The organism is Undibacterium sp. Ji22W (assembly GCF_049340305.1).
GTDB lineage: Bacteria > Pseudomonadota > Gammaproteobacteria > Burkholderiales > Burkholderiaceae_D > Undibacterium.
The window spans coordinates 601,181-831,866 of the sequence record NZ_JBMPOU010000003.1; the positions used below are offsets into that span (position 1 = coordinate 601,181).

The 230,686-nt window shown below is 46.7% G+C and carries 202 protein-coding genes, 4 tRNA genes and 2 pseudogenes (2 of these 208 cut by a window edge); 112 read left to right on the forward strand and 96 right to left on the reverse strand.

Annotation, left to right across the window (positions count from 1 at the left end):
* A protein-coding gene (locus ACO0KW_RS15090) for a response regulator (RefSeq protein WP_423054096.1) crosses the window boundary here: on the forward strand, nt 1-648 show its end. 3,342 nt of this gene lie to the left of the window's left edge; only the last 648 of its 3,990 coding nucleotides appear in the window; its start codon lies beyond the left edge, outside the window; its stop codon occupies nt 646-648.
* A 12-nt stretch (nt 649-660) separates the two neighbouring features.
* Here ACO0KW_RS15090 and ACO0KW_RS15095 read toward each other — a convergent pair whose 3' ends face one another.
* Together ACO0KW_RS15095 and ACO0KW_RS15100 are read right to left on the reverse strand one after the other, a co-directional pair.
* On the reverse strand, nt 661-1,755 hold the full coding sequence (locus tag ACO0KW_RS15095) for a LacI family DNA-binding transcriptional regulator (RefSeq protein WP_423054097.1): 1,095 nt from the start codon (nt 1,753-1,755) through the stop codon (nt 661-663).
* 410 nt (nt 1,756-2,165) lie between these two features.
* A complete protein-coding gene (locus ACO0KW_RS15100; protein ID WP_423054098.1) occupies nt 2,166-3,779 on the reverse strand; it encodes a tryptophan halogenase family protein in 1,614 nt (537 codons plus the stop codon).
* Between the two features lie 174 nt (nt 3,780-3,953).
* On the opposite strand from ACO0KW_RS15100, the gene ACO0KW_RS15105 reads away from it, so the two are divergent.
* The gene (locus ACO0KW_RS15105) at nt 3,954-6,401 is read left to right on the forward strand and encodes a TonB-dependent receptor (RefSeq protein ID WP_423054099.1); all 2,448 of its coding nucleotides are present in this window, start codon (nt 3,954-3,956) and stop codon (nt 6,399-6,401) included.
* A 121-nt stretch (nt 6,402-6,522) separates the two neighbouring features.
* On the opposite strand, the gene ACO0KW_RS15110 is transcribed toward ACO0KW_RS15105, so the two are convergent.
* Complete coding sequence (locus ACO0KW_RS15110) at nt 6,523-6,654, reverse strand: hypothetical protein (protein ID WP_423054100.1); 132 nt, start codon at nt 6,652-6,654, stop codon at nt 6,523-6,525.
* Here ACO0KW_RS15110 and ACO0KW_RS15115 point away from each other — a divergent pair.
* The 3 genes from ACO0KW_RS15115 to ACO0KW_RS15125 all read left to right on the forward strand — a co-directional run bounded on the left by ACO0KW_RS15115 (nt 6,646) and on the right by ACO0KW_RS15125 (nt 10,585).
* Entirely contained in the window at nt 6,646-7,989 is a 1,344-nt protein-coding gene (locus tag ACO0KW_RS15115; protein WP_423054101.1) for a GH1 family beta-glucosidase, read from the forward strand. The genes ACO0KW_RS15110 and ACO0KW_RS15115 overlap by 9 nt on opposite strands.
* Nucleotides 7,990-7,995: 6 nt before the next feature.
* Entirely contained in the window at nt 7,996-9,141 is a 1,146-nt protein-coding gene (locus tag ACO0KW_RS15120; protein WP_423054102.1) for a glucokinase, read from the forward strand.
* 97 nt (nt 9,142-9,238) lie between these two features.
* Nucleotides 9,239-10,585 carry an MFS transporter gene (locus tag ACO0KW_RS15125; RefSeq protein ID WP_423054103.1) on the forward strand — a complete coding sequence of 449 codons (1,347 nt, stop codon included), beginning with the start codon at nt 9,239-9,241 and terminating at the stop codon, nt 10,583-10,585.
* A 99-nt stretch (nt 10,586-10,684) separates the two neighbouring features.
* On the opposite strand, the gene ACO0KW_RS15130 is transcribed toward ACO0KW_RS15125, so the two are convergent.
* The 12 genes from ACO0KW_RS15130 to ACO0KW_RS15185 form a co-directional block, all read right to left on the reverse strand.
* Complete coding sequence (locus tag ACO0KW_RS15130; protein ID WP_423054104.1) at nt 10,685-12,343, reverse strand: glycoside hydrolase 43 family protein; 1,659 nt, start codon at nt 12,341-12,343, stop codon at nt 10,685-10,687.
* Between the two features lie 50 nt (nt 12,344-12,393).
* Nucleotides 12,394-13,302: an SMP-30/gluconolactonase/LRE family protein gene (locus tag ACO0KW_RS15135; RefSeq protein WP_423054105.1), complete on the reverse strand. Its 909-nt coding sequence runs from the start codon at nt 13,300-13,302 to the stop codon at nt 12,394-12,396.
* Between the two features lies 1 nt (nt 13,303).
* Entirely contained in the window at nt 13,304-14,686 is a 1,383-nt protein-coding gene (locus tag ACO0KW_RS15140) for an MFS transporter (RefSeq protein WP_423054107.1), read from the reverse strand.
* Nucleotides 14,687-14,872: 186 nt separating this feature from the next.
* Entirely contained in the window at nt 14,873-16,453 is a 1,581-nt protein-coding gene (locus tag ACO0KW_RS15145) for an aldehyde dehydrogenase (NADP(+)) (RefSeq protein ID WP_423054108.1), read from the reverse strand.
* A 108-nt stretch (nt 16,454-16,561) separates the two neighbouring features.
* A complete protein-coding gene (gene kdgD / locus ACO0KW_RS15150; RefSeq protein WP_423054109.1) occupies nt 16,562-17,473 on the reverse strand; it encodes a 5-dehydro-4-deoxyglucarate dehydratase in 912 nt (303 codons plus the stop codon).
* 889 nt (nt 17,474-18,362) lie between these two features.
* Nucleotides 18,363-19,112: a FadR/GntR family transcriptional regulator gene (locus ACO0KW_RS15155; RefSeq protein WP_423054110.1), complete on the reverse strand. Its 750-nt coding sequence runs from the start codon at nt 19,110-19,112 to the stop codon at nt 18,363-18,365.
* A gap of 285 nt (nt 19,113-19,397) precedes the next feature.
* Complete coding sequence (gene arsA, locus ACO0KW_RS15160; RefSeq protein ID WP_423054111.1) at nt 19,398-21,164, reverse strand: arsenical pump-driving ATPase; 1,767 nt, start codon at nt 21,162-21,164, stop codon at nt 19,398-19,400.
* A 52-nt stretch (nt 21,165-21,216) separates the two neighbouring features.
* Entirely contained in the window at nt 21,217-21,591 is a 375-nt protein-coding gene (gene arsD / locus ACO0KW_RS15165) for an arsenite efflux transporter metallochaperone ArsD (RefSeq protein WP_423054112.1), read from the reverse strand.
* Nucleotides 21,592-21,685: 94 nt separating this feature from the next.
* The gene (locus tag ACO0KW_RS15170) at nt 21,686-22,165 is read right to left on the reverse strand and encodes an arsenate reductase ArsC (protein ID WP_423054114.1); all 480 of its coding nucleotides are present in this window, start codon (nt 22,163-22,165) and stop codon (nt 21,686-21,688) included.
* 23 nt (nt 22,166-22,188) lie between these two features.
* Complete coding sequence (locus ACO0KW_RS15175) at nt 22,189-22,866, reverse strand: aquaporin (protein WP_423054115.1); 678 nt, start codon at nt 22,864-22,866, stop codon at nt 22,189-22,191.
* A gap of 47 nt (nt 22,867-22,913) precedes the next feature.
* Nucleotides 22,914-23,270, reverse strand: coding sequence for an ArsR/SmtB family transcription factor (locus ACO0KW_RS15180; RefSeq protein ID WP_423054116.1), 357 nt, complete (start codon nt 23,268-23,270; stop codon nt 22,914-22,916).
* A gap of 182 nt (nt 23,271-23,452) precedes the next feature.
* Nucleotides 23,453-24,514, reverse strand: coding sequence for a LysR substrate-binding domain-containing protein (locus tag ACO0KW_RS15185; RefSeq protein WP_423054117.1), 1,062 nt, complete (start codon nt 24,512-24,514; stop codon nt 23,453-23,455).
* Nucleotides 24,515-24,631: 117 nt separating this feature from the next.
* On the opposite strand from ACO0KW_RS15185, the gene ACO0KW_RS15190 reads away from it, so the two are divergent.
* Entirely contained in the window at nt 24,632-25,210 is a 579-nt protein-coding gene (locus tag ACO0KW_RS15190) for a flavodoxin family protein (RefSeq protein ID WP_423054118.1), read from the forward strand.
* A 131-nt stretch (nt 25,211-25,341) separates the two neighbouring features.
* Here ACO0KW_RS15190 and ACO0KW_RS15195 read toward each other — a convergent pair whose 3' ends face one another.
* Both ACO0KW_RS15195 and ACO0KW_RS15200 read right to left on the reverse strand, forming a co-directional pair.
* Complete coding sequence (locus tag ACO0KW_RS15195; RefSeq protein ID WP_423054119.1) at nt 25,342-25,767, reverse strand: hypothetical protein; 426 nt, start codon at nt 25,765-25,767, stop codon at nt 25,342-25,344.
* 171 nt (nt 25,768-25,938) lie between these two features.
* A complete protein-coding gene (locus ACO0KW_RS15200; protein ID WP_423054120.1) occupies nt 25,939-26,196 on the reverse strand; it encodes a hypothetical protein in 258 nt (85 codons plus the stop codon).
* A gap of 341 nt (nt 26,197-26,537) precedes the next feature.
* Between ACO0KW_RS15200 and ACO0KW_RS15205 the strand changes: the two genes are divergently transcribed.
* The 3 genes from ACO0KW_RS15205 to ACO0KW_RS15215 all read left to right on the forward strand — a co-directional run bounded on the left by ACO0KW_RS15205 (nt 26,538) and on the right by ACO0KW_RS15215 (nt 29,622).
* Nucleotides 26,538-27,809, forward strand: coding sequence for a tyrosine-type recombinase/integrase (locus ACO0KW_RS15205; protein ID WP_423054121.1), 1,272 nt, complete (start codon nt 26,538-26,540; stop codon nt 27,807-27,809).
* A 482-nt stretch (nt 27,810-28,291) separates the two neighbouring features.
* Nucleotides 28,292-28,801 carry a hypothetical protein gene (locus ACO0KW_RS15210; RefSeq protein WP_423054122.1) on the forward strand — a complete coding sequence of 170 codons (510 nt, stop codon included), beginning with the start codon at nt 28,292-28,294 and terminating at the stop codon, nt 28,799-28,801.
* Nucleotides 28,802-29,301: 500 nt separating this feature from the next.
* Entirely contained in the window at nt 29,302-29,622 is a 321-nt protein-coding gene (locus ACO0KW_RS15215) for a hypothetical protein (RefSeq protein WP_423054123.1), read from the forward strand.
* Nucleotides 29,623-29,947: 325 nt separating this feature from the next.
* Here the strand turns inward: ACO0KW_RS15215 and ACO0KW_RS15220 are convergent, their stop codons facing one another.
* From ACO0KW_RS15220 to ACO0KW_RS15230, 3 genes are all read right to left on the reverse strand, one after another.
* Nucleotides 29,948-30,478 (reverse strand): hypothetical protein, encoded by a 531-nt coding sequence (locus ACO0KW_RS15220; RefSeq protein WP_423054124.1) that lies wholly within the window; start codon nt 30,476-30,478, stop codon nt 29,948-29,950.
* 12 nt (nt 30,479-30,490) lie between these two features.
* Entirely contained in the window at nt 30,491-30,838 is a 348-nt protein-coding gene (locus ACO0KW_RS15225) for a hypothetical protein (RefSeq protein ID WP_423054126.1), read from the reverse strand.
* Between the two features lie 230 nt (nt 30,839-31,068).
* Nucleotides 31,069-32,079 carry a tetratricopeptide repeat protein gene (locus ACO0KW_RS15230; RefSeq protein WP_423054127.1) on the reverse strand — a complete coding sequence of 337 codons (1,011 nt, stop codon included), beginning with the start codon at nt 32,077-32,079 and terminating at the stop codon, nt 31,069-31,071.
* Between the two features lie 280 nt (nt 32,080-32,359).
* On the opposite strand from ACO0KW_RS15230, the gene ACO0KW_RS15235 reads away from it, so the two are divergent.
* Both ACO0KW_RS15235 and ACO0KW_RS15240 read left to right on the forward strand, forming a co-directional pair.
* Nucleotides 32,360-33,679 (forward strand): DUF6035 family protein, encoded by a 1,320-nt coding sequence (locus ACO0KW_RS15235; protein WP_423054129.1) that lies wholly within the window; start codon nt 32,360-32,362, stop codon nt 33,677-33,679.
* A gap of 497 nt (nt 33,680-34,176) precedes the next feature.
* Nucleotides 34,177-34,779: a hypothetical protein gene (locus ACO0KW_RS15240; protein WP_423054130.1), complete on the forward strand. Its 603-nt coding sequence runs from the start codon at nt 34,177-34,179 to the stop codon at nt 34,777-34,779.
* A gap of 112 nt (nt 34,780-34,891) precedes the next feature.
* On the opposite strand, the gene ACO0KW_RS15245 is transcribed toward ACO0KW_RS15240, so the two are convergent.
* From ACO0KW_RS15245 to rlmH, 9 genes and pseudogenes are all read right to left on the reverse strand, one after another.
* Nucleotides 34,892-36,127, reverse strand: coding sequence for a phage/plasmid replication protein, II/X family (locus tag ACO0KW_RS15245; RefSeq protein ID WP_423054131.1), 1,236 nt, complete (start codon nt 36,125-36,127; stop codon nt 34,892-34,894).
* A gap of 304 nt (nt 36,128-36,431) precedes the next feature.
* On the reverse strand, nt 36,432-37,412 hold the full coding sequence (locus tag ACO0KW_RS15250) for an AAA family ATPase (RefSeq protein ID WP_423054132.1): 981 nt from the start codon (nt 37,410-37,412) through the stop codon (nt 36,432-36,434).
* A gap of 50 nt (nt 37,413-37,462) precedes the next feature.
* A complete protein-coding gene (locus ACO0KW_RS15255) occupies nt 37,463-37,819 on the reverse strand; it encodes a helix-turn-helix transcriptional regulator (protein WP_423054133.1) in 357 nt (118 codons plus the stop codon).
* 175 nt (nt 37,820-37,994) lie between these two features.
* On the reverse strand, nt 37,995-39,191 hold the full coding sequence (locus ACO0KW_RS15260) for a hypothetical protein (RefSeq protein WP_423054134.1): 1,197 nt from the start codon (nt 39,189-39,191) through the stop codon (nt 37,995-37,997).
* Between the two features lie 141 nt (nt 39,192-39,332).
* Entirely contained in the window at nt 39,333-40,808 is a 1,476-nt protein-coding gene (gene rng / locus ACO0KW_RS15265) for a ribonuclease G (RefSeq protein WP_423054135.1), read from the reverse strand.
* 27 nt (nt 40,809-40,835) lie between these two features.
* Entirely contained in the window at nt 40,836-41,447 is a 612-nt protein-coding gene (locus ACO0KW_RS15270) for a Maf family protein (RefSeq protein ID WP_423054136.1), read from the reverse strand.
* A gap of 39 nt (nt 41,448-41,486) precedes the next feature.
* A pseudogene (locus ACO0KW_RS15275) lies at nt 41,487-41,579 on the reverse strand (23S rRNA (pseudouridine(1915)-N(3))-methyltransferase RlmH); the annotation flags it as partial.
* A 17-nt stretch (nt 41,580-41,596) separates the two neighbouring features.
* Entirely contained in the window at nt 41,597-43,015 is a 1,419-nt protein-coding gene (locus ACO0KW_RS15280) for an alpha/beta hydrolase (RefSeq protein ID WP_423054137.1), read from the reverse strand.
* A 323-nt stretch (nt 43,016-43,338) separates the two neighbouring features.
* The gene (rlmH, locus tag ACO0KW_RS15285; RefSeq protein WP_423054138.1) at nt 43,339-43,809 is read right to left on the reverse strand and encodes a 23S rRNA (pseudouridine(1915)-N(3))-methyltransferase RlmH; all 471 of its coding nucleotides are present in this window, start codon (nt 43,807-43,809) and stop codon (nt 43,339-43,341) included.
* A 152-nt stretch (nt 43,810-43,961) separates the two neighbouring features.
* On the opposite strand from rlmH, the gene ACO0KW_RS15290 reads away from it, so the two are divergent.
* Together ACO0KW_RS15290 and ACO0KW_RS15295 are read left to right on the forward strand one after the other, a co-directional pair.
* The gene (locus ACO0KW_RS15290) at nt 43,962-44,555 is read left to right on the forward strand and encodes a TetR/AcrR family transcriptional regulator (RefSeq protein ID WP_423054139.1); all 594 of its coding nucleotides are present in this window, start codon (nt 43,962-43,964) and stop codon (nt 44,553-44,555) included.
* A gap of 74 nt (nt 44,556-44,629) precedes the next feature.
* Nucleotides 44,630-45,688: an alkene reductase gene (locus ACO0KW_RS15295; protein WP_423054141.1), complete on the forward strand. Its 1,059-nt coding sequence runs from the start codon at nt 44,630-44,632 to the stop codon at nt 45,686-45,688.
* Between the two features lie 184 nt (nt 45,689-45,872).
* Here the strand turns inward: ACO0KW_RS15295 and rsfS are convergent, their stop codons facing one another.
* The 5 genes from rsfS to ACO0KW_RS15320 form a co-directional block, all read right to left on the reverse strand.
* Nucleotides 45,873-46,577 carry a ribosome silencing factor gene (gene rsfS, locus ACO0KW_RS15300; protein ID WP_423054142.1) on the reverse strand — a complete coding sequence of 235 codons (705 nt, stop codon included), beginning with the start codon at nt 46,575-46,577 and terminating at the stop codon, nt 45,873-45,875.
* Nucleotides 46,578-46,650: 73 nt separating this feature from the next.
* On the reverse strand, nt 46,651-47,376 hold the full coding sequence (gene nadD, locus ACO0KW_RS15305; protein WP_423054143.1) for a nicotinate (nicotinamide) nucleotide adenylyltransferase: 726 nt from the start codon (nt 47,374-47,376) through the stop codon (nt 46,651-46,653).
* Nucleotides 47,367-48,266: an oxygen-dependent coproporphyrinogen oxidase gene (gene hemF, locus ACO0KW_RS15310; RefSeq protein WP_423054144.1), complete on the reverse strand. Its 900-nt coding sequence runs from the start codon at nt 48,264-48,266 to the stop codon at nt 47,367-47,369. Before hemF ends, nadD begins: the two co-directional genes overlap by 10 nt.
* A gap of 184 nt (nt 48,267-48,450) precedes the next feature.
* Nucleotides 48,451-49,725 (reverse strand): phosphoribosylamine--glycine ligase, encoded by a 1,275-nt coding sequence (purD, locus tag ACO0KW_RS15315; protein WP_423054145.1) that lies wholly within the window; start codon nt 49,723-49,725, stop codon nt 48,451-48,453.
* A gap of 72 nt (nt 49,726-49,797) precedes the next feature.
* Nucleotides 49,798-50,523, reverse strand: coding sequence for a YebC/PmpR family DNA-binding transcriptional regulator (locus tag ACO0KW_RS15320; RefSeq protein WP_423054146.1), 726 nt, complete (start codon nt 50,521-50,523; stop codon nt 49,798-49,800).
* A gap of 257 nt (nt 50,524-50,780) precedes the next feature.
* Here ACO0KW_RS15320 and ACO0KW_RS15325 point away from each other — a divergent pair, with 257 nt between their 5' ends.
* Together ACO0KW_RS15325 and ACO0KW_RS15330 are read left to right on the forward strand one after the other, a co-directional pair.
* Nucleotides 50,781-52,403, forward strand: a complete 1,623-nt coding sequence (locus ACO0KW_RS15325) for a helicase HerA-like C-terminal domain-containing protein (RefSeq protein WP_423054147.1) — start codon at nt 50,781-50,783, stop codon at nt 52,401-52,403.
* 761 nt (nt 52,404-53,164) lie between these two features.
* Nucleotides 53,165-54,004, forward strand: coding sequence for an alpha/beta hydrolase (locus tag ACO0KW_RS15330; RefSeq protein ID WP_423054148.1), 840 nt, complete (start codon nt 53,165-53,167; stop codon nt 54,002-54,004).
* A gap of 4 nt (nt 54,005-54,008) precedes the next feature.
* On the opposite strand, the gene ACO0KW_RS15335 is transcribed toward ACO0KW_RS15330, so the two are convergent.
* From ACO0KW_RS15335 to ACO0KW_RS15355, 5 genes are all read right to left on the reverse strand, one after another.
* Entirely contained in the window at nt 54,009-54,530 is a 522-nt protein-coding gene (locus tag ACO0KW_RS15335; RefSeq protein WP_423054150.1) for a GNAT family N-acetyltransferase, read from the reverse strand.
* A gap of 12 nt (nt 54,531-54,542) precedes the next feature.
* Nucleotides 54,543-56,339, reverse strand: coding sequence for an aminopeptidase P family protein (locus tag ACO0KW_RS15340; protein WP_423054152.1), 1,797 nt, complete (start codon nt 56,337-56,339; stop codon nt 54,543-54,545).
* A 55-nt stretch (nt 56,340-56,394) separates the two neighbouring features.
* Nucleotides 56,395-56,871: a GNAT family N-acetyltransferase gene (locus ACO0KW_RS15345; RefSeq protein WP_423054153.1), complete on the reverse strand. Its 477-nt coding sequence runs from the start codon at nt 56,869-56,871 to the stop codon at nt 56,395-56,397.
* Between the two features lie 15 nt (nt 56,872-56,886).
* Nucleotides 56,887-58,941, reverse strand: a complete 2,055-nt coding sequence (gene metG / locus ACO0KW_RS15350; protein ID WP_423054154.1) for a methionine--tRNA ligase — start codon at nt 58,939-58,941, stop codon at nt 56,887-56,889.
* Between the two features lie 337 nt (nt 58,942-59,278).
* Nucleotides 59,279-59,716 carry a pilin gene (locus tag ACO0KW_RS15355; RefSeq protein WP_423054155.1) on the reverse strand — a complete coding sequence of 146 codons (438 nt, stop codon included), beginning with the start codon at nt 59,714-59,716 and terminating at the stop codon, nt 59,279-59,281.
* A gap of 291 nt (nt 59,717-60,007) precedes the next feature.
* Here ACO0KW_RS15355 and apbC point away from each other — a divergent pair, with 291 nt between their 5' ends.
* Nucleotides 60,008-61,111 (forward strand): iron-sulfur cluster carrier protein ApbC, encoded by a 1,104-nt coding sequence (apbC, locus tag ACO0KW_RS15360; RefSeq protein WP_423054156.1) that lies wholly within the window; start codon nt 60,008-60,010, stop codon nt 61,109-61,111.
* A complete protein-coding gene (ribD, locus tag ACO0KW_RS15365) occupies nt 61,111-62,238 on the forward strand; it encodes a bifunctional diaminohydroxyphosphoribosylaminopyrimidine deaminase/5-amino-6-(5-phosphoribosylamino)uracil reductase RibD (protein WP_423054158.1) in 1,128 nt (375 codons plus the stop codon). Before apbC ends, ribD begins: the two co-directional genes overlap by 1 nt.
* A gap of 82 nt (nt 62,239-62,320) precedes the next feature.
* Here ribD and ACO0KW_RS15370 read toward each other — a convergent pair.
* The 3 genes from ACO0KW_RS15370 to ACO0KW_RS15380 all read right to left on the reverse strand — a co-directional run bounded on the left by ACO0KW_RS15370 (nt 62,321) and on the right by ACO0KW_RS15380 (nt 63,548).
* A tRNA-Pro gene (locus tag ACO0KW_RS15370) sits at nt 62,321-62,397 on the reverse strand.
* A gap of 82 nt (nt 62,398-62,479) precedes the next feature.
* A tRNA-Pro gene (locus ACO0KW_RS15375) sits at nt 62,480-62,556 on the reverse strand.
* A gap of 86 nt (nt 62,557-62,642) precedes the next feature.
* Nucleotides 62,643-63,548 (reverse strand): pseudouridine synthase, encoded by a 906-nt coding sequence (locus ACO0KW_RS15380; protein WP_423054159.1) that lies wholly within the window; start codon nt 63,546-63,548, stop codon nt 62,643-62,645.
* 238 nt (nt 63,549-63,786) lie between these two features.
* Here ACO0KW_RS15380 and gltX point away from each other — a divergent pair, with 238 nt between their 5' ends.
* The 3 genes from gltX to ACO0KW_RS15395 all read left to right on the forward strand — a co-directional run bounded on the left by gltX (nt 63,787) and on the right by ACO0KW_RS15395 (nt 65,634).
* Nucleotides 63,787-65,205, forward strand: a complete 1,419-nt coding sequence (gene gltX, locus ACO0KW_RS15385) for a glutamate--tRNA ligase (RefSeq protein WP_423054160.1) — start codon at nt 63,787-63,789, stop codon at nt 65,203-65,205.
* A gap of 98 nt (nt 65,206-65,303) precedes the next feature.
* Nucleotides 65,304-65,379, forward strand: a tRNA-Ala gene (locus tag ACO0KW_RS15390).
* A 179-nt stretch (nt 65,380-65,558) separates the two neighbouring features.
* A tRNA-Glu gene (locus ACO0KW_RS15395) sits at nt 65,559-65,634 on the forward strand.
* Nucleotides 65,635-65,859: 225 nt separating this feature from the next.
* Here ACO0KW_RS15395 and ACO0KW_RS15400 read toward each other — a convergent pair.
* On the reverse strand, nt 65,860-66,444 hold the full coding sequence (locus tag ACO0KW_RS15400; RefSeq protein ID WP_423054162.1) for a DUF302 domain-containing protein: 585 nt from the start codon (nt 66,442-66,444) through the stop codon (nt 65,860-65,862).
* A gap of 552 nt (nt 66,445-66,996) precedes the next feature.
* Between ACO0KW_RS15400 and soxC the strand changes: the two genes are divergently transcribed.
* The 12 genes from soxC to ACO0KW_RS15460 all read left to right on the forward strand — a co-directional run bounded on the left by soxC (nt 66,997) and on the right by ACO0KW_RS15460 (nt 77,416).
* On the forward strand, nt 66,997-68,322 hold the full coding sequence (soxC, locus tag ACO0KW_RS15405) for a sulfite dehydrogenase (RefSeq protein WP_423054164.1): 1,326 nt from the start codon (nt 66,997-66,999) through the stop codon (nt 68,320-68,322).
* Nucleotides 68,322-69,434 carry a c-type cytochrome gene (locus tag ACO0KW_RS15410; protein WP_423054166.1) on the forward strand — a complete coding sequence of 371 codons (1,113 nt, stop codon included), beginning with the start codon at nt 68,322-68,324 and terminating at the stop codon, nt 69,432-69,434. The genes soxC and ACO0KW_RS15410 overlap by 1 nt, the downstream gene beginning before the upstream one ends.
* A gap of 78 nt (nt 69,435-69,512) precedes the next feature.
* The gene (gene soxY / locus ACO0KW_RS15415; protein WP_423054168.1) at nt 69,513-69,968 is read left to right on the forward strand and encodes a thiosulfate oxidation carrier protein SoxY; all 456 of its coding nucleotides are present in this window, start codon (nt 69,513-69,515) and stop codon (nt 69,966-69,968) included.
* A 102-nt stretch (nt 69,969-70,070) separates the two neighbouring features.
* Complete coding sequence (soxZ, locus tag ACO0KW_RS15420; RefSeq protein WP_423054169.1) at nt 70,071-70,382, forward strand: thiosulfate oxidation carrier complex protein SoxZ; 312 nt, start codon at nt 70,071-70,073, stop codon at nt 70,380-70,382.
* A gap of 109 nt (nt 70,383-70,491) precedes the next feature.
* A complete protein-coding gene (gene soxA / locus ACO0KW_RS15425) occupies nt 70,492-71,301 on the forward strand; it encodes a sulfur oxidation c-type cytochrome SoxA (protein ID WP_423054170.1) in 810 nt (269 codons plus the stop codon).
* 56 nt (nt 71,302-71,357) lie between these two features.
* Nucleotides 71,358-71,978: a sulfur oxidation c-type cytochrome SoxX gene (gene soxX, locus ACO0KW_RS15430; RefSeq protein WP_423054171.1), complete on the forward strand. Its 621-nt coding sequence runs from the start codon at nt 71,358-71,360 to the stop codon at nt 71,976-71,978.
* 84 nt (nt 71,979-72,062) lie between these two features.
* Nucleotides 72,063-73,787 carry a thiosulfohydrolase SoxB gene (gene soxB / locus ACO0KW_RS15435; protein ID WP_423054172.1) on the forward strand — a complete coding sequence of 575 codons (1,725 nt, stop codon included), beginning with the start codon at nt 72,063-72,065 and terminating at the stop codon, nt 73,785-73,787.
* Between the two features lie 77 nt (nt 73,788-73,864).
* Nucleotides 73,865-74,254, forward strand: a complete 390-nt coding sequence (locus ACO0KW_RS15440; RefSeq protein ID WP_423054173.1) for a hypothetical protein — start codon at nt 73,865-73,867, stop codon at nt 74,252-74,254.
* A gap of 65 nt (nt 74,255-74,319) precedes the next feature.
* Nucleotides 74,320-75,303: an MBL fold metallo-hydrolase gene (locus ACO0KW_RS15445; RefSeq protein ID WP_423054174.1), complete on the forward strand. Its 984-nt coding sequence runs from the start codon at nt 74,320-74,322 to the stop codon at nt 75,301-75,303.
* A gap of 91 nt (nt 75,304-75,394) precedes the next feature.
* Nucleotides 75,395-75,820, forward strand: coding sequence for a DsrE family protein (locus ACO0KW_RS15450; protein ID WP_423054176.1), 426 nt, complete (start codon nt 75,395-75,397; stop codon nt 75,818-75,820).
* A 104-nt stretch (nt 75,821-75,924) separates the two neighbouring features.
* A complete protein-coding gene (locus ACO0KW_RS15455; protein WP_423054177.1) occupies nt 75,925-76,287 on the forward strand; it encodes a hypothetical protein in 363 nt (120 codons plus the stop codon).
* Between the two features lie 22 nt (nt 76,288-76,309).
* The gene (locus ACO0KW_RS15460) at nt 76,310-77,416 is read left to right on the forward strand and encodes a YeeE/YedE family protein (protein WP_423054178.1); all 1,107 of its coding nucleotides are present in this window, start codon (nt 76,310-76,312) and stop codon (nt 77,414-77,416) included.
* 42 nt (nt 77,417-77,458) lie between these two features.
* On the opposite strand, the gene ACO0KW_RS15465 is transcribed toward ACO0KW_RS15460, so the two are convergent.
* Nucleotides 77,459-78,457, reverse strand: coding sequence for a hypothetical protein (locus ACO0KW_RS15465; protein WP_423054179.1), 999 nt, complete (start codon nt 78,455-78,457; stop codon nt 77,459-77,461).
* 342 nt (nt 78,458-78,799) lie between these two features.
* On the opposite strand from ACO0KW_RS15465, the gene recA reads away from it, so the two are divergent.
* From recA to ACO0KW_RS15495, 6 genes are all read left to right on the forward strand, one after another.
* Nucleotides 78,800-79,837 (forward strand): recombinase RecA, encoded by a 1,038-nt coding sequence (gene recA / locus ACO0KW_RS15470; protein WP_423054181.1) that lies wholly within the window; start codon nt 78,800-78,802, stop codon nt 79,835-79,837.
* 190 nt (nt 79,838-80,027) lie between these two features.
* Complete coding sequence (gene recX / locus ACO0KW_RS15475) at nt 80,028-80,483, forward strand: recombination regulator RecX (protein WP_423054182.1); 456 nt, start codon at nt 80,028-80,030, stop codon at nt 80,481-80,483.
* Between the two features lie 602 nt (nt 80,484-81,085).
* Nucleotides 81,086-82,270, forward strand: coding sequence for an ADP-forming succinate--CoA ligase subunit beta (gene sucC / locus ACO0KW_RS15480; protein ID WP_423054676.1), 1,185 nt, complete (start codon nt 81,086-81,088; stop codon nt 82,268-82,270).
* A gap of 18 nt (nt 82,271-82,288) precedes the next feature.
* Nucleotides 82,289-83,170, forward strand: coding sequence for a succinate--CoA ligase subunit alpha (sucD, locus tag ACO0KW_RS15485; RefSeq protein WP_423054183.1), 882 nt, complete (start codon nt 82,289-82,291; stop codon nt 83,168-83,170).
* Between the two features lie 222 nt (nt 83,171-83,392).
* Nucleotides 83,393-84,199 (forward strand): Stp1/IreP family PP2C-type Ser/Thr phosphatase, encoded by an 807-nt coding sequence (locus tag ACO0KW_RS15490; protein ID WP_423054185.1) that lies wholly within the window; start codon nt 83,393-83,395, stop codon nt 84,197-84,199.
* Between the two features lie 56 nt (nt 84,200-84,255).
* Nucleotides 84,256-84,837, forward strand: a complete 582-nt coding sequence (locus tag ACO0KW_RS15495) for an FHA domain-containing protein (RefSeq protein ID WP_423054187.1) — start codon at nt 84,256-84,258, stop codon at nt 84,835-84,837.
* Between the two features lie 81 nt (nt 84,838-84,918).
* On the opposite strand, the gene tfpZ is transcribed toward ACO0KW_RS15495, so the two are convergent.
* Nucleotides 84,919-85,737, reverse strand: a complete 819-nt coding sequence (gene tfpZ / locus ACO0KW_RS15500) for a TfpX/TfpZ family type IV pilin accessory protein (RefSeq protein WP_423054677.1) — start codon at nt 85,735-85,737, stop codon at nt 84,919-84,921.
* 324 nt (nt 85,738-86,061) lie between these two features.
* Between tfpZ and ACO0KW_RS15505 the strand changes: the two genes are divergently transcribed.
* The gene (locus ACO0KW_RS15505; protein ID WP_423054188.1) at nt 86,062-87,549 is read left to right on the forward strand and encodes a Wzy polymerase domain-containing protein; all 1,488 of its coding nucleotides are present in this window, start codon (nt 86,062-86,064) and stop codon (nt 87,547-87,549) included.
* Between the two features lie 86 nt (nt 87,550-87,635).
* Nucleotides 87,636-89,171 carry an acetyl-CoA hydrolase/transferase family protein gene (locus ACO0KW_RS15510; RefSeq protein WP_423054189.1) on the forward strand — a complete coding sequence of 512 codons (1,536 nt, stop codon included), beginning with the start codon at nt 87,636-87,638 and terminating at the stop codon, nt 89,169-89,171.
* 32 nt (nt 89,172-89,203) lie between these two features.
* Here the strand turns inward: ACO0KW_RS15510 and ACO0KW_RS15515 are convergent.
* Nucleotides 89,204-89,320: pseudogene (locus ACO0KW_RS15515) on the reverse strand (cyclic pyranopterin monophosphate synthase MoaC); the annotation flags it as partial.
* A 458-nt stretch (nt 89,321-89,778) separates the two neighbouring features.
* Between ACO0KW_RS15515 and ACO0KW_RS15520 the strand changes: the two are divergent.
* The 5 genes from ACO0KW_RS15520 to ACO0KW_RS15540 all read left to right on the forward strand — a co-directional run bounded on the left by ACO0KW_RS15520 (nt 89,779) and on the right by ACO0KW_RS15540 (nt 93,038).
* Nucleotides 89,779-90,438 carry a recombinase family protein gene (locus ACO0KW_RS15520; RefSeq protein ID WP_423054190.1) on the forward strand — a complete coding sequence of 220 codons (660 nt, stop codon included), beginning with the start codon at nt 89,779-89,781 and terminating at the stop codon, nt 90,436-90,438.
* Nucleotides 90,439-91,355: 917 nt separating this feature from the next.
* A complete protein-coding gene (locus tag ACO0KW_RS15525) occupies nt 91,356-91,496 on the forward strand; it encodes a hypothetical protein (protein ID WP_423054191.1) in 141 nt (46 codons plus the stop codon).
* On the forward strand, nt 91,493-92,113 hold the full coding sequence (locus tag ACO0KW_RS15530; protein ID WP_423054192.1) for a hypothetical protein: 621 nt from the start codon (nt 91,493-91,495) through the stop codon (nt 92,111-92,113). Before ACO0KW_RS15525 ends, ACO0KW_RS15530 begins: the two co-directional genes overlap by 4 nt.
* Before the next feature lie 138 nt (nt 92,114-92,251).
* Nucleotides 92,252-92,548, forward strand: coding sequence for a hypothetical protein (locus tag ACO0KW_RS15535; RefSeq protein WP_423054193.1), 297 nt, complete (start codon nt 92,252-92,254; stop codon nt 92,546-92,548).
* 25 nt (nt 92,549-92,573) lie between these two features.
* On the forward strand, nt 92,574-93,038 hold the full coding sequence (locus tag ACO0KW_RS15540) for a hypothetical protein (RefSeq protein WP_423054194.1): 465 nt from the start codon (nt 92,574-92,576) through the stop codon (nt 93,036-93,038).
* A gap of 242 nt (nt 93,039-93,280) precedes the next feature.
* On the opposite strand, the gene ACO0KW_RS15545 is transcribed toward ACO0KW_RS15540, so the two are convergent.
* Both ACO0KW_RS15545 and moaC read right to left on the reverse strand, forming a co-directional pair.
* Entirely contained in the window at nt 93,281-94,288 is a 1,008-nt protein-coding gene (locus tag ACO0KW_RS15545) for a site-specific integrase (RefSeq protein WP_423054195.1), read from the reverse strand.
* Between the two features lie 176 nt (nt 94,289-94,464).
* Nucleotides 94,465-94,986: a cyclic pyranopterin monophosphate synthase MoaC gene (gene moaC, locus ACO0KW_RS15550; protein WP_423054196.1), complete on the reverse strand. Its 522-nt coding sequence runs from the start codon at nt 94,984-94,986 to the stop codon at nt 94,465-94,467.
* 151 nt (nt 94,987-95,137) lie between these two features.
* On the opposite strand from moaC, the gene ACO0KW_RS15555 reads away from it, so the two are divergent.
* The 4 genes from ACO0KW_RS15555 to ACO0KW_RS15570 all read left to right on the forward strand — a co-directional run bounded on the left by ACO0KW_RS15555 (nt 95,138) and on the right by ACO0KW_RS15570 (nt 98,412).
* Nucleotides 95,138-96,739 (forward strand): M48 family metalloprotease, encoded by a 1,602-nt coding sequence (locus tag ACO0KW_RS15555; RefSeq protein WP_423054197.1) that lies wholly within the window; start codon nt 95,138-95,140, stop codon nt 96,737-96,739.
* Between the two features lie 330 nt (nt 96,740-97,069).
* Entirely contained in the window at nt 97,070-97,465 is a 396-nt protein-coding gene (locus ACO0KW_RS15560) for a hypothetical protein (protein WP_423054198.1), read from the forward strand.
* A 68-nt stretch (nt 97,466-97,533) separates the two neighbouring features.
* Nucleotides 97,534-98,031: a hypothetical protein gene (locus tag ACO0KW_RS15565; protein ID WP_423054199.1), complete on the forward strand. Its 498-nt coding sequence runs from the start codon at nt 97,534-97,536 to the stop codon at nt 98,029-98,031.
* Nucleotides 98,032-98,127: 96 nt separating this feature from the next.
* A complete protein-coding gene (locus ACO0KW_RS15570) occupies nt 98,128-98,412 on the forward strand; it encodes a hypothetical protein (protein WP_423054201.1) in 285 nt (94 codons plus the stop codon).
* A 166-nt stretch (nt 98,413-98,578) separates the two neighbouring features.
* Here the strand turns inward: ACO0KW_RS15570 and ACO0KW_RS15575 are convergent, their stop codons facing one another.
* Genes ACO0KW_RS15575 through ACO0KW_RS15590 form a run of 4 tightly spaced genes read right to left on the reverse strand, consistent with a single transcriptional unit; the run spans nt 98,579 to nt 100,829 of the window.
* Nucleotides 98,579-99,205, reverse strand: coding sequence for a DUF2946 family protein (locus ACO0KW_RS15575; protein WP_423054202.1), 627 nt, complete (start codon nt 99,203-99,205; stop codon nt 98,579-98,581).
* Nucleotides 99,198-100,154 carry a YheT family hydrolase gene (locus tag ACO0KW_RS15580; protein ID WP_423054203.1) on the reverse strand — a complete coding sequence of 319 codons (957 nt, stop codon included), beginning with the start codon at nt 100,152-100,154 and terminating at the stop codon, nt 99,198-99,200. The genes ACO0KW_RS15575 and ACO0KW_RS15580 overlap by 8 nt, the downstream gene beginning before the upstream one ends.
* Nucleotides 100,154-100,585, reverse strand: coding sequence for a YybH family protein (locus ACO0KW_RS15585; RefSeq protein ID WP_423054204.1), 432 nt, complete (start codon nt 100,583-100,585; stop codon nt 100,154-100,156). The genes ACO0KW_RS15580 and ACO0KW_RS15585 overlap by 1 nt, the downstream gene beginning before the upstream one ends.
* Nucleotides 100,586-100,625: 40 nt before the next feature.
* On the reverse strand, nt 100,626-100,829 hold the full coding sequence (locus ACO0KW_RS15590) for a zinc-finger domain-containing protein (protein ID WP_423054205.1): 204 nt from the start codon (nt 100,827-100,829) through the stop codon (nt 100,626-100,628).
* A 211-nt stretch (nt 100,830-101,040) separates the two neighbouring features.
* On the opposite strand from ACO0KW_RS15590, the gene ACO0KW_RS15595 reads away from it, so the two are divergent.
* The 9 genes from ACO0KW_RS15595 to ACO0KW_RS15635 all read left to right on the forward strand — a co-directional run bounded on the left by ACO0KW_RS15595 (nt 101,041) and on the right by ACO0KW_RS15635 (nt 110,562).
* Nucleotides 101,041-101,838, forward strand: coding sequence for an AzlC family ABC transporter permease (locus ACO0KW_RS15595; RefSeq protein WP_423054206.1), 798 nt, complete (start codon nt 101,041-101,043; stop codon nt 101,836-101,838).
* A complete protein-coding gene (locus ACO0KW_RS15600; RefSeq protein WP_423054207.1) occupies nt 101,831-102,154 on the forward strand; it encodes an AzlD domain-containing protein in 324 nt (107 codons plus the stop codon). Before ACO0KW_RS15595 ends, ACO0KW_RS15600 begins: the two co-directional genes overlap by 8 nt.
* Before the next feature lie 225 nt (nt 102,155-102,379).
* The gene (locus ACO0KW_RS15605) at nt 102,380-103,573 is read left to right on the forward strand and encodes a phosphoglycerate kinase (RefSeq protein ID WP_423054208.1); all 1,194 of its coding nucleotides are present in this window, start codon (nt 102,380-102,382) and stop codon (nt 103,571-103,573) included.
* 72 nt (nt 103,574-103,645) lie between these two features.
* Nucleotides 103,646-105,076 (forward strand): pyruvate kinase, encoded by a 1,431-nt coding sequence (pyk, locus tag ACO0KW_RS15610; RefSeq protein ID WP_423054209.1) that lies wholly within the window; start codon nt 103,646-103,648, stop codon nt 105,074-105,076.
* Nucleotides 105,077-105,435: 359 nt separating this feature from the next.
* Nucleotides 105,436-106,500: a class II fructose-bisphosphate aldolase gene (gene fba / locus ACO0KW_RS15615; RefSeq protein WP_186940938.1), complete on the forward strand. Its 1,065-nt coding sequence runs from the start codon at nt 105,436-105,438 to the stop codon at nt 106,498-106,500.
* Nucleotides 106,501-106,643: 143 nt separating this feature from the next.
* Nucleotides 106,644-107,540: a phosphoribosylaminoimidazolesuccinocarboxamide synthase gene (locus tag ACO0KW_RS15620; RefSeq protein WP_423054210.1), complete on the forward strand. Its 897-nt coding sequence runs from the start codon at nt 106,644-106,646 to the stop codon at nt 107,538-107,540.
* Between the two features lies 1 nt (nt 107,541).
* Nucleotides 107,542-108,048, forward strand: coding sequence for a 5-(carboxyamino)imidazole ribonucleotide mutase (gene purE, locus ACO0KW_RS15625; RefSeq protein WP_423054211.1), 507 nt, complete (start codon nt 107,542-107,544; stop codon nt 108,046-108,048).
* Nucleotides 108,049-108,324: 276 nt separating this feature from the next.
* Nucleotides 108,325-109,518: a 5-(carboxyamino)imidazole ribonucleotide synthase gene (locus ACO0KW_RS15630; protein ID WP_423054212.1), complete on the forward strand. Its 1,194-nt coding sequence runs from the start codon at nt 108,325-108,327 to the stop codon at nt 109,516-109,518.
* A gap of 12 nt (nt 109,519-109,530) precedes the next feature.
* Nucleotides 109,531-110,562: an L-threonylcarbamoyladenylate synthase gene (locus tag ACO0KW_RS15635; protein ID WP_423054213.1), complete on the forward strand. Its 1,032-nt coding sequence runs from the start codon at nt 109,531-109,533 to the stop codon at nt 110,560-110,562.
* A gap of 19 nt (nt 110,563-110,581) precedes the next feature.
* Here the strand turns inward: ACO0KW_RS15635 and ACO0KW_RS15640 are convergent, their stop codons facing one another.
* Genes ACO0KW_RS15640 through ACO0KW_RS15650 form a run of 3 tightly spaced genes read right to left on the reverse strand, consistent with a single transcriptional unit; the run spans nt 110,582 to nt 112,026 of the window.
* Nucleotides 110,582-111,244 carry an HAD family hydrolase gene (locus ACO0KW_RS15640; RefSeq protein WP_423054214.1) on the reverse strand — a complete coding sequence of 221 codons (663 nt, stop codon included), beginning with the start codon at nt 111,242-111,244 and terminating at the stop codon, nt 110,582-110,584.
* A gap of 9 nt (nt 111,245-111,253) precedes the next feature.
* Nucleotides 111,254-111,508 (reverse strand): SemiSWEET family sugar transporter, encoded by a 255-nt coding sequence (locus tag ACO0KW_RS15645; protein WP_423054215.1) that lies wholly within the window; start codon nt 111,506-111,508, stop codon nt 111,254-111,256.
* A gap of 8 nt (nt 111,509-111,516) precedes the next feature.
* The gene (locus ACO0KW_RS15650; RefSeq protein ID WP_423054216.1) at nt 111,517-112,026 is read right to left on the reverse strand and encodes a flavin reductase family protein; all 510 of its coding nucleotides are present in this window, start codon (nt 112,024-112,026) and stop codon (nt 111,517-111,519) included.
* Between the two features lie 204 nt (nt 112,027-112,230).
* Between ACO0KW_RS15650 and ACO0KW_RS15655 the strand changes: the two genes are divergently transcribed.
* The 4 genes from ACO0KW_RS15655 to ybeY all read left to right on the forward strand — a co-directional run bounded on the left by ACO0KW_RS15655 (nt 112,231) and on the right by ybeY (nt 115,805).
* The gene (locus tag ACO0KW_RS15655) at nt 112,231-112,578 is read left to right on the forward strand and encodes a hypothetical protein (RefSeq protein WP_423054217.1); all 348 of its coding nucleotides are present in this window, start codon (nt 112,231-112,233) and stop codon (nt 112,576-112,578) included.
* Nucleotides 112,579-112,664: 86 nt separating this feature from the next.
* Nucleotides 112,665-113,990, forward strand: a complete 1,326-nt coding sequence (gene miaB / locus ACO0KW_RS15660; RefSeq protein ID WP_423054218.1) for a tRNA (N6-isopentenyl adenosine(37)-C2)-methylthiotransferase MiaB — start codon at nt 112,665-112,667, stop codon at nt 113,988-113,990.
* 181 nt (nt 113,991-114,171) lie between these two features.
* The gene (locus tag ACO0KW_RS15665; RefSeq protein WP_423054219.1) at nt 114,172-115,332 is read left to right on the forward strand and encodes a PhoH family protein; all 1,161 of its coding nucleotides are present in this window, start codon (nt 114,172-114,174) and stop codon (nt 115,330-115,332) included.
* An 11-nt stretch (nt 115,333-115,343) separates the two neighbouring features.
* Nucleotides 115,344-115,805: an rRNA maturation RNase YbeY gene (gene ybeY / locus ACO0KW_RS15670; protein WP_423054220.1), complete on the forward strand. Its 462-nt coding sequence runs from the start codon at nt 115,344-115,346 to the stop codon at nt 115,803-115,805.
* Between the two features lie 86 nt (nt 115,806-115,891).
* Here the strand turns inward: ybeY and ACO0KW_RS15675 are convergent, their stop codons facing one another.
* Nucleotides 115,892-116,122 (reverse strand): helix-turn-helix domain-containing protein, encoded by a 231-nt coding sequence (locus ACO0KW_RS15675; protein WP_423054221.1) that lies wholly within the window; start codon nt 116,120-116,122, stop codon nt 115,892-115,894.
* A 9-nt stretch (nt 116,123-116,131) separates the two neighbouring features.
* Nucleotides 116,132-116,719 (reverse strand): hypothetical protein, encoded by a 588-nt coding sequence (locus tag ACO0KW_RS15680; RefSeq protein ID WP_423054222.1) that lies wholly within the window; start codon nt 116,717-116,719, stop codon nt 116,132-116,134.
* 210 nt (nt 116,720-116,929) lie between these two features.
* Here ACO0KW_RS15680 and ACO0KW_RS15685 point away from each other — a divergent pair, with 210 nt between their 5' ends.
* Together ACO0KW_RS15685 and ACO0KW_RS15690 are read left to right on the forward strand one after the other, a co-directional pair.
* On the forward strand, nt 116,930-117,868 hold the full coding sequence (locus ACO0KW_RS15685) for an ion channel (RefSeq protein WP_423054223.1): 939 nt from the start codon (nt 116,930-116,932) through the stop codon (nt 117,866-117,868).
* A complete protein-coding gene (locus ACO0KW_RS15690; RefSeq protein ID WP_423054224.1) occupies nt 117,865-118,347 on the forward strand; it encodes a histidine phosphatase family protein in 483 nt (160 codons plus the stop codon). The genes ACO0KW_RS15685 and ACO0KW_RS15690 overlap by 4 nt, the downstream gene beginning before the upstream one ends.
* Nucleotides 118,348-118,353: 6 nt before the next feature.
* Here ACO0KW_RS15690 and ACO0KW_RS15695 read toward each other — a convergent pair whose 3' ends face one another.
* Nucleotides 118,354-118,656: a DUF1294 domain-containing protein gene (locus ACO0KW_RS15695; RefSeq protein ID WP_423054225.1), complete on the reverse strand. Its 303-nt coding sequence runs from the start codon at nt 118,654-118,656 to the stop codon at nt 118,354-118,356.
* Between the two features lie 220 nt (nt 118,657-118,876).
* Here ACO0KW_RS15695 and ACO0KW_RS15700 point away from each other — a divergent pair, with 220 nt between their 5' ends.
* Nucleotides 118,877-119,758, forward strand: a complete 882-nt coding sequence (locus tag ACO0KW_RS15700; RefSeq protein WP_423054226.1) for an HlyC/CorC family transporter — start codon at nt 118,877-118,879, stop codon at nt 119,756-119,758.
* A gap of 7 nt (nt 119,759-119,765) precedes the next feature.
* Nucleotides 119,766-121,331, forward strand: coding sequence for an apolipoprotein N-acyltransferase (gene lnt, locus ACO0KW_RS15705; RefSeq protein ID WP_423054228.1), 1,566 nt, complete (start codon nt 119,766-119,768; stop codon nt 121,329-121,331).
* Here the strand turns inward: lnt and ACO0KW_RS15710 are convergent.
* Nucleotides 121,328-121,708 carry a hypothetical protein gene (locus ACO0KW_RS15710; RefSeq protein WP_423054230.1) on the reverse strand — a complete coding sequence of 127 codons (381 nt, stop codon included), beginning with the start codon at nt 121,706-121,708 and terminating at the stop codon, nt 121,328-121,330. The genes lnt and ACO0KW_RS15710 overlap by 4 nt on opposite strands.
* Nucleotides 121,709-121,902: 194 nt before the next feature.
* Here ACO0KW_RS15710 and ACO0KW_RS15715 point away from each other — a divergent pair, with 194 nt between their 5' ends.
* The gene (locus tag ACO0KW_RS15715) at nt 121,903-123,174 is read left to right on the forward strand and encodes an MFS transporter (protein ID WP_423054232.1); all 1,272 of its coding nucleotides are present in this window, start codon (nt 121,903-121,905) and stop codon (nt 123,172-123,174) included.
* 101 nt (nt 123,175-123,275) lie between these two features.
* Here the strand turns inward: ACO0KW_RS15715 and ACO0KW_RS15720 are convergent, their stop codons facing one another.
* The 4 genes from ACO0KW_RS15720 to ACO0KW_RS15735 are packed head-to-tail and all read right to left on the reverse strand — an operon-like array spanning nt 123,276 to nt 129,247.
* Entirely contained in the window at nt 123,276-124,556 is a 1,281-nt protein-coding gene (locus ACO0KW_RS15720; protein WP_423054233.1) for a TolC family protein, read from the reverse strand.
* Nucleotides 124,556-124,888 carry a DUF3240 family protein gene (locus ACO0KW_RS15725; protein WP_423054234.1) on the reverse strand — a complete coding sequence of 111 codons (333 nt, stop codon included), beginning with the start codon at nt 124,886-124,888 and terminating at the stop codon, nt 124,556-124,558. The genes ACO0KW_RS15720 and ACO0KW_RS15725 overlap by 1 nt, the downstream gene beginning before the upstream one ends.
* Nucleotides 124,881-127,991, reverse strand: coding sequence for an efflux RND transporter permease subunit (locus ACO0KW_RS15730; RefSeq protein WP_423054235.1), 3,111 nt, complete (start codon nt 127,989-127,991; stop codon nt 124,881-124,883). The genes ACO0KW_RS15725 and ACO0KW_RS15730 overlap by 8 nt, the downstream gene beginning before the upstream one ends.
* Complete coding sequence (locus tag ACO0KW_RS15735) at nt 127,991-129,247, reverse strand: efflux RND transporter periplasmic adaptor subunit (RefSeq protein ID WP_423054236.1); 1,257 nt, start codon at nt 129,245-129,247, stop codon at nt 127,991-127,993. Before ACO0KW_RS15735 ends, ACO0KW_RS15730 begins: the two co-directional genes overlap by 1 nt.
* A 161-nt stretch (nt 129,248-129,408) precedes the next feature.
* Between ACO0KW_RS15735 and ACO0KW_RS15740 the strand changes: the two genes are divergently transcribed.
* From ACO0KW_RS15740 to ACO0KW_RS15750, 3 genes are all read left to right on the forward strand, one after another.
* A complete protein-coding gene (locus ACO0KW_RS15740; protein WP_423054238.1) occupies nt 129,409-130,068 on the forward strand; it encodes a response regulator in 660 nt (219 codons plus the stop codon).
* A gap of 9 nt (nt 130,069-130,077) precedes the next feature.
* Nucleotides 130,078-131,457, forward strand: coding sequence for an ATP-binding protein (locus ACO0KW_RS15745; RefSeq protein ID WP_423054239.1), 1,380 nt, complete (start codon nt 130,078-130,080; stop codon nt 131,455-131,457).
* Nucleotides 131,458-131,606: 149 nt separating this feature from the next.
* Entirely contained in the window at nt 131,607-133,061 is a 1,455-nt protein-coding gene (locus tag ACO0KW_RS15750) for a M20/M25/M40 family metallo-hydrolase (protein WP_423054241.1), read from the forward strand.
* 185 nt (nt 133,062-133,246) lie between these two features.
* On the opposite strand, the gene ACO0KW_RS15755 is transcribed toward ACO0KW_RS15750, so the two are convergent.
* Nucleotides 133,247-134,680, reverse strand: a complete 1,434-nt coding sequence (locus ACO0KW_RS15755; RefSeq protein WP_423054243.1) for a heavy metal sensor histidine kinase — start codon at nt 134,678-134,680, stop codon at nt 133,247-133,249.
* The gene (locus ACO0KW_RS15760) at nt 134,677-135,375 is read right to left on the reverse strand and encodes a heavy metal response regulator transcription factor (protein ID WP_423054245.1); all 699 of its coding nucleotides are present in this window, start codon (nt 135,373-135,375) and stop codon (nt 134,677-134,679) included. Before ACO0KW_RS15760 ends, ACO0KW_RS15755 begins: the two co-directional genes overlap by 4 nt.
* A gap of 222 nt (nt 135,376-135,597) precedes the next feature.
* On the opposite strand from ACO0KW_RS15760, the gene ACO0KW_RS15765 reads away from it, so the two are divergent.
* The 6 genes from ACO0KW_RS15765 (at nt 135,598) to ACO0KW_RS15790 (ending at nt 143,049) form a co-directional block, all read left to right on the forward strand.
* Nucleotides 135,598-136,158 (forward strand): hypothetical protein, encoded by a 561-nt coding sequence (locus ACO0KW_RS15765; RefSeq protein ID WP_423054247.1) that lies wholly within the window; start codon nt 135,598-135,600, stop codon nt 136,156-136,158.
* Nucleotides 136,155-137,369 (forward strand): efflux RND transporter periplasmic adaptor subunit, encoded by a 1,215-nt coding sequence (locus tag ACO0KW_RS15770; RefSeq protein ID WP_423054248.1) that lies wholly within the window; start codon nt 136,155-136,157, stop codon nt 137,367-137,369. The genes ACO0KW_RS15765 and ACO0KW_RS15770 overlap by 4 nt, the downstream gene beginning before the upstream one ends.
* A 10-nt stretch (nt 137,370-137,379) precedes the next feature.
* Nucleotides 137,380-140,532: an efflux RND transporter permease subunit gene (locus tag ACO0KW_RS15775; protein WP_423054250.1), complete on the forward strand. Its 3,153-nt coding sequence runs from the start codon at nt 137,380-137,382 to the stop codon at nt 140,530-140,532.
* A gap of 64 nt (nt 140,533-140,596) precedes the next feature.
* Nucleotides 140,597-141,112, forward strand: coding sequence for a hypothetical protein (locus ACO0KW_RS15780; protein ID WP_423054251.1), 516 nt, complete (start codon nt 140,597-140,599; stop codon nt 141,110-141,112).
* Entirely contained in the window at nt 141,096-141,524 is a 429-nt protein-coding gene (locus ACO0KW_RS15785) for a hypothetical protein (RefSeq protein ID WP_423054253.1), read from the forward strand. The genes ACO0KW_RS15780 and ACO0KW_RS15785 overlap by 17 nt, the downstream gene beginning before the upstream one ends.
* A gap of 133 nt (nt 141,525-141,657) precedes the next feature.
* Nucleotides 141,658-143,049, forward strand: coding sequence for a serine hydrolase domain-containing protein (locus ACO0KW_RS15790; RefSeq protein ID WP_423054254.1), 1,392 nt, complete (start codon nt 141,658-141,660; stop codon nt 143,047-143,049).
* Here the strand turns inward: ACO0KW_RS15790 and ACO0KW_RS15795 are convergent.
* Nucleotides 143,004-144,602 (reverse strand): FimV/HubP family polar landmark protein, encoded by a 1,599-nt coding sequence (locus ACO0KW_RS15795; protein ID WP_423054255.1) that lies wholly within the window; start codon nt 144,600-144,602, stop codon nt 143,004-143,006. The genes ACO0KW_RS15790 and ACO0KW_RS15795 overlap by 46 nt on opposite strands.
* Before the next feature lie 250 nt (nt 144,603-144,852).
* Here ACO0KW_RS15795 and ACO0KW_RS15800 point away from each other — a divergent pair, with 250 nt between their 5' ends.
* Together ACO0KW_RS15800 and ACO0KW_RS15805 are read left to right on the forward strand one after the other, a co-directional pair.
* Complete coding sequence (locus ACO0KW_RS15800) at nt 144,853-145,230, forward strand: GFA family protein (protein ID WP_423054256.1); 378 nt, start codon at nt 144,853-144,855, stop codon at nt 145,228-145,230.
* Between the two features lie 57 nt (nt 145,231-145,287).
* Nucleotides 145,288-146,574: an amidohydrolase family protein gene (locus ACO0KW_RS15805; protein WP_423054258.1), complete on the forward strand. Its 1,287-nt coding sequence runs from the start codon at nt 145,288-145,290 to the stop codon at nt 146,572-146,574.
* A gap of 70 nt (nt 146,575-146,644) precedes the next feature.
* Here ACO0KW_RS15805 and ACO0KW_RS15810 read toward each other — a convergent pair whose 3' ends face one another.
* The gene (locus tag ACO0KW_RS15810) at nt 146,645-149,062 is read right to left on the reverse strand and encodes a phosphocholine-specific phospholipase C (protein ID WP_423054260.1); all 2,418 of its coding nucleotides are present in this window, start codon (nt 149,060-149,062) and stop codon (nt 146,645-146,647) included.
* Nucleotides 149,063-149,714: 652 nt separating this feature from the next.
* On the opposite strand from ACO0KW_RS15810, the gene ACO0KW_RS15815 reads away from it, so the two are divergent.
* On the forward strand, nt 149,715-150,182 hold the full coding sequence (locus ACO0KW_RS15815) for a hypothetical protein (RefSeq protein ID WP_423054261.1): 468 nt from the start codon (nt 149,715-149,717) through the stop codon (nt 150,180-150,182).
* A 66-nt stretch (nt 150,183-150,248) separates the two neighbouring features.
* Complete coding sequence (locus tag ACO0KW_RS15820) at nt 150,249-151,910, forward strand: hypothetical protein (protein ID WP_423054262.1); 1,662 nt, start codon at nt 150,249-150,251, stop codon at nt 151,908-151,910.
* Between the two features lie 115 nt (nt 151,911-152,025).
* Here the strand turns inward: ACO0KW_RS15820 and ACO0KW_RS15825 are convergent, their stop codons facing one another.
* Nucleotides 152,026-153,165, reverse strand: coding sequence for a tetratricopeptide repeat protein (locus ACO0KW_RS15825; RefSeq protein WP_423054264.1), 1,140 nt, complete (start codon nt 153,163-153,165; stop codon nt 152,026-152,028).
* Between the two features lie 182 nt (nt 153,166-153,347).
* Between ACO0KW_RS15825 and ACO0KW_RS15830 the strand changes: the two genes are divergently transcribed.
* Nucleotides 153,348-155,039, forward strand: coding sequence for a formate--tetrahydrofolate ligase (locus tag ACO0KW_RS15830; protein WP_423054265.1), 1,692 nt, complete (start codon nt 153,348-153,350; stop codon nt 155,037-155,039).
* Between the two features lie 346 nt (nt 155,040-155,385).
* Here ACO0KW_RS15830 and ACO0KW_RS15835 read toward each other — a convergent pair whose 3' ends face one another.
* Nucleotides 155,386-156,489, reverse strand: a complete 1,104-nt coding sequence (locus tag ACO0KW_RS15835; RefSeq protein ID WP_423054266.1) for a hypothetical protein — start codon at nt 156,487-156,489, stop codon at nt 155,386-155,388.
* A gap of 397 nt (nt 156,490-156,886) precedes the next feature.
* Between ACO0KW_RS15835 and ACO0KW_RS15840 the strand changes: the two genes are divergently transcribed.
* The 11 genes from ACO0KW_RS15840 to ACO0KW_RS15890 all read left to right on the forward strand — a co-directional run bounded on the left by ACO0KW_RS15840 (nt 156,887) and on the right by ACO0KW_RS15890 (nt 173,223).
* Nucleotides 156,887-160,624, forward strand: coding sequence for a nitrate reductase subunit alpha (locus ACO0KW_RS15840; RefSeq protein WP_423054267.1), 3,738 nt, complete (start codon nt 156,887-156,889; stop codon nt 160,622-160,624).
* Nucleotides 160,621-162,174 carry a nitrate reductase subunit beta gene (gene narH, locus ACO0KW_RS15845; protein ID WP_423054268.1) on the forward strand — a complete coding sequence of 518 codons (1,554 nt, stop codon included), beginning with the start codon at nt 160,621-160,623 and terminating at the stop codon, nt 162,172-162,174. The genes ACO0KW_RS15840 and narH overlap by 4 nt, the downstream gene beginning before the upstream one ends.
* A 255-nt stretch (nt 162,175-162,429) precedes the next feature.
* Complete coding sequence (gene narJ / locus ACO0KW_RS15850) at nt 162,430-163,116, forward strand: nitrate reductase molybdenum cofactor assembly chaperone (protein WP_423054269.1); 687 nt, start codon at nt 162,430-162,432, stop codon at nt 163,114-163,116.
* Between the two features lie 168 nt (nt 163,117-163,284).
* Entirely contained in the window at nt 163,285-163,968 is a 684-nt protein-coding gene (gene narI, locus ACO0KW_RS15855; RefSeq protein ID WP_423054678.1) for a respiratory nitrate reductase subunit gamma, read from the forward strand.
* 227 nt (nt 163,969-164,195) lie between these two features.
* Nucleotides 164,196-164,939 carry a peptidylprolyl isomerase gene (locus ACO0KW_RS15860; protein ID WP_423054270.1) on the forward strand — a complete coding sequence of 248 codons (744 nt, stop codon included), beginning with the start codon at nt 164,196-164,198 and terminating at the stop codon, nt 164,937-164,939.
* Between the two features lie 36 nt (nt 164,940-164,975).
* Nucleotides 164,976-165,428 carry a hemerythrin domain-containing protein gene (locus tag ACO0KW_RS15865; protein WP_423054271.1) on the forward strand — a complete coding sequence of 151 codons (453 nt, stop codon included), beginning with the start codon at nt 164,976-164,978 and terminating at the stop codon, nt 165,426-165,428.
* A 75-nt stretch (nt 165,429-165,503) separates the two neighbouring features.
* Nucleotides 165,504-166,871: a hypothetical protein gene (locus ACO0KW_RS15870; protein WP_423054272.1), complete on the forward strand. Its 1,368-nt coding sequence runs from the start codon at nt 165,504-165,506 to the stop codon at nt 166,869-166,871.
* Between the two features lie 215 nt (nt 166,872-167,086).
* On the forward strand, nt 167,087-167,974 hold the full coding sequence (locus tag ACO0KW_RS15875) for a DUF2167 domain-containing protein (RefSeq protein WP_423054273.1): 888 nt from the start codon (nt 167,087-167,089) through the stop codon (nt 167,972-167,974).
* A gap of 170 nt (nt 167,975-168,144) precedes the next feature.
* The gene (locus ACO0KW_RS15880; protein WP_423054274.1) at nt 168,145-168,864 is read left to right on the forward strand and encodes a site-2 protease family protein; all 720 of its coding nucleotides are present in this window, start codon (nt 168,145-168,147) and stop codon (nt 168,862-168,864) included.
* 402 nt (nt 168,865-169,266) lie between these two features.
* A complete protein-coding gene (locus ACO0KW_RS15885) occupies nt 169,267-171,822 on the forward strand; it encodes a ligand-binding sensor domain-containing protein (RefSeq protein WP_423054276.1) in 2,556 nt (851 codons plus the stop codon).
* Nucleotides 171,823-171,930: 108 nt separating this feature from the next.
* Nucleotides 171,931-173,223, forward strand: a complete 1,293-nt coding sequence (locus tag ACO0KW_RS15890; protein ID WP_423054277.1) for an ATP-binding protein — start codon at nt 171,931-171,933, stop codon at nt 173,221-173,223.
* An 85-nt stretch (nt 173,224-173,308) separates the two neighbouring features.
* On the opposite strand, the gene ACO0KW_RS15895 is transcribed toward ACO0KW_RS15890, so the two are convergent.
* Nucleotides 173,309-175,381, reverse strand: a complete 2,073-nt coding sequence (locus ACO0KW_RS15895) for a sensor histidine kinase (protein WP_423054278.1) — start codon at nt 175,379-175,381, stop codon at nt 173,309-173,311.
* Nucleotides 175,382-175,588: 207 nt separating this feature from the next.
* Between ACO0KW_RS15895 and moaA the strand changes: the two genes are divergently transcribed.
* The 6 genes from moaA to ACO0KW_RS15925 all read left to right on the forward strand — a co-directional run bounded on the left by moaA (nt 175,589) and on the right by ACO0KW_RS15925 (nt 182,644).
* Nucleotides 175,589-176,605, forward strand: coding sequence for a GTP 3',8-cyclase MoaA (gene moaA / locus ACO0KW_RS15900; protein WP_423054279.1), 1,017 nt, complete (start codon nt 175,589-175,591; stop codon nt 176,603-176,605).
* A gap of 55 nt (nt 176,606-176,660) precedes the next feature.
* The gene (locus ACO0KW_RS15905; RefSeq protein ID WP_423054280.1) at nt 176,661-177,344 is read left to right on the forward strand and encodes a carbonic anhydrase; all 684 of its coding nucleotides are present in this window, start codon (nt 176,661-176,663) and stop codon (nt 177,342-177,344) included.
* An 80-nt stretch (nt 177,345-177,424) separates the two neighbouring features.
* A complete protein-coding gene (locus tag ACO0KW_RS15910) occupies nt 177,425-179,350 on the forward strand; it encodes a type IV pili methyl-accepting chemotaxis transducer N-terminal domain-containing protein (protein WP_423054282.1) in 1,926 nt (641 codons plus the stop codon).
* A 99-nt stretch (nt 179,351-179,449) separates the two neighbouring features.
* The gene (locus ACO0KW_RS15915) at nt 179,450-180,094 is read left to right on the forward strand and encodes a response regulator (protein ID WP_423054283.1); all 645 of its coding nucleotides are present in this window, start codon (nt 179,450-179,452) and stop codon (nt 180,092-180,094) included.
* 175 nt (nt 180,095-180,269) lie between these two features.
* Complete coding sequence (locus ACO0KW_RS15920) at nt 180,270-181,043, forward strand: Crp/Fnr family transcriptional regulator (RefSeq protein WP_423054284.1); 774 nt, start codon at nt 180,270-180,272, stop codon at nt 181,041-181,043.
* A gap of 218 nt (nt 181,044-181,261) precedes the next feature.
* Entirely contained in the window at nt 181,262-182,644 is a 1,383-nt protein-coding gene (locus ACO0KW_RS15925) for a NarK family nitrate/nitrite MFS transporter (RefSeq protein WP_423054286.1), read from the forward strand.
* A gap of 74 nt (nt 182,645-182,718) precedes the next feature.
* Here ACO0KW_RS15925 and ACO0KW_RS15930 read toward each other — a convergent pair whose 3' ends face one another.
* The 3 genes from ACO0KW_RS15930 to ACO0KW_RS15940 form a co-directional block, all read right to left on the reverse strand.
* Nucleotides 182,719-183,507 carry a Dyp-type peroxidase gene (locus tag ACO0KW_RS15930; RefSeq protein ID WP_423054287.1) on the reverse strand — a complete coding sequence of 263 codons (789 nt, stop codon included), beginning with the start codon at nt 183,505-183,507 and terminating at the stop codon, nt 182,719-182,721.
* A 132-nt stretch (nt 183,508-183,639) separates the two neighbouring features.
* Entirely contained in the window at nt 183,640-184,446 is an 807-nt protein-coding gene (locus ACO0KW_RS15935) for a substrate-binding periplasmic protein (RefSeq protein ID WP_423054288.1), read from the reverse strand.
* A gap of 140 nt (nt 184,447-184,586) precedes the next feature.
* Nucleotides 184,587-185,957: an Ig-like domain-containing protein gene (locus ACO0KW_RS15940; RefSeq protein ID WP_423054289.1), complete on the reverse strand. Its 1,371-nt coding sequence runs from the start codon at nt 185,955-185,957 to the stop codon at nt 184,587-184,589.
* Between the two features lie 460 nt (nt 185,958-186,417).
* Here ACO0KW_RS15940 and ACO0KW_RS15945 point away from each other — a divergent pair, with 460 nt between their 5' ends.
* The gene (locus tag ACO0KW_RS15945; protein WP_423054291.1) at nt 186,418-195,138 is read left to right on the forward strand and encodes a DUF4214 domain-containing protein; all 8,721 of its coding nucleotides are present in this window, start codon (nt 186,418-186,420) and stop codon (nt 195,136-195,138) included.
* Nucleotides 195,139-195,210: 72 nt separating this feature from the next.
* Here the strand turns inward: ACO0KW_RS15945 and ACO0KW_RS15950 are convergent, their stop codons facing one another.
* The 3 genes from ACO0KW_RS15950 to ACO0KW_RS15960 all read right to left on the reverse strand — a co-directional run bounded on the left by ACO0KW_RS15950 (nt 195,211) and on the right by ACO0KW_RS15960 (nt 200,434).
* Nucleotides 195,211-195,918: a DUF6445 family protein gene (locus ACO0KW_RS15950; protein ID WP_423054292.1), complete on the reverse strand. Its 708-nt coding sequence runs from the start codon at nt 195,916-195,918 to the stop codon at nt 195,211-195,213.
* Nucleotides 195,919-196,029: 111 nt separating this feature from the next.
* The gene (locus ACO0KW_RS15955) at nt 196,030-197,334 is read right to left on the reverse strand and encodes an amidohydrolase family protein (protein ID WP_423054293.1); all 1,305 of its coding nucleotides are present in this window, start codon (nt 197,332-197,334) and stop codon (nt 196,030-196,032) included.
* Between the two features lie 148 nt (nt 197,335-197,482).
* Entirely contained in the window at nt 197,483-200,434 is a 2,952-nt protein-coding gene (locus ACO0KW_RS15960) for an ATP-binding protein (protein ID WP_423054294.1), read from the reverse strand.
* Nucleotides 200,435-200,765: 331 nt separating this feature from the next.
* On the opposite strand from ACO0KW_RS15960, the gene ACO0KW_RS15965 reads away from it, so the two are divergent.
* Nucleotides 200,766-201,506, forward strand: a complete 741-nt coding sequence (locus ACO0KW_RS15965) for a substrate-binding periplasmic protein (RefSeq protein WP_423054295.1) — start codon at nt 200,766-200,768, stop codon at nt 201,504-201,506.
* Between the two features lie 38 nt (nt 201,507-201,544).
* On the opposite strand, the gene ACO0KW_RS15970 is transcribed toward ACO0KW_RS15965, so the two are convergent.
* The 4 genes from ACO0KW_RS15970 to prpR all read right to left on the reverse strand — a co-directional run bounded on the left by ACO0KW_RS15970 (nt 201,545) and on the right by prpR (nt 205,304).
* Complete coding sequence (locus tag ACO0KW_RS15970) at nt 201,545-202,534, reverse strand: diguanylate cyclase domain-containing protein (protein WP_423054296.1); 990 nt, start codon at nt 202,532-202,534, stop codon at nt 201,545-201,547.
* Nucleotides 202,531-203,145 (reverse strand): chemotaxis protein CheC, encoded by a 615-nt coding sequence (locus ACO0KW_RS15975; protein WP_423054297.1) that lies wholly within the window; start codon nt 203,143-203,145, stop codon nt 202,531-202,533. The genes ACO0KW_RS15970 and ACO0KW_RS15975 overlap by 4 nt, the downstream gene beginning before the upstream one ends.
* A 2-nt stretch (nt 203,146-203,147) precedes the next feature.
* Nucleotides 203,148-203,525 carry a response regulator gene (locus ACO0KW_RS15980; protein ID WP_423054299.1) on the reverse strand — a complete coding sequence of 126 codons (378 nt, stop codon included), beginning with the start codon at nt 203,523-203,525 and terminating at the stop codon, nt 203,148-203,150.
* Between the two features lie 159 nt (nt 203,526-203,684).
* The gene (prpR, locus tag ACO0KW_RS15985) at nt 203,685-205,304 is read right to left on the reverse strand and encodes a propionate catabolism operon regulatory protein PrpR (RefSeq protein WP_423054300.1); all 1,620 of its coding nucleotides are present in this window, start codon (nt 205,302-205,304) and stop codon (nt 203,685-203,687) included.
* Nucleotides 205,305-205,560: 256 nt separating this feature from the next.
* Between prpR and prpB the strand changes: the two genes are divergently transcribed.
* The 5 genes from prpB (at nt 205,561) to ACO0KW_RS16010 (ending at nt 214,653) form a co-directional block, all read left to right on the forward strand.
* Nucleotides 205,561-206,451 (forward strand): methylisocitrate lyase, encoded by an 891-nt coding sequence (gene prpB, locus ACO0KW_RS15990; RefSeq protein ID WP_423054302.1) that lies wholly within the window; start codon nt 205,561-205,563, stop codon nt 206,449-206,451.
* 141 nt (nt 206,452-206,592) lie between these two features.
* On the forward strand, nt 206,593-207,747 hold the full coding sequence (prpC, locus tag ACO0KW_RS15995; protein WP_423054303.1) for a bifunctional 2-methylcitrate synthase/citrate synthase: 1,155 nt from the start codon (nt 206,593-206,595) through the stop codon (nt 207,745-207,747).
* Between the two features lie 186 nt (nt 207,748-207,933).
* Complete coding sequence (acnD, locus tag ACO0KW_RS16000; protein WP_423054304.1) at nt 207,934-210,528, forward strand: Fe/S-dependent 2-methylisocitrate dehydratase AcnD; 2,595 nt, start codon at nt 207,934-207,936, stop codon at nt 210,526-210,528.
* Nucleotides 210,529-210,776: 248 nt separating this feature from the next.
* Complete coding sequence (gene prpF, locus ACO0KW_RS16005; RefSeq protein WP_423054305.1) at nt 210,777-211,961, forward strand: 2-methylaconitate cis-trans isomerase PrpF; 1,185 nt, start codon at nt 210,777-210,779, stop codon at nt 211,959-211,961.
* An 802-nt stretch (nt 211,962-212,763) separates the two neighbouring features.
* On the forward strand, nt 212,764-214,653 hold the full coding sequence (locus ACO0KW_RS16010) for a propionate--CoA ligase (RefSeq protein ID WP_423054306.1): 1,890 nt from the start codon (nt 212,764-212,766) through the stop codon (nt 214,651-214,653).
* Between the two features lie 131 nt (nt 214,654-214,784).
* Here the strand turns inward: ACO0KW_RS16010 and ACO0KW_RS16015 are convergent, their stop codons facing one another.
* From ACO0KW_RS16015 to ACO0KW_RS16085, 15 genes are all read right to left on the reverse strand, one after another.
* Nucleotides 214,785-215,666: an HDOD domain-containing protein gene (locus ACO0KW_RS16015; RefSeq protein ID WP_423054307.1), complete on the reverse strand. Its 882-nt coding sequence runs from the start codon at nt 215,664-215,666 to the stop codon at nt 214,785-214,787.
* 256 nt (nt 215,667-215,922) lie between these two features.
* Nucleotides 215,923-218,499, reverse strand: a complete 2,577-nt coding sequence (locus ACO0KW_RS16020) for a cation-translocating P-type ATPase (protein ID WP_423054308.1) — start codon at nt 218,497-218,499, stop codon at nt 215,923-215,925.
* Nucleotides 218,500-218,773: 274 nt separating this feature from the next.
* Nucleotides 218,774-219,538, reverse strand: a complete 765-nt coding sequence (gene xth, locus ACO0KW_RS16025; RefSeq protein WP_423054309.1) for an exodeoxyribonuclease III — start codon at nt 219,536-219,538, stop codon at nt 218,774-218,776.
* 172 nt (nt 219,539-219,710) lie between these two features.
* On the reverse strand, nt 219,711-220,892 hold the full coding sequence (locus ACO0KW_RS16030; RefSeq protein WP_423054310.1) for an RNA-directed DNA polymerase: 1,182 nt from the start codon (nt 220,890-220,892) through the stop codon (nt 219,711-219,713).
* Between the two features lie 212 nt (nt 220,893-221,104).
* Nucleotides 221,105-221,461 carry a four helix bundle protein gene (locus ACO0KW_RS16035; protein WP_423054311.1) on the reverse strand — a complete coding sequence of 119 codons (357 nt, stop codon included), beginning with the start codon at nt 221,459-221,461 and terminating at the stop codon, nt 221,105-221,107.
* A gap of 47 nt (nt 221,462-221,508) precedes the next feature.
* Entirely contained in the window at nt 221,509-222,033 is a 525-nt protein-coding gene (locus tag ACO0KW_RS16040) for a DUF1566 domain-containing protein (protein ID WP_423054312.1), read from the reverse strand.
* A gap of 54 nt (nt 222,034-222,087) precedes the next feature.
* Nucleotides 222,088-222,699, reverse strand: coding sequence for a hypothetical protein (locus ACO0KW_RS16045; RefSeq protein ID WP_423054313.1), 612 nt, complete (start codon nt 222,697-222,699; stop codon nt 222,088-222,090).
* A 27-nt stretch (nt 222,700-222,726) separates the two neighbouring features.
* On the reverse strand, nt 222,727-222,960 hold the full coding sequence (locus tag ACO0KW_RS16050) for a helix-turn-helix transcriptional regulator (RefSeq protein ID WP_423054314.1): 234 nt from the start codon (nt 222,958-222,960) through the stop codon (nt 222,727-222,729).
* On the reverse strand, nt 222,957-224,771 hold the full coding sequence (locus ACO0KW_RS16055) for a ParB/RepB/Spo0J family partition protein (RefSeq protein WP_423054315.1): 1,815 nt from the start codon (nt 224,769-224,771) through the stop codon (nt 222,957-222,959). Before ACO0KW_RS16055 ends, ACO0KW_RS16050 begins: the two co-directional genes overlap by 4 nt.
* Nucleotides 224,772-224,787: 16 nt before the next feature.
* Nucleotides 224,788-225,120 (reverse strand): hypothetical protein, encoded by a 333-nt coding sequence (locus ACO0KW_RS16060; RefSeq protein ID WP_423054316.1) that lies wholly within the window; start codon nt 225,118-225,120, stop codon nt 224,788-224,790.
* Nucleotides 225,098-225,394: a hypothetical protein gene (locus tag ACO0KW_RS16065; RefSeq protein ID WP_423054318.1), complete on the reverse strand. Its 297-nt coding sequence runs from the start codon at nt 225,392-225,394 to the stop codon at nt 225,098-225,100. Before ACO0KW_RS16065 ends, ACO0KW_RS16060 begins: the two co-directional genes overlap by 23 nt.
* Nucleotides 225,391-225,588, reverse strand: coding sequence for a hypothetical protein (locus tag ACO0KW_RS16070; protein ID WP_423054319.1), 198 nt, complete (start codon nt 225,586-225,588; stop codon nt 225,391-225,393). The genes ACO0KW_RS16065 and ACO0KW_RS16070 overlap by 4 nt, the downstream gene beginning before the upstream one ends.
* Nucleotides 225,588-225,785 (reverse strand): hypothetical protein, encoded by a 198-nt coding sequence (locus ACO0KW_RS16075; protein WP_423054321.1) that lies wholly within the window; start codon nt 225,783-225,785, stop codon nt 225,588-225,590. Before ACO0KW_RS16075 ends, ACO0KW_RS16070 begins: the two co-directional genes overlap by 1 nt.
* Nucleotides 225,782-226,402, reverse strand: coding sequence for a hypothetical protein (locus tag ACO0KW_RS16080; RefSeq protein ID WP_423054322.1), 621 nt, complete (start codon nt 226,400-226,402; stop codon nt 225,782-225,784). Before ACO0KW_RS16080 ends, ACO0KW_RS16075 begins: the two co-directional genes overlap by 4 nt.
* On the reverse strand, nt 226,399-226,557 hold the full coding sequence (locus ACO0KW_RS16085; protein WP_423054323.1) for a hypothetical protein: 159 nt from the start codon (nt 226,555-226,557) through the stop codon (nt 226,399-226,401). The genes ACO0KW_RS16080 and ACO0KW_RS16085 overlap by 4 nt, the downstream gene beginning before the upstream one ends.
* Nucleotides 226,558-226,747: 190 nt before the next feature.
* On the opposite strand from ACO0KW_RS16085, the gene ACO0KW_RS16090 reads away from it, so the two are divergent.
* Genes ACO0KW_RS16090 through ACO0KW_RS16100 form a run of 3 tightly spaced genes read left to right on the forward strand, consistent with a single transcriptional unit; the run spans nt 226,748 to nt 228,102 of the window.
* Nucleotides 226,748-227,371 (forward strand): BRCT domain-containing protein, encoded by a 624-nt coding sequence (locus ACO0KW_RS16090; protein ID WP_423054324.1) that lies wholly within the window; start codon nt 226,748-226,750, stop codon nt 227,369-227,371.
* A 51-nt stretch (nt 227,372-227,422) separates the two neighbouring features.
* Nucleotides 227,423-227,725 carry a type II toxin-antitoxin system HigB family toxin gene (locus tag ACO0KW_RS16095; RefSeq protein WP_423054325.1) on the forward strand — a complete coding sequence of 101 codons (303 nt, stop codon included), beginning with the start codon at nt 227,423-227,425 and terminating at the stop codon, nt 227,723-227,725.
* 2 nt (nt 227,726-227,727) lie between these two features.
* Complete coding sequence (locus ACO0KW_RS16100; protein WP_423054326.1) at nt 227,728-228,102, forward strand: helix-turn-helix domain-containing protein; 375 nt, start codon at nt 227,728-227,730, stop codon at nt 228,100-228,102.
* A gap of 146 nt (nt 228,103-228,248) precedes the next feature.
* Here ACO0KW_RS16100 and ACO0KW_RS16105 read toward each other — a convergent pair whose 3' ends face one another.
* Nucleotides 228,249-228,854: a hypothetical protein gene (locus tag ACO0KW_RS16105; RefSeq protein ID WP_423054327.1), complete on the reverse strand. Its 606-nt coding sequence runs from the start codon at nt 228,852-228,854 to the stop codon at nt 228,249-228,251.
* On the opposite strand from ACO0KW_RS16105, the gene ACO0KW_RS16110 reads away from it, so the two are divergent.
* The 4 genes in view from ACO0KW_RS16110 to ACO0KW_RS16125 are tightly spaced (at most 23 nt apart) and all read left to right on the forward strand, a layout consistent with a single transcriptional unit that may run on beyond the window.
* On the forward strand, nt 228,840-229,106 hold the full coding sequence (locus ACO0KW_RS16110) for a transcriptional regulator (RefSeq protein WP_423054328.1): 267 nt from the start codon (nt 228,840-228,842) through the stop codon (nt 229,104-229,106). The two genes, ACO0KW_RS16105 and ACO0KW_RS16110, sit on opposite strands and share 15 nt — an antisense overlap.
* Nucleotides 229,107-229,129: 23 nt before the next feature.
* A complete protein-coding gene (locus ACO0KW_RS16115; RefSeq protein WP_423054329.1) occupies nt 229,130-229,597 on the forward strand; it encodes a YmfL family putative regulatory protein in 468 nt (155 codons plus the stop codon).
* Nucleotides 229,594-230,028, forward strand: a complete 435-nt coding sequence (locus ACO0KW_RS16120; RefSeq protein ID WP_423054330.1) for a hypothetical protein — start codon at nt 229,594-229,596, stop codon at nt 230,026-230,028. Before ACO0KW_RS16115 ends, ACO0KW_RS16120 begins: the two co-directional genes overlap by 4 nt.
* A protein-coding gene (locus ACO0KW_RS16125) for a DNA translocase FtsK (RefSeq protein WP_423054331.1) crosses the window boundary here: on the forward strand, nt 230,029-230,686 show its beginning. 2,378 nt of this gene lie beyond the right edge of the window; 658 of the gene's 3,036 nt are visible here — the first part of the coding sequence; the start codon lies at nt 230,029-230,031; the stop codon falls past the right edge of the window.

Here is a 230,686-nt window from a genome sequence, read left to right on the forward strand (position 1 = left end):
GGTGAAAACAAGTCTATTGCTGATCACGCTAATGCAGATCTAGGTAATGAGGAACTCGGCATTTTTGATCCACGTCCTTTAGAAATGTTAGGAAAGTCAGACCCGAAAAATATGCAAAAAATACTGGCTTCAATTGGCTCAGTGATTCAGAACGCGAGCGAACAAATACGTCAGGTCAGAGCAGCATTGGACGAACACAGGTTGGATGATGCTGCAAGGCTACTGCACACGATGAGGGGATCAGTCGGCACGTTGGGCGCCAAACTGTTTGCAGAATTGAGCCTAAAGGCTGAATTAGAAATTCGTGAGGGTGGCAAAGAGGATATTGATGATTTGCTGCGGACAGTAGAAGACGCCTTACAAAAAACAATCGAGGCAGCGCGTCTTTGGTTGGAGCGAAAATCGGCTGTCAATTCAAGCGAGCAGCGAACTGAACTATCCAGTGTTGAAGGACAGAAGTTAATACAGCAACTAATGCAATATTTACAGCAAAATAACATTGCTGCTTGTGACGTATTTCCAATGGTAAAAGAAAATTTAAGTCAGAAAATCCCGGCAGTGAGCATGTCGCAACTGGAAGAGCACATCAATAGTTTAGACTTTAAAAGTGCCAATTTACTTTTGGAGAAATTTTCTCCAGGCGGATGAGCATTTCAAAATTCAGCGCAACCTGCGGGTCGTTTCGCGTACCACGAGTTCTAGTGGCGGGATACTGGTTTCTACCACTTCGCCATGAATAATATTCAGCAAGGCTTTAGTTGCGATCCGACCGATTTCATAGAGCGGTTGTTTGACGGTCGTTAGTGGTGGGGTGGTGTAGGATGAGCCGGGCAGGTCATCGAAACCGACCAGAGAAATATCTTCCGGAACGCGTATGCCTTTGCGATACAGGCTCAGGCGTGCGCCATACGCACTCAGATCGTTGGCAGCACACACTGCAGTGAATTGTTGTTGCGTCTCAAATAAGTGATTGATGGCGCGCATACCGCTACTCTCATGGAAATCACCTTCGACCACCAGTTTGTCATCAAAGGGAATATTCGTTTCTTGCAATGCGCGTTGATAGCCGGTCAAACGTTCGGCAGCATCACAATTATTAGACGGCCCCGTGATGAAGGCGATACGACGATGCCCCAATTCGATCAAATGACGCACCGCCAGCCAGGAGCCGTATTCATTATCGAGTTTAAAACCCAATGCTTTGTCAGTATGAATGTCGCGACCAGTCGACACGATAGGGCGATGCTGGGAAAACTGTAATACCGATTCATCCGTGATGCGGCCAGATAAAAGGATAATGCCATCGACTTTTCTGGCCAGCAGTAGGCGTATTCTTTCTATCTCTTCGGCTGCATCCCAGTGGCCACTGACAATAACCGATGCATAGCCTGTGCCTTTTAAGGCATCGTCCACACCATGCAAAGTTTCATCAAAAAAGGGACTTGAAATATCTTGCACCACGATCCCTATGGTCATAGATTTACCTTTTTTCAGACCTTGTGCCATTTGATTTGGGGCAAAATTGGTCTTCGCGATCGCATCCATGACGGCTTGACGTTTTTCGTCCGAGACCTTGGCCGTACCGTTCAAAATACGTGACACGGTACTGGGTGAGACACCCGCTGTACGAGCAACCTCGATTAAGGTGGTTGGTGCATCATTGTCGCTGATGTTGGCGAAGTTGCTGCCTGGCTTGTCGAGCGTATTCATATCGTTCAAATGTTGGTTGGACGGACTGTCGTGATTCTCGCTCAAAGCTTCTTCCTTGTGGGATTTTACTTGTCTAATTAATACTTAAGGCTAGCAGTTTTACTATGGTTTAAGGTTTTATGTGGTTTAAATTGACATGAAATGGTTTGATTTTGAGCTTGCTCGATTAATTATTGGTTGGTAACGCAGCGCGTGCCATCTTCTATTTCGCTGACCAATCCTTAATTAGCGATAAACCCAGTAAAATATTTCATCAAGCTAACCGTTGAAAACGTTTGCAAAACTCTGATTCTGAAGAATATCACATAATTTTTGTGTTCATTGTTGAAGTAACACTTTTTTATAAATTCCTCTCCGCATGATTCACCGCAATTTCTGCAAAAAATAGATTAATTCCGGAAACTATCCTAGTAAATTCGCTTTTTTGTCGATTTTTGATATTTTCTACCATTTTATTATGGCTGTGAAATCGTTTTCTTTTGTTGGGTGTTGGTTGCGGTCTGAGCCATAGTCTCAGCCTCAGCTTTGCGGCAAAAATAGTCGACTAATTTTCTGTGATCAGGCAGATCCTTGATCGCATGTTCAGCAAACGCCGCGATATTTTTGAACTCTCGTTGTGCAGCTTCAATCTGATCGACGTGAATCAGGTTGGCGGGTAATTGTGTAGGAAATTCCATGCCATACAACACGTATTGCCAACTGGATGGCGGATACATCTCCAGATCGGTGATGAAATCAAGGCGGCTCGGAGGGCGTGATTGCCACATGCGAAGTTTGTCTTGTAGCGACTCTGGTATCGATGCAGGCGAGGCATTGTCTATCCAGAACGCTGAGTCACGTCTTTGACTCAGACAGTAATGCAGTTTGATGAAATCAACGATACGCTCATAGCGCTCATTCATGTGGTGATTGAAGGTTTTTGCGACAGGTTCAAAATCGCCGTTATAGGGAAACAGATAGCTAACCAGATAAGCAGCGGTCTCGATTAAGCCTATGCCTGAAGATTCTAGTGGTTCGAGGAAGCCACCAGATAGTCCAATAGCGACGCAATTTTTTATCCATTGGGTTGGACGATAGCCTATTTGTAGCTTGAGCTGACGTGCCTGCAGGTGATCCATGCCCGCGCCAACGTACTTGCGCAGCACTTGTTCAGCTTCATCATCGCTGCTATGACGACTGGAGTAAACATAGCCAATACCGCGCCTTTCTTGCAGTCCAATATCCCAGGTCCAGCCCGCCTTGTGGGCAGTGGAAATCGTATAGGACGGAATCGCTTGATCCGGTTTGGCATAGGGGATTTGTACTGCCAGCGCCCGATCAACAAACAAAACATCGCTAACACTCTTGAAAGGCGAACCCAAGGCTTCACCGATTAAACGCGCACGAAAACCCGTGCAATCTATATACAAATCAGCGTTTAACTCGCCGTGTTCCTGAGTGTGAACACCCGCAATGGCACCCGTTTCATTTAAGCGAACTTCATGCACATTTCCGAGTAAATGTTGTACGCCTAAACTGCGCGCATGCTCTGCCAACAACCGCGCGAAGCGACTTGCGTCAAAGTGATAGGCGTAATTCATAGGTCCCAAAAAATCTTTATCACTGCTGCGTTTTGGGCCGCGGCTGGCATCGGCAATCCGTTTTTGCATGGTGACTGCTTGGGCAAAAGCTGATTCTTTTCCTGCCAAGCCATGCAGCCAATAGGGTAGTAATTCAGGTGTGTCTGAACGCTGACTAGGCTGACTAAAAGGGTGGAAATAGTGGTTTGCGCTTGCAGATTGATCAAGGCTCGGAGGGCGTACCCAGTCGCAAAAGTGAATGCCTTGCTTAAAGGTGGCATGGCATTCGCGAATAAAACGCGCTTCGCTGATACCAATCGCCGCCAGTGTCCCGCGTATCGAGGGAAAACTGCCTTCGCCGACGCCGATGATGCCGATTTCAGTTGATTCAATTAAGCGAATTTTTATACTATTGTTGTCATTTGTTGACAGTGTTTTTGCTAAAAAAGCGGCTGTTAGCCAACCCGCTGTACCTCCACCGACGATCAGTATATTGCTGCATGTTTGCATAAGAGATCTCCTCATTGATTTTTTTATAAATCCACATACCACTTGAAATTTCTGTTGACATCGTTTTCAAGCAAAATGTATCATGAAAACGTTTTCACAGTAAATGAAATCGTTTTCACGACCAGTTTAGATGTTAAAACCCTGTAAACAAAATAATTTCCTAATGGAGACACAATGAAAACCACCGTATTAAAAACGAAGCAGCGGGCGATCTCACCGATACAATTTGCCGTGCTCGTCTTAATGGCAGGCAGTACCGCCGCCCAAGCGCAAAATGCGGCTACCGCCGATACTCAAAAGCCTACTCCAGCTCAAGCCGCTGCAGCAGCAAATAATTCAGACAAAATTTTAGAAGTTTTGGTCACAGGTACCAAACGCACGACTTCTTTGCAACGTACCCCAGTTGCGATTACTGCTTTGAGTGCTGCATCGCTCGAAGATAACCACGTACAGACTTTGCAAGACATTGTGAACCTGGTACCAGGATTTTCAGCAACAGCGCAGGGCGATCATGGCGTGATGACCATGACCATGCGCGGCGTGGGTAATGACAGTGCAAAAACCGAATATGCTGATCCAGAAGTCGCGTCTTTTGTTGATGGCATCTATTCTCCGCGTCCGGAAGGCGCGACCGCTTTATTATTCGACCTGGAAGCAATCGAGGTATTACGTGGGCCTCAAGGGACATTGTGGGGACGCAATGCGACGGTCGGTGCAGTGAATATGCAAACTGCTAAACCCGTCATCGGTAAATCTTTTGGCACGGTTGAGGGTGGCGCAGGTAGTTACAATCGCCTTGGCATGCGCGGTGCATTCAACGTGCCAGTGAGCGACACCATGGCCTTACGTTTCGCCTTCGTGAATGAACAGCATGATGGTTATGTGGATTATCAAACGATGCCAAGCATTCCTTTGGCTAGCCAGCGTGCTGCCTTCGTTGCAGGTGGTGGTGCACTCGCTGATTTTCAGCCTATCAATACCAATTTGTTTTTGACTGGCGGTCAAAAATACGGTGCGCAAAAACAAAGTGCTGTACGTCTCTCTATGTTATGGAAGCCTACTAGTACCAGCAAATGGGATTTATCTTACGAAAAATTTGTTGATCGTGGCGCATCGAATATGAATCTGATGCAGACACCGCGCGCCGGTCAAAAAATGTGGTCAGCATTGATTGATACCGCACCAGGCACCAAGCGTGATTCCGATGCGATTCGCAGTCGTTATGAAACTGCAATAAGTGATGATGTCTCTCTGGCCTACATCGCTGGTTACGCAAAATTCAGTGGCTCACAAACCTTTGATGGTGATGCGGGCGTGGTGGTGCCAACGAGCTTTGCTACTGGCGGCAGCCATCGCGAGCATAATACAAATTCTTCTAACTACGTGAATTACAGTCATGAAGTGGAAGTGCAATCAACCGGTAAGAAAGACGTAGATTGGTTGCTCGGTTTGTACTATGCAGCTGAGACCAACGATATTCGTTTTGATTTGCCTATCATGAACGGTACGCAGCAAGGCACAGTTGGTTGGCAGGGTTCGTTTATTCAACCGAAAGAAACCGTCGAATCAAAGGCGATTTTTGGTCAAGCAACGTGGAATCTGTCTGATAGCTTGCATTTAACTGGCGGTGCACGTTATACCAAAGATGATCGCGCCAATATCGGCGGTCGTGGCTATGGCTGGGCAAATTATCCAGCGACACCAGCAACGGTTGCGCAGATTCCTGTGAACCAAAATGTGAATCCATGGGACGCCAATTCGGGTTTCGGCGCGCCAGGTTTGAACGATGGTGTGTATTCGGGTAGTAAGCTGACGGGCCTCGCTCGCATCAGCTACGACATGGATAAAAATAATATGTGGTACGCCAGCGTTTCTACCGGCTATAAATCCGGTGGTCTGCAAGATGGTGGTCGTACCTATGCACCAGAAACGCTGACCAATTACGAGCTTGGTACTAAGCATACTTTGATGGATGGCGCGGTGAAAATCAGCAATGCGCTGTTTTATGAGAACTTCAAAGACTATCAATTCTCTGCACCTGTGACCAATCCTGATGGCAGCCGTACCTTGGCGACAACGAGTGCTGAGGGCGCCAAAATCACGGGTTTTGAAACTGAAATCGCAGCGAAATTGAGCAAAGACGACAAAATACAAGTGTCGTTGGCTTACACACCAAAAGCGACCTTGGGCAAGCTTTTAGCCGGCTCTAATGATTATGTGATTCCAACTTGCGTTGCCGATAAAACGGTTTCGAATTGCGTGGATGTCACCGGCGTCACCATGGCGCATACACCCAAGATTCAAATGCAGATTCAATATCAGCACACGATCCATTTGGGTAATGCGACTTTGACTCCGCGCATCAGTGTGCATTATGAATCTGAAAGTAATCTGAGTGTCTTCAGTAATTATTTTGGTGCACCGGATAAACAAGCTGCCTATTCACGTACTGATCTTGGCCTGCGTTATGAAGGCGATAAATTCTATATGGATTTCTTCGTCCGAAATGTTGGTAACGGCAACGTTAAAACCAGCGCCCAAAACGGTAATACGGGCGGTATCTGGGTTGCGCAATACTTGCCACCACGTACCTTTGGTGTGAACGCCGGGTTTAATTTCTAAGCGGGTGATTGACGCTACTTTGGCGTAGTTTTTATTCCTGTACTCTGTATCGCCGTTTCTTCTTTTTGGCGATGCAGAGTGTCTGGATAGGTATTAATTTTTATTATCCGCGTCGCTAGCTTCACATCAACTTTCGTAAAACGATTTGTCCAGAGATATCACTGATTCTGGAGGCGTGTTCGCGATCTTTACCGGGTTTGATTGTGGTGTTGCGTACGCAAGTACTTGGAAGTTGAATAATATTATGACGCATGCACCACACTTTCCTGCCGACTTCGCATGGGGCGTTGCCACTAGTGCCTTTCAGATAGAGGGCGCTGCTTACGAAGACGGTAAAGGACCATCGATCTGGGATAAATTTTGTGAAGATCCAACCAATATCAAAGATCAAAGCGATGGTCTGATCGCATGCGATCATTATCATCGCTATAGCGAGGATGTGGAGATTATTGCGTCATTAGGACTGGACACTTATCGTTTCTCTATGGCTTGGGCGCGCGTGCAACCTGATGGAAAAGGCGCATGGAATGAGGCTGGTTTCGCCTTTTATGATAGGCTGATTGGCGCATTGCAGGAAAAAAATATCGCCGCACATTTGACTCTTTACCATTGGGATTTGCCACAGGCTTTGCAAGAGGAGGGCGGTTGGCTATCACGTGATACCGCGTATCATTTTGCTGAGTATGCGCGAGAAGTGGCACGCCGATTCGGGCATCGTGTCGCCAGTATTGCGACTCACAATGAACCTTGGTGTACCGCCAATCTGGGTCATGGCAACGCGCAATTTGCACCAGGCGTTGCTGATGCTAAAAGCGCGATTCAAGTTTCGCATCATTTATTGCTGTCACATGGTCTGGCAATGACCGCCATGCGAGAAGTCGGCTCGCCAGCGCCACTAGGTATCGTTTTGAATCAATGGACGGCCGATCCAGCGACCGACACTCAGGCAGATCGCGACATGGCTGAATTGGAATATGCATGTTCCGTTCAGTGGTTTATGGATCCTATTTTCAAAGGACATTATCCTGAACTTGCTTTGCGAGCGCATGGTGATAAGGCACCCATTATTTATCCTGGCGATCTGCAAGTGATACACCAAAAGATTGATTTTTTGGGTGTGAATTATTATTTTCGTGCATTCTGCTCCGCGGAAAATCCGCCACGTTCAGCGCCTGCAGTTCAAGGTATAACCGATATGGGGTGGGAAATATATCCGCAAGGTTTAACCGAATTACTATTAGCGCTGCACGCCGAATACCAATTGCCCCCCATTTATATTACAGAGAATGGTATGGCCAGCGCCGATCACTTAGAGCATGGCAAAATTGCTGATGAACAGCGTATCGCCTATGTGCGCGACCATTTGGCTGCTTTAGCCGCTGCGATGCAGCAAGGTGTCGATGTCCGCGGTTACTTCTTATGGAGTTTGTTGGATAACTTTGAATGGAATTCAGGCTATTCAAAACGTTTCGGTATTGTGCATGTCGAGTACGCTACTCAGCAACGAACTTTGAAAGACAGCGCCATGTGGTATCGCGATTATTGTCAGCAGCAACGCGGTGTTCAACCATTACTCGTGGCGAGGTAGACCATCATGCCTATGCACGATTATCTTGATGAGCCGCGACTGCTTGCTGATATTGGCGGCACCAATGCGCGTTTTGCTTTGGAATTGTCTTCTGGGGAGATTCGCCACATTCAAACCTTAGCGACGGTCGATTTTTCTCGTTTTGAAGATGCTGCACTTTGTTACCTCAAACAAGTCGCTGATCAAGACGTAGGTCAAAAGACGCAGCAAACCATCAAGCACGCTGTGATTGCGATTGCAAATCCGGTTGGCGAAGACGCCATCAAGATGACGAATCATCATTGGGCGTTTTCCGTCAGCGCGGCACGCGCCGAATTAGGTTTGCAAACTCTGCTGATGGTCAATGATTTTTCTGCACTTGCCATGGCGGTACCGGGTTTAACTCCGAGTGAATTACAGCAAATTGGTGGTGGCACAGCGAAGCGCGACGCGGTCATTGGCATACTCGGCGCAGGTACTGGTTTAGGCGTTGGTATGCTGGTGCCAGACCCAATTGGCTGGCGCTCTTTGCAAAGTGAAGGTGGGCATGTTGCCTTTGCACCGACTGATGAACGTGAGATTGCCGTCTTACGATATTGCTGGGAAAAGTATGAGCATGTATCGACAGAACGCCTGGCCTCTGGGCCCGGCATTAACTTGATACATGCCGCATTAGCTGCCGCTGCCGGGCGGGTTGTTGACCATACCTTGTCTACCGAATCGATCGTGAACCGAGCGCTCAATGGTGATGCCATTTGTCTGGAGACCATCGATTGTTTTTGCGGTATGCTCGGTACTTTCGCGGCAAATTTGGCAGTGACTTTATTTACGCAAGGTGGCATTTATATCGGAGGTGGTGTGGTTCCGCGTTTAGGTAATTTCTTTGCGCGATCTTCATTCCGTAGTCGCTTCGAAAAGAAGGGACGTTTTTCGGATTTCACCGCACAAATTCCAACCTATGTCATTACCGCACAGCAGCCAGCATTTATTGGCGCTGCAGCTTTATTGCGTCAGCATTTACAGAAAAAACAGGAAATCGCACCAAAGAAAGAGCTAACTCAGAAAGATAGGACTTACGCAAAATTGCGCTGCTTGAGCGTCGAGCCGAAGACTGTGCATTTGCACGGCGAGGCGAGCACAACAACGCCAGCGTCTGTTTTGCGTAAATCCTAAAAAGAAACCCTACAGGACGAGACACTTGTAGCCACCCGCTCTTTGCTGGACACGACGCGTGTTCAAGCCATACAAAAAACACAAAAAGAAGAGGACTATGACTATGCAGAACCAACTTAACGCACGATCACCTTTGTTATGGGTGCCAACTGGTTATTTCACCATGGCGCTGGGTTTTATGATGTTGACCAATGTCAGTGCCATCATGTTTAAAAATCTTGGCATGGATAATGGTAGTGCGGCCCAGTATTCGAGCATGTTTATTTTTGCTTACACGATCAAGCCTTTGTTTGCGCCCTTTGTAGAAATGTATCGGACAAAAAAATTCTTTGTCCTGTGCGCGCAAGTGCTAATTGGTTTAGGTTTTGCCGGCGTTGCTTTAGCCATGTCTTTGCCTGATTACATGGTGATTTTGATTCCCTTGTTTTGGGTCCTATCCTTTGTTGGCGCGACTCAAGACATCGCTTGTGATGGTGTCTATGTAACTTCGCTCGACCAGCGTAGCCAATCTTTGTACTGCGGCGTCCAAAGCCTGAGTTGGAATATTGGACCTATCGTCGCTGCAGGTGGTTTGGTGTATCTGAGTGGACGCTTACACACTGGGGTATTTCATCATAGTAGCGGTAGTTTTGGTGAAGAGTGGATGGAGTCTTGGCGTGTGATTTTCTTTTTGGTGGCGGGTCTTACTCTGCTGATGGCGGTGTGGCACGCACGTGTGATGCCTGATGGTGAGCGTGCCACTAATACACCGACTAGCGTTGCTGCGACTGGGCGAATTATTGTTGATTCCTTTCGCAGTTTCTTCGAAAAGCGCGATGTTTGGCGCATGATTTCTTTTGCATTCCTGTTCCGCTTAAGTATAGGATTTTTGGAGAAAATTGGCCCCTTCTTTATGGTCGATCCAGCCAGTAAAGGCGGTTTGGGCTTAAGCAATGAATTGCTTGGAATTATTTATGGCACCTATGGCCTAGCGGCGGTATTGCTGGGTTCCTTGCTGGGTGGTTGGTTGGTTGCAAAACGTGGGTTGAAATCGACGCTCTTTTGGTTGTGCTGCGCGGTCAATATCCCCAATGTTACTTTTCTGCTCATGAGTATTTATCTGCCAGAAAATCTGTATTGGATAGGTGCTGGCGTGATCGTTGAGAAGTTCTTTTTTGGTTTTGGTTCGGTCGGCTTTATGATTTATCTGATGCAAGAACTCGCACCCGGCAAATACACCACGACACATTATGCTTACGGCACTGGGCTAATGGGTTTGTGTGGTTTAGTGACTGGTATGGTGAGTGGTCATTTACAGCAGCAACTGGGTTACATCAGCTATTTCGTACTGGTGATGGTTGCGACTATCCCATCTTTCCTGGCTTGCTGGTTCGCGCCTTTTCATGTGTCGGATCGGTTATCTGAGACGGATGAAAAAAACTCTTTGATCCAGCAAGGTATTTAGTTTCTGCAAAAATCGTAATCTCGTAGGGCGGCTGAAACCCGCGCTGCTTAGAGGCTTGATGGGCTTGGCGGCGCGGGTTTCACCCGCCCTACAATTTTCTTAGTCAGCTGCTTTGATCATGAAATTTGAAAAGTCAGCATAATTAATTTTATTACTTACGGTAGCAGCTGTAGTGCTAAACAAGCCAATTTTAGCGCCCACCCAGCGTCCTTGTGCGGCCACAAAAGACGATCCAAAAGCGGAGAAATCCTTGGTGTTTTCGCTGTAATAAAACTGCGTAGTGCCGCCGGCACGCATACTTAGCTTGAGATGTAATTCTGGTGTGTTTATAGGTTTCTGTTCTAATATTTTTTCCAGGCATTTTCCTGCACCCGTGCAAGTGGTATAACGCAATTCATATTTGTCTTGATGTCGCTGAATGCCGATCCAGGCGTAGTTCAGTCCATACAATATCAAACCCGCACGATCTCCTTCTGTGTTCGTGCTCAAACTTATTTTGACGGTTACGCTAAATTCTGGTGCTGGTATTTTTTGTAAAATGATCGCAGGATAATCAATCAGCGTATTGTTTTCAATGAGTGATTGCGGATACAGACGTAAATGATTTTTGTGCGCTGTTAATGAATACCAATCAGCTTTCCAGTTGGCATTCCATTGCCATTGCAAGCCAAGTTGCGACCGCGAAAAATCATCGGATTCAGTAGGTGTCGTTTTGAATACTTTATCGGTAATTGGTTTGCTCAACGGCTTTTGCCATTCTGCAACCGGCTCACCGATCCCTGTTTTGCTATTCTTCACACCCATCACAGGCCAATCATTTTCCCAAGTCATAGGTTGCAAATGTACGATGCGGCCGTAAGCGCGTTTATCTTGAAAATGGTAGAACCAGTCACTTCCATCCTGTGCATTCACCCAAGCGCCTTGATGCGGTCCGTTGGTGTTGCTGTTGCCTTGCGCGAGAATGATCTTTTCTTCATAGGGACCAAGAATATTTTTGGCGCGGAACACCGTTTGCCAGCCATGCTCGACCCCACCGGCAGGTGCGAAAACATAATACCAAGCATTGTGTTTGTAAAATTTAGGACCTTCTAAAGTCGTGTAGCCCGCTAATTTATTGCCATCAATGACGACGCCTTTATCATCTATTATTTGGCGCGCGTCGATAGTCATGCTTTTCAAACTCAATTGATTATTAAAGCCTGCACGACTTTTTGCCCATGCATGCAGTAACCATGCTTTGCCGTCGTCGTCCCACAAAGGGCTGGGATCGATCAGACCTTTTCCCGCTATTAGCAAGTGCGGTTGGCTCCAAGGCCCAGCAAAATCTTTTGCTGTCATGACATAGATGCCAACATCCGGATCAGGATAAAAAATCCAAAATTTGCCGTCATGAAAACGCAAACTTGGTGCCCATACACCTTTGCCGTGTTGCGGTGTACCAAACATTTCTGCTGGTACTAGATTGGGGAGAGCGTGTCCCACAAGCGACCAATGAATCATATCGGCGGATTGCAACAGGGGCAGACCCGGTGCGCTGTTAAAACTGGAGGCAGTCATGTAGTACTGATCGCCAACACGGATGACATCAGGATCAGAATAGTCGGCATGAATGATGGGATTCCTATAGCGGTTATTTCCGAGATCGGGCTCCCAAACTGATATGTTGTGTTCTTGTTGGAGAACTTGCGCATTCACATGGATCGTCGCGAATAATAGAGAAGTAGCCACGCAGCGCAATGCCTGATCGACATGAATCATAAGAATTCCTTTTAGCGAGAATACATTCGGTGTAGCAACGTCGCTGTGTGTTATCCCGCAAAGGCAGTTTCAGCGTAGCCCTGTACACCAGGATTGAGCAAGATTGTCGCGCCTGCCCATTCGTCGTCTGCGGCTTGTCCTGCACCGATTGATGAGACCATCAACGTATCGAGCTTGTCGCCACCAAAGCAGCACATGGTGGGCTTTTTCATCGGCACAGCGATTTGTCTATCCAATTTGCCATTCGGTGTAAATCGTAAAATCAATCCGGCATCGTTGGCGCAAATCCAATAGCAACCATCGATATCGATTGCAGCACCATCGGGGCGACCATCCATGGTTTTCATATCGACAAACACGCGTTGATTGTGCGGTGTGCCGCTGTCGGTATCGTAGTCAAATGCCCAAATCAATTGGCTATTGGGGTGCGAATCAGAAAGGTACATGGTGCGCCCATCTGGCGACCAAGCTAGGCCATTCTGTACGAACAAATTTGAGATAAATGGTGTAGAGATACCTTGTTCTTTGCTGTAGCGATATAGATGCCCGGCAGGGTTGGGTACCGACATATCGATCAACATCGTGCCGCTCCAAAAACGACCTTGGCGATCACAACGGCCATCATTGAAGCGCATCGCTGTCAGAGATTCTTTCGGTGCTGCCAGCTGCTGTGCTAGCACCGTGCCGTCTTCGTGTAATTTCAAATGAAAGAGTCCGCTCTCCATGCCCGCGATGAATCCTCCACTGGTTTGTGGCGACAAGCAGCCTATCATTTGTGCGGTCTGCCAACTTCTTGCCTCGCCGCTGGAATTTAAGCGCCAGATGGTATTTGCCGTGATATCGACCCAATACCAAGCTGCTTCATGCGCAATCCAGATCGGACTCTCTCCCACACCACAGCGTATAGGTGCATGTGGTTCAGCTATGCGTGTGATCTCAGGTTTGTGCAAGATAGTCATATTACAGATCGTTGATGACTTTGTATTTTGGTACTAAGGTTTTCATGACGGTCCATGCCACCAAATAAGCAAGTGCACAGATCGCGAACATGATGGTATAGCCGGTTTGCAATTGATCTTGACTACCGTAGTAGTCAAATAGCCAGCCACCAAGCTTGGTAATCAAAACGCCGCCCAATCCACCTGCCATGCCGCCGATGCCGACGACAGAGGCCACCGCTTTTTTCGGAAACATATCGGATACCGTCGTAAAAATATTCGCCGACCATGCTTGATGTGCGGAAGCGCCGATGCCAATCAAAATCACGGGGACCCAAAAACTGATGTAACCAAAAGGCTGTGCTAGCAAGACCACCAGCGGCACAACCGCAATCATCAACATTGCCTTCATACGACCGTCATATGGCGCATCGCCACGATTGATGAAGTAGGTAGGTAACCAACCGCCACCAATACTGCCGACCATGGTCATGCTATACAAGACGGCTAGTGGAAATACAAATTCCGTGGTTTTCATACCGTATTGCGCAGCTAAATATTTCGGCAACCAGAATAAGAAGAACCACCACACGCCATCGGTCATAAATTTTCCAAAGGCGAAGGCCCAAGTTTGACGATAATTTAGTAATTGAAACCAAGAAAATTTTTTGCCATCGTATTGTGAGTTCTCGATGACACCATCGCGCACCTGATCGTGATTGATATACGCGAGCTCTTCCGCGGATAAACGCTTTTGTTGTTCAGGTTTATCGTAAAAAATCAGCCACGCACCCAGCCACAAAAAACCTATCGCGCCGATGATAATGAAGGTCGCTTGCCAGCCCCACGCGTCAGCAATCATCGGTACGGTAATTGGCGCCAATATCGCGCCGATGTTCGCGCCGGAATTAAAGATGCCAGTCGCAAATGAACGTTCTTTTTTCGGAAAATATTCAGCTGTTGCTTTGATCGCCGCAGGGAAATTTCCTGCTTCACCTAGGGCCAATACAGCGCGCGATAACATGAAACCTGCGATTGACACCGGAACTACCGCCAAACCTACCGTCGTAAAAATGGTATTGATCGCGCTACCAAACGCAATCGCGAATGCATGCATGATGGCACCTAACGACCAGATGCTGATCGCTAATACGAAGGCTTTTTTTGTGCCGATTTTATCGATGAAGCGTCCAGCAAACAGCATGGAAATCGCATACACAAATTGAAATGCTGCGGTGATATTCGCGTAATCGCTGTTGGTCCAACCAAACTCTTTACTTAAATCCGGCGCGAGCAAACTCAATACCTGACGATCAAGATAATTGATCGTGGTGGCAAAAAATAGCAGGGCGCAAATCGTCCAACGATATTTACCTATGCCTTGTGGCGTGCTTGGTGTTGACATGCATGTCTCCGGTTTTATTGTTTTTAGCGCTACTGTTGATTTGAATTTCGAACAGTAGGGCGGGTGCAACCCGCGCCGCCAGCATGTCGTGCTGGCGTGACTGTGCGACAGGCGGCGCGGGTTGCACCCGCCCTACATCTTTCTATATCCCTCTCCGACAAACGTGAGAGGGAACTCATTTACAGATTATTTGGTTGGCACAGTTAATTCACCATTGATTACTCGCGGAATACCAAATGGATTCGTATCTTGCAAGCTGGTCGGCAAGAGTTCCGCAGGGAATTCCTGATAGCAAACCGGACGCAAGAACCTATCGATTGCCGATGCACCTACTGAAGTGCTGCGACTGTCTGAGGTCGATGGGAAAGGTCCGCCATGTACCATTGCATGACAGACTTCAACGCCAGTTGGGAAGCCATTAAACAAGATACGCCCAGCTTTCCGTTCCAGTGTTGGCAATAGGGATTTGGCGATCGCATAGTCTTCTGCGGTTGCGTGTACCGTTGCGGTTAATTGACCTTCAATATGTTCAGCAATCGCCTGCATTTCGGTCAGATCCTTGCAGCGAATCAATAGCGAAGATGGGCCAAAAACTTCATCATGTAGGGCGACATTGCTTAAAAAATCGTTTGCGTGGCAAACAGCTAGATTTGCCTGAGCCGCGCACGGTGTCGTTGCTGCTTGACCTTGCGCTAAGACTTCCACGCCGTTCACCTGATTCAAGCGCTCAACACCAGTGCTATAGGCTTTATGAATGCCTGGCGTCAGCATAGTTGATGCGGGTTTGGCTTGTAAGGCAGTGCTAGCCGTATCGATAAAGCTTTGCAACTCTGGACTATCGAGCGCGATCAACATGCCAGGATTAGTGCAGAATTGTCCCGCACCCATTGTCAAAGAATCCGCAAAGCCTTGGGCAATTGCGGCACCTTTAGTTTTCAAGGCATCAGGAAGCAAGAAGACTGGATTGATACTACTCATTTCTGCATAAACAGGAATCGGTTCTGCACGTGCTGCTGCAGTGCGAACTAGTGCCATACCACCTTGACGAGAACCCGTGAATCCGACTGCCTTAATCTCTGGATGGGCAACTAAACTTTGACCGATTTGACGACCGTCACCAATCAACATGGAGAACACGCCTGCCAAGCCGCAATCATTAGCGGCTTGCTGTATCGCTTTGCCGACTAATTCGGATGTTCCCAAATGCGCGCTATGTGCTTTGACGACGACGGGACAACCAGCAGCCAAAGCTGATGCGGTATCACCACCAGCCACCGAGAAGGCTAGAGGGAAGTTACTCGCACCGAATACAGCAACAGGTCCTAAACCAATTTTACGCAAACGTAAATCTGGACGCGGCGGCACGCGCTCTGGTAAAGCTGAATCGAGTGTCGCTGACACATAAGCACCATCGCGTACGACTTTGGCAAACAAGCGCAATTGATTCATGGTGCGACCACGCTCACCTTCCAAACGTGCCACTGGCAGGCCAGTCTCTTGATGCGCGCGTTCGATCAAGGTATTGCCTAATGCCAGAATATTGTCGGCAATTTGCTCTAAAAACCCTGCTCTTTGCTCTGGTGTGGTTTCACGATAGCTGTCGAAAGTGGCTGCTGCTAATTGGCATGCTTGATCGACATCCTCGTTGGTCGCTAAACCAAATGCGGGTTCGAATTCGCTGTTGGTGGCTGGATTGATCGCTTTGATCGTGCCTGCGCTACCGAATACGGATTGCTGGCCGATGACCATGCTTCCTGTGATTTGCATTAATTGCTCCTTGATTCTTGAATCTTACGTTGATGAACATTTCATTTTAACTGGGCGAGAGCGCCCAGTCTTGATGGAAATCGTCATCATTTGCGCTTATTTTTACGCTTATTGCGGACCTTGCGCGCGAATTAGCTTTAACAACATCTCATCCTCTTCTGCTGTTAAATCAGTCAATGGCGCACGAACTGGACCACCGCTATGCCCAACTAAACGCGCACCCGCTTTGACGATACTCACTGAATAACCGGCTTTACGATTACGGATGTCGAGGTAAGGTAAGAAAAACTCATCGATCAAACGGTTAGTCGTTGCAAAGTCGTCCGCTGCAGTTGCATGGTAAAAATCCATCGCCAATTTAGGCACAAAATTGAATACCGCAGAAGAGTACACAGGTGTACCAATCGCCTTATACGCGCCAGCAAAAATCTCTGCGGTCGGCAAACCGCCAAGATAGCTGAAGCGATCACCCATACGACGCCAGATGGACACCATCAATTCAATATCGCCAATGCCGTCTTTAAAACCAATTAAGTTCGGGCAACGCGCTGCTAATTTTTCTAAAGAGTCAGGGGTCAAGCGGCAGTTAGCACGGTTGTACACCACCACGCCAATACTGACGGATTTGCAGACTTCGGCAACATGCTCGATCAAGCCATCTTGGCTAGCTTCGGTCAGATAATGCGGCAGCAATAACAAACCTTGCGCACCCAAACGCTGAGCATCCTGTGCTAACGCAATCGCAGTGCGTGTAGGACCACCCACACCCGCCAAGATTGGCACTTTGCCACGACAAGTATCGACCGCAGTACGAATCACGTCGCTGTATTCACCCGGTGTCAAAGAAAAGAATTCACCTGTACCACCCGCCGCAAACAAAGCACTCGCACCATACGGCGCCAACCATTCGAGACGCTCAGCATACGTATCAGCACGGAAATCACCGTTTTCATCGAAGTCGGTAATAGGGAAGGATAAAAGTCCAGACGAGAGGATTTGTTTGAGGTCTTGCGGATGCATAGTGTCTCCAATAGAAAAGGCAGGAAATTCGGTTGAGTTAGAGAAAATCATTTGATGTCGCTTAAGTGATACGTCATCGTACAACTTAACTTTGGAATTTGCAAAGGGTTTTTTTGATTTTATTGATGACGGCAGATTTATAGTTCTTTATGAAATTTTTCGTCTAAAGAAATTAACCAGCAGATATTTGCTTGAATCGTGGGTGGTGTTGCTCCTTCCCTTTCAAGGGGAAGGTTGGAACGGGGTATTGTCAGGGAATCGAGTAAATCTTCTTCGAGCGTATTTATATTCGAGATTGCTGATTGGTCTGTAGGTCGGGGGTAGCCCGACAGCTAGTTACCTTTTTTGTTTCGCCAAAAAAAGGTAACCCAAAAAAGGCGACCACGCTGCCACTGGCCTTCGGCTTCCCAATTATGCGGGACAAAAAATGGGAAAGCCTTGAAACTCGCTACGCTCAAACACAAGGCTTTCTTAATCCATTTTCTGTCCCGCACAATTGGCAGTGTCAGAAGTGGATGAAAGTCAAAAGCAACGGAAAAACAGACACGTTCGACGGCAATATGTTTCCGATTAACTGTTGAGTTTGGATGTTTTAGTTTTTATCGCATGTGGCACTGCCAATTGTGCGGGACAGAAATGGGAAAAAGAGAGGCAGCTGTTTGAGCCGAAGGCGAGTTTCTGACTCTCCCCATTTTTGTCTTGCACAATTGGGAACCCGAAGGGCAGTGACGCCTGCGTCGCCTTCTTTTGCTTATTCTTCTTGGCGAAGCAAGAAAAGTGAGTGGCCGTCGGGCCACACCCGACCTGCACACCACGAGAATGGATAATCGGTGATGTTGTAAAGAACATTCAAAATTAAAATTTCATGTTTTGAGATGGGAGGAACAACTCAACCCGCCCCCTCAATCACCTCCTGCGCCAACCTCAATCTCTCCCGACTATTACTCAAATGGGTACGCATCGCCGCCCGCGCGGCTTCAGAATCTTTGCGCAAAATCGCATTGAAAATATCTTCATGCTCATGCTGCACGCGCGCCAGATAGGCGTCCGGATCATCGCGATTGAGCTGCGCGGTGTTTAAGCGTGCACGTGGTATCAGCGTGTGCCCCAGATGTCCCAACAGCTCCATAAAGTATTGATTACCCGTTGCACGCGCGATCAATAAATGAAAACGTACATCGGCTTCCACTGAATGTGCACCACTCGCAACCGTGTCGCGCATTTGTTGTAATACTTCGCGCAGTTCGGTGATTTGTAATTCTGTGCGACGCGTTGCGGCATGCCAAGCGGCTTCGGTTTCTAAACTGATACGGACTTCCAACACATCCAATACATCTCTGACCGTGACGATGGAAGAGTTTTGTAATCCCAGATGATGCGATGGGGCGAGTACAAAAGTGCCTATGCCATGGCGCGTTTCGACCAGGCCAGCGGCTTTTAATTGCGAAATGGCCTCACGAACTACCGTGCGGCTGACGCCATACACTTGCATGATTTCTGATTCGGTCGGCAGTTTTTCCGAGACTTTTAAATCATCACTTTTAATCCGCGTAGTCAGATGCTCGACCACAACAGTGGCAAGATTGCGCGGCTTGCTGCGGATGGGAACGGGGTTAGTGTTGAGCGAGGTGCTGGTCATAGTGAAATCGATTCTTTGTCTGTAGTGATCGAGCATAGCCCTAATGAGGTCACATAGAGGCTCAGTTGTTCCTCGTATGATAACCGATAAGTCCTCCTGCTTAAAGTTGGATTGTTTTTTATATAAAGACAAAAAAGATGAATGTCCCTTGCTTGTATGACGACTAACGCTCCCTCTCCCGCAAGCGGGAGAGGGTTGGGGTGAGGGAGGTTCAGATTTGGACAGTGCCATTCAGTTGCTGGTCATAAAGGACTTTTTGAGGGAAGACAAAGTTCTGAGTTGCCACTACTTCACGGCTGCATCATTCCTCAACAAAGCCTGCAAACGCGCAACCCCAACCGGTTCTTGCTCCTGCAAAGCGATGACCGCCCAGCGCGTAGCATGTTGCTCCGACACTGCCTGAATTTGTGCCAATTCATTGTGCGCACGTTGTTGCAATAAAGGCGAACTTGGATGCGCTAAGGCCAGGCTATTGTTGATGACCCAAGCCCAAGGTTCAATGCCTGCACGTCGCAAATCATGTTGTAAACCTGCCGCTTCCAGCACAGGCGTAGTTTCCGCTAGTGTGACAATGATGACCTTAGTTTGCTCGGGATCTTGTAGTTGCATCATGGGCGTATTAAAACGCATGCCGGCACTTTCCATTTGACGCGCAATTTCTCTGTGGTACGCGCCTGTTGCATCAAGCAATAACAAAGTATGCCCAGTCGGCGCGGTATCCATCACGACGAACTTTTTGCCTGCTTCGCGAATCACGCGCGAAAATGCTTGGAATACGGCGATCTCTTCCGTGCAAGGTGAGCGCAAATCTTCTTCTAATAAAGCGCGGCCAGCATCGTCTAGATGCTTGCCTTTACTCGCCATTACTTGTGCACGATAGGCTTCAGTCGCAGCTTGCGGATCAATGCGACTGACACTCATGTTTTCAACATCGCCACCCAGCGCTGCTAAGACGTGCGCCGCTGGATCTGACGTCGTTAAATGCACCGCATGACCTCGGCGTGCCAACTCGACCGCGAGTGCCGCGGCTACCGTGGTTTTGCCAACCCCACCTTTGCCCATGGTCATAATCAAGCCATGCCCATCGGCGGCTAAGTCATCAATTAGGCTAGAAAGATCGGGAAAGTTTGGCGTTACCGTGATTTCGCAGGGTGGTATCTCCACAGACGATATGTTCAACAAAGCACGCAGGGCAGGCAAGCCCACCAAATTAAAACCGAGCAAGGGGATGTGATCGGTTGGTGCATCCACCAGCACAGCCGGCATCGCGCTTAATGTGGTTTGTTCACGTTGCACGATGGCCGCTGCTAATTTATCATGCGCCGCTTCGGCTTCGGGCATGACGCCATTGATCACTAAGTACTGATGTTGAAATCCGATTGCAGCCAGTTCTTCATGGGTGCGTGCCGCTTCACGCAGAGCCGCTGTTTGCGCACGGGCGACCAAGACCATACGCGTGCGTTGTGGATCAGCTAAGGCGTCCACCGCAGCATGATATTGCTCGCGTTGCTTTTCTAATCCAGCTAGCGGTCCCAAGCACGATGCATCGCCTTTGCCTTCTTCTAAAAAATCCGACCATGCACCAGGCAATTGCAACATGCGTATGGTGTGTCCTGTCGGCGCTGTATCAAAAATGATGTTATCAAATTGACTGATCAAAGTCTGATTGGTAAGTAAGCCAGTGAATTCATCAAAGGCGGCGATCTCGGTGGTACAAGCACCAGACAATTGTTCTTCTATGCTGTTGACGACTGCATCCGGTAACACGCCACGGACCGGACCGACGATTTTATCGCGATAAATTTGTGCTGCTGCTTGTGGATCAATTTCCAAGGCAGACAGATTCGCAACCGCGCTGACTGGCGTGATGTGATTGCCTATCGTGATACCAAACACTTGCCCGACATTCGATGCTGGATCTGTGCTGACCAATAGCACACGCTTACCCAGATCGGCTAGATAGATCGCAGTTGCACAAGCGAGTGAAGTTTTACCCACGCCACCTTTGCCTGTGAAGAATAGAAATGCAGGGGTTTGTTCAAGAAATTTCACCAGCTACTCCAGTCGCAAAAAATGCATCCGTTCGGTAAAGCGAAGATCGAGTTTAACAGCTCTTACCTTCACCACAACAAGGCGCAGATGACGCACCGCTAGTGCTGGCAGCAATAGGCAAGATACTTAAACCCAACCAACGTGCCAACTCCGCCCGACGTGGATAGCGACTCGTGAGCGCAATTTCACCATCGAGCAAAATCAAGGGCAAGCCTTCTTGACCGGAACGCTCTAAAAAACTTTTCACGACAGCGTTCTCAGCAAATGCCATCGGCTGTTGTGCCAGATTAAAGCGCTCTATCAGCGCACCTTGCTTCTTCGCCCAATCGATATCCGCGGCAAAACTAACTAATTGTTGATCCGCATCGACACCGCAGACACCCGTATTGCAGCACATGGCGGGGTCAAATATTTGTAGGGTTTTCATATGGCATTTCCAATCGTGATGAATTGCGACAGCGTTGATTTACATTACAGCACAAAAGATGAGAAACACTTTGCGCTAACGCATGGTTGCTGGTTTAAGCCATGAGATTGGCGATCTTGTCCATTTCTGCCTTTAATGCAGATTTATCGCCTTGTAAGGTTTCTAACGGCAATGCGAAAAAAGCTTCGATCCGCGCACGTAGAATGCGATAGGCCAGCATAAAGCTCGCATCGATTTCGGCATCCGTACCCGTCGCATGGGCGGGATCTTCGACGCCCCAGTGCGTGCGTAACACCGGGCCCAAATAGGCAGGGCAGGTTTCGCCAGCCGCGCTCGCACAAACCGTAATGACGATGTCAGGTGTCGCCGGCAAGTTGTCCCAAGATTTGCTGAAATAGCCTTCGGTGTTGATACCTTCTCGTGCTAATAATGCTAACGAACGAGGATGCACTTGACCAGTCGGCTTACTACCTGCGCTCATCGCGCGCCAGCCGGCAGGTGCTAGATGATTGAAAGTTGCTTCGCCCAAAATCGAGCGGCAAGAATTACCTGTGCAAAGAAATAAAACGTTCATGATGAGTTAGTCTCTGTGAATAATTAATGAGTAGAAGATTTCGGATACAGCCAGTTGAATAGCACAGTCGCACAAGTAGCACCGACCAACTGCGCCAAAATAAATCCCGGTGCATCGATAGGACGTATGCCCGCAAAGGTGTCGGTCATCGCACGTGCCAAGCTCACCGCGGGATTGGCAAAGGACGTAGACGACGTAAACCAATACGCCGCCGTAATATAGGCCGCTACTGCAAACGGCGTGGTCGCAGGACGTGTGCGTGACGTGCTGATGATGACAGCGATTAAACCAAAGGTCGCGATGAATTCACTCCACCATTGTGATGCGCCAGTACGGACATGAGTTGATGCAAAAAATACCGGCAAATCAAACATTCCATGCGCCGCAGCGACACCGGCAAAAGCACCTGCAATTTGCGCAAGGAGATAAGGAAATACCAGCTGCGCAGGCAGATTTTTTTGCCAAGCCTCAGACAAGGTAACTACAGGATTAAAATGCGCGCCTGACAAATTGCCAAACATCAAAATTAGCGCAATCAGACCCGCACCTGTTGCCAGCGCATTCGCTAGTAAGGCGACGGCAGTGCTACCAGCGGAAAGTGTTTGCGCCATGATGCCTGAGCCGACTACGATCGCGAGTAAAAATGCGGTTCCTAAAAATTCAGCGACAATGCGTTTGAGTAGAGTGTTTTCTAATGACATAAAGAGAGTAAAAAAAAGAGGAATTAATCGGAAATCGGGTGATGAAATTAGGACTTCACAGCGGACTTGGCTACGGTCTTTTTTGCAATCGTTTTAGATAAAGACGCCGGCCCGCAAGGATTGCCGCCGCAACAACTCTCAGTCAGAAATCCTATTAAGTCATTCATAGCAGCGAAATTCGCCGAATAAATAATGAAACGTCCATCCTGTCGCGACACGATTAAGCCTGCGTGCGACAACTCTTTTAAATGGAATGACAAAGAAGACGATGGAACCTCAAGTTGCTCAGCAATCTTGCTGGCAGCCAAGCCTTCAGGGCCTACTGAAACCAATAAACGAAATATCGCTAGGCGCGATTCCTGTGCCAGAGCGGCGAGGGCGGTGATGGCGGATTTGGTTTCCATGGTTTGATCTCATGAGCTAATTAACTTCTATGATTCTACATCTGTCGAAATGTGGAATCAAGTGCTTATTTGCTATTGTTGATGAATTGAAGATTTTTGCTCAAGCGTAGGAGCACATGATTAGATGGAGATCGGTAATCTTGAAAAATACAAACACGTACTTCAATTTAGTGTACTAAATCTCAAGCTAATTTCCGCGAGCGACAAGTTGACAGTGTCTGCAAGGACAATGCAGCTTCTTCTCTAATCCATTGCACAAAAGCTTGAACATTCGCGCGTTGCGCATCTTGTTCTCGATAAAGTAACCAGTGCGAATAGGGATCACGACTACGTTCAGCAAGTGGACGAACCAGTTTCTTTTCTAATAAATCCTCGATGACTAACACGTCCAATGCCAAGCAAATACCATGATGCGATTTGGCGGTGTCGATGGCTAGATGTTCATGGCTGTAGAAAGGGCCTTTCTTAGTGTGATTGAGCAAGGTTTCTTGTTCACTTTCACTTAAAGCTTGGAATTCGGCGAGACTGTTCAACCAAGCTTGCCAGCGTTCGCCAACTTCACCGGTTTCGCGGTTGGGTGGTAGTGGCAAACGTAGCAGGGTTTGCTTAGTCAGATCGGTTAAATGTTGAAGCGTAGGTTGTGCAGTAGCTTTTCTAGCCCTTGTCGCGCTACGTAAATTGGTGGGGCTGCTTACCGGGAATAGATAGGTTTCCTCCCACAGTTTTTCAGCATGTAATCTCGTCTTTTTTCCGCTAACTGTATTTTGATCGTATCCACCTTTGCCATAACGTAGTACCACGTCGATGCTGGTATCTTTGATCAAATCATGGGTTTGATTCTCGGACGATAGTCGCAAATCAATATCCGGATATTGCGCATGAAAACGGCTCAGGCGCGGCACCAACCACTTTGCCGCGATCGAAGGTGCTGCACTCACTACTAAGACCTGATTATCGCGACGAAAGTCACTAGCCTGCTCTAAGGCCATTTGCAATTGCGCAAACGAGGAGCTCACTTGCTTGGATAATTGCTGACCCTTCGCGGTTAAATGCACCAAGCGATTTGAGCGTATAAACAGCGCGATCCCAAGATAGTCTTCTAAGGTCGCCAGCTGATGGCTGATCGCCGCGGGTGTTACCGAGAGCTCGTGAGCTGCCAGCTTAAAACTACCAAGACGCGCGGCAGCCTCAAAAGCGCGGATAGCGCCAAGCGGAGCAGAACGGATGTGGATAGATTTTGTCATGAGTTCAGTTTAGCAGAACTAATCCGAATCGCAAAAATCATCATTTGTCAGGTGGCGCAGCGACACCTACACTGCGACTCCATCAAGTATTTAATGCTGAATTATTTGGAGCAAGCTATGACAAACACACAGTCCCCGTCGCACCCACGTCGGTTTCTATTTTTACTCGCTAGCAGCAGAGCTCAAGGCAATACCGAACAATTAGCCCGCGTCGCAGCACAGTCATTGCCTGCCGAGGTCGAACAACAATGGATTAATCTGCATGACTACAACATGCCAGATTTTGTCGACCAACGGCATACGGGCGATGGTGAGTATCCTGTGCCTCAAGGCGCGGTGCGTGAATTACTCGATGCCACATTAGCCGCGACAGATTTGGTTTTCGTCACGCCACTATACTGGTACAGCCTTCCAGCAGCCGCCAAAAAATATCTCGATCATTGGTCCGGCTGGATGCGCGTACCTGGTTATGGCTTCAAAGAAAAAATGCGAGGGCGTCGTTTGTGGAATATCACGGTGACAGCGGATGAAGATCAAAGTTACGCGCATGCTTTAGTCGATAGCCTGCGTTTGACTGCTGGGTATATGGACATGCCATGGAATGGCAGTTTAATCGGCTATGGCAATCGCCCAGGTGAGGTCATGCAAGACGAGCGTGCGTTGGAACAAGCTGCGAATTATTTTGTGAGTGCGTAGGGTGGGCACGGCATCATCGTGCCCACGCGTTACGGTTGAAAAGGGTGGAGCGTATGTAGCTCATTGAGAGGTTTTGGTCGATCAATCAATGAATCCGCATGGGCACAAAAAGCGTGCCTACCCTACATGGCTTAATTGAAATTTCTTCCATCAATTAACTTTTTGATCGCGTCTAGATAGCGGTTAAAAGTCGCTGTGTACCCTGGCTTATTATTTGGCTTACCTGCCGCATCAGGATAACTATTGTCGCCAAATGTTTTGATTGCTTTTTCATCATACGAGATGTCGAGTGTCCACTGAGTGCCGTCTACTGCTCTAGATCGGAAGTGCGTTTGCCACTGCCAGATATTGAGATCATCGAGCGCTTGTCTGAATTCGCGCCATTGTTTTGCGGTAGGTCGTATTTTGATACGGCCCTTCCGAGTGACTGGTCTATTTGGATCAATATAAGTCAGAGTGCCATTGTGTAGTTCTAGGTGGTAATAGCCATCCATTGCTCCACCGATTGAAGCGCTGAAATGTTTCGGGATAACCGTTGATCCGATAGCAGAATTCATCGCTGAAGTTGCAAGCAAGAGTAAAGCAATAGCGTAGATTCTTGTAGATATGTTGTTCATGAAATGGATACGGGCGACGATGGAAGTACAAAGTAGTGATCGGCCATTCAAATATTTTATTAATTTTTGAATTTGCGAGGGAGCAAACGGCATACCCAATCTCTAAGGTGATTACGTTTGATCGAGTTCAATTGGGAATTTGCTTGCAATAACCCATTCTTCTTCAGTAATTTGTCTTTCAAATTCTCTTCGATTCCATGCTCGACTTAAATGCGAGAAAATATGTTGCAACTGTATTTTGAAATCAATCTCATCAAATTCTGGATCATTTTCTATTTCTGAAATTAAGGCAGTTAGATGTTCGCTTGCATCTTCAAGCTCGTACATCAAACCTGCCCATTCAACCGGACTTTTCTCTTTGTTTATCATGAGTAAGCGTCTTTACTTTCGTATTCTCCAAAGTTCATTTTCATGATTGAGCATTCATTTGAAATCAGAAAAAAGAATTCATGTGGTGGTGAGTGGCCGAATGCACGAGTACGTTTTGCGAAACTTGCTTACAATTTAAAGACTGTGGGCTTCTCCATCACATCAAAATAATATCGTAGTGGCTTTTGGGTGTTCTATTGCCATCTATTAGCGTCTACGGTTGATTGTAACCATTTGAATTTAAAAGAATTTTTAGTCTATTCTCGTCTATTGACGTTTCGTACTGTTGCTACTATATTGTGTAGCTAGCTGTGTAGCTACACAATATAATTAGTCAAATTATGCAACCTAAAAAAAGAGAAGTGCTCGAAGCAATTCAATTAAAGCACTGGCTACAAGCCGTGCAATCTGGCAAAGTTCCTACGCAAAAAGATCCTGTAACTAACCAAATTTTACCGCTTCCACTTCCGCTCGCAAAGTCAGATGGCGAGGGGCTTACTTTCACGCTTTCAAAATCAGGAACTGCAACGTGGGTCTTGCGTTATCGGTATGGTGGGCGCTCAAAGGAACTGACCATCGGTAACTACCCAGACATTGGTTTGTCTGACGCGAGGAAATACGCAAGAGAAAAAAGGGCTGAAATTGACAGTGGTAGTGATCCCGCATTTAATAAGCGCAAATCTAAGGCTTCTGTCCTAAAGGATTGGAGCGTGGCCGAATTGATTGAGGATTATCGAGGAAAGATTCTACAGGGTTTAAGCACAAGCACTCAAAGAAGCTATGGTCGCAATCTGATTCGTATCCAGTCGAAACTAGGAACTTATCCTGTATCGAAAATTGAATCCCAGGATATCGTTGGATTGTTAGAACAAGTAGGTGCTACTTGGTCAGAGTCAGTTATGCTATTAACTACCGTTAAGATGTTGTTCAGACATGCTGCGGGGAAAAGACTTATTCCGATGAATCCGTGTTCCGGGGTTGAGTTGAGTGCCATTATGGGACGGCGGCCAGCAGTTCGACGACGATTAATGTTAACTGAGGCAGAATTAAGACAGCTATTTAGCGCCACCATGCGACCTGAAAATCTTTTGGCTGTAAAGATCCTATTAGGTACGGCGGTAAGGTCTGCTGAACTATTTAGCGCAAAGTGGGATGAGATCGATATTGAAAAAGGTGTTTGGACTGTGCCGACGACGAAAACAGGTCTTGGTATGCAAATTCCTCTGTCTATACCAGTGTTAGATTGGTTTAAGGAATTGAAGCTCTTAAGTATTGGCTCTAAATTTGTTTTACCAGCTAGGGCAGAGAGTAGGAGAGAGCGATTCGGTGGGGATGCTTACATTAATCCGAACACGATTGGCTCCGCAATAGACTTCTGGCTTGCTGAGCACTCACCTGAGGTTCGGCGATTCACACCACATGATTTGAGATCAACGGCTAAAAGTCACATGCGTCAGTTGGGTGTCTCGCGTGAGACATCTGAAATGTGTCTCAACCATAAGTTATCTGGGGTTGAAGGTATTTACGATATTCACACGTATTTTGAAGAACGAAAAGCAGCGCTCGCGAAATGGGGTGATTATTTGAAGCAAATTGAGAGCGGTTTAGTTTGATAGTCAAATCGCCATTATGAATTCCCCGCGCTAGGCTGCATTTGAGTCGTTACAGTATGCAATGGCATCAAAAGTTTGCCAAAGCCGCTTGTCTGGCTGTTAAATGCACTCTCTGCGCATGTATAAATCAGCCGTCAAATGTCGATTGCTTTTTTGAGTTGAAATCGAATGTTTTGCTGATTTTTTTGAGCTAGATTGGTCAGCGATTTTAGCAAAGTTTTTGATTCATATTTCTCTCGTTAAACTTCGATAAACTATAGCCATCAAGCGTCTTTCGAAGTAATTATTCGTTGCTCGATACAGCACTTGATTCATTCTTGCGGCAACATTTCCCTGACTTGGCACATCGAATTCGTACGACGATGTTAATCCAGTTTTTCAGGATTCAAAATCTCACCCTCCTGTTTCACTACGTTTCTGAGTTCGCTAATTCTTAGCGGTGTGCTGCTGCATTCTTTTTTCGATAAAACAAGGAGTAATTTATGGCGACTTTGCCCACCACCGTTAATTCAACCAGTGCTGGATTTCAGCCTGCCTTTAAATATGTAGGTACTTCAGATAGACATGCTTGCGCTTTGGCATCCATCGCCATCATCTGTTCTGTCAGCTTTGATGATGTTCGCCTTCAAGCAGAAAATTTTGGCATGCCAAAGACCGGACCTTATTATCAATGGATAGATGCTGATTTCATTGCGAAGCTCTTGGCACATTTTGGATGGGTGGCTACCGTATGGAAGGAGTGCGCGAACGTTGCAAACTTACCTGATCTTTGTATGGCATTGGTGGATTATGATGTCGACTGGGAAGTTGGACGTTTTGTTGTCATTCATAAGGCAAAATCCACGCATGATGCGAAAATCATTCAGTATGCGATTGATCCAGCGGCTACAGAGCTAAAGCAGCAGATTCGAACGGATCTTAACGTACTAAAGCCTGCATGGTATATCGGAGCACATCCAATGAATAAGGTGACTGTAAAAGCCGGGAAGTAAATATTTCTTTAGACAGAGGCTAAGGTCAAAACGCGAGTCTTATTCTGTCGCAGTATCAATGCCCGGGATTGGACTCAATAGTTTTGCTATCGTAAATTTCAAAAAGGTTGCTATGTAAATGTTGCCCAAAAGGCGCATAGCGTTCAGCCATGTGAAGCTGTTTTTGAATGCTGGCGAAGACGCTTGGTAGTTTAAGCTGCAGCCTATTCGTGAAATCTAGCAAAGTTATTTGTCGTTCGATCAGGTCAATGCAGCACCGTAACTAGTATTACGGCGTGCAAAGCGCCATAGCAATCGACTAAATGTATCCACGGCAGTAACGATTTACATGTTCGCTAATCCCGCTGTGTTTGTGCATTTGTCTGTTTTCCTTTTTCTTTCATTTCCCCATTCAATCAACTGGCACAACTCGCATTCCGAGTCGGCATTGTTGCCGAATTTTGCGCGCTTGCTGCCGTTCGCCAGTCTTGCATGGACACTTATCATCCGAGGTAAATTTCATGACTATAGAGAAAAATAGCATCGTTCAGGATAGCGTTATTTGTTCAGAGTCCCCATTGTTTAATCTCGGTTCGGTTGTCGCTACACATGGCGCAATTGATCTGCTGAAACAACATAAGGTCGATGCTGAGCCTATGCTGTGGCGACACCAGCACGGAGATTTTGGTACAGTTTGTGCGGAAGACGTACAAGCGAATTTAGAAGCGATCAAATTTGGATCACGTGTTCTGTCTGCATATTTGGTTGGTGATCAGCAGATGTGGATTATTACTGAGGCGGATCGTTCATCGACTACGTTTCTTCTACCTAGTGAGTACTAAGATGCCAAATTTCAATCAGTAAAATTCTTGCGCAATCACGCAATATCCGTCGCCGTTACAACCACTTAGATCGCCACATTTTTTGTGCATAGTATCGATATTTATCGAGAACTCTTTGTGGATTGTGACGGCTTTTTCATTTATAGCTGACTAGCGAAAAGCCACCATTATCGCTAGCTAGTAATTTCAAAACCGCATGTGTAATTGAGTGAAAGTTGTATTGGCAATGTCGAATGACTCAGTATAAGCATGCTTTTGTTTGACTCCATAATTGCAGTGCTACTGATTTCAACTGGTATGTGATTCAATTTCTACTGCAATTGTTTTAAGCTGACGGAAAATTTAGCTGCGAAAAATTACGTCCACTTTGAATAGCTCTACGCTCAATTTCTGCCGCTGATGCTAACCAACCTTTTTGTTCCAAGAATAGTAAAAATGCTCGTGTACTAACCTTGCGACAATTGGTCGGTACTAAAAAACTGGCTCTTGCGATTTTATGATCTTCGAACAAAAATACGCCAATCGGCGGTGGATCAATCAATGCAAAGTCACTCATTGCTTCCTGTATGGCGAGTTCACCGAGGTTCGATTTTCTTGGAGGAACATTACCCATTTTTTGAATTTGCTGGAAGTGCTTTAGTGTTTTTGTTGGTACCACATGTAGTTTATTTGTGGTCACCCAAGCTTCAATCGCATGGCTTGTCGGTGTTTGATTACGTGTGACTTCGTGCATCACCATGTCCACGATTTGTACTGACCATCCTGGCATGAAAAGCACATCAAGTGCGTCAGCATATGCAAGCGTAATTAGAGGGCCAGCATCTGGCAATAGGAGGATCTTTGAGTTATCTTTCATAGGCTGCTTTAATTACGGCGCTAGCGCATGTAAGCTAGCTATCATTTCTTGCGTTGCGGATTCAGGTAAGCGAGGCATAGGAAGATGTGCCTGTGTCATAAGTAAGAACAGGTCTTCTTGGCTATCGATCCCCAATGCAGCCATTGCCGCGTGGTCATCCGACCGCCCTAAAGAGAAATCAAGTAGGGTTTTAAAATTTTGATTCCCCGAGACCTCAGCGGCTTCAAATGTTTCTACTAAATGCCTCAGTTCTGCATTGAATAATGCGTTCACTGATGTATCCGATTTGGCCGCAATGACTTTGGCACGCTTGAGTAATTCACGATCTACAGCGCCAGTAAAATTAACAGTTCCTACCATGATAAGCTCCAATGATTTAAATGCACATAAATAAGTGTAGCACATATTTATGTGCTGTTGAATGTGCTGGGTGTATTTGTGATGCTCTCGTCTTTGTTATTTATACGCCGCTTCCTAGCATTCTAAAAAAAGCGGGGCGTATTTGTACATATTCGCTTTGAGATATGGAGATTCCCCGCCATGTGAGCGGTCTTAAGAATTAACTATGCAACAACGTTAAATCAAGGCTATCAGGGGTGAGATGTATGTGTCCAAGGCCAAATCAACTGGCCTCGCCGATCCTTGCGTTTTGTGATGATACTATTTGATAGCGTGTCGTCGATGTTACCCGTCAAAAGACTTTCCTGTTTTTTGATCTTCACACGCATTGATGCGTCGGTTTCCCAAAGTATCGTTTCCTTGCATTCCATGATTGCTGCACGCTCAGCCAATACTTTCGGATGATTAAACAGCCAGCGAGTAAAAGCATAACTTTCCGGCTGCGTATGCCAGAACATGCCATACATTTGAATGTAATCGCATGCGACATCAGGTTGCGCCAGATTAGTACTATGCCAGATGGCCAGTGGTGCAGGATTCGGATTGCCACTAAGGATTTCTGCGATGTAGGGATTGGCAATGAAACCTTGGCGCAGCGCTGTTGCAGCGGCAATCCAGTCTTCGCGGATCATGTGGCACAGCGCAAGCTCATAAAAATACGGAGGATAGTATTCAGCTTCTGTCTCAAACACGCGCCGCGCTTGATCGTAGTCGCCAGTACGCAATGCCTCAGACCCAAGTAAATATCTGACGCCTTGATTGTCGTTTGGATTCCGCTCAAGCATCTGCGAAATGAGCGTTACCGCGTCCCGATGGCGGCGCAGTCGCATGGTTGACAGTAAAGCCATGTGCATGGCACGGAGATACGGGCGATTGTCGATGTGCCCCCATTCGATGCGACCATTAAAACCCTCTGGGATGTGGCGATTCGCGACACTTAATCCAAGCAGAGCAGCATCAAGAGCTTTTTTGGGTTTACCTTGTTGATGCCAGTGAATCGCAATGTGGGCGTACACGTCAACGAAATCAGGTGCTTTTGCGATTAGCCTATCCAGTGCGGCAAGGTAGGGCTTATCACCGAGTTGGCCGGATTGATGCACGTCGAGTAGACCATCGAACTCTGTGAGTAGGTCATCATATAATTCGTCTGAATAAGAAAATGCACCGGATTCGGTGTCGATAATTTCAAACTGTAATGGCATATCGTGTTTGCAATCTGTATCTGGGAGCTAAGTGACAGGCCAGTGACGGTCTGTTTTTATCGGCATTTTTCGGAGTGTACATGGTACCGCGTTCTGATCGTCTTTTGCGTTTGAAATCTCAAGAAGTCACTGATTACATTGTATGGAATGGAGGCAACGGCGCTGTATTTTTGAGTTTTTTACAGTAATATTCTTCTTCAGGGGCGTTTCATCATGGCTCCGTACGTTTGGGTGCGAGCTTCGTCAAATATCGACTTTTTTCAATAGGTTATTACTTTCTATGGCAATGCTTGCAGTCGAAGATCCGGCAATTCCCGAAGTATTAGATCGCCAAACAGGAATTCATCTGCCAGTCGGTAAAATCATCGGTGTTGATTACGCACGAGCTATTCAGCTTCGTATGGTGGTGAAGGATAAGCAAATGCAAGGCACGCCTTTATATGCGTGTTCCTTGTGCGGTATTCCAGTAAGTTTGCTAATGCATCCGGTTAGTCGCCTTTTTTACTTCAAACATGTATTAGAGGATGGACGTTGTCCGCAGATTTCAAGTGGTGAGTTATCGAGGGATGAAATTGATGCTCGCAGATACAACGGCGCTAAAGAGAGCGAACGTCACATTCAGATGAAAGCGTTTGTCGCCGCCTCTCTGGCAGCGGATAGTCGATTTTCCAATATACGTGTCGAAAAGAGATGGACTAATGCACTTTCTGGTGAGTGGCGACAGCCTGATGTTCGTGCTACTTACAATGGAATTGAGATCGTGTTCGAGATCCAATTATCGACGACATATTTAGACGTAATTGTTGAGCGCCGACGCTTTTACCAAAAAGAGGGGGGGTTGTTATTTTGGATTTTTGCCGAGTTTAACGATGACTGCCGACGCTTACTTCAAGATGACGTGTTTTACAACAATAATCAAAATGCCTTCATCGTCTCCAGTGAAAGTACCGCTGTGTCAGTGTGTGCAAACGAATTTCGCTTAAACTGCGCGTGGACAGAGCCAGCATCTTCAAGTGGTATTTCACCGCTGCGACGAACAATGGTCTCATTCCATGAACTGACATTAGATATCGTCAAACAACAGGCTTTTTTCTTCGATTACGAGGCGGCCAAAAATACCCTCATCCATGCAAATTTAAAGGCGATGAGCAAGCTTCGAGATCGATTTGAAACAGCATGGATAAGTACCGTTGATGAGCCTGAGCGTATAGGCACTCAATGGCGAGACTTTCGTCGAGAATTTGGGGCAATAGGGGTTTCTCTTCCTACCTACCAGAATCAGTTACACCTGATACTTATTAACGCCCTCTATTCTGCAAAATACGGCAAGGTTATTGGTTGGCGATACAGCAAATTTATTGAGGTTGCCCACCGGATAGCGACTGGTCATAAACCTTATCTACGCATTTTCCGTATTGCATTGGGCGTTTATAAGCGCGGCGAGCAGCTGATCAGCGAGGATAAATCTGGTCGTTGGGATATTCGCGTGAAGACTTATAAGGCGGCTATGAAGCGAGAAGATCCAGAATACGCTCCAGATGAAACACATTACGATTTGCTGCGATTTCTTTTTCCTGAATTATTTGAAAATGTGAAGTAAAGAGCGAACAAGCATCGGTCACCATTTTCCGATTGGCTGTGGAATTACTTCGAGCGATTGTTCATCGTCAACTTTGATAGTCTTGTTTAGCGGCGTTATTAAGATACAACCGTTATCAAGAAGGCGCACTCCAACGTAGGTTCCTGACTTTAATCCAGCTTCCTCTGAGATAGACTTCGATAACCGAAGACCCAGTGAATTTCCCCATTTGCAGATAGTCGGCATGTTTTCTCCAAATTAAAAATGTATAGCCATTGTGTATCAGCTAAATTGGCGTAACCTGAGCCCATTTGTACTTATGTTTTGTGTCATAGAGGTGCGAAAATGATGAGTTAGACGCAATGCGGTCACTGCATTCACGATCAGCCGTTACTCTTCAAATAGCTGGCTAGTGTTACCTGTGCCGCTAGGCCGGTTGTTTCATTGACACTTTCATTTCTTTTGTGGTATCAACTGGTACTGACCTGATTACTAGATACTAATATTGAGGATTAACGATGGCTGCAAAATTTAAAAGATTCCTGAAAAAAGATATTGTTTCTGGCAAAGAGGAACTTCCAGAGGAGTTACAATTTCTATCCAAATTCAACTTCTTTGCCGTTGCGGAGCAGCGAGTGCAAGGCGTGCGCGAATGGTACGTGGAATTGCAAGGTGCGCGTTTGAAATCCTTGCTGGATGCAAAAAAGAAACTCAACGCTGCTCGTTTAGATAATAGGAATATCGCTGCGGAAAATTATGAATTGCAAGAGCGAGTAACTGCTTTGGAATTGAGTCTTAGCAAATCAAAAAATGCCTACAAATTGTTAACTCAAAGCTCTAATGAGAAGTTAAATGAAATGCGGAATCAGAAAATAGAGGAAGCGGATATCGTTAAAAACGACAGAATCCGGGAATTGGAAGGTGAAGTAACTCAACTGCGAAAAGAATATGAAGGCTTAGAGTTGAACTATAAACAGCTGCTTAAAAATATCGACGAAGATGGTCGCCCAGATAGGTTCAAACGAAGCCCCAAGAGCAGTGTTGTGGTTATGCAAGAAAGTGGAGCCCAGTTAAATAGTTTGGCTCTTCAAGGTGGTGCTGCTGGATTGATGACAAAGTAACTATTTGATGAACCATTTGTTGGTAATTCAATTGATGCTTTTGAGTGGAATGGTGGGGCGGCACTAAGTGATTAGTAGATAGGCCAGCCCACTTGATTAGGACATTGTTCCGCTAATATATTCCTCGTGGTTTGCGCATCGCACGATATTCTTCAACATCTGTCGTCTGGTCGGCACTGATGTATGTTGCGCCTATTCCTCTCGTAAATCCCAATTCGCCACAAATCTGTTTCCATTCAGTGCGCATATCGCGTTCGTAGAATAGCACTGGGTCCGAGCGAATTGCCGCTGGTACTGGCACAAAATTTTCGATGGCCAGAATTTCACCAAGCTCAATCGGAACATAAATTTCTCCAGGTGGCGGTGCAGAAATATTTATTCCGTAGTCATTTTTAATGATCCGTTGGTGTTTTTGTAGCAAAGTGATTTTGTTATCAAACATCTTGAGTAGTGATACGCCACTTTGCCAGAGGGCGACAGTCGTTCGATATGGTGAACGTATGCGCCACAAATCTTCTTCCCTTAAGCGCTGGCGCAAACTACACCTCAAATCATATTTTTCAAATAATTCCATTAACATTGCAGCGAGCACTGGAGGTGTCAACATAACGGGAGTAACCATCTCATGCTGCTTGAAAAATGGATCATTCTTAAAGTATTTCTTTCGATACACAGCCTCAAAACGAATAGTATTCTCCGAGAGTTGGAGAAGCGTGGGAGTATTGGTCGTAGTTGGCAACTGGATTTTTGGCCGCTTCTTTTGCATCTCAGATGTTTTATCGTACGCTTTAAGGGATACGTCCTGAGAGCTCTGATCGAAATACACAGTTTCGTCTATGTACACGCTAGTATTTACTCCGCTACGAAATCCGGCAAATGCAAGTGCATTAATGATGCTGCTTTTCTGAAGACCATCAGGGATTTTAAGCATAATCGGCGTGTCAATTCTCGTGATCTCGATATCGTCACCTTGGATGAAGTTCCGCTGGCGGAATTTGTCGATCTCTAATTCATGCTGTTCTTTAAGCGCATGCAGCATAGAGAAAGCACTCATAGGTACATCATTAGACGAGACTATATTGTGACCTTGGTAGTGGAATCCATTACTACCTTCAACAAGGAGATCGCCGCTTTTTTTGATGCCACGAACTCGAAGTGATAGTTTGCCTGATGCAGCCTTTATACTGGCTTTTGACCACTCCGTACTAGCTGCAAACTGAGGGTCATCACTAACTCGTGAAAAAGTCTTAGGTAGCTTAGCACCGTGTACGTTTTTGACTCGCAAGCCAAGCGTATCTACCATGATGCAATCTTCGATATGTTTTAGGTTCTTTTTATCGTTATTCATTTAATGTCCTTAGTTTAGTAGTACTTATATCTCTGTGTGAGGTACGTTGGCAGCATGTATCGACTGTCTAAGTAGTGACCATTGATACATCGGCATATCTAAATATTGTCTGACTGGTGTTGGTGATGTGAGTGCATTAGTTACGGTATTACTGTGATGGCACGACAGCTGTTGCCGTGAAAATTACCGCTCGCGATCGCGGTGTTTTGCCATATGAGTACACACCCATGCCAGCCTTTTTTATGTTGCACTGTTGCGTTCACTTAGCGCATGCAACAGTGCAACGGTAGTCAAAAAATGTGGCCTATTCGATTAAATCGTTATCCTGTGATGAATTGCGTAGCTTTTTAAGGCATCGGCTGACGGTTGATTTGTTGATGCCTAATTTGGTTGCGATGGCTTCAAGGGAGAGACCCTCTTCACGTAAGCGCAACATATCTGCTTCATTCACGGAGAGCTTGATTCCTGCTGGAGCTCCATCGAAGCGGAATGCGCCGTCTTCGCTCCAAATTGAGTATTCGAAAATTTGTCGCAATTCAGGAATGTAGTCCCTGAGTTTCGTGTGCTCAATCGAAAAGCGAGTATCTTGTCGATTTTGGCTGCTCGGGAGTGGGCTTAGCAAAATAGAGTAATCTAGCAGGTCTTCATGCGAGCTACTTCCACGTTGCTGGCCGTTTTTTCCTGTGTGATGAATTAATAAAATGGCGACACCTTGCAGACGCATTTTTATCAACCAATTTTTTACCTTAGCCCATGAATTGCTGTCCTCACGTCCCCCAGATGTCCATGCGGATAAATTGTCAATGATGATTAATTTCACTTCAGGCTCGATGAGGTCATTAATACTTTTCTGCCCCTCTTCTGTATCGATTGAGCCAATCGCATCGCCCATGAAGTCTCTACTAATAATATGAAGATTGTTTTCGGCATCTTTGATAGATTTTTGATTGGTGTTGTAAGCATGAATCAGTGCGATGCGATCTTGTAAGCCAGCGGCCCGCATTTCTCCGTCAAGAATTGCAACCGGTACACCGGCACCTGTTCCCCATGGGGGAAGTGTCTTGCTACAGGCTATTGCGTAACCGATTAGAAGTGCGAGCCATGACTTTCCAGAACCTCGTGGACCAGCTAGCATCCCAATTGATTTTGCAAGCATCATTTCACCTAGGAGTTGTTCGTCGGGTGGTAAAACCACCTTTAGCATGTCACCTAAGCGCAATGCATGCGGTTGTTGTTGATGACGTTTAGTATTTCTCATTTTTACAGCTCCTGATTTTGGTTTCATTCAAAATATTTTCTGGATCAAACATTTAGTCACTTCAACTAGCGCTTGAATCAATCTGAATGAATTTTTGAATCGATCAGTAAGGCGACAAACATTTTTATATTCACGGGTTTCTCAGAACGTGAAGCAAAAGCGTTAGCCTCAATCCATGCACTAATTTCTGATTCTTTCCAGCATGCAGAACGAGAACCAATGCGTATGGGTGGTGGTAGTGTTCCGTGCTTTACATATTTCCAAATCGTAGAAGACGCTAGCCCAGTCTTCACTTTGACTTGAGTAAGTCTAAGAAGGCGGTCATTGACGACTGCTCGCACACGCTCTATGAGCGCAAGTAGTTCTGGACTTGTGACCTGATTTTTATTAGTTGTTCTCTGCTCATCGTCACACACTTTGATTGAATGTTTCATGTTTAAGCTCCAATTGATTTATGAAAGATTCAGGCCCGAATCAGCCCATACTTTGAACTGTTAAAGACAGGACTTCAGAAGCGAGAGAGGTGATTTGAAAACAGTGCTGCAAACGAAAATGGCCGCTTATCGTTTGACAAGCGGCCATTTTTGTGATTTGAATTGGTTCTTAGGTTTAGCTTTGGTTTTGGTCGGGCTTTTGTGTTTGAATTAATAGACGATATCCACCGTTAATCATATCTTTGGCTTCGACAATGTATTCGTCAATTTTGTTGTGTAGTTGCTCCCGCCAGGTATTCTTGTATTTTCCGGTTTCGCTGCAAAGATCGAAAATTTGCGCAATCTGATTGTTGCCAAATCCTTGATCGTGTAGTTGAGCAATTAAGACTAAGCATTTTAAATAGTTGCCCCCATTCCGAGATAACCCATCGAGATCCTTTGAATTGACCAGATTGTACTTAAATCGTAGGAGGCTGGATGGCTTTGCAAAGCCATCATCTTGCAACTCTTGATATACATCCTTTACTTCACTTAATATTTTTTCGATCTGCATTGTTATTGGACCAAGTACATTAAGGTAAACGGCGCGCCACACAATTTCATAATCTCGAACAATATCTTCCGCTCCACCTGCTATTTTGAAGTTCATGTAATTAAAATTCTCACTGCTCTTAATTTCCAAAATCATCGTCTCATTCAACTCGTCGTCTGTTTGTTCATCACTATCCATTAAGATGCTTCGGATTTTGTATGCAATCTTTTTCAGGGTCGTGATTTGTCCACTTGGAGGAACGCTACAATCAACGGCGAAAGCGATACAACCCCGCTCACCTCCAAATCCATGGCCAGATGAAGATGGTAGTCCTCTAATTCGATAGCCAAAAGGTGTTTCTTCGATTAGATGATAAGGATATTTGTCCAGCTTTCGTGATTGTGGACCGAGTGGCCTAATATATATTTCTTTGCTTACCGTTCGGCGCGAGTGATCTTCGGAAATTGCTGCCTTTAGAGGTGCAAACCATGAATCACCTTCATTTTTTAGTTCCGGTAAAATTGGCTGCGCGTAGTCTAACCAAGCTGCCAGCCCGAAACTTCTTCGGCAGTGTTCATCGAGGTCAGGTTGAATATTGCATAGATCTTTTTCGTGAACGAATTCCAAAATCTTGGAGTCATTAATGGTTTTGGGGTGATTGGCATAGGCAAACTGATATTTCTTGTTCATTCTAAGAAATAGCCATGCCCAATCATCTGGGCCGAATTTCTCTTCATCGTTGCTTAAAGCAAAAGGTGCTTCGTCCGAATTGAGCTTAAGGAAAAGTTGACCGCGAATATTTTGGCACTCTTCGTCGCTCAAACGTTTTGAATTGTTCATGAATTGTCGATAGCCTTTCATGCGCGACTTTGTCTTAAACAGGGAGTGACTGTCGCAAAAAAAATTGTAGCTAGCTTTGTAGCTAAGTTAATATTTACTGTGCAAATATTTTTAAGTAATTGATTTTAAAGGATAAAAAAACTACATCAAAATAATATCGTACTGCTCCTGATGAAACACATTCTCCACCTGCAGTGAAATCGGCTTGCCAATGAAATCCCCCAGCATCGCCAAATGCTGCGACTCTTCTTCCAAAAACATGTCGACCACGACTTGCGATGCCATGATGCGGAATTCTCTTGGGTTAAATTGTTTGGCTTCGCGTAGCAGTTCGCGCAGGATTTCGTAGCAGATGGTGCGGGCTGTTTTGACTTGGCCTTTGCCGCTGCACGCAGGGCAGGGTTCGCATAGCACGTGTGATAGTGATTCGCGGGTGCGTTTGCGCGTGACTTCGACTAAACCTAGTGCGGAGAACGTCGAGACTGAGAGTTTGGTGCGGTCGCGTGCTAAGGCTTTGTTGAGTTCGGCTAAAACGGCGTCTTTGTGTTCCTGACTTTCCATGTCGATCAAGTCCAGGATGATGATGCCGCCTAAGTTGCGCAAGCGTAGTTGACGCGCAATCGCGAGTGCCGCTTCGAGATTGGTTTTAAAAATCGTATCGTCGAAATTGCGTCCAGCAACAAAGCTGCCAGTGTTGACGTCGATGGTGGTCATCGCTTCGGTCTGATCGATGATCAGGTAGCCGCCGGATTTGAGATTGACGCGACGACCGAGCGCGCGTTCGATTTCTTCTTCTACGCTGTAGAGGTCAAACAATGGACGCTCGCCAGTGTAGTGCTGGAGCTTGGGTAACACGGATGGCGTATAAGTGCGGCCGAATTCTTGTAGCATCAAAAAGTTTTCACGTGAATCCACTTGTATGCTGCTGGTTTCTTCGTTGACGAAGTCACGCAAGACACGTTGCGCGAGATTTAAGTCTTGATGCAAGAGACTGCAAGGTGGTTTGGTTTTCGCCAATTTACTTATGGTGGACCAAGTCCGGCGCAAGTATTCAATGTCGGTACGCAGGTCTTCTTCGGAGGCATCCTCTGCCATCGTTCTCACGATGAAGCCGCCTTTTTCATCTTCTAGCATTAGGCCTTGCACTTTGGTGCGCAGGGCTTCACGTTCTTCTTCGTTTTCTATGCGTTGTGAGATGCCGATGTGGGAGTCTTGCGGTAAAAATACCAGCATGCGACCGGCAATTGATATTTGCGTGGAGAGGCGCGCGCCCTTGGTGCCGATCGGGTCTTTGACCACTTGCACCGTGACTGCCTGACCATCGTATAGAAGTTTTTCGATGGGTGTGAGCGGCACATTATTGGAATTGCCTTCGTGGCCTTGTGGACGCGCGTCCCAGATATCGGCGACGTGCAAAAACGCGGCGCGCTCGAGGCCGATGTCAATAAAGGCTGATTGCATGCCGGGTAAAACGCGCACGACTTTGCCCAAATAAATATTGCCGACCAGACCGCGTGATAGCGTACGTTCTATGTGCAACTCTTGTACCGCTCCCTGAAAAATCAGGGCCACGCGGGTTTCTTGCGGCGTGACGTTGATTAAAAGATTTTCGCTCATGGCTAGGTTTCTATCGTATTTTAAAATTTAATTCGGTTTGAAGCGGTCGAGTAGGGCGGTGGTCTCGTACAAAGGGAGACCCATGATGCCGGAATAACTGCCGCTGATATGCGTGATAAAACGCGCCGCCATGCCTTGTATGCCATAGCCGCCTGCCTTGTCATAAGGCTCGGCGCTATCGCAGTAGGCAGCGATTTGCGCGTCGTTCAATGCGGCAAATGTGACTTCGGAGGTTTGCGTGCATTGTAAAAGTTGTTGTTGGTATTTGATTGCGATGCTGGTTAACACTTGATGGGTGTTACCAGCGAGTTTGCTGAGCATAACTATTGCTTCATCGCGATTCGCGGGTTTGCCTAAAATTTCTTGATTGATGACAACTGTGGTGTCGGCGGCTAACACCGGATAGGCGAACAGGTGTCGGGCGATGACGGCATCCCAGGCCGCTTGTGCTTTTTCTTGGGTAACGCGGGCGACATAAGCATCGGGTAATTCGCCCGGCAGCACGATTTCGGTGAGATCAGGGCCACGTGGTGGCGTATCACGCAACAGTAAGACTTCAAAATCAATGCCGACTTGGCGCAGCAGTTCACGCCGACGAGGGCTTTTAGAAGCGAGATAAATTTTTCGGTGGTGCGACATAGCCAAAATCCTGGTGCAGAGCTTGGCTGGTCACGTTATTTATACCCGAAGGTAAGGGTGGTTTTGCGTGATCGAGCAAGCGCGGTAGAGTTGTTCTGCTAATAATACACGCACCATGCCATGCGGCAAAGGAAAACGAGGGGCGGCTGTTACCATTTCAGCTGATCCACAAAACTCGTCAGCTCCGTGGAAATACGTTGGCGGTCTGCTGGATTTTTAAAAACAAAGAAATGCCCACCTTGTTCAAAACTGACGAGGCGATTGGGAATATCAAGTGCCGTCAATTTGTTGGCGAGACTTTGTGCATCTTGATAAGCGCACATTTCATCATCTTTCGCATGAAACAGGATTTGCGGCGGGCTGTTACGATTAACCATGAGAAGCGGCGACAGTTGTTTGGTATCGCGTAAAGGGCCCACCACGCTGTTATACCAAGTATCTTTCGAGGGATCAAAACCACCAGACATATAGGCGGCTGCGCTGACTTTAGTATGATTGAGAACCGCCATTTGCGATGCCAAGGCGCCACCACTGGAAAAACCACCGACCATCAGTTTCTTCGGATTGATCTGTAGTTCGCCACTATGTGTGATCGTCCAATCAATCGCACGTTCGGCATCGGCCAGAGCGTTCAATGGCGTTCCGTCAAATCGCTGCGAAGTGCGGTATTCGACCTGGACTACGACAAATCCTCGATTTTGTAAGGCGCGGCAGACGACGGGGCAGTAACTCCAATGCCCCGTGCTCCATGAACCCCCATGAAACCAAATGAAAACGGGTGCTTCTTTGGCGTCGCCTTTTGCGGGAAACACGTGCAGCTGCAGATCGACACCATCGACATTTTGATATGTGTAGGCGACATGGTCTTTCGGCGCTTGCATCTCTTGTTCATAGGCGGCGCGGAATTTTGTGATTTGCTCTGGGGATACGCCGTTTTTTTCTGCTTCAAGAATCTGCGGCAAGACATTTTTGGCACCGTTGTCATCGATATGCTCCGCCAGCAGTTTGCTCATGAAATGGGCTTTCACCTTGTGGCTGCTGATGGTTGTGTCGAGAGCGCTGAAGTTCGCACGTAACCAGCGGTTATCGCCGCGCTGCAGCGCTGGATCTTGTTTCACCCGTTGCCCCGCGCTGTCGTGCAGCCAGGCTTGAATCAAGAGTTGGAAGTTGCTTTGCTCTAGGCTAGCTTCATCATTGAATTGGATGGAATTGATCGCAATAATCTTCGGTTGCCAATTGGCTGTGACCGAGCCACCAGTTTCTCGTTGATGAAAGTAGGGGTAGTTGATCAAACCTGCGGCCCATTGCCACTGAACATTCTGTAGCGCTGCGGCGTGCTCACTGGTGCTCAGCTCGGGAGAAATTGCCCGTTCTTGGCTGCGGCGTCGCTCCGTCCATAGTGTATTGAATTGTGCGGGTTTTTCATGAACTAGACGTATCATTCCACGCATACTGAGATCATGCTCTTGATCGACCACAGCTTCTTGCGCACGAGACTGAGAGGCTGGAAGCAAAGACAAGAAAAGTCCGAGAAAGATCGGCAAACAGAGAGAGCGAAACAGTTGCATAAGGATACCCCGCAGGCGAAGACTGTTAAGAGAAATCGTGCGTGGTAAAAGCCTTTGCTAGGGTCTGTTGACAACTATTTTAGTCAAGCGTTTCAATCAAAACGCAGGATGGCAAGGCGCATCTCGCCGCTGCGGTTGGCCGCCCCAGCAAGAGATGCAACGCTGTCCATCGTGCGTTTTGATTGAAACCCTCCGGGAATGGCTCAAATGAGCACATGGCGTTGTTGCAATCTGCTTATAGTGCTCGCACTACTGCGCAGCTTGCGCCTAGCCCTGTGCTCATTTGCGCGCATTCGCTTGCCTAAAATAGTTGTCAACAGACCCTAGACCCGATGATACGGATGATTTTGGGTAATCGACCAAGCGCGATAAAGTTGTTCCGCCAATAATACACGTACCATGCCATGTGGCAAAGTCAAACTAGAAATGCGAATCAAACCATCAGCTTTTGCCTTGAATTCAGCGTCTAAGCCATCCGCGCCACCGATCACGAATACGACATCACGACCTTCTTGCTGCCAATCGGTTAGTTGTTTCGCGAGACCGACGGAGGTCAAATCCTTACCACGCTCATCGAGTGCAATGATTTTGGCATTCTTGGGGATTACTGCCTCAATTTTCTCTTTCTCCAATGCCATCACCGTTTCAGCGGTTTTACTACCTGAGCGTTCAATTGGTTTGATTTCCTTTAGAAGAATCCGAGCTTCGGGCGGCATACGTTTCGCGTATTCCTGAAAACCGTTTTCTATCCAAGAGGGCATTTTGTGGCCGACGGCGGCGATAATGAGTTGCATGATGGTGGGCGTGATAGTGGGCGTGATTTATACGAGTTTGCAATTATACGGCGCTACCCTTGCCTTTATCGGATTCAGACTAAATACACCAAGAAACTTCAGAAAAATTCGCTTTCAAGACGACTGGTCTAATTTGCGTTACAATACACCTCATGAAACCAATACGTTTAAATATCCGGCAACACATTCTCGATACGGCCAAACCCATTATTTTGGGAAAAGGCTTTGTCGCGGTTGGTTTGAATGAAGTTTTGCAGGCTGCGGATGTGCCTAAAGGCTCGTTTTATCACTACTTCAAATCCAAGGAATTGTTTGGTGAAGCCTTGATTGCCAGCTACTTTGAAGATTATTTGCTGGAAGTTGAGCTTTTACTCAAGGCAAATAGTGAGAGCGCAGCGACCCGTTTTATGCAGTATTGGAATGGCTGGTTGACGTCATTGGCGGATAAAGACATGCAGTGTCAATGTCTGGCTGTGAAGCTGGCCGGTGAAGTTTCCGATTTGTCGGAAGCCATGCGTCTAGCTTTGCATCAGGGTACCGATCGTGTGATTGGTCGTCTTGCACAGTGTGTAGAAGAGGGAAGAGCCGATGGCTCATTACCGACTTCGCTGGATGCCGCAGTGTGTGCCGAAACTCTCTATGAAATGTGGTTCGGTGCCAGTTTGCTCACCAAGCTGCGACGCGATCCTAGTGCATTGGAGTGTGCTATGCGATCAACCAAACAAATGTTAGGTCTTTCAACATAGACCAATAGTTCTTAGGTCTACCAATTCTCAGTTTTATCTTGCGCATCAAGCGTTCATTTATTAAAGGATATTCCATGTTATTTACCCCTCTTAAAGCCGGCAGTTTAGAACTAAAAAATCGTATGTTGATGGCACCTCTCACTCGTACTCGCGCAGGTGTCGAGCATTTACCGAATGCCTTAATGGCCGAATACTATGCGCAACGTGCGAGCGCTGGGTTGATCATTACGGAATGCACGATGGTGACGCCGAATACTTCCGCTTTTGCGGCTGAACCGGGCATTTACAGTGCCGAGCAAATCGAAGCTTGGAAGCTAGTGACGAGCGCCGTGCATGATAAAGGCGGCAAGATCGTGATGCAGATCTGGCACGGTGGCCGTGCAGCACATCCCGCATACAACAACGGTGCGCCAACTTTCGCCCCAAGTGCTATTGCGATCGAAGGCGAAGTGCATACGGTGGATGGCAAGGTAGCGCACGTCGTACCACAAGAATTAACGATCGATCAGATCCAGAGCATTGTCCAGGACTTTGCCCAAGGCGCGAAGAACGCGATTGCTGCTGGCTTTGATGGCGTTGAGATTCACGGCGCGAACGGCTATTTGATCGACCAATTTTTACGTGATGGTTCCAACAAACGTACCGATATCTACGGTGGCAGTTTAGAAAACCGTGCACGCTTTTTATGTGAAGTCATTACTGCAGTTAGTGCAGCGATTGGTTCAGATAAAGTGGGTTTACGTTTGTCTCCACTCAATAGTTATAACAGCATGATTGATAGCGATCCGGTTGCGTGGATTACGTATTTGAGCCAACGCTTAAATGACTTCAATCTCGCCTATTTGCATGTAATGCGCGCAGATTTTTTCCAAGTGCAAAAAGCGGATGTCATGCCAGTAGCGCGTGCGAATTACAAGGGTGTTTTGATTGGTAATATGGGTTATAGCGGCGAAGAAGCAGAAGCTGCGATCACGAATAATTTGTTAGATGCAGTGGCATTTGGCACGGGCTTCTTGGCGAATCCAGATTTGCCAGCGCGCATCAAGGCAGGTGCCGCTCTGAATGCACCAGATGCTTCGACGTTCTATACACCAGGCGCGGTTGGATATACGGATTATCCGACTTTGGCATAAATGATCCGTGCTGCAATGAAATGATTAGTCACCGACCTTTAGTCTTTGACTACACATGCTCTGTGGAGCCTACGCGGCATCCGATGCGGCACGAATTGCAAAATATTGACTAACGCGGCGGCAATGAAAAAGGGGGAAAGTCTCAATGACTTTCCCCCTTTTTTATACCGAGGTAACTGGTATTTTATTCAGCAGTCTTGCGACGTGTAGTTGCTTTTTTCGCTGCTGCTTCTTTCGACGATGCTGTGGCAGTTTTCGTTGCTGCAACTTTGATACGACCACCAGTCGGGATCTTCGCTGCACGTGGCTTCTTCACTGCGGCATCGCTGGTTGCAGAAGCACGTGGCTTACGAGCAGGTTTGTCACCAGCCAACTCAGCAGCTACTTTGCTCACGCGTGGTTTACGCGTAGGTTTCTTTTCATCGTCCAAAGTCGTCTGTGTCGCCATCATATCTGGTGTGACTTCGACAGGCGCTGCTTTAGAACGTGAGCGTTTTGGTTTTTCTTCATCCAATGGGCCAGCTGTCATTTTGCTAGTCGTACGTTTAGCAGCACCCATTTTGACTTCTTTGCCGCCCCAGAGTTCTTCTAAACGGTAGTAAGCGCGAATCGCTGGTTGCATGATATGAACGACCATATCGCCCAGATCGACCAGTACCCACTCACCAGTACCTTCACCTTCCATACCGATGATGTTCCCGCCGTTTTCTTTAACTTTATCGCGTACTGAGGCGGCCAAAGCTTTGGTCTGGCGATTTGAGGTACCTGAAACCACGCACACGCGGTCGAACAAGCTGGTAATTTCGGTAGTGTCGAAGACTTGTATGTCTTGACCTTTAACATCTTCTAATGCGTCGAAGACTAAAGTTTGCAGTTTTTTAATATCCATAATTGCCTATCTATCTGAATTTTTTTGAATCTCGGTGTGAAGCTAAATAATGATGCTGATAAAGCCAAACCAGTTAATCGTAAATTTGTTGCTGTTGAAGGTAGTCTAACACCTTGCGTGGAATTAGCGAGGTGGTTTCCCTGGTTTGCCCTTGTTGCTGCAATTCGTCGCGAATCCGTGTTGCAGAAATATCCCAAGCTAGATCAGTTTCTAGCCAGGTTTTGCCAAAAGAGCATTGCTTAAGATCTTCAATAGCGCCATTTGCTTGCTGCCAAAGTGCGGCAAATTCGCTGGGTAATGTGTCGAGTTGCAAGCTGTAGCCTGGTCTTGCGGCAACGACGATATGTGCCAATTTAAAAATTTGTTGCCAGTTTTTCCACGTTGCGAAATTGTGAAATTGGTCGGCACCAATTAGCAAAATAAGCGCGATCTCCTCATTTGACTGAGCATTACCCCATTGAGATCGCATGTTAGTTAAAGTATCAACCGTGTAGCTGGGAATCTGCGCAGCGGCACGTTCTATCTCTTGTTGGTCGATGCTGTAGGGCACGGATAATTGCTCATCAAATGCCAATTCCAACATCTTAATTCTTTGTTCGGCGCTCGCCTTTAAACTGGCTTTTTGCCAAGGTTGACCCGCTGGGACTAAGCGCACTTCGTCGACTTTGAGCAACGTTGCAAAATGCTGCACCAGTGCGACATGTCCATTATGGACGGGATCAAAACTACCCCCAAAGACCAGCACAGAGTGCTGGATGTTTGTTGCGGCAGATTTTGTAGAAGCGGATTTTACACCCATTCCTTGTGTACCAAAAAGTCAGTCGCCAATTTGGCTTCTGCACTACCTGCTTCTGGCTTCCAATCGTAGCGCCATTTTACGATCGGTGGCATCGACATTAGGATCGATTCAGTACGACCACCGGATTGCAAACCAAATAAAGTCCCACGATCAAATACTAGATTAAATTCCACATAACGACCACGACGATACGCCTGGAAGTCGCGTTCGATTTCGCCAAAAGCGAGATCTTTGCGGCGTTCGAGAATCGGGCGATAGGCTTTGACAAATCCATCGCCAACACTTTTGGTCATGGCAAAACTTTGCTCAAACGATTGCTCATTAAAATCATCAAAGAAAATACCGCCCACGCCGCGTGCTTCTTTGCGATGTTTGAGATAAAAATACTCGTCACACCATTTTTTAAAGCGAGGATGCAAATCGGCACCAAATGGCGTTAAGGCATCTTTGCAAGTTTGATGAAAATGTTTCGCATCTTCTTCAAAACCATAATACGGCGTGAGATCCATGCCGCCACCAAACCACCACACCGGATCTTTACCCTCGGCATACGTGGTAAAAAAGCGTACATTCATGTGGACTGTCGGTGCAAACGGATTGCGCGGATGTAGGACCAAAGACACGCCCATCGCTTCCCACTGACGACCAGCTAATTCTGGGCGACTGGCCGCTGCTGATGGCGGTAAGTTTTTGCCCATCACATGGGAAAAATTCACACCGCCACGTTCGAATACATTACCTTCTTCAATCACCCGCGAAATCCCGCCACCACCTTCTGGGCGTTCCCAGCTGTCAGTGATAAAACTGCAGCCATCAACTTCTTCCATAGCTGCAACGATGGAAGCTTGTAGGCCTAGTAAATACTCTTTAACGGAATTAGCGTCGGTCATGATTTGTCAAAATTTTTTATGTGTGTTCCTGCAATGTAATTTGGAGGAAAGCAAGAGTAGCGCAATATGTAGTGGGCAAAAGCCAGAGTATTTTAACGTCATCCCTGCGAAGGCAGGGATCCAGTGTCTTTAAACACTTACGTCACTGGATTCCGGCCTACGCGGGAATGGCAATACCCGAAGTTCAGTGTTTACGATTCAGAGCACGCCATCCAATATCTTTACGATATTGCGCGCCTTTAAATTGAATTTTTTCAACGACATCGTAAGCATGTTTTTGTGCTGTCTTAACTGAGTCACCCAAGCCCACTACGCATAATACGCGACCACCTGTGACGCTCAGTTTCCCGCCAGCTAAAGCAGTGCCTGCGTGGAAGGTAATGCAATCCGCCGTTTCTGCTGGAATCCCCGTAATGTCCGCGCCTTTTTCAGGCGCATCAGGATAACCGGCCGCTGCCATCACCACGCCCATCGCTGTGCGTCGGTCCCATTCGAGTTCGACCGTGTCGAGTGTGCCATTAACTGCATGTTCCATCACACTGATCAAATCGGTTTTGAGACGCGACATAATCGGCTGTGTTTCTGGATCCCCCATACGGCAATTGAATTCCAAAGTTTTAGGATTGCCATGATCATCGATCATCAAACCTGCATACAAGAAACCGGTAAACACGATGCCGTCTTTTGCCATACCTTGTACCGTTGGCTGAATGATTTCGCGCATCACGCGAGCATGCAGTTGTGGTGTCACGATCGGTGCTGGGGAATACGCGCCCATACCACCGGTATTCGGACCCTGATCTTGATCGAGCAAGCGTTTGTGATCTTGGCTGGTTGCGAGTGCCAAGATATTTTTGCCATCCACCATGACGATGAAACTGGCTTCTTCACCTGCCAAAAACTCTTCAATAACAACGCGGGCACCAGCATCGCCGAGCTTGTTGTCAGACAACATCATATCGACCGCGGCATGCGCTTCTTCGATCGTCATCGCAACCACTACGCCTTTGCCTGCCGCGAGGCCATCGGCCTTGATGACGATAGGCGCGCCTTTTTGGTTCAAGTAATCATGTGCTGCTTGAACGTCAGAAAAAGTTTGGTATTCCGCGGTCGGAATATGGTGACGGTGCATGAAGGCTTTTGCGAAATCTTTGGAGCTTTCGAGCTGTGCAGCTTCTTTCGTCGGTCCAAAAATTTTCAAACCTTTTTCACGGAAGATATTCACGATACCCGCAGCGAGCGGCACTTCTGGACCGACCACGGTAAGACCAATATGTTCTTGAATCGCAAATTCTGCTAGGGCGTGCGGATCAGTAATGTTGATATTTTTGAGATTCCTATCGAGCTCTGTGCCGCCATTGCCAGGCGCAACAAAAATTGTTTGCGCACGTTCTGATTGCGCTAATTTCCATGCCAGTGCATGTTCACGACCACCGGAGCCGACCACGAGAATTTTCATTTTTTACTCTTGAACTTAAATATCGATTGATCTTGATTTGCCACGTTAACGCTGTAGGCGAGACGTCAAGCTTTAGTCTTCTAAAATCGCGTTGGTGAAAACCTCTTGGACGTCATCGAGATTTTCTAATGCATCAATAATCTTTTGCATCTTGATCGCATCATCACCAGTGAACACCGTTTCAGTTTGCGGCTTCATCACCACTTCTGCAACTTCAGGTTTAAAGCCAGCTTTTTCCAAAGCATCTTTAATCGCCGATAAATCATGTGGCGGGCAAGTGACTTCGATCCCGCCTTCATCATCTGTGACCACATCATCGGCACCTGCTTCTAAGGCTGCTTCCATCAAAGCATCTTCATTGGTGCCCGGAGCAAAAAACATTTGACCGCAATGGGTAAATAAGAACGCTACTGAACCTTCTGCGCCCATATTGCCACCAAACTTATTAAAAGCATGACGCACCTCAGCCACAGTACGCACGCGGTTATCGGTCATACAGTCAACAATAATTGCTGCGCCACCAATACCATAACCTTCATAACGAATTTCTTCATAGTTGGCACCTTCCAACGTGCCCGCACCGCGCTGAATCGCACGCGTGACGTTTTCTTTTGGCATATTCGCATCGAAGGACTTATCGACGGCTAAGCGCAAACGTGGATTGGATGCTACGTCTTCGCCACCCATACGCGCTGCAACTGTGATTTCTTTAATCAAGCGAGTCCAGATTTTGCCGCGTTTTGCATCGGTGGCTGCTTTTTTATGCTTGATGTTCGCCCATTTACTATGTCCTGCCATGATTGCTCTTTCTAAAATTGGCAATTCTTTGCGCTTATTTACACTTACTTCCAGTAATTTTTATCATTCCCTAACAATTATGTGATGTCGCGAAGGAAACTTTGCAAAGGATTGGTTTTATAATGAAGACCGCTATTCTAACATAGAGCACTTACGCAAAACCGCCGCTGACTTTGTCGGTTGGCGAGGATTGTTTAAGTTTTCGAGGTAGATCTGGATAATTATCTCTTTTTACGTATATTCAACCCAGGCAAATCATGTCAAAACAACTCCTAGTTGCTAAATCTCTTGCGAAAAATCAATCTTTTGATCTTCATTTGCTCTCTGACTGGGCGAATCGCCACGGTTGCATTACTGGCGCCACTGGTACGGGAAAAACCGTGACCTTGCAGGTGTTGGCGCAGTCTTTCTCGGATATTGGCGTGCCTGTATTTATGGCCGACGTCAAGGGTGATTTATCGGGTATGTCACAGGCGGGACAACTGTCGCCGAAGATGCAGCAGCGTTTAGAAATGCTCGGCGTAGAGGCACCGACATGGCAAGCCTGCCCAGTGACGTTTTGGGACGTATTCGGCAAGCAAGGTCATCCGGTTCGCGCCACGATTTCTGATCTCGGTCCGTTGCTGCTTGGTCGCATGTTGAATTTGAACGAAACACAAGAAGGCGTATTGCAACTGGCCTTTAAAATAGCCGATGACAATGGACTATTGTTATTGGATGTCAAAGATCTGCGCGCCATGCTGCAGTATTTGGGCGACAACGCCTCTGAATTTCAAACGGAATACGGCAACATTTCCGCTGCCAGCATAGGTGCAATTCAGCGTGCTTTGTTGGCGATGGCTGAGCAAGGTGGCGAGGAGTTCTTTGGTGAGCCAATGCTCAATCTTGACGATATGATGCAAACCGATACTAGTGGTAAAGGTTTTATCAATATCTTGGCCGCCGATCAGCTTTTGCAGTCACCGCGTCTGTATTCAACTTTTTTGCTGTGGATGTTGTCTGAGCTATATGAAAACCTACCAGAAGTTGGCGATGTAGAACAACCTAAGATGGTATTTTTCTTTGACGAAGCACATCTCTTATTTGATGAAGCGCCAAAGGTTTTATTGCAAAAAATTGAGCAAGTCGTGAGATTGATTCGTTCCAAAGGCGTCGGCGTGTATTTCGTTACACAGAATCCACTTGATATTCCCGATACGGTGCTAGGCCAATTAGGCAATCGTGTGCAGCATGCCTTGCGCGCTTACACGCCGCGCGATCAAAAAGCAGTGCAAGCCGCCGCTGAAACTTTCCGTCCAAATCCTGAACTCGATACCGCCGCTGTCATTAGTGAACTTGGTGTGGGTGAGGCCTTGATTTCTTTCCTTGATGAGAAAGGGCGTCCAAATATTGTGCAGCGCGGTTTTATCGTTCCGCCGGCATCACAAATCGGTGCAATTACGCCCGAACAAAGAAAAATCATTGTCGCCAATTCCATCGTTGCCGGCGTCTACGAAAAAGCGATTGATCGTGAATCAGCCTATGAAAAAATCAAAGGCCGTGTGTCACAAACGAGCGATGGCGGCAGCAAGTCGGCGCCGCCAGTTGCCAACGATAGTGAAGCTTGGGGGCGTTCGGCTGGTTCGCAGTCAACACAGTCATCCCAACCACGCTCGCAACCGCAATCTCAACAATCAGCACCAGCGCAACAAGAAGCTGAGGGCGGTGGAATCGCCGGAGCCTTAGGTGGTATGTTTGGGAATTTGTTTGGCGGCTCCGGGATGCGACGTAAAGACAATGTCGCTGAGACGATGGTGAAGTCGGCAGTGCGCACCATTGGTTCGCAGGTTGGACGTGAGATTATTCGTGGGGTGTTGGGGTCGATTATGAAGAAGCGGTAAGTTCTGCTTTGGTTACGTAGGTTGTTGCTGAACGGAGTGAAGCCCAACATCGGTTGATTCGTTTATCGTAAATTGTTTTCGATCGGTACTTTTTTCTCATTGACGTGTATGAGTGTTTGACGTTTGTAGGTCGGGGGTGGCCCGACAGCCACTCCCTTTCTTTGCTTCGCCAAAGAAAAGGAAGCAAAGAAAGGCGACCACGCTGCCACTGGCCTTCGGCTTCCCAATTGTGCAGGACAAAAAATGGGAAAGTGTTGAAACTCGCCTCCGGCTCAGACAACAACACTTTCTTTATCCATTTTCTGTCCTGCACAATTGGCAGTGTCAGAAGTGGATGAAGGTCAAAAGTAGAAGCAACATCAAAACAATCAGTACCTAAGGTCGTTCATTTTTCTAACAGCAGTTATAGGTCGTTGTTTTTGACTTGCTTTTGAATCTGTTTTTGACTTTGACCTGCTCCCGTTTGAGGCGATGTAATTTGTGCTTCACCGAAAATGGATAAGAAAGTGTTGCTGTCTGAGCGTAGCGAGTTTCAACACTTTCCCATTTTTTGTGAAGCACAAATTATGCTGAAGCGAAGCGTAAGCACCCCGAAGGGGCGAGTCTACGGTCGCCTTTTTTGGATTACCTTTTTTGGCGAAGCAAAAAAGGTAATTGGCCGTCGGGCCACCCCCGACCTACAGACCGTAAATCAACTGCCAACCAATAACCCACGAGAACCAACACTTCAAGGCATAACCAATACCGCTTGAGAGAACACCATGAACATCAAACACCTAATCACCATCATCCTATTAACCATCAGCTTAACAATTACTTCCGCCGCCACAGCCCAAGTCACAGTCAAACCCCTATTCATAGGCGAATCCATAGAGCTAGCCTCAAAAACCATGCAAGAAATCAGACGGATCAATGTCTACTTACCCGACGGCTATCAACAAGACCAATCAAAAACTTACCCTGTCATTTACATGCCAGATGGTGGAATTGCTGAAGATTTTCTACATATAGCTGGTCTGATGCAAGTATCGATCGCCAATGGCACGATGCGTCCATTTATATTGGTCGGCATTGAAAACACCGTACGTCGTCGCGATTTGACAGGGCCTAGTGATAGCGAATTGGATAAGAAAGCGATTCCTAATCTGGGTGGCGCAGACTTGTATCGCCATTTCTTAACGAAAGAGTTAATCCCTGAAATTGAGCAGCGTTATCGCACTACGAACGAGCGCGCCTTAGTGGGCGAATCTTTGGCGGGACTGTTCACGATCGAGACCTTGTTTCATATGCCTGAGATGTTTCAAACCTATATCGCGATCGATCCTAGCTTATGGTGGAATGACCAAGCCTTGACGGCGAGGTTTGCTGAAAAATTAAAGACAAATCCTCAACTACCAAAGAACCTATATTTTGCCAGCAGCGGACAACGCGGGATGGAGCAGGTGATCAAGAGTTTTGCGGAGATGCTGAAGCTTCAGCAACCGAAGGGCTTAAATTGGAATTACGAACATTTTGCTAAAGAAACGCATGCGACGATTTATCATCCAGCAGCATTGATCGCGTTTCGCAAACTATTTGCCCCAGTCGCTCCGCAACAATGAGGGCTTATGCGGGGCGTAACCAAGCCATAGGAACGTCGGCTTCTAGATTTACGTCGGGGCGGCGAACGCGTTGTGCGAAATGGCCTTCGATTTGAAATCCTAAACTTTGATAAAACGCCTGTGCTTTGAGGTTGGATTCACGTACAAATAACTCGACACGCAAAATATTAGGATGTTGGTTTTCGACGGAGTCCAATAAAGCAGTGAAAATCGCTCTACCAACGCCTACGCCTTGATACTCAGGATGGACTGCAATAGTGAGGTCGGAGAGTACGTGGGAAAACAATTTTGGTACGGGGGTGTAAGCATGAATTTCACCGACTACCGTTGTTCCTGCTTTGGCAATATAGCTGATGCCACGTGCTAGTGCGGCGTCCAAATTGTGGCGTATATAGTCGTCGGTAATTTCATCTTCAGTACGGGCGATCCCGCCACCTTGTCGCGCTACCTGTAAGTAGAGTGTTTTGATGCCAGCAAAATCGTCTTTGCTAGCTGGTACGACAAGGTAACTCGGTGCATCGCTCATACTCTGTTCTCTTTATTTGCTAATAGCTACAGTGCGTTGTTTGAGCCAATTGAGAGTATCGCCCTGCACGCGTGGTGAGAGGCGATGTAAGACTTCTTGATGATAGGCATTGAGCCAGTTAATTTCATCTTGCGACATCAAATCAAGCGCGATGCATCGGGTTTCAATCGGGCACAAAGTTAAGCTTTCGAATTGTAGATACTCACCGAATTCCGTGGTTTGTGCGGGTACACAAAGCAAGAGATTTTCTATGCGTACACCCCATTTTCCTGGGCGATAAATTCCAGGTTCATTGGATGTGATCATACCGATTTCCATCACCATATCGCTGTTGGGGATGGCACCAGATATCGATTGTGGACCTTCATGCACATTGAGGAAATAACCAACGCCGTGACCAGTACCGTGACCGTAATTAATGCCTTCCGCCCACATCGGCGCACGGGCAATCGTGTCGAGTGAAGTGGAATAAGTCCCATAGGGAAATTGCATGCGCGAGAGCGCGATCATGCCTTTTAATACTAGCGTGAAATCACGCTTCTGCTCTGCGGAAACTGTACCAACGGGAACCACGCGCGTGATGTCGGTGGTGCCGTTTAGATACTGACCGCCGGAATCAATTAGCAATAAGCCGTCACCTTCAATCACCGCATGTGAACTCGCGGTGGCGCGGTAATGTGGCATCGCGCCATTGCCGTTGAATCCAGCGATAGTGCCAAAACTCGGTGAAATAAAATGCGGCTGACGCGCACGTGCCGCGCAGATTTGTTCATCAATGGTGATTTCTGTGATGCGTTGTTGTCCTTGCGCTTGTTCAAACCACGCAAAAAATTCACACAAAGCAGCACCATCTTGCTCCATCGCTTCACGCACGAATTGCGCTTCGGCAGGATGTTTGCGAGATTTTTTGTGGACCGAGGGATTGAGGGCTTCCACAACCTTGACGTCTTTCGCAATTGCTTGCTGAAAACCATAAGTAATGCGGCGTGGATCGATCAGCAGGGTCGCGCTGGCGTTGAGATTTTGTAGTGCACTGGCTGCGTTTTCGTAAGGCTGGCAAGTGATACCGTCCTTGGCCAAGTTCGTAGTGATTTGTGGAGATACTTTATTCAGTGGCACAAACAACGTTGCACTATCCAAGCCTATCAATGCATGGGACACAAAGACAGGATTATAGTTAACGTCAGCGCCACGCAAATTGAAGATCCAAGCGATGTCATCGACGGTTGAGACAAAATGCAAGTTCGCACCTTTAGCTTGCATTTGTTCACGCACGGCGGCCAGTTTCTCGGCGCGGCTGACGACGGCAAAGGGAGCGAGATGCTCGTAAATGGGGGCATCTGGTAAGGCGGGACGGTCACTCCAGACTTCATCCAAGATATCGAGTTGGGTATTGAGAATAATTTGCTTCGGTGCTAACGCGGCTTGCAAGGCGCGGGCGCTGGCTAAGCCGAGGACATTGCCATCGACGACTAGCGTTTGGCCGGCTTGTAAATGCTGTGCCAGCCAATCAATGTGTGCGGTCGCTGCAGCTGATCGAATTTTCATCATCGTGATGCCAGTTCCGGCCAATTCGATTTCGGCCTGTGACCAGTAACGGCTATCGACCCAAAGTCCTGCAAAATCGGCGGTGACAATCAAGGTCGCAACGGAGCCAGTGAAGCCAGAAAATACTTCTCGGCCTTGCCAGCGTGCTGGCAAATATTCTGATAAATGTGGATCTGCGGAGGGAATCAAGCAGGCTTGCACACCGTGTTTTGACATTGCACCACGAAGATCATTTATGCGTTGTGGAATAGAAGTGCTCATAGAGATTCCTGTGAAAACCATCTCCTCAAAACAGTCAGAAATGGATGCTCGATATTTATCGGAGAAAACGCCGCATCACATGCGGCATAGGTTCATTCGGGTTGGCATGCGCGTATTCGAGCTCGGGCGCAAGTTCAAATTCGTAGGCGGTGTAAAGATCGACCAAGCGCGGCTGATCAGTGCGTACACCTAAACGTAATTCTTCGACACCGGAAGTTTGTGCCTGATGAATCACGGCTTCAAGTAAATGCTGTGAGAGGGCTTCACCACGGAAAGCAGGAAGGATACCCATGCGGCGCATTTCCCATGTGCTGGTTTCGCCATCGACGGGGAGCCAGCGCACCGAACCGGCTGGCTCTTCATCCACTAGCAAAATAAAGCCACCGCCTTGATTTAGTTCTTCGGCGACTTTGTCACTACTTTCATGATGTCCGGATGAGGTGGCTGCTACTTTACCTGCCCAGCAAGTTCGGGTCAGATGCGCCAAGAGTGGCGCATCTGCTGTATTGGCTTCGCGTATGACGATGTCCATAGCGTAAAAAAGATATTAACGAACGCGCATACCAGGTTCAGCACCAGGCCATGCTTCAAGAATATATAAACCCGGATTTGTTTTCTCGTCAGCTGCAGAAGCTGCTAAGACCATTCCTTCGGACATGCCAAATTTCATCTTGCGTGGCGCCAAATTGGCGACCATGACGGTGAATTTACCGATTAATTGTTCTGGCTGATAGGCAGACTTGATGCCAGAGAACACATTTCGTGTTTTGCCTTCGCCCACATCTAAAGTCAGACGCAAGAGTTTGTCCGAGCCTTCGACGTGTTCGCAATTGACGATTTTAGCGATACGTAAATCGATCTTGGCGAAGTCATCAATTTTGATTTCTTCGGCTAAAGCTTCTATGCTCGGTGCGCTCGCCACTGCTTCCGTAGCTGTAGTAGCGGTGACTGGCGCATCAAACAATTGATCAAAAATCTTAATATCAACGCGCTGCATCAAATGCACGTAAGGATTGATGCTGTGCTGATCTGGTAGTGGCGTATTGACGCTTGCCCAGTTGAGCGGAGCAATATTCAATTGCGCTTCAACTTGACTCGCTAACTGCGGCAACACAGGCTTTAAGAACACGGTCAAAATACGGAAGGCTTCTAACAAGCGGCTGCAAACTTCCTGCAATTTCGCATCATTCTCAGCTTGCTTTGCCAATTCCCAAGGCTTGTTTGCATCCACGTAGGCATTGATGATGTCGGCTTGCTCCATCACGGCGCGCAAGGCTTTGCCAAATTCGCGCGCTTCATACAGCGCTTGAATATCGCCCGAGACTTTGCGTAGATTTTGGATGAAGGCATCTTCACTTGTCGCCCATGCTGTATTGACGACACCATCAAAACGTTTGGTAATAAAACCTGCTGCACGACTGGCGATGTTGATGTATTTGCCGATTAAATCAGAATTAACGCGTGCTACGAAGTCATCCGGATTCATATCCAGATCTTCAACTTTGGCATTCAATTTTGCTGCGAAGTAGTAACGCAGCCATTCTGGGTTCATCCCGATGTCGAGATAACGCAAAGGCGAAATGCCGGTGCCGCGTGACTTAGACATTTTTTCGCCAGAGACCGTCACGAAGCCATGTGCATACACATTGTCTGGTGTTTTGTAACCAGAGAATTTCAACATCGCAGGCCAAAACAGCGTATGGAAATAAGTAATGTCCTTGCCGATAAAGTGAATCTGCTCAGTCGTCGGATCTGCCATAAAAGCATCAAAATCACGTCCGGTTTTATTGAAATAATTTTTTAGTGACGCGAGGTAGCCGACTGGCGCATCGAGCCATACATAAAAATATTTGCCCGGTTGATCAGGAATCTCGATACCGAAATACGGCGCATCGCGACTGATATCCCAATCGCCGAGACCGCCTTCACCTTCTAGCCATTCTTTGCATTTATTGGCGACTTCTGATTGCAGACGATTGTCTTGCAAAGCCCAGCCGCGCAAAAATTCTACGCATTTATCGTCCGATAATTTGAAGAAAAAATGCTCGGATGACTTCATCACTGGTGTTGCACCAGTTAATACGGAATAGGGACTTTTTAAATCCGTTGGTGCATACACCGCCGAACATACTTCGCAAGAATCGCCATACTGATCTTTCGCGCCGCATTTTGGACATTCACCTTTGATATAGCGATCCGGCAAGAACATGTTCTTAACCGGGTCATAAAACTGTTCTATCGTTTTGCTGGTAATAAAACCCGCAGCCTTCAGTTTACGGTAGATATCTTGTGATAGTTCATGATTTTCCGCGCCATCGGTCGAATGCCAGTTGTCAAATTCAATATGAAAACCATCGAGATACTGCTTGCGTCCAGCGGCAATCTGACCAACAAATTCTTGTGGTGTGATGCCTGCTTTTTCAGCAGCAATCATAATCGGCGCACCATGCGCATCGTCAGCACAAACGAAGTTAACTTCATGCCCCGACATTCGCTGATGACGAACCCAGATATCAGCCTGGATGTATTCCATGATGTGGCCGAGGTGAAAAGGGGCGTTAGCGTAGGGAAGGGCAGTAGTGACGAACAGCTTGCGGCTCATAATGAATGATTGCTTTTAATTAAGGAGGAAAGACGCTATTTTAACAGCGAATAGGTAACTAAAGTGACTTGAACATCATCGTCAACTTTTAACTACTTCGAAGTTTACAATGCTAATAAATGTTTATTTCGTCGTGTTCGCATATTGATGACTTACACATTAAATATTGGATGAATCATCTATTTGTGTTGTGATTTGTGATTTGTGCTTTGAATATGGGTGTTTGATCCACATGTTGCGTCAATAGGTTAATTCAGAGTGTTTCAGAGAGTCTTTCGTATTGACGAAAAAAAACCCACCGAAGTGGGTTTTTTAACTTTTTAACTAGATCGCAATATTAGCAAATTGCTGGTGTACCTGTTCTGCATGTACCGCCAACTGCCCAGTTAACTTTACCAGCAGCATATGTTGGGGTCAAAATGTATGTTTCGCCAGTTAAGCCATTGCCAGTTTCTGCAGTCGCCGTAATAACACCAGCTGCTGATGTTGTTACTGAGTTGACACGTCCTGATGCTCCAATATTAGCTGGAACGCCATTTGGATCAAGTGCTGTTGCTGGACCGCAAGCAGCGATAGGAGCAACATCTTTATCCTGAGCACAAATTTCAACGGCAATTTTTGTACCGTTTGTTGCCAATACAACTTCAGAGAACTTCGCTTTTTTCGTGTAGTTTTGGTATGCAGGCAAAGCAACTGCTGCCAAGATACCGATAATTGCAACGACGATCATCAATTCGATCAATGTAAAACCTTGTTGTACGCGTGTAGATTTCATAATAGTGCTCCCTGAGATTAAATTAAAAATTCGGTGAAACTGCTTGCTACGTCCTCTCTTATGCAAGTGATGTGCCAGCTTTAAAATACGGGGTTTTAGATGCTTTAATTAATTTTATGGTAATTAATTTACGTTTTTCTGACAAATTTTGTCAGGTGTTCACTTGCAGCTTGCGAAAAATTGTCAGTTTTATGGTTATTTTTGTGCCGTTATAGGCAGTTTGACTACAGGGTTATCTCAGAGATTTGGCATAAATTACGTTAGACTTGCGGAAATTCAACGGAGAATCGTATGTCGGCAATAAATCAAGATCCAGTAATCGAGCAAATCAAAACTACTTTATCGTCGGTGATCGATCCGAATACCAGTAAGGATTTCATCTCGACGAAATCCATCAAAAATATCCAGATCCGGGCGGGTGTTGTTAGCCTAGATGTGGAGTTGGCTTACCCAGCTAAAAGTCAGTTTGATCTAGTAACGGGATTAATTAAGAAGGCTTTGTCTGGCTTGTCTGGCGTGCAACAAGTACAGGTCAATATCAGTAGTAAAATTGTGGCACACGCCGTGCAACGTGGTATCAAGCTAATGCCTAATGTGAAGAATATTATCGCGGTGGCTTCTGGTAAAGGCGGTGTCGGTAAATCGACGACCGCAGTGAATCTTGCACTTGCCCTAGCTGCAGAAGGAGCGTCCGTGGGTTTATTGGATGCGGATATTTATGGCCCATCCCAGCCTATGATGATGGGGATCAATGGGCGCCCTGAATCAGCCGATGGCAAGACGATGGAGCCATTGGAAAACTATGGTGTTCAAGTGTCTTCGATCGGTTTTATGATTGATCCTGACTCGCCTATGGTGTGGCGCGGCCCTATGGTGACGCAAGCTTTACAGCAGTTATTGGAGTTGACCAATTGGCGTGATCTGGATTATTTGATTGTAGATATGCCACCGGGCACGGGCGACATTCAATTAACCCTGTCGCAGAAAGTCCCAGTCACGGGTGCGGTGATCGTGACTACTCCGCAGGATATTGCTTTACTGGATGCCCGTAAGGGCTTAAAGATGTTTGAAAAGGTCGGGATACCTATTCTCGGCATCGTTGAAAATATGAGTACGCATGTCTGTTCCAATTGCGGTCATACCGAAGCTATTTTTGGCGCTGGCGGCGGTGAAAAAATGTGCGCGGAATATGGTGTGGAATTCTTGGGCGCCTTGCCGTTGACGATGGCAATTCGTGAGCAAGCAGATTCGGGTAAACCTACCGTAGTCGCTGATCCAGATGGACAGATTGCGACTATATATAAAGAGATCGCACGCAAAGTGGCGATTAAAGTCGCCGATAAAGCGAAAGACATGAGTAGTAAATTTCCGACTATTACCGTACAAAACACCTGATGAGTTATTTGCCAAAATTCTCGCCACAAGATCATGCGTATATGCGTCAGGCACTGGAGTTAGCTTCTCGTGCCACGATGGCGACTTCGCCTAATCCTAAGGTTGGTTGTGTCTTAGTTAAAGATGGAGTGACTCTGGGGCAGGGATGGACTCAGCCCGTCGGACAAGCGCATGCCGAAGTGATGGCGTTGCGTGATGCAGCTGCACAGGGTAACTCTGTGCAGGGCGCAACGGCCTATGTGACGTTAGAACCTTGCAGCCACTTTGGTAGAACGCCACCCTGCGCGAATGCCTTAATTGAAGCGGGTCTTGCGCGCGTAGTGGCGGCGATTGAAGACGCTAATCCGCAAGTAGCAGGACGCGGATTTGCCATGTTGCGTGACGCAGGGATTGAGGTTGCGCATGGTTTGCTGGCAACGCAAGCACGCGAGATGAATATTGGTTTCTTTAAGCGTATGGAGACCGGCAGGCCTTGGGTGCGTTTGAAAATGGCGGCGAGTCTTGATGGATTTGCGGCGTTACCAAATGGGCAAAGCCAATGGATTACCGATGCAGCTGCACGGGAAGATGGGCATCGCTGGCGCGCTCGGGCAGACGCGATTTTAACTGGTATCGGCACTGTGCTGACGGATGATCCTCAATTGACAGTGCGTTTGCCGGGCGATGAGAAAGTGCCGGCCCATCAACCGCGTAAGCTTATCGTGGATTCGCAGCTACGTATGCCCATCGACGCAAAACTTTTTCAGAGCGGTGAAGTAACGGTTTTTCATGCGATAAAAAATGTCGAACGAGAAAACGCCCTACAGAGTATGGGTGCTGAATTGCGGTTTTTGCCTGGTGCGATACCGTCAACAAACTCTCAGGTAGATTTGCTTGAACTAATGCATGTATTAGGGCGCGAGCAAGTCAATGAACTGCATGTGGAAGCCGGTGCAAAATTGAGTGGTGCCTTGATTCAAGCCGGGTGTGTCGATGAATTACTGTTATATCTGGCACCGAAATTATTGGGAAGTGGAATGCCCATGTTTGCTTTGCCCGAATTACAGCGAGTTGATGAAGCACAGTCTTTGAAGATTCATGAAATGCAGCAAGTTGGTGAAGCTATTCGAGCATTGGTGCGGTTTTAATTTCAACGAATGTATCGAATTGACGAAATTATCGAGTTGTAAAACAAAAAAGCCCCGCTGATTTCTCAACGAGGCTTTATCTTGGTCGGAGTACAAGGATTCGAACCTTGGACCCCCTGGTCCCAAACCAGGTGCGCTACCGGGCTGCGCTACACTCCGAAAACTGCTGGCAAATGAAAAATCATCTGCAAAATTGGTGAAACTAAAAAGGATCGTCGATTTCTCAACGATCCTTCAAATTTGGTCGGAGTACAAGGATTCGAACCTTGGACCCCCTGGTCCCAAACCAGGTGCGCTACCGGGCTGCGCTACACTCCGAGAAGCGAGATAATACTTCGAGCCGTGATTCTTGTCAACCGCCTTGCTATAGATTTGATCAACATCAAGCTTGGTTGTGAATCGGGTCAAAGACTTTGTTGGCTGTGAAATTCCCTTTTCGTTAGACTGAAGGGATCGATAAAGGCAATAGACTTTGCCAGTAATCGTAACGGTTTGCTGTAGTCGTCACTGCCCATTGCCTGTGCCACCGGATAAAACTGATCATTCAGTATCGGAGCTCCCAGGCTTGCCATGTGTAGCCGCAGTTGATGCTTTTTGCCAGTGCGCGGCTGCAAATGATATAAATCGATTTCGCCACGCGGTTCGAGTACGCTGATGAATGTTTCACTATTCGCTTCGCCAGGGACTTCATGCATGACGAAGAAACGGTCGCTTTCTTCGATGCGACTTATTTTGTGATGCGGAAAAGATTGTAGTGGTAAATGCGCTGCCAGTGCATGATACGATTTTTCGATTTCACGTGTTTGAAATAGACCTTGATAAGCGCCACGGCTTTGAATTTGTTTGGAAAATAGAATAACGCCTGCCGTTTCTCGGTCTAAACGATGCAGAGGCGTCAGATGATTGATACCTGTGCTGGCTTTTAGGCGTACTAACAGAGTCTCGCGCAAATATTGTCCGCCGGGTGTGACGGCCAAAAAATGCGGTTTGTCGACTACTAATAAGTGCTCATCTTCAAAGAGTATTTTTTCTTGAAATGGAATTGCAGCTTCATTTTCGATTTCGCGATAGTAATAAATACACATGCCGCGCTTTACCTGGCTTTCTGCATGCAAATAATGACCTTGAGCATCGCAAACTTCCAATTTTTCCATCCGCCTGCGCCAGACATTTGGGTGGACGTCGGGAAATTGTTGCGACAAAAATGCTAATGCATTTTCCCAATGACCTTCGGGTAGCCAGATGTAACTGGGGCCGACGCCATGTTTATAGGGTAGGGGAGTCAGCGATTTTTGATTGGATGCGTCCACAGCGGTCAATAATGAGTGAATAAAAAGCGAATATCGAACAAATAACGAACAAATGGTTTGCGGAAGATCGGCATACTAACATCTGGATGTGGTCTGATGCATGTGTGCCAGTGGCGGGCGGTTTGGCCTTGAAGTATCTTCTAAGGCGTTAAAACGGTAAAATAGCGCTTTTACTTTTGCGCGACCCTTTCATAGAATAATAATTTTTATTACGCATGTTGAAATTCGCCTTGTATCCATGACTGCTTCCCATTTACCTACTCCTACCACACCAGTGCGCACACGCTTTGCACCTAGCCCGACTGGTTATTTGCATGTTGGCGGTGCTCGCACTGCCTTATTTAGTTGGGCATTTGCGCGTCATTTTGGCGGCACCTTTGTGTTGCGCATTGAAGATACCGATGTGGAACGCTCCACACCTGAGGCCGTACAGGCGATTTTAGATGGAATGAGCTGGTTAAATTTGCAGCATGACGAAGGTCCGTATTATCAAATGCAACGTATGGAGCGTTATAGCGAAGTCTTAGCAAAAATGCTGGCCGATGGCACTGCTTATCATTGTTACTGCTCGACGGATGAAGTCGAAGCCATGCGTGAACGTCAACGTGCTGCTGGTGAAAAACCGCGCTATGACGGTACTTGGCGTCCAGAATCTGGTAAGACCCTGCCGACGATTCCCGTAGACCGCAAACCAGTGATTCGTTTCAAGAATCCTCTCGACGGCGAAGTCAGTTGGAATGATGTCGTCAAAGGCACGATCACGATTTCGAATCGCGAGTTAGATGACTTAGTGATCGCCCGACCAGATGGCACGCCGACTTACAATTTCTGCGTAGCGGTCGATGATAGCGATATGCAAATCACCCACGTGATTCGTGGGGATGATCATGTGAATAATACCCCGCGCCAAATTAATATTTTAAATGCGCTTGGCGCACCTTTGCCGTTCTATGGACATGTGCCGATGATCCTCGGCACGGACGGCCAAAAACTTTCCAAGCGTCGTGATGCAGTCAGCGTGATGGATTATTTGGGCAAAGGGTTTTTGCCAGAGGCCTTATTGAATTATCTGGCCCGTTTAGGTTGGAGTCACGGCGATGATGAAGTCTTCAGCATGGAACAAATGGTCAGTTGGTTTGATCTTTCACATCTGTCAGGTTCGGCAGCGCAATTTAATCCAGAAAAATTGGCATGGTTGAACAACCACTATATTAAGGCGGCTGACAATCAACGCTTAGCGGACTTAATTCGCGCCGATATGGAAAAGCTTGATGCGCAATTTGAAGGCGCTCCAGCGCTGGCAGCGGTTATAGCATTGCTGAAAGAGCGTACGAACACCACGGTAGAATTGGCACAATCCGCGATGCTGTTCTACCGCCAACCGGCACCTGATGCTGCTTTGGTGTCACAACATATTACTGATGCGATCAAGCCTGCTTTGCAAGAATTCACACAAGCTTGTGCGACGGTTGAGTGGAATAAAGCAGCCATCTCAGTAATGATGAAAGAAACCTTGGCGAAGCATAGTTTAAAAATGCCGCAACTCGCGATGCCTTTGCGTTTGCTGTTAACGGGTCAGTTGCAGACCCCATCGATTGATGCCGTGATTGAATTGTTTGGTCGAGAAGTTGTGCTAGCACGCCTTGCTAAAGCTTAATCATTTTCGGTTCAACACTGAATGCATAAGCTATCTCGCAAGCTTTAAGCTTTACAAGCAAAGTCGAACCTTGCTATACTCCCGTTTCTGTTTTGTGCGGGGGTATAGCTCAGTTGGTAGAGCGCTTGCATGGCATGCAAGAGGTCAGCGGTTCGATTCCGCTTACCTCCACCACGATCAAGTTTGTCACTCAAATCAATAAAGTATTTTTTAGAAGTTTAAGAAAAATGCTTGCCAGAATGAAGAAGTTGAGTATATAATCTTGGTCTTACTTGATCGCAAACGTGAATAACAAAGCGAAATAAAGCAAGTAAAAAGCAGTAAAAAAGGTCAGTAATAAGGACAGATTTTATGTCCCCATCGTCTAGAGGCCTAGGACATCACCCTTTCACGGTGAGTACAGGGGTTCGAATCCCCTTGGGGACGCCAGATAAAGCCGCTAAGTTTAAATACTTAGCGGCCTTTTTGTTTGCGCAGCGTAAAGCGAGCACTGCTCGCGCCCCGGATTCCATAATATTTCTTGTATGCGAAAACCGATGTACCGTATTTGAAGGTGAAATTTCTTTTGGCGAGCAAGGATTGTGGTTTCTTTCACTGAAATAATTTGAATGTGTATTTTGAGGGGAAGTTTGAATACCATCGGAAAGGCGCTTTTTAGAAATCTCCCTGCGAAGCTTTTTCCATCATTTTCCATATCGTGTCACGCACCTTCATCGCATCTGCAGCTAAATCCGGTGGCAATTTCCTGCCCATTTTGATCATCATGTCCATGTTTAAGGTGTACATCCATAGGCCGTCTTCTTTCTCGATGACAGAAATTCGGCAGGGTAAATAAGCGGCCATATGAGGGCTAAAGTCGACCATTTTTCGTGCGGTCGCAGGAGAACAATATGAATATACCTTCAAGAATTTTTCTCTTTTGCCTGATCGGGCTTCTAATTCTTTGGATAGCGGAAGTTCACCTACTGCGCGCATATTGTCTTCGACCGCAATACTTTGCAAAGATTGTTCAATTTGCTCAATTGTGACGCCATCTTTCACTTTGCGCTCCCAAGTAGTTGCCACCGCTATGTCGCCTTTGGAGTCAACCCAGCGATCCCACATTTTTGACGATTCGCAACCCGCGCCATCGGCTAAATTATTGATCGCTCTAATAGTTCCACAGCCCGTTAACAGGATGCACGATACGAGAAGCAATCCTGCGTATTTGAATGATTCGAGCGTTTTGTGGATTTTCATTGTTTAGGTTCCTGGTAATTAATTGTGCAGCGTCGATCTGATTTGATGGCGCGATGATATGAAGTAGGGCTTAAGTGAAAACCATTCCATTACTCTATCGCTATTTAGTTATTTAGTAAATTTTGAAAGGTGAACTTGATGCTATTTCCCCACATTGAGTACGCTAGTACTCACATATATTTGATGACATCGAAGATGGCTGGTTATCCCGTATTCGGTAAATGATTGCGGTGGAAAAGTTGATGCAATAGTGCGCATTCTGCGTACTTTTAGCAAGAATTTGGCAGCGCTAATTTGTGCGCAAAAGGCACGCTTCCATCGAGAGCCGCCGTGTTTTTATTTTGTTAGTTACAGAACCTGTTTAGCCATCAATGTATACAAAGCCCTACGTATGACAACCATCAAGGGATAAGCTTGTCAGCTTACTCATTGTTGCACCGCCGCACTAAAAATGCTTGCGGTTTCCTAATCTCTATATGATTATATGCGCATGTAGTTAATTATTTGAGTATTGATGCTGTAGGAAATGGGGGTATTCAAGTGTCTGATGAAATGAGAAAAATCATAGGTCGTATTACGAAGGCACCTGAAGGCTTTCTCGATGTGGCAAAGCTAGAAGAAGCCCGCAAGGCTCGTCGAAGTTTTATGGGGAAGGCACTGGCAATGGGTGCAGGTGTTGCATCGACCGCGGTTGCGACAGCGAGTATGCAAGATGGGGATAAGGCTATTCTTACTTTGCCTGAACACAGCAAAACTCTGGGGCAGTCAGTGGCCACATCCGGTTACGGTATGCCATCGAAGTGGGAAAAAAATCTTCAGAGACGCGAAAGTCCTGGCTTGACCCGTGTCTCACAGGCCTCGGTGAGTTTCACACCATTACAAGGTCTGTTCGGCATTATCACACCTAGTGGATTGCATTTTGAGCGGCACCATCAGGGCTGGCATGATATTGATCCGAGTGGGCACCGCTTGATGATCAATGGTTTGGTAAAAGAGGAGCGCGTATTTACGATGGATGATTTGATGCGCTTGCCGAGCGTATCGCGAATTCACTTTATTGAATGTGGTGCTAACACTGGCGCAGAGTGGGGCAACGTGGCACTTCCAACTGTGCAATACACACACGGCATGCTGAGCTGTTCAGAGTTCACCGGCGTCTTGTTGTCAACTTTGTTGGATATGTGTGGTTACGACAAAAAAAATGGCAAGTATATTTTGGCCGAAGGTGCAGATGGTTCTAGTATGACTCGAACGATTAGCATTGATCGCGCAATGGATGATGTGATCGTTGCATGGGCGATGAATGGTGAGATGTTGCGACCGGAGAATGGTTACCCATTGCGCCTGGTTGTGCCTGGTGTGCAAGGTGTGAGTTGGGTCAAATACTTGCGTCGCATCGAGGTGGGTGATCAGCGCTATGACACTAAAGATGAAACCATACATTATATCGATATGATGCCGAACGGCATGCATAGGCAATACACCTCAGTGCAAGAGTGTAAGAGTGTGATCACTACGCCATCCGGCGGGCAAACTTTGTTAGATCAGGGCTATTACAACATTACCGGACTTGCTTGGTCGGGGCGTGGCAAGATTAAGCGTGTCGACGTCAGTGTCGATGGCGGACGTAATTGGCGCACAGCACGCTTGGAGACCCCAATTCTCAGCAAAGCCTTGAGCCGATTTAACATTGATTGGGTTTGGGATGGATCCACGACCATTATTCAAAGTCGTGCAATCGATGAAACTGGTTATGTCCAGCCGAAACTAAATCAATTGCGCGCAGTGCGTGGCACAAAATCGATTTATCACAACAACGCCATTCAATCTTGGAAAATTTCCAGTAACGGCGAAGTTTCTAATGTGCAGGTGTCCTGATGCAAAAAATCGATTTCAAAATAATCCTACTGCTTAGTTTGCTGACGTTGCACACAACGTCGGCGCTTGCACAAGAAAAACCTTGGCAGCACATTGGACGAAAAGCCACCCCAGCGGAAGTGAAGGCGTGGGATATCGATGTTCGTGGAGATTTTAAAGGTCTGCCGAGAGGCAAAGGTTCGGTTGCTCAAGGCGAGCAAATTTGGGAAGCAAAGTGTGCCAGTTGCCATGGTAGCTTTGGCGAACTGAACGAAGTGTTTCCACCGCTAGTGGGCGGCACGACAGCGGAAGACATGAAGACTGGCATCGTTGCCGCGAACGCAAAAGGTGGCGTTGCACAAAAAACTACGATGATGAAGTTGGCGAAGTTATCAACCCTTTGGGATTATATTAATCGTGCAATGCCTTGGACTGACCCTAAATCATTGCAGCCAGACGAGGTCTATTCTGTCGTGGCATATATCTTGAATTTGAGTGCGGTGGTACCGACAGATTTTACTTTGTCGAATGAGAATATCGCTCAGGTGCAGGATAAATTGCCAAACCGCAATGGGCTAGTGCGCTTTGATGGTTTGTGGAATACCAAAGGTAAGCCTGATGTGAAGAATCTCCCATGTATGAATGCATGTCCAGTCGAGCAAATTAGTTCAAGCTTGCCTGACTTTGCCCGCAATGCGCATGGTAATCTAGCAGAACAAAATCGTGTTATTGGTGCGGTGCGTGGGGCGGATACAAGTAAGTCGGCATCCACAGTGGCAATTGGTAGTGCTACAACAAAAACAGCATCTGCTGCAATAAATGTATCGTCACTGCACAGCGAAAACAACGCGACACAGAATAATGATTCCGTTACAGTGGTTGAAATTAAATCTGTGCTATCCAAGAATTCTTGCACTGCCTGTCATGGTTTGAAAAGTAAAGTTGTGGGCCCCGGCTTTAATGCCATTGCTGCCAAATATAAAACTGAGAGTGATAGTGAAAATTACCTGATAAAGAAAATTAAGGCAGGTGGCTCGGGTGTTTGGGGCGCTATTCCCATGCCTCCACAAGGCCAATTAAAGGACGCTGATGTTAAAGCGATTGCTGCATGGATAGTCGCTGGCGCTCGGTAATAAAAGGCAAAAAGAAAAAATGATTGCAGTTAAATTGTCAGAATTGATCTGATTTCCCGTCCACAAAAAGGAGACATTATGAATACTACACGCCGTTCACTGTTGAAAACTGTCAGTATGTTTGGCATCTTGGCCGCTGCTGGCGTGATCACGTCGAAAGAAGCGTTGGCGTATGACTTGCGCGCAGGATTTGATGCAAAGAGTTTATCTGAAGCTTTAAGCGTATTAGGTGGAACCGCTGTTGATAGCAAAGATATCACCATCACATCACCGGATATTGCGGAAAATGGTGCAGTGGTTCCAGTCTCGGTGAATACATCCATTCCTAACACAACCGAAATCTATATTTTCGTTGAAAAAAATCCTAACCCCTTAGCGGCAGTGTTCATGATTCCTGCAGAGACTGAGAGTACGGTGCAGACACGTTTGAAAATGGGCCAAAGTACAAACGTGTTGGTGGTCGTAAAAGCTGGAGGAAAACTGTTTAGCGCGACAAAAGAAACGAAGGTTACTTTGGGTGGTTGTGGCGGTTAATTTCTACAAAGATAAGAGCGTTTTATTACGCAAACAGTTTGGTAGCACACCATTGTATTCAAAATTAGTGCTCAACATTAATGAAGAAATAAGGAAAAAATCATGGCAGATCCAATGAAGATTCGCGCAAATCACAATAATGGCGTGACCGAAGTAAAAGTGCTCATGGCGCATCCGATGGAAGGTGGAATGCGTAAAGATGCGCAGGGTAAGCTTGTCCCTGCACACTTCATTAAAGAAGTGAAAGCGACACTTGGAAGTCGTGTCGTATTGCAATGCCTGTGGGGACAATCAGTGTCACAAAATCCCTATCTCGCGTTTAAGTTTAAAGGTGGCGCTAAAGGTGAGAAAGTTCAGGTGAACTGGGTCGACAATAAGGGTGACTCACGCACGGATGAAGCAACGATTGCCTAAGTAAATTAGTGCTAAAAATTGGCGTTTCACTTCTAGTGTTAATGACCTTTATGCGTTGGAATACCGGTTTTTCGGGTTTTTCTTTAATTATCATTGAAATGGATTTGCGATGAAAAAAACTTATGTTTACCTTTGCTTTGTGGTCCTATGCCAAATCACTTCTAATTTAAGCTTTGCCCAAACAGCATCGGATGAAATCGCGAAATACCGTGCCATGTTGGCTGATGGTAATCCGGCTGAATTGGTAGAAGGTCAGGGAGAAGTGTTGTGGGCGACTAAGCGCGGACCTAAAAATGCATCGTTGGAACAATGCGATTTTGGTAAAGGACCTGGCGTTATCAAAGGTGTCTACGCTGAAATGCCGCGTTACTTTGCTGACGTTGATAGTGTGATGGATTTCGAGTCGCGTCTGGTGCATTGTATGGTGACTTTGCAAGGGTTTAAACGTGAAGATGTCGTTAAAAAACCATTTTCTGCGCAGGGCGAACGGGCGACTGATTTGGAAGCATTGACTGCTTACGCAGTCGCTGAGTCGCGCGGTTCTCTGATCCGCGTACCGCAAAGTCACCCAAAAGAAAAAGCAGCCTTCGCGCGCGGTGAGAAAGCCTTTTTTTATCGCGGTGGCCCGTTTGATTTTAATTGTGCGTCTTGTCATGGCGCAGATGAAAAACGCATACGCTTGCAAGATTTGCCGAACCTACTCAATGGTGCACAAGCGCAAAAGGCGTTCGCGACTTGGCCTGCGTATCGCGTGAGCCAAGGTGCCGTCAGGACGATGCAATGGCGTCTGAACGATTGTTTCCGCCAACAACGGTTTCCTGATTTGAAATATGGCTCGTTGACGTCGATAGATTTGATCACTTATCTTGGAGTGATGGCGAAAGGTGGCTCGATGGATGCACCGGCTCTCAAGCGCTAAGCCTTGCTCCCTGATCGAAATCTATTAACTATATTCGAATAAAAAAGAGAAAAATCATGAAAAGACAATACAAGATTTCTGCATTGGTTGCCGTGATGTTGCTGTCAGCTTGCGCAACCGTAATTACCATGCCAGATGCGGCACAAGATCTCGCAAATTTCAAAGCCTCGTTTGCGGAAAAAGGTATCGCAAAATTAGATCGGCTCGAGCAATCTGATCTGCAAAAAAACTGCTCCGAATTTGCACGCACAGAAGTGCCCGCAGAGATTCGTACACGTCTGGAAAAAGCAGAATTGGATGCAGTGAAATTTCCGAGTGACGGAAAGTATCTAGGTGATTGGAAAGAGGGCGAAAAGATTGCGCAAAATGGTCGCGGTTTGCAGTTCTCGGACGACGTGAGTACGGTGAATGGCGGCAATTGCTATGCCTGCCATCAAATTTCGAAATCTGAAATCGCCTTCGGAAACATTGGCCCCAGCCTAGCGGAATACGGTAAATTGCGCGGCGGTCCGACCGAAGATATTGTGAAATATACTTGGACAAAATTGTTTAGCTCTCATGCATACAATGCCTGTTCCGTGATGCCACGCTATGGCGCGGCGGGCATACTCACAGAGAAACAAATGCAAGATGTCATGGCATTGCTACTTGATCCCAAGTCGCCAATTAATCAATAGAAAATACACTAATTTGTGGCCGCTTACCTACTAGCGACAATGGTAGCGAGTTCAAACAGCAAAAGCGAAAGCGGAAGAGATATTATGAGCATCAGTCGTCGGGAATTTCTGCAAGTATTAGCAGTTGCCAGCGCAGGTGGAATGGCGATCAGCAGTGAAGACGTACTGGCTGCACTGCCGGGTGCGAATGAGCGCATTTATCACCTGCCGAAATTTGGCAATGTGAGTGTGATGCACTTTACTGATTGTCACGCACAACTGATGCCAGTCTATTTTCGTGAACCGAATGTGAATTTGGGCGTGGCTGGCGCATTCGGAAAAGCACCACATCTGGTGGGAGAAAATCTACTTAAACATTTCGGCATCAAACCGCATACACCACAGGCACATGCATTTACCTGTCTCGATTTTGAACGTGCTGCCAAAACTTACGGTAAGGTCGGCGGTTTCGCCCATTTGGCAACACTCATTAAACAAGTGCGCGCCAGTCGTCCTAACGCGTTGCTATTAGATGGCGGCGACACATGGCAAGGGTCGGCCACCGCCTTGTGGACGAACGGTCAGGATATGGTAGATGCTTGCAAATTGCTGGGTGTGAATCTGATGAGTCCGCATTGGGAATTTACTTTAGGTGCTGCACGCGTTAAAGAAATTATTGATAAAGATTTTAAGGGGCAGATTAATTTTCTGGCGCAGAACGTCAAGACGACTGACTTTGGGGATCAGGTCTTTGAGCCTTATGTGATTCGCGAAATGAACGGTATCCCAGTGGCGATCATTGGCCAGGCATTTCCCTATACACCAATTGCGAATCCACGCTACATGGTGCCCGACTGGTCGTTTGGTATACAAGATGAAAATATGCAGAAAATGGTCGATGAAGCACGTCAAAAAGGTGCGCAGGCCGTGATTGTGTTGTCGCATAACGGGATGGACGTCGATCTGAAAATGGCATCCAAAGTGACAGGGATTGATGCGATTATGGGCGGTCATACGCATGACGGTATTCCAGTACCTAGCGTCGTGCACAATGCTAAAGGTCAGACCCTAGTAACGAACGCAGGTTCAAATGGCAAGTTCCTCGGCGTACTCGATTTGGATGTACGTGCTGGTAAAGTGCAGGGATTTAAGTATCGCCTGTTGCCAGTATTTTCTAATCTCCTGCCAGCCGATAAAGAAATGCAGGCATTGATTACGAAAGTGCGTGCACCGTATAAAGATAAGCTGGAAGAAAAGCTCGCTGTGAGCGAAGGTTTACTGTATCGCCGAGGTAATTTCAATGGCTCATGGGATCAGTTAATCGTTGACGCATTGATGGAAGTGAAAGGTGCAGAGATTGCCTTCTCACCAGGCTTCCGCTGGGGAACGTCGATTTTGCCAGGCCAAGTGATTACGCGTGAACATTTGATGGATCAAGTGGCGATTACTTATCCATCGACCACCCTAACTGAGATGACGGGTGAAACGATTAAGACGGTATTGGAAGACGTGTGCGATAACCTGTTTAATCCTGATCCTTATTTCCAGCAAGGCGGGGACATGGTGCGGGTTGGTGGTCTCGAATATTCGTGTACCCCCAACGCCAAAGCGGGTGCTCGCATCAATCACATGATGTTAAATGGCAAGGCTATTGAGGCAAACAAAACATACAAGGTTGCGAGTTGGGCACCCGTCGCCGAAGGCGTGCAAGGTGAACCGATTTGGGATGTGATGGAAACTTACTTTAAGTCACATAAAGTGATCAAGGCACGGAAACTGAATCAACCTAAAGTGATTGGTATGGATGGTAATCCGGGCTTGGTAGATTGATCACCAGTCGCACCAGTGTCGGTTCTAGTCCAATCATGTGGTGAAAAATTATGAATGTTCTTCCGCAACAAGTGCCAATGTTAAAAGATTTGCAGCAAGAATTTACGCAGATTGTCGACCACAAGATTCTACTAATTTTATTGCTGTCGCGTTCAGATTGCCACTTTTGTCACGAAGTAAGAATTAATTATTTATCGCCATTGGTAAGAAATTTTAGCAACAAAAAGCTTGTTATTCGCGAATTGCAAACAGATGTTGTGAACTCTTTGATAGGTCTGGACGGAAAGCAAATTTCAGTGAACGAATTACTGCGACAGCTGAAGGTGAATTTCTTTCCAACGGTTGTTTTTCTTGGAGCTAATTTGGAGATGTTAGCTGAGCCTCTGATTGGTCTAAATAATTCCGGATTTTATGGCGCTTATCTGGATCAGCGGATCACGATTGCGATGCAATCATTCCGAATTTAGTCGGTCTTCGGTGCCTGCTTTTTGTATGATGATGTGAGTTGAATGTGCGGCTATGGGAATGAGAAATGCCAAAAATAATGGAAAGTATTGAGCGATCATTCGCCCTTGGGTTGGTTGTCCTCGGAGCACTATTGTCGATGCCCGTTTGGGCGGGTTCCGCTATCGTTTTAACACCAATCAAAGTCTCTCCTCATGTCTACTATTTTCAAGGCGAATCAGGGGTAGCGAGCGCTGCAAACAAAGGCTTTATGTCGAATGCGGGGTTTGTGGTTACCTCTGATGGAGTCGTCGTCTATGATGCTCTCGCGACTCCGGCCTTAGGAATGGCGATGATCGCCGCCATAAAAAAAGTGACGAACCAGCCGATCAGAAAAGTCGTCGTCGGTCATTACCACGCAGATCATGTTTACGGCCTACAAGCGTTCAAAAAAGTGGGTGCAGAGTTGATCGCTCATGAAGGCGGTAAACTCTATTTAAATTCGGAATTGGCGCAATTACGTTTGGCGCAAAGAAAGGCGGAAATTTCCCCCTGGGTAGACGATAAAACGGTGATTCTGCCAGCGGACACTTGGTTGAACTTCGAAGACAAAAAGCCTTATAGGTTCGAATTGGGCGGAATTCGTTTTCAGATCATTGACAGTAGTGGCGCGCATTCCTCTGAAGATATTTTGTTATTTGTGGAAAACGATAAAGTCCTGTTCGCTGGAGATATTTATTTTTCAGGGCGGATTCCATTTGTTGGGAATGCAGATAGCCGGGTTTGGCTAAAAACCTTGGAGCGTTTGTTGGACGTCAAACCGCACGCTGTAATTCCGGGGCATGGTAGATATTCGACCAATACGGTTGAAGATCTCCAGTTAACCAAAATTTATTTGGAATATTTACGAGCAAAAATGGGCGGCGCGGTGCAGAATTTAGTCGGTTTTGAAGAAGCCTATCAACAAACCGACTGGTCGCGATTTGAGAATTTACCGGCCTTTAAGGCGGCTAATCGTCTCAACGCATTCGGTACCTATATTTTGATGGAAAAAGAAAGTCTAGAAAAATGAAGGATGTTTGAGGCGGGGATCAAATCAATGTTTTCCATCATCGTCATTATTCAAGCAGGTGGTGTGGACAATTTTTAATGAAGGAGTGGATATGAAAAACAGTTTTAAATGGTTGATTATTGCGTTGTTATCGTTGCTGACATTGACCGGTTTTGCTGCCGAGCGTGAGGAAAAAGTCATTTACCATATCAGCGATAGTGTGAACGCTGCAGCTGGCTTACGGAATGCCCGCAATCATCTGGATCAAAGTCCGAAAGCCAAGATCGTATTTGTGACACATGGCGCGGGGATAGATTTTTTGCTCGATGGCGCAATGGATAAAAATGGCAATCCATACGATATTTTGGTACAGGAATTGGCCGCGCGTAAAGTTGAGTTTCGCGTGTGTAATAACACCTTGGTTGGTCGGAAAATAGATAAATCAAAACTCTTGCCCGAGGCTAGTATCGTGCCTTCAGGCGTGGCCGAAGTGGCACGATTGCAGATTCATGAAGGGTATGCCTACCTGAAACCTTAATTGAAACCTTAATTGAAACCTTACTTGAAATCTTAATCACTAGATCATGCCGAAGTTGGGGCGCTTTGTTAGCGAAGTTTCGACGTAGCCTTCAGGAGTTTCTTATGAAATTAGGGAATTATAGGCAGCTCAATCTATTCGGCATGATGACGGCGCCAGGCTTGATGCTAACCTTTTTCGCTTTCGCGTCCCTACAAATTCAAGCGCAAGAACGCTTGTTCAAAAATGCCGACATCAATGCCGGCAAGGGCCTTCATGCAGAAAATAGTTGCAATACCTGTCACCAAAGGCTGAAGGGTAAGAACGAAAGAGATTTCTATACACGGTTCGATCGTAAAGTGAATACGCAAGAGAAGTTGGTTTCGCAGATTGCTTATTGCAGCACGCAGCTAAGTTTGAGTTTTTTTCCAGAAGATGAGTTGAATATCGCCGCCTTCTTAAATAATGCTTATTACAAATTGAAATAGATTCTTTGAGATAGGATTGATCGTGAATGTCGCAGGGTGGGTAGAACAATTCGGAGAACCTGCAGTGCTAGGAATTGGTGGCGCTTGTATCGGGCTGATGTTTGGTTTTTTTGCACAGCGCTCTAAATTTTGTTTGCGCGCCGCGGTGATCGAATTTTGGCATAGAAAATTTGGCGAAAAACTCGCGGTCTGGTTGTTAGCTTTTTCTACGGCAGTCGTTGTCATTCAACTGCTGATATTAAATCACATGGTCAATGTTAGTAATGCACGTCAATTGGCAACCACTGGGAGTATCTCTGGCGCATTAATCGGCGGGTTGTTATTTGGCGTAGGCATGATATTGACGCGTGGTTGTGCGAGTCGCTTGCTAATCTTATCGGCAAATGGAAATTTGCGCGCTTTGTTGTCTGGATTAGTTTTCGCCGTGGCAGCACAGGCATCTCTGTCAGGTGCACTTGCGCCATTGCGAAATACGATGAGTGCGTGGTGGACCGTATCTGGCGGCAGCGCACGCGATTTGTTGGCGGTCTTTGGCATAGGGCATTGGGGTGGTATTGGTTTTGGTCTGGTCTGGCTAGTTGCTGCCTTATTTTTTTCGGTGCGCAGCGGTGGGACTGTTTGGAAATGGATAGGTGGCATCGGTTCTGGGTTCGCCGTCGCATTAGCCTGGTGGTTCACTTACAGTGTCTCAATTAATTCATTTGAAATTGTTCCTTTACAGGGGCTGACATTTAGTGGGCCGTCTGCAGAATGGCTGATGCGAATACTTTCAGCGCCTGGAACATCAATTAACTTCGATTTTGGTATGCTTCCTGGCGTGTTCGTTGGTTCCTTCCTTGGTGCATGGTTAGGAAAGGACCTTAAATTGGAAGGTTTTAGAGATGGCTACAGCATGAGCCGTTACATCATTGGTGCGATCCTGATGGGTTTCGGTGCGATGTTAGCTGGTGGTTGCGCAGTCGGTGCTGGAATCACAGGGGGCTCTATTTTTGCGTTGACTGCGTGGCTGGCACTAGTTGGTATGTGGATTGGAGCAGGTATAACTGATCGCATTTTTGATTTCTCATCGTACGTTGACACCGCCACACCACGGCACGATAAGTTGGGCACGGAATTAACAGCGCCTTAGTAGGTCAATTTGGATTGAAATCCGCAATTGAAACGACAGGTTCTATGATTCAAATTTGCTCTGCTGACGTAATTTTTCAAGTTGTTGATATAGAGTTTCGGTATGTTCTGAAAACGCATGTCTGATGTTCGTACTCGGATCTCCTCGAAAGTTTTGCTGAGGATGTTTGGAGTGAAATTGTGCGCGTATTTTCACTTTTTCTAATTCCTCTGCAGTGAGTTCGATATTCCATAGCGATAACAGGGATTCCCACATCGCATTCGGTAAATCTTGATAGTTTAAAATGTGTAGCTGGTGATCTCTGTGCTCGCCCAATGCCCTTGTATAAAACTGGTCTAATACCCGCAGACAATAACCATCCTGATCGCCAGGAAACAAGTCAGTCTTATCCACTTCAATATTGCCCATATCAACAAAGGCGGGAATCATTTGTGGTCCACGCTGACGCTGATGTGATGCTAGCACTTGCTGCGGATCGCGATATAAGAACAGCATAGGAGTATGCGGAAAGGCTTGCCGGATAAAACTTAGCCTTCCTATATGCCAACTATCAAATTTAATGATGAAGTGGGTTTCGTCTTTGAAGCGCCTTTGTCCCAAAGTGGTAATTAAATGTTGAAAAATTTCGACATTCTCTTGTGTTTGCTGTTGATGTGTGCGAAAAAAACTGTCTATGACCGGTGGTTCTGAAAGAACAATGCAACGCGTTAAATGGCTGAGCATTTGAGTCAGTAATGTCGAACCGCACCGTGATACATGAAATATGAACGCGGTCGGCGCCACATGGTCTGTCACTTGCGTCAATGCACTAACGGGAGTCCTACAGACTCGCCGTAATTCCTGGGGTTGTGCGTTAAGGCTATTTTGGAAAAATGACTCGACGAAACGTTGATCGCCCATATCGCGCCAGTAAAGCTCATTTCCAAGCTCACTAAAGATGATTGGATACCAGCTTCTTAAGGATGTGAGTGATTCTGCATCGATTATTTTTCCTCGAACAAATGAACGCTCTTCAGCGGCAAAACCGTCATACGTTTGCATAAGTCTGCCTAATAAAAAAATAGAAATTTTAACATCTTATTTGGTGCGCTTATCGATGAGAAATTACGAACCGCCGTCGATAATGCCAACTGTTCAGTTGTAGGCAAAAAATGGAGAGGGCAAAGGACTATTTATGACAGTAATGTCGATGTTCTTTTAATGAAAACAACCAACATAAAACCAACGGTTAAAAAATATTTTAAAAGATGCTTGCACAAACCACTGATTTTTTATACAGTGTCGACATACAGTGATTTGAACAACCGTTTTAAGTGAGTTCAACACGTTGAATGGTATTTTAGTATCATCTGGCACTTAATTAAGCACCTAATGGAAGAAATCATGGACGATAGAAAATCTGATAACGGCACCGATAAAAGTAAAGCATTGGCTGCTGCACTTGCACAAATTGAAAAGCAATTCGGCAAAGGCTCTATTATGCGTTTGGCAGATGGTGCGACCGTAGAAGAAGTGCAGGTTGTCTCCACAGGTTCTTTGGGCTTGGATATTGCATTGGGCGTAGGTGGTTTGCCACGTGGTCGCGTGATTGAAATTTACGGTCCAGAGTCCTCAGGTAAGACAACGATGACACTGCAGGTGATTGCAGAGATGCAAAAACTAGGTGGTACTTGTGCGTTTATCGATGCGGAACATGCTTTAGATGTCGGATATGCGCAAAAATTGGGTGTTAATTTAAATGATCTGCTGATTTCTCAGCCAGATACAGGCGAGCAAGCATTGGAAATTACGGATGCTTTAGTACGTTCTGGTAGTGTTGATCTGATTGTTATCGACTCCGTTGCAGCGTTGACACCAAAAGCTGAAATTGAAGGTGATATGGGCGATTCATTGCCCGGCTTGCAGGCTCGATTGATGTCACAGGCTTTACGTAAATTAACGGGTAGTATCAATCGCACCAACACAACAGTCATTTTCATTAATCAAATTCGTATGAAAATTGGCGTAATGTTTGGTAGTCCAGAAACGACAACAGGCGGTAATGCGTTGAAATTTTATGCGTCTGTCCGCTTAGATATTCGTCGCACCGGTTCAATCAAAGCTGGTGATGAAGTAATTGGTAACGAAACCAAAGTGAAAGTCGTGAAAAATAAAGTCGCGCCTCCATTCAAAGAAGCGCATTTCGACATTCTTTATGGTGCAGGAACTTCACGCGAAGGTGAGATTCTGGATTTGGGTGCAGACTGCAAGATCGTTGAAAAATCAGGATCTTGGTATAGCTATAATGGTGAAAAAATTGGCCAAGGGAAAGATAACGCACGTAACTTCTTGATTGAACGTCCAGCATTGGCGTATGAGATTGAGAATAAAGTGCGTGCGCAATTGGGTGTACCACTGTTGCCAGCACTCGCTACAGAATAGCTGGGATGCAAGGCTCATAAAATCTTGGAGATATTGTGAGCACTGCAAAGAATAGATCACGGTAGTCTTAAGTCGATTTACTTGGTAACAGGTGGTCGACTTTTTTTATTTCTTTTTGGCTTTTATTATTTTCCTGATATTTGTATTTTTAGTTTCTTTTTTCATGCCAAGCGCTTTGTAATTTCCATCGATGATCAGACCCAAATTGAGTTTAAAAGGGCGTGCTTTGCGCTTTCTCTCTATGCGTGAGCACAGTCGCATAGAACTTGCTCGCAAGCTTTCTCCTTATGTGGAAGAGGAAGACGAGTTGAATTTGCTATTGAATTGGCTGGAAGAATCAAAGTTCCTTTCTGATCAACGCTTCTCGGAATCTCTGGTGCATAAACGTCAAGCTCGATTCGGAAATCAGAAAATTTTGGCGGAATTACAAAGTCATAATGTGAGTAAAGAAGATTTGTCTGACATTAAGCTTGAATTACAGGAAACCGAAATGCAAAGAGCTGTCGATGTTTTATGGCGTAAGTTCAGCACGCCGCCTGTGGATCACATGGAGAAGGGAAAGCAAATGCAATTTTTGGCTCAACGCGGCTTCTCCAGTCGTGCGATTAGTCATGCATTGCGTCAATCTCGTGAAGAGGATGCGTAGAAAAATTGCTTTCTCTTTATCGAAAAGGTATTTTCCGTGAACGGAATTGAATTTATGACATTTGAGAAAGCACAATATCTCGCTGCAACTCGCGAACATTGGTATTTTCAAGTAGTGGTTACATCAGATTGGTCTAACCAAAAAATAGAATTCATCCTTTAGCTGTGCTAGAATCCACAGGTTTTTTGCAATGCCGCAAGAGCGGCTGTGATCGTAGAAACTGCGAACACGCACGCAATTGTGGCTTTTTATGTTCGAATTGCCGCCAGCAGGCATGATGCCTCTTTTTAAATTGATGACTTTCTCTACCCCCTTATTCGGGTCTAATTTCCTTGTCCCAGTAGATGTTACTTACATGGGTAAGTTGATTTGTGGTCAAGCGGATCGTGTTTTTGCTCGTGCTAAGTTGATGCAAACAAAAATTTCCGAAACTCCCAAGTAATTATTAGATAAACGTGACCCCGATTTTGGCTGTTGCGTTTTTTTGTTTGGGGTAACGCTTTTGTTTTGCTGACTTAATAAGTTTTCGAATGCTCCATGCTGTAAAGTGTTTATAGAATTTCAGTTCTTTTTGTTTTACTTTTTAACTAATACCTCAGTGTCTGAAGGGAAGTCGTATGAAAATCCATGAGTATCAGGGTAAAGAAATCCTCCGTAAATACGGAGTGACCGTACCGCGCGGTATCCCATGCATGTCCGTTGAAGAAGCAGTCAAAGCTGCTGAAACTTTAGGCGGTCCAGTATGGGTAGTCAAAGCACAAATTCACGCCGGTGGCCGTGGTAAAGGTGGCGGCGTTAAAGTTGCTAAATCCATCGAGCAAGTACGCGAATACGCAGACGCGATCATGGGTATGCAATTGGTCACGCATCAAACGAGCCCAGAAGGTCAAAAAGTACGTCGCTTATTGATCGAAGAAGGCGCTGACATCAAGAAAGAACTGTACGTCAGTATGGTGACGGATCGTATCAGCCAACGCGTAGTATTGATGGCATCTTCTGAAGGCGGTATGGATATTGAGGAAGTGGCTGAATCACATCCAGAATTGATCCACTCTATCGCGATCGATCCAACAGCTGGCTTGCAAGACGCTGAAGCAGATGACATCTCCCGCAAAATCGGTGTGCCAGAAGGTTCTATCGAAGATGCACGTGTTCAGTTGAAAGGCTTGTACAAAGCTTTCATGGAAACAGATTGCTCTTTGGCTGAAATCAATCCTTTGATTTTGACTGGTTCTGGCAAAGTCATTGCTTTGGATGCTAAGTTCAACTTCGATGCGAATGCCTTGTTCCGTCAACCAGAAATCGTGGCTTACCGCGATTTGGACGAAGAAGATCCAGCTGAAATCGAAGCGTCTAAGTTTGACTTGGCTTACATCTCTCTCGACGGCAATATCGGTTGCTTGGTGAACGGTGCAGGCTTGGCGATGGCAACCATGGATACCATCAAGTTGTTCGGCGGCGAGCCAGCGAACTTCTTGGACGTAGGTGGTGGCGCGACAGCAGAGAAAGTCACTGAAGCATTTAAGATCATGTTGAAGAACCCAGGTTTGAAAGCAATCTTGGTTAATATCTTCGGCGGCATTATGCGTTGTGACGTGATTGCAGAAGGCGTTATCACTGCATCCAAAGCAGTGTCCTTGCAAGTACCTTTGGTGGTACGTATGAAAGGTACAAACGAAGAAATCGGCAAGCAAATGTTGGCTGACTCTGGTTTGCCTATCATCGCTGCAGACACGATGGAAGAAGCGGCACAGAAGGTTGTTGCCGCTGCTGCCGGTCAAGCTTAATTTTCGCAAGGAATCACTATGTCCATCCTGATTAATAAAGACACTAAAGTCATCACCCAAGGTATCACTGGCAAAACTGGCCAGTTCCATACACGTATGTGCCGCGATTACGCAAACGGTAAAAACTGTTTCGTCGCTGGTGTAAATCCTAAGAAAGCTGGCGAAGACTTCGAAGGCATTCCAATTTTCGCGAATGTTTCTGAAGCTAAAGCAGCAACTGGCGCAACAGTTTCTGTGATCTACGTTCCACCAGCAGGTGCAGCAGCTGCAATCTGGGAAGCCGTTGAAGCGGATCTCGATTTGGCGATCTGTATCACAGAAGGTATCCCCGTCCGTGACATGATGATGTTGAAAGACCGCATGGCAAAAGCAGGTAGCAAAACAAAATTGCTCGGCCCTAACTGCCCAGGTTTGATCACACCAGATGAAATTAAAATCGGCATTATGCCAGGTCACATCCACCGTAAAGGTCGTATCGGCGTGGTTTCCCGCTCTGGTACATTGACCTACGAAGCAGTTGGTCAATTGACAGCACTCGGCTTGGGTCAATCTTCTGCGGTTGGTATCGGTGGTGATCCAATCAATGGTTTGAAACATATCGACGTCATGCAGATGTTCAATGATGATCCAGATACAGACGCTGTGATCATGATCGGTGAAATCGGTGGTCCAGATGAAGCAAATGCTTCTTACTGGGTACGCGACAACATGAAGAAGCCAGTCGTTGGTTTCATCGCTGGTGTGACTGCGCCTCCAGGCAAACGTATGGGTCACGCAGGTGCTTTGATTTCTGGTGGTGCTGATACAGCGCAAGCGAAATTGGACATCATGGAAGAGTGCGGTATCAAAGCAACGAAGAACCCGTCTGAAATGGCGCGCCTGTTAAAGGCAATGCTGTAATTTCGATGTGATTTTTCATAAGAGAAAAGGGGGCTTTGGCTCCCTTTTTTTATGGCGCTACAGAAGCTCACATCGGTGTTGATGTTGTAGTTGCGCGATTGAAACACCAAAATTTCCACTCCAGGCTGATATTTCTCTCGGTTAATGGTAAGCTCAACAACTTCTGATTTGGTGATGTTTTTCATTCGCTTTAGCTATTGTCGATTTCATTTCGTCTAATTCATGCATTCACATACTGTTTTGGAGTTTGCCAGTCATACTGACACAGGTTTAGTCCGCAGTCATAATGAGGACGCAATTGTCATTTGCCCAGACGCCGGTTTAGCGATTCTGGCTGATGGTATGGGCGGCTACAACGCAGGCGAAGTGGCGAGTCAAATGAGTGTGGACTTGGTGAGTGGACAGATTCGGCAAAAGCAAGCGAATTCATGGATGCCTCGTATGCCTTGGCAATCATCTATGCCTGAGAAGTGGATACATGATGCAATTGTCTATGCTAATGAAAAAGTCATAGAGCTAGCGAATGCTAATCCCGATAATTTTGGAATGGGCACGACCATCGTCACTGCCCTTTGTCACCACGATAAGCTAGTGATAGGTCATGTTGGAGACTCTCGAGCCTATTTGTTTCGAGAAAATTATTTGGAACAGATTACGCGCGACCATTCGGTGTTGCAGGCACAAATTGATGCTGGCTTGATTTCCCCAGCTGATGCACATCTGTCACCGATTAAGAACCTCATTACACGTGCGGTTGGGTCACATGAAGAAATAGAAGTCGAAGTACATGACCATCAAATGAAACAAGATGATATCTTTGTTTTGTGTTCTGACGGTCTGAGCGATATGTTGGATCAGATTCACATTCAGACGGTATTGCGGGAACAATCAGCGGATTTGGATACTTGTTGCAAAACTTTGGTGTATCTGGCGAATCGACAAGGTGGATTTGACAACATATCCGTTGTTTTAATACGTGTGAAAGAATTGCGTGAGCGTGGCTTTATGGAGTATATTTTTGCTAGTTAAAAAACAAGCAATTTCCATTCTTATTTGATTTATTTTTTGTACCCAGTGGACATAATATGGCAAAAGTTGTGGTGACTTTTAATGGTCAGATTCAAAAAGAATTTAATATTGACCGTGCGCGTTTGAATATAGGGCGCCGACCTGGCAACGACTTGGTCTTAGATCATCTTGCAGTAAGTGGACGTCATGCGGCGATTGATACCACTTCTGAAGGTACGTTCATTTTGGATTTGGGTAGCACAAATGGTACCTCGGTGAATGGGCAACCAATCAAGAAGCATTTGCTGCAAAACGACGATGTGATTGAACTGGGTAAATATCAATTGAAGTTCGTGGTCGAAGTCGACAACTATCAAATTTCGCCTGATGAGACTTTGAAAGTTGGCAAAATTAGAGTGCTTAACGGCGCGAACGCCAGTAAAGAGATGGTTCTTTCCAAGCCTGTAACCACGCTGGGTAGTCCAGGTATTCTGGTGGTGTCAATTGCGCGAGACGGAAATCGCTTTAAAATTACCTTCGTAGAAGGGAAGGTATTTCCAAAAATCAATGGTGAAGCAATTGACGCGCGCCCACGTATTCTGGCGCATGGCGATGAAATCGACCTGTCAGGAACAAAGATGGAATTTCAACTGAATTAGTATGAGAACTGCCTAATTGGCAAAATTATAAAGAAAGTGGCAGCGAGGTTTTTACATAAACCTCGCTTTTTTTATGGGAGTTCAGTTTGTTGTGAGTGCGTCGCCGTTACTCGCGTCGATGACAACAAAAAGTTTGTTGGACCTGGTTTTTAAAGGACAAAACAATACTTTTTTGCCTTGCTTTTCAAAATCCTGACGAATACTTTCTAGTTGAATTTTACTTGTGTCATCCAGATTTTGTTGTGATAGCTCTTTGCTAGCGGCAAGGACTTGGCCTTTGATGTGAGCGTAATCAACGTAGTACTGCGGAAGATTTTCTATCCCCATATTTCCCAGTCCTGCGAATAGTATTTCCTCGCGCTTTTGCTGGGAGTCAGGTAGTTGGGTGCCAACAAATTGAGGACCAAGTTGCGGTAGTTGTTTAAATTTTTCTACGGTCACTTTGGCAATATCACTATCTTCAATTTCATTCGCTTTGACTAACACGAATTGTTTCTCGACAAAAGCCAGATAGACAGGGCGCACTGTGTACAATGACCAAACGCCATAGCCGAGGAATAATAACTGGCAAATTAAAACCGTGGTGACATCAAATTTTAATGATTTCTTTTTTGGATTAAATATCACTAGCATGATTAAAGGGCCTAAGACCAGATCAACCAAGATTAGGATCTTTAATAGTTCTAATCCATTTGCCACTTCAAAAAGTTGATGAGGGTACCAAACAAATTTAATAAAACAAAAAATACACGTAATGACGGCGGCGCTTCCTAGGAAGTGAAGGCCAAATGCTTGATAGCGGTTTAAGTTGGATAAACGATTAGTCAGCATAATATTCACTTGAAAGTAGGTAGAGATAAGGTGATGTTGGTGTGTTCCGAAGAATCCTCTATTCTGCACGAACAATCGCAACTATCGAAAAAAATCATCGCTTAAAATAATAGAACGAAGAGCAAATTTCAAGAGCAATCAAACCAAAAATTTTTTCTAAAAAAGATGTTTCTTATAAAACGCCGTAATATATCCCTGCTTATCTTTAGTGTCTGTTTGTTGTTTGCGCAGCTCTATACTGGACACGTACATCCCTATCGTAGCTTTTATCACGAATTCGCCGTGTGCTTAGGTGTCTTTGTAGCGATGGTTCCACTTTGGAGTAGGGTGCAAGAAAAATTCACTGTCCCGATCATTAGCCTCTTATTTTTTGCTTTAATTGCGTATATCTGCATGCAAATGTTTGTGGGGCTTAGTAGTTACGCCGCGATTGCGTACCCCCTATTTATGTTGTTTAGTTTGATATGTGCAATGGGACTAGGAGCGACTTGGGTAAAAATCGAAGCAAATATGGACGCTATATGTTGGGCTATCTCTCTAGTTTTCTTGGGAGCCGCTTTGCTTTCGGTCGCCATGCAACAAGTGCAGATTATGGGTTTAGATTGGCGTCCATTTGTGATGTATATGCGTAATGATGGAAGTAGTCCCGTCCGCGCATTCGCGAATGTGGCGCAACCGAATCAATTGGCGCTGTTAATTTGCTTTGGTCTTGCATCCCTTTGGTGGTTGTTGCAAGTGTCACGTCTATCCGGCTTTGTAGCGTGGTCGCTGGCTTGTTGTTTGCTGTGGGGGGTGGTCTTAACCCAATCGCGTATCGCCTGGATCATCCTGCCATTGTTTGCTGGCTTAAGTTTATTGGTACGCCAACATAGTCGCAGAGTTAGTTGGCTCAGTGTTGCGAGTCTGTTGTTGATCTATGTCGTATTGCTGCTGAGTTTGCCAACAATTGCTAAGTGGATGGGATTTGTGGTCGGCACTTTAGGTGAGCGCGTTGGTGGTCGTTCTGAACGATCCGTATTACTTCAACATGCGTGGGCAATGGCTACTACGCACCCGTGGTTTGGTGTCGGTTGGTTTGGATTTGGCGCGCAGCAAGTATCAATTGCTGCCGACTTTTCCTCTACAACGTATGCCGAACATGCACATAACATTGTGTTAAATTTTGCTGCAGAATTGGGCTTCCCTTTTACTCTGGTATTCTTTTCTGTGCTGCTAATCTGGTGCTGGAAAACTTGTTGTAATAAATTTTCTTTACAACACCGTTCGGTGGTTTTCGTCTTGATGATTTTGTTGGCGGTGGGCGTACACAGTTTGGTCGAATTTCCGTTGTGGTACGCCTATGTACTGCTGCCTGTCGGTGTGCTGATGGGCGCTGTGCACCAATTGCGCTGGCCGAACGCTGGCATGCCCGTATCATTTCGCTTGGTCAAAGTGATCGTGCCAATTTGTCTGGGTCTGCTGATATGGGCATGGATAGATTTTCATCGGGTGGTCGATGGTTTTCTCGCATTCAGACAAGTGAAGGATTACGCCGACATTCCAGCGCAAAAAATCACCGCGCCCCGATTAACTTTCATGCCTGACTATTATGATTATTTTCAATTGCTCAGAGTGACGCCACGAGTGGGTATGAGCGAAGCAGAAATTCAATTTGTGGAAAAGGCCAGCCATCGTTTTGGGTATGTACACATACTTGATAAGTTGGCTCAGGTGTATTGTCTGAATGGTCGTATTGAGACGGCAAAACGCACCATGCAAAGTCTGCAACGCCTGCACCCTTTGGTGTATACAGAGTACTACGACTATTGGCGCGCGCTGGCAAAAACACATTCTTGTTATGCCGATGTCTTTGCGAGTATGCCGCCGCGTGATGCACAGTAAGCGGTTAATGCGGTTAATGCGTTTCTTCGTCAAAGCTAGATCAGCGTCAGAATTTACCGATTTCAAAATACGAAAGTGAAACCAAGATGAGCATCAATTCGCGCATACAACATCCATTACTCCGAGAAAAGATCATGTCTGCCGAAGCAGCCGCCTTACTCATACAAAACGGTGATCATGTTGGCATGAGTGGATTTACTGGTGCCGGCTATCCGAAATTAATTCCGCAGGCTTTGGCAAAACGCATTGAACTGGCGAACCAAGGTGAAACAAAATTCAGTATAGGCGTCTGGACCGGCGCGTCCACAGCACCAGAGTTGGATGGTGCACTAGCCAAGGTCGGCGGCATCAATATGCGTTTGCCTTATCAATCTGATCCGACATGCCGCGCTCGTATCAATGCTGGCTTAATGGATTATGTGGATTTGCACTTGTCGCACGTTGCACAATTTGTCTGGTTCGGTTTTTTGGGTAAATTGAATGTCGCCGTGATCGAAGTCGCGGGTGTTTTGCCGGATGGTCGATTAATTCCTTCCTCATCGGTGGGCAATAATAAGACTTGGCTCGATCAGGCCGATAAAGTGATTTTGGAAGTGAATTCACATCAAAGTGCCGCGCTGGAAGGCATGCACGATATCTATTATGGAACCGAACGCCCACCCCATCGTAAGCCGATACCGATGGAGCATACGGGGGACAGAATTGGCGAACCCTATTTAAGGGTAGATTTGAATAAGGTGGTCGCAGTTGTAGAAACAGACCTGCCTGATCGTAATACGGAATTTTCTGCGCCAGATCAAAACTCTGAGCGCATAGCCGGACATATATTGGAATTCTTCGCTCAGGAAGTAAAGATGGGACGAATGCCGCCAACTTTATTGCCTTTGCAATCCGGCGTCGGCAATATTGCGAATGCCGTATTGGCGGGATTGAATCGAGGGCCCTTTGATCAGTTGACGGGATTCACTGAGGTATTGCAAGACGGTATGTTGGAAATGATTAGATCCGGCAAGATGACCAATGCGTCCGCAACCGCCTTATCGTTTAGCCCTAGTGCGAATCAAGAATTCCTAGACAATCTAGATTTCTATCGAGACAAAATTATTTTGCGCCCACAAGAAATTTCGAATCATCCAGAATTGATCCGCCGCCTTGGCGTGATTTCGATGAATGCCATGTTAGAAGCCGATATCTATGGCAATGTGAATTCCACCCATATCATGGGAACCCGTATCATGAATGGTATCGGCGGTTCCGGAGATTTTGCGCGCAATGCCTACGTGTCCATGTTCATGTCGCCATCCACCGCCAAAGGTGGGACGATATCTTGTATCGTACCAATGGTTAGTCATGTTGATCACACCGAGCACGATGTACAAATTATCGTTACCGAACAAGGCTTGGCAGATTTACGCGGATTGGCGCCTCGTCATCGCGCCGAATTAATTATTCAACGCTGCGCACATCCTGATTATCGCCCAGCCTTGCTCGACTATTTTCAACGCGCGCAACAGAGTGCCCAAGCTGGCCACGGCGGCATGCATACGCCGCATATTCTCGATGAAGCATTATCGTGGCACAGTCGTTATGAACGTGAAGGGCAAATGTTGCCCAAGGCGTAAAGTCAGTAAAAAATTAACCAAATAAGCTCACGTCAATCAATGACCGCGGTCCAATCCCCTGACTTACCGCCGTGTTTTTCTATGACACGAATATCGCTCATGACCATCCCGCGGTCAACGGCTTTACACATATCGTAGGAAACTAATATTTACCTATGAGAAGACCCCTAAAAACTACCCAAAATTGGCTCTATATTCCGTCTCCAGTTGGACAAAAAATGGACAAGATTATTCTTGCCCGTGGTGATGGTAATAGGGTTTCTTTTTAATTGCAACAAAGCCTCGTTGGTTAAACCAACCTGCGCAAGTATAATAAGAATAGCCCTAAACCATTGACTTTCAATGGTAAACCCTCTCAAGACCCGCATGGATACTACAGTCATCCTCCAAGACTGCCTATTATTTAAGCAAAATAGACTGTGAAACATATCGTGAAACAGTGCTTTTTGGGATAGTCCAAGCATAGAAACCGTAGTGAATCTATCACAGCCGCTTTGTGCTCACCAAATTTGTTGTGCTCAAACTTTAAGCAGTCAGAGTGAAAAATAAATAACTGTGCGACCTTAATACGGGTGTATAATGGCTGCACACTTACAAAGGGCATAACATGAAAGCTATTATCTACACTCGGTTATCTAAGCGTGAAGCTCACGAACAAACAGGACTGCACACTCAGCTACAAGACTGTGAAGCCTTCTGTGCTGCTCATGGCTACACTGTTGTTGATAGAGTGAGTGAAATAGCTTCAGGCAAGCTGTCCGATTCTGTGCGTGTCGTACTTGGTGCAGCGATCAAGCGGTGCAGAGCAGAAGGTTTAACTTTGATAGTTAGCAAGCTAGATCGCCTGAGTCGTGATTCAGCATTCACCACTGCTTTGTTAGCATCAGGCTTTCAATTCAAAGTAGCTGCTCTTGGTGCCAATGCCGACAGCTTCACAATATCTATCTATGCCGCTCTTGCACAAGCTGAACGTGAGGCTATCAGCAGCAGGACAAAACGTGCTTTAGCAAAGCTCAAGGCAGACGGGAAGCCGTTAGGCACATTCGCAGCTAAGATGCCATTGGAAGCACGACAACGTGCGCAAGAGAGTAACAAGGCTAACGCAGCAGCTTTCAAGGCTACTCTTGCCACCACGATCAACGGCTATGTATTGCAAGGTCTGAAGCATCAACAGATAGCAGACCAACTCAACAGCATTGGCATTAAAACTATGCTTGGCAAGTCTTGGGGACGTACTACAGTAGTTAGATTCTTACAGTCTGTTTAGGCTATCAAATTCACCCACAGAGGGCTTCTATAACCCCTGCAAGCCCTCCAAGCTCTTGCGGTGTTTGGTACTATCTCCAGCGCAATCGAAGACTTACAGAGCCGCGAATAGAAACTGATATTTGTACAATGTGGTTGCTTTTGCGCTATACCACTACAGGACGGGCTTAGCGGTGCTTGTGTGCCTGTAGATATTTAAAGTTAAAACCGCTACCAATCAACCGAACAAGTACCCACTTCAAAAATTTATTTTAAATAATATTCAATTTGAATGCCTAAAGGGGTTGACAATTAAGTCACTGTATGGTACTATTATATGGTCGGCAGTAGTTGTTTTATTAAACTTAGTTTATTAGCTGCTGTTAGCCTCTCTCCCTCCCGCAGTGCTCCCCAATAAAATTAAAGAAAGTGAGTCAATATGCCTCAAGTATCTCCTATGGAGTTATTAAAACTAATAGAGGATAACTTATCTTCTAATTTATCATTCTCGGAGTTGTTCCTGTTATTGGTAAATGGAAACTATCCATCATTTAACGGCAAAAAGTGGACTTACCCTGTACTGTTAAACGTCATCAAAACTATCCGCGACACTTCACACAGACCCTCAAGCCCTGTAGCACTGCTAATCAAGCAGCGTGAGGCATCTAATGGCTGAATCATGGTTCGCAAGACAATTGCGTGAAGCTTTGGAGCGTAAGAATAAGCAGAAGTAAAAGAACAAACGTGTGGTTGTGTTTGTAGTCAAGTGGATTGTATTAATCAAGGGCGCTACCCCACTTTAAACAATAGCCCCTGTACCAGCTCAGAAAGTTTGGTATGCAGTCTTCCTCAGACGAGTCCAATAAATTTTGGATTCGTCCTCTCCTACCACAACACCACCAGCATCACAATAAATAATAACCATAAAGGACAAGCAGAATGAGTATCACTGTAAAAGAGTACACCTCGAAAAACGGCACCACCTATCAACTACAAGAGTTTGACAAAACACGCATCTATCATCCGAACACTATCCGATCAGTGAAAGCTTCGAATCAAGAGTATTACGATGCTATATGACTGCAATGCAACTAAGAGAGATAGACCGTTCAGATTGTATTGGCTCTAACGAAATATCACTTTTAAAAGCTGATTCAAGCAAAAGTGTACTAACCAACCCTCAGCTTACTTCTCAAGAATCCTCCGACGAGAAAACGCTGAAGGAATTTATATCTTCGCATTATAAAGACCCGATATCCGTGCGTTTTCAAAACGTTACTTTCAAGAATGGCGTAATGTGTGGCGAGTTGAATTTTAAAAACAAGTTTGGTATCTATGATGGGTTTAAGCGTTTTATCACTCATGGGTTGCCAACTCAATCAATAGAAATTTTCGTGGAAAAGGTACCTATTTCTAAAGTTGGCGGGTATTTTTACACCAAAGAGAGTTTTTTCAGAATCTCGATCTTTGCACACTTAAGCCACGTCCAGATGAATGCAATAAGGATTGCGTATCAGACAAAACCTGTTACGAAAGTTCTCTCTCCTGATTTAGCACAACATGTCAAAACATTGCAATTCTACGAACAGAAAATTGCTCGCAACACCAATAGTGCTGAGATGAATGCTTATGTAGATGAGGCATCCAATTTAATTACTTTTGAAGACGAATTTATTGCATCTTGCACTTCTTCCTAGGCTTCCAACAGTCTTATGGCTCAACATCCCCCCATAACTCAATGAAGCTTTTTTAACAGATTGCTTAGTCTAATCAGAAAATTCACTTCGATTTACTAAGACGACATATTTTATTTTTTCAAACCAAAAAGGAAAATCATGAACCAAAAACATCTACTTTCTTCTTTAACACTGTTCACGATGGCAGCGATTACGATGGGATGTGCATCCAATTCTGGTGTGGTCGCAATGGGTAAGGACACCTATTTCATATCGCGTCAGGCAGCAACTGGATTCTCAGGTGCAGGAACATTGAAAGCAGAGACGCTTACAGAAGGTGGTAGTTTTTGTGCGGCAAAAGGTAAGGAGTTGGAAGTTATATCTTTAGTTGAGGCTCAGCCACCTTTTATATTTGGGAATTTCCCGAAAGCAGATTTGCAGTTCAAATGCAAGTAAGTGATGTGATTGGTGCTTTCATTAAATGAAGAAATACATCTTTATCTCACTACTATTTGCTTGCGTAATAGGTCTTTGGATTGCCTACCCATTCATCATTTCACAGCAATTTGTAGTAGATCTTTTCCCCAAAGGAAATTGGGCTTCTCGTGGTGTTGTCGGGGATTCTTTTGGTGCTTTGAATACGCTTTTTTCAGGGCTAGCTTTGGCAGGCTTGGCGGTGAATATTTACTTGCAAAGTGTTCAGTTAAAAAAGCTTGAGGCGAAAGAAGAGGAGAACTCGAAAAGACTTGATTTGCAGTCCGAGACATTAAGCTTAACCGCTTTGCTTAATTATCATAATAGCGAAATCGATAGATTGACAAATTTGTTAATTTCGACTAACGGAAAAGTCACCGATTCGGCAAGCGAAGGAATGAAAGATTCATACGATAATCACAGGAAATTGAGGAAAGCGCTAGTTGAGCGTCTAGAAGCGAATTTGAGATGAGGATTGCTCTTCTATATTCTTACTGTTCTAAAGTTGGTTGTGATGGTTTTCGCTTACCCAACTTCCTAAACGCCCACCACCTTACCTGTTATGGTTTCAGCGTGTACGAATATCGGCAAATGGAGCGCGATAATTAAAAGTAGTGTTCTCATTTTCTAATTGTGAGTTGAGTGCTTGTGAGTTTTCGTTGGTCGATTTGATACTCTCCTATGATTACTCACAAGCTTAATGCTAATTGTTTTTTATCCCAATTTTTTTGCTAGTAGTTCAGCGTTTGGATGGTAGTAACGTTTCAACATTTGAATAGTTTGATGTCCTGTCACACTAGCTAGCTCTATGACATTAGGAAGCTTCTCCGCAAGTCTTGTTGTTGCTGTATGCCTAAGGTCATGAAAGTGTAGGTCTTTGATTCCAGCTCTTTTACACGCATCTATAAAGCAGTTGTGTAGCGTCATATATGAGATCGGAAACACAGAACCTTCACGCTTGAATTTGTTTGTGTTTCCCGTTTCATTCATAAGCGATTTAAGTATGCCTACAGCTCTAATCGATAGGGGAACTATTCTCTTTGTACCATTCTTGGTTAGGGGCAGGGTAGCGGTTTGATTATTTATGTCGATGTTCTCCCATACGAGGGAAAGAATTTCGCCTCTACGCATAGCAGTCTCTAGCGCAAATAACACTAATGGTGCCATGACAGGGCTACGCCTCTTGATAGGCTGTAGTTCGTGAATTAGAAGGACTTCCTCTTCTTTGCTTAGTAATCTACTTCTGCCAATAGGGATAGCTGGTTTTCTTATGCGATCACATGGATTTTGAACTGTTATATTCCACTCTTTTCGGGCATGGTTAATGACACTGGAGAGTATTGATATTTCTCGAAGAAATGTACCCGCTGAAATAGTCTTTAATCGTTCGTCTCTGTATTCAGCAATAGCCGCAGGGGTCAGTTTATCCATGCTGTAATTCACAAGTTTAAAACGCTGAACAAAACCTATCCATTCAGTTTCACGCTGCTTACTTCTTTTTGTTGGTGTGACCTCTATCAAGTATCTATTCAACACCTCACCAAACAGCATGTGATTGTGTTCTGTCTGCTGCTGCCACTCTCCCTTGTACATCGTTGATTCGATGCCTCTAGCCCATTGTTGAGCCTCTTGTTTTGTGCAGAATGATTTAGTAGTTTCGGGAAAACCTTTAACTACAATTCTTGCCTGCCATTTGCCAGCACGTTGTCTGAAAGATGCCATGTTTGTTGCTCCTAAAATTGACTGATTTTCGTTAGTCAGTTGGACAGGAGTTGGACAGAAAGCCTTTTTCAGTAGTTTCTAAGGTTTTTTAAGTTACTCAAGCTTCTTTGAAACATGTGCTTATTGCTTGCGGTGAATATTTTTGAGTGATGTTTAAACTTAATTTAATCAGTCACTTAATCCACAATAGCGACCCAGTCACCTGACTTACCGCCGTGTTTTTCTATGACACGAATATCGCTCATGACCATCCCGCGGTCAACGGCTTTACACATATCGTAGATCGTGAGTAAGCCAACTTGTACGGCGGTGAGGGCTTCGATCTCCACACCTGTTTTGCCATAGGTTTCGACTTGCGCCTGACATTCAATGCTATGGTTTTCTGATACGAGTTGAAAATCCACTGTAACGCGGGTCAGTGCGAGTGGATGGCATAAGGGAATCAAATCACTGGTGCGCTTCGCTGCCATGATCGCCGCAATTCTGGCGATGCCGATGACGTCACCTTTCTTCGCATTGCCGCTTTGGATGAGTTCAAAAGTGGCTGCTTGCATGCGTATTTTTCCTGCGGCAATAGCAATGCGGTGCGTGCTATTCTTATCACCAACATCGACCATGTGTGCCTGACCACCTTGATCGAAATGGGTTAAGCCACCATTTGTAGTTGATGGCGAACTTGTAGAAGATTTGCTAGTCATAAATGAACATTCAATTCGATTGTGAGCGATTGTGAGTTAATATAAGCTGTCAGTTTGGATCGATGTCGCATTGTGACCGTGGTGACTGTGCTGATTGCGTTTTCCGACTTTTAGCTTTAGTAATGCAATATTATTTCGTGATCATATCACCGTGAAAAAAGATTTCCCGCAATTTCGTCTTAAGTTGATCTCGCTCACATTGCTGGCGAGCTTTACTTGTTCGACTGTATTCTCATCCTTGAACGTTGCTACGGCACAGCCGCAATTTAGTGCCAAACCCGGTCCGCAGACGCCTGCACCGAGCACTGCTAAGAACCAAACTTTGCCCACTCTAGGCGATACGGCGCGTGGTGATCTGTCGCCGATCATGGAGCGCAAGATTGGCGAACAAATCATGAGCAGCGTTCGGCATGACCCAGATTATTTGGAAGATGGCCCAGTCACAGAATACCTGACTAAATTAGGTAATTCTTTATTAGATAAACGGCCTGATGCACGTGGTGAAACCTCATACGAATTTGAATTCTTTGCCGTCCGAGATCCAGTCTTAAATGCATTTGCCTTCCCGGGTGGATTTTTGGGGTTTCACTCCGGCTTGATTTTGGCGGCGCAGACTGAATCTGAACTCGCCTCCGTTATGGGGCATGAAATCGGGCACGTCTCGCAACGTCACATTGCGCGTATGTTAGGAAATCAAAAACAAGACTTCTTGATTCCTATTGCCGCCTTAATTTTAGCCGCCTTAGCTGCGCGTTCTAGCCCTGATGCGGCGATGGCAATGGTGATGGGCGGGCAGGGTTTAGCGATACAGCGGCAACTCAGTTTTAATCGTGATGCCGAGCGTGAAGCTGATCGCGTGGGCTTCCAAATTTTGCGTGAAGGCGGTTATGACACCTCCGGCATGTTGGCTTTCTTCGGACGGATGCAGCATGCATCGCGGAATTACACCGATACCGGCATGTCGTACTTGCGTAGTCATCCTTTGACCAGCGAGCGCATGGCGGATATTCAAGGACGTCTATTCGGCGAGCGTTATCGTCAGCGCGCAGATGGTTTGGATTTTTATTTGACGCAAGCACGTGTACGCGTACTCCAAGACAGTAAGGCGCAAGGTTTGATTGACGCCACCGTGGCATTTGAGAACCAAATTAAAAACGGCAATGAAGAAAGTCGTTTAAGTGCGCAATACGGTTTAGCATTTGTCGCCTATAAAAAGAATGATTTTCTGAAAGCGGAAAAACTGTTAAACGAACTCGTAGCGCAAATCGGCCAGTCAACATCGCAAAAAAAATGGCTGAAAGAAACCAGTGCGTTTGCCAGCCTAGCAATCGATATTGAGATGGGCAAAAAACGTCCAGATTTGGCTGTGCTGAAAGCGAAGGACGCTTTGCGCGAATTGCCACTGGCACGTGGTCTCGCGCATCAATATGCCGAAGTCTTGATAGAGGCAAAAAATTACACCGAAGCGGAAGTCTTCTTACGTGAGCAAATCGCTTTATACCGGCGCGAAGCAAAATTACAGCATTTGCTAGCCAAGGCCTACGCAGAGGAAGGCAAACAAGCTTTACAACACATAGCACTAGCCGAAGCCTATGCTTTAGAAGGCGCATTACCAGCGGCTTTAGCGCAATTAGAGATCGCCCGCCTTGATCCCGATGTGAAGTATTACGACTTGTCAGTGATTGATGCACGCGAACGCGAATGGAAAGAAAAACGTCGCGAAGAGATGGAAGATGAGAAGAAGGGGAAGTAGTGAGTTTGAGCCGAATTCGCAGAGTGTTTAGGAATAACTTTTCGTGGCGTAAGCTGTGATGTTTTTATCGAATTGCTTTTTTGACATGGTTAAGAGGCTTGGTAGAATGGCCATCTTTATTTGTGACGCATTTCATAGAAATTTTAGTACCGTTGAAAACGGTGGAATTCAATGAAAAGCGCCTATTCACGCTGGTTTCAAGGGAATGTATGAAAAGTATTATGCGACAAGCTGCTTTTTCGCCCGTCATTTCACCGTCTATATTTAGTTAAAAATCATATGTCCTTCGTACCGCAATTGCAGCAATCACTTTTTCTATGTGCATTAAAGATGATTCCAGAAGGAGGCATTGAGGTAATCGTGCGTCACTCGTGTAGCAACGATTTGCCAACCTCTCCAGTCGGGCGTGACGGCTGGGATGTGCTGTCTTATCCAACTGAATCGAAAGCTTCAGCAACTTATTCAATCACCTTCGATTCTTTTATTGCTTATACCGTCGGGAAGGAGAGCTTTATCAAACCCGATGAAAGTGCTGTATCGGAAGGTGTGCAATTCGTGAGGTTTCGTCAGTCGCGTTATTTGAGGCAGATCGAGGAAACATGTTACGGCGAAGATGTTCATTCCGGCACGCGCTTTCATTATGGAATTTATTGTTTGAATCAATTGATCGATGTCGTAACAAACGTTGCGCCAAGAATTGCCTACTTAGGAGAAACTGCGCAATGACCCTTTTTAACTCAACAATCGACAAGGACGCAAATTCGCGCCTGTCATTTCAGCGTTAGGTGTCACAAATGCGACTCATCGCCGCTGCACTATTGCTACTAGTTGTAGCGCGCGCCAACGCAGAAGATCTGCTCCTTTCTCTCCATGAAGTGAAGTCGCAAGCCACAACCAATTTTTTACTTAACTTGGAAACCGGAAAGGCAAATGTCGTATCTGGCGGCACAGGCGATCCGCTGATGAGTTCGGATGTCTACGTTGTGCGTGACTGGAAGTTAGTGCCGGCTGTGGACGGTAAGGCCTTGATCGACGCATCACAGATCCTCTTCCAAACGAGAGTTGAAGACTTGGACGTGCTGATAATTCGAGATGAGTACAACTCCTTTTCGAATCCGTTCCGCTGGCTGAGTGCACTTGCTGGTCATCCCGTCCAAGTGAGCAAGATTCTTTGGATAACTATCAAAAATGGCAATGTTATTTACTCAGTGGAATTGATGAGAGAACCAAGTTCATATGAATGGACGGCTGGGTTGTTTGCCAAAGTGAAGCCGTCGCCATTCACGCCTTAACACCTAACTGGACGGTCGAGAGTGACGCCGTGCTATTGTAAACTATCCGTGCAAACTGCAATTTGCGGCGCACATCATTTTTGCGTTAGAAATTAAATGCAAAAGGTACACTGGCTGAATTGGTTCGATGCGTTTATGGTGATTTTTGCGCTTCTGCCATTTGCGTATATGTGGGTTGCCTCGTCGTCCGCATGGAAGGCACACATCCCGTTGGTGCTTGACTTGATGTTGTATCTTGTATTCGCTGCCGGAATAGTTGGGTTTCCTGTGGCATCCGTCTTGTATTTCGTATGGCGCTTTCGAAGTGCCCGTGAGAAGCCTCTTGGTCCCAACTCGCGGTTGGACACCGACGGAAAAGCCGCTGGTCAATTCAGCGCGTAGGTGCGATTAGTGAAACGTAATCGCACGCATGAGTCTTATGACTGCGCGAAAAAGTGCACCCATATATTTTGTTCTGCTGAATGCGGATTTTGTAGAGGCTTAAAGAGCAAAAGTATCTTGCGACACGGTGACTAAAAGGTGGGTGATGAACCACTGGTAGTAAGCCTCAAATTTGTTGCGACTTTTCTTCAAAAATTCTCGGCTGCCGGCAATATCCAGCCTCTTGCATCAAACTGATCAAATCACTTTTTTGCAATCGAACATCCAGATCACTTATCCGTGTAGTGATGGTGCATTCTGAAGCCGCATCAGGTAATGCTTCCATGAATTCCAGCAAGCGTGCTTCACTCAAAGGTTGCTGATTTTCTGAGAGCGTCTCAAGAAATAAGGCTATATCTCTATCGTCGAGCTGACATAAAAACCGATCAGCCTGACAAACAATGTTCCCGTCATTCAAAATCCAAACGCGTTGTGCGGGCGGCATAATTTGCCCCGTATGCAAACGCCAGCTATTGTCGGGCAAAATCTGCGCGATATACGGCGTTGCGGCCAAATCGACATAGACTTTTTGTGGGCCATTTTGAAAGTACCAATTGCCATTGTCATCGCACAAATAATTGCGATTGATAAAGCCCAGCAACGTTGAGTTGCGAATCACATCGCCTGGCAAATTCAAAGCCTGTGTGCGCTCATCGCGCATGCGCCAGTTGCCGCGTGCATCGAGCGCCAGCCAGCCGTAGCAATGCGGTACATTCGGCCATTTGGCGATGGCGGCGAGAACGATGTCATCCATGTGTTTGTAGGTGAGTGATGATTTTTTCTGGCAGCCAATCTAATTTACCCGGAAAGGTGCCTTGAGCAAATCCCACGTGACCACCATGTTGTGGGTAGTCGAGTGTGACATAAGTTGATGCCACTTTGGGTAAGAATCGCGCAGGCATAAAAGGATCATTTTGCGCATTCAACACTAATGTGGGAACTTGAATATCATCTAGTACCAGACAGGCACTGGCGCGGTGCCAATAATCATCGACATCACGATAGCCATGTAATGGCGCGGTGACGATATTGTCGAACTCGTACAAATTCTTCGCGCTCAGCATGCGCTCGCGATCAAAGAGTTTGGGAAATTGCGTGAGTTTGTGCAGACATTTTGGTTTTAAAGTCTGCAGAAAATTTTTGGTATAAATGCGATTAAAGCCGCGGGAAAGTGTCGCGCCGCTATTGGTTAAATCGAGCGGTGCGGAGACTGCACAGGCTGCATCGACGATATTCGCACTTGATTGTGATTCACCCAGCCAACGCAATAAAGCATTCCCACCTAGCGAGACGCCGCTGGCAAAAAACTTCGCTTGCGGATGGGCTACTTTAAATTCTCTATGTAAGCGGCGGATGATCCAGTCGATTTCCTGCGCATCACCCGAATGATAAAAACGTGGTGCTTGATTGGGCTCGCCTGAGCAGCCGCGGAAGTGCGGTACCGCACCCGACCAGCCTAAAGTTTTTAGCTTGTGCATTAAGGCACGTGCGTAGTGACTATTGCTGGAGCCTTCTAAGCCGTGAAATAAGACCAGAAAAGGTTTGTCTGCTTCACCATCCAGAAAATCGACATCGACAAAATCTTGATCCGGCGTGACCCAGCGTTCACGTCTGAGTTGCACTCCAGGTTTGTGCATTAAAGTGGCAGGGTAAATTGTTTGAGCATGGCCACCAGCCAGCCACCAGGGGGAAGAGTAATGCATTAGTGTAAAACGTCGCCTTTGGATAAATCGACAGGAGCGGGTCCTGCAGCAACCGATGCGTGATGTGTTGCAATGCGCCAGCCGCGTGGTGTTTTGACATACACGTTGGTTGCAATAATATGCACGTCCTGCGCGATCTGATCTTTGGGATGGAATTCTTCTATCAAACTATGCACGGCAGTCAGCAAATTGTGCATTGCATGCAATTGCCGCGTATGAATATGGACGCTACCATTTTCAAAAATCGCCTCCCATGACGCGCGAATTTCCGCGTGCCCAACCAGTCGTGGTGAGTTCGGATGCACGCAGACGATTTCTTCATCATCAGCCCACAAAGCCATCATGCCATCCAGATCGCCGCGCGAAATCGCGTCATAGAAGGCAATTTCGACTTCGTCAGCACTTCCGTTGAGTTGCTTCTTGGAGGGCATCGGGTTTTCTCTGAAGGATGATTTTGCGAGATTTTGGGAATTAATGTGCCTTCAGGACTGTGCCTGGAGCCAGTTTGTAGACTGTGCCACAATACGAGCAGGTCGCAGAACCACCGTGTGACAAATCCAGATAGACTCGTGGGTGCGAAGACCACAAAGGCATTGCGGGGTTAGGGCAGTGCGCAGGCAAGTCGCTGGCTTGCAATTCAACTGCGGCGGCAGTGGTAGATGGCGTATTGGACATGTTTTTCTCCTCAATGAGTGAATTTTCTTTAGCGCATGATTTTAACGGATTCCATTGCATTTGCGGGGAGCGATTGATTTCCTGCGTGGAATTTTGCCGAAGTTTTGCGTTGGCACCGAGCAAGTATGTGCGCGCAGCGGTACAATAGCGGTTTTGCTACAGACGCTTGCTAGCAATTACTTTCAATTCAAACGCTTCTGCGTTTCCCACTATGTTAAAAGACTGGAATTTAGCACTCTATCGCGAAGGCTTTAAGGCTTCCGCGCCTTCGCTCTTTGGGATGGCGGCTTGGGGGATGGTGGTTGGCGTTGCCATGATAAAGGCTGGTTTGAGTTTGCCACAGGCTTTTGGCATGACGCTACTGGTCTTTGCTGGCTCTGCGCAACTGGCCGCCTTGCCATTGATTGTTGCTAATGCGCCAGTTTGGGTGATATTTGCCACGGCATTGATTGTCAATTTGCGCTTTCTAATTATGTCGGCCTTGATTGCACCGCGATTTGCCCATTTGACTTGGCCTAAACGCATCGTTTTTGGTTTTTTGACGGGGGATATCTCGGTTCCCCTGTTTATGCAAAGATTTCCTGCGATGTGGCAGAGCGCGCGCGAAGAGCGTGATCAAGTTTTGTATTTAAAGGGTTTGATTATTCCCAACTGGTTTGTGTGGCAAGCGGGTTCTATTTTGGGCATTCTGGCAGGTAGTCAAGTTCCTATGCATTGGGGCTTAGGGTTTGCTGGGACCTTGGCAATTTTGTGTATTTTGCTGCCGATGATGCGGAATCGTCCGGGGTTCGCGGGTGTGGTAGTCGCTAGTGTGGTGGCAGTTGCCGCTCATGCGATGCCGTATAAACTGGGATTGTTACTCGCCGTGTTGATAGGGATGGCAGTTGCGATGTGGGTAGAAGAGCATTCTGAGTCGCTTGCCCCATTAAACATCAATAATCAAGGGCATCAGCAAGGCATTATTCAAGTAGAAGCGCACGAAGAAAAGCGGGGGCAAGGTGATGAGTGATCTCGAAATCTGGCTAATTATTATCCTGCTGACAATTGCCACCGTCATTAATCGCAGCGCGTTTTGGCTTATTGGGCATCATATTAATTTGCCACGACGAGTGCAAGAGGCTCTACGTTATGCCCCTAGTTGCGCGTTGGCGGCAATCGTCGCCCCTGACCTGTTTATTAGCGACAATCAACTGGTTACCTCTCTGCATAATCCCAAATTGATCGCCAGTGTGGCGGCAGTTGTTTTCTATTTTTGGAAGAAGGATATGCTGCTGACCATCTTATTCGGCATGGGAGTATTCACCTTGGTGCGCCTTTATTTTTAATTCGTCTTACCATATTAAAAACTTTCTTGAAAGTTAAGATTTTCGAGAAAATTCGTGAATCAGGCTCGTGATTTGGTAAAATACGCGATTAATTTAAAAAATCGCGGAATTGCTTATTAATTGCTTTTAATTCAATTTAAAGTAATTTTGGGCAAACTTGGTAAAGCGTTTGTGCCGTGATTTTATGCTGCGATTTAAATCCTTCTCATCTTAACTGGTCCTGCTATGCAATTTAATCGTCTGAGCGATCTCATCGCTGCTAATAAACTCCAAGGTCAACGTGTCTTTATTCGTGCAGATTTGAACGTTCCGCAAGATGATGCTGGCAATATCACCGAAGACACGCGTATCCGCGCATCGGTTCCAGCAATTCAACAAGCTTTAAAAGCAGGCGCTGCCGTGATGGTCACATCTCACTTGGGCCGTCCGACTGAAGGTGAATTTAGGCCCGAAGACTCTTTGGCACCAGTCGCCAAGCGTTTGTCTGAGTTCTTGGGTGTGACAGTTGAACTCAAACAAAACTGGGTGGATGGTGTCGACGTTGCCGCAGGCCAGGTGGTTTTATTAGAAAACTGCCGTGTGAATAAAGGCGAGAAAAAGAACGATGACGCGCTCGCGCAAAAAATGGCGAAGCTGTGCGATATTTATGTGAACGATGCTTTCGGTACTGCGCATCGCGCTGAGGCGACAACTCACGGCATCGCGAAATATGCGCCTATCGTTTGTGCTGGTCCTTTGTTGTCTGCGGAGCTCGATGCTTTAGGTAAAGCACTTGGTCATCCAGCACGTCCTTTGGCCGCGATCGTGGCTGGTTCAAAAGTATCAAGCAAATTGACGATTTTGAAATCGCTCGCAGAAAAAGTCGATCAATTGATCGTTGGCGGCGGGATCGCAAATACCTTCATGCTGGCAGCTGGCTTGAAGATCGGTAAATCTTTAGCAGAAGCCGATCTCGTCAATGAAGCAAAAGCCATCATGGACATGATGGCAGCGCGCGGCGCGATCGTACCTATTCCGACCGATGTCGTATGTGCAAAAGAATTTTCCCCAACTGCAGTCGCCACTGTGAAAGCGGTCGCCGATGTACAAGACGACGATATGATTTTGGATATCGGTCCAGAAACAGCGCAGGTTTTAGCAGCACAAATTCGCCAAGCTGGCACCATCGTGTGGAATGGCCCTGTTGGCGTGTTCGAATTTGATCAATTTGGTAACGGCACTAAGGTATTGGCTGAAGCCATTGCAGATTCCAAAGGATTTTCGATTGCTGGTGGCGGCGATACATTAGCGGCGATTGCGAAGTTCAACATCACAGAAAAAATCGGTTACATCTCGACTGGTGGTGGCGCTTTCCTCGAATTTTTGGAAGGTAAGACATTGCCAGCGGTAGAGATTTTGTTGCAGAGAGCTGCACAGTAATCTGCTCCTCTGCGGTAAGAAAAGTTTTAAGTTTAAGCCCGACCTTGTAAAAATTATCCATCAGGAGATTCAATGTTACGCGGAACCAAAATTGTAGCGACAGTAGGCCCGGCATCCAATGATTTGGATACCTTAGTGAGTATGTTAAAAGCTGGTGTGAATGTCGTTCGTTTGAACTTCTCGCATGGAAAAGCACAGGACCATATTGATCGCGCCAATCTGGTGCGTAAAGCAGCTGAAGTCTGCGGCATTGAAATCGCGATTATGGCGGACATGCAAGGTCCAAAAATCCGTATCGGTAAGTTTGAAAACAGTAAAATACAAGTTGAAAACGGCGATAAGTTTATTTTGGATGCAGATTGCACCTTGGGTAATCAAGAACGTGTTGGCCTCGATTACAAAGCTCTGCCGCGCGATGTGAAACCGAATGATGTGTTGCTCTTGAATGATGGTTTGATCGTTCTGATTGTTGATAAAGTTATCGGCAATGAAATTCACACTACCGTAAAAATCGGCGGTGAACTGTCGAATAACAAAGGTATTAATCGTCAAGGTGGAGGCTTAACCGCACCAGCATTGACTGCAAAAGATATGGAAGACATCAAAACAGCGATGTCTTTTCAGGCAGATTATTTAGCCATTTCATTTCCGAAAAATTCAACGGATATGGAAATGGCGCGCCAACTAGCGAATATCGCTGGCGAACCATTCAACCATAAACCGATGATGATCGCGAAGATCGAACGCGCGGAAGCGATCCCAGCGTTGCAAGAAATTTTGGACGCATCGGACGGCATCATGGTAGCGCGTGGCGACTTAGCGGTAGAAGTCGGCAACGCAGCGGTTCCAGCTCTGCAAAAGCGCATGATCAAAATGGCGCGTGCATCGAATAAATTGGCCATCACAGCGACTCAGATGATGGAGTCCATGATTGTGAACGCGGTACCAACCCGTGCTGAAGTATCCGATGTCGCGAATGCGGTATTGGACGGAACTGACGCGGTCATGTTGTCAGCTGAAACGGCATCGGGTAAATATCCGATTGAAACGGTAGAAACCATGGCAGCGATTTGCCTGGAAGCAGAGAAATTCCAGGAGTGCAAACTCGACGCGGACTTTTTGAATTTGCAATTTACCCGCATCGACCAATCCATCGCTTATGGTGCTTTGTTCACTGCACATCATTTGCGCGTACAGGCGATTGCAGCTTTGACAGAATCTGGATCTACGGCGTTGTGGATGAGTCGCCAAAGTATTGATGTTCCATTGTTTGCCTTGACGCCAAGTGTGGCGACCATGCGTAAAGCAGCTTTGTACCGCAATGTGCAGACATTCAAGTTGCCATACAACCCGGATCGCGATTTAGTGTTGAAAGAAGCGGAAGATGTCTTGCTTGATAAAGGCGCGGTGAAGAAGGGTGATTTGATCGTGGCGACTTGGGGCGAGCAAATGGGTAAAGTCGGTGGGACAAACGCGATGCGGATAGTAAAGATCGGCGAATAAAATAAACTGATTTCTAGGGCGCATTGCGTTGTTGCAAAGCCTCGCAATACTAATGTATTGCTGCGTTTTGCGCCTAGCACTGCATCCCTAGAAATTAGTTTCTTAGTGGTGCCGAATCAGAAGAGTAACGAACACGATTTAATTTTTAGCGACACTTAAGAGTGAGTCGCTAGAAAATTTAGCAAAGTCTAAAAGCCACAAGCTTGTTGAGGCGCTGAGTAAGCGTAGCGAGCGGGCAAAGTTTGAATTAAGAAGCGCAACCGTACTTTAGTACGGTGAGCATCGCAGATTCAAAATCTGCCCGCGCAGTAGCTTAATCAGTGTCTCAAAAGAAGATTTTTTTATTTGGAGTAAAAACTATGTCTCTCGTATCTATGCGTCAATTGTTGGACCATGCAGCTGAAAATGCGTATGGTATTCCAGCGTTTAATGTGAATAATTTGGAACAAGTCACAGCGATCATGGAAGCGGCGAATGAAGTCGGCGCGCCGGTGATTATGCAAGCGTCTGCGGGTGCCCGTAAGTACGCTGGTGAAGCTTTCTTGCGTCATTTGATTTCCGCTGCGGTAGAAGCGTATCCGCATATTCCTGTGGTGATGCATCAGGATCATGGTCAATCGCCTGCGGTGTGTATGGCGGCGATCAAGTCCGGCTTCACATCCGTGATGATGGACGGCTCCTTAATGGAAGATGGTAAGTCTGTCGCCAGCTATGAATACAATGTCGCCGTATCAAAAGAAGTGGTGAAATTTTCTCACTCGATCGGTGTAACGGTTGAAGCGGAATTGGGCGTATTGGGTTCCTTGGAAACCATGATGGGCGACAAAGAAGATGGTCACGGTGCAGATGGCAAGATGACGCGTGAGCAGTTGTTGACTGACGTTGCGCAAGCAGCAGACTTCGTCAAACAAACTCAGTGTGACGCTTTGGCGATTGCGATTGGTACTTCCCACGGTGCGTATAAATTCTCTCGTAAGCCAACCGGTGATATTTTGGCGATTGATCGTATCAAAGAAATTCACACACGTATTCCGAACACGCATTTGGTGATGCACGGTTCTTCTTCTGTACCGCAAGAATTGCTCGAAGAAATTCGTCAATTCGGTGGCGATATGAAAGAAACTTATGGCGTGCCAGTGGAAGAAATCGTGATTGGTATTCAAAACGGCGTGCGTAAAATCAATATCGATACCGACATTCGCTTGGCAATGACAGCCGCGATTCGTCGTTACATGTTTGAAAATCCAAGCAAATTTGATCCACGCGATTACTTAAAGCCTGCACGTGAAGCTGCGAAACTGGTGTGTAAAGCACGTTTCTTGGCATTCGGTTGCGAAGGTCAGGCTGCGAAAATCAAGCCTTTGACTTTGGAAAAAGTTGCAGAGCAATACAAGTCTGGTGCTTTGGCGCAGCTTGTGAAATAAGCGTTCTTGATTGAATTTAGATTGAAGTAAACCGGGCGCGTGGTGCGCCCCGCAGGGAGATTCAAAGCTTGTTTGTTGATACGTTTTACGTGTTGATAAAGAACTGATGAATCTCCCTTCAGCATTTTTTTTGAGACCACATTATGACTACGCAAATAAACTCCACTTTACATTCGCTACCACTGTTAGGTCGTGGCAAAGTCCGTGATAACTATGCCGTTGGCGAAGATAAACTGTTGATCGTGACGAGCGATCGCTTGTCCGCATTTGACGTGATCATGAATGAAGCGATTCCTGATAAAGGTCGCGTGCTCAATCAAATGGCGAACTTCTGGTTTGAAAAACTCGGTCACGTCGTGCCAAATCATTTGACTGGAATCGATCCAGTATCCGTCGTGGCGGCTGATGAAACGGAACAAGTACGTGGTCGCGCAGTCGTTGCCAAACGCTTGAAACCTATCATGGTCGAAGCGGTAGTGCGTGGCTACATCATTGGCTCTGGTTGGAAAGACTATCAAGAAACAGGCGCTATCTGCGGCATTCAATTGCCAGCGGGGTTACCGCAAGCAGCTAAATTGGACGCACCGATTTTCACGCCAGCGGCAAAAGCTGAAATGGGTGAGCATGACGAAAACATCAGCTTTGCTGACATGGAAAATCGTATAGGCGCAGAACTCGCTGCCAAGATGCGCGACATCAGTATTCAGCTCTACACCGAAGCAGCCAATTACGCAGCAACTCGCGGCATTATCATCGCGGATACGAAGTTTGAATTCGGTCTCGACGACAATGGCGTATTGCATTTGATGGATGAAGTGTTGACAGCAGACTCATCACGTTTCTGGCCAGCAGATTCTTACGCGACAGGCATTTCGCCACCGTCGTTTGATAAGCAATTCGTACGTGATTATTTAGAAACGATCACAACTTGGAATAAGACCGCACCAGCGCCAACTTTGCCGGATGAAGTTGTACAAAAAACGGCAGCGAAATATCGTGAAGCGTTAGAGCGCTTAACGGGTGAAAGTTTGAAGGCGTAATATGAGTGATGCAACATTAAATGCAGCACCGATCATCGGTGTTGTGATGGGCTCTTCATCCGATTGGGATGTGATGCAACATGCGGTCAATGTGCTCAAAGAATTTGGTATTCCTTTTGAAGCGCAGGTCGTCTCTGCTCACCGTATGCCCGATGAAATGTTCAATTATGCTGAAACAGCGCGCAGTCGCGGCATACGCGGCATTATCGCGGGCGCAGGTGGTGCGGCGCATTTGCCCGGCATGATCGCGGCAAAGACCATCGTGCCGGTATTTGGCGTGCCAGTGCCTTCTAAATATTTGCGCGGCGAAGACTCTTTACTGTCTATCGTGCAAATGCCAAAAGGCGTGCCAGTGAATACCTTTGCGATTGGTGAAGCAGGTGCAGGTAATGCCGCCTTGGCAGCGATTGCGATGTTGGCGACGACCGATGATGCTATGGCAGCTAAGTTAGAAGCTTTCCGCGCCAAGCAAACACAAATCGCGCGGGATATGCACTTGCCTTTGTAGTCGAAGCTCAATTTCAGTATCAATAGAAATCTATTGCGTTAGAAGTACAAAGTATTTTGTCCCGTTATTTTGAAGCGATGGCCATTCAGGCGTCATCCCTGCGTAGGCAGGGATCCAGCGACTTTAAGCTTTTACGCCGCTGGATTCCCGCCTCCGCGGGAATGACAGTAAATGAGTTGCAGTCGCTTTAGAACTTGTTTTTAAATTTCGTACTAGCATTAATCCTCGTTTCAAATCGCATTTAATTTGTATCGCACCAGCATGGAAAAACCCACAATGTCCACTTCGTCAATCAATACCTCACCGCAATTTCCGAATTCAAAAGCCAGCATGTTAGGCATGGTTGGCGGTGGACAATTGGGACGCATGTTTGTGCATGAAGCACAAGCTTTGGGTTTTAAAGTGATGGTGCTAGAACCTGAAGCGGGTAGTCCTGCTGCTCATGCAGCGGATGCGCATATTCAAGCGGCCTATGATGATGCGGCGGGTTTGCAGAAGTTAGCCGAAGCTTGCGCTTCATTCACCACTGAATTTGAAAATGTCCCCGCGAGCAGTTTGGCCAAGTTGGCGGAAACCGGCTTTGTCGCACCAAGTGCGGCTTGTGTGTCGATCGCGCAGGATCGTATCGAAGAGAAAGCCTTCTTCACACGCTGCGCACCACAAACTGATATTTTGCCAGCACCACACGCGATCTTGCGTACCGCCGACGATATCGAAAGAGTTGAACCCGATTTATTTCCAGGTATTTTGAAAACAGCACGCATGGGTTATGACGGTAAAGGTCAGGTCCGTGTTAAAACTGTAGAAGAATTGCGTACCGCATTCGCCAATTTAAAAGGTGTGGTCTGCGTACTGGAAAAAATGCTGCCGCTGGCGTATGAGATTTCTGTGTTAGTCGCGCGTGGAGCTGATGGCCAGGCAGTGGTGTATCCGATCGCGGAAAACGTGCATAGGGATGGTATCTTATTCACGACCACCGTGCCTAGCCCGCACGTTTCCGCAGATGCCGCTTTAAAAACCCAAAACGCCGCATTAAAGCTGATCGCTGATATTGATTACGTTGGCGTCCTCTGTATAGAATTTTTTGTTTTGCAAGACGGCTCAGTCGTCGTCAATGAAATGGCACCGCGCCCGCATAATAGCGGGCATTACACGATTGATGCTTGCGTCACCAGTCAATTCGCTCAACAAGTCAGAGCGATGGCGCGTTTGCCTTTGGGCGACGTGCGTCAGCATTCGCCTTGCGTGATGTTGAATATTCTTGGTGATATTTGGTTCGACGGCGATTCTGTCCGCCAGCCAGATTGGGATAAAGTCTTGGCATTACCGTCAGCGCATTTGCATTTATACGGCAAAGCTGAAGCACGCCGTGCGCGTAAGATGGGACACATCACTTTCATCGCGCCAACACTGGAGCAAGCACAAAACGAGATGCGTCAAGCCTGTGACATCCTCGGCATTGAAGTTTGAGCATAGCTGAGGTTGAAATTGCATCCTTCTGAACAAATCCTTGCCGCCTCTCGCGCCTTAGAGCAAGGCGCATTAGTCGGCTTTCCGACGGAAACCGTGTATGGCCTTGGTGCCGATGCGGAGAACGTCGATGCAGTTGCGAATATTTATAAAGCCAAAGGGCGCCCCTCAAATCATCCAGTGATTGTGCATGTCGCGCCAGAAGCAGATATCGCCTACTGGGTCAAAGAGATTCCAGCACAGGCGCAAGCTTTAATTGATGCGTTTTGGCCTGGCCCATTAACGCTGATTTTAAAGCGCGCCGAACATATTCCTGATGCAGTTTCTGGCGGTCAGGATTCGATCGGGATTCGTTGTCCATCGCATCCAGTTGCACAGGCTTTATTGCGTGCTTTTAAAGACGGCAAGGGCGGTGTGGCTGCGCCATCAGCGAATAAATTCGGACACGTTAGTCCAACCAAAGCTGAACACGTTCTAGAAGAATTTCCCGCTGAAGTGGCAAATGGCATGATCGCTGCGGTACTTGATGGCGGGCAAAGCGATGTTGGCATAGAATCCACCATCGTTGATATGAGTCGTTTGGCGACGCATGGTCCTGTTTTGTTACGTCCAGGTCATATCACTGCGCTGCAATTGGAACAAATATTGGGGATGCCAGTGAATGCGCCGGATCAAGTTGCTCCGCGTGCTTCCGGAACTTTAGAAGCGCATTACGCGCCAAGTACGCCAGTCGCGATGGTCGCAGTTGAAGAATTAGAATCGACAATTGCACAATTACTCGCAGCCGGAAGACGAGTCGCAGTAATGGCATACCAGCCGCATACAGCCAATATTCAACTGCAAGGCTGGCGCCAACTCAATCCTGATCCTGTTTCTTACGCCCATGATCTATACGCAGATTTACGTGAGCTTGATCATGTTGATGCTGATATTATTTTAGTGGAAGCTTTGCCGACAGGGCGTGAATGGCAAGGGGTGAGCGATCGATTGCGTCGCGCTGCGTTTGACTCTCGGGGAATTCTCGATCGTTTGTTGACGTCTTAATAGCGATAACCGAAAGCACCTAGGTTTGACTGTTTAAGAAAAAATCGTCGATTGCCTTACCTAGTTCTGAGTAGTCATCGACGACGCGGTAAGCACCATCGAATGAAAAATGGCGACTCAATTGATTGCGTATTACGACACATTGTAATCCGGCCGAGATCGCCGAACGTAAGCCGCGCGGAGAGTCTTCGACGACTAGACAATGTTCTCTTGGAATTGCCAGTTTTTCCAGTCCAAGCAAATAAGGATCAGGCGCGGGTTTGCTGTTAGCATAGTTTTCTTCCGTCACAACAAAGTCGAAATGCTGCAACAAGGTCAGTTTGCGATGAATCAGCTGAAAATGATCGGCACGTGAACTGGTAACGATCCCCATTTTTGCTTTGCCTTGCAGCTTAGCCAGCAAAGTGTTGATGCCCGCAATTTCCAGATCAGAATGTGATTGCAATAGTGCAGAATAGCGGCGATTTCTCTCGTCCCGTAGTAATCCGATTTCATCCGCGCCCACGCCGCGCGCTTCGAGTAGATGCCAAGCGCCCAGATTTTCCAGCAGAAACCAATCGAAAAATAATTCCGGTGTTAAATCAATCTCATGTTCGGCAAATAAACTGCGGTTGGCCTGATAAAACAAACCCTCAGTATCGACCAAGACGCCATCGTTATCCCACAATATTCCGTGCTTCATGCGAATGAATTATTTGTAGACTAGCTTCATCACTAAAATGAATGCAGACAGTGACAGTGAAATTACGTTTGCCACAATAATCGGCCAAGCACCCAGCATCAAACCATAGGTCAACCAACCAACGGTACCGGTCACCATGATGCAATACATACCAAGCGAAACACCTTCAGCGCGTTTGCGCCGCCAAGTGAGCCATGCTTGAGGAATGAAGGCGCTGGTGGTTAAAAACGCGGCGATGTAGCCGACGAGATCTAATTGAGTCATAAAATAGTTTATAGCGCTTTACTAGTCAAAAATTGACCGTGATGAAATACGAGTGGTGGCTGATTTTTGAAGGCGCATTGTTCAACTTCGCCGACGAAGATAACATGGTCGCCTTCTGGATAGCGACTGCGATTGAAACATTCAAACCAAGCGGAGGCACCTTTGAGTATGGGGAGGCCAGAGCGCGACAAGCTGTATTCCACGCCTTCAAAACGGTCTTCACTGCGACTCGCAAATTGCTCTGCCAGATGGCGCTGATCAGCTGATAACACATTAACCACATAATGTGAGTTGTTTGCGAATATCGGCATGCTTTGCGCGCGATCGCCCAAACTCCATATGACCAATGGCGGGTCGAGTGAAACAGAATTGAAGGAGCTCGCAGTCAATCCTAAGAACTTGCCGTCTTCGAGGCGAGTCGTAATGACAGTGATGCCGGTCGCAAATTGCGACAGAGCATGGCGAAAATGGCGGCTATCAAAATCAGGGGGGAGTGCAGTGCTGGTTGGGCTTAACATTGGTTTTCCAAAAACATTTTCCGCCATTATCCCAGATTTTTCCCGAATGCATGATGTTGCTAATTTGTGTATATCGGGGCACGTGTGAATGCGCGTCGATTGTATCCGTCTGTGTTAAACTATCGCCCTTATTGCTCTGTGATTGCATTTGTAACTAATTGATTTTTAAGAAAATTATTGAAATCGTTTAAGTGGGATATCGCCATGCTAAATAGTAAATCACTACGGTTTGTTGTTATTGCCTGTTTGTTTAGTTGTCTGAGTGGTTTTTTTAACGCCAACGCAATGCAGCTAGAGCGCACTTTCCCTCCCGAAGTGAAACGTGGCAAATTGAGCACCACTGATTTGGCCGAGCTCGTGATCGACGGCAAATTGCGCACGTATTCGCCTGCTTTGCGCATCTACAGTGAAGACAATCTGACACTGACAATTGCCAGCGTCGATGTGCGCAATATCATCATTAATTATGTTGAAAACGAATTTGGTGAAATCCAAAAAATTTGGGTGCTCACTGCAGATGAGGCGCGTCAGTCTTTGCCCAAGAAGAGCTAAGTTACAGAGCTAAGTTACAGAGCTAAGTGATGTGTTTGTATATATTTGAATTTGTCTTTATTTTATAGTAGGAAGAAACTGGTTCCATGCAGAAGAAAGTATTCATCAAAACCTTTGGTTGCCAAATGAACGAGTATGACTCGGACAAAATGCAAGACGTCTTGGCGGCAACTGATGGCATGATCAAAACCGATAATCCGGAAGATGCGGATGTGATCTTGCTTAACACTTGTAGCGTGCGTGAGAAGGCATCGGAAAAAGTGTTTTCGGATCTCGGTCGTCTGCGTGAATTGAAAAAAACCAAGCCAGATTTATTGATCGGTGTTGGCGGTTGCGTCGCTTCGCAAGAAGGCGAAGCAATTATTCGTCGTGCACCTTATGTGGATGTCGTCTTCGGTCCGCAAACTTTGCATCGCTTGCCGCAATTGATTAAAGACCGCCGTGATTCAGGTCGTTCGCAAGTTGATATCAGTTTTCCTGAAATTGAAAAATTTGATCACTTGCCACCAGCAAAGGTAGAAGGTTCCACCGCTTTCGTATCGATCATGGAAGGCTGTTCTAAGTATTGCAGTTATTGTGTGGTGCCTTACACTCGCGGCGAAGAAGTTTCACGCCCGTTTAACGATGTCTTAGTTGAAGTCGCAGGTTTGGCGGAACAAGGCATTAAAGAGATTAGTCTGCTAGGACAAAACGTTAATGCCTACCGTGGCGTGATGGAGGATGGCGAGATTGCTGACTTCGCTTTGTTATTGGAATACATTGCTGAGTTCCCGCAAATCGAACGCATCCGTTTCGTGACCAGTCATCCTAAAGAATTTAACCAGCGTTTGATCGATGCTTACGCCAAGATCCCGAAATTGGTCGATCACGTGTATTTGCCCGCGCAGCACGGATCCGATCGCGTGTTGGCGGCGATGAAGCGTGGTTATACTTCATTGGAATACAAATCCGTCGTGCGTAAATTGAGAGCGGTCCGCCCGAATATGCATATCTCATCCGATTTTATCGTCGGCTTCCCAGGTGAAACGGATGAAGATTTTGATGCGCTGATGAAGCTGATTAAAGACGTCGAGTTTGATAATAGTTTCAGCTTTATTTTCAGTGCGCGTCCAGGTACGCCAGCTGCGAGTTTGGAAGACACCACACCTGCGCCTTTGAAGCTCAAGCGTCTGCAGTTTTTGCAGTCGGTGATTGATGCGAATACTAAGAAATATAGCAATGCGATGATAGGCACGATACAGCGTATTTTGGTCGAAGGTCCGTCGGTAAAAGATCCGAATGAATTGCAAGGTCGTACCGAAAATAATCGCGTGGTGAATTTTGCGGGTGGTAAAGAGTTGATCGGCACGTTGGTGAACACGCGCGTTACTGAGTCCTATAATTATTCATTGCGTGGTGAGTTGGTCGATTAAGGCTTTAAGTACAAAAATTGTAGGGCGGGTGCAACCCGCGCCGCACATAGGTCGGTCTCGCATACATGATGTTCTGGCGGCGCGGGTTGCACCCGCCCTACGATGCTAAGATTTTCTCTGCGCTCTCTGCGTTGACGGGTTTTGACTTGAACCTAAATTTATTTTAAGAAAACAAAACATTTTGAAAACGAAAACGCCAGTGCCAGTTTTATATTTTGTTCCTCAGCCTTTAGATAATTTACGGCTTGCTCATTTGTGCGGTCCGCTCGACGAAAATCTTCGACAAATTTCAGCAGCTTTGGACCTTAGTATTTTCCGTCGTGGTGAGAAATTTATCGTGAGCGGACACAATGCTGAAAAAGGTTTGGAGTTACTCGAAAAATTTTATGCGCAGGCAAAGAAAATCATCACCATCGATGAAGTGCAATTAGCCTTGGTTGAACAACGTGCCGCGAGCAGTTTGAAAAAGACAGCTGAGACCGCCTTTGAACCGGAAACCGATACGGAAGAAACCCCGATCGTAAAACGTCGCAGCACCAAAGCGGCGGCAACCAGTACAGCAAAAGCCAAGATCAAAGAGGTCGTCCCAATCGAAGTCGAAGAGGCGATAGAAAGCCCCATTCTCAAGACTCGACGCAGCGATTTACGCGGACGTACACCGCATCAAAACACTTATATCAAGTCTATACTCGAACATGATATTAGCTTTGGTATTGGGCCTGCTGGTACTGGCAAAACTTATCTGGCGGTGGCCTGTGCAGTTGATGCGCTGGAACGCGATGCGGTCAAGCGTATTGTATTGACGCGTCCAGCAGTGGAAGCAGGTGAGCGTTTAGGTTTCTTGCCAGGTGATTTAGCGCAAAAGGTCGATCCTTATTTACGTCCTTTGTACGATGCTTTATACGATTTGTTAGGATTTGATCGTACTCAGAAAATGTTCGAAAAGCAGGTGATTGAGATCGCTCCTTTGGCGTACATGCGTGGTCGCACTTTAAACCATTCGTTCATCATTTTAGATGAAGCGCAAAACACCACGCCTGAGCAAATGAAGATGTTTTTGACCCGCATAGGGTTTGGCAGCAAAGCCGTGATCACCGGTGACGTGACTCAGATCGACTTACAACGTCATCAGAAGAGTGGTCTGGTCGATGCATGCCAAGTTTTACGCAATGTGCGTGGTATCGCTTTCAATCAATTTACTAGTGTTGACGTGGTGCGACATCCTTTGGTTGGTCGTATCGTCGATGCTTACGAAGAAGCAACTCAACATCAAGATCAGCAAGACGCCGAAATCGTTAGCTTGAAACATGCAACCGCGATGAATAAACCTCGACGTAGATAATGTAGATAATTATGGCAACCAGTTCCAAACCTAAATTGACGCTATCCGTACAATACGCCGATGAGCGTTTGAAAGACGTATTGACGCGCCCCTTATTGCGCAAAACTATACAAGCAGCCTTATTCTTCCCAGCGGAGTTAACCTTGCGCATCGTTGATGCGGAAGAAGGACAAGAACTCAACCGCGATTATCGTGGCAAAGATTACGCGACCAATGTATTGACCTTTGCTTACACCGAAGACAGCGATGCGGAAGTCACGCAAGCCGATATCATTTTGTGTACCGATGTGCTTGAAAAAGAAGCCAAAGAACAAAAGAAAACGGTGCTCGAACACGCCCAACATTTGGTCGTACATGGTGTTTTACATGCACAAGGCTACGATCACGAAACCGACGAAGAAGCGGAAGAAATGGAAGCTTTAGAAATTGAGATTTTGGCTGGCTTGGGATTGGCAAATCCTTATCAAGAATAAACCATAGCCTCATCTCAATACTCAACACTCAACACTCAATAGATGAGGCTATTTAGATGAGGCTATTCGTTCGTTCTCAAGCAGCTTTATTCCGCAATACTATCCTCAGATAGCTTTCCATCAAAAGCCAGAATTTCTCCTGGCTGGCATTGCAATACATGACAAATTTTTTCCAACGTATCAAAGCGTATCGCCTTCGCACGTCCAGATTTGAGTACCGATAAATTTTGTGGCGTGATGTCGACTAATTCTGCCAAGGTGTTCAGGCGCATTTTACGCTGCGCCAACACCACATCTAAGTTCACAATGATAGGCATGAGGTTTCCTTAGATGGTGAGTTCGGCTTCTTCATTGAGATTGGTGCCGATTTCTAAGGCCCATAGCATTAAGCTAAGGAAGCCTAATTCAATCAAGAACATCAGAATATTCGTGACAAGATTGTCTATGCGTAATCCAATGTTTGAACTGCCAGCATAATACGCAGCGCCGATGGCGAGTAATTGGCAACCATAAGCAAAATAAGCCAAATACAGATTCATTTTGTAGGCTTTTCGTGCGTGATTTACGGCTACTTTGTTGAATATTTCCCCCTCGTAAAAACACTCAATTAAGCCGTGGAAGTAAAAAATGATGTAGGTCGCCATGTATAGCCCAATTCCCGCAATCGCAATGCAGCTTATTTTGCTCGATATGTTTAGTTTTGCTTTCCATATCCACTCGATTGGGTCTTTGACTGAGGTCATATTTATTGCTATATCAACTAATGAGACGTCGCCACTTGGAAGGCAGGCGAATATGAGTAAGGTGATCGCACCTATTAATCCTGTCAAAATTAATAGTGGCATAGAGACCCAAATCAAATATCCACTAACTTTACGAAATGCGGCGATGCGCTGATTGCGTTCTGAGGTCATAGTCTGTTCCTGTGATGTTCTGTATTTCGTTATATTAATCATGAAACAGTTGAAATGCAATCAAAAATTATCGATTATCGATAAAAAAAGATTGAAAGTCAGCTTTTGCTCGTTTTTGTTGCTAGTTGTCTGAGTGTCGTCTTTGTCTGTAAAATCAGTGTCACTCCAGTACAATTGATCTTTCAACTTTTATCAAACACCGTATCCAATATGAGCAGAAACGCCCCCAAAGAACATAAACGCATTATTCAAATGAGTGGGCGAAAGGTGGTTACCTACGGTATGCGTACCCATTTTTGGCAGGATATTTACTATTACGCTATGACCTCTAGCTGGCCGGTGTTCTTCTTGGCTTTTGCTGTCTTGTTTGTAGTGATGAATGTGTTGTTTGCCGTTTTATATTTGGCCGGTGATAACGCAATCGGGAATTTGTATCCACAAGGCTTCTTAGGCGCTTTCTTTTTTAGTGTCGAGACTTTGGCGACGGTTGGATACGGTGATATGCATCCGCAAACGGCGTATGGGCATTGGGTGTCGACATCTGAAATTTTTATTGGCATGTCAGGGCTGGCGCTCATCACGGGTTTGATCTTTGCTCGCTTCTCCCGGCCGCGTTCAAGCATAGTGTTTGCTGAGCATCCAGTCAGTCATGTGTCTGAGGGGAAAAATCTGTTGATGATACGTATGGCTAATGCGCGTATGAATGTCATCAGCGAGGCTGCAGCGAAGTTGCGCTTGATCTGGAATGAAGAATCAGCGACGAACGGAAAATTTAGACGTATCTACGATCTCAAGCTAGAACGCGACCAGCATCCGATTTTTATTTTGGGCTGGACGATTTTTCATGTGATCGATGAGAATAGCCCGTTGTTTGGGATCAGCCCCACGGTCTTACTGGAACGTCAGGCCGCATTGATTTTGAGTGTGGATGGCATCGATGAAACGACCAATCAAAATCAGCGTGCACGCCATTACTATCCCTGTGAATTGATACGCTGGAATCACCGCTATGTCGATATTTTCGAAAATCAGACAGTGACGACTAGCAAAGAAATGCAAGATATTCAAGAAATCCATTATTCACGTTTTCATAAATCAGAAGAGATTACAAACACCTTTGCCGAACAAAGTGAGGAAACAACAGCATGAAAAAAATCATTGCCATATTGAGTTTATCATTAAGCATATTGAGTTCTCCAGCATGGGCGTTTCAGACCATTGTCGTAGTGCGACATGCCGAGAAGGTCGATGAAAGTCGCGATCCACTGCTGAGTACACAAGGTCAGAAACGGGCGCAGGATTTGTCTCGGGTGCTACGCGATGCCAACATTGAACAAGTGTATGTGACAGAATTTCAGCGAACACAAGCGACAGCAAAACCTTTGGCAGATTTGCGCCAACTGCCTTTAACGCCTTATTCAGCCAAGGAATCGTTGGCACTCGGGGCGCAGCTTCGAGAAGCGAAAAAAAACACCTTGGTCGTAGGGCATTCGAATACGATTAATACGGTGCTGAAGGGATTAGGTATCGATAATATGGCACCTGTCGCTGATGATGAATTTGATCGCCTAGTCATCGTCACTCTGTCTAATGAGCGGGTGTCAAGCGCGACGGTGTTGCGTTATTAAGCCTCGTTATAGAGAAATGATATAGATCCATAGAAGTAGATGTAGCAGGAAGCCTATGATTGCTACCCATTGGAAAACTGGTTTTTGAGTTTTGTGTCGAATACTCTGTTGTGCCATTAGCGCGGTGATGCCACCAGAGAGAAGGGTCCAGAATAGCAATTGTTGCTCGCTGATACGTTGGCCATGTCGGCGCGCTGCGGCCTTATCCCAAACATACAAAAAAAGGCAGATCACGTTCACAAGTCCATAAAATAAGAGGACACGGAGCTCTGTGGCACTAAGTTGTTGTTGAAGTTGAGAGAAGTTCATGCCAGCTGCCCGTTGATCAATTCATCATTCTAGGTGAGGTAGTCAGGATAAATGCTTGAATTTGTAGGCATTTTTCACTTATTTTTTGGTTCTCACAAAGACTGCCGAAGGCTTCATCGATAATCTGCTCGTGGTTTTCCTGAGAAAAAAGAGTCAAAATTTGGGAAAAGCGCGCAGATGTTGTATCCTGTAGGATTGAAACAACGGCGTTAAGCCCATTATGCAAGAGCATTCTAGTAAGGTCAGACCATCTGACCTTAAACCACACAGGTCATTGTTTGAACGATTGACCGCCTTAATTTCTCCTGAACCCGAAAACCGCGAAGAGCTGTTAGAAGTCTTGCACGACGCGCAAGAACGTAATTTGATCGATGCTGATGCCTTGGCAATGATTGAAGGGGTTTTTCAAGTTTCCGATTTATCTGCCCGTGATGTGATGGTGCCGCGTTCCCAAATGGATGTGGTCGATATTTCCAAGCCGATTGCTGAATGGATGCCAGAAGTGCTGGAAACAGCGCATTCACGATTCCCTGCAGTGGATGGCGATCGCGATAAAGTCGTTGGGATATTACTCGCAAAAGATTTGCTGCGTTATTACGCCGAAGAGAGTTTTGACGTCCATAAAATGCTGCGTCCTGTCGTGTACATCCCAGAATCTAAACGCTTAAATATTCTGCTACGCGATTTCCGTGCGAATCGCAATCACATGGCGATGGTGGTCGATGAATATGGTGCCGTTGCAGGCCTGATCACGATCGAAGACGTGTTAGAGCAAATCGTCGGCGACATTGAAGATGAATATGATTTCGATGAAGAAGAAGATAATGTCATCGCTCTGGAAAATCAGGGCAATGGCAAACGCTGGCGTGTTAAAGGTCTCACTGAGATCTCGCAATTCAATGAAGTCATCGGTACGGAATTCACCGATGCTGACGCGGATACGGTTGGTGGTTTTATCACGAATCATTTGCATCGCGTGCCACACAAAGGTGATGAATTCACGATAGGTCAATTGCATTTTGAGGTTTTGCGGGCCGATGCACGTCAGGTGCAGATTGTCTTAGTTGAAAAACGTAGCGCAAATTATAGCGCGGAAGATTAAGCTGGGCATGCAGGTGTTGCGTTCTGTCTTGCTACAACTCACATTGCCACGAGCTTGCCTCGTGGCTTTGTTGTTTGGGGCGCTGAATGTTTTATCGTTCGCGCCCTTTTACTTATGGCCACTACAACTTGTCAGCGCCAGTCTGATGATGTTGATCTCTGTGTCACATCCCGAATGGAATAAGAAACAGCAGGCATTGCTAGGATTGAGTTTTGGCTTCGGCAACTTTGTGCTGGGCGTGTGCTGGCTGGTAATTGCGATGTCGCGTTATGGTGGTATGCCTTTTGCCCTGAGTGTCATTGCACTGTCGCTATTGGCAGCCTTCATGGCGATTTTTCCAGCAATGTGTTTTGTCATTGCGCATAGTTTGCGATTGAGATGGAAAGCCAGCGATGCGATCACCTTACTCGTGCTATTTCCGGTCAGCTGGACAGGTTTTGAATTTTTACGTGGGCATCTGTTTACAGGCTTCCCTTGGCTTTCACTTGGCTATGCGCATCTTGTCAGTCCTTTGGCTGGCTTTGCGCCAATATTGGGTGTTTATGGCGTGGGCGGCGTTTCGATCTTAGTAGCAGCTTGTTTCGCACTTTTGATCTTGCATCGCTCTGCGCGTTTGCTGGCAAGCGCGGGTCTGTTGCTGACATTGATCGGTGGATTAGGTTTGCAGCAAATACAGTGGACCGAAGCAAATGGTAAACCGATCAGCGTACGTCTGACACAGGGAAATATCGATCAGGGTATTAAATTCACATCGAGTTTTCTCGAGGAAACATTAGCGATGTATGCGGATTTGATCACTTCCCAAGCGGCGGATTTGATTGTGACACCCGAGACTGCTTTACCCTTATTAGTGACAGAATTGCCCTCAACATATTTACCACGACTACAAGATTTTGCGATGCAAACGAATAGCCGTTTAGTCATAGGCGTGGTGAGTGACGATGGTCGCCAGCAATATTCGAATAGTGTTATTGGCTTGGGCGATAAACAGGGTGCGGCCTATCGTTACGATAAACATCATTTGGTTCCATTTGGCGAGTACGTGCCCTTTGGATTCCGCTGGTTTGTGAATTTGATGCAAATTCCACTCGGTGAATATAGTAACCCCGGCGTTCTGCAACCGGCGATGGCGGTCAAAGACCAATGGGTGATGCCGAATATTTGTTATGAAGACTTATTCGGTGAGGAAATCGCGCAGCAATTGCGAGCGCAAGCTGCGACGCAGCAAGGTGCGGCAACGATTTTGTTAAACGTATCGAATCTGGCCTGGTTTGGCGATTTGACGGCAATCCCTCAGCATTTGCAAATCTCGCAAATGCGTAGTCTGGAAACCGGACGTCCTATGCTGCGATCAACTAATACCGGAGCCACTGCAATCATTGATGCGCGTGGTCAGGTGGTGGCGCAATTACAGCCATTATCACGAGGCACTTTAGCCGGAAAAGTACAGGGTATGCGAGGCTTGACGCCGTATATCCGCTTTGGAAACTGGTTATGGGCTGCGCTTGCAGCGCTCGCGATGCTTGGCGCTTACTTGTTCAGTCAACGCCAAGTGAAAAAGACCAGCGTTTAATATTTTTTTGCAGGTGCGCTGGTTGCTTCAATGTCCGCCAGACATTCAAGACCACGTGCGGTGATCACATTTTTACCGCTGGTTGCATCAACTTCAATATGCGCTTTTTTACCCAAGAAAGTCGCTACTGGTCCACTCAAGATCACATCTGGATTTGCTGCAATGGCACGCAATCCATCGATACATTGTTTGATAAATAGAACTTGCTTGCCCGTGTCGGTCAATTCGAAACTACCGTCACGCTTGTGCGAAATTAATTTGATTCCGACTAAACGCTTGGAATTGCGTGAAATGCAGGCGCTTGGACGTGCGCCTCTAGGTAATTTAGTAATTTGTTCAAGTGCATCATATTCGTCGATGCTGAGATTTTGATTCATTGTTATTTTCTTATGAAGAGATGAGTTACAACCGACAGTTTAACACTCTTAACACGGGTCTCAAATTGCTAACCTAGTTCTTTTGGCGTATCTCTAGTCAGATCAGCCTAGTCCTGTGCCTACTTCAGGCGAATTTATCATTTTGTGAAACTCCCCTAAGCTGACAGTACTGATAAAAGTTAAGGGAGTAAATAATGACTACGCAGGTAAATAGTTCTGGTAAAGCGAATTCGGTACTGGGAGCCAGTACTTTAGCTTTCACCATTTGTTTTACGATTTGGATGATGTTTGGCGTGATTGGGATTCCGATTAAGAAGACCTTGGGCTTAAATGAAACCCAGTTTGGTTTGCTGACCGCGATGCCAGTGTTAACCGGTTCGCTGATCCGGGTGCCGCTTGGGATCTGGACCGATCGTTTTGGTGGTCGTATTGTCTTGTTCCTGTTAATGATCAGCACTGTCTTACCGATTTACCTGATCAGCTATGCGACGGCGTATTGGCATTTTCTGGTTCTAGGCTTGTTTGTCGGATTGGCCGGCGGTTCTTTCTCGGTCGGCACGCCGTATGTCGCACGCTGGTTTAAGAAAGAGCGTCAGGGTTTGGCGATGGGTATTTTTGGCGCCGGTAACTCTGGTGCTGCAGTGAATAAGTTTATTGCCCCTGCAATTATTGCTTCGGCTGGTTGGGTGATGGTACCGAAAGTGTATGCGGTCATGATGCTCGCTGCGGCGCTGATTTTTTGGTTATTTTCATCAACTGATCCTAGCCATAACGTGAAGTCAACGGCCAGTTTTAGCGCACAATTGAAGATGTTAAAAGATCCAAAAGTATGGCGTTATTGCCAGTATTATTCCGTGGTGTTTGGTGGCTACGTTGGTCTGAGTTTGTGGATGGTGAAATACTATGTCACCGAATATAACTTCGATATGAAAGATGCAGCTTTGTTGGCAGCTTGTTTCTCTTTGCCAGGTGGTGTGCTGCGCGCTTTCGGTGGCTGGTTGTCGGATAAATATGGCGCGTACAAAGTGACTTGGTGGGTGATGTGGGTCTGCTGGATTGCCTTCTTCTTACTGTCTTATCCACAGACCGAATTCACGATCAAAACAGTGACTGGGCCACAAGTATTTAACATCGCTTTGACACCTGTTATTTTCACCAGCATTTTATTTGTGGTCGGAATTGCGATGGCAGTCGGCAAAGCGTCCGTATTTAAATTTATCTCTGATGAATACACGCATAATATCGGCGCGGTCTCTGGCGTAGTTGGTCTGGCTGGTGGCCTTGGCGGTTTTGTTTTACCGATTATGTTCGGTGCGATGGTTGATTTGACGGGCGTGCGTAGTTCTTGTTTCATGCTCTTATATGGCACTGTCTGTGTATCTTTAATATGGATGCACTTCCAGTTCCGTAAAGAGATCATGCAGTCAGCGCAGAATGCTTTAAATACGGCGGCAGCCGCTGCATAAAATTTTCGGATTTCTAGCGATCGTTTAACAACATAGAGCCCGGCGAGAAATAAATTCTCGCCGGGCTCTATGTTGTTGTTGATTGTGGTCGCGGAACGATGCTAATGCTCCTCTTCCAAAGCCCAGATCAGATGCGCATCTAAATGCAGTCTGGCATAGGCGGCCAAGGCATCAATTTGTGCACTGCTTGCGGCAAGAGTGGCATCTGAGGCATTCTTTCTCGCGGTGAGTGTTTCACTGATACCCACTTCACCTAATTGGTAAGCCTTTTGCATTAGACTTGCTTGTTGCTGACTTTGTTGCGATAAGCGATCTAAGGTTTGCCAACTACTAAAATTACGTTGCGCATCCGTAATCGCTTTCTGCGCCATCAGCTGTACTTTCATTTGTGTTTGCAGCATCTTCTCATTGGCGATTTGGCTCTTGGTAATTGCTACCAATCGTTCACTTTGACGTGCCGCGCCAGGGAAGGGGATGGAAATACTGAGACCCATAATTCGCTCCTGGCCATTGCGTTCGCGACTTGAACGTATGCCTATGGTCGGATCGGGCATTTTATCTTGTTCGATTCGAGCAGCTTGTAAGGCAACATAGGCGGCTTCTGCTTGCGCCAATTCTAGCTCGTGGTTATCGTCCATGATTTTGTGCAGCCAGTGCTCAGTACTGAGTGTATCTGTCTCGCTGATGTTTTTTGGTACGGGAAGTTCATTGAAGGATGGCAAAGGCAAGCCGGGATAGGTCATTTGCAATTGCTGCAAGGCCAATTCTTCGCGCTGCTCGGCTTGCTGTAATAGCGCGCGCACTCTTTGTAATTCGGTTTCTGCAGAGATCTGTTCCAACCGTGCTACGTCCCCAGCCTTTACGCGTTTGCTGGCAATCGCTGCGAGTTGTCCGGCGATCTCTACTTGGTGGCGGAGTGTGACTAAGCTACGGCTTTCACGCATTGCATCAAACCAATCCTTCATCAGGCTGCGGCTTGCTTCATGCCATTGATCGGCATAACTGGCTTTCGCAACATCCATGCCTTTGTCGCCGATAGCGCGATCTTTATCTGCTTTGCCGAACCAGCGCAGCGGTCTTTCTAGGGCAAATTCTTGCTCTTGATAACTGGCTCCGAGTTGTTCACTGCGGCGGTTCAGTCCGAGCTTGGCGGTCCATTCGTAATGACCGGCATTTAGTTTCGCTTTTTGATTGTCGGCCAACCTAATGCCCAAATTGCTGGCGCGTAGCTGTGGCATCATTGAAAAGCTCTTTTTGACCGCGATTTCGGGTGGCAAGACTGACAAGGGATCATCGTTAGCCTGTGCGCTTGTTTGATAGAGACTAAGACCCATGCCCATTACTACGCAGTGATAAAGGATGGTTGTTTTGATTCTGCGCATTAAAATCTCCCGAAATCATTGACTGGCGTCAGCCAATAGGCGACGTCGCTATTCTTAATTTTTGTACTCAGCGCGTTGATTAATTCTTGCAATCGATTTTTTTCGCCAACGACCAAGACCAGCTTGCGCTTACTGCGACCCTGTACTTTTTCAATCGCCGAAACCAATGCGGCGCCTTGTCCCATGCCTTGCGCATCCATAATGGAAAAGCCGCTCGCCCACTGTGGGTTAAGTAATAGAAAATCTGAAATTTCCTCGACCAGACTAAGAGGAATTGCCAGCGTGAGCATGGTATCCATGGTGCTATTTGTAGATATATGTAAATTAGACATGAGGGGCCCCGTCAGTCGCTGGTAATTGGGCATTGATTACATCAGGTTTGGCGATACCGAAACGCTGAAACAAAATTGGTAATAAGATTAAAGTCAGGCTAGTCGCCGACACTAAGCCGCCAATCACGACAATTGCTAAAGGGCGTTGAATTTCAGAGCCTGGGCCAGTGGCTAATAACAGAGGAATCAATCCAAAAGCGGTAATGCTGGCGGTCATCATGACAGGGCGGAATCGGCGCAAAGCACCTTCGGAAACGACTTCCAGTATTGGCACACCGCGCGCGACTAATTGATTGAAATACGTAATCATCACCAAGCCATTAAGCACCGCAATACCCATTAAGGCGATGAAGCCGACTGAAGCTGGAACGGATAAATATTCTCCTGTGATGGCTAGGGCGATGACGCCGCCGAGCATCGCAAAAGGGATGTTCACGAACACCAATATTGATTGGCGCACAGTGCCCAAGGTGGCAAACAGCAGGAAGAAAATCAAGGCCAGTGCAAGCGGCACCACTAAGCTTAGGCGGGCGGCGGCACGTTGTTGATTTTCAAACTGACCGCCCCATGATAAGCGATAGCCTTCCGGTAATTTCACCTGTGCCGCCACTTTAGCTTTGGCTTCATCGACAAAACCCACCAGATCGCGGCCACGCACGTTCGCGCGTACCACCACGACACGGGAAGAATTCTCGCGTTCGATTTTGACTGGACCGTCGACCATCTTCAGCTCGGCGATTTGGCTCAAAGCAACCGAGTTGCCATCACTGATCGGTAAGCGCAGCTGCTGAAATAAATCAGCCGACAGGTGTAAATAAGAACTTCCACGCAGGAGGATAGGAATTCTGCGGGCATCTTCAATCACGATGCCAGTTTGACGACCTTCCACCATGCTGCGTAAGTCATTTTGAATCTGATCGACACTCAAGCCCAGACGGCCAGCGGCTTCCTGATTGATATCAACTTGCAGATATTGCACACCGCTGTTCTTGATGGTTAGTACGTCTTCGCTGCCGTGAATGCTCTCTACGGTTTTGACGATCTTATCCGCCAATTGTCCTAATACTTGATGATTGCTACCATATACTTTGATCGCCAAGTCGCCGCGCACCCCCGATAGCATTTCTGAAGTACGCATTTCAATCGGTTGGGTAAAGCTGAAATTGACACCCTTGAATTCCGCCGTCACCGCACGTAATTGATCGATTAGCGCTTCTTTGTTTTTGCTCTTCCACTCTGCGTGTGGCTTGAGTACGAGGAAGGTGTCGGTTTCGTTTAAGCCCATAGGATCGAGTCCGAGTTCATCTGATCCGACTCGGGCGATTACACTGCGGACATCCGGTACTGCTTCCAGTATGCGTTTCTGTACTTCCATATCGAGGCGAGCGGATTCTTCCAAATTCACCGAAGGCAATTTCTCGATTTGCATAATGATGTCGCCTTCATCTAGGCTAGGCATAAATGACTTTCCAATGAATGGAAATAACGCAGCGGTAATGACCAAAGCGATAGCCGCACCGAGCATAATTTTCTTGGCGTTGCCCAGGGAAAGTATGAGGATTTTTTTGTACCCAGCTTCCAAGCGGCGAACCAGCCATGGTGCTTCAGCGTGGTGTTGCGCCATTAGGAACGACGCTAAGACAGGGATCACCGTGAGGGACAAAAACAATGATGCAGCAATCGCAAAGGTAATTGTCATCGCGACTGGTGCAAATAGTTTCCCTTCTAAGCCTTGTAAAGATAAGAGCGGCAAGAACACAATCATAATGACCACCATGCCAGCGGTAACTGGCACTGCGACTTCGCGCACAGCACGATAGATAATGTGTAATTGCGAAAAATTGGGGCGCTCTTTATCGGCGCTATGCGCTTCGATATTTTCAACCACCACGACCGCAGCATCCACCAACATCCCAATGGCAATCGCCAGACCACCGAGTGACATCAAGTTCGCTGTTAATCCGAACTGATCCATCAACAGGAAAGTACCTAAGGCCGCGAGTGGCAAGATACAGGCGACCACCAGTGCCGAGCGCAAATTACCGAGGAATAGATAGAGCAAAATGACGACCAATATAGTCGCTTCTGCCAATGCTTTGGTCACTGTATTGACCGCACGTTCGACCAGATTGCCGCGATCATAAAAGGCTTTAAGGGTTGTTCCTTGAGGCAGAGATTTTTCTATCAGTTGCAAGCGTTGATTGACTTGTTCTACAACCTTTTGTGCATTGGCACCACGCATCGCTAGGATTAAGCCCTCGACCGCCTCACCTTTGCCATCTTTCGTCACCGTACCATAGCGGGTTAATTGACCGATCTGCACCTTTGCCACATCACCTATTCGTACCGCCAAACCATCACGTTGATGAATCGTAATCGCACGTACATCTTCTATGCTGCGTATGCTGCCATCGCTGCGAACTAACAGCGATTCTTCGCCACTATTTAAGCGACCCGCACCATCATTGCGGTTATTCACCTCGAGCGCTGTTTGTAATTGCTGTAAAGAGACTTTGCGTGCTGCTAGTGCGACTGGATCGGGAATCACTTCAAAACTTTTAACCAGCCCACCCAAGGTATTCACATCGGCGACTCCCGTGATGTTACGCAGCTGCGGACGTATAGTCCAATCGAGCAGGGTGCGTTTCTCCATCAAGGAAAGCGGGCCTTCTATCGTGAACATAAAGATTTCACCCAACGGCGTGGTGACTGGAGCTAGCCCACCCGTGACTGATGAAGGCAAATCTTTGAGTACGCCGTTCAATCGTTCATTCACCTGCTGACGTGCCCAATATACATCGGTGCCATCGGCAAAGTCCAAGGTGATGTCGGCTAGCGCATACTTAGACTGTGAGCGTAAGATGACCTGATGTGGAATGCCGAGCAATTCTTGTTCTATGGGGGCGACGATGCGGGTCTCGACTTCTTCCGGCGTCATGCCCGGTGCCTTCATAATTAGCTTTACCTGCGTACTAGATACATCAGGAAATGCGTCAATCGGCAAATGTTGAAAAGCCTGAAATCCGGCGCCGATGAACACCACGGTGACTACTAGCACTAATAAGCGCTGTGCTAGTGAAAAAGCAATCAGACGCGCTAACATTATTTCTTCCCATTCGTGTTAGTGGCGCTTGCGGAGGCAGCGACAACCGCCTTCGCAGGTGCTTCGGTATCAGCGCCCAAGCCTAACCATGCGCCTTTTAAAACGGTAATACCTTGCGTGGCGATCTGAGGATTCGTACCGAATTTTCCGGTCAGCCAAATCTTATTTGGTGGCCCGGCCACCACTTGTACGTCGATAACTTCGAAGCCTAGTGCATTCTTCACAAAGACATAATGTCGATCGCCACTACGCACCAAGGCGGATGCCGGTACACCATAACTGTTTTTAATGACCTGATGGCCAACGTGGCTAGCTTCGATAAATTGATTCAGGCGCAGACAAGAACTTTGTTTGCTGTCACGAACTTCCTGGGCACGTATCAATACGCTTTGATTGCTGGTATCCATTTGCGGAGAAATTGCCATTACTTTCGCGGTTCCACAGTCTTTGATCTGCAACAGATCGCCTGTGCGAATCTGATTTGATTGGCTACGCGATGCTTGAAATTCTATCCAGAATGGTGCATCACCCGCGATTTTGGCAATCGGCATACCCGCTTCAATTCTTTGACCTAATTGCACTTGTAGATCGAGTACTATGCCTTTACTTTTGGCAGAAATTGTAGTGGTTGCGGATAGGGCTTTGGTCTTTAAACTCTGTTTGATTGCGGCATCACTGAGACCAGCAGCACGCAGGCTTTGATAGCGTTCACTGGCGGCGACTTCGGCTTGCAAGGCGAGCGCACGGCTTTCTTGTAATCGACTTTGCGCGATGATACCTTCTTTGAACAAGGCTTCATCCCGCTGGATTTTTTCCTGACTTAAATGTGCTTGGATAGCCAGTTGCAAATATTCTCTTTGCATCTCTAACAATGCGGGACTGTGAATTGTCACTATCGGGTTCCCCGCCTGTACTTGTTGTAGTGGATTGACATGCACGTTCTGTACGATGCCTGCCACGGTGGCACTGAGTAAATAGCTTGCCGAACTGGCAGCCACGACGGTGCCAGAAAGCCGCATTCCTTTATCCGTCTGCGGGCTTTTGACGTTGGCAATGCTGGTGCTCACAACGGCATCACCCGCTAGCAAAGCAGCTTCGATCTTCACGCCAGCGCGGTTCATTTGTTGAGGATTGATGTTAATCTGAGTGGGATTATTCTGGAAGGCTTGACTAGCTCCCGAAAAAACGAGGTTGCTAATAGTCAGGGCAAGCAAGAGTCGCTTGAGTGGCGTCGAAGGGCGAAGTATGGTTTGCATAATGGCCTAAAAAATAGGAAAAGATGTCGCAATCAGCGAGGAACAATTTATTCTAACTTCAGGTTCTTAAGAAGTCCTTAACAAGTCTTAGGGATAATCGCATTACACCATCGCGACACACTATAGTTAACCACAAACAATTTTCTGCAGAAGGGAATAATGTGCGAATTTTATTGATCGAAGATGATCCACAATTAGGGCGAGCAACGCAATTGGGCTTAGATCAGGCTGGTTATGCGGTTGACTGGGTACAATCAGCGGAAGCTGCCGAAACGTCTATTAAAATGCATCACTATCAATGCCTGTTATTAGATTTGGGTTTGCCAGGACAAGATGGCATGAGTTTGTTGAAAAAATGTCGCGCCGCTGGTTTTGAAGAACCTATTTTGATACTGACTGCGCGTGATCAGGTGCCCGATCGTGTAATGGGTTTGGATAGTGGTGCTGATGACTTCATCGTCAAGCCTTATGATCTGGATGAACTGGCGGCGCGGATACGTTCAGTGCGGCGACGTTTGGCAGGTCGTAGTCGAGAAATTCTGTCGCATAAAGGAATCGAACTTGATACCGCAGCACGGCAAGTGCGATTGCACGGAGACTTAGTTAGTCTGACTACACGCGAATTTAATATTTTGCAGATTTTGTTTGAACACTTGGGACAAATTATGACGCGTGACCAACTTGAGCAAGCTTTGTATAGCTGGGGCGATGAGATTGAAAGTAATACGATACAAGTTCACATTCACCATCTACGCAAAAAATTAGGCAAAGAATTAATCCGGACCATGCACGCGGTTGGCTATGTGATTGATAAAGAATAAGTCGGACGTATGAAAAAAATCAATGTTAAAGATCATCAGGGTTGGTCCTTACGTCGTTCTATCCTCGCGATAGTTTTGGCAATCACCTTATCAATCTGGGGATTTAGCGGCGTCGTCGTGTATATCGAAGCGGATCAGGAAAGTCAGGAGTTATTTGATCAGTCGCTGGCCGAAACCGCCCACTTATTATTGACCCTCGCAGATCACGAAGCTGAAGAGCGTTTGACCTCGGCCGCCAATACCTTAACCGAAGCGAATGTCGAAAAACATAGCCAATACCTATTGCTCCAAATCTGGGACAGGCAGCAGCGTCTCCTGTATCGAAATAATGCGGCACCGGATCAGCCGCTTGCGCAACAAAGCACGAGTGGATTTGGCTGGACCCAGATCGACGGGAAAAGTTGGCGTACCTATTCGATCTGGAATGCACCGCAGCGCCTGCAAATCCAGATCGCCGAACCCATTAGTCATCGTAAGGACATCAGTGGCCGCTTTGCTTACAAATTACTGTTCTTTGCCTTAGTTGTATTACCACTGATGACGGGTGCCTTATGGTGGTCAATTAATCGTTTGTTCCGCACTTTGCAGCATTCTGCTGATCAGGTCAGTTTGCGTACACCTAGTGATTTAGAAAAAGTCGATCTGGCGGGGGCGCCGCTGGAATTACACTCCCTACTGAGCGCGCTGAATCAATTGTTTGAGCGTGTCAGTCATGCGATGGAACAGGAACAACGCTTTACTGCGAACGCCTCACATGAATTGCGCACACCGTTGGCCGCTATCAAAGCCAATTTACAAGTGATACAAAGAGCCAGAAATGAAGCCGAACGTCAAGAAGCGGCGGATGGTTTGCTGATCAGCGTGGATAGAGCAACCCGGCTGGTTGAGCAATTGATGACCCTATCGCGCTTAGATCCGCAAGCAAAGCGCGATCCTGATCTCAGTCATACGGATTTGCAAGAATTTATCTTGACCCAACAACAGGAATGGCAAAGAGCGGCTGAAAAACTGCATTTGCAACTAGGCTTCGATTTGCAACCTGCGACGTGCCTGATTAATCGTGGCAGTTTGCAAATCCTCTTGCGTAATTTATTCGATAATGCATTGCGCTATACACCGTCTGGTGGATCGATCACCATTGCTTGCGGTATGCATGAGCATCAAGCATTTCTGAGTGTGAATGATACTGGTCCCGGAATTCCGGTGGATATGCGGGAAAAAGTATTTGAGCGATTCTTCCGCTTGCCCGGAGCGACTGCATCGGGTAGTGGTCTTGGTCTGTCGATTGTGAATAGCATCGCCGCAAGCCATCGTGCTCAAGTCTTATTGGAAGACGGCGATCACGGGCAGGGTCTGAAGGTAAGCGTGTTGTTCCAAGTTACTGAATAGTCTTTTGAGAAGTATTCTCCGCAAGCTATTGGCGTTCACTGATTTTTAAATTGTGGGAACTCTGCTGGGCTGCGCTAGTCTATCAAAGTTGCTTTGCCATTCTTTCTTCGTTGTTTCTCCTTATTTGTTTCACTTCACAGGATCTTGATATGTTATCAATCGCATGGAAGCCCCCGTATTCGCTTGCCGCTGTTGTGCTCGCAGCCAGCCCCGTATTTGCTTTTGCACAAGCCGGTAGCGCTCAACATTTGACACCAGAACAAAAACAACTGCGTTCGATTTATCAAGAACTGGTCGAAATTAACACCACCAATTCTGTTGGTAGTTGTACCAATGCGGCGAAAGCGATGGCGGCGCGTCTGAAAAAAGCCGGCTATAGCGATGCGGATATGCAAATCGTTGTGCCGCCGGGCGATGCCAGAAAAGGTAATTTGGTCGCCCGCCTGAAAGCCACGGACCAAGCCGCTGATAAAGATGCTGGTAAAAAGCCTTTGCTTTTATTGGCACATATCGATGTGGTAGAAGCTAAACGTGAAGACTGGATTCGTGATCCGTTTAAGCTAGTCGAAGAAAATGGTTTTTTCTATGCGCGCGGTGCTTCTGACGATAAAGCGATGGCGGCAGTGTTTGTAGCAAATATGATTCGCTACAAGCAAGAAAAATTAAAGTCCAAACGTGACTTGATTTTGGCTTTGACCTGCGATGAAGAATTGGTGCCAGCGAAATTCAATGGGGTCGAATATCTGTTGAAAAATCACCGCAATCTGATTGAGGCCGAGCTTGCTTTAAACGAGGGGGGCGGTGGTAGCCTAGATAAAAATGGCAAGCCTGTGCGCCATGGCATTCAGGCTGGTGAGAAAATTTTCCAGAGCTATAGTTTAGAAGTGACGAATACGGGCGGCCATAGTTCAGTGCCACGCAAAGACAATGCGATTTATCACTTGGCAGATGGCTTGTCGCGGCTCGGTAAATTTGATTTTCCTTTCCGCTTGACGCCGACCACACGTGGTTTTTTTGAAACCATGTCCACATTGGAAAGTGGGCAGTTGGCGGCCGATATGAAAGCCATCTTGCGTGAACCAGTCGACACCGAAGCAGTAGCGCGTTTAAGTGCCAACACGCCGTTCTATAACGCCAGCTTGCGTACAACATGCGTCGCGACGATGGTGAATGCTGGACATGCTGCGAATGCCTTGCCACAACGAGCTCAAGCGAATGTGAATTGTCGTATTCTTCCAGGTGAGACGGTAGAACAAACACAGGCCATGATTAATACGGTGTTAGCTGATAGCGCCATCAAAGTGACACCAGTTGGCGTCGCGACGGCGTCGCCAGCACAGCCTTTGCATCCTGAATTGATGAAGGCGGTGACGGATTTAACTAATCAGATGTGGCCAGGAATTCCGGTTGTACCGACGATGTCACCCGGCGGTACAGATGGACGCTTCCTCAACAATGCAGGGATTTGGACTTATGGTGTGAGCGGTATGTTTCATTATCCAGAAGGTTCGAATGCGCATGGCTTGAACGAGAGTTTGCCGGTGAAGTCTTTGTATGAGGGACAGCAATTTTTATATGAACTCGCCAAGCGTTTGGCGCAATAAGGCTTTGCGCAAGAATTCTTAGGAATTAGTACGTAGCTCCCTTCTCCCGCATGCGGGAGAAGGCATGGTGATGAGGGACTTTCAGATAGATAGACAAGTCGAGTGGGCGCAAGAACTTCAGCTTAACAAGCGCAGATAATCAGCGATTTTCTTGTCTTCTGTTGCCTGCACAGTAGTGAAATTAATCATCGATCTGGCAGTAAAATACTAAAACAAGTCAACTCATTTTCTGAGTTCACCGTAATCTGACCGCGATGTCCATCCACAATGGCTTTAACAATCGCTAAGCCCAATCCAAAACCTTCACCATCGCTATGTTGACGTGCATGGTCGGCACGATAGAAGCGTTCAAATAAACGCGGTAAATGCTGTGACGGGATACTCGGCCCGGGATTGCAAATCTTGATTTCGCAGTGTTGTTGAAGTTGCGTAAGCTGTACTTGTATGCGCGCGCCATGCGCCGTATAACGTAGCGCATTCGATAAAATATTACTCAATGCACGACGCAGCATGAGCCGATCTGCAGGAATGATATAGGTCGTATCGCTAGATTGGATTAGTTCTAAACGTATCTGCTTTTCCTCTGCCAGCGCCTCATAAAATTCAAACAAATCCTTGACCTCTCGCGTTAAATCGACAGGCTCTACTTTGACAAGACTCAGGCCATTTTCCGCTTTTGCTAACAAAAGCATGTCGGCAATCATGCTGGCTAAGCGACTATATTCTTCTGCATTTGATTCCAGAATTTCACGGTAGCTGTTTGCATTACGTGCCTGCGATAAAGACACCTGAGTTTGCGTCATGAGATTGCTGATAGGTGTGCGTAGTTCATGCGCTAGATCAGAAGAAAAATCGGAGAGTCGTTGAAAGGCTTCTTCCAGTCTCGCCAGCATCTGATTCAAACTCGTCGCTAATTCAGCCAACTCCGGTGGTACGGCATCGAGTGATAAGCGGTGATCCAATTTGCTTGCAGTGATACTGGCAGCACGCTCGCGCATCAGATTGAGAGGTCGCAACCCACGCCTCGCTGCTAACCATGCTAGGACACTCGTCAACAGGGCTGCAACGAAGACAAACAACCATAGCGTTTTGCGAAAACTTGCCATGAACGCCTGGTGATGCGCAATGTCGGTTGCAATTGCAACGGTGATGGGACCATAGCTTGGATTTTTGGTGGCGAATACGGCAATTAAACCGCGATAGTGTTCGCCCTTTGCTTCCCACGAGAATAGGGCCGGAGAGCTTTTTTGCGTACCCGTTAGGGATGTTTTTCGTGCGATTTGCTGTGGGTATTGGATTTGTTCTGCCGGAAACTCAATCGCTTCCGAAGCGAGCAATACTTGTTGGCGATTATCCAAAATGGTGATGGCTAAATCGTGATGGCCGACTAAGGCATCTCCGAGCTGATCGGCAAGTTTGGCGACATCTTGCTCTGTATTGACGCGTTCAATAATGTGCTGTGCCAATTCCAGTTTGCCACTTAATGCATGATGATCTTGCTCTTCAAAATGGGTTTCTATTGACGCGCCAATTAACCAACCCAAGCTGAGTAATACCAGACAGGATAAACAGGTAAAAAAGATGGTTAATCGTGCGGTTAATGAGAGCTGTTGGATCATACCGATTTCACTTCTTTCGGGTCTTTGACTTCTAACATATAGCCCATACCGCGTAAGGTGTGAATTAATTTTGGTTCAAAATGATCATCAATCTTGCTGCGCAATCTGCGCATCGCTACCTCAATCACATTGGTGTCGCTATCAAAATTCATATCCCAGACTTGTGACGCTATGAGGGCACGGCTCAAGACCTCGCCCTGACGTCGCATGAATAATTCGAGTAAGGAAAATTCTTTCGCAGTCAATTCTATGCGCTGACCATGGCGTGTGACACGATGTTTCAGAAGGTCTAATTCCAGATCAGCGATTTTCAGCACACTTGCTTCTATCTGATGTCTACCACGTCGTAGCAAAGTTCTGACCCGGGCGACCAATTCCGAAAACGCGAACGGTTTGACCAGATAGTCATCAGCGCCAAGTTCCAAACCTTTGACCCTATCTTCTACCTGATCTTTCGCGGTTAAAAACAGTACTGGCATTTGCAAGCCTTGCTGCCGCAAAGCATCGAGTACTTGCCAGCCACTTAGTTCGGGCAACATGACGTCTAAGATGATCAAATCGTAGTCGCCCGATTTTCCCCAATGCAGGCCGTCTAAGCCATTGCGTGCTAAATCGACCATAAAGCCAAATTCGGTCAAACCTTGTTTCAGGTAATCACCGGTTTTTTGTTCATCTTCGACTATCAAAATTTTCATTGCAAATTGGTTAGCGTGGCGTGGTGGAAGAGGAGTTCGTCTGATTGCATCAATTTTACCCGCGAAAGCCGGTGAAACAGCATCTGTCGCCTGCAATCAGGACCTAGATTACAGATTTGTAATCTGGCAGTCAGCAAACTGACGCCCTGTCACAGCGATAATTCTGTCCTGATAAGTTTTGTATAGCGCAGTAACCCGTATGACAGTAACGAGGAGTGAGTTTTGAAGTCTTTGTTTATCCTGATGGCTTTCTTGTTGAGCCTGCTTCGCTTGAATCTCGTCTATGCCCATGGCAATGATGATCATGAGCATGCTGCGCCTGCTGCCACGGTGGTACAGGTCGCACCGCGTGCCAGTGCGCAAACGGAAGATTTTGAATTGGTCGCCGTCTTACAAGGCCGTTCCCTGATTATTTATCTTGATCGATTTGCGGATAATGAATTGGTCGCTGGTGCCCTAATAGAAGTGGAGAGCGGTAATCTCCTCAAAGCAATCGCAAAGCAAACTGCACCTGGCGTGTATGTACTCGAGTTAGCCAAAGGGGTATTCGAGAAAGCGGGGAAATATCCCTTGTCTATCAGTGTGCAAGCTGGTGACTTGGGGGATGTGATGACCGCTAGTTTAGACATCCCAGACCTCAGCGAGGAATCACATACGCACCCCGATGAGAGCGGATCTTGGCGCTGGCCAGCGCTCGCTGGAGCATTGTTAATACTGGCTTTGCTAGGATGGGCAATCACGCGTTTTATACGCAAATCTCGTGCTGTTGGAGAATTCAAATGATGCGTCTATCAAAGCTCTCACCTACTTGGCATCGCAGCTTGTTTGCTTGGGCGATAGGCGGTTTAGTGGCGATGATGCCGCTAATTGTTATGAACACCGTACAGGCGCATGGCGATGAAGATCACAGCAAAAAAGATGGCAAGCCAGTCAAGCCCGTGGCCGTCACAAAATCGAATTTGTTAGATGCCACCGCGCCGCAGCGCTTATCGGATGGCAGCTTATTTGTGCCTAAAATTGTACAGAGGCAATTGGGTTTGCGTACGCTATTAAGTGTGCAAGACGAATTACCGCATACGATAGAACTCAACGGTAAGATCATCGCAGACCCGAATGCCGGCGGACGCGTGCAGGCGAGTCAGCCCGGTCGCGTCGAGGCAGCGGCAGCCGGTTTGCCAAATCTTGGACAACGTGTCAACAAAGGCCAAGTGCTGGCGTATCTGCGCCCCGTGATGAGTAGTTTAGATCGCGGTAATAGTCAGTCTATCTTGGCCGATATCGATGCCCAACTGTCGATTGCTGAACGCAAAGTGCAACGCTATGAACAACTTGCCGAAGCTTTACCGAAAGCCACCGTCGAAGCGGCGCGTTTTGATTACGAAGCATTGAGGAAACGTAAGGTCGCCGTTGAAGCAAGTTTGTTCAAAACGGAAGCATTGCTGGCACCAGTCTCGGGCATTATCAGTGTCGCCAATGCAGTAGCTGGTCAAGTTGTTGATGCCAAAGAAACCTTGTTTGAAATTATTGACCCAACTCGCCTGATGGTGGAAGCGCTGGCTTATGATCCTGTGATCACGAGCGATATCGCACGCGCCAGTGCAAGTTGGCGCGTTAATCAGGCGCAGGCCAAAGAGCTTAAGGCGGCGAGCTTGCAGCTTAGTTTTCTTGGTGGTGGTCAACAAATGCGTGAGCAAGCGATTCCTTTATTGTTCCGTGTGACAGGCAAATCTGAGGCCGCCGCAGTGGGGCAAACTGTTAAGGTGATGCTGCAAACCAAGCGACTGGTCGCTGGTGTGGCGGTGCCCAATTCCGCCTTGATTAAGTTAAGTGGCGGTGGGTCAGTGGTCTGGGTGCATACTGACGCCGAGCGCTTTGTGCAACGACAAGTTCAAGCGCAAAGTCTCGATGCAGAGCAGGTCGTGATCACTTCTGGTCTGAAAGAAGATGAGCGTGTGGTGATTGCCGGTGCGAGTTTGCTCGCACAGGTGAAGTAAGGTAGGCGGCATGTTTCAATTCATCATTCATACCAGCCTGCGCCAGCGCCTAATCGTACTCGCAGCCTCGTTGTTATTGCTTGTCTACGGCTTAATCAGCATGCGTCAGATGCCGGTCGATGTGTTTCCCGATCTGAATAAACCGACGGTGACTTTGATGACTGAAGCGGGCGGTATGGCACCCGAAGAAGTCGAACAGTTAGTGAGTTTCCCTATCGAATCGAGCATGAACGGCATGCCCGGTGTGACGCGTGTGCGTTCGGTGTCGGGTATAGGCTTGTCGATTATCTATGTGGAATTTGATTGGGGCACCGACATCTATCGCAATCGCCAGCAGATCGCCGAACGTTTGAGTTTGGTGCGCGAACAATTACCCGCTGGTGTGACGCCGCAGATGGGGCCGATTTCTTCCATCATGGGTGAAATTCTGCTGATTGCTTTGCCAGTGAATGAAGATAAAAGTGATGGTAAGAGTGATGCGAAAGAAGCACTCACCAGCCCCGCCATGCGAGTACGCGAATATGCTGATTGGGTGATGCGTCCGCGTCTCTTGAATATTCCCGGGGTGGCGCAAGTCACCCCTATCGGTGGTGAAGTGCGTCAATATCGGGTCGAAATCAAACCCGCACAATTACAGGCTTTAGGTATTCCACTCGATCAAGTCGAAGCGGCATTAAAAGATTTTGGTGCGAATACCAGTGGTGGTTTTACCGAAGCAAACGGGCGTGAATATTTAATCCGCCAGATTGGTCGCACTAGCCGCATCGAAGATTTGCAGAACATCGTTGTCACCCTCAAGCAAGGGCAGGCGATTTTGCTCAAGCAAGTGGCGAATGTGACGATCGCTGCTGCCTTCAAACGCGGTGATGGCGGCTATAAGGGCAAACCAGCAGTGATTTTATCCGTACAAAAACAGCCGACTGCTGATAGCGTGAAACTCACCCGTGAAGTCGAACGCGCCATAGCAGAACTCAGTAAGAACTTACCACAAGGGGTGGAGCAACCGCAGTTCTTATTCCGGCAAGCGGACTTTATCCAAAATTCTTTGGATAACGTGAAAGATGCTTTGCGTGATGGTGCCATCATGGTCGCCGTCTTGTTGTTTCTATTTCTGTTGAATTTACGGACTACGGTTATTTCGTTGGTCGCAATCCCACTCTCTCTGTTGGCGACCGTGCTGGTGTTCCGTTATTTAGATTTATCAATCAATACCATGACTTTAGGTGGACTCGCGATTGCCATTGGTGAGTTGGTTGATGACGCGGTAGTTGATGTGGAAAACGTCTTGCGTCGTCTGAAGGAAAATAGCCTGCTGGCACAACCATTATCGACATTGCAAGTGATCGCTACTGCATCGAGCGAAGTCCGTAGCGGCATTGTGTATGCAACCGTGATTGTAGTGCTGGTTTTCGTACCGTTGTTTGCTTTGCCGGGCATAGAAGGCAGCTTATTCACACCCTTAGGGATTGCTTATGTAGTGTCGATTTTGGCGAGTATGGCAGTGGCCATGACGGTGACGCCAGTTTTATGCTATTTCTTACTGCCTAAGATGAAGCAACTCGGGCATGGCGATAGTCCATTGGTGCAATGGCTAAAGAAATGGGATACACGTTTGCTGAACTGGTCGTTTCAACATGCGCGCAGTTTGTTCGCGGTAGCGTTGATCGCCGTGCTCGTCGCCGTGGTCGCGATACCTTTCTTCCCACGAGCCTTTTTGCCCGCGTTTAACGAAGGCACATTGACCGTAAATTTGGTACTTAATCCCGGTACTTCTTTGCAAGAATCGAATCGCCTAGGTAGTTTGGCGGAAGAATTGATACTCGCTGTGCCGGAGGTCACGCAGATAGGACGCCGCACGGGACGGGCTGAATTGGATGAGCATGCGGAAGGCGTACATTACACCGAGATGGATGTGGATTTGAAAAAATCGAAACGTTCCCGCGATGAGATTATTCAAGACATTCGTGATCGCCTAAAAGTCTTGCCCGCGAATAGTAATGTCGGGCAACCGATTTCTCATCGTCTAGATCATTTGTTGTCGGGTGTGCGTGCGCAGATTGCTTTGAAAGTGGTCGGCGATGATCTCGATACTCTGCGCAATATCGCGAACGATTTACGCGAACGCCTAAGCCGAGTGCCCGGCTTGACCGATTTGCAAATCGAAAAGCAAGTCTTGATCCCGCAAATTAAGATTCATATTGATTACGAACAGACTAGCCGTTACGGCATCGCTCCCGGTGTATTGTTACGCAGCCTGCAACAGCAGATCGAAGGTGAAAAGATCACTCAGGTGATAGAAGGCAACCGACGTTTTGATTTGTTATTACGCCTGCCAGAACAAGGGCGTGATCTGCAGCAATTACAGCAGTTGTTGATACAGACCCCACGTGGACATGTGCCTTTGATGCAATTGGCGAAAGTGGAAGAAAGCGATGGTCCGAATCAAATCAATCGTGAGAACTCAAGACGCCGTATAGTGTTATCGGCAAATACCGATGGGCGTGATATGGGAAAAGTCATACAAGACATTCGAGCTGAGCTCGCTGCGAAAACTTTACCTGTTGGTTATTCGACTTCGTTAGAAGGGCAGTTTCAGGCACAAGAGCAAGCGTCTCGTTTGATTGCTTTGCTATCCTTAGTCTCTTTATCGTTGATGTTCTTGGTCTTGTATAGCCGTTATCGTTCGCTTGCTTTGACGATGATCATTATGGGCAACATCCCACTGGCTTTAGTTGGTAGTGTCGTGGCATTATGGTTGTCAGGACAAACCTTGTCAGTCGCTGCGCTGGTCGGTTTTATTACCTTGGCGGGCATCTCGACAAGGAATGGTATTTTGAAAATCAGTCATTACATCAATTTGTGCTTATTTGAAGGCGAGCGCTTTGGCAAGCCCATGATTATCCGAGGTTCGTTGGAACGCTTAACTCCGGTATTGATGACCGCACTGGTTGCAGCATTCGCCTTGGTACCTTTATTGATTTCTGCAGATGCGCCGGGCAAAGAAATTTTGCATCCGGTCGCGGTGGTGATTTTTGGTGGCTTGATTAGTTCGACTTTACTCGATACGGTGCTAACACCCTTAATGTTTTGGCGCTGGGGCGAGCGGCCTCTCTTAAAATTGTTAGCTGCAAAACAAAGCAGCCAAGGACAAGAAATATTTTAAGTTGTCGTAGCGAATTTTGACAAAGGTTTTGTTTTTTTAGAGTTTTTTTTAGGAGGAAAATTGTATGAGTTTGCGTCAATTTGCGAATAAATCCGCAGTGGGAATTTTCGTTGCTTTGCTAGGCTTGGGTTTGAGTTTGAGTGTAGGAAGTGCCTATGCACATGATGATAAATATTTTGACTCCATCAAATCACCGAATGGCGGTCAAACGCGCATGGCCGGTGTCTATCATTTTGAATTGGTGTTGGTACAAGATAGTAAAACCGCGAAAGAAAATACCGTCACTGTGTATGTGACTGACCATGCCAGCAAAGCCTTATCTACCAAAGGCGCAAGTGCGACTTTGACCTTAGTACAAGGTGCAAATAAAGCGACAGTGAACTTACAGCCAGAAGGTGAAAATCGTTTGGTCGGCAAAGCGATTTATGCATCGACCGCCAATTTGAAGGGAGCGTTAACCGTGACGATGGCAGGAAAGCCAGCGGAGCAGGCGCGTTTCACACCTTTCGCGATGGTGAAAAAATCTACGGCAAAACCGACCAAGCAAGAAGCGGAGCATAGCCATGAACACCAGCACTAAGATTTTTCCTACTATACGAAAGCAGGTGCGTCTCGCTATTGGCCTAGCGGTGAGTATGTTTGCTATTACTTTCAGTCAACAGGCAGCAGCGGGTTTGGTGGATTTGAAATGGAATGAACAAGGACAGTTTCAACATAGCGCGGAAATCAAAGCTGGTGGTTTTTTAGAAGTTTGTGGAAAACTACCGGCCGGATTAAAAATTGATTGGCAATACAAGAGCCAACAAGCTTTGGATTTTAATATTCATTACCACGAAGGAAAAAAGCTCAGTGTGCCAGTCAAGCATCAAGCCAAGCAAGCAGTGGCTGAACAATTTGAAGTTAAAGTCGCCCAGGATTATTGCTGGATGTGGTCGAATAAAACCAAAGAGGCAGCAACTGTCGATTTGAGTTTGCAACAGGTGGCGAAATAAGTAGTCGCTTTAGGTGCAGCTGGAGCGGTCAGAATTAGCATCGGTAATCTCCATGGCTAGCGTCAAAAATGCAAAATATCCGCGATAATGCGTTTATTATTTTTGATGCTCTTCTTTTTCATGAGGCTGATTGATGAAGAACCAAGTAGTTATGCCGACGATACCCACTACACCAGCGCAGCAAACCACAATAAAATCAACTAAGCGATTTCACATAGCGGATGCAATACCAGCCCACAGCCGGAAGTTGATTGGCTCGCTCAGCTTGATGACGTTAGCGCTGGCCATTCCCTGCAATTCGCAGGCGCGGGAGGCTCCGGCCCAACCCGTTAAAAGTGCAAGTGCCAGCACAAAAAAAGATGCCAAGCCGATTAGTAGCTACCCACATGCCAACGAAAATATAGGCACAGTCCATCAAATTTATGATGGGGTTTTATCGCCCACGATGGCGGTCAATACTTTTCGTAATATTGATCGTTTGTTTCCTGTGAATCGGGTTGCGAAGTCGAACAAGCCTTATCCCTTACCACTGGCAAGCAAGCCGCTAAGTAGTTTGACTTTTGTTGATCGTGGTCGCCAGTTTTCGCTGGAACAATATCTGGAACTCAATCAGATCGCAGGTCTCTTAATTATCAAGGATAGCAAAATCCAGTCTGAGCGCTATCGTTATGGGAACACCGAAAAAACGCGCTGGATGTCGATGTCGATTGCCAAGTCAATCACCTCGACCTTGTTCGGCGCTGCGCTCAAGCAGGGTAAGATCAGTAGTTTAAGCGATCCGGTGTTGAAGTATTTGCCTACATTAAAGGGCAGTGCATACCAAGAGGCCACAGTACGTGATGTCTTGATGATGAGTTCTGGTGTGCGATGGAGCGAGGCTTATTCTGATCCGCGCTCAGATCGTCGCAGATTATTGGAAGCGCAGATTAGTCAGGTACCTGGTCGCGCAATGCAGGTGATGGCGAGCCTACCGCAACAAGCTGCCCCGGGTACCCGCTTTAACTACAACACAGGTGAAACGCAGGTGGCCGCACAGGTTTTACGCAATGCTTTGGGACAGTCTTTATCCAGCTATTTATCCGACCGAATTTGGACAAAATTTGGGATGGAAGCCGATGCCTCTTGGTGGTTAGATTCGCCTAATGGGGTAGAGATAGGTGGCAGCGGTTTTAGTGCTTGCTTGCGCGATTATGGTCGTCTAGGTCTGTTCATGTTGGCCGGAGGATTGGCGAACAAGGAGATGATCTTGCCTGTCGCTTGGAGCTATGAAGCAACGACGCCTAAGGCATTGCGTAACGGTAGTCTAATTCCGTACGGCTATTTGTGGTGGCCTGTCACTTCCCGTGTAGGGCTACAAGACGCGGCGTACACCGCGGTCGGGATACACGGCCAATATTTATACATCAATCCGCGTCAGAATCTGGTGATTGTGGTGTGGGGCGCTCAACCGCAACCGACCGGTGCAGCCGTAATCGACGATCAAACATTTTTTGCTGCTGTCAGCGCTGAATTAGCGACAAAATAAATTTCTTCACTTTCACCACAAATTCGTGCCTGTTTTTCTTCTATTTCGGCCAGTAAGAGTTTGGCTCGCACCTGTTGCGCAGGCGTTGCCTCACGGATGACATCTTCCAATAGCAAGCAAGCGCCTTCGCTGTCGGCAATCTCACGATAGGCAAGTGCCAATTGCAAGCGCACTTCATTCGTAGCGAATAGCGTTTCTTCGTCAACGATTTCTGGTTCCAGTTGGGTGTTTGCACCTGAATCTACCGCAGCGTTGGAGGCCGACAAGGCGGTTTGATTTTCTGCGGCGAGCGCAGTTGGTGTTGTGTATTCTGGTTCTGCTTCTGCTTGCGGCGTCACCGGTACGGGCATGGGATCTGCTTTAACAGGTATCTCTACTACCGGCAGAACACTTGGAGCCTTCGCTACTTGAACCGCTTTCAGTTCAGTCTTTTCTGCTGCTGGTGTAGCGATTTTACTAGGCTGGGTTTGCTGAGTGGTTGGCACAGCTTGAAACAAAAAGTCCGCAAGCCCTTGGCGTTTGAGTTGTTGTATATGGCGCGGGCGATCTGGGCGTTGTGCAAGAATGAGCAGGCTTTCCAATTGTTCAAAAATAGGTAGATCAAATCCTTCCCGTGGACTCATACGAGAATTGTTGAGCAAACGTTCGAGATAAACCACTACTTCGTCACTAGGCCACAGTTTTGTAATTTTTTGCACTACGTGTGGATAGTCGCTTAATTGTTTTCTCTCCGAACCTGCGGTAGTTTGCCAGTCATGCAGTTTGACGTTAAAGAATTTCTTAATCTCCTTGCTGATCGCCTCGAAACCGTGCTGGTCCTTATTTTTCAAAAAGCCTTCCAGCATCTCTAACCAAGGACGAGGAGATTCAGGCTTATTCGCGGCTGCCATCGCTTCTTCATAGCGTGGGTCGCCGGGCTTATAGACATTTAACCACGCGTCAAAAAAGCCACGTATGTCAGAAAACTCGTCTCTGTGTGTACCAGTGTTCGGATTGTTCGTTTTTCGAAATTGGCTGTTGGCGGGAGTGACGGGCTGTTCCGTTTCGCCACCGGTGACATGAAACGAAGAAACATTGCTGACGGTACTCAGTTGGGAGGTATCGATAAAGGATAAAGAAAATAACGAGTCCTGAAAATGCTTCAATGAGGTTGTGAGGGAGTCTATTCCATGTTGAAATTTATGTTGTACATGTAAGCGCCAAAATGACCATAAGGAAATTAGCATCATTAGGACCAAAAAACCGATCAGACATTGCGTCCAAAAAACGCGTTGCGATTGTGCTTCCAGATATTGAATTTTTTCTTGATTGATGCGGGTATTTTCTGCCAACAATGTGCGCAACTCTTGTTGCAGCATTTTATGTTGTAACGACGTTTTATTCGCGCTGCTACTTTGTGCTGGGATTGACAAAGGCAGGACAGGATTATCGTTCGCCTCACTCTTTGCTTGTGCTTGTGCACTTACGTTGATACTGATGCCTATGCTCAAGCTAACCAGCAATGTAGTAATCGAAAGCAATAGTTTGCGAGAGACTAAGGTAGTGATCGTCATAGCACGATTAATCCAAAAAGAAGTGTTTGGATTTTAAGTTAGATTGTTTGATAAGTCGGATATATCAGGGCAAGTTTGCGTAAATAACACACTATCGGTGTCGGTTCCGTTGAAGCACGGAAATAAGCGTGCTTTGCGGTAATATTTGTTGCTTATTGGAAGCGAAATATGACTTAATACCCAGCGGCGATGCAACTGATGTGAGCCTTCAAACATCGCCGCAGAATTAGATAAACGAAGGATAGACAAAATGAAGTATCAAGGAAGTTGCCATTGCGGCGCCGTGCAATTTGAAGTCGAAGCAGCGGACGAAGTTGAGGTTGAAGATTGCAATTGTTCAATTTGTAGGATGACCGGGTTTTTGCATTTGATCGTGCCGATGCGGGCATTTCGATTATTGTCTGGTGCCGAACAACTGATGGTGTATCGATTTAATACCGGTGTCGCCGAACACAAATTTTGTAAAATATGTGGAATCAAACCATTCTATGTACCGCGCTCCAATCCAGACGGTATGGACGTTAATTTGCGTTGCTTGAAAACGCAGCCTCGGGTTGTCAAAATTGTGGGTTTTGACGGACAAAACTGGGAGCAACATGCGGCGGACTTGGCGCATAAAACTTTATAAATTTTTCAATGAATTTTTAATTAACTTCAATTAAGTAAGGTTTCTTATAGGTCTACTATGTTCAAAAAAATCTCATCAGTCTTTGTTGCTTTTGCCGCTTTTCCTGTAATGTCGGTCATCGTCAGTGCAGCGAGTGCCGCGGATATTAGTATCTTATTGAAACCAGAACGCGTATTTGACGGCCAGCAAATGCATACTGATTGGGTCGTGCTGGTGAAAAATAATAAGATCGTTGAAGCCGGTGCTATGCGCTTCAAATTGGCTGCGGATACTCAGATTATTGAGCTCAAAGGCATGACCTTGCTGCCAGGATTAATTGAAGGGCACTCGCATCTACTGCTGCATCCTTACAATGAAGTGAGCTGGGATGATCAAGTCTTGAAAGAAAGCCGCGCAGAGCGCGTGTTACGCGCCTCGAATCATGCAAAAGCGACTCTGGCTGCGGGCTTTACCACCGTCCGTGACTTAGGGACGGAAGGTGCTGAATATGATGATGTCGGTTTAAAACGGGCGATAGAGAAGGGCGTGATTCCTGGGCCACGTATGATCATCGCAACCAAGGCTCTAGTCGCTAAAGGTGCGTACGGGCCGCGTAGTCAGAATCCTGATGTGGATCTACCACAAGGTGCGGCGGAAGTTTCTGGCCTAGAGCAGATTTCACAAGAAGTGCGTAGCCAGATTGGTAAAGGCGCGGATGTGATCAAGGTTTATGCAGATTATCGCGCAGGGCGTGATGGCGAATCAGTGCCGATTTTCTCCGTGGAAGAAATGAGCCTGATGGCGAAAATCGCGAATAGCGGCAAGCGTCAATTGGTCGCCCATGCGTCGACCCCGGAAGGTATGTTACGCGCGATTGAAGCGGGCGTTTCAACCATCGAACATGGCGATAGCGGTACGCCAGAAGTTTTTAAACGCATGAAAGAAAAAGGCGTCACACTCTGCCCGACCTTAGCAGCGGGCGACGCGATCGAACAATATCGTGGTTGGAAAAAAGGCGTCAATCCCGAACCAGCACGCATTTTGGCCAAACGCCTTAGCTTCACGCAAGCACTGAAGGCGGGTGTCAACATGTGTATGGGCGGCGATGTCGGTGTCTATGCGCACGGCGATAATGCGCGTGAGATGGAATTAATGGTTGATTATGGGATGCCGGCAATCGAGGTGCTGCGATCCGCGACATCGGTCAATGCGCAAGCGTTTGGCTATGCTGATAAATTTGGTCGCATCGCGCCGGGTTTACTGGCCGATATGATCGCGGTAGAAGGTGATCCATCCGTGGACATCAAAATTATACGTAAAGTGAAAATGGTGATGAAGGACGGCAAGCTGGTGTCGGCACAATAATTTTATTTGCTCGCCCAAGTGTTTATGTTCAAGGGCGAGCGAATCTTGATCTTTGATAAATAGTCGATAATTAGATCACACTTAAGCTTAAACGTGGCGCGGCTTCTTGATAAGTATCATTCAAAAACAAGGCGATGAAATACGAACCAGCGCTCAGACCACCAAAACTAATGCTACCTTCTGCAGTAGTCACATAGTTCCATATTTTTGACGGTGTCGAGCCTGGAGTGGCTCCGGCTTGATACACGCCTATCCAATTCTTTGGGCTTGCCGTAAGATTTTTCCAACTGACTGTGACTGCTTCTGAAGTACGTATTTGGCTAACCGGGCAAGTAAAACTCACTGCATCAGGAGGAGTCGATCCGCGGTTGATACCATTCAAAATAGGATCGGTATAGTTGAGTCCCGCACCTTCTAAATGTCCGGCATAACGACGCAAAAATGTATTGTCGCCTTCAATGCTGACACTCAAATCATACCAGCCCTGACTGTTGATCAATGCTTTTAGTACCGTCTTAGTCTCACCCGGTAAGGTGTCGTAGGTATATACCGTACGATCGCCGTAGGCTTTGTCGATTAACTTGAAACGGCAGGCAGTTTTACTGAAATTCTTGAAATTAATACGCACTGCTTTTGAAGCAACATCGTCCACCAAACTCACTTCAGCACCGCGTGAGCTGCTGCCAAAATTCCCTGCAAATTCACGCAGATAACCATTGACGCTATGAACCGCTAGATGGTACTCGGTACCAGACCAATTGAAGACTTCGTTGTCAATGCGTTTGCCATTTTCTACTGTGTAATGCCATGGGCCGTCTGTGCGCAGCTTAGAATAAACCCGGTAGGGTGCTGCCATATTGCCTATGTTGATAAAGCTGAGACTAAATTGGGAGTTGTTCAGATGGGCAAGTCCTTCTGTCACTAAGCGATAAGCTAATGGGCACGCGGCCCTGGGTAATCCGGCCGTCACGGCCTCCTGCTTTGGCATCGTTTGTATTGCCGGTGGCAGGGCATCCGCACTACCCCAGCCTTTGAAATAATTTGCAGTACGAGGAATGCTTGCAATCGAATCTGTATTCACTGCCGCAAAATTGAAAGCGCGCGTCAAATCACCACACACTGCGCGGCGCCAAGGCGAGATATTTGGACACAAGACATTATTGCGTACATAGCCTAGGCCTTGCACCAACCATTCTTCCATGAAACGTATGAGTGAAGTATGGTCAAATAATTCCGAACACACACGACCACCTTTACTCCACGGCGATATCACCAAAACCGGTACTCGCGGGCCGAGCCCGATAGATTCATTACTGTGGAGTTCGCCTTGCATCGCGTTTGCCAGCGTGGTTCTGCCGCGATCGGTATTAGGGGGCGGCACGTAAGATGGCATGTGATCGAAGTAGCCATCGTTCTCATCGTAAGTCAAAATTAAGGCGGTCTTAGACCAGACTTCCGGATTATCGACTAGTGCGGATAACAACCTCGCCGTAAAATTCTCCCCCGCATTGGGTGTCGCTTCTGGATGCTCGCAATACTCGGTCGGCGCGCAAATCCACGAAACTCTTGGTAGTGTATTGTTTCTGACATCGGCAGCGAATTGATCAATTAACCATTGGCACGTAGTACCCACAGCATTGTTTGGGCTAGAGCCGGGAGCCATGGCGCGTGCTTTTTGGTAGAGTGGCGAATTTGCGGTCAGCGGTTTGCCATTCGCATCGACTCGAAAATTTTTGAAATATTGCAGATAATTGTCGCCGTAGTTATCCCACTCTTGATACACCTTCCAGCTGACGCCATTGCTTTCCAAAACTTCCGCATATGTTTTCCATTCTATGCCTTTTGCTGTTGGTTTATCATTGGCTATATCAGCGTTATAAATGCCATTCGTCACGTTATACAGGCTGCCATCGGATAGCCCGGTGATATTATTTGGTGAATGCCCGCTTAGTGCATAGAACCGATTCGGATCAGTGGGGCCAAAGACGGAACAGTGGTAAGCGTCGCAAGTAGTGAAAGCATCGGCCAGAGCGTAGTAAAACGGCAGATCAGCGCGATTAAAATACCCCATGCAACGTACCGTTTTTTTAGCGACCCAGACGTTCCAGTCTTTCCAAGTGGCTTCGCTACCTTTCCACGAATGATCCAATCCTATCCGCAAAGCCTTGGTGTTACGTACGTCAAAATGATAAGGTAAGGTATAACCCCCCGCATTTGGTTGATACCACACCGCCTTACCGTCAGGCAGGCTAATCGCACGCGGATCATTGTAGCCACGAACGCCAGCGAGTGTTCCAAAATAAGAGTCAAAAGAGCGATTTTCTTGCATCAAGATGACGATGTGTTCGAGATCCTTGATGCTATTGTTTTTGCTGTTAGCAGGAATAGCAAGTGCCCGTGTGATGGCTTGTGTCAGGCTAGGCATGCTGGCAGCAGCTGCACCAGCAGCGATACTGGCGAGAAAGCTACGACGAGAAAATTTAGTCATGTTTGAATTCGATTTTTAAAAGAATAGTTGATGAACCAAATAATGGCCATCTGCAATTTCTACCTTTTGAGCAAAATTCAGACGGACATGTCGTCAGCATGCAGAACGTTTTACCATATTTGACTTCGTGTTTGCTTGCGATGGATAGATACCGCAACTATATTATTTTCTCTATTTAAAATGACTACTTTATGACATGGGTAAATAACTAAGAAGATGATATTTGATGAATGTCGCGATGCGATTTAATTGGAATTGCTCCAGCATCCATTGATACAATGATTCACCCTTACCTATGTTTAGTAGCGAATGACATCGCGAATGTAAGGACAGAAATGGGTTGCGACTGAAAAGCCAGCGTTGATCGGCATTCGTAAAAATAGTGAGTAGAAGCGAAACTGTCGTGCCAGTATGAAACAAGTTTCTTGTAGTAGGATTGATTCTGGTCGCGCCTTCATAGGTCGTGATTGTGTCGTTGTGATGTCATTCGCGATAGGCGACCGCGAATGATATGAGACTACCGAGTGCAAGTCTCATGGTGAAGTTTGGTTGCGACCAATGGACAGATATTTCAATCTGAATTTTTGAGGCTGAATGGGACATGAATGAGATGAAGAAATTGTTTTGTGTAATGATGATAGCTGGGTTAGCTATGTTTTCTACTGAACTTTATGCGCAATCCAAAGATGGAAAATCTATTAGCGAAGATACACCAGCACTAGGTACGAGCTTGAAGAAAAAAATTGCAACTTCCTCGATATCAATGGACAGAAGTTATCAAGAGTTGAGCGAAGATGAGCGGGAGGCAATCCGAAGTGTCTATGACAATATGCCAGAAAACGATGAACCGCCCTATCCTTTGCATGGTACGCGAGATATTCATCGCAAGATGTCGCAAGCACAGCAATACGTCGCGGCAAAAGGGGTGTTGACAATGACTGTCGATATCTCCAGTACGGGTGAAGCACAGTCGGTGTCGATTTATGAATCGCCGGATCCGGATATCGCCCGGGTTGCCGCATTGGTTCTGATGGAAACTAAATATAAGCCAGCAATTTGCGGCGGTAAGGCGTGCAGAATGGAATATTTTTTTCAGGTGCAGTTTTCCAGGGTGTTATAAGAATTTTTGATTGTTTGATATAGCTGACATTTGATTGAAATTTAATTTAGCAAAAAAGGTCTATCAATGCGAATAAAGAAAATAAGGCTCATCGCGCCATTCCTCGTGCTGTGCATAGTTGGCATTGCCCCAATTTCAATTGCAAATGCCAGAGAGGGAATCGGAACGCGTTCTAGTTCAGAAGCGCAACAGGCTAGCTATAAAGACCTGCTGCAACTATTTACAGAATGGCGTAGCTTTGAGCGACCCTCTTTTAGAAACGGTGCTCCAGATTACACGGCAAAAACCAGATCAGCTGCCATGGAAAAGGCTAGAGGCTTACATGCTCGATTGATGGCAATGGATACCAAAACGTGGCCAGTCGAACAACAAGTTGATTGGAAAATCATCAACGCAGAAATGAATGGCTATGAATTCAATCGACGCGTACTACAACCATGGGTACGAGATCCCGCTTTTTATCAAAGCATCTACACGGAAGCAAGTGATACGCCAGCGCGTGAAGGACCGACCAATCATGCGACGATCGAAGTGTGGAAATATCGATTCCCATTGGTGGAGCAAGATCAACTGAAGTTAGCTAAGGAGTTAGCCGTAGTGCCGCCTTTGCTTACGCAGGCAAAAATCAATCTGACGGGTAACGCCCGCGATTTGTGGATCGCAGGTATTAGCACTTTTGAATTGCAGGGTGAAGAATTAAAGAGTTTAGAAAAAGATCTTGCTGCTTACGCTAATCCAACATTGAAGCAAGCTTTGACTGCTGCGCGAACCGCCAATGCTGATTTCATTTCATGGCTCACCGCACAAGCACCACGTAAAACGGGCCCATCGGGTATCGGTAAAGATAACTACACCTGGTATCAGCAAAATGTGCATTTGGTACCGATGACCTGGCAGCAAGAAGTCGATTTGTTACAACGTGAGTTGGATCGTGCATGGGCGAATTTAAAGCTGGAAGAACAGCGCAATAAAAATTTACCACCTATGCATGCTGCGAGTACAGAAGCCGAATACAAAACAATGGCAGATCGCGCCGCCAGTAAGCTCATGCGTTTTTTGGCTGAGAAACAAGTGATGCCAATTAAGGCGAATATGGAGCCAGCTTTGCGCGAGCATTTGCAATCCTTTGTTCCCGAAAATCAACGCAACTTCTTTGCCATTACTTTGCACTACGATCCTTCCGCTTTGTATTGCCATTGGTACCATTGGTTCGACCTGGCACAAATGCGGGATGATCCCCACGCCAGCCCAATTCGGCGCGGACCTTTGTTGTACAACATCTGGGATAACCGGAATGAAGGTGTAGCGACCGGCGTAGAAGAAATGTTTATGCACATGGGCTTGCATGACGATAGTCCTCGTTCACGTGAGTTGGTGTGGATACTGTTAGCACAGCGCGCGGCACGTGGATTGGGTTCGTTGTATGCGCATGCGAATTTGAAAAATATGGAGGAAGCCAGTCGTATGCATCTTGATTGGACACCACGGAATTGGATGCGACGCGAACCGCATCTGATCAAATTCGAGCAGCATTTGTATTTACGCCAGCCCGGATATGGCACAAGCTATGTGGTTGGGAAATACTTAATCGAGCGCTTGATGGCGCAGCGCGCTAAACAATTGGAATTGGAAAATAAACCGTTTGTGATGCAAGATTTTTTTAAAGCGTTTAATGACTATGGAAATATTCCTGTGATGTTGACCAGCCAGCAAATGTTAGGTCATTAATAGTGTCAATGATTGTGCTGCTCATTGTGTGAGTGAGTGAGTGAGTCAATAAGTTCATGCTAGAAATAGAAAATCCATGGGGTGAAAATCCTATGGATTTTTTCTTAGGTTTTTCTTACTGTGCGGCGAACTTCGTACGCAATAAAGTCGATTTTGGATGCGTAGGTACCAGACTGACGAGTTTTTTTATCTCTGTTTTCGCACCTTCCATGTCACCAATTTTCATGTAGGCTTCCGCCAGATTTTGGTGGATTTCGGCAAATCCACTCGCCATTGTTTCTGCTTTTTCAAAATGACGTATTGCCTCTTTATAGTCATTTCTACTCATTGCGTACATACCCAAACCTATCCAATAATGTGGATTTTTGGCATCGCTGGCGTTGATAGCGGCAGACAATTGTTCGGCCTCGCCATCTCGCTTCTGCGTTCGAAGTAAGCCTTGCAAACTACGCATCACGATTGCGTCGTCAGGATTAAAAATCAGTGCGCGTTTTAGGGTCGATTCCGCAAACTCTTGCGCGCCAACCTGTAGATAAAGCTGCGCTAAATTGTTCAATGCCAGTGAATTATCTGGAGCCGCGAGTAAGGCTGCTTTTAGGTACGCGTAGGCAAGAATGTTTTGTTTCTTGGCCAAATATTCAGCACCCAAATTGTTATAAAAGCGCGACAAAATTTGGTCTTCGCTGAGGGCGCGTCCTTTTTGCAGCACGATAGTTTGTGGCTCGAAATCAATAATCAAATAGCCGCGTTGTTCTGATTCACTATCAAACCAAAAATCCTTGTGCATGACTATGGCATTTACGTGCGAATTGAGAAATTCAATATTGCCACGCCGGTCAAACTGAACCGGTACATCGACGTCTTGCATGAGTATTGGCAAATTAAGTGCTTTGCCGACGGAATAAGCCAAGATAGTGAGCGAGATACAATTACCACTCTTGTCATCCCAGGTTTTCTTCGCAACGGTGGTGTCAATCGGGTTATACACAAACGGCGAAATGTCTTGGGAGTAAACTAAATCGAGAAAGTATTTAGTGCGCGCGTAATTTGACAAGCTGCGAACTTCAGGTTTGGTTAGTTGTTCCCGTAACTTGGGGCTGAGTTCAAAAACTTCTTCTTTGCTCAGCAAACGTAGTGCTTGATCTGCAATAAAGAGGTGGTCTTGCCAAACGATTTGTTGGTTTGCTTGAGATGGTGCGAGCGAACTGCAAGCAGTTAAGTAGAGTGCGAATAGCAAAGCGATAAATGAGCGCATAGAGCCTCCAAGTTTTATCAAGACGAGTCATCTCTATTTTTGATAACTCTTCTCTTATTTTAGTCATTTGTACTGAATTTGCATGATAAATCCTAAGAGTTTTTTCACGATTTTCTGTATATTGTGAGCATCCAAAAGATAAAAAAATGAAATTCCCCTTCACATAATTATTCACGAGAGAAATGACGATGGCCCAAAATGAAGTCAAAAGCGACTTAGAAATTGCACAAAATGCAAAGCTCAAACACATCAATGAAATCGCCAAAGTACTCGGCGTCGATATCGATGATCTAGAACACTATGGCAAATACAAAGCCAAACTCCCACTGCATTTGATCGATCCAGAAAAAATCAAAAAGAATAAATTGATTCTGGTGACGGCGATTACACCCACTCCACCGGGCGAAGGCAAAACCACGACATCAATAGGTTTGACCGAAGGGCTAAATCGCATCGGCAAAAAAACGACGGTCGTCTTGCGCGAACCATCATTAGGCCCCGTCTTCGGTATCAAAGGCGGTGCAGCAGGTGGCGGCTATTCGCAAGTCGTACCGATGGAAGATATTAATCTGCATTTCACTGGTGACTTTTCTGCGACTGAAAAAGCAAATAATCTATTAGCAGCTTTGATCGATAATAATATTTACTTCCAAAAAGAGAGCCTAGGCATCGATCCACGCACGGTGAAGTGGAAGCGTGTGATGGATATGAATGATCGTTCATTGCGCAGCATCATCACTGGTCTTGGCGGGCGCCCGGGTGGCAATCCACGCGAGGCGGGATTCAATATCACGGCGGCTTCTGAAATCATGGCGATTCTTTGTTTGGCCGAATCCTTTCAAGATTTAAAGACCAAGCTCGGCAATATTTATGTCGGCGATACTTACGACAACAAGCCAATTTACTGTCGAGATCTTAAAGCTCAAGGCGCGATGGCTGCCTTGTTGAAAGACGCGATCAAACCGAATTTGGTTCAGACCCTAGAAGGCAATCCAGCTATTATTCACGGTGGTCCGTTTGCGAACATCGCGCAAGGCACTAATTCGGTATTGGCAACCAAACTCGGCTTGACCTTGTCCGATTACGTGGTCACCGAGGCAGGCTTTGGCGCGGATCTGGGCGCAGAGAAATTTCTCGATATTAAATGCGGCTATTCGGGTTTGAGTCCATCCGCAGTCGTGATTGTCGCGACAGTACGTGCCTTGAAGTACCACGGTGGACAAGATCTCAAAACGCTCACGACGCCCAATCTAAATAGCTTGAAGGCGGGTTTCGTGAATTTGCAAAAGCATCTGGAAAATATCGCCATGTATGGCTTACCGGCTGTCGTTTCAATTAACCGATTTAATAGTGATAGCGATGAAGAGTTAGCCTACTTGCGTCATGCCTGTGAAGCGCAAGGAGCACGCGTTGCATTGTCAGAAGGTTGGGCAAAGGGAGGCGAAGGCACGACGAGCTTGGCGCGTGCCGTGGTTGAAACGGTGGAGAATTTTCATGGTCGTTATGTTCCCGTCTACGATTGGAATAGCGATATCAAAACCAAGGTCGAAGCGGTTGCCAAGAAAGTTTATGGTGCGGGTTCTGTGGTCTATCAACCCAAGGCGCTGGCCGACATCAAGCACATCGAAGGACTGGGTTTAGGCCACTTGCCTATCTGTATCGCGAAGACGCAGAAATCATTTTCCGACGACGAATCATTAATCGGCAGGCCAAGCGGCTTCGAACTCACCGTGCGTGAATTTGAGATTGCTGCAGGAGCGGGGTTCTTGGTGCCTATCACAGGAAATATCATGCGTTTGCCGGGCTTGCCGGCGGTGCCTGCGGCTTTGCATATGGATATTGATGACAATGGGGTGATTAGCGGCCTATCCTAGATCGCTTCAATAAAACCCATAATCGGGCGCATTGCATCGTAGGTGTTTAAAATGAGATCCTCGCAATACATGAGTATTGCTGTGGATGTTTGAAACTGCGGCGACTTGCACTGCATCCCGATTAAAGGTTTTCTTCGAAGCGACCAAATCACGCTCATTAAATCCAAAGCTTGTGCGCATTGCATCGTAGGCGTTTAAAATGCGATTCTCGCAATACTTGAGTATTGCTGCAGATTTTTGAAACTGCGGCGCTTCCACTACATACCACTTTAAGGTTTTCTTCAAAGCGACTAGCTACGCCCGCATTAAATCCAAAGCTTGGTAGCATTTTTGTGCGCAGGCGATTTTATGGAGCTTCGACACATGCCGCAATCTGCACCGGCATGCTGTTATATCCCATTTGCAGTGGCGTTAGCCAATATAGTCCATTCAAGTATTCCTGCACTTGGTGTTTTGCGAAACCTCTTGGCAGAGTGATTGGATGATCTATTTCATCAACTATCGTGAAAATGGATTGCTTTCCTTTTCTTGCGCCGTTGGCTCTAAGCGGGCTAAATATGACGCGATCTAGTGAGGCACAGATGGTGCTGTAGCATTGTTCTTCTGGTCTAATAATGAGTTCAGTGATTGCGAGCTCATCATTGTTTTTCGTTAAAGTACCGAGTGGAATTCCGTATCGGATAAAAGTTGGGTTATATGCAGCCGCATACACATACCATTGATTGCGTATCCTTGCGCATTCTGAGATGACTGGCGGAAGATCTTGGCGTCGGTAGGTCTTACCTAGCTCAGTTACAAGATGTATGCCGCCATGTCCACCTTCCATTGGAAATTTTCTATAGTCGTCTACGTTGGTCCTCCTTGGCGAGCCGTCAGCAGCAACATCGACCCAGGATGCGCTTTGCAAGTTGTCGTCAATTCGGAAAAGTCCAAGATACCGACCCGCTCGACTATGATGCTCTTTTGGATGTCGTATGACGACGGGAATCAACTCACCATCAGAATTTCCACAATGGGTGGGGACGTAGTAGCTATCTTTGGCGTTTGAATCATGCCGTGTCTGCCCTAGGAAAGAAAAATGGTTTTGAATTGGGATTACGGTCGGATCTTCGCTAATGTTTGAAAATAGAAGAATGATCTCAGTCGAAAGTAGTAGCCCGAAATGGTCACCAAATTTAAATGCTTGCACTTGATTGTCGTCATTAAGTGCCGATAGTAACTCTTGTCGGTGAGTAAGTTCTCTTGGGAGTATGCGTGTCACTTGACCTTCGTTAGTGAGCTCTGCAAGCCAATATTGATAGCTAGCATCAGGAATTCTCTCGTTGATACCCCATCCGAAAGCGATAACGCGACCATTTTCAATAGGAATTAACTTAGTGAGGCAGGTCAAGCCAATAAAATCCTTGCTGACATCTAATGTCGTTTGAAACGCTAGTTTTAGTTTGATCATTATTCAGTGTCTTGCATTTGAGGAAGTTGTTTTAAAAGGTAATTAGAGAGCGCTTAGTCTATACATTGTCGATCTGAGTTTGATATAAATGCCAGTTCTAAATTTCTTATCAGCGATTTCATCGTAAAGGAAATTCTTTAGGATCAGTTTTAGCACTTTAACAAAAATTCAATTATTTGTTAATCTGACTTTCAAAGTCATGCTCAAGTGGTCAATTCAAAATTCACAAGCAGAAAACTCCCCAACTAGTTCCAAAGAACTATCCCATCCTAGTGCCAATGCTTCCCACCAGACACCGCTCTGAAGAATGGGCGTAATGGACTCAACTCTCTAAACTTTGATCATGTCAAAGTGGCGTGAACATCAGGTTCACCGCTCACATATTAAGGAGCTTGAGATGAGTCATTTTCTGGATAGATTGAAGTTCATGTCTAAGGTGAAATCCACCTTTTCTGACGGACATGGTGCGGTGGTGGATGAGGATAGGCAGTGGGAGAATGCGTATCGCAGCCGCTGGCAGCACGATAAGATCGTGCGTTCTACTCATGGTGTGAACTGCACTGGTTCTTGTTCGTGGAAAGTGTATGTCAAGAGCGGTTTGATTACTTGGGAAACCCAGCAAACCGATTACCCACGTACCCGTCCTGATTTGCCAAATCATGAACCACGCGGTTGCCCACGTGGTGCTTCGTATAGTTGGTATGTTTACTCTGCTCAGCGCGTGAAATATCCGATGATTCGTGGTCGCTTGATGGAGATGTGGCAAGAGGCGCGTAAGACCATGGGGCCAATTCAAGCTTGGGAATCCATCAGCCAAGATCCGGTTAAGGCGAAGCGTTATAAATCAGTGCGTGGTCTTGGTGGCTTTGTCCGTGCGGATTGGGATACGGCGCAAGAAATCATCGCGGCGGCGAATGCCTTCACCGTGAAAAAATTCGGCCCTGACCGCGTGATTGGTTTTTCACCGATTCCTGCGATGTCCATGGTGTCTTACGCGGCTGGTGCCCGTTACCTGTCCTTGATTGGTGGCGCATGTTTGTCCTTCTACGATTGGTACTGCGATTTGCCTCCAGCGAGTCCGCAAATCTGGGGCGAACAAACCGACGTGCCAGAATCGGCTGATTGGTATAACTCCACTTACTTGATGGTCTGGGGTTCTAACGTACCGCAAACACGTACACCAGATGCCCACTTCTACACCGAGGTGCGCTACAAAGGTACCAAGACGGTTGCCGTGTCTTCTGACTTCGGTGAGATGGTGAAGTTTGGTGATATCTGGATGGCACCTAAGCAGGGTACGGACGCGGCGTTGGCGATGGCCATGGGCCATGTGATTTTGAAAGAATTCCATCTCGAAGGTAAATCTGATTATTTCCGCAGCTACGTTAAACAATACACCGACATGCCGATGTTGGTGCGTTTGGTTGAGCGCAATGGCTGCTTCGTGCCAGATCAAATGCTGCGCGCATCACAATTGCCAGGCGGTTTGGATGAAGCGAATAACGGTGATTGGAAGACACTCGCGATTGATGCGACAACTGACGAGATCGTCGCACCGAATGGCTCTATCGGTTATCGTTGGGGCGAAGGCAAAGTCAATGATGGCGAAAAAGTTGGTCGCTGGAATCTCGAACCAAAAGACGGTGGCTCTGGTCGCGAAATTGATCCACAGTTGAGTTTGGTAGCGAAGCATGATCAAGTAGTGAGCGTAGGCTTTAACTACTTCGGTGGTGCCGATGCCAATGATATGGTGATGCGCAACGTGCCAGCTCGCAAAGTGCAGTTGGGAGATGGCTCTGAAATTTTGGTTGCTACTGTGTATGACCTCTCGATGGCGAACTATGGTGTCGATCAAGGCTTAGGCGGTGCAGTTGCTACATCGTACGATGACGACGTGCCTTACACGCCAGCGTGGCAAGAAAAACACACGAGCGTAAAACGTGACCTGGTAATTCAAGTTGCACGTGAGTTTGCGCAAAATGCACACGACACCCATGGTAAGAGCATGGTCATCGTCGGGGCTGCATTGAACCATTGGTACCACAATGATATGATTTATCGCGGCATTATCAATATGTTGATGATGTGCGGATGCGTAGGTCAATCGGGTGGCGGCTGGGCGCATTATGTGGGTCAAGAAAAACTGCGTCCACAGTTCGGTTGGGCTCCACTTGCGTTCGCGTCCGACTGGACACGCCCACCTCGTCAAATGAACGGCACCAGTTTCTTCTATGCGCACACGAGTCAGTGGCGTCATGAGAAACTGCATATCGATGAAATCCTCGCGCCGACTGCGGATAAATCCAAAGTCAGCCATATGAGCATGATCGATATGAACGCCAAGTCGGAACGCATGGGTTGGTTGCCATCGGCACCACAGTTGGAAACCAATCCGCTCGACGTCTGCGATGCAGCGGCAGCAGCAGGTTTAGAACCTGCAGAATATCTGAAGCAAAGTTTGAAATCTGGCGCAGTCAATATGAGCTGCGATGACCCAGATAATCCTAAGAATTTCCCACGCAATATGTTTGTATGGCGTTCGAATATTCTCGGTAGTTCAGGTAAAGGTCATGAGTACTTCTTGAAGTATCTACTCGGAACACAGAATGCCTTGTTTGATGATCCTGATGAAGCAGTGAAACCATCGGAAGTGAAATTCCGTGAAGAAGCTGCCGAAGGTAAATTGGATCTCTTGACCGTACTTGATTTCCGCATGAGTACGACTTGCCTGTACGGCGACATCGTCTTGCCAACCGCAACTTGGTATGAAAAAGATGATTTGAATACCTCTGATATGCATCCCTTCATTCATCCATTGAGTGAAGCTGTGCAGCCATTGTGGGAAAGCAAAACCGACTGGGAAATCTACAAAGGTATCGCCAAGAAATTTACCGAAATCGGTGGTGAGTATCTGGGGACACGCAAAGACATCGTCTTGCAACCTTTGATGCACGATACACCGGGCGAGCTCGGTCAAGCATTTGAGCCTAAAGATTGGAAAAAAGGCGAGTGCGACTTAATTCCAGGTAAGACCGCACCGAACTTCGTTGTAGTAGAGCGTAACTATAAAGAGATCTACAAAAAGTTCACATCAATCGGACCTTTGTTAGACAAGCTTGGCAACGGCGGTAAAGGTATTAACTGGAACACCGAACACGAAGTGCATGAAATCGGTGGTATCACCAAAGTGGTGACCGAAGAAGGTGCATCGAAAGGTCGCCCACGTCTGGAAACCGCGATTGATGCTTGCGAAATGATTTTGACGTTTGCACCAGAAACCAATGGTCATGTTTCGGTCAAAGCATGGGAAGCCTTGGGCAAGATTACTGGTCGCGATCATACACATTTGGCGGTTGGTCGTGAGCATGACAAGATCCGTTTCCGTGATGTACAGGCTCAGCCACGCAAGATTATTTCTGCACCAACTTGGTCTGGTTTGGAATCGGAAGAAGTCAGCTACAACGCTGGTTACACCAATGTGCATGAATTGATCCCATGGCGCACACTCACTGGTCGTCAACAGTTTTACCAGGACCACCGCTGGATGCTCGATTTCGGTGAAGGTTTGTGTGTATACAAACCAGCGATTGATACCAAGACTGTGGCGCCGATGCTCAACAAACATCCGAACGGTGAGAAGGAGATTGTACTTAATTTCATCACGCCGCATCAGAAGTGGGGGATTCACTCCACCTACTCAGATAACTTGCGTATGTTGACACTCTCCCGTGGTGGTCCACACGTGTGGGTGTCTGAAATCGAAGCGAAAGAAGCTGGCTTGGTCGATAACGATTGGGTCGAAGTATTCAACAGCAACGGTACTTTGACAGCGCGTGTGGTGGTCAGTCAACGTGTGCCAAAAGGCATGTGTTTGATGTATCACGCTCAGGAAAAAATTATCAATACACCGGGTGCAGAACTCTCTGGTAAGCGCGGCGGTATTCATAACTCGGTTACCCGTGCGGTATTAAAACCTACGCACATGATTGGTGGTTATGCGCAGTTAGCGTATGGCTTCAATTACTACGGCACGGTTGGTAGTAACCGCGATGAATTTATCGTCTTGCGTAAGATGAAAAAAGTGGATTGGTTAGAAGGCAAGCTGGAAGAGACTGAAGAAGGAGCAGCGTCATGAGAATTCGCGCACAAGTAGGCATGGTGTTGAACCTGGATAAATGTATCGGTTGCCACACCTGTTCCGTGACCTGTAAAAACGTCTGGACCAGTCGTGATGGCGTTGAGTATGCCTGGTTCAATAATGTCGAAACCAAACCGGGTATTGGTTATCCTAAAGAATGGGAGAATCAGGCTAAGTGGAAGGGCGGCTGGAATCGCAATGAGGCAGGTAAATTAGAGCCGAAACAAGGCGGCAAATTGCGCATCTTGGCGAATATTTTTGCCAATCCGAATTTGCCATCGATCGACGATTACTATGAGCCATTCACCTTTGACTATGAGCGCTTGCAAAACGCGCCCTTGTCACAGACGCCACCGACGGCTCGTCCTATCTCTGTCATCACTGGCAAGAAGATGGACAAGATCGTTTGGGGTCCGAACTGGGAAGATGACTTAGGTGGTGAATTTAGTTCACGTAGTCGTGATGCTTTGTTCGAAGGCGTGCAGAAAGAAATGTACAGCACCTTCGAATCAACCTTCATGATGTACTTGCCACGTCTGTGCGAACACTGCTTGAATCCGGCATGCGTAGCATCATGCCCATCCGGTTCGATCTACAAACGCGAAGATGACGGTATTGTCTTGGTCGATCAAGATAAGTGCCGCGGTTGGCGTATGTGTATCTCTGGTTGCCCTTACAAAAAGATTTATTACAACTGGAGTTCAGGTAAGGCCGAAAAATGCACCTTCTGCTATCCACGTATCGAAGCTGGCCAGCCAACTGTCTGTTCAGAAACCTGCGTCGGTCGTATCCGTTACCTCGGCGTGCTGTTATATGACGCAGACAAAATCGAAGCAGCGGCATCGACACCGAATGAACAAGATCTGTATCAAGCGCAGTTAGATTGCTTCTTAGATCCGCACGATCCAGCAGTGATTGCTGAAGCGCGTAAGCATGGTATTCCAGAGAGTTGGATCGAGTCTGCACAAAAATCGCCAGTGTACAAAATGGCGATGGAATGGAAGATAGCGTTCCCATTGCATCCAGAATACCGCACGCTGCCTATGGTTTGGTATGTACCACCGCTGTCACCAATCCAAAAGGCGGCAGAAGCGGGCCACATGGGCATGAACGGCATTATTCCTGATGTGAAGTCTTTGCGGATTCCTGTGCGTTACTTGGCGAATCTTTTGACAGCGGGCAAAGAAGAGCCAGTCTTGAAAGCCTTAGAGCGAATGTTAGCAATGCGTGCTTACAAGCGTTCTGAAGTAGTGCATGGCGAACTCGATCACGAAGTGTTGAAACAAGTTGATTTGACGGCTGCGCAAGTGGAAGACATGTATCAAACCATGGCGATTGCGAACTACGAAGACCGTTTCGTGATTCCTTCTTCGCACAAAGAGATGGTGGAAGACAGCTTCAACGAAAAAGGTAGCTGCGGATTTACGTTTGGAAATGGTTGCTCGGGTGGTACTTCTGATGGTGCATTGTTTGGGAAGAAACCGCAGGGTAGTGTGATTTTTGTGGATATGCCGAAGTCGCGGAAGAAAATGTCGACGACGGAGTGAACCCTTCTCCCGCAAGCGGCGGGTTTGAAAGAGCGGGGCAGGGATGAGGGTGATAGAGTAAGTTGATCGAAATTTATTTGACGATGCCAAACAATACGGATATCTGGACGCCCCTCACCCTAATCCTCTCCCGCCCGCGGGAGAGGGGATATCCAAAAATGTAGGGCGGGTGAAACCCGCGCCGCAAGAACTTAATACAAATCGCGCGGGTTGCACTCGCCCTACAAACCAGCCACAAAAAATAGAGGAAATCGTATGCAAATTTATCGCATTTTGTCCGCACTACTGAGTTACCCCCAGCCAGATCTAATTGCTGCGTTGCCTGAGATTCGTACTGAGTTGTCTGCCGATCCAGATACCTTGGAAGCAGTAAAACCCTTGCTGAATTATTTGCAAGAAAACAGTCTGATCAGCGTGCAAGAAAACTATGTGGGCACGTTTGACCGTACACCATCTGTCGCATTGCATTTATTTGAACATATCCATGGTGAAAGTCGTGATCGTGGTCAGGCGATGGTGGATTTAATTTCAGAATATCGCCGTTATGGCTTTGAGCCAGAAGCGAGCGAATTGCCTGATTATGTGCCGCTGTTCTTGGAATTTCTAAGCTTGGTCGATGCTGAAACCGCAGAGAAATTACTCGGCGAAGCGATCCATGTATTAGCAGCAATCGGTATTCGTTTGCAACGCAAAGATAGTCCGTATGCCAATGCGTTCTTGTTGCTGACATCGTTCACCGATGTGGTTCCGCAAGAACAAGGCGAGCCGCCGGTGCGTGATATGGACGATGCGATGGAAACCTTTGGTCCGGGCGCAGATGGTGTTGAGCCATTGTTGAAGCCGGGTTTGTCGTGCTCATCCAGCGCGGCATTTGGCGGTGAGCAGACTGTTAATTTTTATCCACGTCAGGCTAAGGGGCCGGAAACTGAGTTACGAGTCTGACATTGTTCGTCATTCCCGCGAAGGCGGGAATCCAGTGACTTTAGACGTGGTCGGTTGAGGGACGAAAGACACAGGGTTCCTGCCTGCGCAGGAACGACACAATCACAGCAATCCATATTCGTAACAAGCAATGCGGCATTCGATGCTAAATTATTTTAGGAGTTTATGATGGACTACTTACATCAATTTATTTACGGGATCTATCCCTACATCGCTCTCGCGATTTTCCTGTTCGGCAGCTTGGCACGTTTTGAGCGCGAACAATATACGTGGAAGAGTGATTCTTCCCAAATGCTGCATGCGGGTAATCTGCGTGTCGGCAATATTTTGTTCCACATTGGTGTGCTCGGTTTGTTCTTCGGTCACATGGTCGGTTTGCTGACACCGGTAATTGTGTGGGATACCTTGGGTGTATCGCACGGTTTTAAACAAATGATCGCGATCGTCATGGGTGGCGTGTTTGGTTCTTTGTGTATGGTCGGGTTGCTGATTTTGATGCATAGGCGCTTTACTGATGCACGTATTTCTGCGGTGACAAAAACTGGCGATAAAGTCTTGTTGTTGTGGATCTTCATTACCCTAGGATTAGGTCTTTCCACGATCTTTGAATCCTTAAATCACACTGACGGTCACATGATGGTCTTGTTGATGACTTGGGCACAGCATATCGTAACCTTTAAAGGCGATGCGGCCAGCTTCATCATTGGCGCACCGATCTTGTTCAAGGCGCACTTGTTTATGGGTTTGAGTTTGTTTGTGATCTTCCCGTTCACTCGTTTGGTACATGTGTGGAGTGGCTTTGCTTCTGTCGGCTATTTGAGTCGTGCGTGGCAGTTGGTACGTCCACGTTGATTGAATCTGATGTCAATTTTTTGATTGTCATTCCTGCGCAGGGTGAAGTAGGGAATACAAGCAGCATGCTGCTCGCCTACGGAACGATCATCGCATGCATGCGATGATTCCCATAGCGATAGCAGGAATCCAGTGGCGTCAGTTGGTCGATGAAAGACACTGGGCTCCTGCCTGCGCAGGAGCGACAACGAATCAAAATGCCAGCATAAAATTTTTAGGAGGCAATCATGCCCGTCATAGTGAATGGTTACGAACTCAGCGATGCTGAGATGGAAAAAGAACTGCCTGAACATCAAGGTGCTGCTGATGCGATGAAAAGCGCTATGACCGCTTTGGTCTTGCGTCGCGTCTTATTGGATAAAGCAAATGAATTCGGTTTGTCCGGCAACGACGATGACAAAATCGAAGCCTTGCTGGTACGTGAAGTGGTCGTGCCTAAGCCGAGCTCCGAAGAATGTCTGCGTCACTATCAAGCTCATCCACAGCGATTTACGGTGGGTGAATTGGTCGAGGCGAGTCACATTTTGTTTCAAGTCACAGCAGCCTTAGATTTAGATAATCTGCGTAAGCATGCAGAAATCGTGTTGCAAGATTTGTTGGACAATCCAGCGAATTTTGCCGCGATGGCAAAAGCGAATTCAAACTGCCCATCGAGTGAAGTTGGCGGTAGTCTCGGACAATTGACACGCGGCGACACGGTTCCTGAGTTTGAAAAAGTCATTTTTTCAGCGGAAGCACACAAAATCGTGCCACGTTTGGTAGAAACGAGATTCGGTCTGCATATCGTCCAGCTTGGTCGCAAGCTAGCGGGAAAATTGTTGACGTTCGAGCAGGTCGAAAGCAAGATTGCCGATGCGATGCAAAGAGCTAGCCACGATCACGCACTGCGTCAGTATCTGCAATTGATGGTAGGTCAAGCCAAAATCAGCGGCATAGAACTCGAAGGTGCAGATACACCTTTGGTGCAATAAAGAGAGCAGAAAAAATCAGAAGAAAGTGAGCAAATCATGTCGCAAGCAATGATGAGTCTGGTGAAACAACACCAGGAATGTGACGATCAGTTAAATCGCGTCGAAGCCGCTTTGCATAAAGCGGACCTGGCATCGGCGGGCAGAAATTTCCGTTTATTCGACGAGCAATTGGAGCACCATTTCCGTCTGGAAGAAGAACGCCTGTTCCCAGCGTTTGAAAAAGCCACGGGAATGACCAATGGTCCTACCGTGGTGATGCGTGGTGAACATGCAGAGATTCGCCAATTGCGCGATCAGGCCATGGATGAGATCGAACAAGGAAAGGTGGAATCGGCTTTGGCGACGATAGATACCTTGAATGTCTTGATTCAACAGCACAACGTCAAGGAAGAGAATATTCTTTATCCTATGTGTGGCGGCAGTATTCCAAATTTAATGTCTGTATTGGGTATGGGCGGATGCGGTGGCGCGTGTTCTTGCGCCGCGTAAAACCTAGGCTTCAGAAATGGTAGCTTGGCGCTGAGCGAAGCGAAGCCCAACGATGTGGTAGGTCTGATTTGAATTATGTTGGGCTTCGCTTTGCTCAGCACCAACCTACGAATCTTCAATACAGATCCTAAAGCGATGTCCGCCCCCAAAATCCTCAACTACGAACTCGCACCATCACCTGCAACTATATTCGGTTGTTTGTTGCCGGCACCGTGGCTGGGTGTCGCTGCCGGACTTTTACTCGCCTTCGGCCCCGCGACCGGCTTGCCTGATCGCTACTCTCCTTTAATCTTAGCCGTAACGCACGTGTTGGCCTTAGGCATGTTGGCGCCGATTATGGTTGGCGCGCTGTTTCAATTATTCCCCGTGGTTGCTGGGCAAATGGTGCGGCCTGCTAAATGGATTGCGCCTTTTGTGGCGCTAGGATCGACTGTAATTGCAACTGGCCTGAGTGTGGGATTTCTAGCTGGGAATCAAGTTGGATTCGCGGTCGCAGCATGGCTTGCTATGATCTTATATGGTGCTATTGTGCTCGCGCTAGTTCATGCGGCGTGGCACATGGTCTTGCCCCCTAATCCTGATGCAACGCTGAAAACTTTACGCGGGATTGCCTTGGTTTTATTGATAGTGATAGGCCTAGGTGTCGCATTAGCTGGCGCTTTCGCTGGCTGGTGGCAGGTCGATATCGCCTATGTTTTACGTTTACATGTGGCGTGGGGCTTAGTCGGCTGGATTGCCTGTCTGGTGCTGGGTGTGGCTTCAACTGTCGTGCCTATGTTCTGGCAAACCAATCGCCCAAGTCCGTCTTGGCATAGACATTTGCCGTGGGATATTTGGTTGGGTTTACTGATGCTGTTTTTACCCCTGTCGGATAGCCTATTCAAACTATTGATATCAGCGCTCGCCTTGCTAGTCTGTGTGTTGTCGCTGACTTCGATTCGCACTTTATTGCATGCTAAACGGAAATTCGATCCAGCTTGGGGTTTGTGGTTGGTATCCGCAGCCAGTTGGGGAATTGCCGCTGTGCTGTTACTACTGCTTACTCATCTTGACAATAGCCTTGCACCAAATTGGATGTCTTTGCTACCGTGGTGGATAGGCGTGCTGTGTCTTGTTGGAGGCGCAGTGATGCCCGTCAATGCGATGTTGGGAAAAATTATTCCTTTTTTGATTTTCTTACATTTGCGTCGACAAATCCCGATGGGCCGGCGCGTGCCCAGCATGCAAGTCGTGTTGCCACCTGAGCGTTTGCGGTGGCAAGCGCGAGCTGTGTGCTTTAGCCTGCTGAGTCTTTTGATGTTGCCGCTAGCGCCCGCTGAGATGAAATATCTGGCGGGGCTGTGTTTTGCCATCTCGCAAGCAATGCTAGCGATATTTTTGTTAATGAGCTTATTTCGTTATCGACAGGAATTGCGTGAGAGTATTTTTTCTCGCGCGATTTGATGCTAGTAGGTGATACTCCCTGTCGCGCGCTCGTCACAGTTCTCTGGTGGAACCCCCTAGATAAATTTGCTTTCTTGTCCGCATTCCAATACGATCATGCGCTTGTCTATTTGACACATTTTGTTAAGTCTACGCGCTCGCATTCCTATCAAAATCCTTTCGAGGTTCGGTGTTGAACAAGTCATTTACATTCATCTACCTACAAGGATTTGTTCATGTTCAAAAAAATCAGCTTATCTATTCTTCTCGTCAGCGCTGCGATTTTTTCCCATCTTGCGAGTGCGCAAAAAAGTGAAGAGCCTAAGCAGACCGCAGAGGCTTTTTTGGCAGGCATTAAATTTCAACAAGGCAGTATTAAGTTGCCAAATGGCGTCGCTACTCTCAATTTGCCTGAGACATTTCGTTATCTTTCTCCTGATGATACAGACAAAATTTTGGTACAAGCATGGGGTAATCCACCCGGCGCTAAAACTTTGGGTATGCTGGTGCCAGCGAATACATCACCGCTTAGTGAAAGTGGCTGGGGCGTGATTATTACGTATGACGAAAGCGGTCATGTGAAAGATGATGATGCCGACAGCATTAACTATGATGACTTGCTAAAAGATATGAAAGAAGCAAGCGTTGAGGCCAATGAAGAAAGAAAAAAAGCGGGTTACGGCGAAATGAATCTGGTCGGTTGGGCTGAACGTCCAAGTTATGACAAACAAACGCATAAATATTTTTGGGCCAAAGAACTGTCAACCGGCCAAACAGAAAATACTTTGAATTACAGTATTCGTGTTCTTGGACGTCAGGGTGTTTTGGTTTTGAATGCAGTGGCTGGCATGAAGCAAATTTCGGCAATCAAACAAGAGATGAAATCAGTAGTGGCATTTACCGAATTTGTCGAAGGTAATCGTTATACCGATTTTAATTCCAGCACAGATAAAGTAGCCGAGTACGGTTTAGCTGCGTTGGTTGCTGGCGGTGTCGCTGCTAAGTTAGGTTTCTTTGGTAAATTGTTTGCCTTGTTGATTGCGTTTAAGAAGTTATTATTTGTTGGTGCCATCGCTGTGTTTGCTGGCATTGCAAAATTCTTCAAGAAAAAAGAATCAACTTAGAGAGCCATCACTTTTCGTATTTTCAGATGATCAGGTAGTGTGGTGACGAATTGGCGGTAACTTGTCATACACAAAAATACTGGTACTTTGGACTGATTTTGAATATCTCTATAAGCCGAGCGCACTTTGTCCTGCGCTCGATTTTTTACCAATCTCTGTTCGTATCCCATATGTTGAAATTATTTGGTGCATTGTTTGCCGCTGGTAAATTGGGTAAATTATTTATTAGCGGCGGCAGTATGTTACTGACCGTGATTTTGTATTCTTGGGTATACGGTTGGAAATATGCCATCGGATTTGTCCTACTTATTTTCATTCACGAAATGGGTCATTTCGTCGCCGCTAGGTTGTGTGGTATGCAAGTTGGTTTACCGACTTTTATTCCCTTTGTTGGTGCTTGGGTAGAACTAAAAGATCAAGCACATACGGTCGAAACCGAAGCCTATATTGGTTTTGCGGGACCGATTGCAGGAACTGCTGCCGCCCTCATTTGTTATTGGTTGGGACGTCAATTTGATAGCGATTTGATGTTGGCCTTATCCTATTCGGGATTTATTATTAATTTACTGAATTTGATTCCGATTTCGCCTTTGGATGGTGGCCGTATCACTGCGATCATTTCGCCTAAGGTATGGTTGCTTGGCGTACCGTTGTTGGTCGCGCTTTTTTTGTATCGACCTAGCCCTATGTTGATATTGATAGGGATTTTGGCTTATCCACAACTAAAGTTGGCGTTCTCGAATACCGTGGCTGACGGATTACCAGAAGGGTATTACGAGGTTCCCTTTAATACCCGAGTCAACTACGGTGTGATGTACCTGTGTTTGGTGGTATTCCTAGCCTTGATGAGTTTTGAATTACATGAGGCTCTACCTAGAGTGCAATTTTAGTCACAAGATAATAAAACCTGTCGGAATATGTTCCTGTAAAAATAGTGCTTATATATTAATATAGTTAAGGATGTAGATTTCCCGTTGGACTGCGTTTAGCCTTTCAAAGCGCAAAAATGTTGTTGTGCACCGCAAATAAATTGCCCCAATAGAAACAACGTAGACCGTTGACTACTTTTTGTCTGTTATAGTTTCGCCAGTGAAATCCACTTTGATGGTATAGAAGTCTCGAAAAAGGTGCTGGCATTGCGGTCCTACATCATACTAATTCAAGGGTTTAGCTTTTATTTAAGTGCTCTCTCTGCGCGCTTATTTGCAAATTTGCCTTCACGCACCGGCGCATCTCTATCGCCGTTGCTGTGGATGTGGATCAATTTGCTTACGGTTTCCGGTCTACTGCTGATGAATGTTCAGTCAGCACAGGCTGGCGCCTTACATCGTCTCCGTTTCGATCATTTCAGTATTGATCAAGGCTTACCCAGTACTGGCATTTTGACCGTTTATCAAACCCGTAATGGTTATATCTGGATGGGAACTGCCAACGGACTAGTTCGTTACGATGGCAGGCATATGCGCGTCTTTTCCCACCTGCCATCGGATGTAAATACCCTCAACCATGATCGTATTTTGAGTCTCTTTGAAGACGAACAGCAACGCCTGTGGATAGGCACACGAATTGGTTTGAACGTGCTTGATTTGAAAACAGATCAGATACAACGCATTCCCATGCCGGAGGATTTTCCTCCGAAAGGGCGCTTCATTTATGGGATGAACCAGGCTGGCGAAAAACAGCTGTGGCTTGGTAGCTCTTCTGGTTTGTTACGCTTCAATACGGAGACTAAGGAGTTTACCCGTTGGCAACCAAACGCCGAATCGCAAGCGCTTTTTAGTGGCGAGGTTCGGGCGCTGATGAGCGATAAGTCTGGAGGCGTTTGGATAGGGCAGGGGCATCGGGTAGCACATATTAACCAAGCTGGGCAATTACAGTTGCAATTCAAAGCGAGTGATGAACTCGCAGACCAACAATTTCAACCAAGTCAGCGCTTAGTACGTAGTTTAGCATTTGATCACCAGGGGCAATTGTGGGTCGGCCTGACTGGTGGATTGAGGATTTGGCAAGTCAATCAGGAGCAAGTAAAGCCAGTGCCCCTGCCACTCCAATTAAAAATTCCTGGGGCTAGCGTTGTTACACTCCTTTCGGATGATGAGAAATCAATGTGGATAGGTTTTGGTGAAAACCAAGGTTTACTGCGTTGGCGTGAAAATAAAAATACGCTGGAAAAATTCGTGAATTTACCATCGGTCAATAGTAGCCTTAGTGGCGACAATGTGACTTCGCTCATGCTTGATTCAAGTGGTGGCTTGTGGGTTGGTACGAGTGACTACGGCGTGAATTTGGTGGATCTGCGTGGCCGCAGTTTTAGTACCTATCTCAGCATTCCCGGTGACGAGCGAAGTCTTTCAAATCGATTGGTGACAGCAGTCATTTCAGAAAATGAAGAATTTGCATGGCTCGGCACGTTGGGCGGTGGCTTAAATCGCTTACACATACCATCCGGTGATACACAGAGATTTACTAGCAAACAAGTTGGGGTGGACTACATCCGGGTATTGATGTTCGATGATAAGAAACATTTGTGGATAGGTGGCGAACGACTGCAAGTGTTTGATCCCAAGACAGGGCGTAGCCGAGATATTGATGTCGACAAAAACTTTCCGATTGGTGCACGATTTACTGCCCTGGTAAAGGATCAGCAAGGTGATGTATGGGCTGGTAGTAGTGTGGGTCTGTATCAAGTGAAGTCGAATGGTACGGTGCGGATTTTTAAGGCGGAACCCGGGGTCCTTGGCAAGATTAAGGACGATGCGATTGATAGTTTGCTTGTCGACAAAGCGCAGCGTTTGTGGGTGGGTAGCAAAGGGGCACTGTATTTGTACAACAACCTCGATGACAGTTTTCAGATGATTGGACGCCCGGCGCCACGTTTGCCAACTCCCGATAAACTCGGTGTAACCAGCTTGCGGCAAGATAATTCAGGACGTATTTGGGCGGCAACTATATTAGGTGGCTTGGTCGAGGTGCGCCCGCGTACGCTGACTGCTGATGATGATAGCGCCTGGGAATTGGTGTCATGGGCTGACACACCTCAAATTCCTAATGATGTTATTGAAGCGATGCAGGATGCCGATAACGGCGAAATTTGGATGAGTAGTGAACGGGGATTAATGCGAGTACGACCAGATAGCAAACAAGGGCGTAATTTTCCCTCGTTCGGACGGTTTGACGGCGCTTTTAATTTTGCTGCAGCGGCACGTGCTCGTGATGGTAGTTTACTCTTCGGCGGAGTGGGGTTAGTGTATTTCCATCCCATGAGTATTTCAGATAATGCGGTCGCACCAAGAGTAATATTGAGCGATGTCTTGCTCTTCAATAAATCCTTAATGACTTGGGCAACAAAAAAAGAACAAGATGCTGACTTAGGCAATACGGGAGCTCGCTACGATGGTTTGTCGGCGGACTTAAGCAGTATAGGGATCCATGGGCCGCTCAGTAGCGTTAAGCGCATTCAACTCAATTATAAGCAGACCATGGTGAGTTTTGAGCTAGCCGCCTTGCACTTCTATAACCGTACTCAAAACCGGTACGCGTGGAAATTAGAGGGTTACGATCACGATTGGATCTATGGTCAGGGCGATCGTGGTGTAGCTACCTATACCAATTTGGATGCTGGTTCTTATCGCCTGCTTGCGAAGGCAGCGAATCCTGATGGGATTTGGGGTGAAACGGTTGAAATCGTGCAAGTCGTAGTGAGGCCTCCATTTTGGCGTACATGGTGGTGGTATGGATTGTGGTTGCTGATCGTGCTGACCTTGGCTCGCGTGGTTTATCAACAACGCCTGCGTAGTGTAAGAGAAAATCGACTTTATCTTGAGCGTCAGGTAAAGGCACAAACCTAAGAGGTCGTTGAGCAAAAACGGCTCGCAGAAACACAACGTGAAATTGCTGAACAAGCACGCAATGATATAGGCCGTTTAAGTGAAATCGGACTTAAGATCACTGCATCTTTGGATAAACGTCAGATTCTCGAAACCTTATATCAACATACTAGGAGCATGATTCCCGCTTCCACTTTCGGTGTTGGTATTGTTGATTGGGATAAACGTGTCATCAGCTTTGAATACACCATACAAGGCAATCAATTTATCTTACCCTATGAACGGAGCTTAGACGCTCTTGAACAGCCCTCGACGCGGTGTGTTTTGAGCGGACAAGAATTGATTGTGAATCAGATTGAGCACGATAGTCGCAAACTCGATAAGGTGATTGCTCATCGTGTAGGTGATGATCTGGTGCGTCTGGAGGACGGATCTGCAACTGAAGATTCCCGATCTGGAGTCTATGTACCGATTATTCTAAGTGGGAGGGTGATGGGGGTAGTCGGCGCACTGAGCAATAAACCAAATGCGTTTAGCCTGGATGATTTAAATATTCTTCGTACCCTCGCAGCCTATACCGGCGTTGCGTATGACAATGCGGAGGCATACCGCCGCTTGTCGATTACCCAATCGAAATTGGTCGAGCAAGAGAAACTTGCAGCACTAGGTTCTTTGGTCGCCGGTGTTGCACATGAATTGAATACCCCGATTGGCAATAGCTTGCTGATGGCGAGCACGATGCAAGACCATAGCGAACAATTTTCAATGAAGGTTAAAGAAAACCGGTTACGTCGCTCAGATTTGGAAAGCTACGCTCAAAACTCAATTAACTCTGCCGATCTGATTGTGCGTAGTTTGACCAGCGCCGCAAACCTTGTCAGTAGTTTTAAGCAAATCGCGGTAGATCAAACTTCGGATAAACGACGTGAATTTGATTTACAGTTCTTCTGTGAAGAGGTGGCATTGACCCTATCGAATCGTAGTAAGCGTGAGGGTCATGAAATACGCGTCGACATTGTAGCGGGGCTCATGATGGACAGCTATCCCGGTGCTTTAGGTCAAGTGTTAAATAATTTGATTATCAATGCAATGGTGCATGGTTTGCACGAACGCAGCCAGGGCGTGATTACTTTGCGCGGATATGCTTACGACGATCAACATATACAGTTAGTCGTACAAGACAATGGTGCTGGTATTACCAAAGAAAATATAGAACGTATCTTTGAACCCTTCTTCACGACACGTTTAGGGACTGGCGGTAGTGGCTTAGGTCTACATATTTGTTATAACATTATCCACTCGATCTTAGGTGGAACTATTGCCGTCGATAGTATAGTGAATCTGGGCACCAATTTTACGATCACTTTACCTCGCAATGCGCCGTTGAAAATAGTCGGAAATGAGCAAAAGCCGGATCTGTAATTACTTGCTGATGACATTATTTTCTAGCATAAGCTGGGTCGGCGCATTGGCTGGTTTTTTGTTCAGATGCGTTTCGCGATTTGAGTCAAGACAGCGGAAAGCGAAGAATGAAACAGCAGCCTCTGCCCAATTCACTTTCACAACGCACTGAGCCACCCATCGCTTCACTCAACTGTTTGACGATAGATAACCCCAAGCCAGTAGAGTGTTCGCCACCCGTTGGAATACTAGATAATTTGCTGAACTTTTCAAATAGATGCTGTTGATCCTCGACAGATAATCCTGGACCCTGATCCTGAATATGCACTTCGGCAAAGTTTTGTTGGCGTATAAGTTTGAACAGAATTTGTTTACCCGGAGGAGAATATTTAATCGCATTTGAAATGACATTGTCCAGCACCTGGAAACAGGCGTTGGGGTCAGTTGAAATCAGCAAAAGATGGGGGTTTTTTGACCCCGAATAGTTCTGCGAAGTGTTTTCGGCGGTATCAATGTCCTGATCGGAATAGTTGAATAGATAGCTGAGTTCTTTTGCTTGCATAGTATGTTCATATTGCAGCAAAACCTGATGCGTAATTTCATTCAAATTGACCGTTTTTTTCTCTAATTTCTTATTCCCCGATTCGAGGGCATTCACGTCGAGCAAATTGGTAATGATGTGCATCATACGTTGGCCGCTGCGACTAATTCTCTCAAGATAACTAGAGCGTTGATCCTCGGTAATACTCGACGCTAGCTTGTTCATTAATTCGCTCAATCCTATGATGCCTGTCAACGGGTTTTTTAGATCATGGGCGGCAATGCCTAGAAATTCATTTTTTTGCTTGTCTAGTTTTTCTAAGTGTTGTACTGCTTCCGCCAGTTCCTGTGTACGTTGTTGAATCTTGCTCTCTAACTCTTGTTCTGCGCGTTGCGCCAAGCTCAACAATGCTGCTTGATTTTGGGCATTTTCATTTTTGATCAGATGGATGCGATCTGCTTGCGCCAAGGCCAACAGAATAATCTCTACCGCAGCCCCAATTTGATAGCCAAATTCAGTTAACCAGGTGCTTTCAATGATTCCCAAATTTCTTAACACGATGAGTGAACCGCCTGCTATCCATGCGGTCGTTGCGGCGACTACAAAATAGCCGGGGCGAAAACCACGCCAACCACAGATTATTCCCAGTGGAATGACAATCAACATCTGCAGAAAGGCAATTATTTGAATCAATGCTGCAACTGAACTGTTGAATCCACACATTACTAAGATCATCGTGCCCAATGCGATACTTTGTATGAGTCGAAAAAGTATCGCTATCCGCGGCATATCTGCACTTAGCCGCAGAAAACTCGTAATGAATAAAGAGTAAAACAATAGGATGGCCGGTATTGCCAAACTCTGGAGCATATCCACTATCCAGGTGCTTTTTGGCGTGAAAAATAATCCCAGATGTCCGTTGCTATTGAAACCGACCACCAAGGTAAGTGCGGACAATAGTAGGTAGAAAACACTTGCCCGATCACGATAGCTGCTCGTTAAAATGAGATTGTAAATAATCATCGCGAGCATGACGCCGTAGAAAATTCCTATGAACGTGGTTTGCTTATTACTTACCTCGGCGAAGGTCTGTGGTGTATAGAGCAGTGCGCTCAAGTACATTGCGCTTGTTGTTTGTAGCCGGAGATAAATAGTATGAACTTGCGTGTCATTCAGCTGCAGGCGAAAAACCGCTAAGCGATGACGGGTTTCAGCATCAGAAATTGGGTGACGATCACCTGAAATATGTCGGCTGATGATTTTTTTGTCTGAGACTTGATAGGCGCGTACATCGTCCAGCATGTTCGGTGTGATCTCCATCCACCAATCGGTCGAAGCTTGATTATCTTGGCGCTGCAAATCGACTTTGAGCCAGTACACTGACTTCGTATACGAAACACTTAAATTCCCTTTTAAAGGCTGAAATGCATATCCGGCTTGTGCAGATAGATCACTCTTGATTAGGGTATCGATATTGATATTCCCCGCTTTGTCTTCCAGCACTTGCCATTGAGATTGTAAATTGATCTCCGTAGGCGTGGAATGTAAGGGTAGAACGCCTGCTCGTGCTTCGAATGGTTGTGTGATCGCACAAGCAGCAGCGATCACGAGCAGGGATATTCTTATGAGTTTTATCATGTCAGGCCAGTTTCAGCGTTTTTGAGTCGATAATCGAATGCTAAGCGGGAACAGTACTTTTAGGCTAACAATTTTCATGGCGGAGAGCAATGCCATTAGGTACACGAAAAAAATTTGATTTAGGACAAATTTTATCCCCCAAAAGAACTAGATGTCTTAGCTTGGCGGCGAATTGTGCGCTTGCTTTAATAAGCACAAAATACTGTTATGAAAAAAATTCTATCAACTGCAGAGCAAGGACAAGGTGCGCAACTGATCGACCGCTTTGGCCGGCAATTAAACTACCTGCGAGTGTCAGTCACTGATAAGTGTGATTTGCGTTGTAGTTATTGCATGCCAAAAGGATTCAATGGTTTTGAAGAGCCTGAGAACTGGCTAAGTTTTGCCGAGATAGAACGCGTGGTGGCTGCTTTTGGCCGCATGGGCGTGGGACGGGTGCGTCTGACTGGTGGTGAGCCATTATTGCGGCGGAATTTACCGCAATTGGTGCAGTCCTTGGCGAGCCATCGAGAAATCCGCGATATTTCGCTCTCAACCAATGCCACACAATTACATAAACACGCTGATGCCTTATACCAGGCCGGCGTTAGTCGCATTAACGTCAGTCTTGATAGCCTCGATAAAGCCTGTATGGAAAACATCACAGGGCGTGATAGCTTTGCCAGCATCATGGCGGGCTTGCAGGCAGGAAAGCGAGCAGGATTTAGGCCTATCAAATTAAATATGGTGGTGATGGGTGGTGTGAATGAACATGAAGTCAAGCGCATGGCGGAGTTTTGTTTTAACGAAGGTTTTATTTTGCGCTTGATCGAAGCCATGCCTATGGGCAGTACTGGGCAGAATAGCCAGTATCGCGATATCGGTCCTATCCGTGATGAATTGGTAAAACATTTCGATCTGGTACCAGTCGCTGAAGAATTGGGCGGAGGACCTGCGCGTTATTGGAGCGGCCGTGATGGACAGGGAACGATAGGATTTATTTCGCCAATCAGTCAGCATTTTTGCGCAACTTGTAATCGGGTCAGACTAGCAGTCGATGGCACTTTATATATGTGTTTGGGACAAGATGAAAAATTTGAGCTGCGCCCTTTGCTACGTGCGGGAATTAGCGATCAGGATCTGGAACATGCCATACGCCAAGCGATAGAGTTAAAGCCAGAGCGCCACGAGTTTACGACACAAAAACATAAGATCATTCGATTTATGTCACAGACAGGTGGTTAATTAATCGGCTATTCTGGAAACTGGTCAGATCACCTAAATCGACATCGGAGCACAAATGGAAGTACGCAATATTCACCAATTCATAGAAGGGTTTCAACGATTCCAATCTAAATACTTTTCCGGTGAAAAGCCGCTCTACAATAAGCTTAATAATGGGCAGAATCCAAGCACGCTATTGATAGGCTGCTGCGATTCTCGGGTAGACCCGGCTTTGTTACTTGACTGTGATCCAGGCGATATTTTTGTAATACGAAACGTTGCCAATTTGGTGCCACCATGCAATGAATCTGGTAATCAGCAAGGTGTTAGTGCAGCGATACAATTTGCGGTTGAGGCACTGAATGTCAAACGAATCATCGTGATGGGACATGAGAAATGTGGCGGCATCCGAGCGTTGATGCAAGGCTACCAACCGAGCCGCGAAATTGACTTTATCGGGCGCTGGATGCGCATTGTGGAGCCAGTGAAGCAGCAGGTATTAAGTCAACTTGGACATTGCGCGACGGAAGTGCAAAATCACGCTTGTGAACTAGGTGCGATCATTTTGTCTTTGAATAATTTACGCAGCTTCCCCTGGGTTGCTGAGCGTGAACTGAGTGGCGAAATTGCCTTGCATGGCTGGTATTTTGATATGACGAACGGTGCTTTGCTGGCATACTCAGATAGAACCGATAGTTTTTTGCCGATGGTCTGTCCGCTCGGAATTCCCCATGCGGCAGAATTAGAGACTACACTGTAGCGGACAGGTAGATCGGTTGTAAGTCGGGTTGTTTTTTTAGTTATTTTTTGTTTGACTGCATTCTTAGCAAAGTGATCTACATGGATTCCGACAATCAACTGCCGATCGGCAAACGGCTCACATTTCGTATTCTACTGACGACGGTGTTGGGCCTTGCCCTGACTTTGGCAGCGATTGGCTATACCTTGCTGTTGTCCTGGCAATTGGAAGGCGGCGGAGCAGCAATTAATGAAGCGGGTAGCCTGCGCATGCGCTCCTATAGACTGGCGATGGTCTTAGAACACGCGCAGCCTGGCAACAGCGCGGAACAAGAATTACAGGAATTTAATCGCACTCTACTAGACTTGCAAACGGGTGATGCGAAACGACCTTTGTTTTTGCCACAAACCGCAGCAATAAGAGAGCAGATGAAGCAGGTACAACAAGCCTGGCTGCAACACATACAGGTCAACGCAAAAAAAGTTGCTAGCGAAACTGATCCACAGTTGAAGCAAATCGCTTTACAAAATTACGCCTCTGATTTACCTGATTTTGTGAAAAGTATTAATCAATTGGTGTCGCTGGTCGAAGTCGAACTCGCCGAAAAAACGACTTGGTTACGACTGTGCCAAACCTCCTTAATTTTTATGTCTTTAGCCGCCAGCGTGGCGTTGCTGTATCTCCTATATTTATGGATAGTCGGTCCAGTGACACGCATGCAAGCGGGGATAGCGCGCATGAGTAAAGACGATTTGAGCGTACGTTTGCCGATTGAAACCGAAGATGAATTTGGCGTGTTGGCACAGGCATTTAATCAGATGGCTGACCACGTCCAAACTGTGCATCGGACTTTGGAAGTGCGGGTGCTGGAAAAAACCGCTAAGCTGCAATCTCAAAATCACGAAATCAGCACCATGTATGAAATTGCGGCTTTTTTGTCGGGACCGCATGCGATTGAAGAATTATGTCGCGGCTTCTTGCATAGGATTATGCAAAGGATGCAGGCCGATGGCGGCACTGTACGCATCCTCGATAGTCAAAAGGATAATGTGCATATTACCGTGCACGAAGGTATCTCAGAAAAAATGATCGAGGAAGAGCATTGCATCAAGAAAGATGATTGTCTGTGTGGCGCCGCCACTGAGAAAGGCATTATCTTAGTGCGCGATTTTCGTTTACTGGATCAGCAAAAACGCTATCGTTGTCAGGAAGAAGGCTATGTCTCGCTCGCTGTGTTTCAGATCCAAACCCGTGAACAGGTGATTGGTAGTTTCTCACTGCATTTCTCACAAGAGCGTGTGGTCACCGGTGAAGAGCGTCGCCTGCTGGAAATTCTCGGGAAAAATTTGGGCTCTTCGATAGAAAATCAACGCCTGATCTCCAAAGAAAAAGAATTCGCTGTTTCACAGGAACGCAATTTATTGGCGCAAGGTTTGCATGACAGTATTGCGCAAGGTTTGAACTTCCTCAATCTGCAAGTGCAGATGCTGGAGGATTCGTTGAAACGTAATGATGTGCAGGAAATCCATGATATCGCGCCTTTATTACGGGCGGGTATTCAAGAAAGTTATGAAGATGTGCGCGAGCTATTATTGAATTTCCGCACCCGTTTGCAAGACAGTAATTTAGAATCCGAAATGCGCAATGTGGTGGCGAAATTCCAACGTCAGACAGGCGTTCATGGCACCATAGAGTTTGAAGGAAACGGTGCGCAACTGCCACCGGAACAACAATTGCAAGTGCTGTTTATTTTGCAGGAAGCTTTATCAAACGTGCGCAAACATGCGCAGGCGAGCGAAGTGAAAGTGATGGTAATAAATGATCGTGATTTTGCGATGACCGTACATGATGACGGCTTGGGGTTTGATATGGAAACGGTCAAACAAAAGGGCGAAGATCACGTGGGCTTGAGGATTATGCAAGAGCGGGCAGAGCGCTTAGCGGCGCAGTTCTCGATTCAAAGTGATCTTGCTCACGGGACCGTCATTGCATTGCATTTAAAACGTGAAGAGCGCTTAGTCGCATAATTTTTCAGTGCGAAATATAAAAAACATAAAAAAATATAAAAGAAATATAGAAGAAATTAGAAAAATCAAAAGAAATCAAAAGAAAGTGAAGTAAGAGACATGAGTATAAAAATTTTATTGGTGGATGATCATAGTTTATTTCGCAGTGGCATTCGTTTGCTACTGCAACGCAATCCTGAGTTTGAAATCGTTGGCGAAGCTGCGGACGGATTAGAGGGAGTGAAACGTGCCAAACAATTGAAACCCGATGTTGTCTTGATGGACCTCAATATGCCAGGTTTGTCGGGGCTGGAAGCCATGCAATTAATCGTTGAGGATTTACCTGATACTGCCGTCTTGATGTTGACCGTGTCAGAAGAAGCCGAAGATCTCACCACGGCATTGAAAAATGGTGCGCGTGGTTATTTGTTGAAAAATATCGAAGCAGATTATCTGACGCAGTCGATAAAACGTGCAGCCGCTGGCGAGCCTGTGATTGCTGAATCCATGACGGCCAAACTAGTGATGCAATTTCGCTCAGGGAATAATGTTTCGACCACGCCTGAGCGTGAAAGACTCACGCCGCGCGAACGTGAAACTATGGTCTGTCTCGCTCGTGGTGAAAGCAATAAAGAAATTGCGCGCAACCTCGATGTCGCTGAGAGCACGGTAAAAATTCATGTGCAGAATATTCTCAAAAAGCTGAATCTGACTAGTCGCGTGCAAATCGCGGTGTACGCGGTTGAACATGGCATGGATAAATAGAACTTTAGCGCACGTACACATCCCACTCAAATAGTCATGCATTCATTTTCTGAGAGTTTTAAATGTTAATAGGCCTTAGTCTTTTGCGATGATGATCTAGTCCTATTGACGTATTGGCGCTGTCGATCAGCCCATTTACACTTGCCTCCATACATTAATAAGATGGGGGCTTGCAATGAGTAAGATCAATCTAGACGGACTATTATCCAATCAAGCTTTGTTTCGTCATATTTCACCGTTTGAGTTAGAAAGTTTAAAAAAAGAAGTGGTGAAGCTAGAGTTGGATAAAGGCCTAAGCCTGTTCCAAAAAGGCGATACTGCCGATGCTTGTTTTATCTTGGTGTACGGCTTGGTAAAACTGGCGATTCCTTCATCCAACGGTAGCGATAAGATCGTGGAATTAATTCGTCCGGGTCAATGCTTCGGTGAAGCGATGTTGTTTCTCGAAGAACCGTATCCGTTTTATGCGGAATCTCTAGAGCCTTCTCTGCTATTGCGTCTGCCTAAAAACGCGCTGTTTAAGTTGCTCGATCAATCGCCAACCATAGCAAGGCAGATGATGACGGGTTTGTCATATCGCTTACTTGGTTTTATTCGCAGTGTCGAGCGTCAATCATCGCACAATGCGATGCAAAGAGTCGTGGATTACCTGGTACAAGTAGCCACTACTCAGGAAAGTAACGATATTCGACTCGAATTGAAAAAAAATGTCGTCGCTTCTTTATTAAATCTCACGCCAGAAACTTTCTCGCGCATGTTGCATCATCTCAGTGAGTTGGATTTGATCCGTGTCAGTGCTTCCCGCATAAATATTAATTGCCTGACCGCATTAAAAGCGTATGCCAGCACCAGTGCAGCGCAAGAAAGTACGCCACATAAGAATTCGATCCGTGCAGCCAATCGCAGATCTTCCGCATTGATGCAAGAACGTACTAGTTCTTTTGGCTGAACCCCTCCCTCCTTTGCAGATTGTCTTAAGCCCATACGAAGAATTACCAATTTGCCGCGCAATCCTTAAAGTAACAGATAAGGATTGCGCTTTTTTTTGTTGGCATTGGGAGGGCGGATATCGGCTCTTTGCCATCAAGCGAGAACGCTTGGCAGTTCACTGAATTTACATGAATCCTTGAAGCTAAGTTACTAAATTATCCAATAAGGGAGTACAAAATGAGTCACGTCTTAAGTCGCTGGGAACCCGAAGACGGCGGGTTCTGGAAAAAGGAAGGGAGCAACATCGCCAATCGCAATTTGTGGATTTCGATTCCTTGCTTGATGTTGGCCTTTTCTGTCTGGATGTTATGGAGTGTGGTTGCTGCCAATCTGGATAAGGCAGGTTTCAAATTCACCAAAGATCAATTGTTTTTCTTGACCGCATTGCCAGCGCTCTCTGGCGCTACACTACGAATTTTTTATTCCTTTCTGGTACCGGTATTTGGTGGTCGTCGCTTCACTGCGATTTCAACCGCGAGTTTGTTGATACCAGCCATCGGGATGGGCTTCGCGCTGCAAGATCCAACCACGAGCTATTCAACTTTGCTCATTCTTGCACTGTTGTGTGGTTTGGGCGGTGGTAACTTCAGTTCCAGTATGGCAAATATCAGTTTCTTTTTTCCTAAATCACGCAAAGGCTATGCGACCGGGATGAATGCTGGGATTGGTAATCTTGGCGTGTCGGTGGTGCAGTTTGTTGCGCCGCTGGTGATTTCTTCTGCTGTGTTTGGTGCTGCAATTTCGGGCGACGGTTTCTTGTATCACAACGTCAAAACCAATACCGATAAAATGTTCTGGCTTGCGAACGCAGGATTTATTTGGGTGCCATTTATTGTTGTCGCAACGATCGCCGCTTGGTTTGGCATGAACGATATCGCTTCTGCGAAAGCGTCTTTCTCAGATCAGGCAATTATTTTTAGACGCAAACACAATTGGTTAATGTGTTGGTTGTATATTGGGACCTTTGGTTCGTTCATCGGTTTTTCTGCCGCATTTGCCATGTTAATCAAAGCGCAGTTTCCAGAAGTGGAAGTCGCTAAATTTGCCTTTTTAGGGCCATTGGCGGGCGCACTCGCACGTCCTATTGGTGGCATTTTGTCAGATAAATTAGGTGGTGCGCGCTTAACGTTCTGGGTATTTGCGGCGATGGCGGCGACGATTGCTTTTGGCATATTACCTGCTCTGCACGCAAATCAATTCAGTGTTTTCTTATTCTCATTTATTGGCATGTTCATTCTGACTGGCTTGGGTAACGGGTCTACTTTCTGCATGATTCCGATTATTTTCCAAACGGACAGAGAGCGCGCGTCTGCCGGAAAAGGCGAAGCCGCGATTAAGCAAGCGCGTTTGGATGCAGCTAAAGAATCTGCTGCTGTACTCGGATTCTCTGGTGCGATAGGCGCCTATGGTGGTTTTTTCATTCCTCAAGGATTTGGTACTTCCATCAAAATCACTGGCGCGCCAGATATGGCTCTGTACACCTTCATTGTGTTTTACATTAGCTGCATGGTGATTACATGGTGGTTCTATTCACGCAAAAATGCCGAGATGCCTTGCTGATCTAATTGAGTGACCGAAAAAAGCCCCGCAGTAGCAGTGCGGGGCTTTTTGCTTGTTGACTCTTCGCTGACTAATTAGCTGAATTGAAGGAAGCTGAGATTGATCCGATTTTCTTGCATAGGTGGGCACCAGAAATACTTGCTGTGCATCGGTGTTGAGATTTTAAAAAGGTCATCAACGATACCATCTTCCATGCCTAACATACGTTTCAGCTGCGCCTCAAAAGGATCAAAGCTATTGGCAAATGCAGTGAAATACAAGCCGGCGTGGTTATTTTCTGCCCATGGCATGGAGCGCCGCAAAATAAATGCCTCAGGACTAAAGCTTTCTTGTGCGGTCCGTTTCACGTGAGCGCTTTCAGGCGCATCATCAAGCTCTTCGTTGTCGCGTAGACGACGACCTACCATATTGTCTTGCTGTGTACTATTCATTGCATCAAAGACTTGGAAATTGTGCCGCCACTGCTGGACCGCCAGATAACTGCTGCCATGTACGCTTGCTTGGTCGCTTTCTAGAAAGGCACAGGCAATAGCGGCGTCGTCGATAGGATTTTCCGTGCCGTCTTCATAACCAGTTAAATCATGCCCAGTTTGGTAACGAAAAGCAGGTATCTGATGGGTGACGCTAAAAACGGGCGTTAGCAATTTTTCTAGGTGCCGCCTCATATGAAATAAATCGCCGCGCTGTTCAGATTTAAACCATAAAAACAAATCGCTATCGTCTGCATGCAAATCGATGTTGGTAGTGGCATAAGTTGGGAAATGCCTCATTCCTGGGATCTCGGCTTGTAAAAATTGTAGGAAGTCAGCACCGAAGCCAACAACAATTTTCTGCCCAGCGATACTTGCTTGGAGCCCCTGCAATGTTAGTGATATGGATGTCTTGTTGGCAGTAGGATGGCGACGGTAATGTACATAAATTCCGTGCGATGAAATCGGGCGAGGATTTCAGTTTGAAAATGCGTCATGGGCTTTTTGATTGACTCTGTCATGATTTTATTTGGCAAATATGCGTTCCAGTTCACCATTTTTTTTGGCTTGTATCAGCGCTTTGTCGATCTTTTCTAAAATATTTTTATCGTAGCTCAGGCCCGTCGCAAAATGTGCATCGATGACAGAAACCGGTCGCGGGACGATGCAGAAGATGTCTACCTTCTTTTTCTTATATTCATCAAATTCTGCGGCATACAGTTGATTCAATTCTTTTTGTACCTCTTTGAGATTAGTACGCGGTTCGTATAGTAAGAAAGCATCCATCCGCTTTTGATATAGTTTTGAAAACCGACCTGCCAGGCTACTGGTGTTGTATTCAGCTTTGAAAAGAATATTGACCAGCTTATCGAATTCGTCACCAGCACTGGAGCCTTGAACAATACCGATCGTTTTACCTTTGAGATCCTCCATCGATTGGAAGTTGAAATTGTCATCACAGCGCTTAACCAACCAGACCTTGTCGGAATAAACAGGTTCAGAAAAGTGGAAAATCTTTAGTCGCTCAGGTGTTTTGTAAATGCCGAAAATTAGACCTTCGCCGTTTTCACCGTTGTGCAAAACACGACGCCATGGATAACGACGGATATCAATTTTGATATGTGCTGATTCTTCTATGTAATTGAAAAGTTGTAAGACATTCTTGGTAAGTGGGAGAATTTGGTCACGATCGCCTTTTTGCTCTGGCATCAGAACTGCCACCGTTGGTCGAGCGGATATTGCTGGCAAAATTTGTCTGGCAGCAGTCGGCTCTATCGACATGATAAAGCTGACCACAGTGCAGATAAGCAGTGATTGAATTGAAGTGCGCAAAATACCGTTTTCCAAGGAGCTATTGAATTATTTTTTAACCTATTCTAGCTTAATTCCTTGTATAGGATGCCGAATCCGATAGCGAAGCACGTGGGACTAATACAACCATTTTCTCTATTTCAATTGGGGTAGTTGCAATGTTAAGGTAAAACAGTAGGCGTATTCAGGCTGACACGTTTGCCGTCACCTAGTTGTCCATCGCTATTTCGCCCCCAAACCCACAGACTACCATCGGTACGAATGGCGAGTGTATGGAATAGACCGGCCGATATAAATTTCCAATTTTTTGTATCGCCAATTTGCAAAGGCGCTAATTGAGTTTGGTTATTGCCAGACCCAAGCTGCCCATCCTCGTTTGCCCCCCATGCCCATAAACTGCCATCGCTCTTCACTGCGAGGCTATGCTTGCTCCCAGCGGAAATTGAGGCCCAATTAGTTTGGGTGCCAATCTGGCTAGGATTGAGTCGGTCCGACAAAGCGCCATTGCCGAGCTGCCCTTGGTCATTTGCTCCCCAGGTGAATAATGCTCCATCTGCTCGAATCGCGAGGCTATGGTTCTGTCCAGCTGCGATCGACACCCATGTGGCAGTACCGATTTGTGTAGGTGTTGTTACTGTGGTACTGGGGCCAGTACCAACTTGCCCATTTAAATTACTACCCCAGCCCCAAATAGTGCCATCTGCGCGACGTGCTAGAGTGTGGCCTGCTCCAGCTGCGACACTAGTCCAATTTTTGGCGATGCCGATTTGTACCGGTTCAACCCGGTCAATTACCGTGCCATCACCGAGCTGCGCGTAGAAGTTACGACCCCACGCCCATAAAGTGCCATCTTTTTTTATCCCAACCGTATGCGATTTTCCTGCTGCGATGGCAATCCAACTTGCCGTACCGATTTTAGTGGGATTGAGTTTGTCGACAAAACTGGCGTCGCCCAATTGTCCATTTTGATTAAAGCCCCACGACCAGAGCGAGGCGTCAGTGCGCAACGCGACGGTATGAAATTCACCAGCAGCAATTTGTGCCCAGGTATTGACCGTACCCATTGCAGCCATGGCAGATTGATCATTGGCGGTGCCATTTCCTAGTTGCCCAGTGCGATTCAAACCACTGCTGATGACACTTCCGTTGGCTTTTAGAACTAAAGAATGGCTGCCGCCAGCAGTTACTGCAACATACGGTCCTTGCACGACAAGTTTGGTCGTGTTGCTAATTTTGCCTGAGGTCGCCGTGATCGTTTCTGTTCCTAATGTCTTGCTCGTGGCCAGTCCCGTTGTTTGCACGATACTCGCGACAGCACCTGGCGAGCTCCACACTAAGTCTTTCGTGATGGCCGCACTGCTGCCATCGGCATAGCTACCGGTGACCGTAAACTGTTGGGTTAATCCTAATGCAATCGTTGGATTTGCTGGGCTTATGCTAATCGAGACTAGGGCGGGGGCTGTCGTCGTCGTTGTGGTGCTTGCACTGTCTTTTCCGCCGCCGCATGCGGCTAAGCATAGGCTTAAAAACATGGCCGCCGATCTCTGAAAAACTGGGAGTTGTGAAATTGATAGGCGTTTAGTCATAATGAAGTTGTACTTGATCGATTTAATGAGAAACCATGGGGTAAGCTAAGTTCTCAGCTTTACCGTAGTGTATGCAAAGAAAAAGAAATCCGATTGGTAGATTAGACAGGTCTTCTTGGCTTTATTACGCTAATTGAATCGTAGGGAAATTTTGCATGATGCTGTAATACGATCGATCATTTCTTTGACTCTGGGTGGGTAAATCCCAATAAGCTTGGCAAAAGACAAGATGTTGCAGGCTTTAAGGCTATTTGATATTTCTGTAAAGTAATGTTGGTTTAATGCCGTTAACGGTCAATTGATGTCGAGGCACCTCAAGCTATGGACAGACAAGACACCCAATGTTTTTTGTCTTGGTTCCCGTCGCACGATTGTGTAACACCTGAATTTTTCATCGAAAGTTATTATGGCTAGTGTCAGTTATCAATATGAATTAATTAAGATGTATCTGGCTGCGTTTATCCGCCCGCCAGAGAAGAGTGGTCTTGAATATTGGTTATTGCAACTCAATAGCGGTAAGTCTTTTGATAGCGTTCTAGAGACAGTTTTTAGTTTGGATATAGTGAAAGAAATTTATCCCACTAACTTGCCTCACGAATCTTTCGTGACACTTATTTACGTGAATGTCTTTGGTAAGTCGCCTGATCTTGAGGGCTTGAATTACTGGAAGCAGCAAATGATTGACGGTCGCAGTCGCGGCAATTTAGTGATGGACATGATCAATGCAGGCCTAAACACTGCTGACGGTACTGCTGGAAAGGCGTATATCGTTAACCGCATAGCGGTGTCGCAATTCGCAGTTGACCAGCAATTCACACAAAAAGCGGATCTGTCTCCTGCTTACCTAAAAACTGTTATGCAGGGAGTGAATGCCAACCCTGATACGATTGCAATTGCAAACAAGTCCTTGGGTTCTGGCGTGACGGGCATTGGTCTTGGTGCACCTTCGAACTCTTTAACCGTCACCGCCGCTGCTGATGGCTTAAGTGCAACGGAGGTGGCTGCGGGTGTCGACGTCCTGGTCAGTCTGGTTGGCACGAATGCGGTTGCCAATAATTTTGTAGAGTTGTTGATCGATGGCGTTTCATTTCCCACGGCCATCACCAAGCAATTGAGTGCAGCGGATATTAGTGCCAAGAAAGTGGGCTTGGTTATTCCAAAAACCATGAATTGGGGAGCGGACGGTATCAAGTTGCTGCAGGCCATAGTGAAAGATAGTAATGGCAATTCGAGCGCTCCCGGCGGTGATTTACGCGTCGATTTGAACATCGTCCCACCGAAGGCACCGAGTGTTGCCTTGAGTGTTGGCGTAGCGATTGACAGTATTAGTTTGCTAGAAAAATCGGCTGGCGTTGCGGTATCTGTCGATATTACGGATACCAATGCAGTCGCAGGTGACAAGATTGAAATCTTACTTAATGAAGTCAGTTTTAGCACTAAAGTGCTGGCGACTATAACGGCCGCAGATCTGGTAACGGGGATGGTCGAAGTCATCGTACCTGGAACCGCAAATTGGGGCGTGGATGGCGATAAGGTACTCGCCGCTAGAGTGATTGATATTGCGGGAAATGTTGGCGGTATTGGTGGGGCAGTGAGCGTCAATCTCGATACACTGGCGCCAAATGCGCCTGGTAATGCGATTAAAATTCCGGTCGCGACGGCGGGCATTAGTTTACCTGAACGTGCCAGTCCGATCAGCGTGGTGGTCGATCTCACAGGCACCAGTGCCAAAGCTGGTGACGCTGTTGAGTTATTCATCGATGATAAAGTATTCGGCTCAAGCACACTGCATGTCCTGACCGCCGAGGAAATACTCGCGAATTCCGCAGTACTCTCAATTTCTGCGTTTGATCCCGCCTGGTCATTGGCAGAAGGTAATCGCAGCATTTCGGCGCGACTGTCGGATAAGACTGGTAACGTCAGTAAGGGGGGGGGAAATCTAACTGTGCTCGTGGATAGTCTTGCACCAAAATCTGAAACTACCACCTTCAGCATCGATGCCGCGAAGGATGGTATTAGCAGTGCAGAAAAAACACTGGGTGTGGCGGTCGTGGTCAGCCTGCTTGGTTCGGGGGCTGTCGCCGGCGACACGGTGAATATTTTAAGCGGAATTCAAACACCTGTAGTTCTGTTTAGTCAGGTACTCACTGCGGCGCAAATTACAGCGAAACAGGCGACGATTACTTTACCGGCGAGCAGTGCATGGGGGCTAGATGGAAGCAAACTGATTGCAGTCAGCTTCACGGATATTGCTGGCAATACCAGTAGCGCAAGCCCAGCTGTGAATGTTGTACTCGATACTACCGCGCCACTCGCATCGACCAAGGATTTGCTAGCACCAGCAAGCTTAAATGGCATTAACACCGTGGAGAAAGCGGACGGGGTTCTGGTGAAATTTAGTTTGGCAGGTACTCAAGCTCAAGCGAAAGACAAAGTCGAAATTTTATTGAATGGGAGTGCGTTTTCAAGCCCTATTACGTATGTTCTAAACGCGGACGATGTTGCGAATGATCTTGTTTCATTGACGATTCCCGGCAATGCTGCTTGGGGTGCGGACGGCGTGAAACAATTAAGCGCACGCGTGACCGATCTGGCGGGAAATGTAGGGGCCGCTGGAGCCACGTTACCCGTGGTGATTGATACCATAGCGATTCCAGGACCGTCGAGTTCTCTAGTCGTTCCTGCCAACGCTGATGGTGGTATTTCGATCGTTGAAAAAAATGCTGGCGTTGAGGTAAGAGCGAGCTTGGCAGGAACCAATGCACAAATTGGCGACCGCGCAGAGTTGCTAATCGGTGGTCAGGGATTCCAGACGCCGGTCACCCATATTTTAACGAACGCTGATTTGGTGGCGCAGACAGTGTCTTTAAATATAGGACCAAATGATGGTTGGGGGGCGGACGGTGTGAAGACCTTAACTCTCCGATTCATTGACTTTGCAGGCAACGTAGGATTAGCTGCGGGTTCCAAAACCGTCACTTTGGATGGTATTGCACCAAATCCAACTGCGGCAACGCTGACGGTGCTAGCCGCGCAAAACGGCATCAATGCGCAAGAAAAAATAAGCGGGTTTGATGTTGTTGTGGACTTAAATGGTACTGGCGCATTAAGTGGTGACACGCTGAATTTATTTATTGATGGACTGCCATTTTCCATACCAATTAAACAAACTATTACGGCCGCCCAAGCTTTATCGAAATCGGCCACAATCAAAGTACCAGCCAATGCCGATTGGTTAGCTGATGGAAGTCATGTGCTGACTGTGGTGATCAATGATACCGCTGGAAACCTCAGCAGTGCAGGCGGTGCACTTATTGTCCAGGTCGACACAACGGCACCTAAGTCTGCTAGCAATCCTGTTGTAATTCCAGCCGCGATCAATGGCATCAGTAGTTTGGAGAAAAATGCAGGCGTAGCGGTGGAATTAAACTTAGCTGGAACAAATGCAACAGTTTCAGATAAGTTGGAACTGCTCATCAATGGTAATAGTTTTTCGACGCCGATCACGCAAATTTTGAGTAGTAGTGACATTGCGAATGGTTTAATCAATTTAACTATTCCCGCTAATGCAAGTTGGGGAACTGATGGCAGTAAGAACATTTCTTTCAAAGTGATTGATGTTGCCGGAAATGTGGGGGCAATTGGCGGAATTCTTGCAGTGAATCTTGATACAAGTGCACCAGCAGGCCCCGCTGGTAGCTTGGTTGTACCAGCAAATGGTGCTGGCGGAATTTCCTTAGCGGAGTTGAATGCTGGAATTGCCGTCGTTGTGAGCCTTGTCGGTGCTGCGGTATTCGCAGGGGACAGCGTTGAGATTTTAATTGGAAATAATCCTTTTGCAACACCAGTACGCCACACCATTACTGCAGAAGAATTGATTGCTAAAAGCCTGAGTTTAAACATTGCGGCAAGCAATATTTGGGGTGCAGACGGGATTAAAAACTTGACCGCGCGATTCATTGACGTGGCAGGAAATATCGGTTCAGCCACAGGTTTAGTCAGTGTCACGCTCGACACATTAGCTCTAAATCCGCTTGCCAGTATATTGAAGGTCAGTGCTGCTGCGAATGGTATTAGTAATGCAGAAAAAAACGCTGGTGTCGATGTCGTGATTGACCTCATTGGCACGGGTGCAGTGAGTGGCGATCAAATTCAAATTTTAGTCGATGGACTGCCATTTGCTACGCCGAATATTTATACCATTACTGCAGCGCAGGCCTCCGCGAAAACAGCCACAGTGAAGATTCCGGGTGCTGCTAATTGGTTGAGTGATGGCAATCATCTGTTGACTGCTAATTTGATTGATAAGGTTGGAAATACAAGCGCTGCCGGCGGTGATCTGATCGTATTGCTTGATACTGCAGCACCAATTGCACCAAGCATTGCATTAGCGATTCCTGCTGCAAGCAATGGATTGAATAATGTAGAGAGATTGGCGGGTGTCGCAGTCACGGTGAATCTGAGCGGAACCGGCGTAGTCGCGGGTGATAGTGTCGAGTTAATGATAGACGGAAAATTATTTTCGCCCAGTATCACTCAAGTGGTCAGTAGTAGTGACATTGTCAATGGACAGCTTAATTTGACGATCGGGCCTGCTGCTAGTTGGGGCATCGATGGTATCAAGAGTCTCTCTGCACGATTCATTGACGTGTCAGGAAATATAGGACTTGCGGGCGGTAATGTGAATGTTAATTTGGATACAGTCGCGCCAGCCGGTCCAACGAATGCCTTAGTAGTTCCTGCCAACTCAGCAGGTGGAATCACCACGCCCGAATTGAATGCGGGTGTCGATGTGCTTGTCAATTTGACGGGAGCAAAAGCAGTATCAGGTGACATCGTTGAGATTTTGATTGGCGGAACATCGTTTGCAAATCCCGTGAAGCATGTCTTGACTGCTGCAGAAATTCTCGCAAAAACTGTCACTGTGACCATCGGTTCGGCTGATGGCTGGGGCGGCAATGGAAATAAAGCCTTAACCGCGCGATTTATTGATAGTGCTGGCAATGTGGGTACAGCTGCAGGATTGGTGAATGTCATTTTAGATACCTTATCCCCGAATCCTGTGGCGACTCCCTTGGTTGTCGCGGCTGCGACGAATGCCATTAGTAATACAGAACGGCTGGCGGGAGTTAATGTTGTCGTTGACCTGACTGGAACGATGGCGCTTGTAGGTGACACGATTACTCTCTTGATTGATGGTAATTCTTTTGCGACGCCAGTCACTCAGAAAATTACGGCAGCGCAAATTATCACTAAGTCAGCCGCCGTGCTAATCCCTGGAAACGCGGTGTGGGGCGCTGATGGCGATAGAGTGTTAAGCGCGACAATTGAAGATGCAGGTGGAAATACAAGTGCTAAAGGCGGCGATCTGATCGTAAAGCTTGATACTGTAGCGCCGAATGCACCAAGCGTCGCATTAGCCATTCCCGCTGCAAACAATGGATTAAATAATGTAGAGAGATTGGCGGGTGTCGCTGTCACGGTGAGTTTGAGCGGAACCGGCGTAGTCGCTGGTGATAGTGTCGAACTACTGATAGACGGAAAACTATTTTCACCCAGTATCAGTCAAGTTCTCAGCAGCAATGACATCATCAGTGGACAGCTTAACTTGACGATTGGGTCTGCTGCTAGTTGGGGCATCGATGGTATCAAGAGCATCGCTGTAAGATTCATTGACGTAGCCGGAAATATTGGTCTTGCGGGCGGTAATGTGAATGTCAATTTGGATACAGTCGCGCCAGCTGGTCCAACAAATGCCTTAGTAGTTCCTGCTAACTCAGCAGGAGGAATTACCACTCCAGAATTGAATGCTGGCGTCGATGTGCTGGTCAATTTGACTGGAACAAAAGCAGTGTCAGGTGACATCGTTGAAATTTTGATTGCGGGAGCATCATTCGCAAATCCTGTGAAGCATGTCTTAACTGCTGCAGAAATCCTCGCAAAAGCGGTAACAGTGACCATCGGTCCGACAGATGGTTGGGGTGGCGACGGAAGTAAAGCCTTGACTGCGCGATTTATTGATACTGCTGGCAATGTGGGTACGGCAGCAGGATTGGTGAGTGTCACTTTAGATGCCTTGCCGCCGAATCCTGTTGCGACGCCCTTGGTCGTCGCGGCTGCGACAAATGCCATTAGTAATACAGAGCGTCTGACTGGCGTCAGTGTTGTCGTTGACCTGACGGGAACGACGGCACTTGCAGGTGACACGATTACGCTGTTGATTGATGGTATTTCTTTTGCGACGCCAGTGACTCATAAAATTACGGCAGCACAAATTGCTGCTAAGTCGGCCACCGTGCTGATCCCCGGCACTGCGGTTTGGGGTGTGGATGGAAATAAAGTATTAAGTGCCACGATTGCCGATGCGGGAGGAAACACATCCTTGCCTGGCGGCGATGTGAGTGTATTACTTGATACCACGGCGCCGATTCCACCAACGAACCCCATAGTCATTGTTGCTGCGCTGAACGGTATCAGTGCCGCAGAAAAAACCGCTGGTATTCCGGTCATTGTTGATTTAACAGGAAGTGGTGCGGTGGTCGGTGACCGAGTAGAAATTTCATTGAGTGGTGCTGCATTTTCGACACCGGTAGTAAGAACCTTAACTGCGTTAGATATCGCCGGTGGCTCGGTGACATTAACGATTCCAACCGCCGCAGGATGGGGTGCAGATGGCACTAAATCGATTGCTGCGCGCTTGATTGATCCTGCCGGTAATATCGGCGTCAGCGGTGTAGCAAGTAATGTGATGTTAGATACCACAGCACCCGCAGGACCTATAACAACCTTGAGTGTCAGCGCAAATAGTGGTGGTGGCATTACTGTCACAGAGAAAAATGCTGGGGTCGACGTTATCGTTAATCTAAACGGAACCACTGTCGTAGCCGGAGACTTGGTTGAAATTTTGATCGGTGGATTGCCCTTTGGTAATCCAGTTAATCACATACTCACCGCAGCAGAAATTCTTGTCAAAAGCGTGACGGTGACGATTGGCGGTACGGATGGCTGGGGAGCTGACGGCGCTAAAACATTGACGGCGCGATTTACTGATATCGCTGGGAATGTCGGATCTAATTCCGGCACTCTGACAGTCACTTTAGATACCGGCGCTCCTAATCCACCGTCGACACCTTTGGTGGTGCCGGCTGCGGCCAGTGGTATTAGCGGCGCTGAAAAATCAGCAGGAGTGTCAGTACTCGTGAACCTCAGTGCAACTGGCGCTGTGGCTGGCGACATTATTCAGTTACTTCTCGATGCAGTGCCGTTTTCGACTCCGGTAACCCATATCATTACCAACGCAGAAATTACGGGGAATGCGGCGACTTTGATCATACCCGGCGCGGCGCTGTGGGGCGCTGATGGCAATAAGGTATTGACCGCCACGATTACGGATGGGTTGGGGAATATCGGTGCGCCTGGTGGTGCTGTCACGGTGATCATTGATAGCACTGGACCGGCAATGCCAACAAATCCCGTGGTGATCGGGGTTGCTTCCAACGGCATTAGTTTGGCGGAAAAATCAGCCGGTGTTGGTGTAATGCTTGATTTGACAGGAACCGGGATGGTGGCCGGTGATAGCGTAGAAATTCTACTCAATCACCTTTCATTTTCAACTCCGGTTACGAAAATTTTGAGTGCATTGGACGTCGGTAGTGGATTGGTCAATATAACGATTCCAGGTGTTGCGAATTGGGGTATTGATGGCAGCAAAATCGTGTCAATGCGTGGTATTGATATCGCTGGGAATGCTGGTGTTGAAGGTGGCAGTTTGACGGTGGCTCTCGACACTGTTGGCCCGACCGCACCAGCAAATCCTGTGATCGTCACAGCCAATTCTGGTGGCGGCATTACTGCCGCGGAGAAAAATGCCGGTGTTGTGGTTGATGTCAATCTGACCGGAACAAGCTTGCTTGCAGGTGAGCAAATTGAGCTGCTAATTGGTGGCTTAGCATGGTCAACGCCTGTCATCCACACGTTGACCGGAGCCGAGATTGCCGCGAACGCAGTGTCATTGACGATAGGCGCAAACGATGGTTGGGGAGTCGATGGTGCGAAATCGATAGGTGTTCGTTTTATCGATACGGCTGGCAACATTGGTGTTGGGGGCGCCGCTACCAATGTATTGATGTTAGATACGACGCCTCCGAATGTTCCGAATACGCCCATGAGCGTCGTAGGGGCGGTGAATGGCATCAATCTGAATGAGAAAAACGTTGGTGTCACTGTGGTGGTCAATCTTGGTGGCACCAATGCAGCAGCGGGCGATGCTGCTACTTTATTAATTGATGGGCTGGGGTTTTCGGTTCCCGTGACGCATACGATTACCGCGGGTGAAGTTTCTGCGGGAAATTTTACATTTACGATCGGTAGTAATGATGGTTGGGGTGCAGATGGAAGCAAGGTTCTTAGTATGATTATGACCGATGTCGCAGGCAATACGGGTCTGGCTGGCGGAAACGTCACAGTCTTACTAGACGCGACTTTGCCAAATGCGCCATCAAGTGCGGTCAGCGTAGCGGCGGCTGCGAATGGGATTAATTTGACGGAAAAAACCTTGGGCGTCGCAGCCGTTGTAAGCCTGTCGGGGACCAATGCTGTCGTCGGTGATAAGCTTGAAATATTACTTGGTGGTGCTTCGTTTTCTGCGCCCGTATTCCATATTCTGAGCAATGCAGATATTACTGCGGCAAGTGCGAGTGTAACAATTACTGGAACGGCTGGGTGGGGCTCTGATGGTGTTAAGAGTTTGTCAGCACGCATTCAGGATGGTGCAGGCAATATGGGCCTGGCAGGCGGCAGTTTACTCACCAATTTAGATACCACAATGCCAGCGTCAACGATCTTACCTAATTATACGGACGTAGATGGTTCATTGACTATCAATGCAGGAGACACCTTCGTGTTTCAGATTAACGAAGCGACCAATCGGACGATCACAACGAGTGAAGTTCTCATCAATAACGCTCACATATTGGGAACTGGCGCAACCGCCGTCTGGAGTTTAGATGGCAAGCAGTTCACAGTCACTTTGGGTACCGGTACGACCGTCGCATTAGGCGATATTGTGACTTTGGTTGGCGTATCTGATTTGGCCGGGAACTCATTAGATCTGGCTTTTTCACTTTGAAAAAGTAAAAAAAATCGGCAAAAATAGTATTTGTGCCGATTTTTTTGGGGGAGACAATGTGAATTCCAGAAGTTAGTCTTCAGTCATCCAAAAGAAAACAGTAGTCAAGCGCTTATCGCGTAACTCTTTCCCGAAGTAGCCGGTCGCGCAATGCACTAAATTGGCTTTGTAGAGAATCATGCGGTTAAATACATTCTGTACCCGCATATCTTCGTACCATGCTTGAATCGGCAAGGCGCGAACACGCAGCGCATCAACCAAGTTTTTGTGCGGTGCCAACACGATATTGCCACCAATCGCGCCATTCGGATAACGCAAGCGACAGAAGCTAGTACCCGAGTCGGGTGCTGGATTGGGACTCAGATAAATGACACACGCGTAACGACATAAATGTCGGCTATCGGTATGTGGATGTGGTGTGCTTTCTGTTGCGCCAACCAACTGGGCGACATTGCAATCGAGACGTAAACCACCAGCGGGTTGTTCCATCCATAGTTTATCTTTGCCGATGAGTTTTTTGACCAAAGATTCCAGATGCGCTAGTTCGGCTGCATTCAAGGCACCATGAAAGCGCATTCCGGGCCAGCTTTCTGGTTGATAGGGAGATCCGTATTCCCATTTCTCGCGGCCAAAACAGCGTTCGGCAATTTCAGTAGCATTTGGCAAAACATCGTCGACGATCCAATAGTTCTTGCCTTGTTCTAATGGTTCATAGGGAAGCTTGGGTGCAATTTCAGGAATGGCAGGGAGGGGCGTGCTGGGTATTGGTAACGGTAACATGGAGGAGAACCGATTCGGAAAGTAATAAGCAAAGATAAGGCGCTCAAAATAATGACTTAATATTATCAGAACGCTGCTTTATCTTTGCATACCACTGAACTTGAAGAGGATTTATTTTTGCATAGGCGTCTTATAAACCACACCATCCTTCATGACAAACTCAACCTTCTCCAATTTAGTAATATCTTTCAAAGGGTCGCCTTTGACGGCAATGATGTCGGCGGCGAAATTGTTTTCTATCGAACCGAGGCGCTGACTTTGATTCAATAATTCTGCGGCGCTCAGTGTAGCGCTTCGTATCGCTGCCAATTCAGGCATGCCGGCTTCAACCATGTAACGGAATTCTTTCGCATTGTCGCCATTTGGAAAAACGCCAGCGTCAGTACCAAAGGCGATTTTGACACCGGCTTTGTAGGCTCGTGCAAAAGTCGATTGTATCAATGGACCAATTGCCGCCGCTTTCGGTTGTACTAAAGGAGAAAAATAGTTTGGAATTTTGGCTTTCTCTGCAACAAATTTTCCAGCTGAAATGGTCGGTACATACCAGGCGCCGTTCTTTTTAAAGAGCGCAATCGCTTCATCGTCCATGTAAGTGCCATGTTCAATCGAATCGATGCCCGCGCGTAACGCACGTTTAATTCCTTCGTTACCATGCGCATGTGCCGCGACCCGAAATCCATAATCCTTAGCGGTCTTGATAATAGCGTTTAACTCTTCATCGCTAAATTGCGTATTCTCGCCGCTACTCGCTTGACTCAGCACGCCAGCAGTTGCGGTGATTTTGATCAGATCAGCACCTTCCTGATAACGACTACGGACAGCTTCGCGTGCGCTTTCTATACCGTTGATGACACCTTGCTCGGGACCCGGTTTGCCGATGGCGTTGCGCATTGCCATTGATAGGCCATTGCTAGGATCTGCATGACCACCTGTTGTTGCGATTGATTTACCTGCGGTAAACATACGCGGTCCAACGATACTGCCGGCTTCAATGGCGCGTTTCATAGAAATATTGATGCCGTCTGCTGCGCCGAGGTCGCGCACCGTCGTAAAGCCAGACATTAAAGTGCGTTCTGCGAGTTTAATCGACGCATAAGCATAATCAGCCGCATCTGCAGTCAGACGTTCACGCAATTGTTCCACCTGAGGCTTCGGGTCGTGCGATAAATGAACATGCATATCGATTAGACCGGGCAGGCAAGAAAATTGGCTAAGATCGATTGCGTTGCTATCTGTTTTCCATGGAGCGATAGATAAGATTTTTTTGTCTTCAATCATGATACTGACTTTGTCGCGCCAGACGCCGTTTTTGACGTCAAGTAATTTACCGCAATTGACGACAGTTGTCGTGGCGAGCGCTGGCGCTGCAAATACACAGCTAGTCATGAGAGCAAGGAGAGGTTTTAATTTATGCATGTTGTAGTCTCTATATTATTATCAGGGCGTTTCGATGAAGTTGACGCTTTATTATGCGTTTATTGATTGATCTTTCTGCTGTTGACGTACGAACTGTTGTGGCAGTACCGAAGAACTCAGACATTGTGGAGCGATTAAAGTTGCAACTTTAAGCCAAGATCTGATGTTTCGTATCGATTGGTAAATCGATATAGAAATGCGCACCTTGGCCTAGAGTTGAACTAAAACTTAGCTGTCCGTGCATTGCTTCTACTAACTCCTTGCTAATGGCCAATCCCAAGCCAGTACCGCCACGTTGACGCGTATCGGATGAATCGGCTTGTGCGAATTTTTGGAATAGCCGAGCCTGAAATTCTGGGGGGATACCAGGGCCCTGATCGCTGATCGTAATGCGGACATTACTGTCATCGCGATTGACCTGTAGCTGTATGTGACCATGGTTCGGAGAATATTTAATCGCATTCGATAGCAAATTTGCGAGCACTTGCATCATTCTTTGGTGATCAACCAGAATGCAGATATCCGGGTGTGGATTATGAATCGACATTGAAATCATGCGCTCTATGGTTGCGCCGGTATTGTTCTCGACGGCAGTTTGCAAAATTGGATTGAGTGCCAGACTTTCTATCTTAAATTGCAGATGACCCGCGTAAAGTTTTTCCATATCGAGTAAATCATTGATCAAAAAACTTAAGCGCTGACCATTTTTGTGTGCCAGATACAGCATCGATTTTATTTTTTCTGGGATCTCACCCATGACACCATTCACCATCAAACCTAAAGCGCCAGAAATGGAGGTCAATGGCGTACGCAGCTCGTGACTCACGGTGGATATGAACTCATCCTTCATCTTTTCAATATTTTTTCGTTCACTAATATCTTGGATCGTGCCATAGACGCGTTCACACCTAACACCATTCAATTGACTAATCCCCACAACTCTTACCCAACGTTTTTTGTTTGTCTTCGTAATAATTTGTAATTCACTGTCAAATGCTTGACCGTCTTCAATTGCCTTTTGTAGCAACTGAGAAATCAATTCACGGTCTTTTCCTTCTGTATAGAATTGAATGGCGGTTGTGAGGTCGCACACGTAGTCAGGCTCAACATCGAGAATTTGTTTGGTAATTTTGCTCCACTCCATACTCGATTTGCTGAGGTCAATTTCCCATGTACCAATCTTGGCAATCGTATTTGACTGTTCTAGCAAATCGTAGGCATGGGCGAGTTGTTCTTCGGCTTCTTTCTGGCGCGAGATATCGGCGTGACTGCCAGACATGAGTAATGGCAGGCCGTCGCTAGTGCGACTGATCAGGCAACCGCGATCTAATATCCACACCCAGTGCCCATCCTTATGGCGCATACGACTGGTGATTTCATAGTAGTCGAGTGCATCGCTAAAGTGTTGTTGCAATAAAGCATGCGCAGCTTTCGTGTCTTCGGGATGTGCAAAACGATTCCAGTTTTTCATATTCACGGGAACGATTTCTTCCAAGGTGTAACCGAGGATCTCGGCCCAGCGCTGGTTAACCGTAATATCCCCAGACTGCACGTTCCATTCCCAGGTGCCGATATTGGTGCCTTTGATGATATCGGCTAAGCGACGTTCACTCTCGGTATGCTGTGCTTTCACTCTGGCTGCTTGTACCAGTTGGCCTATCGTTAATAAAATGGGATCTAGGAATTTGATAAAGTCATGCTGGAAACCAAATGGACGGTTCGCCAAGCCTATCATCGCGACGAGTTTTTCATTGTAATAAATCGGTATGCCTAAAAAATTTTGTATGGCGGGAAGGTTTGGAGATGAAAGATCGAGCTTCTGCAAATCTGAGGGAGAATTCGCAATGGTGATGACGTTGTATGGAAGTGTTTTGATAAAAAGGGGATCTAACTCTGCTTGTGCTTCTGTAACATTTGGCGTGGAACGGATGGCAAAAGTCTTTACGTACTCTTGTCCGTCTTGGTTGTGAAGTATTTCACCGATAAAACCAAATTCGCAGACGCTTAACTCAAGTATGTCGTGCAATAAGGCACTAAACGCTTTGCTCTGATCTTGCCCATGAATAAATTTCTCTTGCGCGTTTGAAATCGCTTTGGCCAGCTGTTGTTGTGATTTTAAGGATAAATCTAGTTCCCATTCGTGAATCTTACTATTGACCCATTCGGAAAATAACTGGATAAATTCTATCTCTACCTTGCTAAAATAATTCGGTGTGCGTGGTTTGGGAGAGAAAAACACCAGACTGCCATACATGTCATGCTTTACTTTTATGGGAGCGCCGACATAGGCATTGACCACCATCGGTGATTTTTTTGCTAGTTCTGCATAGGCGGATTTTTGTACTTGTGGGAGTAGGATCAAACTGTTTTTTGCGATGGTGACTGAACATAGTGTTTGTTCTAGTGCGAGCAACATTCCTTCCGAAGTGCCTTCTGCACTTGATTGAATTAACACCTCACAGGCGCTGTTTCTAATACGGTTAATCATTGCATCCGGCATGCCCAGAAAATCTTGCGCTATTTTCAATGCACTGCGCAGCAAGACCTGATAGTCAGGGTCGATCAACGACGAAATTCTGGTCAGTGATAGTAATGCATGATGTTGCTGACTTTGTTGCGATTGTAGTATTTCTTGTTCTACGCAATCCGCCAAATCGCGTAAAATCCGTCTTTCTTTGATGCTGAGTGTACGAGGCTGACTATCGATGATGCATAGAGTTCCTATGCTATTCTTACCATCGGGTCGTAATGGCGCGCCAGCATAAAAGCGAATATGAGGTGGTCCGGTGACTAACGGATTATCTGCAAATCGCACGTCTAGTAACGCATTTGGGATATGAAAAATATCATGCTCTAAGATGGCATGGCCACAAAATGAAATGTCGCGATCGGTCTCACAAGCATCTAGTCCTTGTCTTGATTTAAACCATTGGCGATTGGTATCAATCAATGAGACCAAGGCGATTTCCGTATCAAAAATACTTTGCGCGAGTCTGGTTAAACGGTCAAATCGCTCTTCAGGAAGTGTGTCGAGAATATCAAATTCACGGAGAGCCTGAAGCCGAATTGTCTCGTTCTGAGGAATAATGGGTGATTCCATTCAGAGCTCTCCTGAGGTGGATTAAATAGCGGAAGTTTTCGGATCTGTCGGCGCACGAATTTTATAGATAGTATCTACGAAGACATGGCAGTCAACAAGCAGAGTGTTGCCTGAAAAATTATCCAGCCTTGATTTATTGAAGTTTAATTTCCTTATTGGCATTGAATCGACGGCAGCTGCTGCTCGCAGTGGTAAATTTACCTAGGATCAGAGCGTGTTTCTTGCTCAAAAGGACTTCCACTGCGATACTGACGCCCAAAGTCATTTATCAGGTATCAGGTTTTATATGCGCATAGTTCGTTTCACATTATTCTTATATACATGTTTTTGTTTGCTTTTAAGTTCAGCACAGGCGGGAGAGAAACAAACGCTACGTTTGTTCTTACAAGAAAACTTGGATCAGCAAGGTAAGCAGCAAGCTCCAGATCCCAAATTGATGGAAGTTCTGGCTTATTTTGAGCGGGAAACTGGCCTCAAATTTGAACCAATTATCTTGCCATGGAAGCGCGCCCAGCTCGAGACTCTGCATGGAGAAGGCGTGATTTATGGCTTTTCGCGCTCGTCGGAACGATTACGCCTTTACCATTTTTCACAGCCTGTCGTGATCGAGAGAGTTTGGGGTGTCACTTATGGCTCACCAAAGCCTATGTATAAAAGTGTCGAAGATTTACGTGGGAAAATCGTTAGTACCGGACGTGGATTCAGCCATGGTTTGGAATTTGATCAAGCCAGTAACGTGATATTTTCCTTGCAGGAAGACTCTTCTTCGACCGTCGCCCGCTTTAAAAAATTAATGGCGAAGCGCAGCGATCTGATGGTATGGCCAGTCCGCGGCTATGAGCACGCTAAGGAAGTCGAAGCGTATATCAATCGTGTTGTAGTGCAAGATTCGAATGACCCGGATTTAAAGGGGCACCATTTTGATGTCACTGACCGACCGTTGTTCTATGACACCACGCATTTTGCGAGTGCGAAAGGTCGCTATTTAGATGTAATTGCGAAGATAGACAAAGCCATCGTTCGCGGTAACAAAAATGGAAAATTGCCAGCAATATTGCGTGGTTATCATTAATGCGGCCACGCAACTCATTCACCGACACACTAGCAATATTACTCAACATGAATTTGCAAACGATGTGCTAATAAGGTATCCAAGGGCAACAGGCAAGCTTGGTTTCGGCCTTGTTGTTTGGCTTTATATAAGGCGGTATCGGCAGCATCAATCAAGGCTGATACTTCACGGTGTTGATTCGGATCGTAGGTGCTGATACCAATGCTGATCGTAATGCGCTTCTCAATCCTTGATTTGACGTGTGGCAAAGCTAATTGACTTACTGCAGTAATCAATTTATTGGCGAATTGCATCGCATTTTCTTCTGTCATATTTGGCAGAACCATGACGAACTCTTCGCCACCATATCTTGCCAGCATGTCGGATGAGCGCGATATCTGTGATTTTAAGGTTGATGCAACTTGTATCAATATCTTGTCGCCAGCAGGATGTCCGTAATAATCGTTGTATTGTTTAAAGTAATCAATATCGACCATAAAGATCGAGAGCGGATGCTTTTGCCGGATCGCCTGACCTAAGGACATTTTGTAATGCTCATCAAAGAAGCGGCGGTTATACAAGCTGGTCAAACTATCTGTGGTTGCGTCCTTTTTTAATATTTCCGAATGCGAACGCAACATCTTTTCTCGACGGATTGAAGTGCTCGAGTCAGATATCTGAATCAGACAGCGGCGGCTATCGTCTTCGGTGACTAAAGAGGTGATCGTAATCGACTGATGAATGGCGAGTTGTTGCTGAAAATTTTCATCGACGCTAAATAATGCTAAGGGTGAGCGGTGCAGGGCATTCGATAAAACCGCTGGCAGTCCATAGGTCAGATTGTTTCGTAGAGCTGCCATAAATGCCGCGCTTGGTGCTGTGACAAAAGCCGCTTCAATTTTGTGATGCAAAGCTTTTTCGGCACTGATACCTGAGTGTTTTTCTAACCAAGCATTCCACAATAAAATATTTTCCTCAGCATCAACGACAATAAGCCCTATGTTGATGCTGTCCAAAATTTGTTTCTGATAATTTTCTAACGCACTCATTCAATTTTTCCCAAAAACTGCTCTAATTGTTGCACTAGACTTTGTAGAGACATGGAGCTTAACAAGAAAATTAAATGCCCTTCTGAATGACGTTTTTCGATAGAAAGATCAATGTGTAAAACTAAAATATAGGGTTGCTCCGGCGAGCTCTGAAGACTTTTGAAAATGTCATCAGTCGAGGCGATTCTATAATCAGGCAAAGAGCTGTCTAAAGAAATGTGCAGCATATCCGCCATCGCCGACAAGCAGGCGTTTAGAATAATATTGCCTAGTTCGCACATGGCTTCCTGCTCGAATTCGGCTAATTCTTCTATGCTCATTTGTGAGCCCATCATGTCGCGGACGATTTCGAGTGCGTGACTCTCAGTAAACAGCAGCAGAGCCTGTGCATCAAACGGCCCTGAGAAATGTTGACTGACTACCCCAAATTTCATGCTGTTGAACGCCATGACACTCGCATCGACTTCAGACGATTTCTTGATCTCAATAGAGGGTACTGATAGTTTTACTTCATCCCCGACGATTTCGCTCAAACTGGCTGCCGCGCGGCCAGCGCCGACGTTAAAGACCTCGGCCAATGCATCAAGATGAAGTTCGGTTAAGCTTTCCACGATTATCCTAAAAAATAACGTAATGCTTCGGCTATAGATTTCTCTGTGATGGGCTTTGCGACAAATATCGCACCCAAAGCCAAGGCTCGGTCTTGAAAACTCTCTTGTATATTTGCAGAAAAAATCACCACCCGAATACTCGGGATCTCTTTCAAAATAATTTCTGCAGCTTCGGTGCCAAGCATGCCAGGCATATTGATGTCCATCGTACAGAAATCAGGTTGGTGTTGCTGGCTAAGGGCTATGCCTTCAGTGCCGTTACTGGCTTCCAGGATTTCCCAATCTGGGTAAACGGCTTGTACTCTGGCGCGAATAATCATGCGAGATACTTTGCTATCGTCGACGATTAATAATTTTTTCAAATTCGTATCGCTGGTCATGGATTGTCCTATAAATGACGGATTACTTAGAATGTGTGTATTCTATATTACCCATCTTTTTTTGAATAAATAGATAGAGTTATACCGCACATTAAGGTGAAAATTTGTGACTTATTGTGTCTTTCTAGGCTTTTTTGAGAAGCATAAAGAACCATTTAGTCACGATTGAATAGAACGTAAGCGACGCCATAACGTGGTTCGGCTGATGCCAAGCTCGTGCGCGACTGCTTCTCGGTTATTATTGAATTTTCTCATCAGACTTCCTATCGACTGATCATCGTCGATAGGTTGGCTGATGCTTACGCTGTCGACTGAAGTGATCCTTTGATGTTCCGAAGATTTCATTTCTGGTAATAATTTTAATAGAAATCCAGACGTGATCGCCTGCAATGGCGTAACCGAGAGGTAGAGTGCGACACGTTCCATCAGATTACGTAGCTCACGTACATTGCCTGGCCACGTATAATTTTGTAGTAAATCGGCGCAGTGTGCCACTTCCGCATGCAAATTCGGATGTGGACGGGCCCCGATCGACGCACATGCGTGTTTTAGGCTCCATTGTGCCAGCGTGACAAGATCCTCCGGACGTTCTCGCAACGCTGGCAAACGCAAGCGTAATATTGCAAGGCGATAAAATAAGTCTGCACGAAACCTGCCATCGCGAATTCGCTGTTCAAGGTCGCAATGAGTTGCGCTGATGATGCGGACATCGACCGGTATCGGGCGTACACCACCGACGCGAACAATTTCTCTTTCTTCTAATACTCGCAAGAGTCGTGTTTGTAGGTTCAGCGGCATTTCGCCAATTTCGTCTAAGAATAACGTGCCACGATTTGCTGCTTCAAACAAGCCAGCATGTCCACCCCGACGTGAGCCGGTAAATGCGCCTTCTTCATAGCCGAATAATTCTGATTCAAGTAAAGATTCCGCTATCGCACCACAATTGACAGCGACAAAAGGTTGCCGGGCGCGTGCACTTTCTTTGTGGATGGCCTGCGCAGCCAGCTCTTTGCCAGTGCCAGTTTCGCCTTGCAGTAACACCGTGGCAGGTGAACGTGCATACAACATAATCGATTGTCTGACCTCTTGCATGAGGTTGGAATCGCCACGCAAGTCATTGATACTATGGCGAGCACGTAGCTCACCAATTGGTTGTTGCCGACCTTTTGATGCCTCTAGACGCGTCAAGCGAGAGATTTCAATGGCGTCGTCGAAAGCCTGACGAATTGAGCCTGCGGAATACATAAAAATACCAGTCAGTCCGGCCTCTTCAGCCAAATCTGTGATGAGTCCAGCGCCTACTATCGCTTGAACTCCCATAGCTTTAAGTTCGCTGATCTGACTTTTTGCATCTTCTTCTGTGACGTAGGTTCTTTGCTCAACCTGAAAGCCGAATGTTGCCTTGAAATCGGCTAATTCAGGCATGGTTTCCTGATAAGTCACGATCGCGATTTGACGCGATACTTTGCGTGCCCGGGCTAAGGCTTGCATTACGTCAAAGCCGCTCGCTTTGGCGATGACAACTGGAATAGGTAATCGATTTTTTAAGTAAGCGCCATTTGAGCCGGCTGCAATCACTGCATCGCAACATTCGGTCTGCAGACGTTCGCGCAAGACTTGCGCAGCCTCCTCGAAACCAAGATGAATAGGCTCGATATCTGCGCTGGCATCATATTCGACCATGATGTCACGGAATAAATCGAACAGGCGTGAGATGGATACTGTCCAGATTACAGGCTTGTCTTGGGGGTCTCGGGGAATGGGAGGGCGGCGGCTCATAGTATTCTCACTTAAATATGCTATGTTTCATTCGGTGTTTCAAATGATGTTTCATATTGCCTGCATTATGTTTCAAATTTGTTTCATCTGCAACGTGATTCTGCAACATAGCTGAGTTTTTTGCTCAAGCTCTTCACGCTTTGCCATCTTTTAAGTGTTTGATTATTAAAGTATCTCCTAACCTGGTTTGTGCGATCCATCGCGATTGGCACGCGCTTTGCAATAAGGATTGCATCCAACTTAAAGGGAAAAGAACATGTCTCAATATTCCGCAGGTGCAGCCTTCCGTAAGGCGATGCAAGAAGAATCTCCGTTACAAGTCGTCGGCGCGATCAACGCTAATCATGCTTTATTGGCGAAACGTGCTGGCTTTAAGGCGATCTATTTGTCCGGTGGCGGTGTCGCAGCGGGCTCTTTGGGTTTGCCAGATCTGGGTATTTCCAATCTTGACGATGTGTTGACTGATGTGCGCCGTATCACTGACGTCTGTGATTTGCCTTTGTTGGTCGACGTCGATACCGGTTTTGGTTCCTCCGCTTTCAATGTTGCGCGCACCGTCAAGTCTATGATCAAGTTCGGCGCGGCAGCGATGCATATTGAAGATCAAGTCGGTGCCAAGCGTTGCGGTCACCGTCCAGGTAAAGAAATCGTTAGTAAGCAAGAAATGGTTGATCGCGTCAAGGCTGCTGTCGATGCACGCACTGATGAAAATTTCGTGATCATGGCGCGTACCGATGCGCTGGCAGTAGAAGGCTTGGAAGCAGCGATTGATCGCGCGTTGGCTTGCGTTGAAGCTGGTGCCGATATGATCTTCCCCGAAGCGATCACTGAACTGGCGATGTACAAGCAATTCGCTAATGCAGTCAAAGTGCCTATTCTCGCGAACATTACTGAATTCGGTTCTACACCTTTGTACTCAGTCGAGGAGCTAGCTTCCGCTGACGTTGGTCTGGTGCTGTATCCATTGAGCGCATTCCGTGCCATGAACAAAGCAGCGGAAAATGTCTACACTGCGATCCGTCGCGACGGCACGCAAAAGAATGTGGTCGATACTATGCAAACACGCATGGAGCTCTATGAGCGTATCAATTATCACGACTTCGAACAAAAATTAGATGCTCTGTTTGCCCAGCAAAAAGGGAAATAATAATTTAAATTTAAACCCCTCAACGCCGAGACGCAGAGGCGCAGAGGAGCGCAGAGACGAGCTTCCTCTTTCTTCGTTTTCTTAGCGCCTCGGCGTTGAGGGGTTTTGAAATTGAACTGAATATACTTTGGAGAAAACGAAATGACCACACAAGAAAACCCAACATTCAAACCAAAAAAATCTGTTGCTTTGTCTGGCGTTGCAGCTGGCAATACTGCCTTGTGCAGCGTAGGCAAAACAGGTAACGATTTGCACTATCGTGGCTACGACATTTTGGACGTTGCGGATAATTGCGAGTTTGAAGAAATCGCGCATTTGCTGGTACATGGTAAGTTGCCGACTGTGGCAGAACTTGCCGCCTACAAAGCGAAGTTGAAATCCTTGCGCGGTTTGCCAGCAAATTTGAAAGCGGCTTTAGAAGCCTTGCCAGCGTCTTCACATCCTATGGATGTGATGCGCACAGGCTCATCGGTGTTAGGTTGCACGCTGCCGGAAAAAGATGATCACAATACTCCTGGTGCACGTGATATCGCTGATCGCTTGATGGCGTCTTTCGGTTCTATGCTTCTGTATTGGTATCACTTCAGTCATAACGGCAAACGTATTGAAGTTGAAACGGATGACGATTCTATCGGCGGTCATTTCCTGCACTTGCTGCATGGCGAAAAACCAAAAGCATCTTGGGTTCGTGCCATGCACACCTCATTGATTCTGTACGCAGAGCACGAATTCAATGCATCTACCTTCACCAGTCGCGTGATCGCTGGTACAGGTTCCGACATTCACTCTGCTATCACAGGTGCAATCGGTGCTTTGCGTGGTCCTAAACATGGCGGTGCAAACGAAGTCGCTTTTGAAATTCAAAAGCGTTATGACAATCCAGACGAGGCTGAAGCCGATATCAAACGTCGCGTGGAAAATAAGGAAGTGGTGATTGGTTTCGGTCACCCTGTGTACACGGTTTCTGACCCACGTAATAAAGTCATCAAAGAAGTCGCGCGTACTTTGTCAGTAGAAGCTGGTTCTACCAAGATGTATGACATCGCTGAACGTTTAGAAACAGTGATGTGGGACATTAAAAAAATGTTCCCGAATCTAGACTGGTTCTCTGCCGTGTCTTACCACGTAATGGGCGTGCCAACGGCAATGTTCACACCTTTGTTCGTGATCGCACGTACATCAGGCTGGTCGGCACATATCATTGAACAACGTATCGATAACAAGATCATTCGCCCGAGTGCGAATTATGTTGGGCCTGAGGATTTGGCGTTTGTACCGTTAAAAGATCGCAAATAAATTTGGATCATTTTTAAAACCCGTACTCGGGCGCATCGCGTTGTTGGCAATGCTCGCAATATCGACATATTGCTGTGCTTGCCGCCTAGCGCTGCATCCCGACTACGGATTTTCTAAACGATCCAATGCAGCAGCTAAATCCCGAAACGTCGGCGATGCAGTAAAAAATAGAACAAGGAACATTTAATGAACACACAATTCCGCAAAAACCTCCCAGGAACCTCACTCGATTATTTCGATGCGCGTGAAGCTGTCGATGCGATTGAAGCTGGCGCGTACGCCAAGCTGCCTTACACCTCGCGAGTTCTAGCCGAAAACTTGGTACGTCGTTGCGATCCAGCGACTTTGACGGATTCCTTAAAACAGTTTATCGAGCGTAAACGCGATTTGGATTTTCCATGGTTCCCGGCGCGCGTTGTATGTCACGATATTCTTGGTCAAACAGCTTTGGTTGATCTTGCAGGTTTGCGCGATGCGATTGCGGATCAAGGTGGCGATCCAGCACAGGTCAATCCCGTGGTGCCTGTGCAATTGATCGTCGATCATTCGCTCTCAGTTGAATGCGGTGGGTTTGATCCGCAAGCCTTTGAAAAGAATCGTGCGATTGAAGACCGTCGCAATGAAGATCGTTTTCACTTCATTAATTGGACCAAGCTCGCCTTTAAAAATATGGAAGTGATTCCACCAGGGAATGGCATCATGCATCAGATTAATCTGGAGCGCATGTCACCTGTGATCCAGTCACAAAATGGTGTGGCTTTTCCAGATACTTTAGTAGGTACCGATAGTCATACGCCGCACGTTGATGCACTTGGTGTGATCGCGATTGGTGTCGGTGGATTGGAAGCGGAAAACGTCATGCTCGGTCGTGCATCATGGATGCGTTTGCCGGATATTATCGGCGTGGAGCTCAGTGGTAAACCACAACCAGGCATCACCGCAACCGACGTTGTTTTAGCAATGACAGAATTTTTACGTAAATCCAAAGTGGTGGGCGCTTATCTTGAATTTTACGGTAGCGGTGCGGCAGCCTTGACGCTTGGCGATCGCGCGACAATTTCGAATATGGCACCTGAATACGGTGCGACAGCAGCGATGTTCAGTATTGATCAACAAACCATCGATTATTTGAAATTAACTGGTCGTGAAGATGCACAAGTAGCTTTGGTCGAAACCTACGCAAAAGTGGCTGGCTTATGGTCCGACTCTTTGGTAACAGCTGAATACGAACGCGTACTGCAATTTGATTTGTCATCGGTCGTGCGCAATATGGCGGGCCCGTCCAATCCGCACGCTCGCGTTGCTACCAGCGATTTAGCAGCAAAAGGTATCGCTGCTGCTTGGGACGATGTGCCAGGCCAAATGCCAGATGGTGCGGTCATCATCGCTGCTATCACCAGCTGTACTAATACTTCCAATCCACGCAATGTGATTGCTGCTGGCTTGTTGGCGCGTAATGCAAACCGCCTTGGCTTGACCCGTAAGCCTTGGGTTAAATCATCCTTAGCACCAGGTTCTAAAGCAGTGACTTTGTATCTGGAAGAAGCGGGCTTGATGTCTGATCTGGAAGCCTTGGGTTTTGGCGTCGTCGCTTACGCTTGCACATCCTGCAATGGCATGTCTGGCGCACTAGATCCTGTGATTCAGCAAGAAATTATTGACCGCGATTTGTATGCGACCGCTGTGTTATCCGGAAATCGCAATTTCGATGGCCGTATTCATCCCTACGCGAAACAAGCCTTTCTTGCCTCGCCACCACTCGTTGTTGCCTACGCGATTGCTGGCACGATCCGTTTCGATATCGAGAAAGATGTGTTGACGGTAGTCGATGGCAAAGAGATCCGTTTGAAAGATATCTGGCCGACCGATGAAGAGATCGATGCGATTGTGAAGTCCAGCGTGAAGCCTGAGATGTTCCGTAAAGTCTACGAGCCTATGTTTGCGATCTCGACAGAGCAAGCGGCCAGCGTAGCGCCTCTATACGATTGGCGTGCGCCTTCCACTTATATCCGTCGCCCGCCGTATTGGGAAGGCGCATTAGCTGGTCAGCGCACCATGAAAGGTATGCGTGCTCTGGCGGTGTTAGGTGACAATATTACGACCGATCATTTATCACCATCCAACGCGATTATGCTTGATAGCGCGGCTGGCGCTTATCTTGCAAAGATGGGCTTACCAGAAGAAGATTTCAATTCTTATGCAACGCATCGTGGCGATCATTTGACTGCACAACGCGCGACGTTTGCGAATCCCACTTTGAAGAACGAAATGGTGCGCGATGCGGAAGGCAAAGTGAAAGCCGGTTCTTTGGCACGCATTGAACCCGAAGGTAAAGTGACGCGCATGTGGGAAGCCATCGAAACTTACATGGAACGCAAACAACCGCTGATCATTATTGCCGGTGCCGATTACGGTCAAGGTTCTTCACGTGACTGGGCGGCAAAAGGCGTGCGATTGGCAGGCGTGGAAGTGATTGTGGCGGAAGGTTTTGAACGGATTCATCGTACCAATTTATTGGGGATGGGTGTGTTGCCACTGGAATTTAAAGCGGGTGTCAATCGTTTGACTTTGCAATTAGACGGAACAGAAACCTATGACGTCACTGGCGAATGTACACCGCGCACGACCTTGACTTTGGTCATCCATCGTAAAAACGGTGAACGTGTTGAAGTGCCTGTCACTTGCCGTCTCGATACAGCTGAAGAAGTATCGATTTATGAAGCGGGTGGTGTGTTGCAACGTTTTGCACAGGACTTTTTGGAGTCGAGAAAGTCTGCTTGATAACAAAGGACTTGCTGAAGAGGCGCAGATTACGCAGAGTTTGTGTAGCGATGAAATAAGCCCTTCTCCCGCAAGCGGGAGAAGGGTGGGGATGAGGGGCGTTGATCAAGAATTTCGAGATTGTTTGATGATACGTTTGTGATACTGCTTGTCAGTATTGCTGAAACGATCTCGCTAGCTTACCTTCCCTCACCCTAACCCTCTCCCGCTTGCGGGAGAGGGGACTAAGAACCAAGAAAAGGAAAAAAATGTCCCATCTAGCCCAAATTAAAATCCCAGCCGTCTACATGCGTGGTGGCACCAGCAAAGGCGTGTTCTTCCGCGTGCAAGACTTGCCAGAATCAGCGCAACAGCCGGGTGCAGCACGCGACGCTTTGTTGTTGCGCGTGATCGGTAGTCCCGATCCTTACGGCAAACAAATTGACGGCATGGGTGGTGCGACTTCCAGCACTTCAAAAACAGTCTTGTTGGCGAAGAGCAGTAAGTCGGATCACGATGTTGATTATTTGTTTGGACAAGTCTCCATCGACAAAGCGTTCGTCGACTGGAGCGGTAACTGCGGTAATTTGTCCGCAGCAGTTGGTTCTTGCGCAATCAGCATGGGATTGGTCGACAATGTCCCGCAAAACGGTATCGCGGTAGTCCGCATCTGGCAAGCGAATATCAGTAAAACGATTATTGCCCATTTACCGATGACGAATGGTGAAGTACAAGAAACAGGTGACTTCGAACTCGACGGCGTGACTTTCCCAGCTGCTGAAGTTCAACTTGAGTTTATGGATCCTGCGGCAGAAGAAGAGGGTGCTGGTGGTTCAATGTTCCCAACGGGGAATTTGGTCGATGATCTAGATGTGCCAGGCATCGGCACCTTAAAAGCGACCATGATTAACGCCGGAATTCCAACGATTTTTGTGAACGCAGAAGAGATTGGTTATACCGGTACAGAATTGCAAGACGTTATCAATAGCGATGTAGCAGCGCTAGCGAAGTTCGAAACAATACGCGCTTATGGTGCGGTACGCATGGGTTTGATTAAGCATATTGACGAAGCCGCAAAACGTCAACACACACCGAAGGTCGCCTTCGTCGCTAAACCTTTAGATTATGTTTCTTCTAGCGGAAAGCAGGTTCATGCGAATGAAATTGATTTGTGTGTGCGCGCTATGTCTATGGGTAAATTGCATCATGCGATGATGGGTACTGCGGCGGTAGCGATTGGCACAGCAGCTGCAATTCCGGGTACTTTAGTGAATATTGCCGCTGGCGGTGGTGCTTTGGCTGCCGTGCGGTTTGGCCATCCTTCAGGCACTTTACGCGTTGGTGCTGAGGCGAAGTTAGTTGGTGCGGAGTGGGTTGTGAAGAAGGCTAGCATGAGTCGTAGTGCTCGGGTTTTGATGGAGGGGTTTGTTCGGGTGCCTGGTGATTGTTTTTGAGTGACTTTTGCTGTTGATTTACGGCCTGTTGGTCGTGGGTAGCCCGACTGCTACTTACTTTTCTTTGCTTCGCCAAAGAAAAAGTAAGCAAAAGAAAGGCGACCGTAGACTCGCCCCTTCGGGGTGCTTACGCTTCGCTTCAGCATAATTTGTGCGTCACAAAAAATGGGAAAGTGTTGAAACTCGCTGCGCTCAGACAACAACACTTTCTTATCCATTTTCTGTGAAGCACAAATTACATCGTCTCAAACGGGGGGAGGTCAAAGTCAAAGTCAAAGTCAAAGTCAAAGTCAAAGTCAAAAACAAAGTCAAAAACAAAGTCAAAAACAAAGTCAAAAACAAAGTCAAAAACATCGACCTACAGCTGGTAATAGAAAAATAAACGACCTCTGATTCTGATTGTTTTGTTGTTGCTTTTGCTTTTGACCTTCATCCACTTCTGACACTGCCAATTGTGCAGGACAGAAAATGGATAAAGAAAGCCTTGCTGTTTGAGCCGAAGGCGAGTTTCAAGGCTTTCCCATTTTTGTCTTGCACAATTGGGAAGCCGAAGGCCAGTGGCAGTGTGGTCGCCTTTTTTGGGTTACCTTTTTTGGCGAAGCAAAAAAGGTAACTGGCCGCCGGGCCACACCCGGCCAGAGCAAGCTGATTAACCGAGAAATTGGATCGTACCGACGAAAAAGACATCACGAGAACGATAACTTTTGATGTAGTACAAAAGGCGAATAGATAAAACAAATAACAATCAACAAAACGCCAAAAAGAATTCAACGTAAAAACGCTATAAAAAACTGGAGACAAAATGAACTACCAAGATTTTTATCAAGCCTCAATTCAAGACCCAGCCAGCTTCTGGGACAAAGAAGCCCAACTCATCAGCTGGCACAAACCCTACACCCAAATACTAGACCACAGCAAACCACCATTCGCCAAATGGTTTGTCGGTGGCGAAACGAATCTTTGTTATAACGCGATTGATCGTTGGTTGGAGACACAGTCGGATAAGGCGGCATTGATCGCCATTTCGACTGAAACCAATGCCGAGAAAACCTACAGTTTTGCTGAACTGCATGCCGAAGTACAACGCATGTCAGCAATCATGTTGGATCTCGGCGTCAAGAAGGGCGATAGAGTTCTCATCTATATGCCCATGATTGCCGAAGCTGCATTTGCCATGTTGGCATGTGCACGTATCGGTGCTGTGCATTCCGTGGTGTTCGGTGGCTTCGCCTCTAAGAGTTTAGCAACGCGTATTGATGATGCTAAACCCGTGTTAGTGGTGTCTGCCGATGCTGGGATGCGTGGTGGTAAAGCTGTGCCTTACAAACCTTTGCTGGATGAAGCGATTCAATTGGCCGACCATAAGCCAGCAAAGGTTTTGTTAGTGAATCGTGGTCTCGATGCGATGACGATGGTTGCCGGTCGCGACGTTGACTACGCGGCAATGCGTGAGCAGCATATGCACGCCCAGGTTCTAGTGACGTGGTTGGAATCGAACGAAATGTCGTATGTACTCTACACCTCAGGAACAACGGGCAAGCCTAAAGGCGTACAACGCGACGTAGGTGGCTATGCAGTCGCCTTGGCTTCATCCATGAAAAATATTTTCTGCGGCAATCCTGGAGAAACTTATTTTGCGACATCGGATATTGGCTGGGTCGTAGGCCACTCATATATTGTTTACGGTCCATTGATCGCCGGCATGGCAACGATCATGTATGAAGGCACACCGATTCGTCCTGATGCAGGCGTTTGGTGGAGCATCGTGGAAAAATACAAAGTGTCACGCATGTTCTCCGCGCCGACTGCTGTGCGTGTCCTCAAAAAACATCCAGTTGAGCTAATGAAGAAATATGATTTGTCTTCACTCAAAGCTTTATATCTGGCAGGCGAACCGCTAGATGAAACGACGTCAAATTGGATTGCCACCGAACTGGGCGTACCAATTATCGATAATTACTGGCAAACCGAAACTGGTTGGCCGATCTTATCTGTCGCGCGTGGCGTTGAACATAAAGACACACGACTTGGCAGTCCCGGTATTGCGATGTATGGCTATAACGTGACGATTATTAACGAAGCCACAGGTGCGGTTTGTGGCCCAAATGAAAAAGGTGTGGTCGCGATTAAGGGCCCGTTACCTCCGGGTTGTATGCAAACCATCTACGGTGACGATGCGCGTTTTGTGCAGACTTACTGGTCGAACTTCGCGCATGATCAACTGTATTCAACCTTCGATTGGGGCATACGTGATGAGGATGGCTATTTCTTCATTTTGGGACGGACCGATGACGTGATTAATGTCGCTGGACATCGTCTTGGTACTCGTGAAATAGAAGAAAGTATTTCCAGTCATCCGCAGATTTCTGAAGTCGCCGTGGTGGGTATTGAAGATAAATTGAAAGGGCAGGTTGCGGTTGCGTTTGCGATTATCAAAAATCCAGAATGTGCCTCGACCGCAGAGCTAGCAAAAAGCTTAGAAGCTGAAGTCATGGCTGTAGTTGATAAGCAATTAGGTGCTGTAGCGCGTCCTTCACGTGTGTACTTTGTCGCTATGTTACCGAAGACGCGCTCAGGCAAACTCTTACGTCGTTCAATACAAGCAGTTTGTGAAGGACGTGATGCGGGTGATCTTACGACGATAGAAGATCCTATGTCTTTGCAGCAGATCAAAAATGCTGTGCATGGCTAGGCAGCGTTGGCGTGAATAAATAAGGGAGTCAGGTAAATCTGACTCCCTTATTTTTTACAGATGTGTCTGAGATTTTTTGCGTAAATTGAGTGCGATTGAGACGGAAGTGGGAACCGAAACTGTACGGAAAATTAGATAATTAAGGCAGCCGATAAGGTAATCACTTCGTCTTCAGATTCTTCCAAAATACTTAGCAGACTTCCTTCGCCAACGACGAAATCGATCTCTGATTCGCAGCGATTGGTTTCTGAATCTGTACGGGTATCGAGTGGTGAAAGTGTACGTGCCAATTCATTGGCTAATAGCAGCGTGTCACCTAAAGTTTCTGGTGGCATTGCACGTAAGCCATACCAGAGTGCTTCTAAAGCGTCGTTGACTTCACTTGGTAAATTCAAGTTTTTTAATACGGCTCTGCCGATGATGGCTTCTTGCGTTTCTTTCTGAGGAGTCTCGCTGAGTTCATCGAAATTTTGATCATCTTCCGCGCCAGACAAATCATCTGGTTCTAATAAACAAGGAAATTCTTCTGCGCGAGATAGTAAATAAAATCCGCCGACCTCATGAACGATACCTGCAAACATTGCCGTGTCAGGATTGAGCTTGGTAACACGTCGGGCGAGAACTTGTGCCAGTGCTGCTACTTGTGCGGAGTGCTCCCATAGTTGATTGATTTTGGCGCGTATAACGGGATGTTTGCTCGCACCTGCAATCTGACGCATCACCAAAGATGCCACGAGTGCGCGTAAAGTGTTGAAACCTAAACGGGCAATTGCAGACCTGACATTCGTGACGCTATTTGATCCACGGTTGTAGGCTGCACTATTCGCGACCGCTACGACTTTTGCCGCCAGTAGCGGTTCGTTCATAATGATTTTTGCGGCAGTGTCCAAGCTGCAATCCGCGACATCGATCGCTTCTTGTACGCGTAATGAGGTAGCAACGCTAGCAGAAAATATCAGATCATCGCGTAGGGCTTGTTCAACCAGCAGATCTAGGGCTTCAGATTTATTCATGACACAAAGTCACTCCGTTTTTGAGAAAACGTATTTCACCGTATGTAAGTCAGCTGAGGATTTCCAGCGAGACGGGCTAAGAATCATTTTTCTGCAAATGATTCTGCCAAATTTTGTGCTTGATTCCCACTTTCGTCAAATTACAATGTAGCAGATATGCTTGCTTCGTGGAAATTTTATTTAGACTGTTGTATTTAAATACAATAAATTTCTCATAAGTGGGCCTGGTTCAGAATAAATAGTGAAGTTTGTTAATTTATTTACTGTTTTTTAAGGAAAGACCTTGGAATAAAGCGATCAGACCGACGGTCAGTATTGTAATTGCGACACTGATGAGTAGGTCGGATGGGTGCGGATTGCCAAAGTAAAATAGGTGGCGCAATCCGGGCAGCGTAAACACTAGCACCATAATCAAAGTGGCTGCTGCACAAACCCACCATAGGATGGGATTCGGGGAGCTCAGTGCATAGCGCAGGTTGCCAGTTAATGAACGATTCAGGAAGATGAGACCCAAATTGCCCGTCACAATGGCGGCGAAAGTAATCGCGCGTGTTTCTTCTTCAGCAATACCTAGACTGACCGAAATCCCATAAATTGCCAGAACGGTCAGAAATATTCCACAACCTTGCCAAAAACCACGCCACAAAACCGTTGACTGAAACAAGCTGGTTGTTATTGAACGTGGAGGCCGTTGCATGATGCTGTCTTCTTCCTCTTCTGCTTCAAACACCAAAGAGCAACTGGGATCGATAATTAATTCGAGGATCAAGATATGGACCGGCATCAATAGAACTGGCCAGCCAAATATGACCGGCAGAAAAGAGCAGCCGATAATCGGAATATGAGCGGCGATGATGAAACTCAGCGTTTTTCTTAGATTATCGAAAATGCGTCGACCTAAGCGTACCGCGGCGACAATCGAAGAGAATGCATCGTCTAATAGGACTAAAGCCGCCGATTCCCGCGCGACATCGGTACCTCGTTTGCCCATCGCAATCCCAATGTGTGCAGCTTTTAATGCTGGCGCATCATTTACGCCATCGCCAGTCATCGCTACGATAGCATCACTTTGTTTGAGTAAATTGACGATGCGTAATTTTTGTTCTGGCATCACGCGACAACAGATATGTATTTTTTTGAGTTTTTCTTGAAGTTCCACGTCGGACAATGTAAGCATCTCTTGACCCGTGAGTACGCCAGCACTACTGTCGATTCCACATTGATTGGCAATATTGATTGCCGTTGCTGGATAGTCACCGGTAATCATGATGACGCGGATACCAGCACTGCGGCATTCTTGAATCGCAGCAGGCACACCGTCCCGGATAGGATCGGCAAACGCAATTAAGCCGAGTAATTCAAAATCGTAATCATGCGCGAGCTCAGGCAGTTTGTTCGCGTCATTTGAAGGATCGCTAAATTCTGCTTTCGCTACCGCCAATACGCGCAAACCTTGCTCCGCCATCTGGTTGACCTGTACCATTAGTTGCTTGATACGGTTAGCATCTAGATGACACAAGTCGGCAATTGCTTCTGGTGCGCCTTTGCTGGCGATCAACACCCGCGCTTGTTGTTGATTGCTACTGCGCCATGCGCGTGAAATTGCCATTAACTCTTTTGAAAGTGGATATTCTTCCAGTAGCATCCATTCTTGATGTAAATGCTCAGTGCCTTTCAGATAGACATCGCCGGCTTGATGTAAGGCCTGATCCATGGGTTCGTTCCCTTGGGTTTGACTTGCTAGGATGGCATATTCCAAAACTTGATGGAACTCTTCTGGAAGGTCTTGGCCAGATTGACATACGAATTTTTCCTGAGCAGTGACTATGTATGCCAGCGCCATTTTATTTTGAGTTAATGTGCCAGTCTTATCGACACACAAGACACTCGCGGATCCCAAGGTTTCAATCGCAGGAATGCGTCGGGTGAGCACTTGTTTTTGACCAATACGCCAAGCACCGATACCTAAGAAAATACTCAAGACGATGGGAAGTTCTTCTGGAATCATTGCCATTGCAAAGGTCAGGCCGACTAAACTGCCACGTAACCAATCACCACGACTAAAGCCGAACCAGATCGCCAGGAGTACAGCTAGCGCGATGCTAGCGATAGCGACATATTTCACAACCTGACGAGTCTCTTTTTGTACGTTCGTAGGTTCTTCTTGTATTGATGCTAACGCCTGACCGATCTGCCCGATGGCAGTACTTGCTCCAACCCTTTTGACTACTGCGAGCCCTTTTCCTTGGACGACCAAACACCCTGAAAAGACAAACGACGTATGGTCACCTCCTGCTGATCCCATCGACAAGGTGTCTAGTTGCATCAGATCGGGAATGAGATCTTTACTGACAGCCACGGATTCGCCCGTTAGCAGAGATTCATCGACACTGAGATTAAGATTGCGTATTAAGATGCCGTCGGCCGCAATCCGGTCACCTTCATTGAGTACGAGATAATCGCCACAAACCACTTCATTGCTTGGTATTGAGTGTTGATTGCCATCACGGATAACCGTCGCACGTGGGTTCGATAAATCTCTTAGTGCTTCTAACGCGCGTTCGGTTTTATGTTCCTGATAGAAGCTGATGATCAGCATTGCAATCACAAAACCGCATAACACAATCGCCTCGTGCCAATCGCCCAATATTAGATAGATCGTGGCGCAAGCAATAAGTAACAAAATCATTGGTTCAGAAATGACATGCCACGCAATTTGTAACAGGTTTTGTGGCTGTGCCGTTGGCAATTCGTTGAGCCCATCCTGTTGCAAACGCAGTGTCGCTTGTTGTTGGCTTAAACCTTCAAAGTTTTGAGGAGAGGAGCTTTGCATGATGTTTGCGTATAATCACCGTATGTTTTCTATACATTCATAGTTTCACGAAAACGCCTCGAAAAATATAAAAAAATAGTGACGTAAGAATGATTTATTAGCAGTTTTGTCCCAGATCAAATAGAAAGCCCGCTTTTGTTCGGATCTTGAACTGAAGCAGGCTTTTATGTTTGGAATATTTGAAACTGTGGGGCGGTGTATGTCGAATCCTACAGGCTGCGGGATTCTTTCAATTCGTTGCCCATGTTCTTGCTCAAATTGCCTTGGTACTTGCTTACGTCAAGGTAGCGATTACAGGCGCATGATCCGAAGGCTGTTCCCATTTGCGTGGAACGCGATCAACAACACAGGAAGTACAACGTTCTGCTAATGGTTTGGAGAGGAGCACATGATCGATCCTGACTCCTTTATTTAGACGGAAGCCCAACTGGCGATAATCCCACCAGCTAAAGGTTTTTTCTGGCTGTTCAAATTGACGGAAACTGTCACTCAAGCCTAAAGCAATCAAGGCTTGAAATGCAGCACGTTCTGGTGGCGATACCAGATTCATGCCTTCCCAAGCGGCTGGATCATGTACGTCGCGGTCTTCTGGGGCGATGTTGTAATCGCCCAATAAGGCCAGTTGCGAATGTCGTTCCATCTCACTCTTGACCCAGTCGTGCAAAGCGGCCAACCAACTTAGTTTGTACGGATATTTTTCGGAATCCAGTGCTTGCCCGTTGGGGACATAGGCGCAAATGATACGCATGCCGGCAATCGTTGCCGCGATGATACGTTGCTGTTCATCTTCAAACAGAGGATTATTTTTTTGCACATCGGCAATCGGATGACGCGAGATGATCGCAACACCGTTATAGGTTTTTTGGCCAGTGAATACAACGTGATAGCCAGCCGCTTCGATCTCGGTCTGCGGAAATTTATCGTCGGTCAGTTTGGTTTCTTGTATGCACAAGACATCGACAGGATTCATCTCCAGCCATTGCAATACTTGGGGCAAGCGGACTTTGAGGGAATTAACGTTCCAGGTCACTAGTTTCATAATTTTTATACATCTATTGTTTATGCGGGTTTCAAGGCTGTGTTGCTCTTATTTTTGCTTCTAGCTACGAATCTAGCTACAAATTAAAATGAGACGACATGAAACAATTTATTTTGCTATGTGCTCATTATACGATGCCAGACTTCAAATAAAAAAAGCGCTCGATGCGCTTTTAAGTTGGTGATGCTTTCTTTTTGAATGTCTTGGTCAGATTCTTATCAACTGAGAGTCCGCGCTTCAATGCGACCTTTGCCAGTTTTGCTCGATGCTTGTGACTACTGTTTGATTGTCTCAGCAGCCCAAGGTAGCTATTGGCAACTGTATGTAGGTCTTTGTCTTGAACGCGCTGCAATCTATCGATTGCTTGATTTAATGTTCGTTTGCGCGTCACGGTATGCCACGGCTTGATTACATGACCAACAAAATCTACGCCTCGATCAATCGGCTGTAATATCGTTTTGCTGTCGTTTAGTGTGACACGTAAATTTGCAGGGAGCCAGATCGCGATATCGACGTGGGCGTGGTTGAGCCATTCGGTTGATTCGTGGAGCAAGATAAAATCGTCTACATAACGGATATAGTGTTTTGATTTAACCTGGTGTTTCACGTACTGGTCTAGATCATTAAGAAACACGTTTGCAAAGAACTGGCTCGATAGATTACCAATGGGTAGGCCAAGGTGGCTAGGTTGATTCGTTAATCGTTTGTGTGTCGGCACTCGATCAATCAAAGCTGTATCGCCTCGCATATCATAGTTTTTTCGTGGGTCATGCCATAGGATGGTGTTCGCAAGCTTTAGCCAGAATGATTCGTGCACTTGCTTGGCCAATTGGATTTCTAAAATTCGCTTATCGATGCTGACGAAGAAATTTGCCAAATCGCATTTGAGATAGTGGGCTGGGTGCTGCCAGTTTTGCGTGATGCTGCGAATTTTTGATTCTAGGCGTTGTGCTGCGTAGAGCGTTCCGCGACCTGGTATGCATGCGCAGCTATCGGCAATGAATCGTGCATAAAATCGTGGGGCGATTTTGTTGTAGAGTAAATGATGCACAACGCGATCGCCAAAATCAGCAGCCCATACTTCCCGGGCTTTCGGTTTCGTGACAACGAAGCAAATAGATTTGCCTGGCGCATAGCTACCGTCCTTTAATCGTTCATACAGCAAAATGAGATTGCGCTCTAGATGTTGTTCAAAGTTGATAGCGGTAGGGGTATTGCGTTTGTGTCGTCGGCAATCGTGATATGCCTGGACCACATCTGAGAAAGAAAAATCAGCATGTTCGGTATCGTTTTGATCAGCGGACTGCACGCGCTCTGCCTTCGTACGACTTGTGTTTGTTGTTCTGATTGCCATTGGAGAAGTTCTGCATCCAAGCGTAGTCTGAGTTGTTAGCGTTCTGCGGTTGTTCGTACTATCTACGTCGCTCAATCGAAAACATAAGATCAATTAAGAAACTGCGCCAGACCTGCACGGCATAGTGCCGGTGGTATCTGTGATGCGCATAGCGGTGGAGTTAATCCAGCGGTACGACCAGATAAAATTACGCACTGTCAATATAGCCTTGGCTATATTGCGGCTGGCGTCTGCGATGCTTTGCGCCATCCATTGGCCTGCTTTCCTACTGTGTTGGTAAGTAGAACTACATTCGCATATTGAGCGATCGAGATAAACTTCATATCTTTCGCTAATCTGATCATGAGTTCTACTTCCATCACGAGCTCAAGCAATTCATCCAAGTGCGGGACTTTATCGCGAGAGGCATTCGCCTTTGCAACCAGTAATGCGATGCGAACGCACACGTTTTGAATAGGCTCTCCCATCGATCCTTTAACAGATCGAGGGAAATTCTTCACGAGTGCGCTAACAGCCATTAGAAGCTCATAAGCGGATTTGTAAATAGGAAGATCGGTATGGATGGCCATGCTGATATAAAAAAATTTAAAGCGCTTCGCGCTAAATGATTAAAGAACTAAATTATTGATACTCTGCGGACTGCACGCGCTCTGCCTTCGTACGACTCGTGTCTGACGTCCTGAATGCCATTGGAGAAGAGCTGCAACCAAGCGTAGTCTGAGGTGGTGGCGTACTGCGTAAATGTCCAGTACCAGCCATCTTTATCAAATGTGTCGGGCGCGTTGATCGCGATAAGACGGGTCTCACGGCGATCTGGTAAATACCAATCATCAAAGCCATTGATAGGCTTCTTTGATTGATCAAGGGCTTGTGCATGGTTGACACCTACTATCTCGTTTTCCAGTGGTGCAAAAATGAGATGGTAGTCTGGCGCTCCATTTTCGCCACCGATGACACCTGTGTATATGCCGCCTTGTTCCATCCACTCCGTGTTAATGCGTGGTGGCTTAGTGCGAATTGGCAAAAGGTCAGTGGTGACGTTTTGAGGTGTCAGCAGATTGGCTAACCAGCGGTTAAGTAGCTGCTTTTTTGGCACAGTGAGTGTTGCACCATCGATGTCGAATTCTACGTTTTCAATCATGATATTTACTCCAAGAAATACACGGAGTCACGCTACGCGTGACGAATTATTAAATTATTCAATAACTAAAGTTCTGCGGACTGCACGCGCTCTGCCTTCGTACGACTTGTGTCTGTCGTGCTGAGTGCCATCGGAGAAGGTCTGCATCCAAGCGTAGTCTGAGCCGTTAGCGTTCTGCGTAGAAGCCCAATACCACGCGATATCAAAAGCCTCGGCACCATCCTTTTGAAATGCCTCATTGATCGTTTGCGCTGGTGATTGTTCTGTGTACGGATAGCCTGGTGGAACGCTGCTTGGGTTATCACCGGCACGCCACATGTTGTCTGCGTAGGTGCTTGGTTTTAAGTAGCGATAGCATAGTTCTAATTCGTCACGCGCCGGGATAAACCAATCATCCAAGTTATTGATGCGAAGCGCTAATGCTGCTTTTGCCAGATCGCTGCCAGCTTCTGCCATGGCGTTGGTGTTAGTTAAGCCGTTGTTGTAGCTTGCCGCGCCATTGACAGTGTCCAGAGTTGAATTCCACTGCCCTGGCAATTCGCCTTCTGCTTTATTTGCAACGATGAGTGCAAATAGTTGGCCGTCGATCTGATAGCGACCGACGTAGAAACCACCAGCGTATGGTGTGCCTGAGATCGTTGGTGTTTTTGTGACTGCTGCATCCATGGTATTTCCTTTCGAGTGATTGAGGTGCTACTGAGAATTGCTGAGTTGATTGTTTAAATGGCGATGCATACTTTCACTGGTGATGCCGCTTGCACGGATACTGATCTTGACTAGATCGAGGTCACCCGCCTTGATCATGCGATAAATGGTGGCGCGTGAAATACCGAGCTTTTTAACTGCAGCATTGATTCTGTAGACGATGGGTTGATTTATCTGTGTTGATGCATCGGTCGTACTATTATTGGGAATGTTCATGCTCATGATGCACTCACAGTCTTAGTCGTTGGGAACGGCCATTTATCCATTGGTACTGGTTTGCTGGCGGCTTCTTGTGCTGCTTTGTCGGCTTTAGATGGTCGGCCACGTTTCTTTGCTGCTGGTGTGGCGGCTGCTTCTGGTTCGATTGGTTCCGTAGCCGGTGCTTGAACTGGTGATGTTGGCTCCTGTTCTGCGATGGCTATCTCGATGCCTTCGTGCTGAGCAACGGTTTGTAGTAAGTCGAACTCGTCATCTTTACGTTCGAGGTAGATATCTTGAAGGCTCCAAGGACGTGGAATTTGGATGTCTCCGATAACATAGTCGATTAGGAGTAGTTGCAGTTGCTCACTTGATGCTTGATCGATGTATTCAAGTCGGTCTTCTTCGGCGACTATTCTTCGACCATAAAACTCTTCATGAACTGATTCTGGTATTGAGAAGTACAGACCCACGTCAACGTTTTTCATAAATGCGCGTAGTGATTCTAGGCTGAGCTGGCCACGCTGACGGATCGCTTTGTAGATGCGAATACGCTTGATTTCTTCGTTTGCGAGTAGGCGTAGTTTTTCACTTTTTTCCGCTGATTGATCAAGCTCTTCTGTGTTGGTGCCACCTTCGGATTCATTGTCATCTTCCAGCTCTTCGTCGGATTCCGTTTGCTCGGTGCTGATGTTGGCAACTTGCCCTTCGAATTTCTTGGTCTCGACTTCGGCTTCTGTCGAGCAAAAACCTAGATCGACCAGGAGCGATTGTGCTGCGTTTGAGTCGTATAGCTTGACCGCTGTTAAGCCGTCGAATGCCACCGCAACATAGTCGGGCAGCTTGTCAGTTCCTACGGCGCTGGCGAATGATTTGTGAGCATCGTTTTGTGACTTGAGGTTGTCAAAGCGGCGTAGTAGCGTTTCTGCGACGACAAAAATATCAGTGTTGTTTTTTGCTGCTGAGATCGCTTTTGCTGCTGTAGCGCCTTCGTAGACGGTCAAGCCTTTTTTATTGGCTTTTGCGACGACTTGCGCATGATGCGCGATGATCTTTTTCTCGAAGCACTTAGGATCTGTGCAGACGTTTTTATCGAGGTCAGACAGATCAGGATCATTGTCGGTGCGCTTTGGGCATTCTTTGCATGAGCCAGCATCTGGCACCAGTTTTGCGTCGGTCGTGGAAAAGATAGCTATCTTGAGATTGACGTTGTAGTTCATTTGGACATGAATGGCGGCGTCACGATAGGACATTGGTTCGCCATCGCCGTATTCGTCGATGATCTCATTGAACGCTTCGACCTGGAGTGCTGGCACGGGAATGCGAGCGATGAGCAATGCAAGTGAGCGAGTGAATTTTTCGTTCTCGAAAAACTTGTCGCGAAGCTCGGTGCAGAGGTTGCAGAGTTTGAGTGTGGCGTAGATTTGTGACTTTGACTTGTTCAATTTGTCGGCCAGCATGTCTGCTGTGTAGCCGCTGTGCAGCATCAGCGCTTGATAGCCTTCTGCCTCTTCCATTGGGTGCGGATCTTCGCGCTGCAGGTTTTCGATCAGTTGTAGTTCGGCTGCTTGGGTATCTGTGAGCTCGCGGCAAATCGTGTTGATGTGATCGAGGCCAGCGATGATGGATGCGCGGTAGCGGCGTTCGCCGCAGACGATTTCATACGGTTCCAGTTGTTCTGCTGGTGACATTGGACGCACCAAGATTGGCTGGATCAAGCCGTTTGCTTTGATGTTATCGGCCAGCTCGTTCAGCGCTTGTTCGTTGAAGCGCTTGCGGTTGGTCTTGGAGATGCTGATTTGCGCGATTGGTAATGATTGAAAGAATTGTTCCATGATGTACTCCGAAAATTTATAAGGGCGTGATGCTGACGAATAGGGGCGTTATCCAAGTTTGCTTGGGCGGCGGTGGTGGCTTGCTGCGTATTTTGTAGATCCGTTGCGGGTACTTGGGATTGGTGCGGTCGTAGCCTTCAATGCAGATCACTTTGTTGTCTGTGAGCGTTCCGAGGACTTGATAGAGCGCGTTTTCTGTGACGTTTGGATACTCTTTTTGCAGCTCAGGCAGGATCTGCTGGCGCGTGAGTGAGCCTGTGCCGATGATGGCTGTGATCGCATCATAGGTTTTCTGACGTGTGCGGTAAGTGACTCCCATGATGGCCTCAGCTTGCACGTTTGCTGTCAAGCGAAATCGCCCAAAAACGGCGGTCGTTCGTCTCTGGTTTGAGGGCGTCGGCAGGGCTAGTCATGAAGATGACTTCTTGTGAAATAGGTGCCGCTTTCAGTTCATCAAACGGCATGGTCATAGTGATGCCAGGTAGCTTGTGCTCTATCTCAATGACAGCCATTTTTCGACCGTTACCGATGTCGTTAACGATGTGAAAAACTGTGCCGGTGAGGGTGGTGCCGTCTTTGTCAAACTTGACGCGAGATCCGCGAGTAATAGGGTTGGTCATCATTCGTCTTTCTCTCCAGCCTGTGCTTTCTTCGCGTCGAATTGCCATTGATGGCGGCGCAAATAGGCTCGGGCTTCGTTGGTTAAAATGATCCGTTTGAGCGGATCATTTAGCATGGCGCTGAGCGAGAGAGGGCGGTTTAGGCGGCTGTTGTATGCCGCTTCTAATGCCGCGCTGTCTGGCTCGATGCGCGGCATTAGGTTTTGTGGGGTAGTGCAGACGTCTGCACCCTGCCCAAGTTGCGAGCGTTGATGTAGTCGCGGCCTTTTAGTCCTGCGTAAGCGTCACGTCCAGTGGCGCGGGTGCGGGACAAAAAGTTGTTGTCTGGTAGCTCGGTCGGCTGATTTTTATGATCCAAGAAGTTGAACTTGGATTTTGGCTTGAAGGATTTCATGGCGTGATATCCTTTCCAGCCTGATCGCCTATGAGAGGTTCAAAATGCAGGACATCACAATATTCCAAGCCATAACTTTGGCTCTTGCTGCTGTTGGTGCTGTGCTTGGCGTTATCAATACATGGCGTGCGATAGACAACGATCGGGTAAAGCTGTTGATTACACCAGTGTGGCAAATTGAGAAAATCGGAGATGATTACATCGCCATTCGTGTCATCAATCGTTCTAGCTTCGCTATCACAATCAATCATATTGGTTTCAATCTGTGGCTCACTCGTAAGCATGTACAAGTCATACCGCCTAGCGGCTTCGGCGAGCCGATCCCGCACAAGTTGGAAGCCAGGACAAGTGCGATTTTTTATTTGATTGCAAGCACAAGTGTAGACAAGCGGATCTGGCGGATCAGTGGGGTCTATGTCCATACTGATTGCGGCTTGAAGTTCAATACTACGAACGCCGTTTTGCGTGGTTTTATACGCGAGAAGACCTTGGCACGTTGGCGCACATAATCCCAAAAGTGCTAAAACTTTGTTAGCTAGCGTGCGCTCAGGTAAATCTATATAGCGTTGACTTTCGTTGATGGCTTTATATATTTCTGGTGTCAGTGGCGATTTCATTGACGGCCTCCCATTGGGGTGGCTGTGATGGCTGCTGCACCGAAAACGTCCGTCATGTTCATGATCGCATCGGCGCTACTTTTGGCGATGGATGGTATGCGGATGGTGGTGTCACTGGTTCGGACAGTGACTAGAAATGCGATTAGTTTGTTCATATTCGCTCCCTTCAATAAAATTTGAATTAGAATAAAGCAATGCTTTATAAAAGTAAAGCTGAATTTATTCTTTTGCGGATGCGTTTTTGAGAGTTTGTCTAAATTAGGTGGCGGTGTCCTTGTTGATGCTAAGTCACTTGGCATAATTTATGCGTTGAGTAAAATTTCCTTAAATTAATTCGGGATTGTCATGTCAAACGAACACGCCATTGCGGCAGCCAATAATGTTAGAAACTTAGCGAAAAGTGCCCAAACCCTGTTAGGTATTTGTTCGGGGATCGCTGCCGATGGGCAGGTGAATGAAACTGAAATCTTGTTTTTAAGAGAATGGCTCGCTGAGCATGAAGAGATTGCCGTAGTGTGGCCAGGGAGTGTGATTGCCAAACGTATTCAAGAGATTATTGCCGATAATGTAGTCACGCTTGAAGAAAGAGAAGATCTACTGCAAACTTTGCAGGAGGTGGCAGGGAACTTCTTTGGTGAAACTGGTGTGGCTCAGCAAAATAGCCCTACCTTGCCTATTGATCTCAATCCCGTCTTAGAGTTTGCAGGAAAAACTGTCTGCTTTACGGGTAGCTTTCTACTTGGTACACGCACTGCATGTGAGAAGACCATCGAGAAGCATGGAGGTGTACCAGCTAGCTCTATCACCAAGCGACTGGATTATCTAATTATTGGCACGCTTGCCTCGCCGGATTGGGTCAATACAACGTATGGTCGGAAGATAGAAAAAGCGGTTGCCTACCGAGAAGAGCAAGGTCGGCCTGCCATTATTTCAGAGTATCAATGGACAAATGCCCTTGGATTGGCTTAGGTCAATAAGATACATGTTGCCATTTCCCAAAAAGGGAACTACAATCAAAACATGAAAATTATTGCGACACCACCACTGCGCCAGTTCAGTCTAAAACACCCAGATGGACATACTGCAATCAATGCCTGGGAAACAGCAGCTAAACTAGCAAAGTGGCAGACGCCGACTGATGTTAAAGCACAGTTTTCGTCTGCTAGTTTTGTTGCTAATAATCGCGTTATTTTCAATATTGGTGGTAATAAATACAGATTAATTGTCGCTATCGCCTATCGAATTGGTGTGGTGTATATTAAATTTATTGGTACGCATACTGAATATAATGTAATTGATGCAGCGACTGTAGAAATGGAGTAATCATGAATACCATACGCCCGATACATACGAATGAAGATTATCAGCTGGCACTTAAGGAGATTGCTAGACTAGTTGATCTCGACCCCGCAGTAGGAGCTATTGAGGGGGATAAGCTAGAAGTATTAGCTACGCTGGTGGAGGTCTATGAGGCAAAGCACTATCCGATGACTTTGCCAGATCCGATTGAAGCTATTAAATTTAGCATGGAAACACATGGACTTCGCCCTGCAGATATGGCAAATTATTTTGGTAGCCCTTCTAAAACGAGCGAAGTGTTAAATCGTCATCGTCGTCTGTCTATTACGATGATACGAAAATTGCACAAAGGTTTGGGGATGCCATTAGAAGTGCTGGTGCAAGATGTAGCACTTAGTTAATTGATGGATCAACAAATTCTCAAACAAACTAACAATTCTTTATTTGTGAGATACATGTAAATTACGCGTAATTTACATGTATTTTTTTTGAGCATCACAAATCACCTTGAAATTCTTCTTTGAGAAGCATTGTGATCGGTGATTTATTATTTCTCGGATTTTGAGGGAATTTTCTTTAACTGCGATTCGAATTCTTGAACTAATTCAGTCATCGCATTCAATCTATCAAATGGATTTAGCTTTGCAAATTCGTTTTTGATTTCAGTTAATTCAGTTCTTAAATCCTCTCCTTTTGCTAATTTATTAAATCTCACCTTCCGTTCCAAATATTTTTCTAGTGCCTCATATGCGGCAGCTTTTATTAAGATTTTCCCCTCTAAATCCGTGGCCTGCATCATGTCGATGACCGCTTGAGTCTCTGGGTCTTCAACCTCACGTGAATCATTTGTATCAATGAAATCAGATAAGCGCATGCCGACCGCGTGCGCGAACAAGGCCAGTGAGTCCTTCGATATTGCCCCAGTCTTTTTCCAGCCGATTATCGCCTGCGGCGTCACACCTACCTCTATTGCGATTTTTTTAGCGGTTTTAGGCGATCTCTCAAGTGCAGCCTTAATTTTTGCGGCGAGGATGAGATTTGATTTCTTTTTAAGATCATTCATTTCACTATTGTCGTCTTCAAAGTCGATAGAAATCAATGCTTGATTAAAGTAAAGTAATGCTTTATTCTGTGCATCATGAATAATATCCAATCACCAATTATTGTCGCCTGTGAAAAGGCGGGCGGGCAACGAAAGCTTGCTCAAATTCTTGGGGTGTCCCCTGCCTATATAAATCAACTTGTGAAAGGTGCAAGGCCAATTCCGCCAAAGCATTGCTTGACGATTGATTTAAAACTTGGCGTTTCAAGAAGGTCATTGCGTCCACATGATTGGTGGCAGTACTGGCCAGAGCCTGATTCATTAGAGATTCTTCGCAGTCTAGTACGTCATCAAACTGATTAAAACCATAAGAAAAGGAAAGCTCAATGAACATACGTCAATCACTTTTGGAAATGATTAAGGCTTTCCCAGGTGGCTGGGATGCGATGTGTGGTGCGCTCGGTATGAATCGGATCGCATTACAAAACCGCATTTACGAATGCAAAGGTATGGATGTCGGCGTGAATACCGCGTTGCTGATGCAGGAGTTTTCAGGTACGACTTTGTTTGCGGAAGCTGTCGCGGCGCAATCTGGTGGCACGTTTGTGAAACTTCCCCAAATTGATGCGGTTGGCAATGAAGAAATCTCAGAGAAGTTTCATGAGGCGATGGAAACACTCGGCAAGCTGTCGATTGAATATCGCGATGCGGTCAAAGATGGAGAAGTCAATTCACGTGAGCGCGAAAGGTTGAACGCCATCATCGATCAAATGCACATGACATTGAATCAGATCATGGCGTTGACGGTGAAGGTGTATTGCCGCGAGACGGCTGCGAAGGGTGGTGACGAATGAGCGGCAACCCTAAACTTCGCACTAATTCACCGGCGCATATAGTGATGTGCCGTCTGGTGGATCTGGGCGGTTGCGCATTGATTGCGCGATTAATCGAGGTACTCACTGCAGAGCAGCAGCGTGTATCCGTAATCCAAGAGCGGGTAATTTGCCCTTTGGTTGAGCGTGGCTTTGTGATTTTGTTGAACGAGACCACGTTAAAAGCTACGCAAGCGGGTAAGGATTACGCTGGTAGTTTTCTCGGTCGTTCTTTGCCACACTTTGAGCGCTATGTAGGCCAGCCAGCAGCTAGCCGCATTGCGCCTTCTTTTCGTCCGTTGAATTTGTCGAAGCTTATTTCTGGCCGCCCAATTCGTGAGGGGGCTTTCGAGTATGTTTCTATCCCGTCGATGATGGGGGGGGGCACGTGTTTTGAATGGCGAGGTTGTTGAATGACGACTCGTGAGCAGGTCGTTCAACAGATGCGTGATGCAGGGTTGCCAGCTCTGCCAGTTGGGCATCCTGTCTTAGATGGCAAATATAAGCGATTCGGCCCAGGTAAAAGTTGTTGGTACATCTTACGTGAAACGACGTTGAAGTCTGGTCGCCTTGTTGTGACTGGTGCGTTTGGTCAGTTTCATGGTGAGGATCGCGGGACGATTCCGGTGACGATGGAATATGAGGCGATGACCGTAGAGGATCGCGCTGAGCTTTCGCGTAAGCAAGCAGATATCGCTCGCAAAGAGGCTGAAGCGAAAGAACGTGATCAGCGTATGGCGGCGAATCGCGCCAAAGATCAATGGTCTAAGGGGACTTCTGTGTCTAGCATGGATGCTCATCCATACCTAGTGCGTAAGCAAGTCCCAAGTTGCGGCCTGCGCACTGGTGTTGATCAGTTGTTGTTAATTCCAATGCGTAAGCAGGGCGGTCTTGGCGATATCGTAGGTCTTCAAAAAATTACACCGGAAGGCGACAAGCTTTACAACAAAGGCATGGATAAAATCGGTGCAGCTTATCGTATCGAGCCTGCAGAGTTGCGATCTGATCTTGCCAATGTCGAAGCCATCGGTGAGGGCTATGCAACTTGTGCGTCTGCGCATTTGGCTGTTG

Excerpts from the sequence above, each read along its gene's own strand:
- ACO0KW_RS15175 (WP_423054115.1), bottom strand. The coding sequence starts at position 22,866 with ATGTCATTAGAAAACACTCTACTCAAACGCATTGTCGCTGAATTTTTA.
- ACO0KW_RS15125 (WP_423054103.1), top strand. The coding sequence starts at position 9,239 with ATGACTATGCAGAACCAACTTAACGCACGATCACCTTTGTTATGGGTG.
- nadD (WP_423054143.1), bottom strand. The coding sequence starts at position 47,376 with ATGGGTGTAAAATCCGCTTCTACAAAATCTGCCGCAACAAACATCCAG.
- ACO0KW_RS15250 (WP_423054132.1), bottom strand. The coding sequence starts at position 37,412 with ATGAAACCAAAATCAGGAGCTGTAAAAATGAGAAATACTAAACGTCAT.
- ACO0KW_RS15240 (WP_423054130.1), top strand. The coding sequence starts at position 34,177 with ATGGCTGCAAAATTTAAAAGATTCCTGAAAAAAGATATTGTTTCTGGC.
- ACO0KW_RS15495 (WP_423054187.1), top strand. The coding sequence starts at position 84,256 with ATGGCAAAAGTTGTGGTGACTTTTAATGGTCAGATTCAAAAAGAATTT.
- ACO0KW_RS15230 (WP_423054127.1), bottom strand. The coding sequence starts at position 32,079 with ATGCCATTACAGTTTGAAATTATCGACACCGAATCCGGTGCATTTTCT.
- ACO0KW_RS16040 (WP_423054312.1), bottom strand. The coding sequence starts at position 222,033 with ATGATTGAAAACGTAGAATTCGACATCGATGGTGCAACACTCACTGTG.
- ACO0KW_RS15540 (WP_423054194.1), top strand. The coding sequence starts at position 92,574 with ATGAAGAAATACATCTTTATCTCACTACTATTTGCTTGCGTAATAGGT.
- ACO0KW_RS15870 (WP_423054272.1), top strand. The coding sequence starts at position 165,504 with ATGTTGGGCTTCGCTTTGCTCAGCACCAACCTACGAATCTTCAATACA.
- ACO0KW_RS15690 (WP_423054224.1), top strand. The coding sequence starts at position 117,865 with ATGAAAAAAATCATTGCCATATTGAGTTTATCATTAAGCATATTGAGT.
- ACO0KW_RS15105 (WP_423054099.1), top strand. The coding sequence starts at position 3,954 with ATGAAAACCACCGTATTAAAAACGAAGCAGCGGGCGATCTCACCGATA.
- pyk (WP_423054209.1), top strand. The coding sequence starts at position 103,646 with ATGTTACGCGGAACCAAAATTGTAGCGACAGTAGGCCCGGCATCCAAT.
- ACO0KW_RS15180 (WP_423054116.1), bottom strand. The coding sequence starts at position 23,270 with ATGGAAACCAAATCCGCCATCACCGCCCTCGCCGCTCTGGCACAGGAA.
- ACO0KW_RS15235 (WP_423054129.1), top strand. The coding sequence starts at position 32,360 with ATGGCAATGCTTGCAGTCGAAGATCCGGCAATTCCCGAAGTATTAGAT.
- ACO0KW_RS15695 (WP_423054225.1), bottom strand. The coding sequence starts at position 118,656 with ATGAACTTCTCTCAACTTCAACAACAACTTAGTGCCACAGAGCTCCGT.
- ACO0KW_RS15715 (WP_423054232.1), top strand. The coding sequence starts at position 121,903 with ATGACTACGCAGGTAAATAGTTCTGGTAAAGCGAATTCGGTACTGGGA.
- ACO0KW_RS15190 (WP_423054118.1), top strand. The coding sequence starts at position 24,632 with ATGACAAACACACAGTCCCCGTCGCACCCACGTCGGTTTCTATTTTTA.
- ACO0KW_RS15780 (WP_423054251.1), top strand. The coding sequence starts at position 140,597 with ATGAGTTTGCGTCAATTTGCGAATAAATCCGCAGTGGGAATTTTCGTT.
- narJ (WP_423054269.1), top strand. The coding sequence starts at position 162,430 with ATGCAAATTTATCGCATTTTGTCCGCACTACTGAGTTACCCCCAGCCA.
- ACO0KW_RS16080 (WP_423054322.1), bottom strand. The coding sequence starts at position 226,402 with ATGAAATCGCCACTGACACCAGAAATATATAAAGCCATCAACGAAAGT.
- ACO0KW_RS15905 (WP_423054280.1), top strand. The coding sequence starts at position 176,661 with ATGGAAGTACGCAATATTCACCAATTCATAGAAGGGTTTCAACGATTC.
- soxY (WP_423054168.1), top strand. The coding sequence starts at position 69,513 with ATGAATACTACACGCCGTTCACTGTTGAAAACTGTCAGTATGTTTGGC.
- ACO0KW_RS15910 (WP_423054282.1), top strand. The coding sequence starts at position 177,425 with ATGGATTCCGACAATCAACTGCCGATCGGCAAACGGCTCACATTTCGT.
- ACO0KW_RS15195 (WP_423054119.1), bottom strand. The coding sequence starts at position 25,767 with ATGAATTCTGCTATCGGATCAACGGTTATCCCGAAACATTTCAGCGCT.
- ACO0KW_RS16110 (WP_423054328.1), top strand. The coding sequence starts at position 228,840 with ATGAATAATATCCAATCACCAATTATTGTCGCCTGTGAAAAGGCGGGC.
- ACO0KW_RS15340 (WP_423054152.1), bottom strand. The coding sequence starts at position 56,339 with ATGAGCACTTCTATTCCACAACGCATAAATGATCTTCGTGGTGCAATG.
- rng (WP_423054135.1), bottom strand. The coding sequence starts at position 40,808 with ATGAGCGAAAATCTTTTAATCAACGTCACGCCGCAAGAAACCCGCGTG.
- ACO0KW_RS15335 (WP_423054150.1), bottom strand. The coding sequence starts at position 54,530 with ATGAGCGATGCACCGAGTTACCTTGTCGTACCAGCTAGCAAAGACGAT.
- ACO0KW_RS15840 (WP_423054267.1), top strand. The coding sequence starts at position 156,887 with ATGAGTCATTTTCTGGATAGATTGAAGTTCATGTCTAAGGTGAAATCC.
- moaA (WP_423054279.1), top strand. The coding sequence starts at position 175,589 with ATGAAAAAAATTCTATCAACTGCAGAGCAAGGACAAGGTGCGCAACTG.
- ACO0KW_RS15170 (WP_423054114.1), bottom strand. The coding sequence starts at position 22,165 with ATGAACGTTTTATTTCTTTGCACAGGTAATTCTTGCCGCTCGATTTTG.
- ACO0KW_RS15675 (WP_423054221.1), bottom strand. The coding sequence starts at position 116,122 with ATGCCTATCATTGTGAACTTAGATGTGGTGTTGGCGCAGCGTAAAATG.
- ACO0KW_RS15295 (WP_423054141.1), top strand. The coding sequence starts at position 44,630 with ATGTTATTTACCCCTCTTAAAGCCGGCAGTTTAGAACTAAAAAATCGT.
- ACO0KW_RS15700 (WP_423054226.1), top strand. The coding sequence starts at position 118,877 with ATGCAAGAGCATTCTAGTAAGGTCAGACCATCTGACCTTAAACCACAC.
- ACO0KW_RS15620 (WP_423054210.1), top strand. The coding sequence starts at position 106,644 with ATGACTACGCAAATAAACTCCACTTTACATTCGCTACCACTGTTAGGT.
- ACO0KW_RS15535 (WP_423054193.1), top strand. The coding sequence starts at position 92,252 with ATGAACCAAAAACATCTACTTTCTTCTTTAACACTGTTCACGATGGCA.
- ACO0KW_RS15595 (WP_423054206.1), top strand. The coding sequence starts at position 101,041 with ATGTTAAAAGACTGGAATTTAGCACTCTATCGCGAAGGCTTTAAGGCT.
- ACO0KW_RS15775 (WP_423054250.1), top strand. The coding sequence starts at position 137,380 with ATGTTTCAATTCATCATTCATACCAGCCTGCGCCAGCGCCTAATCGTA.
- ACO0KW_RS15650 (WP_423054216.1), bottom strand. The coding sequence starts at position 112,026 with ATGTTAAGCCCAACCAGCACTGCACTCCCCCCTGATTTTGATAGCCGC.
- ACO0KW_RS15330 (WP_423054148.1), top strand. The coding sequence starts at position 53,165 with ATGAACATCAAACACCTAATCACCATCATCCTATTAACCATCAGCTTA.
- ACO0KW_RS15795 (WP_423054255.1), bottom strand. The coding sequence starts at position 144,602 with ATGACGATCACTACCTTAGTCTCTCGCAAACTATTGCTTTCGATTACT.
- ACO0KW_RS15800 (WP_423054256.1), top strand. The coding sequence starts at position 144,853 with ATGAAGTATCAAGGAAGTTGCCATTGCGGCGCCGTGCAATTTGAAGTC.
- rsfS (WP_423054142.1), bottom strand. The coding sequence starts at position 46,577 with ATGGATATTAAAAAACTGCAAACTTTAGTCTTCGACGCATTAGAAGAT.
- ACO0KW_RS15155 (WP_423054110.1), bottom strand. The coding sequence starts at position 19,112 with ATGACCAGCACCTCGCTCAACACTAACCCCGTTCCCATCCGCAGCAAG.
- soxZ (WP_423054169.1), top strand. The coding sequence starts at position 70,071 with ATGGCAGATCCAATGAAGATTCGCGCAAATCACAATAATGGCGTGACC.
- ACO0KW_RS15410 (WP_423054166.1), top strand. The coding sequence starts at position 68,322 with ATGCAAAAAATCGATTTCAAAATAATCCTACTGCTTAGTTTGCTGACG.
- ACO0KW_RS15450 (WP_423054176.1), top strand. The coding sequence starts at position 75,395 with ATGAAAAACAGTTTTAAATGGTTGATTATTGCGTTGTTATCGTTGCTG.
- ACO0KW_RS16035 (WP_423054311.1), bottom strand. The coding sequence starts at position 221,461 with ATGGCCATCCATACCGATCTTCCTATTTACAAATCCGCTTATGAGCTT.
- ACO0KW_RS16095 (WP_423054325.1), top strand. The coding sequence starts at position 227,423 with ATGAAAATTATTGCGACACCACCACTGCGCCAGTTCAGTCTAAAACAC.
- soxA (WP_423054170.1), top strand. The coding sequence starts at position 70,492 with ATGAAAAAAACTTATGTTTACCTTTGCTTTGTGGTCCTATGCCAAATC.
- ACO0KW_RS15585 (WP_423054204.1), bottom strand. The coding sequence starts at position 100,585 with ATGCCCTCCAAGAAGCAACTCAACGGAAGTGCTGACGAAGTCGAAATT.
- purE (WP_423054211.1), top strand. The coding sequence starts at position 107,542 with ATGAGTGATGCAACATTAAATGCAGCACCGATCATCGGTGTTGTGATG.
- ACO0KW_RS15345 (WP_423054153.1), bottom strand. The coding sequence starts at position 56,871 with ATGGACATCGTCATACGCGAAGCCAATACAGCAGATGCGCCACTCTTG.
- ACO0KW_RS15655 (WP_423054217.1), top strand. The coding sequence starts at position 112,231 with ATGCTAAATAGTAAATCACTACGGTTTGTTGTTATTGCCTGTTTGTTT.
- ACO0KW_RS15120 (WP_423054102.1), top strand. The coding sequence starts at position 7,996 with ATGCCTATGCACGATTATCTTGATGAGCCGCGACTGCTTGCTGATATT.
- ACO0KW_RS15270 (WP_423054136.1), bottom strand. The coding sequence starts at position 41,447 with ATGTCGCACCACCGAAAAATTTATCTCGCTTCTAAAAGCCCTCGTCGG.
- ACO0KW_RS15885 (WP_423054276.1), top strand. The coding sequence starts at position 169,267 with ATGAATGTTCAGTCAGCACAGGCTGGCGCCTTACATCGTCTCCGTTTC.
- ACO0KW_RS15680 (WP_423054222.1), bottom strand. The coding sequence starts at position 116,719 with ATGACCTCAGAACGCAATCAGCGCATCGCCGCATTTCGTAAAGTTAGT.
- ACO0KW_RS15810 (WP_423054260.1), bottom strand. The coding sequence starts at position 149,062 with ATGACTAAATTTTCTCGTCGTAGCTTTCTCGCCAGTATCGCTGCTGGT.
- ACO0KW_RS15980 (WP_423054299.1), bottom strand. The coding sequence starts at position 203,525 with ATGACCAGCGATACGAATTTGAAAAAATTATTAATCGTCGACGATAGC.
- gltX (WP_423054160.1), top strand. The coding sequence starts at position 63,787 with ATGACTGCTTCCCATTTACCTACTCCTACCACACCAGTGCGCACACGC.
- prpB (WP_423054302.1), top strand. The coding sequence starts at position 205,561 with ATGTCTCAATATTCCGCAGGTGCAGCCTTCCGTAAGGCGATGCAAGAA.
- ACO0KW_RS15185 (WP_423054117.1), bottom strand. The coding sequence starts at position 24,514 with ATGACAAAATCTATCCACATCCGTTCTGCTCCGCTTGGCGCTATCCGC.
- ACO0KW_RS15915 (WP_423054283.1), top strand. The coding sequence starts at position 179,450 with ATGAGTATAAAAATTTTATTGGTGGATGATCATAGTTTATTTCGCAGT.
- ACO0KW_RS15955 (WP_423054293.1), bottom strand. The coding sequence starts at position 197,334 with ATGCATAAATTAAAACCTCTCCTTGCTCTCATGACTAGCTGTGTATTT.
- soxC (WP_423054164.1), top strand. The coding sequence starts at position 66,997 with ATGAGAAAAATCATAGGTCGTATTACGAAGGCACCTGAAGGCTTTCTC.
- ACO0KW_RS16020 (WP_423054308.1), bottom strand. The coding sequence starts at position 218,499 with ATGCAAAGCTCCTCTCCTCAAAACTTTGAAGGTTTAAGCCAACAACAA.
- ACO0KW_RS16045 (WP_423054313.1), bottom strand. The coding sequence starts at position 222,699 with ATGGATGCAGCAGTCACAAAAACACCAACGATCTCAGGCACACCATAC.
- ACO0KW_RS15785 (WP_423054253.1), top strand. The coding sequence starts at position 141,096 with ATGAACACCAGCACTAAGATTTTTCCTACTATACGAAAGCAGGTGCGT.
- ACO0KW_RS15100 (WP_423054098.1), bottom strand. The coding sequence starts at position 3,779 with ATGCAAACATGCAGCAATATACTGATCGTCGGTGGAGGTACAGCGGGT.
- ACO0KW_RS15280 (WP_423054137.1), bottom strand. The coding sequence starts at position 43,015 with ATGCAACTGTTTCGCTCTCTCTGTTTGCCGATCTTTCTCGGACTTTTC.
- ACO0KW_RS15545 (WP_423054195.1), bottom strand. The coding sequence starts at position 94,288 with ATGGCATCTTTCAGACAACGTGCTGGCAAATGGCAGGCAAGAATTGTA.
- ACO0KW_RS16030 (WP_423054310.1), bottom strand. The coding sequence starts at position 220,892 with ATGGCAATCAGAACAACAAACACAAGTCGTACGAAGGCAGAGCGCGTG.
- ACO0KW_RS16055 (WP_423054315.1), bottom strand. The coding sequence starts at position 224,771 with ATGGAACAATTCTTTCAATCATTACCAATCGCGCAAATCAGCATCTCC.
- ACO0KW_RS16065 (WP_423054318.1), bottom strand. The coding sequence starts at position 225,394 with ATGATGACCAACCCTATTACTCGCGGATCTCGCGTCAAGTTTGACAAA.
- ACO0KW_RS15320 (WP_423054146.1), bottom strand. The coding sequence starts at position 50,523 with ATGGCAGGACATAGTAAATGGGCGAACATCAAGCATAAAAAAGCAGCC.
- ACO0KW_RS16100 (WP_423054326.1), top strand. The coding sequence starts at position 227,728 with ATGAATACCATACGCCCGATACATACGAATGAAGATTATCAGCTGGCA.
- ACO0KW_RS15135 (WP_423054105.1), bottom strand. The coding sequence starts at position 13,302 with ATGACTATCTTGCACAAACCTGAGATCACACGCATAGCTGAACCACAT.
- ACO0KW_RS15710 (WP_423054230.1), bottom strand. The coding sequence starts at position 121,708 with ATGAATCAAAATCTCAGCATCGACGAATATGATGCACTTGAACAAATT.
- ACO0KW_RS15605 (WP_423054208.1), top strand. The coding sequence starts at position 102,380 with ATGCAATTTAATCGTCTGAGCGATCTCATCGCTGCTAATAAACTCCAA.
- ACO0KW_RS15530 (WP_423054192.1), top strand. The coding sequence starts at position 91,493 with ATGACTGCAATGCAACTAAGAGAGATAGACCGTTCAGATTGTATTGGC.
- ACO0KW_RS15140 (WP_423054107.1), bottom strand. The coding sequence starts at position 14,686 with ATGTCAACACCAAGCACGCCACAAGGCATAGGTAAATATCGTTGGACG.
- ACO0KW_RS15290 (WP_423054139.1), top strand. The coding sequence starts at position 43,962 with ATGAAACCAATACGTTTAAATATCCGGCAACACATTCTCGATACGGCC.
- narI (WP_423054678.1), top strand. The coding sequence starts at position 163,285 with ATGGACTACTTACATCAATTTATTTACGGGATCTATCCCTACATCGCT.
- ACO0KW_RS15560 (WP_423054198.1), top strand. The coding sequence starts at position 97,070 with ATGATTCCAGAAGGAGGCATTGAGGTAATCGTGCGTCACTCGTGTAGC.
- metG (WP_423054154.1), bottom strand. The coding sequence starts at position 58,941 with ATGAGCCGCAAGCTGTTCGTCACTACTGCCCTTCCCTACGCTAACGCC.
- ACO0KW_RS15790 (WP_423054254.1), top strand. The coding sequence starts at position 141,658 with ATGAAGAACCAAGTAGTTATGCCGACGATACCCACTACACCAGCGCAG.
- ACO0KW_RS15575 (WP_423054202.1), bottom strand. The coding sequence starts at position 99,205 with ATGGATGACATCGTTCTCGCCGCCATCGCCAAATGGCCGAATGTACCG.
- moaC (WP_423054196.1), bottom strand. The coding sequence starts at position 94,986 with ATGACTAGCAAATCTTCTACAAGTTCGCCATCAACTACAAATGGTGGC.
- ACO0KW_RS15835 (WP_423054266.1), bottom strand. The coding sequence starts at position 156,489 with ATGATCAAACTAAAACTAGCGTTTCAAACGACATTAGATGTCAGCAAG.
- ACO0KW_RS15510 (WP_423054189.1), top strand. The coding sequence starts at position 87,636 with ATGAGCATCAATTCGCGCATACAACATCCATTACTCCGAGAAAAGATC.
- ACO0KW_RS15830 (WP_423054265.1), top strand. The coding sequence starts at position 153,348 with ATGACGATGGCCCAAAATGAAGTCAAAAGCGACTTAGAAATTGCACAA.
- arsD (WP_423054112.1), bottom strand. The coding sequence starts at position 21,591 with ATGAAAACCCTACAAATATTTGACCCCGCCATGTGCTGCAATACGGGT.
- miaB (WP_423054218.1), top strand. The coding sequence starts at position 112,665 with ATGCAGAAGAAAGTATTCATCAAAACCTTTGGTTGCCAAATGAACGAG.
- ACO0KW_RS15860 (WP_423054270.1), top strand. The coding sequence starts at position 164,196 with ATGCCCGTCATAGTGAATGGTTACGAACTCAGCGATGCTGAGATGGAA.
- ACO0KW_RS15110 (WP_423054100.1), bottom strand. The coding sequence starts at position 6,654 with ATGCGTCATAATATTATTCAACTTCCAAGTACTTGCGTACGCAACACC.
- ACO0KW_RS15565 (WP_423054199.1), top strand. The coding sequence starts at position 97,534 with ATGCGACTCATCGCCGCTGCACTATTGCTACTAGTTGTAGCGCGCGCC.
- ACO0KW_RS16075 (WP_423054321.1), bottom strand. The coding sequence starts at position 225,785 with ATGAAATCCTTCAAGCCAAAATCCAAGTTCAACTTCTTGGATCATAAA.
- ACO0KW_RS15130 (WP_423054104.1), bottom strand. The coding sequence starts at position 12,343 with ATGATTCATGTCGATCAGGCATTGCGCTGCGTGGCTACTTCTCTATTA.
- ACO0KW_RS15875 (WP_423054273.1), top strand. The coding sequence starts at position 167,087 with ATGTTCAAAAAAATCAGCTTATCTATTCTTCTCGTCAGCGCTGCGATT.
- kdgD (WP_423054109.1), bottom strand. The coding sequence starts at position 17,473 with ATGCATCCGCAAGACCTCAAACAAATCCTCTCGTCTGGACTTTTATCC.
- ACO0KW_RS16070 (WP_423054319.1), bottom strand. The coding sequence starts at position 225,588 with ATGCCGCGCATCGAGCCAGACAGCGCGGCATTAGAAGCGGCATACAAC.
- ACO0KW_RS15215 (WP_423054123.1), top strand. The coding sequence starts at position 29,302 with ATGACTATAGAGAAAAATAGCATCGTTCAGGATAGCGTTATTTGTTCA.
- ACO0KW_RS15630 (WP_423054212.1), top strand. The coding sequence starts at position 108,325 with ATGTCCACTTCGTCAATCAATACCTCACCGCAATTTCCGAATTCAAAA.
- lnt (WP_423054228.1), top strand. The coding sequence starts at position 119,766 with ATGCAGGTGTTGCGTTCTGTCTTGCTACAACTCACATTGCCACGAGCT.
- prpC (WP_423054303.1), top strand. The coding sequence starts at position 206,593 with ATGACCACACAAGAAAACCCAACATTCAAACCAAAAAAATCTGTTGCT.
- ACO0KW_RS15960 (WP_423054294.1), bottom strand. The coding sequence starts at position 200,434 with ATGGAATCACCCATTATTCCTCAGAACGAGACAATTCGGCTTCAGGCT.
- ACO0KW_RS15730 (WP_423054235.1), bottom strand. The coding sequence starts at position 127,991 with ATGTTAGCGCGTCTGATTGCTTTTTCACTAGCACAGCGCTTATTAGTG.
- apbC (WP_423054156.1), top strand. The coding sequence starts at position 60,008 with ATGTCGGCAATAAATCAAGATCCAGTAATCGAGCAAATCAAAACTACT.
- purD (WP_423054145.1), bottom strand. The coding sequence starts at position 49,725 with ATGAAAATTCTCGTGGTCGGCTCCGGTGGTCGTGAACATGCACTGGCA.
- ACO0KW_RS16090 (WP_423054324.1), top strand. The coding sequence starts at position 226,748 with ATGTCAAACGAACACGCCATTGCGGCAGCCAATAATGTTAGAAACTTA.
- sucD (WP_423054183.1), top strand. The coding sequence starts at position 82,289 with ATGTCCATCCTGATTAATAAAGACACTAAAGTCATCACCCAAGGTATC.
- ACO0KW_RS15570 (WP_423054201.1), top strand. The coding sequence starts at position 98,128 with ATGCAAAAGGTACACTGGCTGAATTGGTTCGATGCGTTTATGGTGATT.
- ACO0KW_RS15945 (WP_423054291.1), top strand. The coding sequence starts at position 186,418 with ATGGCTAGTGTCAGTTATCAATATGAATTAATTAAGATGTATCTGGCT.
- acnD (WP_423054304.1), top strand. The coding sequence starts at position 207,934 with ATGAACACACAATTCCGCAAAAACCTCCCAGGAACCTCACTCGATTAT.
- ACO0KW_RS15735 (WP_423054236.1), bottom strand. The coding sequence starts at position 129,247 with ATGCAAACCATACTTCGCCCTTCGACGCCACTCAAGCGACTCTTGCTT.
- ACO0KW_RS16015 (WP_423054307.1), bottom strand. The coding sequence starts at position 215,666 with ATGAATAAATCTGAAGCCCTAGATCTGCTGGTTGAACAAGCCCTACGC.
- narH (WP_423054268.1), top strand. The coding sequence starts at position 160,621 with ATGAGAATTCGCGCACAAGTAGGCATGGTGTTGAACCTGGATAAATGT.
- ACO0KW_RS15200 (WP_423054120.1), bottom strand. The coding sequence starts at position 26,196 with ATGATAAACAAAGAGAAAAGTCCGGTTGAATGGGCAGGTTTGATGTAC.
- ACO0KW_RS15720 (WP_423054233.1), bottom strand. The coding sequence starts at position 124,556 with ATGCGCAGAATCAAAACAACCATCCTTTATCACTGCGTAGTAATGGGC.
- ACO0KW_RS15725 (WP_423054234.1), bottom strand. The coding sequence starts at position 124,888 with ATGTCTAATTTACATATATCTACAAATAGCACCATGGATACCATGCTC.
- ACO0KW_RS15760 (WP_423054245.1), bottom strand. The coding sequence starts at position 135,375 with ATGAAAATTTTGATAGTCGAAGATGAACAAAAAACCGGTGATTACCTG.
- ACO0KW_RS15245 (WP_423054131.1), bottom strand. The coding sequence starts at position 36,127 with ATGAATAACGATAAAAAGAACCTAAAACATATCGAAGATTGCATCATG.
- ACO0KW_RS15925 (WP_423054286.1), top strand. The coding sequence starts at position 181,262 with ATGAGTCACGTCTTAAGTCGCTGGGAACCCGAAGACGGCGGGTTCTGG.
- ACO0KW_RS15225 (WP_423054126.1), bottom strand. The coding sequence starts at position 30,838 with ATGGTAGGAACTGTTAATTTTACTGGCGCTGTAGATCGTGAATTACTC.
- ACO0KW_RS15205 (WP_423054121.1), top strand. The coding sequence starts at position 26,538 with ATGCAACCTAAAAAAAGAGAAGTGCTCGAAGCAATTCAATTAAAGCAC.
- ACO0KW_RS15255 (WP_423054133.1), bottom strand. The coding sequence starts at position 37,819 with ATGAAACATTCAATCAAAGTGTGTGACGATGAGCAGAGAACAACTAAT.
- ACO0KW_RS15440 (WP_423054173.1), top strand. The coding sequence starts at position 73,865 with ATGTTAAAAGATTTGCAGCAAGAATTTACGCAGATTGTCGACCACAAG.
- ACO0KW_RS15640 (WP_423054214.1), bottom strand. The coding sequence starts at position 111,244 with ATGAAGCACGGAATATTGTGGGATAACGATGGCGTCTTGGTCGATACT.
- ACO0KW_RS15755 (WP_423054243.1), bottom strand. The coding sequence starts at position 134,680 with ATGATCCAACAGCTCTCATTAACCGCACGATTAACCATCTTTTTTACC.
- ACO0KW_RS15600 (WP_423054207.1), top strand. The coding sequence starts at position 101,831 with ATGAGTGATCTCGAAATCTGGCTAATTATTATCCTGCTGACAATTGCC.
- ACO0KW_RS15685 (WP_423054223.1), top strand. The coding sequence starts at position 116,930 with ATGAGCAGAAACGCCCCCAAAGAACATAAACGCATTATTCAAATGAGT.
- ACO0KW_RS15145 (WP_423054108.1), bottom strand. The coding sequence starts at position 16,453 with ATGCAAATCACAGGAAGCATGGTCATCGGCCAGCAATCCGTATTCGGT.
- recX (WP_423054182.1), top strand. The coding sequence starts at position 80,028 with ATGATCAGACCCAAATTGAGTTTAAAAGGGCGTGCTTTGCGCTTTCTC.
- ACO0KW_RS15815 (WP_423054261.1), top strand. The coding sequence starts at position 149,715 with ATGTTTTCTACTGAACTTTATGCGCAATCCAAAGATGGAAAATCTATT.
- ACO0KW_RS15820 (WP_423054262.1), top strand. The coding sequence starts at position 150,249 with ATGCGAATAAAGAAAATAAGGCTCATCGCGCCATTCCTCGTGCTGTGC.
- ACO0KW_RS15490 (WP_423054185.1), top strand. The coding sequence starts at position 83,393 with ATGCATTCACATACTGTTTTGGAGTTTGCCAGTCATACTGACACAGGT.
- ACO0KW_RS16010 (WP_423054306.1), top strand. The coding sequence starts at position 212,764 with ATGAACTACCAAGATTTTTATCAAGCCTCAATTCAAGACCCAGCCAGC.
- ACO0KW_RS15525 (WP_423054191.1), top strand. The coding sequence starts at position 91,356 with ATGAGTATCACTGTAAAAGAGTACACCTCGAAAAACGGCACCACCTAT.
- ACO0KW_RS15770 (WP_423054248.1), top strand. The coding sequence starts at position 136,155 with ATGATGCGTCTATCAAAGCTCTCACCTACTTGGCATCGCAGCTTGTTT.
- ACO0KW_RS15880 (WP_423054274.1), top strand. The coding sequence starts at position 168,145 with ATGTTGAAATTATTTGGTGCATTGTTTGCCGCTGGTAAATTGGGTAAA.
- ACO0KW_RS15400 (WP_423054162.1), bottom strand. The coding sequence starts at position 66,444 with ATGAAAATCCACAAAACGCTCGAATCATTCAAATACGCAGGATTGCTT.
- ACO0KW_RS15445 (WP_423054174.1), top strand. The coding sequence starts at position 74,320 with ATGCCAAAAATAATGGAAAGTATTGAGCGATCATTCGCCCTTGGGTTG.
- ACO0KW_RS15580 (WP_423054203.1), bottom strand. The coding sequence starts at position 100,154 with ATGCATTACTCTTCCCCCTGGTGGCTGGCTGGTGGCCATGCTCAAACA.
- ACO0KW_RS15805 (WP_423054258.1), top strand. The coding sequence starts at position 145,288 with ATGTTCAAAAAAATCTCATCAGTCTTTGTTGCTTTTGCCGCTTTTCCT.
- ACO0KW_RS15505 (WP_423054188.1), top strand. The coding sequence starts at position 86,062 with ATGCAAATGTTTGTGGGGCTTAGTAGTTACGCCGCGATTGCGTACCCC.
- ACO0KW_RS15355 (WP_423054155.1), bottom strand. The coding sequence starts at position 59,716 with ATGAAATCTACACGCGTACAACAAGGTTTTACATTGATCGAATTGATG.
- ACO0KW_RS15520 (WP_423054190.1), top strand. The coding sequence starts at position 89,779 with ATGAAAGCTATTATCTACACTCGGTTATCTAAGCGTGAAGCTCACGAA.
- soxB (WP_423054172.1), top strand. The coding sequence starts at position 72,063 with ATGAGCATCAGTCGTCGGGAATTTCTGCAAGTATTAGCAGTTGCCAGC.
- ACO0KW_RS16115 (WP_423054329.1), top strand. The coding sequence starts at position 229,130 with ATGAACATACGTCAATCACTTTTGGAAATGATTAAGGCTTTCCCAGGT.
- ACO0KW_RS15920 (WP_423054284.1), top strand. The coding sequence starts at position 180,270 with ATGAGTAAGATCAATCTAGACGGACTATTATCCAATCAAGCTTTGTTT.
- ACO0KW_RS16120 (WP_423054330.1), top strand. The coding sequence starts at position 229,594 with ATGAGCGGCAACCCTAAACTTCGCACTAATTCACCGGCGCATATAGTG.
- ACO0KW_RS15455 (WP_423054177.1), top strand. The coding sequence starts at position 75,925 with ATGAAATTAGGGAATTATAGGCAGCTCAATCTATTCGGCATGATGACG.
- ACO0KW_RS15825 (WP_423054264.1), bottom strand. The coding sequence starts at position 153,165 with ATGCGCTCATTTATCGCTTTGCTATTCGCACTCTACTTAACTGCTTGC.
- ACO0KW_RS15865 (WP_423054271.1), top strand. The coding sequence starts at position 164,976 with ATGTCGCAAGCAATGATGAGTCTGGTGAAACAACACCAGGAATGTGAC.
- ACO0KW_RS15115 (WP_423054101.1), top strand. The coding sequence starts at position 6,646 with ATGACGCATGCACCACACTTTCCTGCCGACTTCGCATGGGGCGTTGCC.
- ACO0KW_RS15950 (WP_423054292.1), bottom strand. The coding sequence starts at position 195,918 with ATGTTACCGTTACCAATACCCAGCACGCCCCTCCCTGCCATTCCTGAA.
- hemF (WP_423054144.1), bottom strand. The coding sequence starts at position 48,266 with ATGACCGACGCTAATTCCGTTAAAGAGTATTTACTAGGCCTACAAGCT.
- ybeY (WP_423054220.1), top strand. The coding sequence starts at position 115,344 with ATGGCAACCAGTTCCAAACCTAAATTGACGCTATCCGTACAATACGCC.
- xth (WP_423054309.1), bottom strand. The coding sequence starts at position 219,538 with ATGAAACTAGTGACCTGGAACGTTAATTCCCTCAAAGTCCGCTTGCCC.
- ACO0KW_RS16085 (WP_423054323.1), bottom strand. The coding sequence starts at position 226,557 with ATGAACAAACTAATCGCATTTCTAGTCACTGTCCGAACCAGTGACACC.
- fba (WP_186940938.1), top strand. The coding sequence starts at position 105,436 with ATGTCTCTCGTATCTATGCGTCAATTGTTGGACCATGCAGCTGAAAAT.
- prpR (WP_423054300.1), bottom strand. The coding sequence starts at position 205,304 with ATGAGCCGCCGCCCTCCCATTCCCCGAGACCCCCAAGACAAGCCTGTA.
- ACO0KW_RS15210 (WP_423054122.1), top strand. The coding sequence starts at position 28,292 with ATGGCGACTTTGCCCACCACCGTTAATTCAACCAGTGCTGGATTTCAG.
- ACO0KW_RS15260 (WP_423054134.1), bottom strand. The coding sequence starts at position 39,191 with ATGAACAATTCAAAACGTTTGAGCGACGAAGAGTGCCAAAATATTCGC.
- soxX (WP_423054171.1), top strand. The coding sequence starts at position 71,358 with ATGAAAAGACAATACAAGATTTCTGCATTGGTTGCCGTGATGTTGCTG.
- ACO0KW_RS15940 (WP_423054289.1), bottom strand. The coding sequence starts at position 185,957 with ATGTTTTTAAGCCTATGCTTAGCCGCATGCGGCGGCGGAAAAGACAGT.
- ACO0KW_RS15220 (WP_423054124.1), bottom strand. The coding sequence starts at position 30,478 with ATGAAAGATAACTCAAAGATCCTCCTATTGCCAGATGCTGGCCCTCTA.
- ACO0KW_RS15895 (WP_423054278.1), bottom strand. The coding sequence starts at position 175,381 with ATGATAAAACTCATAAGAATATCCCTGCTCGTGATCGCTGCTGCTTGT.
- ACO0KW_RS15325 (WP_423054147.1), top strand. The coding sequence starts at position 50,781 with ATGTCAAAACAACTCCTAGTTGCTAAATCTCTTGCGAAAAATCAATCT.
- ribD (WP_423054158.1), top strand. The coding sequence starts at position 61,111 with ATGAGTTATTTGCCAAAATTCTCGCCACAAGATCATGCGTATATGCGT.
- ACO0KW_RS15645 (WP_423054215.1), bottom strand. The coding sequence starts at position 111,508 with ATGACTCAATTAGATCTCGTCGGCTACATCGCCGCGTTTTTAACCACC.
- rlmH (WP_423054138.1), bottom strand. The coding sequence starts at position 43,809 with ATGCAACTCATTATCGCCGCCGTCGGCCACAAAATGCCCTCTTGGATA.
- recA (WP_423054181.1), top strand. The coding sequence starts at position 78,800 with ATGGACGATAGAAAATCTGATAACGGCACCGATAAAAGTAAAGCATTG.
- ACO0KW_RS15745 (WP_423054239.1), top strand. The coding sequence starts at position 130,078 with ATGAAAAAAATCAATGTTAAAGATCATCAGGGTTGGTCCTTACGTCGT.
- ACO0KW_RS15970 (WP_423054296.1), bottom strand. The coding sequence starts at position 202,534 with ATGAGTGCGTTAGAAAATTATCAGAAACAAATTTTGGACAGCATCAAC.
- ACO0KW_RS15750 (WP_423054241.1), top strand. The coding sequence starts at position 131,607 with ATGTTATCAATCGCATGGAAGCCCCCGTATTCGCTTGCCGCTGTTGTG.
- ACO0KW_RS15465 (WP_423054179.1), bottom strand. The coding sequence starts at position 78,457 with ATGCAAACGTATGACGGTTTTGCCGCTGAAGAGCGTTCATTTGTTCGA.
- prpF (WP_423054305.1), top strand. The coding sequence starts at position 210,777 with ATGTCCCATCTAGCCCAAATTAAAATCCCAGCCGTCTACATGCGTGGT.
- ACO0KW_RS15590 (WP_423054205.1), bottom strand. The coding sequence starts at position 100,829 with ATGTCCAATACGCCATCTACCACTGCCGCCGCAGTTGAATTGCAAGCC.
- ACO0KW_RS16050 (WP_423054314.1), bottom strand. The coding sequence starts at position 222,960 with ATGAGCATGAACATTCCCAATAATAGTACGACCGATGCATCAACACAG.